Source organism: Mycetocola miduiensis, from assembly GCF_900115155.1.
GTDB lineage: Bacteria > Actinomycetota > Actinomycetes > Actinomycetales > Microbacteriaceae > Mycetocola_A > Mycetocola_A miduiensis.
The window spans coordinates 2,550-233,235 of the sequence record NZ_FOVM01000002.1; the positions used below are offsets into that span (position 1 = coordinate 2,550).

Here is a 230,686-nt window from a genome sequence, read left to right on the forward strand (position 1 = left end):
GCCGTTGTTCAATGAGACCCAGACGCCCGCGTCCCCGAACCCGACAATGTCAGCGCTCTGATCGCCGGTCAGGTCGGCGGCGGCGCTACCCACAGGGGACACCGCCGCTGTGGCTTCCGATCCGATCGAGGCGCGGGGACCGTCGAGCGTGGCCTGTCCTCGAACCACCTGCCCGGCGGTGAACATCACCATGCCGGCATCGTCCGTGTAATCCATGTAATTGACGAACATGTCGCCGTCCGGCCCGTTCGAACAGGTCACGTGAGGGAAGGTTGGGATGCCGAAGTTCGGCCCTGCGGCGTTCGGGGTGTCGTCGACCTCGTCCGTGCCGTTGCAGCCTGTCCCGTCGTCTCCCCAGATGTGGAACAGGTTCAGCCAGTGGCCGATCTCATGGGTTGTCGTCCGCCCGAGATGGAACGGTGGCGCCGCGGTTCCTGTGGTGCCGAAGCCGGAGTGGAGAATGACCACTCCGTCGAGGGAAGCGGGGGCCCCGGGGAACGTCGCGTACCCGAGGAGGCCACCACCGAGCTGGCAGACCCAGATGTTCAGGTACCGACCCGCCGGCCAGGGGTCGGCTCCACCCGTCGCTGCCGACTTCACCGGGTTCCCGGATTGGGTGAACGAGGTCACCGTGGTCTGCGTTCGAGTGATTCCGTTGGTGGCATTCCCGGCCGGGTCGACCGTTGCCAGTGCGAATTCGACGCGCATGTCGCCAACCCGTGGCTGCCATACGGACGGCACTTGGCTGACGTCGGGGTTAGTCGCCCGGAAGTCGCGGTTGAGCACGTCGATCTGACTGCGGATTTGTTCGTCCGAGATGTTCTCGCTGTCCTGGCGCCACACCACGTGCACGACGACCGGGATCCTCGTGGTCCCGGGCCGGGCAGTTAAACGCCCGTCCGCGTAATCGCGCGCTGCCGTTTCGATCTGGGCGCGGGCCCTGACGTAGTCTGCGTCGTCATTCAGCAGCTGGCGATGCTCCGTCATGGTTGCGCATGATCGGCGCGGGGGCTGGTCGGTGGTTGCGATGTCGGCCATTTCTTTCTCCTTGAACGTCTCGATACCGACCATCAGTGTGCCGAGCATGCCGTTACTCGAGCGTTACTGACGCAGGAGGCACCGACCAATGCAGAAGGCCCGTACGAACCGGGGTTCGTACGGGCCTTCGACGGAGAAATCTACACGAGGATCTACTCTGGGCGGTTTGTGCGGCGACGCGTTCGACTACGACGACGCGGCGCGCTGTTGCCGTCGTGGTGCTCGCTGCCCTGGCCGTCATGCGTGCCGGCGGCGACAGGGGTGTCTTCGCGCGGGGCATCAGCGGTCGCGGTGCGGGTGCGGGTCCTGCTGCGACCGGAGTCCCGGCGGGCGCCGTCGCGGGGAGGACCGGTCCGCTTCTCCGACGGGGCGCCGGATGCGACGGACGGCTTCAGCCGGCCCTTGGTTCCTTCGGGGATGTCCAGGTCGATGAACAGGTGTGGGCTCGACGAGTACGTCTCCGTCGGCTCCGGCTGGCCGAAGTCGAGGGCCTTGTTGATGAGCGCCCACTTGTGCAGGTCGTCCCAATCGACGAAGGTGACGGCGATACCCGTCTTGCCTGCACGGCCGGTGCGGCCGACGCGGTGCAGGTACGTCTTCTCGTCCTCAGGGATCGTGTGGTTGATCACGTGGGTGACATCGTTGACGTCGATGCCGCGCGCGGCGACATCCGTTGCGATGAGGACGTCCTTCTTGCCTGCCTTGAACGCTGCCATGGCGCGTTCCCGCTGCTCCTGGCCGAGGTCGCCGTGAACGGCGGCGGCGTTGAAGCCGCGGTCGTTGAGTTCCTCGACGAGTTTCGCAGCCGACCGCTTTGTGCGGGTGAAGATCACGGTCTTACCGCGTCCTTCGGCCTGCAGGATGCGGGCGATGACTTCGTCCTTGTCCATGTTGTGTGCACGGTAAACGAGGTGCTTGATGTTCGCCTGCGTGAGGCCCTCGTCGGGGTCGGTTGCCCGGATGTGGATGGGCTTGGACATGAAGCGGCGTGCCAGGGCGACGATCGGGCCGGGCATCGTTGCTGAGAACAGCATGGTGTGCCGGTCCTGTGGGGTTTTCGAGAAGAGCTTCTCGATGTCGGCGAGAAAGCCGAGGTCGAGCATCTTGTCTGCTTCGTCGAGCACCATCTCGCGCACGTTGGAGAGGTCGAGAAGACGCTGGTTGTTAAGGTCGATCAGACGGCCCGGGGTGCCGACGACGACCTGCGCGCCGGCTTTCAGCTGCTCGATCTGTCCTTCGTATGCCTTGCCTCCGTAGATCGAGACGATCTTCGTCGGCCGGTTCCCTGCGGCCAGTTCGATGTCCTCAGTCACCTGCACGCACAGCTCGCGGGTGGGGACGACGACGAGGGCGACGACGCCCGGTGCCGGGTCCTTGCCAATGCGCTGGAGGAGGGGAAGACCGAAACCGAACGTCTTGCCGGTTCCCGTCTTCGCCTGGCCGATGATGTCCTGGCCGTCAAGGGCGAGGGGGATGGTCTGTTCCTGAATGGGGAAGGGCTCGAGGATACCCTTTGCTGCGAGAGCGTCTGCCATGTCCTGGTCGACGCCGAGATCCGTAAAATTCACTTGTAGGTTGCCTGTCAATGCATATAAGCGGTCTACGCCTGCATCTTTCTGAGGCGTAGTATCCCGATCCGATGCCGGGAACATAGCCCAGTCTACCGAACATCTACACTGGAGCCGTGGTTTCATGGTTTAGTGCGTCCCGGTCCCGAGCGCCGTTGCCGCGCCTCCGCCCACGATCGAGTGCGATCCAGGCCACCAAAGTGGACTTCGCCGAACTCGCCCCGGACACGTCAAGCTACCTCGGCCAGGTGGCATATCTGCAGCTCTGCTTCTTCCAGTCGATCTCGAACATCAGCGCAAGCTCGAAGGATCTCGAGGCCACCCAGACGCTCTCTGCAGCGGCGGGCTTCGCTCTTGCCAAACACCAGGGCCTCGTCGCCGAGATTCACCGTCGCGGCGAAGACCCGACCGACGTGATGGCGCCGTTCGTGCCGGGCATCGACCGGTTTCTCGAGCTCACGCGCGGTGCATCCGTCAACGAAAGCCTGCTGACGCTTTACATCACGCAGGGCTTCCTCGATGACTTCTTCATCCGGCTCTCCGACGGCCTGCCGGCCGAGATCGGGGCGCGATACGCGAGCCTTCTCGGGGCCGACTCCGGCTCAGCGGGAATTGTCCGGCTGCTGACGGATGCCATTGCAGTCGATCCTAAACGCGCCCACTTCTTCGCGATGTGCGGCAGGCGACTCGTCGGTGACACGCTGTTGCTCGCGCAGTCGGCGCTGAACCTCGAGGGCCACAGCAAATCAGACGAGGCCCGGATCGAGCCGGTCTTCACCGAACTGATCGCAACGCACACCCGCCGGATGGACGCCCTCGGCCTTACGGCCTGATCAGGTCGTCGACCGAAGCGATACGCACAACGGCTCCGGCCCTGGCAGCGAGTTCCTCGTCGAGGGGTCGAGACGCCCAGCGGCGACGGATTCGTGCAGGGCCGACAGCGTCTGCGAACGAATAAGCGTCGGGGCGAGGAGCTTGTGGGATGCCGCGACCGCGACGTCGGCGCTCACCACGTGGAGAAGCGCACCAGCGTCCAGGACGAACCGGGTCATGGCACCTCCCTGGGAGTTGCCATCACCCTGGACGGTCGGCAACGGTCAGACCAGAGGTGGGCCGGTTCAGCCGCCGAGGGCGATGAGGCGACGCTCGTCGGACGCCTTGCGGCGCCGACCGAGGTACAGGTCGACGACAGCGGCAACGACGGCGGCGATCACCAGGGTCACTGCCCAGATCCATCCACCGTCCCAAGCCCAGCCGAGCCAGGTCAGGGCGACCCAGACGATCGCGGCGACCACCCCGCCAACGGCGGGGATGAGCGCAATGCCGTGGGTGCCCCGCCACGGCAGGGCGTAGTGCACGGCGACACCGGCGGCGGCGCCGAACAGGATGATGAAAAGGAGTTCCACGAGGGATCCTTAGCCGACGAAGCCGATGCGGCGGGCCTCTTCGGTTCCGATCTCGACGTAGGCAAGCCCAGCAGTCGGGACGATGTAGAGCCGGCCCTTGTCGTCGGTGAGGGTGAAGTAGGTCTTCTCAGAGCCCAGTGCGTCTGAGATCGTTTTTTCGATCTCAGCTGCGGTCTGAACGGACTCGAAGCTGAGCTCGCGCCCGCTGTTGGTAATGCCGATACGGATCTCCACGAAGAAGCACCTTTCCCTTGCGTTACCAGCAACATTACGGCAGTTGCCGTGCACACCTCGACCGCGCAGCCTCGCCGAGAGCGAACAACCGCCCCGGCGTGCGTCCCGGCGGTGTCGGTGGTGGCCGGTAACTTTGCTGTCGTGGCAATCCGGGGTTTCAACAGTTCGACGCGCAGGTCCGCGACATCCGCGTTGCTGGTTCCGGATGCTTCGCAGCAGGCGGTCCTGGATCTCGCCGACGGCACCAGCGCGGCGGTCGCAGGGGCGCCTGGCACCGGCAAGACCTCGACCGTGGCCGAGCTCGTCGCCGACCGCATCCTCGCGCGCGGTTACGACCCTGCCGAACTGCTTGTGCTGGCGCCGAACCGTCGCGCGGCCGCTGCTCTCAGGGACCAGCTCGCGTTACGGGTCGGTGTCCCAACCACGGGCCCGCTGGCGCGAACCCTCAGCTCCGTGGCTTTCCAGATTGTCGGGGCGCGGGCATCGCTCGAAGGCCGGGAGCCACCGCGGCTGCTGACCGGGGCCGAACAGGACACCGTCATCGCCGAACTGCTCGCTTACCATGAGGCCGACGGCACCGGTCCGGACTGGCCCGAACCGCTTGTCGCCGACGTGCGACGGCTCAAGGGCTTCCGCACCGAATTACGAGAACTCATGATGCGAACGGTCGAGGCCGGCCTGCGCCCCGAGTCGCTGGCGAAGCTCGGTCGCGAACGTGGGCGCCCTGAATGGGTCGCGGCCGCCCGGTTCCTCGCCGAATATGAACGGGTTGTCGACAGTTTCGGCGCCGACTACCTCGACTCGGCCGAAATCGTGGCCCAGGCGACCGCTGAACTGAACAGGGGCTTCGGGCTCGACGGGCTCCGGCTCGTGATTGTGGACGACTTTCAGGAGCAGGGGCCGTCGGCGATCGGGCTGCTCCGTGCGCTCGCCCGCCGCGGTGTCGCCGTCGTCGCATTCGGTGATCCCGATGTCGCCTCGAGCACGTTCCGCGGCTCGGACCCGGCAGCCCTGGCCGGCCTCGGCTCCGCCCTCGGCGTGGAGGTGAAGCGGCTCAGCCTCACGACGTCCTACCGGCACGGCGAGGGCATCCGGTCGCTCGTCCGCCAGGTCACCGAGCGAGTCGGAACGACTGGAGCGATCACGCACCGCTCGGCCGTCGCCGCTGAGCGCGACGATTTTCCTCTCGACAACGCCCCGCCGATCGTGCGGATCGAGGCGTCATCGACGGCCGAGGAGCACCAGCAGATCGCACGGGTCCTGCGTGAACATCACCTGTTCGGTGACATCCCGTGGTCTCGGCTTGCCGTGATCGTGCGTTCGGGGGCCACCATCCCCGTCCTGGCGCGCGCGCTCGCCCTTGCCGAGGTTCCCACAACGACCCCGGCCGGCGGGCGTACCATCCGCGCGGAGTTCGCGTCGGCCCAGCTCCTTTCGGCGGTCGCGTTCGTTCTCGGCCGCGCTGAGGCCACAACAGAACTCGTCACCTCCCTTCTGACCGGGCCGCTCTGCGGCCTCGACGGCATCTCGCTGCGCCGGGTGCGCCGGGCGCTCCGCCACGAGGAGCTTGCCGGCGACGGTACCCGTTCCGGTGACGAACTCCTTCTCGACGCTCTCGAGCAGCCAGGGAGATTCGCAACCATCGACTCCGCCGCCGCCCGTGCCGCCGGCCGGTTCGCCAGCACCCTGGCCCAGGCGCGCGCAGCAGCTGAGGCGGGTTCGAGCATCGAAGAGCTGCTCTGGCTGTTCTGGGAGCGAAGCGGTCTCGCCGTGACCTGGTCCGCCCAGGCCCTCAGCTCCGGCCTCGCCGCCGACGAAGCCAACCGCAACCTCGACAGTGTGATGGCGTTGTTCACCGCGGCGAAGCGATTCGTCGAACGGCACCCGGCGGCACCAGCGGGGCGTTTCGTCGACGAGATCCTCGCCTCAGAGGTGCCCGAAGACTCCCTGACGCCGCAGTCAGCCGCCGGGGCTGTCTTCATCGGCACCCCGAGCGCTGTCGTTGGCAGCGAGTTCGACGTGGTGATCGTCGCGGGGCTTCAGGACGGAGCCTGGCCGAACCCGCAATTGCGTGGTTCGCTGCTCTACCCCCACGAGCTCAGCCAGCTCTCCGCCGGGTTGCCCGTCGCCGATCTCGACGCGCGGGCCGAAGTCCTGTCTGATGAGCTGCGGATGTTCGCGCTTGCGGTCTCGCGGGCCCGCAGGCAGGTCGTCCTCACCGCCACCGTCAACGACGACGAACAACCGTCGGCCTTTCTCAGGTTCCCGGCGATCCGCGCGGTCGAACCTCTGCAAGGAGCCGACGCGCAGCACCCGCTGTCACTGCGCGGACTGGTCGGCGCGCTCCGTCGCCGGCTCGTCGCCACGTCAGACCCACATGCTGCGTCTGCGCTGGCGCGACTGGCAGCCGAAGGTGTCCCCGGCGCCGACCCTGAGGACTGGTACGGCCTGCTCGACCCGTCGACGACGGCGCCGCTCGTCGATCTCAGCAAACCGGACGCTCTCGTGTCGGTGTCACCGTCGAAACTCGAAACCTTCGAGAAGTCAGGCCTTGCCTGGTTCATCGACACCATGGCTGCTGCGCCGTCCGGGCTCGCCGCCGGAATCGGAACCGTCGTGCACGCGGCCATGGAGCAGGCGGGCCGCATCCCGGCATCCGAACTCACCGACGACGACGTCAGTGTCGAGCGGCTCTGGAAGCACATCGACGAACATTGGTCAGAGCTCTATTTCGAGGCACCGTGGCTTGCCGAACGCCAGCACAGGCTCACCTCACGGCTCGTCGAGGGCCTGTCCGAGTACCTCACCGATTTCCGCCACGCGGGGAGCGAGACGATCAGCGCCGAAGGGAAGTTTTCGGTGACGCTCGGGCAGGTGAGACTGTCGGGCACCATCGACCGGGTCGAGCGGCTTCCTGGGGGCGAAATCGTCATTGTCGACCTGAAGACCGGCAAGAACGCTCCTCCGAAAGCACAGGTCGACGAAAACCCGCAGCTCGGCGGCTACCAGCTGGCTCTTGCAGCCGGGGCGATCGGGGGAACCACTCCGGAGGATCCCTCCGGAGGGGCGACGCTGCTCTACGTCTCGGGCGGAGCACGGGGCAAGGGCTACAAGGTACTCACCCAGCAGCCGATGTCCGACGAGGAACGGAACGCGTTCACCGAGCGGGTGGTGACAGCCGGGCACGGCATGGCTGCCGCCGAATTCACCGCAAACCCGAACCTCGACGAACGAGACCCGAAAGCAGACCCCATGTACCGCATCCACCTCGTCGCCGCGGTGAGCGCATGACCGCCCACCCGACGACCGCGATGTCGGCGCGGCAGATCGCGGCGAAGCTGGGTCTGCCCGAACCCACTGACGAGCAAGTGGCGGTGATCGAGGCCGATCTCGCGCCCGCGCTGGTGGTTGCCGGTGCAGGCAGCGGTAAGACCGAGACGATGGCGAACCGGATCGTCTGGCTCCTCGCCAACGGCAAGGTGCGGGTTCCCGAGATTCTCGGCCTCACGTTCACGCGCAAGGCAGCCGGGGAGCTTGCGGAACGGGTGGGGCGGCGCATCGGCCAGCTACAGGACATCCAGCAGGCCGAGAACCCCGACACCGTCATCGACGTGCTCGAGGCGCCGACGATCGCCACATACAATTCCTTCGCCAGCGGGCTGTTCCGTGAGTATGCGCGCCTCATCGGGCGTGAACCAGACGCCACCGTGATCACAGAGGCCTCCGCCTGGCGCCTCGCCCGGCAGATCATCGTCGACAGCGCCGACGATCGGCTGGTCGGCATCGACAAGAGCGTCGACCAGGTCACGGCGGCGGTTTTGTCGCTCAGCCACGCGCTCAGCGACAACGACGCGGCCAGCAGCACCGACGACATCCGTTCGTTCGCGACGCGGTTCCTCACCCTGGGCGACCTTCCGATCCACGACGGTTCGTCACGCAAGAAGGTGCCGTTCGCCTCGGTGACCGCGGCGGTCGCCGACATCGACTCCCTTGCTCTGCTCGTCGACCTCGCTGAGCGTTTCGCCGCCGAAAAGCAGCGGCTTGGCTTCGTCGAATTCAGCGACCAGGTCGCGCTGGCACTCGAGATCTGCCGCCGGGTGCCCCGGGTGGTCGACGAATACCGGTCACGCTTCGGGGTCGTCATCCTCGATGAATACCAGGACACCTCGGTCGTGCAGACCGACCTGCTCGCCCGGCTCTTCTCCGGCCACCCGGTGATGGCGGTCGGTGACCCGAACCAGTCGATCTACGGATGGCGCGGGGCGAGCGCCGCCAACCTCGCGCGGTTCTCGGCTGACTTCACCGCGGCCGATTCCTCCGGCGCCGGCGCCGCAGACACGTATGCCCTGTCGACGAGCTGGCGGAACTCGGGCCTGGTCCTCGACGCGGCGAACGCGATCGTCGGTCCGCTCCCGGCGACCCCGCACGTGCCCGTCCGACGGCTGGCCCGTTCGCCGTTCGCCGGCCAGGGGAACATCTCGGTGTTCTTCGCCGAGACCGTCGTGGAAGAGGCGGATGCCGTGGCCCGCTGGCTCGCCGGGGAACTCGCGCGTCCGTCGGCGAAGAACGAGCAGCGCACCGCAGCGATGCTCTGCCGCTCGCTCAAGAAGGTCGACGTGTTCACCGAGGCCCTTCGCCGCAACAACGTCCCTTTCCACATCCTCGGGGTTGCCGGCCTCCTCCAGCAGCCGGTCGTTGTGGACCTCGTCGCGGCTCTCCGTGTGCTCCATGACCCGACGGCGGGCTCTGAACTTGTCCGGCTGCTCACCGGCGCTCGCTGGCGGATCGGCCCGCGTGACATCAAAGCGCTGAGCGGACTGGCGCGGTGGCTCGCCGACCGTGACCTGTCCCAGCGGCTGATCGCCGAGGACGTTCGGGAGAAGATCGCTGCGTCCGCGGCGAACGACGACGGCAAGTCGATCGTCGACGCCATCGACTTCCTCCAGACGGCGCCCGCCAATCACTCGGCGCTCCATGAATTCAGTGCTGAGGGCATCCGCCGGATGCGACTCGTCGCGCGCCAACTGGCAGCACTGCGCCGCCGGTCAGGGCTCGACCTGTACGACCTGGTGAACCTCGTCGTCCAGGAGCTGCAGCTCGACATCGAGGTCGCGGCGAACGAGCAGAACCCGCTCGGCCAGCCCAGCCTCGACGCCTTCTCCGAGCAGATCGCGTCGTACCTCGCCGTCGCCGAAGGGGGAACCCTCGGTCCGTTCCTGTCCTGGCTGGCCGAGGCCGAGCGGCGGGAGAACCTGAGCCCGCGCGGAGAGGATCCGGAACCCGGAACCGTTCAGATTCTGACCATCCACGGATCGAAGGGTCTGGAATGGGACAGCGTGGCAGTACCACGGATGGTCGCAAACGAGTTGCCGGGCACCCTCCGCAGCAAGCGCGGCTGGACAGCCTTCGGTGAGCTGCCGTACGAGTTCCGTGGCGACCGCGACGAACTGCCGACCCTTGCCTGGCGCGGCGCCGAGACGCAGGCGGACTTCGACGCCGCCTACGCGACATTCGGTGAGGGTCTCGAGGCTCGGAATGCGGCCGAGCAGCGCCGGCTGGCATACGTCGCCGTGACGCGGGCGAAGGACGCCCTCCTGGCCAGCGGTTCGTTCTGGGCGACGCAGTCGAAACCACGGGGGCCAGGGCAGTTCCTGCAGGAGATCGTCGCCGCCGTCGGGTCGAGTTGCGACGGGCTGCCCGACCAGTCCCAGTTTGAAGAGAACCCGCTCGCCGGCACGCAGAACGAGATTTCGTGGCCGCTCGACCCGCTCGGGCCTCGCCGGGCACCGGTGGTGGCCGCCGCGGAGGCGGTACGGTCCGCCGACCCAACCCTGCCGACGATCTGGTCGAACGACATCGCACTGCTTCTCGCCGAACGCGAGGCACGACTCTCGGCCGACGAGTACGTCGACCTTCCCGACCGGGTACCGGCATCCCGATTCAAGGATTACGTGACGGATGCGGCCGGCCTCGCGACCCGGATGCGCCGCCCGCTTCCCGAACGCCCGTACCGGCAGACCCGCCTCGGAACGTTGTTCCACAGCTGGGTGGAATCACGCGCCGGTATTGCCGGAGGTCAGGAATCGCTCGATTCGAGCTTGCTCGAGCAAGACCTCGACGACGCCCCCGGCACGCTGTTGCCTCTCGAGAAACGCGAGCTCGACGAACTTGCCGTCCTCCAGAGCACCTTCGAGGCATCCGAATGGGCGGAACTGCGCCCGGTCGAGGTGGAACGGGAGATCAACTTCGTCCTGCGCGGCCAGATCATCATCTGCAAGCTCGACGCCGTGTACGAACGTGACGGCCGCTACCAGATCGTCGACTGGAAGACCGGCAAAGCGCCTACCTCAGCCGCCGAGCTGGAGGAGAGGCAGTACCAGCTCGCCCTGTATCGTCTCGCCTTCGCCCAGTGGAAGAACGTGCCGGCCGAGAACATCGACGCGGTGTTCTACTACGTCAGCGAGAACCGGGTGATCCGGCCGAGTACCCTCTACTCGGCTGAGGAGCTTGGGCGCCGCTGGGTCAGGGGAGTGATCTCGCCGGACTCCGCAGCTTCAAGCGCCGAGAAGTCAAGTTCTGCGGTGTAACCGGCGTCGCCGCGGTCGCCCTTCGCTGCGATGATGTCAGATAGTGAGCTGTTTGACGCAGCGCTGCCTGATGTCGCCCCGTCTGCCGTCGCCCTGTCTGATGAGACGGTCTCGATCGGGCCCGTCTCGACAGCATCCGGGTCGAAAGCGTCCTGGTTCGACGCGCCCGGCGTGGAATCCCGCGACGCGCCGGTCGAAGCGGCAGGATGCTCATCCGCCAGACGTTCAGCATCGTGGCCGAACACCGCTTCGAGCTCCGAACGGTCGTAGCTGTCGGTTTCCATACCGATCCCCGACGAACCGGACGCGGCGGTCGACGGCGGCGTGCGGCTGAGCATGTCTTCGACATCGGATACGGCCATGATCGGTCCGGTCTGCGGCGACAACGGGTTCATCAGGTCACCGAGGACATGGTCCACCAGCCCGTCGAGCAGGCCGACGGCGTCGTCGACGATACCCTGGTCGCGGGAGTCGATGCCGTGAAGCAGCCAGCGGGCGAGTTCCAGTTCTGCGTGCAGCATCGACCGCTGAACGAGGAGACGGTCCTGGTGCCTCGTCGACGAGGAGCGGTATGCGGCCAGGATGCTCTCGGCTGCCTCACCGGCGCCGCTGAGCCAGTGCAGGTCCCGTGCAGGGTCGCCCACACGCAGGGAGTTCCAGCCCAGAACCCCGGTAACGATCGATCCGACGCTGTGATCGGTGAGAACGAACGATTCCGCGCCGAGCGAGCCGTGGATGACGGTCGGCTGGAACTGCCAGAGCGCGTCGTCGCCGGCGGCATCCGTCCACCGTTTACGCACCGCGGTCGGAAGAAGCCGGGTCGACGCGGCACGTTCGATGATGCTGCGGGCTTCGTTGCGGCAATCCGCGGCGGTGAGATGGGGGAGTCCCACCTCGGCGACGAATGAACCGGGAAGAGCATGGATAGCGGCGATCGCCGCGCCGATGGACGTCGCGACGCCATCGCCGGCGGGAATGCCTGACGCCTCGACGGTATAGCCGGGCAGATAGTTGTAAACGACCACCCGGGTTCCGCGCGTGGACCCCTGCCCGACCACGCTGGGTACCTCGAAGGGCAGACGGCTGCGGATACCGGCGGTCATCGCCTGCAATGCGATGAGTTCGACGGACTGCTCACTGGCGGCACGCTCGTTCGCTGGCACCCGGACCACGAGCTCGCGGTCGTCGCCGGTTCGCAGAAGCGCAGAGTCGAAATCGCCGGTCGTGCCGTGCCCGAACGGGCCTGCACCAAGGACCTGCAGGTCCGCGACGGCTGATGTAGCCAACGCGGCTAGAGTTAGATGCGATCTGGACATGGCATCTAGGTTAGGTCGCCCGGCCCCGTGGCGGCCATTCGCCACGCCTTTCAGGTGGGAGTGCTTTTTTTGTTCGACCTTGGTGCGCTTTCGGATCTTCCACTCGCTCGCAGTGCCGTGAACCGTGACGCAGACGTACGTGTTCGACAGGAACTGTTCGCGGAACTCGCGGGCGAGCCGGACTGCCGGGTCCTCGCGCTGTGGAACGGTAAAACACTGATGTCGGGCGATGCGCTGGCTCTTTTCCCGGCGGACGCTGCTGCTTCTGCCGAACTGCTGTTCTATCTCGGCAGAACAACCGAACCAGGCTCCAACGCGGCAGTCAATGCGCCGGTTCTCGCGGCCGTGCTGTCGGATGACGAAGCAGCGGCGATCGAGCCGGACCCTGACCGCTGGGTTTCCCTCCGCGAGTCCGGGGACTCTCTGGGCGACGCAGACTCCGCCCTGATGACGGCCGCTGTCGCCCTGGCGAACTGGCACGCCTCTTCGCCGCATTGTCCGCGCTGCGGAGCCACCACCGAGCCTGAACTCGCCGGCTGGGCCCGGCGCTGCCCTGCCTGCCAGAACCAGATCTTCCCCCGAACGGACCCTGCCGTCATCGTGCTCGTCCTCGATGGCGACGACCGCCTTCTGCTGGGGTCGAACGTCCTCTGGCCTGAGGGCCGCTACTCGCTGCTCGCCGGCTTCGTCGAGGCGGGGGAGTCGCTGGAACATGCGGTCTGTCGTGAGATCGCCGAAGAAGCCGGGGTGAAAGTCGAGGACCCCCGCTATCTCGGATCCCAGCCATGGCCGTTCCCGCGTTCGATGATGCTGGGTTTTTCGGCCCAGGTCGCGGCCGGGAGGAACCCGGACGACCTCCAGCCCGACGGCGAAGAAATCGTCGACCTCCGGTGGTTCAGTCGTGAGCAGCTCCGCAAGGAGGCCGGCACCCTGCTCCTGCCCGGCCAGACCTCGATCGCCCGGCATCTGATCGATGCGTGGCTCGTCGCAGACGGCGGTGGAGACCTCGACGAATCAGCTCGAGCCGCTGCATCCGCGATCGCCCCGGCATGAACGTCGCCGAACCAACAGACCTCCTCGCTGGACTCGACGACGACCAGCGCGTCGCCGCTGAAGCCCTGCGCGGACCCGTCTGCGTGCTCGCTGGTGCGGGTACCGGCAAAACCAGGGCCATCACCCACCGGATCGCGCATGGCGTCGCCAGCGGAACGTATGCAGCGAACCGGGTGATGGCGTTGACGTTCACCAACCGTGCCGCTGCCGAGCTCCGCGGCCGGCTCCGCACCCTCGGGGCCGGCGGGGTCGCCGCACGCACCTTTCACGCCGCCGCCCTCAGCCAACTCAATTACTTCTGGCCGCATACCGTCGGCGGAATCATGCCCGCGCTCATCCCGAGCAAGGGAAAGATGCTCGGACACGCGGCTGAACGACTTCGCCTGAAACTGGACACGGCAACCCTCCGCGACATCGCCGCTGAAGTCGAGTGGCGCAAGGTGTCCGGCCTGAGCATCGAGCAGTATGCAGCAGCGAACCGGCCGGCGCCGCAGAATCTCACGGCCGACCAGGTGGCGGCGATGCAGCAGGCGTACGAGGATCTCAAGGACGAGCGCCGGCAGCTCGACTTCGAGGATGTTCTCCTCGCCTGCGCGGGGATGATCCAGACCGAACCAGCAGTCGCCATGCAGGTGCACGAGCAATACCGCTTCTTCGTCGTTGACGAATACCAGGACGTGTCGCCGCTGCAGCAACAGCTTCTCGAACTGTGGATCGGCGGCAGAAACGACGTCTGCGTCGTCGGTGACGCCAGCCAGACCATTTATTCGTTCGCCGGGGCGCGCAGCGACTTTCTCCTGGACTTCCCCGCGCGGTACCCGGATGCCACCGTCGTGCGTCTCGAACAGAACTACCGGTCGACGCCCCAGATCGTCGACACCGCCAACAGGCTGATGCGCGGACGCCCAGGGGCGCTGAGCCTCCACGCCAGCCGCAGCGCCGACAGTCACCGGCAACCCGACATCCGGTCGTATTCGAACGACATGGCTGAGGCGAGGGCGATCGCCCAGTCGGTGCTCGAGCAGATCGCAGAGGGCACGAAACCCGAACACATCGCCATCCTGTACCGGGTGAACGTGCAGTCCGCCGCTCTTGAAACGGCGCTCGGAGACGCGGGCGTCCCCTACCTGCTGCGGGGCAGCAAACGATTCTTCGACCTGCCCGAGGTGAGGCAGGCGATTATGGCGCTGCGCGGAGCATCCGTGTCCATCACCGGCGAACCGCTGTTCAAATCGGTCAGCGATGTGCTGCGCTCGCTCGGCTGGACCCAGGTCGCGCCTGAGGCGGCAGGCGCGGTGCGAGACAAGTGGGAGTCGCTCAACGCGATCATGGGTCTCGTCGACCAGGCGGCGCCGGGCACGACGTTCCGCCAGTTCACCGACGAGCTGCTTGAGCGGCAGGCCGGTCATCACGAACCGACGGTGTCGGCGGTTACCCTCGCCACCCTGCACTCCGCCAAGGGACTCGAATGGGATGCCGTCTACCTTCTCGGTCTCAGCGAGGGGCTCGTGCCGATCAGCTACGCGAAGAGCTTCGAGCAGGTCGACGAGGAACGGCGGCTTCTGTATGTGGGCATCACCAGGGCCAGGTCGAAGCTGTTCATGTCGTGGGCGGAGCAGTCGGGGCGCTCGCCGCAGCCGCGTGAGCGGTCGCGCTTCCTGACAGAGATCGGCATCCGCAATCCGGGTGCGGCCGGTGTGCGGTCAGGCTCCCAGACACTCGGAACCCGTCGATCCTGAGCGACGCCGACATGAGGTCGTTCGAGCCGGTGCCCAGCCGAGCCGTCACGATCCGGGCCACCCGCGCCGTCACTTCGCTGATGAGCGGTTCCTCCTCCGCGAGCGAGTGCTGACCCAGGAGCTGCGACGCCATCACCGGCCATGCGGGATCCGCATCCGTGCGTTCGCGGGCCAGGCAGTGCAGGCACGGGCCGGCGCCGGGTTCGACGAGCGGGCCGATCTGTACGCCCACGTCGGTGTAGACCACCGCGAGGTGCGGGATGTCGAGGCTGAGCCAGCGCACGTAGCGCCGCGGGTCGACGACATGCGTCGCGACCAGCACGGCGAGGTCCGGTGGGCCGTTCGTAGCTGTCGTCTCGGGATACTCGGAGGCACGCAGTAGCGCACGAATGCCGTCGGCGGTTCTCCCGTCGCCGTCGACGATCCAGCGGGGTCTTCTGTCGTGCTGCTCGGGGGTGAGGAGCGCGGGGGCGATGTCGGCGAGGAATCGATCCACGTCTGAGGGCCTGGCGCCCAGCCGTGCGGCCAGCACGTCGAGTTGGTCCCGGCTGGTGCCCGCCATGACCGCGCCGAGCAGGTGCTCAAGGGCCGGTGTGACGCTGTCGAGGCGCGCGAGCGGATGCTCGGCGCCGATCTGCAGGGACGTCGGAGTCCGCCAGACGATCGGGTATCGGGGATCGAGTCGGAGAATCATGCGGGAGATCATGCCCCATGCACCGGCGGGGCGTGCGGGTTATCCACAGTGCTGGCGTCGGTGGATGCCGCGGGTCGGGCTCGTCGATCGGTCCCGAAGGGTTGCTCAGGAGATCGAGTGGTCCCAAAGGGTCGCCGGCACCAAAACGGACGACCCTTTGGGCCCGATCGAGGCGTGCGACCGAACTCGCTGCGCGGGTTCGTCGATTGGTCCCGAAGGGGTTGCTCCGGCTGGCCGGGGGTCCCGAAGGGTTGCTCAGGAGATCGAGTGGTCCCGAAGGGTCGCCCGCACCAAAACGAACGACCCTTTGGGCCCATTCGGCAGTCCGCTAGCGGCAGCCGCCGACCTCAGACAGCAGGCGGGTTTTCGCCCTTCGCCTGGCCCTCTTCGCCCCGGAGCAGATCCTGCAGCGCCGTGTCGAAGTCGTCTGGCTCGGGAACCTCGCCACGGTCGAGAGCCTCGAGCCGTGCGATCAGCGCAGCGGGATCATCGATGTCTTCACCGGTGGGGAGCACATCGGGGTGCGCCCACAGGGCGTCGCGCCCGTCGTCCCCTACAGCGTCCGTGATCTGCTGCCACATCGCCGCGGCCTCACGGAGCCGGCGCGGGCGCAGTTCGAGCCCGACCAGGGTCGAGAACGCCGACTCGGCGGGTCCACCGGTAGCACGCCGGCGGCGAACCATCTCGGCGATCGCATTAGCCTTGGGCAGCCGGGACGTGGCACGTGCCGTGACCACATCGACCCAGCCCTCGACGAGGGCGAGGGTGGTTTCGAGCCGGGTGAGCGTACCGAGCTGCGCGTCGGTCTTCGGCGGAATCAGCGAGCCATCGACCATCGCTTTGCGTAGTTCCTCGGGGTCTGACGGGTCGAAGCCTTCGGCAAGAGTCTCGAGCCGGTCGGTGTCGATGCGGATTCCACGGGCGAACTCCGTGATCGACGAGATGAGGTGCAGACGCAGCCAGCGCGCGTGCCGGAACAGCCTCGCGTGGGCGATCTCGCGCACCGCCAGGTACAACCGAACCTGGTCGTCCGGGATGTCGAGACCCTCGCCGAACGCCGCCACGTTCTGCGGCAGGATCGCGGCCTGGTTGTCATCGAGGAGCGGGATGCCGATGTCGCCTCCCGAGACGACCTCGGTGGACAACTGCCCGACGACCTGGCCGAGCTGCATCGCGAACAGAGCACCGCCGATGCTGCGGAGCAGAGCACCTGCGTTCTCGACCATGCCCTGGAATTCTTCAGGCGCCTGATCACGGAGCACACCGGTGAGGGCATCCGCGATGCTCGTCGCCACCGGCTCAGCGAGCTGAGTCCAGACGGGCATGGTCGCCCGCGCCCACTCGGCACGGGTGAGGAGGCGCGGCACGTTCGTCAATTCGCTGATCGCCGTCACATCGTCGAGCCAGAGGGCGGCGACAGAAAAGGCCTGGTCGAGAGCCGTGCGCTGCTCGGTGGTCGCGGGAACCGCGTCGTTCGTCGCCAGGGTAACGGCCTGGTCGGTGGCGGCCTGCCAGTTGATCTTGCCATCGCCTCCGCCCTGCATTGCGTTGCGGAGCTGGCTGATCATGGCGTTGACCGAGGCGGCGTCGCCGGGGAGACCAGCGGCGCCGGCGAGCTGGCTGGGATCGATGCCGGCATTCCCTGCCAGGAATTGCCGCAGCATGTCGCGGAATTCGTCCTCGGGGTTCTTGTCGGATTCGTCGGGCACAGAGGCCACCTTTCAGACAGCATTCGGTTGCGGGATCTACGCTAGTCGTTGATCCCTTGAGATTCGCGTGGCTGCCCGTGGCAGGTGTCCGCCCGCCGCGAACACCCACGAAAGGCACGATGAGTCTCTTCAACGAACACCCGCCCGAAATCGGAGCACCGGCGCTGTATTCAGAGGCGGAGATCGCGGCAATGGAGTCCACGCGCCGTCGCCGAAACCGTGGCTGGCTGGCGCTCGCCGTGAGCTTCGTGCTTCTCCTCGGGCTCGCGCTCTGGCCTACCTCGTACGTGATCCAGCAGCCGGGACCGGTCTTCGACACCCTCGGCTCGGTCACGATCAAAGACAAGGATGTCCCGCTCGTCACGGTTGACGGTGCCGAAACCTATGAAACCGGGGGAGCGCTCGACATGCTCACGGTCCAGGCGCTCGGCAACCGCGAACAACGCCCGAGCTGGTTCGAGGTGGCGCTGGCCTGGTTCTCGCCAAGCAAGGCAATCGTTCCCGTGGACGCGGTGTTCCCCGCTGGTGTTTCCACGGAGGAGCGCGAAGCAGAGAACGCAGCGCTGATGATCGATTCACAGCAGGATGCCATCGCCGCCGCCCTGTCAGAACTCGGCTACGAGTTCCCCGCCCAGCTCGCCGTCGGCCATATCGCCGAGGGAGCACCGGCGGACGGCAAGCTCAAGGTCGACGACGAGATCCTCGCTGTGAACGACGTCCCCGTCTCCGATCTGGCCTCCCTCCGCAGCGCGATCGCCGAGAACGGCACCGAGTCTCCCGCCGTTTTCGATGTCACCCGCGGGGGAGTGCCGACCACCGTGTCGATCACCCCGGTCCCGGCCACATCGGCCGACGGCGAAAAGACCAGCATCATCGGGGTCGCAACGAAAGTTCTCTACGACTTCCCGGTTGACGTCACGATCCAGCTCGACAACGTCGGCGGACCGAGCGCCGGCATGATGTTCGCCCTCGGGATCATCGACAAGATGACCCCGGGCGAGCTCAACGGCGGGGAGAAAGTCGCAGGAACCGGCACGATCGACGCCGAAGGAGTCGTCGGACCGATCGGCGGCATCCGGCAGAAGCTCTATGGGGCGGTCGACGCCGGTGCGGACTACTTCCTCGCTCCTGAGGCGAACTGCAACGAGGTCGTCGGACACGTGCCGGACGGCATCCGCGTCCTCAGCGTCGCGACACTCGACGATTCGCTCGCGGCGCTCGAGGCAGTCGCGTCATCGGATCGAATTGACGACCTTCCCACATGTGAGTTGCAGGAGGTCGCAGGCTAGCTCCCAGCCAGCGCAGGTGCAATCCCAATAGACTTGGCACAGCATCCCAAAACTGACAGAGGCCTCACGTGACTTCCGCTCCATCAGCATCAGCATCAGCCCGCCCAGCACCGAACCGCAGCAGAGCTCCGCTCGCCATCACAGCAGCCGTTGTGGGCGTGCTCGTTGTTGTCTTCTTCATCTTCGCCGGGTTGTACTCGGATTTCCTCTGGTTCGACCAGCTGGGCTTCGCCACCGTGCTGGCGACCCAATGGGTCGCCTCGGCCGTCATGTTCACTATCGGCTTCCTCGGGATGGCTGTCCCGGTCTGGGCCAGCATCATGCTCGCCTACCGCCTTCGCCCGGTCTACGCGAAACTGAGCAGCCAGCTCGACCGGTATCAGGAGCTCGTTGAGCCGCTGCGTCGTCTCGCCACCTACGGCATCCCGGTCGTTCTCGGACTCTTCGCCGGGTTCGCTGCCGCGACCCGGTGGGAAGTCGTTCTGCTGTGGCTGAACCGCACCCCCGTCGGCGACATCGACCCGCAGTTCGGCCTCGATGTCTCGTTCTACCTCTTCGAGCTTCCGTTCTACCGTGGGCTCGTCGGCTTCGCTTCGGCCGTCATTCTCCTCGCCACGCTCCTGACGATCGCCGTCAGCTACCTGTACGGTTCGATCCGCGTCACCGGGCGTGAGCTGCGCATCTCGAAGGCAGCCCGCATCCAGATCGCCATCCTCGCCGCGCTGTACATCGGGCTGCAGGCTGTGTCGATCTGGCTCGACCAGTACGTGACGCTGAACCAGACCGGTGACCTGATCACCGGTGTCAACTACACCGACGACAACGCCACGATCCCTGGCCGGGTCATCCTCGCGGGCATCGCCGCGCTCGTCGCCGTGCTGTTCCTCGTCACCGCGTTCATCGGCCGCTGGCGCCTGCCTGTCGTCGGAACGGCCCTCCTGCTCGTCGCGGGCCTCCTGGTGGGAACCGCATACCCGTGGGTGGTGCAGCGCTTCCAGGTCGACCCGAACGCAAAAACGCTCGAGACGCCGTACATCCAGCGGAACATCGACCTCACCCGTGACGCGTACGACGTCGCGGACCTCGAGGAGATCCCGTACAACGCCACGACGGATGCCACCGCGGGTGCGCTTCGCGAGGACGCCGAGACGACGGCATCCATCCGGATCATCGACCCGGCTCTCGTTAGCCCGTCGATCTCGCAGCTCGAACGGTTCAAGAACTACTACGCGTTCTCGCCCAACCTCGACGTCGACCGGTACCAGGTCGACGGCGAAAGCCAGGATGCCGTCGTGGCGCTCCGCGAGCTCCGTCAGGACCCCGACGACACCTGGGTGAACAACACGTTCGTCTACACCCACGGTTACGGGCTCGTTGCCGCATACGGCAACCAGCGCTCGGTCGACGGCCAGCCCGTCTTCCTCGAGTCCGGCATCCCGACATCCGGTGCCCTCGGCGAGTTCGAGCCGCGCATCTACTTCGGTGAGGCATCGCCCGAGTACTCGATTGTCGGCGCACCGAAGGGCAACAAGGCGGTCGAGCTTGACTTCCCGTCCGGCGAGGATGGCGCGTCCGAGACCTACAACACCTTCGAAGGCGACGCAGGACCCAAGCTCGACTCGGTGCTGAATAAGCTCGTCTACGCGCTGAAGTTCCAGTCGGAGCAGATCTTCCTCTCCGACGACGTAACCAGCGAGTCGCAGATCATGTACGACCGTGACCCTGCCACGCGTGTGAAGAAGGTTGCGCCGTACCTGACCCTCGACTCCGACCCGTACCCGAGCGTCGTCGACGGCCGAGTGGTCTGGATCGTCGATGGGTACACCACGTCGGATTCGTACCCGTACTCGCGCACCGTCGGCCTCTCCACGGCGATCGCCGACTCTGCGACCAATGACCAGCGGTTCGCGCTCGACGACATCAACTACATCCGCAATTCGGTCAAGGCCACGGTTGACGCCTACGACGGATCGGTGACCCTGTACGCCTGGGATACCGAAGACGCCATTCTCAAGACGTGGCAGAAGATCTACCCGTCGACGCTCCAGCCGATGTCGGAGATGAGCGGCGAGCTCATGAGCCACGTCCGCTACCCGTCGGACCTGTTCAAGGTGCAGCGTCAGATCCTCGGCCAGTACCACGTGACGGATGCCGGCAAGTTCTACTCCAGGACCGACGCCTGGTCGACCCCTGCAGACCCGCAGTCCGAGGCCGCGGAGGCCGCCCTGCAGCCGCCGTACTACCTGACCCTGCAGATGCCCGGCCAGGATGAACCGACCTTCTCGCTGTATTCGACGTTCGTTCCGCGTGGAACGGGTGACAGCGCATCCAGCGTCCTCACCGGGTACCTTGCGGTGGACGCGGATGCCGGTGCCGAAGCGGGTAAACCAGGTGAGGGTTACGGCAAGCTCAGGTTGCTGACGCTGCCGAAGGATGTGACTGTCCCCGGTCCCGGCCAGGTGCAGAACGCGTTCAACACCGACCCTGAAGTCTCTTCGCTCATCAACCTGCTCAAGCAGGGGCAGTCGAAGGTGCTCAACGGAAACCTGCTGACTCTCCCGGTTGGTGGCGGACTGCTCTACGTGCAGCCGGTCTACGTCCAGTCGACCGGTGAGACGAGCTACCCGCTGCTGCAGAAGGTGCTTGTGGCGTTCGGTGACCAAATTGCGTTCGAGGACACCCTGGACCAGGCTCTCGATTCGCTCTTCGGCGGAGACTCCGGTGCCGATGCCGGTGACGGCAACACGCCGGAAACCAGCACGCCGACTCCTGGTACTCCGACGGAGCCGACCGAACCGGGTGCTGAGCCGACAACACCGACCGAGCCGGCCACCGGTGACCCGGTGACCGACCAGGCGCTGCGCGATGTGCTGGCCGAGGCGAAGACCGCGATGGACGACAAGGCCGCCGCTCTGGCTGACGGCGACTGGGCTGCGTACGGCGAGGCCGATGCACGGCTGAGTGACGCACTCGGTCGCGCGCTCACCCTGCTCAACCGCTGACCGGACCCAACCGCTGACCGACACGGTAGCGTGGGGCGCGTGACAGATATTCCGTCAAGTGCCCCACGCAGTGTCGATCTTCGTTCGGGGGAGTGGCTCGACGCCAACCGGGCGCACTGGGACGAACGAGTGCCCATTCATGTGTCGAGCACGTTCTACGACCAGGAGCCGTTACGTGCCGGAGCCGGACGGCTTCCGACAGTCGACGAGGCAGAACTGTTCCGCCTGTTCCCCGGCGCCGACGGACGGTTCGACCTGTCCGGCAAGCGCGTGCTGCACTTGCAGTGCCATTTTGGAACCGACTCCCTGACGCTCGCGCAACGCGGAGCATCCGTCGTCGGTCTCGACTTTTCGATGCCGGCGGTCAGGGAGGCTCGCAAGCTCGCCGAGGAACTCGGGCTCAGCGACCAGTCCCGATTCGTCGCATCGAACCTCTACGATGCGAGACACGCTCTACCAGAGCCGGACTCGTTCGACGTCATCTTCACCACCTGGGGAACGATCTGCTGGCTGCCGGACATCGCGGAGTGGGCTCGCATCATCGAATGGTTCCTCAAACCGGGCGGCGTTCTGTACTTCGCCGACAGCCACCCGGCCGCGCAGGTGTTCGATACGGATCCCGAACGGCCGGATGCCTTGCCCGTGTTTCGCTTTCCGTATGCCCAGGAGGCGCCGGACGTCTACGATGAGGCTTCCGACTACGCCGACGAGAGCGCAGTGCTCGAGAACACCCGCGGGTGGGAATGGGCGCACCCGCTGTCACAGACTGTGGGTGCGCTGCTCGATGCGGGGCTTCGGCTTGACCGGCTGGCCGAGCACGACGACGTTCCGTGGCGCATGTACCCGCACCTGGTTCCCGTCGGAAACGGCATGTTCGGCTGGCCGGAGGAGAAGTGGCTGCCGCTTTCGGTGAGTCTCGTGGCATCGAAACCGGTGGCCGCGCAGTCCTGAGAGCTGGTTCAGGTGCCGACGGGATCGTCGAAATGCACTGCGCGCGCCGCATCGGTGGCAGTCGATTCGCGTCGTTCCAATTCCCATGATAGAGTTTCTTCTTGTGCCGCGGGGTGGAGCAGTTCGGTAGCTCGCTGGGCTCATAACCCAGAGGTCGTAGGTTCAAATCCTGCCCCCGCAACCAACAAGTCCCGGTCAGATCCAATTTCTCGGTCCCTACTCAGGGAATGAAAAATGACTAACTCGGCGCAAATCCGGCGCAGCGTTACGCTGCGCCGGATTTTTCTGTATCTGCAGCGCGTGCGGCTCGGAGCCTTTCGGGATCGTCCGGGATCTCTTGTGTACCTGACTGGCATGAGTGAGACATCGAACGCCTACCCCAGCCTGGAACCGGTCCTCACGACCAGTGAACTCGCTGCGCACCTCCGCGTCCCGGTCCAGACTATTCTCGACCTCCGGCACGCCCACCGAGGCCCCCGCGGCTTCCGAGTCGGACGCGAGATGCGCTACCGCCTCTCCGAGGTTCAGGCCTGGGTCGAGGCCATGGAGGCACACGACCACGCGGCATACGTCGTCGAAGGCGTCGTCCGATGAGCGGCCGGAGCCTGTTGGAAGTTGGAACCCACGGGGATATCACCACAACCCGCACGCGCAACAGAACCGTTCGGGCTGAAGCCCGCTATCGCGACGGCGACGGAATCGTCCGTAAGGTGACGGGGACCGCGGCGTCCATCAAGCAGCCTAAGCAGGACCTGCGGCTCAAACTTCAGCGCCGTAACGCCGCGACCGGATTTTGGGCGACTATGTCGCCGGAGAGCACCGTCGCCGACCTCGCCGAGGCGTGGATCGAGGACGTTCGGTCGAGTCGCTCGGTCATGTGGACCAGCATGTCTCGTTGCTGGTCTTCCTGAACTGCCGTGGCGAGTCCCGCGAGCTCCGGGTTCTGCTTGAGTGCTTGACGGAACTGGCGGGCGTTGAACCGCCACATTTGCCCGGCGATCTCTTTGACGTCGGCGTCGTCCATCCCGAGAGCGAGGCCAGCGTCCCGGACGGCCCCGCGGCCGCGGTGGGCGTTGGTCATCGACAGCAGTGTCACGCGTTCGGACCCGAACTCCTTGAACAGCATCCGGTAGATGTCGTGCCGTTTCCCGCTTTCAACATCGATGTCTATGTCGGGCAGGTTGACCCGTTCGGGGGAGAGAAACCGTTCCCAGATCAGGCCGTTGCTGATCGGTTCAACCGGGGAAGTGTGCAGGACGTAGTTGAGGACCCTGCCGACCCCGGACCCGCGCGCCTGGATCCGGACGCCTTGATTCCGGATCAGGTCGCAGGCGTGTGCGACGGTGAGGAAGTACCCGACCATCCCGAGCTGCTCGACGATCATCCGTGCGACCTGGCGCATCGCCTGGCCGGGGTTCAACCAGGCCTGCCCGTTGGTTTGCAGATCTTCCAGGTCGGCCAGTGGAGTGAGCATTCGGGCAGCGTCAGCAATATCGGCGGTCAGCGCTTCGTCCGGTGTGCCGTACCACCTCGAGGGCCACGGAGCCGGCGGGCATCGCGCGGGTCCATGAAGTGAGACGTTGCCGCGCTTCTGGTCCATCACGCCGTTCAATCGCCTGGCCGACGTCGGATGCCGGGCCGAGGAGCACGGTGAGGGATTTCATTCCGGCGAGGAACGCAAGTCGCTCCCTGGACACGGATGGCTTCTTTCGGCCAGCCCATTCTGATGAGCGGCGGACACCAGTCGACAGAGCGCGGCGTACCCGCGGCCGTTGGTGCGCCCGTGCGCGAGCACGACAACTTTTCCGAGCGGCCGGTGCTGCTCGGCAGGCATCTCTGGCATCGTGACGCCGAAGTGCATCGAGTACGCAGAATGAACGTGCAGATGCGGGAAGCTCATCCCCAGTCGAGGGCGAGCACCCAGGTGCCGTCGGCGTCGCGCCGAAGGTCGTACCTGTGCTATTCCACGCCTCCAGCGGCCAGGCCCGCCTTGACGGCGGCGACCCGCCACAGTTCAGTGTCGATTCGCTTGGGGGCTGAACCCTGCTCCCACCACCTGGTGCGAGTGAAGATGGCCTGGGGTTGGCCGATGATAGTGTGCTCGAACCGGTCGAGGATGAACGCAGCCGGGTCGCCGGCTGGGCTGAGATTGACCGTGACTGGCTTGTCAATGATCGTCGGCATGAGCACTTCTTCCCCGAAAATTCGTAGATATGTTCGATAGTTGAAGTGTACTCTGGACCGCCGACAAACACGATCCACGAAGGGGAGACGTTTGGCGGCGGGTAGAAACATCGAATGGCTGTCGCACATGAGGTACCTGAGCGCGACTTCTCTGCGGGCAGGGCAAACGCGAATCTCACGTCCGGTGCGTCCGGCGCGTCCGGCGCAGTTGCGGTATGGCGGGGGGAGGGTCCGGGTAAGGTCGGCTTTACGCCACCTCTAACAGGCCGCCGACGAACTTTGCGGGACGACTCGACGAACGCGTTCTAGTGCTCTGGGTACTCATCCCCGAACCAGAGTCTCAAGAACCCGCCGCAGAACCGGCCGCTCGGCGCTGTGCAATTCGACTGGAGAATTCAACGCTCCATCCGATCCATTGCGCGCCCATGAACGCCAGCAGCATTACGGGCGTGCGCACCGATCAGCGCGGCGACAGCAAGGCGGGTGACGGTCAGCCGGGTAGGTTCGTCGTCCACCTCGGCGGTAGCCGCCACTGCCAGTTCATCAATGTTCTTCGGCAGGTTGTTCATCCGCGGCTCACCTTCTCGCGTGTCGTTGGGTCTCAAACTTAGCGGCCTGCGCGGTCCCCACGAGTCTGCGTGGTCTACTGTTTCCCGAGACCAGGGAGTCCGCCGGACACGGTCCAGATGCTTCGTTTGGCTTTGCTGCCCTTCGGTTTCTTCGGCGTTGCGCCGCCTCGGCACCACCGGTTCGTTTCCGGATTCCCATGAGCCGCCAACCGGTCAGGCTGCCCGGTGACCTTCCGGATTGAGGGCGCGCGATGCGGAATGCACGAAGATACAGCTCGTGCGCGGCGTCTCGCGCTCCAACGTTGCTATCGCGGGCAGTTGTTCAGGAGCGCGTCTGAGTCGCGTTCGAGGAGCGCGCCTGAGTCGCGTCCGAGGAGCGCCTCGGACCAGTCGATGAGCGCCGGGAGGAACTGGGATTTTGGTTGCAGAATGCGCAGGTGGCCGTAGCCCGGGTACTCTTCCATGCGCACCTGCTCGCCGTTCTGGCACTGCTGGTCCACAAAGTCCTGCTGAAGAGACGGTGGCAAGATTTCGTCATCCGCACCCCAGGCGACAAACAAAGGGGTACCGAACGGACCAGTCACAGCATTCTCCTGGAGGCGGTTCCCCAACGCGCCCGCCGTGAGATCACCAACAAACAATGGCCGGTCCATCCCTACGCCGAGAGCGGTGAGTACGGACACGATCGATCCGGGCTCAGTCGGGCACCGTTGCGCCATCTCCCGCACCATTACGCGACCCCCCCTCGCGACGTGATCACGCAGATCGACGTCCCAGTACGTATCTGCGTAGGGCACGAGCACCCAGGCAATCAACAACGTCAGCTCGGGCGACGAGTCACCCCGGGTGAACTCGGCACCCAGAGCATACGGATCGGTAACGGGAGCCAACGCCGCGGTCCCGAGGATGTTCAGCCCGGGTGTGTAGTCCTCGGCAATTTGTGTCGTCCACAAGGCAGCGTGACCGCCCTGCGAGTGGCCCCACACCAGTGTGTCAGGGGAGAGCACCAGATCATCATCGAGCTCGCCTGCGGCCAGCACCCCGTCCAGTGACGATCGCGCTTCGCCTTTCCCGATCAGGTAAGGGAAGTCTCCTGGTGCGCCCTGCCCGGAGTAGTCAGAGGCGACGACCACCCATCCCCGCTCGAGGGCTTCCTCGACAGCGGGGATGTCCCACTCCGTTGCGGCCTTATTGCGAAGGCTCGGGGCGCATCCTTGGGCGACTCCTGTTGTCCCGTGATTCCAGATGACGACCGGTCGAGGCCCTGGTGGCGGATCGATAGGGCGGATCACAAGCCCGCTGGCAACCGCGTCCCCCCCGATGGCATCCCGAGTGGTGTAAAGGATTCGTTGAACGGTGCCGCCTTCAGGGATCTCGCCGCGGTAGTCATCCCACCGAATCAGCTGGCCATGGCCCGCGGGAGTGTCAGCCGGCGGGTAGTAGAAGGCATCCACCACAATCGCCCCGTCCTCGAGCCAGTCATTGACCCACCATCCGGCAGAAGCAGTAACGACCAGCACGAGAGCGAAGGCACAGCGGGCGCTGTCAGCCAGAAGACTTCGCCGACGGCGGCTCTCGGCGTCCGACTTCTGGTAGATCAGCGAATGGTTTGGTCCTGTCCATTCCCGGGCGCCGCGAGCGAACAGGGCGACACCGAACGCGATGGTTCGTATACCGAACGCAATCGCCACGGCGAGAAGCGTGGCGTCCGGCCAGGTGAGTGACAGGATCCCGAAGACGATCTGTGCACTTCCCCAGCACGCGGCGAGGAGACGCTGGGCGAACCTGCCACGGGAGACGACGTCAACCAGCGTTGCCAAACCTCCCAGTATCAACAGCACTGCGAGTGCTTGGGGCAACAGTTCGAGGCTTCGACCCAACCAGACCAAAACAACCGCGCCACCGAACACCCAGAACGCCGCGAGCAGCCACCGCCACCACCGTGATGGTCCCCCGTCCGGGATGACGTTGGCAACACCTGACACGATGGCGCTGATACCCACGTAGATCCCCAGAAGGAGTAACGAGGTGAGCGGGCGGACAACGATCTGGAGCCCGAGAACGATGACACCGGCCCCGGTCAGCGTAACAACGACCGGCGGCGGGGAGGCGAGCCACTGCGACAACGACCTGATGTGCCATCGGCCCCACACAACGGAAGAACCGGCAGTCACGCTTTTGACGGGGTTACGGTCCGGGGGCGAAACGCGGATCTTGCCCAGGACTGGTTTGCCCGATCGCGCTGCGAGCGTTTTGTGCTGTGTTGCTTCGCGATGGTGCCACGTAGGTGCAGGCCGGTTCGGGATAGCGAATCCTGGTGATTCGGTGCGTGGCTCACCCGCATAGTCTTATCAACTGCGTGTAAATACGCAATTCTCAGGGGAACTATCCCGGGGACATCGACGTTTCTGGCGTGAAAGATCCGACCACATCCCTGACCGGCCAGCAGTGACGGGCACGCGGCCGCGTCCCCGATCAGCCCCACGCGACCTCGCGACCATGACGGCATGAGGATCTGGCTGGCCCGATCGAAGTATAAGTTCGCGCCTCCGGCATGCGCTCGAGGATCGCCGGCACCTCCCATCCCATGCCCGCAGACGTATGCGGAGTAGTTCTGCTGTGCTGGCACATCGTCAGGCGACACATGATCACCCTCATTGCGGACGACGAAGAAAAACATGGTCGCGCCGTCCCGAAGAGCGAACCGGAGCGCCTGCCTGTCCACCTGCGAGGGCGTCACCGCCACGAGTTCGTCACGTGGACGGTAGCCGTCGATGTCGAAAGCCGCCACCGAGATACCCAGATCACGCTCGAACCCGCTCTCCGGCCCAAACACCAGCGCACTCACCCGGGAATGCAGACCGTCCGCTCCTACAACCAGATCGAAGTCTCGCGCAGCGCCGCACTCAAACTCGACGCGGAAACGCTGGCCGTCGTCGTCGAGGGCCTAACGGTGTCGTCGAAGATCGACTCCACTTCCCCGCCCAGGGCGTCGTAGATCGTAGCGGCCAGATCGGAACGAGCGATGCTGAGATAACGAACCCCAGCACCGCCAATTACCGGTCAGGGATCCATATGAGCGATGCGCCGACCACTGGCCGACACCTCGCGCACTTCACGAACGCGATAACCCTCGTCCATCAACCGCGGCAATATCCCCATCCGGTCCGCCACCTCGAACCCGGAACCCCAGAAGTCCACGGGATAACCTCCCTCGCGCAGCGCGGGAGAGCGCTCAATCAGCGTCGGCTCATGCCCAGACCGCTTCAGCCAGTAGGCCAACGTCGGACCCGCGATCCCCCCTCCAACGACCAGCACCTTCATGCCCGCCACACCGTCTTACCTTCGGTTGAACCAGCGCTTTAAGGCTATCGGCGAGATCATCGAAGACAAGTCCACAAGCGCTCTGGCACGAACCGTTTCGTCCGTCAACACCGCTCCCGTCGTGTGGACGATGGGACAACTGCTTTCCGGTCTGTGTGTTGCTTGGTGCCGCGTTCAAAAGCCCGTTCTTCAGCCGTTCGCGGGATCCGGAACGTACGGCTCGAGCCACGGAAGAGAGCCGTCTCGAATGGGGATTTTCGCCGATTCCGTCTCCGCCTCGACGGTGATGGTGACGTCCGATAATGCGCCAGGTATTCCGTCAGCGGTGTCGAAGTAGGCGGGGTGCTCGTGGAATGCGTATTGCTGTCCGGACTCGAGGTCGACCGAGACCTCGTCGTTTTCGTCGGACAGCGTTACCGTGAGGCTGGTATCCGCTTCGTTGAGAAGAACTCCGATGAGGCGGGCCGGCTCGCCCTCTGCCCGCGTGACAAGAAGCAAGTTGTTGACTTCGACTGGACCAACGTCCACGTTCGAGCCGAGGTTTATCGCCTCTTTCTCTTCTGGCGGTATCTCAGAACTACTAGCGCAGCCCGCTAGGCCAACCGTAAGCAACACTGCAACCGTTCGCGCTCCACCGCGAACGAGTTGCTCCCGTCGTAAACGGTTCGCCTTGATTGCGCCGAGCGATCGGGTCGCACCTCGACGGAACCCTCTCCCGGAACCTGCTGTGCATTCGTTCGTCATTTCGCGTCCTCCTTCATAGGTTCAACCTGATTCCTGTCTGCCAAGGCCACCGCCCGTGATCTCCAACTCAAGCGACCAACTGAGGAATGTCCGAATGATGACGATGATGCCTAGCACAGCGACACTTTCGAGAGTGGGAGTGACGGCGACTGTCCGGATGATGTCTGCTGCGACGAGGAGCTCTAACCCGAGCAGGATCGAGCGACCGAGGAATCGGCGAAACTTTCCGTACGCATCGCGGACCCCCTTGACCACGCGCGGCAGAGCGAACAGCGCGGCGAGTAAAGCCCCCAGCACGACTGCGACCACTCCCGCCGCGTCGACCAGACGTCCCGCAGCTTCAACCCAGGCTTGGAAATCCATGACTGTCCTTCCGCTGAAAGCGGTCGAGGCTTGACCGTCTCGGAGAAAGTGGCCAGTCTATGCTGCTTCCCCCTGCTTTCAAGCTGAGTATTTTCACGGCAGGGCCGTTTTCACATTCGACTGAGGATCGCTGCAGAGCGTGGCGGTGCGGCACGGTGACGGCACTCTTGACTCGTCCCGACGATGTACGGAGTGAGACCTCGGTGTGGGTAGAGATGGAGGGTGCACCGAGCGACTGCTTCCTGAGCGACTAGAGGATTGAGCGCACCTCTGTTAGGTTGTTTTGCGGCCATGATGGCCGCAAACGCTAGTCCGCGGACGGATGTGACGCAGCAATGTCGCACATCCGGACGTATGGTCCTGCGACGTTGGTGGCGGGCGTGCCGGCACATCCCCCGATTCGCTTCTGACGCACAGGACGTCGCTGCTTGATGGGCGGGATTGCCCATTCGTCCCTGACCCGGTCGTAACTTGCGAGCAGCTGTTCGCATCGAGCCGGATCCGACCGGAGGATGCCGCATGCCTGCGCGCCAGGAGAATACGTGACGACCGACACGATCGCCGTTCAGGTGAGCAATATCTACAAGGCATTCGGGAAGAAACCGCGGGAAGTACAAGGCATTCGGGAAGAAGCCGCGGGAAGTCGTCAAACGGCTCCATGCCGGGAAGACGCGCGACGAATTGAGTGCGCTCGGGACCGCCGCCGTCATCGACGCCTCCTTCGACGTAAGAAAAGGCGAGATCTTCGTCGTCATGGGCCTCTCCGGCTCCGGCAAGTCGACACTGATCCGGATGCTCAACGGGCTGCTCGAGCCGACGGCAGGGACCGTCACCGTCCAGGGTTCCCCCGGTCAGTGGCATCCCCGCCGCCCAGCTCCGCGACGTCCGGCGGACGAAGATCTCGATGGTGTTCCAGCATTTCGCGAGCGCGTCCGCGACGGTCATGGAGCGTTGGCCCGAATGCCCAGAGCGCGTGTCCGAGTCGCGTTCGCGGCTACAGCGTCCCCCGGCGGGCTCTCACGAAACGTGCCAGGCGCCCGCGCTCGCCTCGGTCACGGTGTCGCATTCTCGCTGCAGCGACTCCTTCGTTTCCGTCGACAGTTCTGCTGTCGCGATCGCGGACCTGAGTGGCGCCAGTTGTTGGCGGATCGCCACGCTGCGCGGTCCGGCGGCAGCGACCCAGCACAATTCACGCAACATCTGAACGAGACGTCCCGCAGTCCTCGGGTCGTCGAGGGCATAACGGATCATCTGCGTCATCACCTGGTCGAGGAGGTCCTCAAAGCTCGGATGGCTGATGAGGACCCGTGGCCGGCCGTCATCGTCAGCGTGCAGCTTGGGCCCGGTGTGGCGGCTCACTAGTGTGCAGAGAACCGCCGAGATGTGACCGAGTGCGTGCACTGCAGTCGTCGGGTCGTTCACTCCCGGCGAGAGGGCACGGCTGGCGACATCGAGCAGTTGCTGCAGCCCGAACCCAGCATCCTGTGCGGCTGTACGCTCGAAACCTGTGGAGAGGCTCGCCTGAATCCCCGCCTCCAATTCTGAGCGGGACCGGGCGTCGATCCCATCGCCTTCGACGCTCCATGCCCGCGCGCACGGGACTCCCGCTATCAGTGACGCTCCGGGCGTTGCGTCGATGACGACAAAAGCATCGCTCTGCACCGCCGCCGCGACCGCCGCATCGGCGTCGACAGCAACGAGGAAGGCTGAAACGGGACTTTCGACGAACATTGCGCGCCCTTCGGGATGTGTCCGGTCTGGCTCGGCATCGCTTCCCCCGTCCGGGAATATCCGGTCGATGGTGCGATCCGCCTCGAGGTGCACATCCCGCATCATCGTCTCCACACGAATCTGCCTCGCGAGGTGAGCGAGGAAGAAGACCAGCGCGACCACGCTTGCCACCGTCAGGCCGGATGCGACCGTGACGGAGATTTTCGGGACGAATCCTTCTCCATCGGAGGTCTCAGAGCGGATACTCCGCAGCACCGTCAGCGAAAACACGAAGGTGGCGAGGAACATCGCGAGGGTCATGTGAACGAACCGGTCTCGCGAGAACGTCCTCAGGAGACGCGGGGAGAACTGGCTGCTCGCCAGTTGAAGCGTCACAACGGTGAGCGAGAACGTCAGCGACGTGACGGTGACGAGGGATCCGGCGATCGTCTGCATCAGCAGCTGGGCGGCCTCCGGGCCGCCGCCGAAGAGCAGTCCCGACACAGCGTCGGACAGATGGTCGTCCAGCTGTTTGTCGAGGTAGGGCAGGTACTGGCCGAGGGCCAGGGCGCCGACCACCGCGGCGAGGGGCACCGGCCAGAGCTGGGTGCGGAGGGAATCCCGGACTTCACTCGCGCTCATTCGCATCTTTTCTTCCCCGATCTATCGCGAGCCCGCACCGGGCGGAGGTCATTTCTGGAACACTACCGCCTGTCCTGCAACCGGGATGCTTCGATTTCAGGGAAGAAAGGCCCGGTCGTGGCGGCTTCTCTATTCCCGGGCGTACTCTCGACTCTACGGCGATCGGCATCCGCTGGCCGCGGAAAGAAGAGCGCGGAGGAGTAGCCCCATGAGCGACGCGGAGAGCATGGTCGGGAGAAGAGGAACGGCGTTGCGGTGGCCGTTGACAACGAGACCTGGGCGCCGGGTGTGGTCCCGGACCCCCGGGCACACCGGTCGTACCGAAATGTGCGCTGATCATCATGTGGTTTGACGCTTGGGCTGACGTCCTTCGAACGCTTGCGGTCGGATCCGCTGCGTACGTGACGGTGGTGCTGGTGCTCAGAGTGTCGGGAAAGCGGACCCTCAGCCAGCTCAATGCCTTCGACTTCGTCGTTACGGTCGCGCTCGGTTCGACTCTGGCCACGATTCTCCTCAGTTCGGATGTCGCGTGGGCCGAAGGGTTCACGGCTCTCGCCGTGCTTGCGCTGCTGCAGTTCGTCGTGGCGTGGATCACCACCCGGTGGCCGGTCACGAAGAAGGCGGTGACCAGCGAGCCCGTGATTCTCGTGAAGGGGGGAATTCTGCAGGACGTTGCGATCAGACGGAACCGTCTCACCGCGTCGGAGGTGTGCCAGGCGGTCCGGGGCAGCGGGTATGGTGACCTTGCCGGAATTGAGGCAGTCGTTCTCGAGACCAACGGAACGATCAGCGTGATTGCGTCGAGCACGTACGGAAACGGCTCCGCGATGGAGGGAGTGACCCAAAGTCCGTGATCAACGGTACGGCCAGGGCTGCGTGGCCCGGCGGTCGCGCGGCTGCTTCTCACATCGCCAGCCACCTGCCGATCAGCCGGCATCCCCGGCTCCCGGACCTTCATCGGGGCCTATCGTGGGGGTCGGTGCAGGAGAAGGCGCCGGGGTAGGTACCGGAGCGGGAGCGGGCGGGTCGTTGGCGGCGCCGTCGCTGGGGTGGAGCGTCACTGTCCCGCCGGCTCGGACGTACTTCCCCGCGGCGGGAACAGTCCGCGCGACCGTTCCCTCGGGACGGGCGGATTCGACAGGGTTCCCGACCACGACCGCCAGACCGGTCTGGATGAGCTCGCGCGTGGCGGTGGAGACATCCTGTCCGGAGAGCTGCGGTACTCGCACGTACGAAACCTCGAGGTCCTCTGGATCGGGCTCGCCGAACGACGTACCGCCGAATTTGGCTATGGACGTTTTGAGGATGTCGGCGAAGATGCCGAACTTCGCGCTGTACGCCGTTTGCTCGCCGAGCGGGCGCACCGTGTACATGCTGTCGCTTCCGGAGACATTCCCCACCCACAGTGATGTGATCGCCTCGGTCGTCCCACCGGTGATCCAGGAATGTACAGCCCGGTCCGCGGTGCCGGTTTTTCCCATGAGAGGGGCACCAGGTACCGCCGCCCGCGCGGCTGTTCCCCCTCGCTCGAACACGGTGCCCATCGCGTACGAAGCCGCATGCGCTACGCGGGGTGTGACCGCCTGGACGCAATCGTGCCCGCCGAGGGGTATTTCCTTCCCTGCCGGTCCCACGACGCGATCAATCGCTGTCGGCTGGCAGACGAGTCCGGAAGCAGCGATCCCCGCGATGGCCGTCGCAAGGGAGAGCGGGGCGATTTCGTTCGCGCCCAACAGTGCTGCGGGATAGCGGTCGAGCGGTTCACCGTCCGCACGATGCACACCCATCTTCTCGGCACCATCGAAAATGGCGCAGAGGTCCAGCTGTTGCGCCATGGCAATGAACGCTGTGTTGACCGATCGCTTCGTCGCCTGCAGCGGAGTGATTGCACCGGGGCTCGTGCCGTCGTAGTTCTTCGGTCGGTAGGAGGTCCGGTGGTCGCCCGTACAGCTGTCGTGCCACCTGGTGAATGTTCTGCGCGATCCATCCACCAACTCGTTCAGTGAATGACCCTGTTTGAGCCATTCCATCAGGATGAACACCTTGAACGTGGAACCGATCTGAAAGCCCGAAGAGCCGCCGAAGCCGCGATCGGTGCTGTAGTTGATAGCAGTGTTGGAGTTGTCCGCTGCCGCCAGTGTGGCGTCGTTGCTGAAGTTCTTGTTCTGCGCCATGGCCAGGATTCGGCCCGTCCCAGGTTCGACGGTGACTGCGGCTGTCCCGATATCGGTGTTCGCCAGCGAAAACGGTATGCGGCTGGCGATCCCCTGCTCGGTCGCGGCCTGCAGGTCGAGGTCCAGCGTCGTGTAAATGTTGAGCCCGCCGCGTCGCAGCGTTTCGGCCCGCTCCGCGCTCGTCGAGCCGAAGGCCGGGTTCTTCTTCACGGCCCAGGTGACATAGTCGCAGAAGTAGCTGGCCCCGGCGGCAGAGTCACAGCCTGTGCTCGGAGGGTTTATAGCGGGAAGTACCGGCTCGGACGACGCCGACGCGCCTTCTGCTTGCGAGATCTTGCCCTGTTCAGCCATCTTGGCGATGACGTAGTCGCGTCGCTCCCGCGTCAACGCGTAGCCGTTCGCTTCGCCGTTGACCGCACTCTCCGGTCGGTCGATGCGCAGCACGTTGGGGTTGTTGAGGATCGACACCAGAACCGCGGCCTGAGAGATCCTCAACGCAGACGCGTCAACGCCGAAGTAGTACTGAGCTGCAGCCTGGACGCCGTAGGTTCGCGCCCCGAAGTTCGCAATGTTGAGGTATCCGGTGAGGATGTCGGCTTTGCTGTACCGCTTCTCCAACCCGACCGCGAGCCGCATCTCCTTCAGTTTCCGGGCGGCGCCATCGGAGCCCGCCGTCGTTGTCGCCTGCTGTGCGCAGGCCTGCAGTTCAACCGGCCCGTCCGAGGACGCCTCGCAGTTCTGAATGAGAACATTCTTGACGTACTGCTGGGTGATCGTTGAGCCGCCCTGCATGGGGCCGCCGAGGATGTACGTCGACAGGATCGCCCGCAGAGTACCGATCACATCCACTCCGCCATGGTCCGGAAAGCGCGGGTCCTCCGCCGCCACAGCCGCGTCCTTCACAAAGGGAGACATCTCGTCGGCTCCGACCTCGACCCGGTTCTGCTCGAAGAATGCCGCGAGCTGAACCGGGTTCCCGTCATTTCCCACCGCCCAGACCCGGGTCTTCTCCATCGGCTGACCGATCTCGAGCGAGCCAGGGAGTTTCTCGAACGTCTGGGCAGCGGTATCCGCGGCTTCAGCAGCCACGACGACAGCGGGCGTGACACCGGCACTGACCAACACACCAGCGATCAGACTGAGCAGGAGGAATCCGAGCACATGCCCGGGCAGAGTTCGCAGGGTTCGACGACGAGAAGACATCCACTCACCGTAAGAAAAGAAGCTGCGAAACGTGCGAAACAATCCCCTGTCTGGCCACTCCCGGACAAACGAGCCCTCCTGGACGGGCGGCATCATGCGGAACTCTCCGTCATCGAACAATCGGGTAACGATGCATGCAGGCACGCGTCTGGCGCACGAGTAGAAGGTCGCACGTAGCTCGGCCCGGACACGGAGGTGCGGGGATTTGATCACTCGGCGGAATCTCGGCGCACCGCGTTCTCGAAGTAACTCGAGGCGTGTCGAGCGGGCTCGAATCGTGACGTAAACTAGTCACACCATTGCACATAGTCTGATCGAGAAATGACGATCTGACTAGGGATAACGCGAAGGATGGCTGCCGTTCAGGAGTCAGCGTCGCGGGGTGGAGCAGTTCGGTAGCTCGCTGGGCTCATAACCCAGAGGTCGTAGGTTCAAATCCTGCCCCCGCAACAGAGAAGGCCCGGAATCGTGAAGATTCCGGGCCTTTTGCTTTATGGCAGGAGCCCCGCGAATGCCTGGACCAGTCGCGACTCACGCTCGTCCGCCTCGCCGCCCGCCACTTCCGGAGCTGACGAGCTGAGCGCCTCGAGCCGATCAGTGGCTTCGGTGAGGTGGTACGCATTCCCGTCGAGGGCCACCCACTTGCCGACCTCGGGGTGCATGACGAGAGCGGCGTCAGAGTTCTCCTGCGCCGATGCAGGACTATCCACCCACACCTCGGCCGACCCGCGGACCCCGACCGGCACGCCGTTGGCTGACCAGCCGACAGCGACGGTGAGGACGTGACGGCCCGGTCGGTCAAGTGCGAAGCCTTCGGAGCTCCAGAACACGCGGTAGTGTGCCGTGATCTTCTTTCCGGGCTCGAGCGGTGCGAGCCTGACGGCTTCGCACTCGATGACGAATGGTCGCACCTGTCGGACCTCGCCCCTGTCGCCCTCGACGGTCAGTGTCCCGCACAACGCTTCCAGGCTGATGTCCGTCGGCACCGTGAGCGGGACCGTTCCCGTGTTCTCGAGCGTCCAGCTGAGGCTGACGGGAGCACCGAAGGCAGCCGTCGGGGTATCGACAGCCACAGACAGGCTCAGTTCGTCGTCGCGGAACCACTCCCTGTCGGCGGCCTGCACGAGACTGCCGAACCAGCTCCCGAAGGGCCAACCGCCCGGGCGAACGACCGGGTCAGGCATGTGTGCCAGATGATTGCGAACGGTCGGGTTGAACCCGAGGTTGATCTGATCAGGGAACACTCCCGGCTCGCCCGTCGTAGGCCCACTCAGGACATCAGCAACGCTCGGTGTCGTCGTCATGATCGAGTTGTCTGCACTCGTCTCGTTCTCCTGATGAATCTGGTTGAAAGCGTGCGTCACTTCGTGGGCAGCAGATCTCAGGTAGGCACGGGGGACGTTCCGCTGCATCTGCTCGGCTGCGGTACCGAAGTTGCTCGAGTGTGACACCGGGTAGCCATCGTTCGAGAAGCTCGCCGAACCCTCGCGTGGTACGTCGATCTGGTCATACATGACCCCCCGCGAACACCCCATCGTCGCAGGGACCACGACAAGATGCGTCCGCCATTCCGAGTCGAGATTCGTATTCGCGTGCCGGACGGCCGTCATCAGGTTGTGAAGGTCGCCACTGGTCCAGCACTGGTCGGCCTGGACCCCTGCGGGCACGGGAACGTCCGTCTGGTCGTTGACCACCGTCAGATCCCATTTCGCGCCGGCGAAGATGGTGTCGAAGTATTCAGTTCCAGACCCGCTCGCTGCGGGAACGGGAGCAGGCGGAACGGCGCCCGCCAGCGTGTCGATCTCGAGGATGGCACGTCGAAGGAACGAGGACACCCAGGTGAGATACACGGCGCCGCTGTCTACGCCCGCGACGGAGTATCTCCCGGAGAAGCGAGGTCCGCCGAAGAAGATCGGCCCAGGCGGCTGCTGTGCCAGGGTGAATCGCACCGAGCGGCTCGCCGCCGTCGGGAACGATCCCTTGAACGACCCGGCGGTGGGTTGCGTGTAATCGAACTGTTCGGCATCGAGGGTGACCGTGCACGGGCGGTTGCCGAATGTGAACGACGGTACGGAGAGGCTGGTTCCCCGAAGGTAGGAGTGGTAGTTCGCCCGGGGGTAGAGCGGGATGCGCGGTCTGAACGGCGGGGAGAACCCTGTCGGCATCGAGGCGGCGGCAGCGGCGGATGCAGGAAACGGTGCAAGTTCCCGGCCGACCACCGGCGCAGGCAACCAGTAGAGGTCACCGCTCACGATGAGCAGATCAGAACCGGAGTCGGGTGCCCCCCGGTCGACCCGCACGGTGCCGACCAGGCGCCGGACCGTGTCGTTCGGCCGAAGGGTGATCGCGTAGCATCCGTCCTTGAAGTTCAGTTTGCAGGGCCTGAAGACCTGCCCGAGTGGCGGCGACGACGGGACGGGCTGGATGTCAGGGACAAGCTGGGGTGCTGTCAGCCCGGCAGGGCTCGGGATGCCTGGCTGGGTCACCGCGCCGAGCGGGTCGCCATCGGGGGAGATCGGCGCGGCAATGGGCACCTCGGGCGGAACAATCGCCTCGGTGTGCCACTCGGACGCGTCGAAAAACCCGGAATCGTAGGAATTGACATTGTGGGACACGAGATGCTCCTTCGGACCTCATGGACCTCGTGATAGTCAGGAGATGCGTTCGTATGTGACGGTCACCCCAGCCGGGTCCGTCACCACGAACCGATCCCCGCCCAGGCTGATCTGGTACTTCACCAGCTCGTCCGTCGCGGTGCTGAGAACCAACGTCTCGTCGTCAGCCAGGCGGAACGTACCAGCGTCCCACCAGATCATGCCCTGGCCTTCAGCGCGCGTTCCGCGGTACCGTGCGGAATCGAACACAAGTTTTGCTGGGTACTGAGAGGTCTCAATGCCGGGCGTCACGTTGCGCCACTCGCCCTGAAGGCTGGGAGTGCTCTGGGTTGGATTCGCCGGGTCAGGCACTTTTGCCCCTTCGCTTAGTCCTCACTATTTCGGACCCGGCCATTGAACCACCGGCCCGTTATCCAGCCGTTATCGCGGCGTTACCGACAGGGCGGTTGGTTCCCGGAACTCACGAAGCTCAATTCCAGACACAAGGAATGCGCTACGAGCTCTCGACCGCGCGCTTCGCCTCTGCGAGGCTGCTGAACAGCCCGACGGGTTCGCAGCAACCGTTGCGGGCGGTGAAGCCGTGAGTGGAAACCTTCTCGATCAGTCCGATGAAGTTGCCTGCCGTGTTTCCGGCCCACAGGCCGGTCGCTACGGGCACCCAGACGGTACTGTCAGGAATTTCGGCGCGCGCAGTTGAGTGGACAGCCTCGATGGTCATTCGTCGCTCCAGGGTCTTGGGATCCTTACCAGCGCAGTCATCCATGACAGGTGTTTCAGTAAACGATCGTTCATAAGCAAACGGCATTACCCGCGCGCGAACAAGGGCTTGACTTCCCAGCAAGTATTTACGGGGCGTGCAGCTGTTCTGTTGGCCGGGGTTCAGCGAGAGGTTTCTCGTCCGGACCACCATTTCCGTGCGGCGCGTTCGGCTCGCCCCCGCGGCCTGCGGTTGGCTGGTGGGAACCGTCCTCGCCGAAGACGACGAGCCCGTGGGCGCTGTTCGCCGATGCGGTGAGTTCCGCGATCCACTGCCGGTTGATCGTCGGAGGACGGCTGCCCCAAAATTTGAAGTACAGCGGGATCGACGGATGTAGCCAGACCGAGCTCCGTCCATTGCCGATGCTGACCGCATCCTTCCACGAGAGCAGGAAGCTCTCCCCGCAGCGCAGCTTCTGAACGATGACGATCTGCAGGTGTGCGAGCAGCCGGTCGTCGAATTCGACGACGACACCGTCGTAAGTCAGGGTGCCCATAGCCCCTCTTTCATCGGCCGTATGAGCGATCCGGCGTACAGGTCGCTCGGTGTACCCGTCGGGTCTGACGGGTAGTGCCGATCATTGCCGGTCCCGAGCAGAATCGCAAGTAAAACGTGGTCCGCGACGGGGCGAGTCGTCGGACACGCCGAAAATCAGACGGTGACGCCGCGTTCGCGCAGGAAGGGTGCGGGGTTCGTGTGTTCGCCGTCGACCGACACCTTGAGGTCGAGGTGGCAGCCGCTGACGACGCCGGTGGCGCCGACTTCAGCGATCACAGTTCCGCCTTCGATCACATCGCCGACCGAGACTTCGTACGAGCCGCTGAGGAGGTGGCCGTAGATCGTCTGCAGGCCATTGCCGTGGTCGATGATGACCCGGTTTCCAAATGCGCCGGCGTTCCCGGTGAAGACGACGGTTCCGGCCGCGGCCGCCTTGATCGGCGTTCCGCAGGCGCCACCGAAGTCCATGCCCTCGTGGAAGGAGCTCGAGCATCCCGCTCCGTTGCAGATGAGACCACGCGGGCCATACTTCGAGGTGATCTCACCTGGAAGTGGACGCCACCAGCCGCTCGTCGACGGTGCAAGGTAACCCGCAATCGACGCAGCGCTGTCGTAGATGTAGCCGGCGGCGGCATAGGTCTGTTCGAGTTCCTCTGCGCTGGTCGCCGAGTAGCCGTCGCGCTCGACCTGGGCGAGGGTGACGTCGTCGCTGACCGTCAGTGACTGCGTTGCGGGGCTCTCGTGCGTCAGGGCAGCATTTGCATCCATGATCGCTGCGGTGGCGCCGTCCCCAGGCGAGAACGCGTAAGCCGGGAGTGCCACGGTGCCGAGAAGAGCCGGAACCGCGAGGGCGATGATCGCGGGGGAGCGCAGCGAGCGCCAACGGGCGGTCTGCGGTGCCGCAGCCTGTGTGCTTGCCTTGGCCGCCGGGACCGGCGAGGACTCCTGGGCGGAGGCGAAACGCGGCCGGTGGAACGCGCTCGGCGGTGCGATGAACGCGGCGGCGATCGAGGAAGAGTCAACAGCAGAGGGTAGCGGTGTGAATGTATCGGCGGGCACCGGGGTGTCGTGCGCCGTCTCGCCGGTAGAAGACTCAGGGACGGCCGGCGATTCGGTCTCGGCGGTCGGGTCTGCCCATACGGATGCCAGCGCGATGGCCTCCTCGACGATTGGCACGTCTTCTGGATTCGTCGGGCGCTCCGCATTCACAGCCGCACGCGCGTCACGGCGGCGACGGAGAGGAGTCGGCTCCGGGGTGACGGGTGTGATCTCTTGATCGGCGAGAGGCGAAGCCAGCTGCGTAGCTGCGTCGGCTGCGGCGCGTTCGCGCAGGCTGCGACGGCTGGGAAGCGCATTCGCTTTGAGAGTGGTTTCGCGGATGCTTCGCTGCCGGTCCCGACGGGTCAACGGGCCGTTCTCTGACAGAGGATCACCAGCATTCGCCAAGATACGTTCTCCGACGCCCCGAAGCGACATGCGAGATGACGCTGCCTCGTCTGCAGCAAGAATCGTGAGCGACCGCGTGAGAAGACGAGCAGGGGCACCTCACGCACGGTCCTTCGGCTCGGTACAAGCCATTGGGACTAGGTAAACCCTACGTGAATCCCGGTGATATTTCACCTCGAAACCGGCCTAAATTAACAAATTGGTAACGACGCGAAGCGCAGATTGCGCGCGTTTGTTGAAGTTTGGAGACAGAAAGTCACCCTAAAAGGGGGTTGGACGCAACATTATGACAAAACCTCGCGTTTTCCCCCTGGGGGCGCAGCGAAAGATCCATGCCAACGCACAGGTAGTTCCAAGGCGCCGACCGAAGCCGAGTGGCTGTCAGGCCTTGCGGGCAGACGCCTGCTGGGTGGCTTCGGCTTCGCTCAGCAGGTGGAGGCCCCGTGGGCCGAAGGACGAATCCGCGAGCGCCTCGAGCCACTGCCGGTTAAGTTCAGGAGTCTTGCTCCCAACAAAGCGGAACTGAATCGGAATTGCGGGGGAGACCCACACCGAGACGCGTCCGGAGCCTTCTTCTGGAGTGTGCTCCCAGCTGACGAAGAAGCCCTCCTGCCGCCGCAGTTTCGAGCCGATCACAATCTTCAGGTGCGCGAGGGCCCGGTCTTCAATTTCGTATTCAGAGCCATCGCCATAGACCAGGTATCCCATGACATTCATTCTGCACGATTTCGGGCCCGTCCCGCGCCATGCCGCGCAGACTAATTTTCGAGGGGGTTGCCTAAGCTGGGGCGATGATCGAACATGCGCCTGTAGGAGTGGCCGTAGCCCAATTCGCCCCCGAGGCGGACACAGAGACCAATCTGTTCGCCATCCGTGTCCTCGCAGAACGCGCGGTCGAGCGCGGGGCATCCGTCGTCGTGTTCCCCGAGTACTCGAGTTACTTCAGCGACCCGATGGGCGAAGAACTCGTCGCCCACGCCGAGCCGCTCGACGGAGCATTCGTCCAGTACCTCGCCGGCGTGGCCCAGGAGCTCGGAATCCACGTTGCAGCGGGGCTCGTCGAGCGCACCGAGAGCGCCTCCAAGTTCGCCAACACGATCGTCGTGCTTTCGCCGGAAGCCGAACTCATTGCCACGTATCGCAAGCAGCACCTGTACGACGCGTTCGGGCAGAGGGAGAGCGACTGGGTCGTCCCCGGTGAACTCGACGAGCCTGAGCTCTTCGAGGTCGGCGGTCTTCGGTTCGGAATCCAGACCTGTTACGACGTCCGGTTTCCCGAGGTGACCCGGCGGATCGTCGATGCCGGGGCCGACGTGGTTCTCGTGCCCGCGGAGTGGGTGCGGGGTCCGCTCAAGGAACATCACTGGCGCACCCTGGTGACTGCTCGCGCCATCGAGAACACGATTTACGTGGCGGCGGCAGACCACACCCCGCCCATCGGCGTTGGGAACAGCATGATCATCGACCCGTCCGGCACACAGCTCGCCGGAATCGGAACTGAAACGGATGTCGCTGTGGGGTTCGTGTCCGCATCGACGATCGCCGAGGTCCGCTCGATCAACCCTGCGTTGAGCCTGCGCCGTTACGCCGTCGTACCGCGGATTGATTCGACGGACTGACCGGTCAGGCGCGAAGTGTGGCGAGGCGGGTGGCTGCCTCGTGCAGGACCGCCCGTTTCTTACAGAACGCGAACCGCACGAGCGACCGGTATTCGCTGTGCCGGTCACCGTGAACGAAGGCCGTGATCGGGATGCCGACGACCCCGGCGAGCGAGGGAAGCCGACGACAGAAGTCCGCGGCATCCTCGACCCCGAGCGCGGAGGCATCCGCCACGATGAAGTAGGAACCGTGGGGGAGCGAGAGGGCAAAACCGGCGGAGCGCAGCCCGTCTGCGAGGATGTCCCGCTTGGCCTGTAGGTCCGCCGCTGCGCCCACGAAGAAGCTGTCTGGCAGGCGGAGGCCTGTGGCCATCGCCGGCTGGAACGGCGCTCCGTTGACGTAGGTGAGGAATTGCTTGACCGTGGTAACCGCGGTCACGAGAGCAGCGGGACCGGTGGCCCAGCCGATCTTCCAGCCCGTGGTGTTGAACGTTTTCCCGCCGGAGGAGAGCGTGAGGGTCCGCTCCCACGCCCCAGGCAGCGACGCCACCGGAATGTGCGTCGCGCCGTAGACGAGGTGTTCGTAAACCTCGTCGGTGACGACGATGGCGTCGTGGCGGTGGGCAAGCTCGACGATGAGCTCGAGTGTGGCACGGTCGAATACGGCGCCGGTCGGGTTATGCGGGTTGTTGACGAGAATGATCCGGGTGTTGTCGGTGACGGCACGACGCAGTTCGTCGTGGTCCGGCTGGAAGTCCGGCCAGCGGAGCGGCACTGTGCGGTGCTCGGCCCCGGCGAGCGCGATGAGGCCTCCGTAGGCGTCATAGAACGGTTCGAAGGTGAGCACCTCGTCGCCCGCCTCCACGAGGGCGAGGATGGCAGCGGCAAGGCCCTCCGTGGCGCCCGCCGTGACCAGCACCTCGGTGTCCGGGTCGACAGTGAGGTCGTAGAAACGCTCCTGGTGCTGCGCGATGGCAAGCCGCAGGTCTGCGATTCCACGCCCGGGCGGGTACTGGTTAGCCCCGTTCCTGATCGATTCCGTAGCGGCCTCGAGGACTTCGGCGGGGCCGTCTTCGTCGGGGAAACCCTGGCCCAGGTTGATCGCGCCCGTCTCGGTTGCGAGCGCGCTCATCTCGGCGAAGATCGTGGCGGCGATGGAACCGTCCGTTGAAAGGAGCCCTGCCCCCGCCGCCGTTCGCTGCCAGCCTCCGTGCTCGCCCATCTGCGCTTCCTTTCGCCTCGACGTTGCCGCCTGAGTGTTCACCGTGACTACCAAAGGTAGTCGGCTGCTTCCCGCTCCCAGACACAGGTCGTACTCTGGGAAGTAAGCGGGAGCACACGGCGGCAAGGTCACGGCTGAGGCATAGTTCGCTCACAGAATGCGCGTAGTGAACGTACAGCTTGACCGTGGAAGCTGGCTGTGCTTGGAAGGAGCATCATCACATGAACGACCACCCTCAGGACTCGAACGACGCTCGGGATCCACACGACGCCGCTGGAGCACAACCCACTGCTGATGCGGCTTCCAACTCCCGGACGACCCCGGACGCCAACGGAAACGTTCCGCCGGCGCCGACATACTTCCCCGAGTACACGCCGCCCGGCTACGGCGACACGGCAGCGACGGATGCCTACCCTCAGGCTCCTGGGGCTGCATTTGGCGTCGGGTCGAACCAGCACACGACCGACCAGCCGACCAACCCGACCCGATACCCGACTGAGCCTTATCCGGCGATCGTTGGAACCCACCAGCAGTTTCCCGGGCAGCACTACCCGGGTGGCACCCAGAACACCCACCCATACGGCGCCTCATTCGGCGCACCAGCGAACACGGCAACAGGTACGCCAGGCAAGGCAAAGCGCCGCTCGACCGTCGGGTTGCTGGTAGCAGGTCTTGCCATCGGCGCCCTCGTCGGCGGGGCAACCGGGGCAGGCACAGCCGCCCTGCTCATCGACAACGATGGGACGACCCTGAGCACGGGTGCCACTGGGTCCCAGAACATCACCGTCAACGACACGTCGGATGTAACGCGCGCCACCGCGATTGCTGCCACCGCGTCACCGAGTGTCGTCACGCTCTCCGTGCAGAGCGCGGACAGCGGAGGAAGCGGTTCGGGAATCGTCCTCAGCGAGGACGGATACGTCCTGACCAACAACCACGTCGTCACGCTCGACGGGAAGCTCTCTGACCCGCAGATCCAGGTCACCGACAACGACGGCAAGCTGTACTCCGCCACGGTCGTCGGCACCGACCCGGTGTACGACCTCGCTGTGGTCAAACTCGAGGGCGCAAGCGGGATGAAGCCGATGGAGTTCGCGAACTCCGACAAGTTGAACGTGGGCGACGTCGCCGTCGCCATCGGAGCTCCACTCGGGCTCGCCGGCACGGTAACAGACGGCATTGTCAGCGCGCTGAACCGCAGCATCACCGTTGCCTCCTCCGCCGTCCCAGACCAGACGACCGAAGAAGACGGTTCCGACACCCCGTACGACGTGTGGGGATTCAACCTGCCGGGCCAGGAGCAAACCGCGCCCCAGACCCAGTCGGTGATTTCCCTCGCCGTGATCCAGACGGATGCCGCCATCAACCCCGGTAACTCCGGAGGTGCCCTCGTCGACAGCGACGGCAAACTGATCGGAGTCAACGTTGCGATCGCGAGCGCTGGCAGCTCCCAGGCGTCGGACCAGAGCGGCAACATCGGTGTCGGATTCGCCATCACGGCCAACATCGCCAAGCGAGTCGCTGACGAGATCATCAAGAATGGATCAGCGAGCCACGGCTTGCTCGGTGCCAGTGTCGGAGACGCAGCGAGCGCCGCTGACAGCGAAGTGGTCGGCGCGTTGATCAGCGACGTCAGCCCCGGCGGCGCTGCGGCCAACGCCGGACTCGCCAAAGGCGACATCGTCACCCGCTTCGAAGGGCACCCGGTCACCGGGGCAACCGACCTCACGGCGCAGGTCCGCGGGCTTGCCGCCGGCGCCAAAGCCGAGGTCGCCTACGTCCGGGGCGGCGAAACGAAGACCGTCGAGGTCACGCTGGGCGAGCTCGTTCTCTGACAGCCGCACAGAAAGTAACTCCACGAAAACGCCTGCGAGCTTCTGCTCGCAGGCGTTTTCGTCGCGGCAAATCAACGCCGCGTGAGACCCACTGATAGGCTCAACCGACCAATTCATCGAGTGGAGACCATGGCCGAGAGCACATCGACTGGCGCAAGCGCCGAACTCGTCGGAGTCTCCTATGTCATGCCGGTTCTCAATGACGTCACCCACGTCCGGGCGGCTGTGGACAGCCTGCTCAGCCAGGACTATGCGGGCCCGTTCGAAGTCGCCATCGCGGTTGGCCCCTCCATCGACGGCACCAACGAACTCGTCGACGAACTCTCGCGGGCAGACGCGCGCATCCGCGTGCTGCCGAATCCCGTCGGCTCGACACCCGCTGGCCTGAACATCGCCATCTCGGCTACTCGTTACCCCGTGGTCATCCGGGTGGACGCGCACTCCGTCCTGCCTACAAACTATGCACGCATCGCCGTGGAGACGATCGAGCAGACCGGTGCAGACAACGTCGGCGGGATCATGGATGCCCAGGGCAACACGCCGTTCGAGCGAGCGGTCGCGCGTGCGTACGGCAGTCGGGTGGGTCTCGGCGGTACCCCTCATCACGTCGGCGGCGCCGCCGGGCCGGCCGACACCGTCTACCTGGGCGTCTTTCGGCGGGAGCCGCTCGAAAGCGTCGGCATGTTCGACGAACGGATCAAACGCGGGCAGGACTGGGAACTCAACAGGCGGATCCGCGCGGCCGGCGGCATTGTCTGGTTCACCCCGGAGCTGAAGGTGACCTACCGGCCCCGGCCGAGCCTGACCGCATTGGCTCGCCAGTTCTTCTCCACAGGAATGTGGCGCGGTGAATTGACCCGCCGGTTCCCGAGCGCGAACACCCTTAGGTACTTCGCGCCGCCCGTGATGGTGCTCGGCGTCGGGCTCGGCGTGGTCCTCGGCCTCGTTGGCCTGGTGCAGGCCGCCGCCGGGATGACGACCCCCCTGCTCCTGGGCTGGCTCGTGCCCGTGCTGTATCTGCTCCTCGTCGTGTTGGCGGCCGTTGTCGTCGCCCGCCGGGACGGCATCCGTTCACAGCTCTGGTTTCTCATAGTGTTGCCCTGTATCCATTTCTGCTGGGGAGTGGGCTTCGTCCTCGGCTTCCTGGCGCTGGCGAGCAACATCTCAGCGCTGAAAAACGAGAGAACCGGAGGCGCGAGTGTCGGACGCGTCGATTGAACACCCGATCAAACCGCGCTCGATCGCGGAACTGAAAGCGATTGCCCAGCCACCCGAGGTGCGCGGACGCCGCAACGCTGAGCACTGGACGGCATCGCTGTACCTGCGCGATATCTCGCCGTACCTGACCTGGTTGCTGCTTCGCACACCCATCTCAGCGAACGGTGTCACCGGTTTGATGATCCTCACCGGCTGGTCGATCGCCGGTGCCCTGCTCATCCCCGGAATCTGGGGTGCCCTGCTCGGCCTTCTCCTCGGCCAGCTGCAGATGCTCGTCGATTGCTGCGACGGTGAAGTGGCCAGGTGGCGACGGACGTCCTCGCCGGCCGGTGCGTTCCTCGATGCTGTCGGCCACTACTCGACGGAGTCGCTCATTCCGCTCGCGCTCGCCATCCGCGCGGCCGGGTATCCGTTCGACGCACCCGCCGACTATCTGTACACGACTCTCGGCGCCCTCCTCGCGCTCGTCATCGTCCTCAACAAGGCGCTCAACGACATGGTGCGGGTCGCTCGGGCCAACTACGGCGCGCCGAAGCTGACCTACACCGAGGGCGAGTCCGCTCCACGCGGAGGCCTGCTCGCCGCGGCACGGCGCGTGGCGAAATTCCTGCCGTTCCACCGCATCTTCCACTCGGTCGAACTGACGATGGTGATCTTCGCTGCGTCGCTCGTCGGACTGGTCGTCGGTGAGCTCGCCGCCATGCGCGGCGTGCTCGTCCTTCTTCTCATCCTCGGTGTGATCACCCTGTTCGGTCACTTCGTGGCCATCATGTCGTCAAAGCGTGTCCGTGCCTGAGCCGACCCCCCACGTCGGCGTCGTCGTCCTCACCCAGGGGACACGCCCCGACGACCTGGACCGCGGCATCCGGAGCGTGCTGGCCCAGACGGGTGTAGATATGGACATCGTCGTCGTCGGTAACGGCTGGCGGCCTGAGGGATTACCGGACGGAGTGCGCGGCCTCGCGCTGCCCGAGAACGTCGGTATCCCTGCCGGTCGCAACCGCGGCGCCGACCAGGTCGGGGGCGAGTACATCTTCTTTCTCGACGACGATGCTTTTCTTCCGGATGCCGGATTCCTGTCGTCCTGCATCGCTCTCGTCACCACCGATCCGGGCATCGGCCTGGTGCAGCCCCGGTTGACCGACCCGACCGGGCAACCGGCACCGCGCCGGTGGATTCCCCGCATCCGCAAGGGGGACGCTCGTCACCCAGGGAATGTCTTCTCCTGCCTCGAAGCCGCCGTGTTCCTGCCGCGGCGGGTGTTCGACGCGACCGGCGGCTGGGCGTCGCCGTTCTTCTACGCGCATGAGGGCATCGAGCTGGCCTGGCGCGTCTGGGACCAGGGCAAACGCGCCTGGTACGCCGGCGACCTCGAGGCGCACCATCCCGCCGTCACCCAGACCCGGCACTCGGAGTACTACCGCCTGAACGCGAGGAACCGGGTGTGGCTGGCACGGCGCAACCTTCCCCTGCCGCTGGTTCCGCTGTACGTCGGCGCGTGGACCGGCGTTCATATCCTGCGCTGGTGGCGGCAGAGGGCGGCGCTGCAGGCTTGGTTCGGCGGGTGGCGCGAAGGCTGGCGCACGAACCCGGGCCAGCGGCGCCCGATTCGATGGTCGACCGTCTGGCGGATGACCCGCGCTGGCCGACCGCCGGTGATCTAGTTGGTTAAGCTGGTACCCATGGGTATTTTGAGGGACGCACGAAAAGCAGTGAAAATCGGGCGAGACCTCCTGGCGAATCGACGCGCACGCGCAGCGCTCTCGCTCCGGCTCGCGCAACTGCCTCCGTTGGAGGCCAACAAGTACAAGATCGCCGTCTACTTCGCCGACGGTGAGGTCAACATGTACCAGATCCGGCAGTGGTACAAGCCGCTCCAGGTGCTCGGCCAAACGTGGCCGGTCGTCGTTCTCAGCCGCGGCGCCACTGCGGCCACCCGGCTGTTCGAAGAGTCACCGTTGCCTGTCGCGTATGTGCGTACCGTGGTAGCCCTCGAACGCACCCTGGCCGAGCAGGACATCCGCATCGTCTTCTACGTCAACCAGAACACCAAGAATTTTCAGATGTTCCGGTACGGCCAGCGCTGGCACGTTTTCATCAACCACGGTGAGAGCGACAAGATGTACATGACGACGAACCAGTTCAAGGCATACGACTACAGTTTCGTCGCCGGGGACGCCGCCATCGCCCGCCTCGAGAAGGTCCTGTGGGACTACGACTTCGACAAAAGGGCGATTCGGATCGGCCGACCGCAGGCCGACCACTACTCGGGGACGCTCCCGTACACACCTGACGATCGCACCGTTGTGCTCTACGCGCCGACCTGGGAAGGCGACCGTCGGGCCGCCGCATACGGTTCGATCGCCACCCATGGCGTTGTTCTCGTCCGCGCGCTGCTCGCCACCGGAAACCACCGCGTGATCTACCGTCCTCATCCCCGCAGCGGCGTCGTCGACCACGCCCACGCGGCGGCGAACCGCGAGATCATCGGGATGCTCGCCTCCGCGAACTCTGCTGACCCCGCCGCCCACCATGTGTACGACACAGGCCCGGAGCTGGGCTGGCAGCTGTCGGCTGCGGATGTCGCCATCGTGGATATCTCCGCGATGGTCTATGACCGCCTCGCGAGCGGCAAACCACTCCTGGTCACCCGTCCCGCGGACCCCGAAGCCCTTGTCGACACCAATGGGTACCTTTCCGCGTGTGAGTGGCTGCCTGCCGCCGAGGCGTCCTCGATCGTTGCCGTCGTCGACCGCGTGCTGCACGATCCGGAGACCGTCGGACGGCTGGACTTCTGGGTGCGACACTATTTCGGCGATCCGACGCCCGGCTCGGCGACCCAGCGGTTCCACGACGCCGTCGAGCAGCTGATGGGGGAGTGGGAGCGGTACGCCGCCCTCCACTCAGGCGACGAACCCACGCAACTCACCACAGCGACCGCCGCCACCGCGGTCCCGGTTCGTTCCGGAAGTGCGGTTGACGACCCGACCCAGTCGCACGAGACCGGCGAGGACGACGACTGACGCCAGTTGGTTACGCGTCGTCCTTGTTGTGACGTCGCGGCTTCCGGGTGAGTGGTAGCCGTTCGCGCAGCTGGCGGATCGTCGGGCGCGGGGCGCGCTCAGCCGGTTCGAGTTCGAGGGGGAGCCACAGCGGAGCCGGACCGAATGCGTTCCGGGCGGCGGTGACGACCTGGCGACCGGCGAAGTTGTTGCCGGCACCGCCGATCGCCGCGCCGATCCCGAACGGAATGGCCTTGCCAATGAGCGACGAGCCCTGGTTGACGACGAAAAACTTCAGGAACCGGCGCTTGAGAGCATCGGCAACCGGCCCCATCATCGCCTGGGGAACGTTCCGTGTGACCGTCTCACCCCAGAACGCGGAGCGGGGCGGGCCGCCTCCGAAGGCCTGACCGGTGAACTGCTTTACGAGGTCCGTGCCGGCCTTGCCGAGCATGAGCGTCATCACCAGGGCCCGAGCGCGCACCGGGTCGTCCACGGTGATTCCGTGGACTTCGGCGACCGACTGGGCGAACAACGCGGTCGTCTCAAGGAACCCCACCGTTTCAGCGCCGGCGAGTGTGAGCGTCAATGCGGTTCCCACGCCCGGCACCATCGCGGTCACGCCGACCGCTGCACCACCGGTCGTTATTGCTGTCAGGTAACGTCTCTCGAGGATGCGAACAAGCTGCGCCGGGGTCGCGTTCGGGTGGGAACGCCTCAGGGCGCGGATGTGGGCGACGACGACCGGCCGTTGCACTGAGAGGGCCCTGTCGATCCCGCGCATCCAGGCCGGAGACGGCTCCGGAGCGATTTCGGGCGTCGCGGCGTCCAGAATCCGAACTTGTTCGCTTGATGTGGTCATGAAATCCCCCTGCGACGGATTGGGTGGTACCGAAGCAGTCTAGGTTTTCGTGCTGGGAAGACGCAGGGCAGGCGCGAGGGTTCCCTTACGGGCTCAGCGGTGGTATTCGGCGTTGTAACGGTCGAGGACGTCGGCGATGGGCCCGTCCAGCTGCAGCTTCCCCTTGTCGAGGTAGAGTCCACGCGTGCAGAAACGGCGCAGGTCCTTTTCATTGTGGGAGACGAAGAAGAGAGTGCGCCCTCCGGCAAGCATCTCTTCGATGCGGCGGTAACACTTCTCCTTGAAGCCGCGGTCGCCGACGGCGAGTACCTCGTCGACGAGAATGATCGGTTCGTCGAGCATCGAGATCACCGAGAACGCGATCCGCACCTTCATTCCGCTGGAGAGGTGCTTGTATGGCGTGTCGATGAAATCGCCGATCTCGGCGAAGTCGATGATCTCATCGAAGCGGTCTTCGATTTCGTGCCGGGTCATCCCGTGTAGGCCGGCAGTCAGGTAGACGTTGTCACGCACGGTGAGGTCGTTGACGAATCCACCGGTGATCTCGATGAGCGGTGCGACGCCTCCGTTGACCTCCACCCGGCCTTCGTCGGGGAGGACCACACCGGCGACAAGCTTGAGGAGGGTCGACTTTCCCTGGCCGTTGCGACCGACCACTCCGATCGCCTCGCCGGCCTGTACGTCAAACGACACGTTGCGGAACGCCCAGAACTCGCCCGGGCGCGAACGCCGGTCGCGGTTCGAGAACAGGTCCTTGAAGTTGCGTCGACCGCCGCGGTTGCGCCGGAAACGGATGCCGACGTTGTCGACTCGGATGACTGGCGTGGCCATCACAGTTCCTTCAGCACGGTGCGCTCAGACCGTTTGAAGACCCAGAGGCCAACGGCAAGGAAGAGCAGTGACATGCCGGCGGACACGACGATGGCGAACACCTCAAGTTGTTGGGGGAAGAATGCAGCCCGGTACAGCGAGAAGATACCTGCGAGCGGATTGAACGCGGCAAGAGTCTGAATCTCTTCGGGGAGGTCGCTGAGGCCGTACACGATGGGCGATGCGTAGAACAGGAAGCGCAGGATGAGCTTCACAGCTCGCTCGAGGTCGCGGAAGAAGACAACGAGCGGGGCGACGATCAGGCTGATGCCCACCGTCAGGACACTCTGGATGAGGATGGCTAGCGGGAAGAAGACCACCTCCCAGTGCAGGGGAGCGCCGTACCAGATGGCGAACAGCGCGAGAACGGGGAGGGCGGCGAGAAACTCGATGCCCTTGGAGAGGACAAGCCGGTTGACCCAGATCGTGCGCGGGATCGACGTGGAACGCACGAGCTTCGCCTCGCGGATGAAGGCGCGGGTGCTGTCAGACACAGCGCCGTTGAACCACATCCACGGCAGAAGCCCGATGAGTAGGAAGACGATGTAGGGCTGTTCTCCGACCCGGCCGCCGCGATCGAACACCACGGCGAAAACGAACCAGTAAATACCCGCCATCACGAGCGGATCGAGGATCGACCATACGTAGCCCAGCGCACTCGTTGAATACCGCACACGCAAATCACGCTTGGTCAGAAGCCAGAGGGCGTGGCGGTAGCGAGTGAGGTATGAGCGCTGCGGCGGTCGTACGTCGGCGGGTGAACTCACAGCCACCAACTTAGCGGCAAACAAAGACCGGCACGGTCAGGGACGCGTGCCGGTCGACGTTTTGGCGACTATCAGACGAAAAGGTTGGCCCGCTCGAGATCTTCGGCGAAATCCACCTCAACGGCGTAAAGGTCGGAGATGTCGACGGGCTCGACGAGCATCCGGTCCTGTTCGATCGCAAGCTCAATGCCGCGCTCGAAGTAGTCCTGGTCGTCGACACGGGCGAGCTGGCGGAGCAGGTTGGCCTTGTCGTCGCGTGAGACGTAGTTGATGCCAACGGCCTCGCCCAGTCCACCCTTGACGGTCTTCGACAGTTCCTGGATGTAGCCCTCGGCGCTCGTCGTGTACTTGACTTCTTCGTCGGAGACCTTCGACGTGTTGACGGTGACGAAGGACTGGTCACGAGCCATCATGGCTGCCGCGCGGTCGAGAACGGCCGGGTCGAAGACGACGTCACCGTTCATCCAGAGCACGCCACCCGGCTGCGAAGCGTTGAGTGCACGCATGAGGCTCTTCGACGTGTTGGTCTGGTCGTACTGCTCGTTGTAGACGAAGGACGCTTCGGGGAAGGCCTCGATGATGTGGTCGAGCTTGTAGCCGACAACAATCGTCACCTTGACGTTCTTGCCGAACGCATGGTGGATGTTGTCGAACTGCTGCTGCATGATGGTGCGGCCGTCAGCCAGCTCGGTGAGCGGCTTCGGAAGTGAGCGGCCAAGTCGGCTGCCCATGCCGGCTGCGAGTATTACTACCTGGGTCGTCACGGAATTCTCCTCAAGATGGTTAAGGCTATCCGGTCGCCGGAATTGGCGATGTTTGTGTGGAATTTACCTGTACGTCGATGAAATGACACCCCGTTATGCCATCGACCACGTTAGCCCGACACCCCCACTGGGGACACGAGCCGGGCCGGTTATGTTGCGCGATCGTAATAAGGCGCTGGGTGTATTGACAGGTTCGCGGGCTGCGGTCGGGCCCCCGCCTCGAATAGGTCGTACTCAGTTGGTAGGTTGGAGCAGTGACACTCGAGCCCGATTCCCCCCAGGACGCGCCCGACCGGAGAATGCAGGACGCATTACCCGTCGGGCAGTCGATGGACGCCTCCGCACCGTCGACCGACTCGGGTCAGGAGGACGCTCCGACACCCGCCTCGCCACCGGCGACCAAGCCGGCCACACGGAAACCGGCTTCGCCGAGGTCTGGCTCAGCAAAGTCGGCGACGCCCAAGTCGTCGAGTGCCCGGTCTGCGACGGCGAAGTCCCCCAAGGCGACGGCGCCTTCGTCGGTGACAGCTGGGTCCGCGACAGCCAAGCCAGCCACCTCAAGAGCCGCAACTCCGAAAGCTGGCGCGCCGAGGACCACAACTCCCAAGGCTGCCGCGCCCAAGACCGCGACTCCGAAGGCCGCGCCAGCGAAGCCCACCACTCCCAAGTCCACGACTCCGAAGACGGCTGCTCCAGCGTCCACGACCCCGAAGGCCGCTGCTCCCAAGGCTGTGCCAACTAAGTCCACGGCGGCTAAGGCGGCGACTCCGAAGGCCGCCACACCAAAAGCCGCAGCTCCAAAGTCCCCGGCCAAACCGCGCACCCCGGCGAAGCCGCGTACGCCACGAGCGACCCCGATGCCGAGCGTGAGTGCGGCACCGCAGGGGCTCGCGACGCCTGACGAGGTCCCTGACAGCGACGAGGTTTCTGCGCCCGCTGTGGCAGAGGCCGCGGTCGCACAACTGCTGGCCGTGTTCGCGGACGTGGCGCCCCAGGCCGACGATGTGCGGAACGCGGCTGAACCTCTCGATGGCAGCTCACCGACTGCCGCGAGCCCGGAGAGCGCGTTGCCAGCCGAGTCGCCGTCGGCTGCGCGCTCAACCGGCCGGCCAGCGCCTCGCAAGGCTTCAGCGAAGCGCACCCCGACGAAAAGGCCGGCGCTCACGCTAGCCTCCAACGTGTCTGGAGACTTCGCGATCACTGCTCCGCCAGGCGTCTCGAACGCCCCAGCCGTCCACAGCGAAAGCACACCGGCGCCCGCCGATGCCACCCCGGTCGAGGGCGAGCCGACGGCGGCTGCTTCCAACGCCAACGTGCCGCCCCTGCCGTCGCTGAGCCCTGAAGACGCCGCGCTCAAGTTCGAGACGATGCCTGAGGCGCCTGAACAGCGCTCCGTGGTCGAGGGACAGGAAGAGGTGCGCTTCGTGTGGTCACGACGCTGGCCCTTTCTCACCATCGTGCCGGCGTCGCAGGTGGCAGCTCCATCGGCCACGAGGCTGCCGGATTCCGTTCCCGCGGCTCCCGAGGACGCCGCCGACATCTCTTTGCCGGACGTGACGGCATCCGAGCCCACCGAGCAGGTTGCGGAGCCTGACGTGCGAGGTGAAGCACCGATACCTGAGATCGAACCTCCCGCTGTCGCTCTTGCGGCCGAGCCGGTGTTCGTCGAACCCGCCGTGGCCGAGCCCGTAGTCGTCGAACCCGCCGTGGCCGAGCCCGTGTTCCTGGAACCCGCTGCGGTCGAGCCTGCGACAGTTAACACGCCCGACGCCGAGGCTGAGGAAGAACCAGACGTCACAGCCGCAACCGATCTCCTCGACGAGATCGCAGCGGGGAACGCCGCCGCGGTCGACCCAATTGTGAGCCAGAGAATCGATCCGTCGACATCGCCTGTCGTGCTCCGCATCACCGGGCTCTCCCGCCGGTTTGGCGACACCATCGCCGTGAACGGCATCGACCTCGATGTGCACGAGGGATCCTTCTACGGCATCGTCGGACCGAACGGGGCCGGCAAGACGACGACCCTCTCGATGGTGACCGGGTTGCTTCGGCCAGACACCGGCAGCATCACCGTCCACGGCGTCGATGTGTGGAAAGAGCCGGGCGTCGCGAAGCGATCTATCGGCGTGCTGCCCGACCGCCTGCGCCTGTTCGACCGTCTGACCGGAGCCCAGCTCCTCTACTACTCCGGGGTTCTTCGGGGCCTCGACGGCGCCACCGTGCGCGCCCGCACGAAGGATCTGGCGAGGGCGTTCGGCCTCGAGGACGCCCTCAACCGTCTCGTCACCGACTATTCGGCTGGCATGACCAAGAAGGTCGCCCTGGCGGCCGCCATGATTCACTCACCGCGCCTTCTCGTGCTGGACGAGCCGTTCGAGTCGGTTGACCCCGTCTCCGCGGCCAACGTCATCGAGATCTTGCAGAGGTACGTGGCGCACGGCGGCACGGTCGTGCTGTCCAGCCACGGCATGGACCTCATCCAGAGGGTCTGCGACCACGTCGCGATCATCGTCCACGGCAAGGTTCTCGCCGCCGGCGCCGTCGAAGAGGTGCGGGGGAGCGGGACGCTCGAGGAACGATTCGTTGAACTTGCCGGCGGTCGTAAGGCCGCAGAAGGAATGGAATGGTTGCACAGCTTCTCGGACTAAGGCTGCAGCTGCTGGCCAACGGATTCCGGCGAAGTGCGTGGCAGCTTCTCGGCATCGTATTCCTCACCGTCGTCGGCGTCGGCCTGATTCTGCTGGTCGGCAACGGGCTCATCGCCCTTCAGTCAGCCGCGGACGAATTCGCTCGAAACCTGCTGGTCCTGGCCGGCTCGTTCGTCGTTCTCGGCTATGTGCTGCTTCCGCTGGTGCTCGGAGTGGACGACGACATGGACCCGCGACGGTTCGCGCTCGTCGGTTTCCCCGCCCGTCGGCTGTCGATCGGCCTTCTCCTCGCGGCGCTGGTCAGCGTGCCGTCACTCGTCATCGGAATTCTCAGCGCATTGACCGTGGTGACCTGGTGGCGGGGTCCGCTTCCTGCCGTTCTCGCGGTGCTCTCGGCTGTCATCGCCGTCGCGACGTGTGTTCTCGCCGCGCGGGTCACCACGGCGCTGGCCTCCCTGCTTCTCGCGACGCGCCGGTCCCGTGAACTCACCGGTGTGATCGGCACCCTCGTCCTGGTGCTCCTGGCGCCGGCGGTCATCCTCCTGTCGAGCGTCGACTGGACGCGCGACGGACTCGCCGTACTCGGCGACGCGGCCGACGTCGTGAGCTGGACCCCGTTCGGCGCCGTCTGGTCCGTTCCCGGCGACGCGGCAATGGGCGACGTGGGTAGTGCGCTCCTCAAACTGGTCATCGCCGCGGCCACCGCAGCCCTGGTCTGGCTCGTCTGGGATCGCCTCGTCGCGCACATGCTCGTCACCCCCGAACGCGAGCAGCCCGTCAAAACCTACGGCGGCATGGGCTGGTTCGACGTGATGCCCGCGCGACCCGCAGCCATCATCGCGGCCCGCAGCATCAGCTATTGGGGCAGGGACCCGCGATACCTCGTGTCGATCCTGATCATCCCCGTCGTGCCGCTCATCATGATCCTCCCGTTCCTCATCATCGGCGTGCCGATGCAGACGCTAGCGCTTCTTCCCCTGCCGGTGATGGCGCTGTTCCTCGGCTGGTCGCTGCACAACGACCTCGCCTTCGACTCGACAGCGATCTGGCTGCATGTGGTTTCAGGAGTGAAGGGCTACGCCGACCGGATGGGGCGGATGTTCCCGGTGCTGCTCATCGGCATCCCGTTGATCATCATCGGGTCGATGATCAGCATCCTCTTCCACGGCGACTGGGCTGTGCTGCCTGCCATGCTCGGGGTGTCGAGTGCGCTCTTCCTCGGTGGGGTCGGGCTCTCGAGCTACCTCTCCGCACGGCTGCCCTACCCGGCAGCGCTTCCGGGTGACAGCCCGTTCCAGCAGCCGCAAGCGTCAGGGACGCTCGGCGGGTTCGCCCAGTCGTTGGGCCTCGCCGGTTCGCTCCTCGTCGCCGCGCCGGCGTTGTACTTCGCCTGGCTCGGCCTCACCGACGATCCCTCGTGGCACCTGACCGCGCTCGTCGCGGGGCTCGGCGCCGGCGTGATCGCGCTCGTGCTCGGCGTGTGGGGCGGCGGCAGGGTCTTCGACCACCGTGGCCCCGAGATCATGGAATTCGCCCTCAGCCACTGACTCCTTACGACCCGGTTCCGCTCATCCGGGACGCGGGTAGAATCGACGCATGAGTAACGTGCGCGTGAGCATTGCAGACCCGGGTTCAACACCGGATGCCGGTGGAACTTCCGTTCTGGACCGTGAGCTCGAGGAACTCCTCAACAACGAGGGAATCGAACCAGGCGACCACGAACGCTTCTCGCACTACGTGAAGAAGGACAAGATCCTCGAATCGGCGCTCAGCGGCAAGCCGGTTCGCGCGCTCTGCGGCAAGAAGTGGACGCCCGGCCGTGACCCGGAGAAGTTCCCCGTCTGCCCGAGCTGCAAAGCCATCTACGAGAAGATGAAGGCCGAATAGAGCCGCTCAACTCGAGAAGGTCGTCGGAAGCGTCGGGTCGCCGCGGCCCAGACGCGAAGCATCCGCCGGCAGTTCCGACAGGATTTTGGCGCGGTGTTCCCGGGCGCGACGCGTGCCTTCCGGGCCGGTGAACTGTTCGTCGATGACCCCCGCGTTGACCAGCTGGACGAACAACGGGCGTTCGAGCGCAGAACCTGAATCGCTGTCCTCCGGCCCGTCGCCGACGTAGATGAGCTCCTCGACCGCGATCTGGGCGGAATTCAGCCGGCGTACCGGGTACTTCCGGCCCCCGATGCTGATCTTCTCCGGCGATTTCTTGGCGACGGGAATCCACCCCCCGTCGTCACCGCGCCGGGCGACGAGCTTGTACACCATTCCGGCGGCGGGGGATCCGGACCCGGTGACGACGGATGTGCCGACACCGTACGAGTCGACCGGCACCGCCGAGAGCGCGGCGATCGCATGCTCGTCGAGGTCGTTGGTCACGGTGATCTTTGTCTTCGTCGCACCGAGCGAGTCCAGCAGTTCGCGGACTTCGACGACGAGGGTTGGCAGGTCACCGGAGTCGAGACGCACGGCGCCGAGTTCCGGCCCGGCGGCAGCGACAGCGGCGCGCACCCCGTCGGCGACGTCATAGGTGTCGACAAGCAGCGTCGTGTTCGAGCCGACCGCTGCGACCTGAGCCCGGAACGCCTCCTCTTCTGAGTCGTGCAGGAGAGTGAAGGCGTGCGCGGCCGTGCCCATCGTCGGGATGCCCCAGGTGCGGCCTGCCTCCAGGTTGCTGGTCGCGTCGAAGCCGGCGATGTACGCGGCGCGGGCGGCGGCGACCGCACTCTGCTCGTGCGCGCGTCGTGAGCCCATCTCTGCGAGCGGGCGTCCCCTCGCAGCAGTCACCATGCGGGTTGCGGCGTTTGCGACGGCGCTGTCGTAGTTGAGGACGCTGAGCGCGAGCGTTTCGAGGAGAACGCCCTCTGCGAAGCTGGATTCCACGACGAGAAGAGGCGAGTTCGGGAAGTACGCTTCGCCCTCCCGGTACCCCCAGATACTTCCCGAGAAACGGTAATCGGCGAGCCAGTCGAGTGTCCGTTGAGTGACCACCTCGTTCTCGCGCAGCCAGCTCAACTCGGCGTCGTCGAAGCGGAAGTTCCGGATCAGGTCAAGCAGCCGGCCGGTGCCGGCGACGATCCCATATCGCCGGGCGCCGGGCAGCCGCCGGGCGAACACTTCGAACATGCACTCTGTGTCGGCGGTCCCGTGTTGGATGGCCGCGTCGACCATGGTGAGTTCGTAGCGGTCGGTGTGCAGCGCGGTCGAGGCCTGCCTGGACGTCGTTGGGTTCACCCCGCCAGCTTATCGACGCGGACTGCGGGAGCAGGCAGGTAGGCTGGGAGTGTGAATGACGCGCCTATCGGGATCTTCGACTCGGGTGTCGGCGGGCTCACCGTGGCGCGCGCGATCCAGGACCAGCTCCCCAACGAGGAGATCCTTTACATCGGCGACACGGCGCATTCCCCGTATGGTCCGAAACCCATCGCAGACGTTCGACGGTTCGCACTCGAGGTCCTCGACGACCTCGTCGCGCAGGGTGTGAAGATGATCGTCATCGCCTGCAACACGGCATCCGCTGCCATGCTCCGTGACGCCAGGGAACGCTACTCGGTGCCAGTCATCGAAGTGATCCAGCCAGCCGTGCGCACCGCGGTCAGCAGCACGAGGAACGCCCGTGTCGGGGTGATCGGCACGGAGGGGACCATCAACTCCCGTGCCTATGAAGACGCATTCGCCGCTGCTCCTGACCTCGAATTGTTCAGTCAGGCATGCCCGCGATTCGTCGAGTTCGTCGAGAACGGCATCACGACCGGGCCCGAGGTTCTCGCGACGGCCCAGCGGTACCTTGAACCGCTCCGCGATGCCGGCGTCGACACCGTTGTGCTGGGTTGCACCCACTACCCGTTCCTCAAGGGCGCCATCTCCTACGTGATGGGTCCGAACGTGACCCTCGTGTCGAGCGATACCGAAACCGCGAACGACGTCTATCGCGTGCTCGTGTCGCAGGGTCTCGAGCGCACCTCCGCCACGCCGCCCCAGCACCGCTACGAAGCCACCGGGGCCAGCGAAGACGAATTCCTCCAGCTCGCTCACCGGCTCATCGGCCGCGAGATCTCACACGTCGACCTGGTACAGACCGGTGTGATCGACCTCGCCTCGATCCGCAGGCATCCCGAATTCCGAACTCTTTAGCCTTCGACATCCGCGCCGTCTGGCGCCAGCAGGGAGAAACACATGACAGAGATCACCCGTAAAGACGGCCGCAGCCCGAGCGAACTGCGCGAGGTGACGATCGAGCGCGGTTGGAGTGCCCAGGCTGAAGGATCCGCACTGATCTCCTTCGGAAACACCAAGGTTCTCTGCACGGCATCGTTCACCAACGGAGTGCCGCGCTGGCTCGCCGGCAAGGGCAAGGGCTGGGTCACCGCCGAGTACTCGATGCTGCCACGTTCTACGAACAGCCGGATGGACCGTGAATCGGTCAAGGGCAGGATCGGCGGCCGCACCCACGAGATCTCCCGTCTGATCGGCCGCAGCCTCCGCGCCATCATCGACACCAAGGCGCTCGGTGAGAACACGATCGTCATCGACTGCGACGTGCTCCAGGCTGACGGCGGCACCCGGACGGCGGCGATCACCGGCGCGTACGTCGCGCTTGCGGATGCCATCGAATGGGCTCGTGAGAAGAAGTTCATCGGGCAAAAGGCGACGCCCCTGATCGACAGCGTTGCTGCCGTGTCGGTCGGAATCATCGACGGCGCACCCATGCTCGACCTTGCCTACGTCGAGGACGTGCGAGCTGAAACCGACATGAACGTTGTCGTCACCGGACGTGGACTCTTCGTCGAGGTGCAGGGTACCGCGGAAGGCGCACCGTTCGACCGCCGCGAACTCGACTCTCTGCTCGACCTGGCGCTCGGCGGGGCGGCGGACCTGACCGCGATGCAGGTGGCGGCGCTGGGGCGCGACTCGGCATGACGATCGAGGTAGTTCTCGCCACCCACAACCAGCACAAGGTCGGCGAATTCCAGCGGATCCTCGGTGCGGCAATGCCCGACCTGACCGTGGTCGCGTACGACGGCCCCGAACCTGTCGAGGACGGCGTCACCTTCGCCGAGAACGCGCTGATCAAGGCCCGGACTGCCGCGGCACACACCGGCCGGATCGCCCTGGCCGACGACAGCGGCATCGCCGTCGACGTGCTCGGGGGTTCCCCCGGCATCTTTTCCGCCCGCTGGGCCGGGCCCGGCCGCGGCGACCGCGAGAACCTCGAACTCCTGCTCGCGCAGCTCTCGGACATCGCTCCGGAGCACCGGGCGGCGAGCTTTCGGTGCACCATTGCCCTCGTCGTGCCTGAGCGCCTCCCGCACGGCGGCGTCGAGCACGTTTCGGAAGGCGTCTGGCCCGGGCGGCTCGCCACCCAGGCGACCGGCGCGAACGGGTTCGGCTACGACCCGATCTTCGTGCCTGAGGGCTACGAGGTGTCCTCGGCCGAACTCCCGCCGGAGACCAAGAACAAGATCAGCCACCGTGCGCGGGCCTTCACCGACCTCATCCCGGCGCTGCGTTCCCTCCTCTGACTCGCGGGGAATAGTCGACCGGCACCGGACGCTGCACCGAGCATGAAGCGCATCGGATTCCTCTCCTTCGGCCATTGGCAGCCCGTTCCCGGATCGCAGGTCCGCACCGCACGGGACGCGCTCGTGCAGTCCATCGAGCTGGCTGTCGCTGCCGAGGACGTCGGAGCAGACGGCGCGTACTTCCGCGTGCACCACTTCGCACGCCAGCTCGCCTCGCCGTTCCCGTTGCTTGCCGCGATCGCCGCGCGCACCAACAGGATCGAGATGGGCACCGGCGTCATCGACATGCGGTACGAAAACCCGCTCTACATGGCCGAGGAAGCCGCAGCGACCGACCTCATCAGCGGCGGCCGGTTGCAGCTCGGTGTCAGCAGGGGGTCACCCGAAACCGCCCTGCGCGGTTCCGAATCCTTCGGTTTCGTTCCGGAGCCCGGCCAGACCGATGCCGACCTCGCGCGGGACCACACCGAACTCTTTCTCGCCGCGATCGACGGTGCCGGCGTCGCCGTGTCCAACCCGCAGATGACCGGGGTCGAGCAGCCCCTCGCGATCGAACCCCGCTCGCCGGGCCTCTCCGAGCGGATCTGGTGGGGAGCCGGTTCACGGGCGACGGCGGTCTGGACCGCACAGCAGGGCATGAACCTGATGAGTTCCACGCTGCTCACCGAAGACACCGGCGTGCCGTTCGACCAGCTCCAGGCGGAACAGATCCGGATGTTCCGCGATGCCTGGCGAGAAGCCGGCCATGAGCGCGAACCCCGCGTGTCGGTCAGCAGGAGCATCATCCCGCTGATCGACGACGAAACCCGGCACTACTTCGGGCTGCGCGCCCAGGCCGAGGCCAAGGATCAGGTCGGGCTTCTCGAGGGCGGACTCGCCCGGTTCGGCCGCAGCTACGTCGGTGAACCGGACGCCATCGCCGCCGAACTCGCCCAGGATGAGGCCGTGGCAGCCGCCGACACCGTTCTCGTGACCGTGCCGAACCAGCTCGGGGTGGACTTCAACGCGAGGATCCTCGAGTCGATCGTGCGCGACATCAAGCCGGCGCTGGGCTGACCGCCGACGCGCGAACCTGCGACTGAGAACGGCGATCATTCCCAAGAGCCGCCGCCAACTGGCTCGGCGCTGCGGTCGGGGTTAGCGTTGAAGAACCATGGCACACGATCACGCACAACACACCGATAACCGGCGCAAGCTGTGGCTCGTCCTCGGCATCGTCGCTGTGGTCCTCGTCGCCGAGGTGGTTGGCGGCATCCTTACCGGCTCGCTCGCCCTGCTTGCAGACGCCGGACACATGTTCAGCGACCTCACCGGACTGATCATCGCCCTCGTCGCGCTCGGTGTTGCTGCGCGCCCAGCGACCCAGAGGCACACCTACGGGTACCGCAGGGTCGAAGTCCTTGGGGCGCTCGCCAACGGGCTGATCCTGCTCGGCGTCGCGGTGTCCATCGCCATCACCGGCGTCTCGCGGCTCCTCGACCCGGGCCGGGTCGAGGTTCTCGGAACGCCCATGCTCGTCGTCGCCGTCGTCGGCCTTGTCGCCAATATCGTGTCGGCGTTCATCCTGCGCAGTTCGGCGAAAACGTCGATCAACATGCGCGGCGCGTACTTCGAAGTGCTCGGAGACCTCTTCGGTTCCATCGGCGTCATCATCGCCGCCCTCATCATCCTCGCCACCGGCTTCGTGCAGGCGGATGCCATCGCGTCGCTCATCATCGCGGCCGGCATCCTGCCCCGCGCGTGGGTCCTCCTCCGGGACGTGTGGCGGGTACTCAACCAGTCCACCCCTCCCGACACCGACGTCGAACTGATCCGGCGTCACATCCGGGACGCGCCCGGGGTGATCGACGTGCACGACGTCCACGTCTGGTCGATCACCACCGGCGAGCACATCTTCACCGCTCACGTCGTCGTCGAAGCGGCGGTCTTCGCCGAGCAGCGCACGGGGGAGATGCTTGACACCCTCTCCGAATGCCTCGCCGCGCACTTCGATGTCGAACATTCGACGTTCCAGCTGGAACCGGCGAAGCACGCCGGCCACGAGCATCCGCAACACTCGTAGAGCCCGCGTGGGAGGGGACCTGACCTGCGCCGGCGGTGGTGCTACCGTTCTCCCATGACCCCGCAGGAGCTGGAGAACCTCGCCTGTCTGCGACGGGCGCGCGATTCGATTGACAGGAATTTCGCGGAGCCGCTCGACGTGCCGTCCATGGCACGCGTCGCCCTCATGTCACCGGCGCATTTCTCCCGCCGTTTCCGCTCCGTGTACGGGGAGACGCCGTACGGCTACCTGATGACCCGCAGGATCGAACGGGCGATGGCGATGCTGCGAGACGGCGCCAGTGTCACGGATGCCTGCATGGCGGTCGGCTGTACGTCTCTCGGGTCGTTCAGTTCACGGTTCACCGAGATCGTCGGCGAGAGCCCGCGCGCCTACCGGGGCCGGGAGCACCATGCGGTCAACGCCATGCCAGCTTGCGTCGCGAAGGCCCAGACCCGGCCGGTCCGGAACGCATCGAGCGGGACGCGCGATTCGAGCAGGATCGGAGAAGTCCGAGACGCGGTCGCGGCGTAACGTTCCGGTCATGACAACCACACTTCAGTACACCAACATCACCGTCGACGACGTCGACGAATCCCTCCCCTTCTACCGGGATGCGCTCGGCCTCGAGGTCAAGAACGACGTGTCATCGGGTGGATTCCGCTGGGTCACGCTCGGTACCGACGCCCAGCCCGGCCTCGGAATCGTGCTCTCCATGCCGCACGCCGGCCGTTCCCAGGGCGACGGCGATGCGCTGCAGGAACTCCTCACCAAGGGCGTCCTGCCGATGCTCGTCTTCAGCACCGATGACCTCGACGCGACGTTCGAAAGCGTCAGGGCATCCGGAGCCGAGGTACTGCAGGAGCCCATGGACCAGCCCTGGGGACCGCGCGACTGTGCCTTCCGGGACCCATCCGGTAACACTATTCGGATCTCCGCAGCGTCGTGACGCTCTCCGGGTGACGTCCGGCGTCGAAGGTCAGTGTTCGGGCTTCTTCTCGAACGTCTCCGGGTCAAGCACCATGTGCTGTGCTTCCTCATGGTCGGTGATGACGTCTTCACCGGCGGCCGCGGCCCGCTTGGCCTTGCGGCTCGACTGAAGGTAGTGCCACACGGTTGGGATGAGGGTGAGCACGACGGCGCCGATGAGGATGACGTCGATGTACTCCTGCACGAACTCGGCCACCGGGGGAATGTAGCCCAGGAAGTAGCCGAAGTAGGTGAGCCCGACACCCCAGATGACCGCGCCGACGAGGTTGTAGAACGTGTACTTCTTGTAATTCATGTGCCCGACGCCCGCGGCGACGGGGGCGAAGGTGCGCACGATCGGCACGAAGCGGGCGAGAATCACGGCGAGTCCGCCGAAGCGCGTGAAGAACGCGTTGGTCCGTTCGACGTTCCGGATGCTGAACAGGCCGGATTCCTTGCGTTCGAAGATCCGGGGGCCCGCCTTATGGCCGATCAGGTAACCGACTTCACCGCCCAGGAAGGCGGAGAAGCCAATCGCGAGGGCCACCCACCAGATGTCGAAGTCGAGCCCGGCGCTCGTGGCGGAGTGCATGCCGTAGTAGGTGAGCAGGCCGGTGATGACCAGGAGCGTGTCGCCTGGGAGGAGAAAACCGACGAGAAGGCCGGTTTCGGCGAAGACGATGAAGCAGACGACGACGAGGGCCCATGGGCCCGCTGCGCTGATGATGCTCTCCGGGTCGAGCCAGGGGATGAGACCTGTCGAAATCATGGGCAGCCGCTACTCCGTCGGTCGTTGCTCGTCGTGGCCGGTCGGCCATTGATCCGTGCGGAAGGTGGGACTTGAACCCACACGCTCGAAAGCACAGGAACCTAAATCCTGCGTGTCTGCCAATTTCACCACTCCCGCGAACGGTTACCAGTTTAGGGGGCTGGGCCCGCAGCGCCCTGTGACCTCTTGGAGGGGAACTTTCCGCCTGTGGATAACCGGAACGGGCGCCGGATGCTTTCGGCAGACTTTCTCCATGACGTCGGCCGCCGAGATCATCACCAACCGGGTTCGTGACCGGGTTCGGCGTGAAGGCGTCGATCTTTCGGGCGAGGGGCTCGCCGAGCGCTTCGTGCAGGAAGAAGTCCGGCGATACAGCGAGCGGGCGCTCGGGAGTGCGCTCCCTCTCCTGTCCGACGAGTCCCGTACCGAACGGGAGGTCGTTGCGTCGCTGACCGGGTTCGGACCGTTGCAGCCGTATCTCGACGATCCGGATGTCGAGGAGATCTGGATCAACTCACCGACGCGTGTCTTCGTCGCCAGGAACGGCATCCCGGAGCTGACGAACACCGTGCTGACCGAACGTGACGTACGCGACCTCGTTGAGCGGATGCTCCAGGCCACAGGCAGGCGCGTAGACCTCAGTTCTCCCTTCGTCGATGCGTCTCTGCCGGACGGATCCCGGCTTCACGTGGTGATCCCGGATGTCACCCGGCGGCACATGGCCGTCAACATCCGCAAGTTCAGCCGCCGCGTACGCGACCTCAACAGCCTCGTCGCCGGCGGATCGCTTACCGCCCAGGCCGCTGAGTTCCTGCGATGCTGCGTCCTTGCTGGGCAGAACATCCTCATCTCCGGGGCAACCCAGGCCGGCAAGACCACGCTGCTCGGGGCACTGCTGTCGAGCGTCCGCACCAACGAACGCATCGTCACCGTCGAGGAGACCTTCGAACTCGACCTCGCCGTAGCAGACGTCGTCGCCATGCAGTGCCGCCAGCCCAGCCTCGAGGGCACCGGTGAGATAACGCTTCGTCGTCTCATCAAGGAAGCCCTGCGGATGCGCCCCGACCGCCTCATCGTGGGCGAAGTGCGTGAGGCGGAGAGCCTCGACCTGCTGATCGCTTTGAACAGCGGCATCCCTGGCATGTGTTCCATCCACGCGAACTCTGCACGCGACGCACTCGTGAAGCTGTCGACACTGCCGTTGCTCGCCGGGCGCAACATCGACTCGGCGTTTGTCCTGCCGACCGTCGCGGGGTGCATCGACATCGTGGTCCACTGTGAGCTGGAGCCGAGTGGTTCCCGTCGGGTGGGTTCGATCCTCGCGCTGAGCGGAACGGTCACCGGGGCGGTGATCGAGGCCAGCACCCTGTTCGCCATACGAAACGGACAACTCGAGGCCACCGGCAGCCATCCGACCCGGCTCAAAAAGTTCGAGAACGCCGGTCTCAACCCGGCCGCGATCCTTCGGCGAGGCCAGTGATGGCGCTTCTTCTTGGGGCCCTCCTCGCCGCCGGACTTCTTCTCTCGATGTCGCCGTTGGTGTTCCCCCGTCGCAGCCAGAAGACCGACAAGCACCGGAAACCACGGGGGCGGTTTCGGTCGACCCTCGCCCTGGCCGGTCTGGACGGGGTTCCAACCGCCATCTTCGTTGCCCTGTCGGCGCTGATCGGTGTCCTCACCGGCGCTCTCGGGCAGGCGCTTCTCGGCGTCTCGGCGCTCTCCGTGTGCGCGGCAATCGTCGGTGCCTTCGCGCCCGCGGTGATCGTCGGCTGGCGATCACGGGTTCGCCGTGCGTCGAACCGTGCGCTGTGGCCTGACGTCGTCGACCATCTTGTCGGCGCCGTTCGGTCGGGTCTGGCGCTGCCGGACGCTGTCGCGAGTCTCGCGCACAACGGACCCGAGCAGTTACGGCCGGCCTTCACCACGTTCGAGAAGGATTACCGCAGTACAGGGTCGTTCAGTGGATGCCTCGACCGGCTGAAAGACGCTCTCGCCGATCCGGTGCCCGATCGGATCCTTGAGACGTTGCGCATGGCGCGGGAGGTCGGCGGGTCGGACCTCCCGGTCGTTCTGCGCAACCTCGCTGCGTACCTTCGCGAGGACATCGCCATCCGTGCTGAGGTCGAAGCACGCCAGTCCTGGGTGCGCAACGCAGCCAAGCTCGGGGTCGCAGCGCCGTGGTGCATCCTGCTCCTCCTCGCTACGAGACCGGAAGCTGCGCTCGCCTACAACTCGGCAGGAGGAGCAGTGCTCATCGCCGGTGGCGCAGCGGTCTCTGCTGTCGCGTACCGGGTGATGCTCGCGGTAGGGCGGCTGCCACAGGAAAGACGGTGGTTCCGGTGAGCGCCACAGCGGCGTGGGGGCTCGTTCTCGGGGTTGCCCTTGGGCTCGGGCTTTGGTCGGTCCTGGCCGTGCTGCCGCGGATGGGCGGCCCAACCCTCGCCGACCGGGTGGCGCCGTATCTGGTGGACGTGTCCGAGGGGGCGCGGCTGTTCACCGTCAAGCGCACCGTCGACCCGCTGCCGATCCTCGGCACGCTTCTCGCGCCCACCGTTCATCGGCTCGTCGAACTGCTCGCCCGGATTCTCGGCGGGAACGCCGTGGTACAGCATCGGCTCGGGCAGGCCGGGAGCACGTCCACCGTGCACCGCTTCCGTGCGGAGCAACTGTGCTGGGCTGTCGGCGGCTTCGGGGTCGGCATCCTCCTGTCGACGGCGGCAGCGACGAACGGGTCTCTTCCCACGGTCCTCGTCGTTGCACTGCCGCTCGGCGGAGCAGTCGTCGGGGCAATCGCCCGAGACGCTCTGCTCAAACGTGCAGCCGGACATCGTCTCGCCCGAATTTCAGCTGAACTGCCGACGGTGCTTGAGTTCATGAGTCTGAGCCTGTCAGCGGGAGAGGGCATCCTCGACTCGATCCGTCGGGTCGGGCGGGTGGGATCCGGCGAACTGAGTCGCGAGTTCCGTGCAACCGTCGGTTCGGTTCACACCGGCATCCCACTGGCATCCGCGCTCGCCGAACTTGCCGGCCGGGTTGACCTTCCTGCGCTGACGCGCTGTGTCGAACAACTCGTCGCGGCGCTCGAGCGCGGTTCACCGCTCGCTGAGGTGCTGCGCGCCCAGGCGCAGGACGCGCGGGACGAAGCAAAGCACCGGCTCCTTGAGGCGGCAGGTAAGAAGGAAGTCGCCATGCTTGTGCCGTTGGTCTTCCTGATCCTGCCGCTCTCGGTTCTGTTCGCCATCTACCCCGGAATCTTCGTTCTCCAGTCGGGGTTCTGAGAGCGTCCGCCATCTCACGAAACGCCATCACACGAAACGCCGGACCCAGGAATGCCAGAACCACGAAACGCCAGACCCTGAAACGCCAGACCTTGAAGCGAAGGAGACACCATGAACACTCTCTCGAAATGGCATCGTTCACTGTCGATGCGGGTACGGGACGACAACGGAGACGTGCCCGGCTGGGTCCTGATCACCCTGATGACCGCCGGCCTGGTCGTGATGATCTGGGCTCTCGCCGGTCCCGCGCTCAGTTCGATCTTCGAACAGGCCATCGCCCGGGTCTCCGGGATGTAGTCGATGTGCGGCCGGCGCTGGATTCGCGACGATGGGTCAGCGGTCGTGGAGTTCATCCTCGTTGCGGTGCTTCTCACGGCCCTGACCCTCGCTGTCCTTCAGCTCGGCCTCGCCCTGCACGTCCGGAACACCGTCATCGACGCAGCGGCGGAAGGTGCCCGGTTCGCGGCACTCGCTGACAACGGACCGGCCGACGGGGTCGCGAGGACGAAGGAACTCATCACCGTCGCTATCGGCAGGGACTACGCCGATGGTGTGACGGCGGAGTCCGGCACCTTCCGCGGTCACCCGAGTGTCGACATCCGGGTGGTGACACGCCTTCCGTTGCTGGGCCTGATCGGAGTGGACAACGCGCTGGAGGTGAGTGGTCATGCTGCCGTCGAAACACTCGACGAGTGAATGCGTGAGTATGGTGCGTCGAGTCGACGCGGGTGAGGAGGGTTCCGCGGCCCTCGAGTTCATCACCACCGGACTCATCCTTCTCGTGCCGCTCGTGTACCTCATTCTCACTCTGTCCGCCGTTCAGGGCGGCGCACTCGCCGTCGAAGGCGCCGCACGGCAGGCGGCCCGAGTATTCGTGCAGGCGGCCAACCCGGAGGAGGCGGCCGGCCGCGCCGGCCGAGCGGTTGAGTTCGCCCTTGCCGATTACGGGATCGCGTCTGAAGCCGCATCCGTCACTGTCACCTGCAACGGTTCGTCGGCCGCCTCGTGCCCTTCGCGAAACGCGGTCGTCACCGTCACCGTGACAGTGGATGTGGCCCTTCCGTTCGTGCCCGATGTACTCGATCTCACACAGGCGGCGAGTGTGCCGGTGCAGGCGACCGCACGGCAGCAGGTGTCACGATTCTGGACTGGAAAATGAAACGGATGCTGGTTGGAGCGGGCGACGAAGACGGATCGACCCTGCTCCTCGCCTTTTTCTACGGGATGCTCTCACTTCTCCTGGTCCTCATGGTCACTGCGGCCACGTCGCTGTATCTCGAGCGGAAACGGCTCTACAGTCTCGCCGACGCGGCCGCTCTGGTTGGGGCAGAGGCGTTCGAGCTCTCGTCCGTCTCGTTAGACTCGGGAATACCCACGCTCACGCTTCAGTCCCCACGGGTGCGCGCGGCGGTCGCCGGGTTTCTCGAGAACGACCCGGTGGGGACCTTCGACGCTCTTGTGCTCGAGGACGCGGGCTCCCAAGATGGGAAGAGCGCCTCGGTCACTGTGTCCTCGGCCTGGCGGCCGCCGGTTCTCTCGCTCTTCGTGCCGGACGGCATCCGATTGGAGGTGACGGCCGTGGCACGCTCGGTCCTCCGGTGACGACCAGGACTCCGAAGCGGACATTGTCGCCGGGGGCGTTGTGGGCCGGAATGGCCGCAATTGTCGGCGGAGCGGGCGCCATCGTGTTGACGATCCCGATCGCCGCGGCGTATTTCCGGGCGTATGAGGGGTTCGACGCCCGTCCGGTCTGGCTGCCGTTCATGGAACGAGCGCTTGCACCCCTGCTCGAGTTCGCGCCGCCCGTAACCGTCTACGAAATCTACGGGCGCATCTACGCCGTGGTGTTCATCCTTTACCTGCCAGCGGCCATCCACCTGCACCGGCAGCGATCGGAAAGGAGCCGGCTGGAGGCTGTCGGTTTCGTGGTCGTCGCGGGGGCGCTCGTGACGACGGCTATCGGCGTTGCAGCCGACTATTGGGCGAACGGTATCGGCTACATCCCTTCCCTGTTCGGGCTCCTGGGGCTCGCCATCGGTTCCACCGTGTGGGGCCTCGGCGTCCGTCGTGGCGGTACCGTTCCGACGTGGTGGGCGTTGTTGTTGATCGCGGTGGGCCCGCTGTCTGTCCTCTGTCTGTTCCTGCTTGGACATGTCCCGAGTGGCCCGGCGCTCCCGTTCGCCGTGGCCTGGTTCCTGCTCGGGTGGTTGTCCGTCACCGGCAGGCCCACCGTCCGCATGAGCGCGCCGCTCACGGACACGACCCTTGCGTAGGGGTTCCCCGGATCCCTAGGCTCCGACTCACGCGGGGCATTGACGGCTGAGGCCTTCGACAGAACGGACGTGGTCGATGGACGAAATGGGGTCGCCGGACAGTACAGCGGACAACGGCACATCGGCCGGCGGTGTTCACGAGCTGCGGATCGGCGTGGAGAGCGCCGGCACCCGGGACGATCTTGCCGAGCAGCTCGCCCCGGTCGTGAACGACGTCCTGGCTGACTGGCACATCGCGCCCCTGTTTGCCGACGACGACACCCTCTGGCTGCTCACCGGAGTGGCTGAGACAAAGGTTGGCAGCGCAGAGTACGCCACACTGGCGCACTCCCTCGTGCAGAACATTCTGGCGACCGGAGTGGTGGCCAGGGCCGAGGCCGATTTACCCGTGACCGCGTTCGTCGGCGATCTGGTTGCACGAACCACCGTCGACCTGGCGCTTGCCGATCCCGATTCTCCTCCCGGGAGCGAGTCGATGCGCTGGGCACGCGACGCAATCCGGTGCGACGGGGCGTGGGCCATCGAACCCAGCCGAGGGGCAGGCATCCTGATCGGTCAGCCAGACACCGGTTACACCCTGCACCCCAACCTCGGCCGCGCCGCCCTCAACCTCGTTGCCGACCGGGACTTCATCGACAACGACAACGACGCCCGCGACCCGCTGGTCCCGCCGGACACGCTGCCATGGCCGTTGTCCTTCCCCGGTCACGGCACGACCACGGCGAGCGTCATGGTCGGGAGGGGGAGCGAGCAAGCCGGCATCGTGGGAGTGGCACCTCGGGCCAAAGTGCTGCCGCTCCGGGCGGCCCGGAGCGTCATTCAACTGTTCGACAGCGACGTCGCGCGGGCGGTGGACCACGCCCGCAGGAACGGATGCCATCTCCTGTCAATCAGCGTTGGCGGCAAAGGGTTCTTCGGATTACGGGCGGCAATCCAGCGATCGGTCGACGCCGGCATGATCGTGGTCGCCGCGGCGGGGAACAACGTGGCGATCGTGGTGGCGCCGGCTTCGTATCCGAACTGCCTGGCCGTCGCGGCAACGGGCCCGGACGATCAACCCTGGCCCGGGTCGTCACACGGGCGGGCAGTCGACGTCAGCGCACCGGGCTGGGGCGTGCACGTGGCCGGGTACATCTGGGAGCGCGGTTCTCCGACAGCGTCAGTGAAGCGCTCCTCCGGAACCTCGTATGCCACTACCCACGTCTCCGGCGTCGCCGCCCTCTGGATCGCGTATCACGGCCCTGAGGCCCTGCGCGCGCGATACGGTGGACGCGTCCAGGCGGTCTTCCTCCACCTCCTGGCAACGATCGGCTCGCGGGTGCCGGCAGACTGGGACCCCACCGAGTTCGGCGCAGGCATCGTGGACGCCGCCGCACTGCTCGCCGCCCCCCTTCCCGCGTCGCAGGCGGTAACGGCTGACACCGAACGCCCCGCCGTCGAATCCTCTCTGGCTCGGTTGGGCGCACTCGTGAGCGTCAGCGAAACGGAACTGGAGCGGTGTCTCGCTGAATGGCTCCGTTGTGACGCCGACCAGGCGCGGCAGGTGACAGAACGATTCGAGGGCGAGCTGGCGTTCCACCTCATCGAGCACCCAGGGTTTCGTGAATCGATCCTCGGCGGTACCAGCTCGGCTCATTGCGACGTGGGTTGCCTCGCCGGGAGCTCGGCCGAATTCCGGTCTGCCGTCCGAAGCGCCGGGAGTGACGTGCCGCCGGAAGTCCCCTGACAACTGTCAAGGGGTTGAGGCGCCGGACTGCCGGGGTGTTGCGTTGATGGCATCCGCTTTTCGACCATTTCTCGCCGGAGGACCCGAATGACATTCAGCCCGAAATTCGCCATCGTCACCGGATCGGACTCCGGAATCGGACGCGCAACAGCGGTGGCGCTCGCCGAAGCCGGGATGGATGTCGGGATCACCTGGCACAGCGACCAGGCCGGCGCTGAAGAAACCGCCAAAGAGGTGCGCTCCCACGGCCGGAACGCCGTCGTCGCCCAACTCGACACCACCGACCTCGACGGGTGCGGGGACGCGGTGGACGCCCTCGCCGACCAGCTTGGCGGGCTGGACGTGTTCATCAACAATTCCGGAACGGGCGACAACGCCCCACTCCTCGAGATGACCCTCGAGCAGTGGCGGCACACCGTAGCCGCCGACCTCGACGGTGCGTTCGTCTGCATCCAGCGCGCGGCGAAACGGATGGTCGACGCCGGCAACGGCGGACGGATCATCGCGGTGACGAGCGTGCACGAACACCAGCCCCGGGTCGGCTCCAGCGCCTATGACGCCGCCAAGCACGGGCTCGGCGGGCTTATCAAGACGGTTGCTCTCGAACTGGGCCAGCACGGGGTCACCGCCAACTCGGTCGCGCCGGGGGAGATCGCCACCCCGATGACCGGCCAAACGGATCAGGATCCGCGCTCCGAGGAGCGCCCGGGCATCCCGCTCGGCCGACCCGGCGACGCACGTGAAGTCGCCGCGGTCATCGCCTTCCTCGCTTCACCGGCATCCGCCTACGTCACCGGCGCCTCCTGGGCGGTCGACGGCGGGATGCTGCAGATGGGCCCGCAGGGCGGATCACACATCACGAGCAATGACTGGCGGGAAGGCTGACCTGTGCCATGACCGATCCGACCCGGGTGCGAAGCCAGCCGGCGCTGACGTCATCGACGGGAATGATCTGGATCCTCCTCGGAGCGATCCTCGCCGCCGTGTGCATCGGGGTGCTGCTCGCGCTTGTCGCACTCCAGCCGGTTATCGCCTGGGTGGGAATCACTCTCGTCGCCGTGCTGCTGGTCGCCATGGTCGTGATCCGTTTCACCGTGCGACAGGGCCCGCGTCGGCTCACAGCGATGGCGAGCTTTTTCGGTGCCATGGCGCTCATCACACTGGTCTGTGTCGTGATGATCGCGGGAACTGCGTGGGCGTCGCTCGGCTAGCGATTCTGGTTAGCGACGCGGCGTGCCGGAACATAGCGGGGAATCATCCGGGCGAGGTGCCAGGCTCCGAGAACGCCAATGGCACCGATCATCCCGGCGGCCAAGGAGACCGATCCCAGCGCTGTGAGACCGGCGACCACCAGCGGAGCGGCCGCTGAACCGGCATCGCCGGTGAAACGCCACGCACCGAGGAACGGCGCGGGCCGACCGGGAGGAGCGAGGTCCGCTCCGAGGGTCATCAGGATGCCGCTGCCCAGCCCGTTCGCGACGGAAAGGATCCCCGCGGCAACGATGAACCAGACCACCGCATTCGGACTGTCATGCGTGAACGACAGCAGCAGCATCCCGAGCCCGAGACCGAGCGTTGACGGCACGGCGCTCCAGATCCGGCCGAACCGGTCCATCACCTGGCCGCTGACGTAGAAGAGGGCAAAGTCGACCGCGCCGGCAAGCCCGATGATGAGCGCCGTGTCAGCCTCACTTACTCCGAGGCTCACCGCCCACAGCGGCAGGATGACCGTGCGCGCCGCTCGCATCGCACCGATCAATGCGGCGCCCGAGCCCATCCGGACGAGGACGCCGCGGAACACCCGCAACGTGCGGAACAGCCCGTGGGACTCCTCGGCAGCGAGCTCCTCGCCGGATGTATGCGCGGGGGCGGCGCCCTTCCGGATCCGGCTCACGTGGCCGAACATGGCCTCCGGGTCGGGCAACAGCACGAGGATCAAGACGGCCGCCAGGCACGAAATCGTCATGATCCAGAATGCGCCCTGCGCTCCACCGGTGAGGTGGATCACCGGGACAGCCAGAAGCGGACCGATAAACAGGCCCGCCCGGAACACCCCGCCGAGCGTCGACAGCGCCCGAGCCCGGTAGCGCAGGGGCACATAACTCGTCATGAAGGCATGCCGCGCGAGCGCGAACACCGCGGTCGCCAGCCCAAGGATGAAGATTGCCACACCAAGGACCCACGGGTTGGGGGATAGAACGGCGCCGAGTGCTGAGACGATCGAGAGCAACGCGGCGCCAATCATTGCCGTCCGTTCACCGACGCGGCTCACCAGCCAACCGCTCGGGATGTCACCGACGAGTTCGCCGATCATGAGCATTCCGGCGATGACACCGGCGATGGCGAGGCTGGCGCCGAGGTTCGTGGCTGCGACAGGGATGAGCGGGATGAGCGCTCCCTCGCCGATGGAAAACAACAACGTCGGAAGGAAGACCACAATGGCGACGGAGCGGATGCTGAATGCCGGATTTCCGTCTGTCATGGTGATTTCGAGTCTAGAGCCGCCCGCCGGGTGAAGTCGCCGGAAGGTAGGCTGGTGCCGACATGTTAGATCTAGACCTGAACGATGCGATCGCCGCCATCCGCACCACCTTTGCCGACATCCGCGAAGTCGTTGGAGTCGACAGGCTGCGCGCCGAGATTGCCGACCTGAGCGAACAGGCCGGCGTGCCCGACCTGTGGGACGACACCGATAAGGCGCAGAAGATCACCAGCGACCTGAGCCACCGGCAGTCGGAACTCGCCCGCCTCACCGCCATCGAGAACCAGCTCGACGACCTCGAAGTGCTCGTCGAGCTCGCCAACGCCGAAGGCGATGAAGAATCAGCGGCCGAAGCACGCAACGAGCTTCTCGACCTGCAGAAGCAGATCGGCGACCTCGAAGTACAGACGCTGCTCAACGGCGAGTACGACCCACTCGCCGCTGTCGTCACCATCCGGGCGGGAGCCGGCGGCGTCGACGCCGCCGACTTCGCCGACATGCTCTTTCGGATGTACCTGCGCTGGGCAGAGCAGCACAGGTACAAAGCGAAAGTGCTCGACACCAGCTACGCCGAAGAAGCGGGCATCAAATCGGCGACGTTCGAAATTGACGCACCGTACGCCTTTGGCACGCTGAGCGTGGAGGCCGGTACTCACCGCCTCGTGCGGATGAGCCCGTTCAACTCGGCCGGCAAACGGCAGACCAGCTTCGCCGCTGTCGAAGTGGTCCCGTTGATGCCGGAGACCGAAGAGGTCGACATCCCCGACAACGAGATGCGCGTCGACGTCTTCCGCTCGTCTGGCCCCGGAGGCCAGTCGGTCAACACGACGGACTCCGCTGTGCGCATCACGCACCTCCCGACCGGCATCGTCGTCAGCTGCCAGAACGAGAAGAGCCAGATCCAGAACCGCGCCGCTGCGCTGCGGGTGCTCAAGTCGCGGCTTCTCCTCGTGCAGCGAGAGCAGGAGAACGCAAAGAAGAAGGAACTCGCCGGCAACATCACGGCGAGCTGGGGCGACCAGATGCGCTCATACGTCCTCGCTCCGTACCAAATGGTGAAGGACCTCCGCACCGAGCATGAAGTCAACAACCCGCAGAACGTCTTCGACGGCGACATCGACGGATTCATCTCGGCAGGCATCCGCTGGCGTAAACAGCCGACCGACGACTGAGCCGGGTGGCCAACCCGGAGCGCATAGGCGTGTCACGTCCTCGATCCGGTCCGCCCTGCCTAGGCTCGAGTCGTCATGATTCGGTTTGAGAACGTCACGAAGAAATACCCCGGCACGAAGCGGCCAGCGATCAACGAGATGGACTTGGAGATCGCACGGGGCGAGTTCGTCTTCCTCGTCGGTGCTTCCGGCTCCGGAAAGTCGAGTTGCCTGCGCTTGATCCTCAAGGAAGAGAAGCCGTCAAAGGGCTCGATCTTCGTTTTGGGGAACGACCTGGGTTCGATCTCGAGCAGGAAGATCCCGTACTTCCGCCGCAACCTCGGTGTCGTCTTCCAGGACTTCCGGCTGCTGCCGAACAAGACGGTGTTCGAGAACGTGGCGTTCACGCTTCAGGTGATCGGTAAATCGCGCGGGTTCGTGCAGGAAGCCGTCCCCGACGTGCTCAAAATGGTCGGCTTGGAAAATAAAGCCGATCGACTGCCCCACGAACTCTCCGGCGGTGAGCAGCAGCGCGTGGCCATCGCGCGCGCCGTCGTCAACAAACCACAGATCCTCTTGGCCGACGAGCCGACCGGAAACCTTGACCCGGCAACCAGCGCGGGGATCATGCAGATCCTCGAGCGTATTAACGCGAGCGGAACCACAGTGCTCATGGCCACCCACGAGGCAGGCATCGTCGACAAGATGCAGCGCCGGGTCATCGAACTCGTCGACGGCGTCATCGTGCGTGACGAACTCGAAGGCGGATACGGCACGACCGGTGTCGTCCCCGAACTCAAGCCTGCCGTTGCGAAGGGCGAGTCGGCGAAGGCAGCGCGGCAGGAGGTCGCCGAGGTCGCTGCCCAGGCAGAGGCCGAGACCCAGGCTCACCAGATCCTCATCAACACCCCCGCGCCCGCGCCCGCCCCTGCGCCGGCGACGCGTCGTTCGCATCCGGCACCCACCGACGACGCCGATCGCGTGAGTTCACCGGCGACCGGCGTCATCCACAACCCCAACGCCGACAGCCTCGTCGACGTCTCTGATCACCTTTCCCTCGCCGAGCGCCTCGGCTTGCGAGCCGCCGAGAACCCAGATGGCGACGACGAGCAGAGTGTGGGGCCGGTCCGATGAGACTCTCCCTGATCTGGCAGGAAGCGACAACAGGCCTTCGCCGCAACGTGTCCATGGTGATCTCGGTCATCCTCGTCACCTTCATCTCACTCACCTTCGTTGGTACGGCGGTTCTGTTGCAGATGCAGATCGGCCAGATGAAGAACTACTGGTACGACCGGGCCCAGGTTGCGATCTACCTGTGCACAGCCGATTCGACGACAGAGACATGTACCGCCGGTGCGGCAACCGACGACCAGAAGGCCAGCGTCGCCGGCCAGCTGGAGGGCGAGACCCTCGCTCCGTTCGTCGAGGAGTTCTACTTCGAGGACCACCAGCTCGCCTACGAGAATTTCCAGAAGCAGTTCGAGGGCAACGAGCTTGCCAGCCTCGTCGTTCCCGAGCAGTTGAACGAGACGTACTGGGTCAATCTTGACGATCCGTCGCAATCCGAGGTACTCGTCGAAGCCTTCTCGAGCACCGCCGGAGTGGAAGAGGTGACGGACCAGCGACAATACCTCGACGCCATTTTCCAGGTGCTCAACGTTGCCAGCTACACGGCGATTGGCATCGCCGGACTGATGCTCATCGCCGCCGTTCTTCTCATCGCGACCACGATCCGCCTGTCGGCGTACTCACGGCGCAAGGAGATCGGGATCATGCGTCTGGTCGGAGCCTCGAACCGGTTCATCCAGACACCGTTCATCCTCGAGGGAGTGTTCTCGGCGGTGATCGGTTCCATCCTTGCCGGTGCGGCGGTGATCGGCATCGTGCACTACTTCATCGCCGGATACCTGGCACCGCGGATGCCCTTCGTCAGCTTCGTCGACATCTCCGATGCGTTCATCGTGGTTCCGGTGCTCATCCTGTTGGGGATGTTCCTCGCCGCCTTCTCGGCGAACTTCGCGATCAAGCGCTACCTGAAGATCTAGGCCCCCGGGCGCGCGGCATCCCGCCTGTTGTTAGACTGATGGGCTGCCGCGCCGCCGGTGCGGCGATCCATCCTGCGGCGCTGTGCCGCGAACCGACTGTCGGAGTGAAACCGTGCCCAGGGAACGTGGCGAAAATGTCGTGGCGACCAACCGCAAAGCGCGCCACGACTACCTGATTGAAGACACCTTCGAGGCCGGTCTCGTGCTGAGCGGCTCTGAGGTGAAGTCTCTGCGCGCGGGTCGTGCTTCCCTCGTCGACGGGTACGCGTTCATCGAGGGCGGCGAGGCCTGGCTCGATGCCGTGCACATTCCCGAATACACCGGCGCGACCTGGAACAACCACCCGCCACGGCGCAAGCGCAAGCTCCTGCTGCACAAGGCTCAGATCCTCAAGATCAGCCACAAGGTGGCGCCAGGCGGTTACACGATCATCCCGTTGAAGCTGTACTTCAGCGACGGCAAGGCGAAGGTTGAGATCGCCATCGCCAAGGGTAAGAAGGAGTACGACAAGCGCCAGACGCTCCGTGAGCGTGAGGCGACCCGTGAGGCGGCGCGGGCCGTCGCTGCTCGCAACCACCTCGGCGAATAAGGTTCAGCGGAGGGTCGGCCTCCTACGAGTCCGTCTGTACCCGCGCCGGGCGCGCCGTGAACCGCACGTCGATGGCGACGTCGATGCGGACGGGAGCGGGCGCCAGATCGACGGGGGCACTCGCGGCCATGGCGAACATCCTGGCGTCTTCCCGGCCGGGGAACGGGTACGCGACCGTCGGCTCCGACAGCTCGACGGGTGTGCACCCGCTGAGACCGAGCATGCTGCGTAAACGGATGCTTTATCGACGGCGTGTGCGACGGCATCCCGCTGCGCGCGCGCCTCGAGTTCACGCCTGGTGAGGTCGGTGACGGCCCAGGTGATCCCGCCCACATTGACGCCATCCTGGCTGGCGGCGTCCTCCAGCCACACGCTCAACCGGCGCACGTCGCTGAAGGTCGCTGTCAGCTGGGCGCGGGAGTGGTAAACGAGGGGGAGTTGCGCTCCCTCACTGTTCCACGGCCGTTCGGCCCAGACCTGGACATCGTCGGCAGCCCAGTCGACGACGGGACCAGCCGCAGGGTCGTGCAGGACAGCGATCGACTCGATGCACACGGCGAGGGTGGCGGCCGACCGGTCGCGAACATTCCGCCGGTCGTCGCCATCGAAACTGACCGCGAGCGACACGGTGGCGCGCTCCGCCGGGCTTTGGGCATGACCCTCACCGTGAACGGAGATTTGCACGTCGTCCTGCCCGGAGAAGTCGACCATGAAGCGACTTTATCGGGGTTAGCGCCGCAAGATCAGGGGAGGAACGCGACCGCTTTGGCAGACATCGGCCGGACCGGCTATACTGGAGAGCTGGGCCGTGAGGTCCGGATGCCGGTTCGCCGGTTTGATAACTTCACAGCGTGTGACAGCCACTCACTCTTTTCAGGGTGTGCATGGGGATGATCGGTTTCGACACTGCCTGCGCAACTGTGAGAAGCGGGTCGAGGATCCAGGGTTCTCTCGTAAACGATCTCTGGAAAACAATAAGTGCCAATTCAAAGCGCACTGACTTCGCCCTCGCTGCCTAAGCGAGCGCACTAAAGAAGTCCGTCAGACCGGGAATGCTCTCTACCCGGATCCTGGCGCCATTTAGAGAGATTGCTTCTACGTTTCGTCTCAGGGCGTAGAGGGACTTCAACTGAGGCTGGGCTTGTCGGATTAGGTGCCAGTGGCAAATTCCGGAGCCGAGTAGAACGCTTTCACTGGATACACCCGTAGAAGGCACATGACCACAGCAGTGGACCGGGGTTCAATTCCCCGCATCTCCACCATCAGTTGCTGTCACACGACGTGAACCGAAAGGCCGCCTCTGAGGCGGCCTTTCTGCGTTCAGGCCGCCTCCCATCCGTGGTTAGCTGGGTCCATGGCCGATCCCAAACGACTCGAACTGACGCTCCGAAAACCCTGGTTCGGCGCCGTGCTGAAGCCGACAGTCGTGTTCAACGGCCGCGGCCAACCCGCCCAGTGGGGCACAGGCACCTGGCGAGTGTCAGCGGACGCTCCAACTGAGGTGTCGATCTTCCTGTACAACCGTCTGTGGCGATTCGGCAACGCCGCGATCACGGTCTCCGGTGGGTCACCCGCACCACTCGTGTACTCGGCGCCGGTGCTGCCGATCGGCCCGGGACGGCTGGCACCCGCCCCGCACTAAACAGGCGGGAGGTGCCGTCGGCATCAGTGTTGCAGGACCGGCTCTGCGGTTGCGGCCGGCACGGGGGACGCCGTGCGGCGTGCCGCCACCGCAGCGACGACCATCACGAGGAGCGCGACCACGGTGAGCGCCATCCCGGCCCAGATCGACGAGGCATACCCGAGACCGGCGGAGATCGTCAACCCGCCCAGCCAGGCACCCAGAGCGTTGCCGAGGTTGAATGCCCCGATGTTGGCGCTCGACGCGAGGGTCGGGGCGCTGCTGGCGTACTGCATGACACGCATCTGGAGGCCGGGGACCGTCGCGAAGCCGAACCCGCCCATGAACAGCAGCGACAGGATGGTGACGAGCTGGTTCTGCGCCGTCAGCGCGAAGACCGCGAGCACGACGACGAGGCCGGCGAGGATGACGATGAGGGTCCGGTCGAGGGAGCGGTCTGCTGCCTTGCCGCCGATCACATTGCCAAGGAACAACCCGACCCCGAACAGCACGAGCAGCCACGGCACGGCGCCGGCGGGGAACCCGCTCACGTCGGTGAGGGTGAAGGCGATGTAGGTGAACGCGCCGAACATCCCACCGAATCCGAAGACGGTGACGAAAATCGATAGCCAGACCTGGCCGGATCGGAATGCACCCAGCTCGTTCCTCAGGCCCGTCGACCCCTCGGAGCGAACGTTCGGGACAAGCGTCACCAGGCCGACGAGGGCGACGATCCCGATGATGCTGATGGCCCAGAATGTGGATCGCCAGCCGAAGGTCTGCCCGAGGAACGTGCCGAATGGGACGCCGAGCACGTTGGCGGCCGTCAGTCCGGTGAACATGATCGCGATGGCGCCGGCCTGCTTGTGCTTCTCGACCATGCCGGCGGCGACGACCGATCCGATTCCGAAGAATGCGCCGTGACATAGGGCGGCGACGATGCGCCCGACCAGCATGCTCGGGTAATCGGAGGCGAGCGCCGAAAGCAGGTTGCCAGCGATGAACAGGAGCATCAGGCCGACGAGAACGTGCTTGCGCGGTAATCGGGTCACGACAGCGGTGAGGAGAACGGCGCCGACGACCACGCTGAGGGCGTAGCCGGTGATGAGCCACCCGGCCGCCGCTTCGGTGACCTCGAAGTCACCGGCGATGTCGGGCAGGAGGCCCATGATGACGAACTCGGTGAGTCCGATTCCGAATCCGCCGAGGGCGAGGGCGATGAGTCCGATGGGCATATACGGGAGCTCCCAGTCTGTACTTACGCTCGAATGGCGCGTACGCTGTCATTTGCAGGCGCGGGATAAATCATTGCACGCGCAACTAACCAGCGCAAGCAACTGGAATGAGTCGGTGGAGGGTACATGAGTATCGAAGACGATGCCGTCGAAGTGAGGACACAGGGATGGCGCACGCTCGCCGCACTGCACGGGCTGGTCGAGACTGAACTCGAACGAGCGTTGCAGGCCGCGGTGTTGCTCTCGGCCGTGGAGTACACCGTGCTCGACGCGCTGAGTCGCCAGCAGGGCTGGCACATGCGAATGCAGCAACTCGCTCGCGCGACCGCGCTCAGCCCGAGTGCGACGACCCGGCTCGTGAACCGGCTCGAAGACCGCAACCTGCTGACGCGGATCCTCTGTGCGGACGACCGGCGCGGTATCTACACCGAGCTCACGGCCCAAGGCGCGGACCTGCTCGCGCAGGCGCAACCCATCTACAACGAGGCGCTGGAACGTGCGCTCAGTGACGCATCCGCTCTCCCGGAACTGGCGCCGCTCGTCGACGCACTGCCGGGCCTCCTTCCGACGCCCCAGCCGGCCTGATCCGTCGCGCGACGCTCACCGGGACCGGGCTGCGGCCTCGGCTGCTTTTCGACGCTGACGTTCGGCTTCCAGCACCGCTGCTTCTTCCGGGGTCGGCGCCGTACCGCCGAGATGTGCCGGCTGCCACCACGTGCCCGTGCCGTTGTCCGGGTAGTTCGCCTGAGCTTCGTCGAGGAGCTTCTGCATCGACGCTCGGAGCGCCGTGGTCTGTTCCTCGACGTCGAGGGCGGCATCCGGAGCGAACGGAGCGCCGATCGCGAAGCTGATGGGAACGTTGCGGGCTTCGGCCAGCGTGGGCTTGCGGCCTTTGGTCAGGAGCCGGTGTCCGCCCCAGACCGCGATCGGGACAATCGGGACCCCGGCCTCGGCAGCCATCCGCACCGTGCCCGTCTTCAGCTCGCGAACGGTGAACGACCGGTTCACCCCCGCCTCCGGAAACACGCCAAGGAGTTCGCCGGCTTTCAACGCTGTGATTGCCTGACCGTATGCCGTAGCCCCGGACGTCATATCCACCGAGATGTGGCGCATACCGCGCAGCAGCCAGCCGACGACCGGCTTGTCGAACGCGCCCTTCTTGGCAAGAAAGCGGATGCGACGCCCGTTATGGTGCCACACCATCCACTCGGTCAGCGCGAAATCCATGTAGCCGAAATGTGTGATGGCCAGAATGGCGCCGCCGGTTTCGGGCAGGTGCTCGGCGCCGGTGACGGTCGGTTTGAGGCGGAGCGCGCCGAAAACCAGCCGGCCGACCGCGATCGCAGTTGTGTAGACGGGCTCAGGGGTTCGCTTGCTCATAGCAAAATGCTAGGCCCCGCTGCGTACGGATCAGAGGCCCTTGCCCTCGGCCGTCCCCTCGTGCCTGAGGGCCTCGAGTACCTGCTCGTGGAGGATGCCGTTGGTCGCCAGAGAACTGCGGCCGGCGATCGTGTCCGTTCCGTCGATCGCGGTGAATCTTCCACCGGCCTCGCGAACCAGGACCACGAACGGGGCGATGTCATATTCCTTGACGTCGAACTCGGCGACCATGTCGAGAAGTCCCTCGGCGAGAAGCCCGTACGACCACATGTCGCCGTACGCGCGGTCCCGCCAGACCGTCCGCGACAGGCTGATGAGCTGGTCGAGGTAGCCGGCCTCATCCCATTGCGCGATGCTCTGGAAGCTGAACGACGCGTCCTCCAGCTTCCGCACACCTGACACACGAAGCTGCCTGGGCTCCGTTTCGTCTTCGGCGAGCCAGGCGCCGGCGCCGTCCGCCGCCCACCACCGTCTGCCGAACGCCGGAGCGCTGGCCACTCCGACGACGGGGACACCATCCACGGCGAGGCTGATGAGCGTCGCCCAGTTGGGGACGCCCCGCAGGAAATTAGCGGTGCCGTCGATGGGGTCGAGAATCCACTGGCGTTCGACCGACCCTGCGGTCCCATATTCCTCACCAAGAATGCCGTCGTCGGGCCGTTCGGCGGTGAGGATGTCGCGCAGCGCCCGTTCGACGGCGAGGTCGGCGTCTGTGACGTGCGTCGCATCCGGTTTGGTCGACACTTCAAGTGTCCCCGAGCGGAAGCGATCGAGAGAGATCGCGTCGGCGGCATCCGCCAGACGGAGGGCCAGGGCGAGGTCGTCGGCGAGGGACGGGGGAGTGCTGGTCATGCTCCCACGATAGCGTCGAGGAGGTGGCAGGATGCCTCGCGGCTGACAGGCTCGATTGGCGAAAGGCGCGGATCGCATGCTAATCTTTTCCACGGCCCGCCGCGCTGTTTACGGGCCAAAATACGCACCTCTAGCTCAATCGGCAGAGCAACTGACTCTTAATCAGTGGGTTCCGGGTTCAAGTCCCGGGGGGTGCACCAACTCTCCTGTATTTCCGCGCAGGTAGCCCGACGGTCCAGGATCTCTCCGATTACCTCGGCATCCCGGTCGCAACGCTCTACGACCACCGCGGCCCGAAGGCCGTGAAACTCGGCCGTGCCCTCCGCCCAGAGAGCGCGATCCGGGACTGGATTCAGGAGCGGCTCGATGACTAGGCCCGTCCAGCCGATCGGGACCTTCGGAACGATCGCGGTCAAAAAGGGTCCGTGAGCGCATCTTCTACGCGAGCACCCGGTTCCGCGCCTACAACGGTGGCTACATTTCGGTTCGGCGCGACCGGCGCGACCGGCGGAGCAGCTCAGCGCGAGCTGAAGAGAAAGCTCGCCGAGTACACAGAGGCGCAGAAGGCAGACGTATCGACAGGTATTTCAGACAACTGGCCGTGGATCACCCGTCCCGAGCGCGACGCGGAAAAGATCGTCCTCTCTCAGGTCATGGCATTGGCCGTGCGTCACGACGCGATTCGAGCAAACCCCGTCCAGATGACCGAGCCCCCCAAGAAGCACAGGTCAAAGTTCTGAATGTCGACGAGCTCACCCACATCTGGCGGATCATCGCCGAATGGCGCACTAAAGGCACGGTGATGGGGCCGAAGCCAGACGGCCAGCTGGCTCTCATTTTCGACGTCATCCTCGGCACCGGCGCACGGATCGGCGAAGCCCTTGCCATAGACGGCTGCCGGGGCGGTCGACAAAAAGCTCGGAACGCGGGTCGCGGCTGACATGCTCGGACACTCCTCAACAGCGGTCACCGAACAGTATTACGTTCGACCCGTCGAACATGTTGACCCCTCGACGGCAGATCCTCTGCAAACTTTCGGACCAGCGCAGCCCTAGCCGCTGCTGCCTCCCGCGAGGCAGATGTCATCGCCGGGCGAGGCAGCCCCGGATATGCGGCCTACCGCTCATCGTCCAGAGCGACACCAGTGATCCCGGATCCTCGGCATCCGGTGCTGGAAGCGTCGACTTAATGCCTCTCGTACTTGAGGTACGAGTCGTACGAGACGACTGCGCGGTTGGTCGTCGTGCCGCGCCGCGGAGGAGTGCGGCACGACAAACTGACTGTCGGTAGCTGCGACCGCATCGGGCGCGCTATGGTGTCTCGGGGGCGTTGAGCCGATGGGGCACAGGAACCACGATCACATTGACCCCGGTTTCCCGGATCGCGTCCAGGAGTGACGGATCGCCGCGTTCGTCGACCACGACGTCAGTGAAGTCGGCCACCGACCCCACCCGGTGGAGTGCGCCGCGGCCGAGCTTCGTGTGGTCGACCATCAGCACGCGTCGACGTGACGCGCGCATCATCGCCTGTTTCGCTTTCACGACGGGTTCGTCCTGATGGAACACATCTGTGCCAAGGACCGCGGACGATGATGCAAACAGGATGTCGGCGTAAAGGTCGGCCAAGGATTTCTCGCACAGCAGCCCGAGGAAGCACTGGTAACGCGGACGGAACTGGCCGCCGAGGGTGATGAGATTTAGCCCAGGCTCACGTGTGACCTCCTCGATAACGGGTAAGGAGTTGCTGACGACAGTGATTCCTTCGAGGTTTCGGAGGTGTTGAATCACGTGGGTGGTCGTGGAAGAGTCGTCCACCACGACGACGTCGCCGTCGTTCGCGAGAGCCGCCGCCGCGGCCGCGATGAATTGCTTCTCCCTTAGAAGAGCGTTGGCTCGATAGTCGAAGTCGCTTTCAAACGTGGAGGTGCGCTCGACGGACGCGCCACCGCGAACTTTCCGTAGGACTCGCGATCTCTCCAGGTCGTCGAGATCGCGGTGAATGGTCATTCGGCTCACGTCGAGTGTCTCGGCCAGTATGTCGACGGCGACGAAGCCCTGGTTCCGGACCATCTCGGTTATGTGGTGCAGCCGCGCAACCTTCGAGCGACTCCCGATTTGGCTCGCTGTGTGCGGGTCCTCTGATCCTGGCTTCGGCATCATTGTCATTTCTGTTTCTTCCGGAGAAATATCACGATTTGTCTCATCTTAGATTGCATAATTCTTTGCCGCTGCGCGAATCTAACATTGAGACCTGCAATGTAACAATGAAACTCTACTAATCACTATTTGTGTGTTATGTTCAGTGCCAAACGAAACACAGTTCGGACCCCGATCCCTGTCGGGGGTCCGATTCGCGCTAGGGAGGTTCAATGAAGAATGGCTCGTTACTTCACTCGATGGTCGAGCCCACACGCGCCAAAAGCATCACGGGATTGGTTTCGGCCGGGGGACTCGTCACGTCGATGACGTCACACGACGCACCGGTCCCGGCAGTGACTGGCCAGTCCGGCTCGGTACTGACTACCTAGTCAGACACAAATCAACTTCGTACAAGCCTGTCCGTCACAGCGTGCAAGGGATGTCCTTGTAGCCACGGGCATGGTGGTTCGCCCATCACCTGGGTCGAATCCTTTTTACTCACCAGATAGACGCTGGCTGCCGACTAACCGTCGGCTCCCTGGCTGGCGTCGCTGCAATCCGCAAAATATTCGCTGTTCCATAAGGAGAAACTTCGTGAATCGTGTCAAGGTCGGAATTATCGCCGCTGTCTCTATGGCGCTGGTGCTCACAGGCTGCACCGCCGGGGGAGGCGACAGTAGCGAGGGGCAAGCAGCGGGCGTGGCGAAGGAGGATCTCCGTTTCGTCATCGTCCCCAAGGTCATTCATCCCTGGTTCGACGAGGTGAACAAGGGCGCCGCGGCGCAGGCCGAGCTCCTCTCTGAGCAGCTGGGTGTTGACGTCACAGTTGACTACCGTGCCCCCCAGAACGCAGACGTGGCCGAGCAGAACTCGGTGCTTGAGCAGGCAGCAGCAACGCAGCCGGACGGCATCGCTCTGGACCCGCTCGACTACGCCGGTAACCGCGCTGTGATTGAGGAGATTCAGGCACAGGGAATCCCCGTGATTCTCTTCGACGCTCCGTCGCCCGAGGGTTCGGGCCTGACTACCGTTGGGAACGATTTCGCCGAGCAGGCGCGACTCGCGTCCGTAGCACTCGCCGAGCTGATCGATGAGAAGGGAAGCGTCGCCGTCATGGCCGGCGTGCCCACGGCTCCCAACCACGTGGAGCGGTTCGACACGCACCTCGCCACCCTTGCCCAGTACCCCGAAATCGAGGTCGTAGATGGCGGCATCTCTAATGACAGCATTGAAGAAGCCCAGACCCAGGCTGCCGCCGTAATCGCTGCCAACCCAGAACTCAAGGGATACCTCTGTGTCGACGCCGCGTGCCCGATCGGTGTCGCCACCGCCATCGAAGAGGCAGGGAAGGTCGGAGAGATTCAGGTCGTCGGTATGGACAACCTGATCGAGGTCCTCAATTTCGTAAAGAGCGGCACTATGCACGCCACATCGTCCACTATGCCGCAGATGCAGGGTGCGATGTCGGTCCAGATGCTCTGGCTCACTTCGCTGGGCGTTGAGGTCCCGGCGCTGGTCGACACGGGCGTTGCATTCATTGACGCGGAGAACGTGGACGAGTGGATCGAGATGGTCAAGTAGGTCGGCTGACACATATTCAAGGGTCACTCCGGGAAAGATGAGATGAGGTAGAGGGTTGCTTTTAAGAGCAGAAGGTTTGACGAAAGTCTTTCCTGGAGTTATTGCACTCAACGACATCACGATCGACGTCGCTGAGGGCGAGGTCCATTGCATAGTCGGTGAGAACGGTGCTGGGAAGAGCACACTCATCAAATGTTTGACAGGTGTGTACAAGCCCGAAAAGGGACGCATCGAGGTCTCTGGAGAAGCTACGACGGAGGGCGGCGTCCAGTTCGCCGCCGTCGCGTATGTCCCCCAGGAAATTGACCTCTTCATGCAGATGTCGGTCATGGAGAACCTCTTCATGCCCTTCGAGCGCACCGGAGTCACGACGCCGATCAGCTACCGGGCGCTCGAGGAGCGTGCGCGTCCGATCATCGAGGAATATGGGATCAAGGCGACGCCCCGGACCCTGGTCTCGGAGCTGTCTGTCGCGGACCAGCAACTCGTCCAGATCGCACGGGCCGTACAGCATGAGGACGCCAAGATCCTCATCCTCGACGAGCCGACCTCAAGCCTCACTGATGACGACGCGACGAGAGTCTTCCAGGTCGTCCGTCGCGCTAAGGCAAGGGGCATGGGCGTCATCTACATCTCGCACAAGCTCGACGAGTTGGCCGTCATTGGAGACCGGGTGACGGTCTTCCGCAACGGTCGTTCGGTCGCCTCGGACTACATCGAGAACGTCGATATTGACTGGCTGATACGCGAAATGACCGGCCGAAAACTTGCCTGGGAACAGTCGTTCGTGCCGAATTCTGGGGATGGCGACGTTGTTCTTGACGTTCGCAGCGCATCCGGACCTGGTTTTCAAGACGTCTCGTTCCAGTTGCGGGCTGGTGAAATCCTGGGGTTCTCCGGGTTGGTCGGTGCCGGCCGGACCGAGCTCATGTTGTCCATCTATGGGACCACCCCGCTTTACGCGGGTGAGATCACCGTTCATGGAGCCGATGGGGAGCGGGCCGGCGGGCGGTCATCCCGACGCAAACGGTCTCCCGAGATGTCGCTCAAGGAAGGTCTGGCCTACCTGCCCGAAGACCGAAAGCGGCTGGGGATCTTTGGAGGGCTTTCCGTTGCGGCCAACACCTCGATGATGTCGCTTTCCGGGTTCGTTCGGGGGGGCACAATTCGGCAAGGCACGGAGAAACAAGCTGTCCTCGAAGAGGTCAAGCGCTACGACGTCAGATTCCCAACCATCGACACCGCGATTCGTCTTCTCAGCGGCGGGAATCAGCAAAAAGTGATCATCGCGCGAACGATGATGGTCACTCCCCGGATCGTCATCTTCGACGAGCCCACCAAGGGAATCGACGTTGGAGCTAAGTACGAAATCTACGATCTCATGCGCCGCCTGGCAGAGGAGCAAGGGCTGGGAGTCATCCTCGTTTCGTCTGAGCTCGACGAGATCGTCTACTGCTCGAATCGAGCAATCGTAATGAATCAGGGACGCGTGGTGAGTGAGTTTGACCAGCCCCTCAACAAGGAGGCACTCGTGAGCGCAATGTTTGGACACCGGGACCCGATTGGAAACGTCAATGAATAACGAAAACCAAGTTGCCGCCAAAGGTGCAGGAGCGCCGCCGTGGGTAAGGGCCGCAACCAAATCCCCTCTACTACCCATCTTCGGGATCCTCGTCGCGTTGATCGTGATTGCATCGGTTGGGTCACCACACTTCTTGACGGAGTACAACATTCAGGCCCTCGTGCGCGATCTGGCCTTCGCCGTGCTCATCGCTACGGCGATGTCGATGCTCCTCCTGTTGGGTGAACTGGACCTCTCCGTCGGCGCCAACGCGTCGCTTTCCGGTGTCCTGGCAGGAACCTTGATGGTGCAGCACGGCGTCCCCGCATTCCTCGCTTTCGTGATCGGAGCGTTGCTGGGCGGTGTGTTCGGAGCGATCAATGGAATCCTTGTGGCAGGCCTGCGGCTGAACTCGCTGGTCGTAACCATCGGCATGACAGGTGTCTACTCTGGAATCGCCCTTGTGCTCACCAAGGGCAAGGCGATCACCGGTATCCCCGAGGAAATCCTGTTCCTCGGCAAAGGCACCTTCTTCGGGATCCCTATTCCCTTCATTGTTGCCGCTGTGGTCCTCCTCCTTGCGCTCGCTGTGCTGAGATGGACGCCCATTGGGCGCTACGTCTATGCGATCGGAAACAGCGCCGAAGCCTCCCGCCTGATCGGCATCAGAGTCGATCGGATCCGCGTTCTGCTCTTCGCGAGCGTCGGCACGGTCGCCGGCCTCGCTGGAATGTTGTACGTCGCCCGGCTCGGGTCCTCACAAACCTCAATAGGTGGTGAGTGGGCGATCAACGGCATCGCTGCGGCCGTGATCGGCGGCATCGCCCTGACCGGCGGAACCGGGTCTCCGCTCGGAGGCGCGATCGGAGCAGCAATCATCTCGGTCATCTCGAACCTGATCGTGTTGTTCGGCGTCAACGTGTACTGGCAATCGGCAGTCAGCGGAATCGTCGTCGTCCTTGCTATTTCGCTGGGTTCCTTCTCCGCCATGCGCCGAGCTCGCCGCGAAAGGATGATCAAAACCAGAGATGCCGCTGCAGAACCATTGAAGGTAGGCGTCTGATTGAACTCGGACCTAACCTTTCCCTCGCCGTCAAAAGGTGAATGACACCGGATTCACTCGGCGAGCTGACCGGTTCCCTTCACGAGAATTACGGCGTATCCCGATATCAGTAACACTCGCCCGCTCGCCATGCCTTGGCTAGCCGAGGGCGATATACGACGGATCTGAGCCGTCGGCGGCTCAGAAAATGGCAACTCCATTTGTCACGGCGCAGGAAAAACGCAACGAAACACAGAGCTGTTTAGGCTCTAGAAAGTAGGCATCATGGACAACACATTTTGGGGTGGATCCCCCTTGGCGGCAGTGTTTCTGATGGGCTCCCTCTCCCGGTCTGGACCGTCGATGGTGCTCGCCGACCGTCTTTGCGATGACTCATGGAGCACGCGATGACCCGCCTGTTCAATGAGCCCGGCGACTTTGCCGACGAGATGGTCGACGGCTTCGTCGCAGCGAACTCGCGCTGGGTGCGACGAGTGCACGGCGGAGTGGTTCGGTCGACTAGGGCAACGGCGGGTGCCGTCGCTATCGTGACCGGTGGTGGTTCTGGTCACTACCCGGCCTTCGGCGGTCTGGTAGGGCAGGGGCTCACGCACGGCGCGGCGCTCGGGAACTTGTTCGCCTCACCTTCCTGGCAACAGGTCCGCTCTGTAGCGAAGTCCGCGAATGCGGGTGGGGGCGTCCTGCTTTGTTACGGCAACTACGCCGGGGACGTGTTGAATTTCGACAAGGCCCAGGAACGCCTTCGTTCGGAGGGCATCGAGACCCGCACCGTCGCCGTGACAGACGACATCTCCAGCGCCTCTGCGACAGATCGTCACCGGCGCCGCGGTATCGCAGGCGACCTGGTGGTCCTGAAGACCGCGGGCGCTGCATCCGATGCAGGGTACGACCTCGACGAAGTCGTGAGGGTCGCGACAAAGGCGAACGACCGCACCCGTTCCATCGGCGTTGCCTTCAGCGGATGTTCCCTCCCAGGGGCATCTGAACCGCTCTTTACCGTCCCTGAGGGCCGAATGGCAATAGGTATGGGCATCCATGGGGAGCCCGGAATCGGCGAGGCGGCGGTGCCGTCCGCCAACCAATTGGCTGTGCTGCTCGTCGAAGCCCTGCTCGCAGAGCTGCCAGACGACGTAGAGCAGGCTTCGGGCCAGCGCGTTGCGCTCATCCTGAATGGACTCGGCTCGGTCAAGTACGAGGAACTGTTCGTCGTCTACGCGAAGATCGACGCACTCTGTGCGCAGCCGAGATCGAGATCGTGGAGCCTGAGGTCGGCGAGCTCGTGACCAGTTTCGACATGGCGGGAGTCTCGCTGACGTTTACCTGGCTGGATGACGAGCTTGAGGGCTTCTGGCGCGCACCCGTCGACGCTCCTGGCTACAAGAAGGGAACCATACCCGAGTCTCCTAGCGGCGAGCTCGCCGACGTCGAGAACGCTATTGTTCGCACCATTCCCGACTCGTCGCCCGAAGGAAGGAATGCTGCCGCACTCGTACTCCTCGCGCTGGAAGCCACCCTTCGAACTATCGACGAAAACGCGGACGAGCTCGGACGGATCGACGCCGTGGCCGGAGACGGCGACCACGGCATCGGAATGAGACGCGGTGCAACCGCCGCGGTCGCGGCAGCGCGTGCGCTCGTCGCCGCCGGCGCCGGTGTCGCCACCGTCCTGGATGCTGCGGGTGACGCGTGGTCTGACCGAGCAGGCGGGACATCGGGAGCGCTGTGGGGCGCGATCCTCGAGAGCCTTGGCAAGGAGACCACCGACCTGAACACTCCGAGCTCGATAAACATCGCAGCGGGCGTCCGTCGGGCTACCGCCGCGATCCTCGAGTTTGGCGCGGTCGTTGGAGACAAGACGATGGTCGACGTGCTCGTACCATTCAACGATGCTTTCAGTCAGGGTGTAGCCGATGGTGCCTCCCTCTTCGAAACGTGGCGGGCCGCATGCGCAGTTGCCGATGATGCGGCCGCGGCGACCGCCGACCTGTTACCTCGTATGGGCCGAGCGAGGCCACACGCCGAGAAAAGCCTCGGCACCCCGGACGCGGGCGCGACATCACTCGCCCTGATCATCCGCGAGATCGGTGGCGCTCTCTTGGACCCGTCGCCCCAAAACTAACTGTCCCCATCCCTAAGGAGCATCACATGGACAAGCAACTTCGTATTGTCGTTGGATCTGACGACGCTGGCTTCGATTACAAGGAGGTACTGAAGGCCGACCTGGAGAAGAGCGGGCTTGTCGCTTCCGTGTACGACGTCGGTGTCGACGCCAACGCCCACACTTCCTATCCAAGCATCGCCATCGAGGCGGCCGAGATGATCGCCCGAGGGGATGCCGACCGCGCCCTGCTCATCTGCGGCACAGGCCTGGGCGTCGCAATCTCCGCCAATAAGGTGGCCGGCATCCGCGCAGTCACTGCACACGACTCGTTCTCGGTCGAGCGAGCCGTGCTATCGAACAACGCTCAGGTCCTGACCTTCGGGCAACGCGTCGTCGGCATCGAACTCGCCCGACGTCTCGCACGCGAGTGGTTGACCTATCACTTCGACCCCACCTCGGCGTCCGCCGAAAAGGTCGACGTCATCACCGAATACGAGCGCCGGATCTCCTCGGACGCACCTTGATAGTGCGCACCAGTTCGCCCTACTTCACGATCGGCATCAGTCTGAAAATGTACTTCGGGCACGCGCAGGCGATACGTTGGGCCAACGCGATCGGTGAAATCGTCGCCGACCACCCCGCCGTAGCGCGGGGTGTCGCCGAGGTCTTCGTCGTACCCAGCTTCCCGTCTCTCGCGCCCGTGCGCGACGCCCTCGCCGGATCGGGCGTCCGTCTAGGGGCCCAGGACCTATCGTGGGCGGACAGCGGCGCGTTCACCGGAGAGGTGAGCGGTGCGGAACTCGCCGAAATCGGCTGCGCGCTGGTTGAGATCGGGCACGCTGAACGGCGACTCCTGTTCCACGAAGACGAGAACATCATCGCGGCTAAGACAGCTGCCGCGCTGCGCAACGGGCTAACCCCGCTGCTGTGCGTGGGCGAACAGGAACAGGAGTCGGTTCCTGTTGCGGCCCGCAAAGTGATATCCCAACTTGACTCGGCACTGACTGCCACTGCCTCAGCCGGGCTATCGGGACCACTGCTCGTGGCATATGAGCCGCAATGGGCGATTGGCGCACCCGAACCCGCATCCGCCGAACACATCTCGGCCGTTGTCGCCAGCCTCGAAAAACATCTCGCCGGCCTCTCCGCCCATGTCAAAAGTCGAGTCATCTATGGAGGCAGCGCCGGACCCGGGCTACTCACGACGCTCGGGGGGGCCGTGCGCGGGTTGTTCCTCGGACGCTTCGCCCACGACCCTGCCGCCGTCCGACTTATCCTGGATGAAGCCAATGCGCTTGCTGGTGGCTCATTGATCGCTCCGCGAGCGGGATAGCAATGATGTGATTGCAGAATCAGCCAGAACCTGTGTAGCAGCGGACTGATACGCTGCGCACCCATGCCGCCGCCCGAAAGATCTGACGTCAGCGTTGTAGACACGATCTTTGATGAGACGACCTTCCGAGACGCTCCGGAGCCCCTCACCAATGCTCCTGCGCTGTCGACGAAGATATCCACTTCGGTGCCTTTGGACGGGAGTGCGGGGTCGCGCCTGGGTTCAGCGCGGCGAGGATATGCCGGTTGGCGCCATCGGAACGGCGGCAACCGGCGTCCGGTCGGGACCCGGGAACGGAGCCGATCCCGGGGCATCCGCGTTTCGAACGCGACGGCTGCTCCGAGCGTCGCATCCCGCACCTTCGCCCAGGTGCCGTCTTCCTGGATCTTCAGGAGCCACGATGGCCGCTCAGACCCCTAATCTGTCATTTATCTGTCACGGCCGGCCGCCTGTCGCGGCAGACCATCGACGCCTACGCTGACAACCTCCGCGCCGTCCTCCTTCCGGATCTCGGCAAGATGCGTGCGAGGCAATCTCGGAGACGCGGCCTACCGCTAATGCTTCTTGTGCGCGGCATCCCCCCGGTGCCCGGCGTCCGGCTTGTGCGCCTGGTCTGCCTTGTGCGCCTCTTGCACCGCATCGGACGCGGCGCTCATGTCGTGGTCGTGCTCCTTCGCGTGCTTCTCAGCGCGCTTCTCCTTGAGCGTCTTGGCGGCCGGCTTCTTGACGTGATGCTCGTGCGGCGACTTGTCAGGCATGATCTCTCTCCTGTTAATACACTGTACCCGCCATTTCGACGGTTCGAACGGTTCGCTCCAGCGATCTCGCTGCGTCCATGACGTTCCCGTTGAGGGTTCCCAATGGCATAGCGCTGGCCAGCCCGGGTGCATACGAGGACCTGCGCCAAATGCGTCCGTTAGCCGTCCGGCTTGCGGTTTACTCATCCCCGAACCTTCGAGCGCATGCGGAGGCATTGCCAGCGAGTATCGTCTCAATGACGCAGGGTCCGAATCCGGACGTGCACGTGAGAGGCCAGTAACGGCGCGCGGCACCAGGCGCGATCGATACAGCAAGGTCCCCAACAGCGCAGCATTCACGGGCGGCATGAGGCTCTGTCCGACCAAGAACGCTGCGTTGTAGAACGCGACGAGCCCCTCGCCTGCGGTGGTCAACGAGGCCGCCTCCGCCCCGGAAACCCCCGATTGACGCAACGCCACGAGCGAGGGGATGCTCGCGACCCCGACGAAGATCATGGCGGCTTCAATCGCGCGACTGGCGACAAAGCCCAGGGCCATGCTTTCGTTCTGTCGCCTGACCACCGGGAACAGCGTGACGGCTGTACCGACGCCGGTGAGCGCGACGAGCACCTCGACGAAGCCGCCCCAGAGCGCGCCGCTGTCAGCGCTGGAGCTGATGATGAAGTCCGCACCCTTCACTGGGCCGTACAGGGCGAGAGCGGGAATGGAGACAAACGTGATCAGGTAAAAGATGCCTGCCACGAGCGCGGTCTTCCTTGTTGAACTCATTGGAATGCCTTCCAGTTGCGGCGCGAACCACCGGTTGCCACACGCAAACCCGGAGTACCGTCCCCAGCAGCGACCGCCCGTTGACTTCGCCTCAGATCGAGAGGACCGTGGCAACTGGAGGATGCGGCGGGAAGGAGCCGCGACATGGCACGCTGGATTTCATCGTCCGTACAAATGCTGGCCATCCTGGCGATGTTTGCGCTCGGGTTCACGGCGCTCGGTTTGGACATGCCGGCGGCTGCGGTGCAGGCGCCCGCGCGGGCGTTGGACATTCGCCCGATGGAGGGCGAGCCGGGGACGGAGGTCACTGCCGTTGCGACCGGTTTCGAAGACTGTCCGCTCGGTGGGTCCGATGACGTAGGAAACCCCAACGTGACGTTCCTCTGGGAGGAGGAAGGCAGCCTTCGCGACGTGGGGACCGCGCCCTTCTCATCGGGGAGGGCGGAGGTGCCCTTCACCGTGCCGTCGGCGGCGTCAGCCGGGACGCATAGGGTCGTCGCCCGCTGCTCTTCCGACGCGGGCATGGCAGCGGCGAACACCTTCCTCGTGACATCTCCGGCCGCGCCGGCGTTGGACGTCGACCCGACAGAGGGTGAGCCGGGGACGGAGGTCACTGCCGTTGCGACCGGTTTTCAGGACTGTCTGTTCGTTGGGTCCGATGACGTAGGGAACCCCAACGTGACGTTCCTCTGGGAGGAGGAAGGCAGCCTTCGCGACGTTGGGACCGCGCCCTTCTCATCGGGGAGGGCGGAGGTGTTCTTCACCGTGCCGTCGGCGGCGTCAGCCGGGACGCATCGGGTCGTCGCCCGCTGCTCTTCCGACGCGGGCATGGAAGCGGCGAACACCTTCCTCGTGACATCCCCGCTGGTTACTGTTCCCGAACTGATCGGCCTCTCGTCCGAGCAGGCGGCGGCTCTCCTGGAGGATTCCGCGCTCGTGCTAGGGAGAGTGTCGGGGTCTGGTGAAGACGTTGTCGACCAAAATCCCCTTCCCGGTACGGTGGTGCGCGTTGAATCGTCGGTCGACATCACCTTCGGTGTGATCGCACCGGAGTTGGTCGCTGTTCCCAACGTGGTCGGGCTCACCCGCATTGCGGCGCAGGACGCCATCGCAGGCGCGGGCCTTTCTGTTGGTGTCGTCTCTGGCAGCGGGGAGCTGGTGGGCGAGCAGTCGCTCGTCCCAGGCGCCGACGTGCCGCGGGGAACGAGCGTGGACCTCGCGCTGCAGGTCCTTCCGCCGCAAATGGTCGTGGTGCCCGACCTCATCGGCATGTCGCTGGAAGATGCGCTCACCGAGCTGGGTCGCCTCGGATTGCAGCCGGTTGTGTCGGGCGCGTCGGAGGGGGACACCATCGAAGCGCAGAACCCCGCGCCCGGGACGCTGGTTACCGCCGGGTCGGGTGTCACGATTGTGGCGTCCGCCCGAACATCGGTGGGGGGCGTGGTCCTGGGCATGTGCGTCCTTGTGCTCGTGCTCGTGCTCGTCGCCGCGAGGACCATCTTGCGACGACGGCGCCACATTGCGGAGCGAGTATGGGCGGCCGAGCACGTACGTGCGGACTTGGTGAGCCCGGTGGCATCCACCAGCAGCATCGCCGAAGCACCAACCGGGAACGAGCCACCTCGACACGTGGCACGGATTGAACCTCACCCGGACGAACCGCACTACCACGTTGAGGAGGTAAGACGATGACGATACTGTCGCAACCGATCCACAAGCACCTCAAGGTGCGCGACCTTTTCATGGACCGACGTGGCAACGGCCTCACGGCGGACGCGCTCGGCGCGGCAGCGTCCAAGGCCCGCGGACCGGGAACGACCGCTGGCGGTTTGGAACCCCTCTCCCACACGGCAAGGGTAGCTGCCCACCATGAGGTGGGGGTCGCCGCAGCGGGGCTGCTCGACCTCGACCTGACGGAGGCTCTCGTCACCGGCTGGGTCAAGTACCGGGCACTTGGGGACGCCGGCCGACGTACAGTCGGGTCGATGGCCCGTGAGGTCGTCGACCTCGTCACGCACCGTATCACCACCAGCTACACCCCGACCGTCGACCTCTTCATCGACGAGGTCCGCGTGGCGAGCTTCGAGTTCCGGCTCGAGCTCACTATCGATGTCGTCGGTTGCGCGGCAGTCGTCGCGGCCGGCCAGCTGGTCGCGGTCAAAGGAGGCGACCTCATCGTCAAGGGCACACTGACCGTGGAAGGCCAGACGATCGTAACGCGAAGCAAGCGGTTCGACGCGGAGCTGGTCGCCGACCTTCGACGCCCCGTGCCCCTCACCTGAGGAGAAGTACCCAGCAGTTCAGATTCGGGATGCTTATGTCCTCCGCTGGGCACCTCTCTCGACGGCGTAGTCGAACTCAAGTCCGGAGTAGTCTTCCACCGCGACTTTGACGGGAGAGATGGTTGCCACTGATGCCTGCGCTGTCATCGCGTCGACGAAAGCCTCAGCCGTTGGATCGAGCTGGACGAGCGCGCCTTCCAGGCGCATGCGTCCGTCGGGACATAGATACCGTCTCAGAAGAGGACAGTCGCATTCCAGGTATCCGGGTGATGCGGGTCGTCTTTGCCCAGGCCCGTGCCATCGAAGGTCTCCCCGCCGTCTGGGACGGTGAGCTCAAAGGGCACCGGGGAGCGGGTCGCGAGGTAGGTGCCGGCGTCGAGGACGCCGCTCCGGGACCGGCGAGGGTGGGATCATGTTGGGGTCGATGTCGATATCGGCGATGCATCGCTTATTTCCAGCTTCGTCGTGCTCCATATCTGCTACGGCCCGTACGAGCCGTACGAGCCGTACGAGCCGTACGAGCCGTACGAGCCGTACGAGCCGTACGAGCCGTACGAGCCGTAGCCCTCGGTTTTGGGATACCAGAGTTGTAGACAGTGGCATCGAGGGCGGCCGGCCGACGCGCGTTGAGCCCGTGCTAGGGGTTCGGCGCCAGACGACGAGCGGCGAAAGCCGCCTCAATGGACTGCAGCGCCTCGACCGCGGCGCCGGTGCCGTCTTCGGTGGCGATCTGCTCGCCGATTGCCGTCGCCGCGGCGGCGTACTCCTTCCGCGAGATCAGCTCGCGAATTCGTCCCCAGCCATTCGTGCGGTGCGTCGTCGAGGACGAACATGTCGTTCGTTGATCGAGCGGCAAGGGAGCCCCAACCGGTTGCACCCACGGCCCGCACACCGGCCTGCTGAAGGGCGTGCAGCACAACTTGACCCCGGGCTTCGGCTTTCGCCCCGAATCCCATGCTGCCGAAGCCGACGTAGACGACGGGTCGACGGCCTTGGAGAAATTCGACGAGACCGTTCGGTTGTTCCCAGGTCAGGGCAGTCCGCCGAAACCAGTAGCCGGTCACGTGTGCGCTGGCGGGGTAGTCGCCCGGTACAGGAACTACGTGTCGGCAGTAGGAGCAACCCTCACGAACGTCAGACCCGCCACCGCGAAGCCTCAGTGAGGTGACTGCCTCCGATAATGCCTATCGCGGATGCCAAGAACGACGGCTCCGATGACCGCCGCGACGAGAGAACCGGCGAGGACGCCGACTTTGACGTGGTTGTCGGATTCGCTGCCGGGGGTGAAGGAGAGGTCTCCGACGAGCAGTGACACGGTGAAGCCGATCCCGGCCACGAAGGACATGCCGATCATGTCGATCCAGCGAAGCGACGGATCGATTCTGAGGCCGCGGATTCGGGTGACGAGGAAGGTGGTGCCCGTAATGCCGACCGCCTTTCCGAGAACGAGTCCGGCGATGATTCCGATCGTGATCGTGTCGGTGAGCGAGTCGGTGAGCCCTGCAATTCCTCCGACGGTGACACCGGCGGAGAAGAAGGCGAAGATCGGTACCGCGAAGCCGGTGGAGACGACACCCCACCGGTCTGCGAAGTGGGCGGCGAGGCCGTCGTAGAGCGACTTGCCGTCGTGGTCGGTACCGGCTTTCACGCGTGCGCGTGTGGTGGCGATGACCGGAACCATGAAGCCGAGGAGAACGCCGGCGACGGTGGAGTGAACGCCCGACGCGTGGACGAGTGCCCAGGTGGTCACCGCGAGGGGAATCAGGATCCACCAGGCTCGCACCCCTCGCTGCACCGCGAATGCGAAGAGCCCCAGCGGAATGAGGGCGAGGGCGAGGGGGATGAAGGCGATCTCGTCGGTGTAGAAGATGGCGATGATCGAGATCGCGAGGAGGTCGTCGACGACGGCGAGGGTGAGCAGGAACGTGCGAAGTGCCGGCGGCAGGTGCCGGCCGACGACGGCGATCACGGCCACAGCGAACGCGATATCCGTTGCGGCTGGGATGGCCCAGCCCTGCAGGGCGCCGCCCCCCGACTGCGCGTTGACAATGACGTAGAACAGGGCAGGCACGGCGACCCCGCCTACCGCTGCCGCGATCGGGACCATGGCGGTTCGCGGGTTGCGGAGTTTGCCGGCGACGAATTCTTCCTTCAGTTCGAGGCCGACGACGAAGAAGAAGATCGCCAGAAGTCCGTCGGCCGCCCACGCGCCGACGCTGAGGTTCAAGTGGAGCGCTTCCGGGCCGAACGTGAAGTCGCGGATGGAATTGTAGAAGCTGGCAGCGCCGGTGTTCGCGAGCACGAGCGCCAGCACGGTGGCGCCCAGCAGCAGCGCGCCGCCGACGACGTCGCTGCTGAGGGTCTGGTGGACGCCGCGCCAAATCGAGTGAGGCGCCTGGTCAGCGGGAAGCGGAACGGGGGTGGATGTCGTCATGGCAGGCCTTCGTTGGTGCGGACGCGGGAGGGGGCATCCGCTGGCTCGGCGACGAGGGACGGATGACGTCAGGCGCGTGGCGGCGGGCAGCCGGCGATCTCGCCGTGTGCGTTAGTGCCCCACGAACTCATCCACCCGTTGGTTCCGCTGGCGCGCTTGGTCAGCAGCAGCCGGTTCGGGAATGCCGCTTGGGACCGGGCGCGAGCGCGCGACGGTGACAAGGACGGAAAAGGCATGTGTTCAGCCTACTGATTGGCGTTGTGAGACGGCCGAGTCGCGTGTTCGGCTCCGGAATCCGGACCTAGGGGGAGCCGCGCCGCATCCGCGTGGTCGCGATGAGCGCGGTGGCTAGCGTGAGAATCACGACGGCGAGGCCGAAGGCGTAGACGCTGATCATCCCGTACCCGCCTGCAGCGCTCGGGTCGAGAAAGAAGTACGGGTACCAGTTCGCCGCGTTGCCCCGCACCAGTGTGTACCCGGCCCAGAGAATGGGAAAGCCCAGCGAGAGCCAGGCGGCGCTCCAAGGCAGGCGTCGGTGCGTCGCGAAGACGAAGTCGCCCACCGCGTATATGGGCAGCACGAAATGGAGAAGCCGTGATGCGAGCGGTGCCTGCAACAGGAACGGCGACAGCTCCTGGTCGAGGATCAATAGCGCGAACACACCACCCGAGACGACAACGTAGGTCGTCGCGAGAAGGCGAAGCACCGTGAGCCACTGGGGTTCTGGTTGTCCCCGAATCCCGACCACCACGGCGAGAGCCAGGGCGATGACCATGACGACGTGGCTCTGGATGGTGAAATAGCTCAGCACGTTAATGGCCACGCAGGATCCGTAGATATAGAAGCAGCTCGTCCGGGACAACAGGGCCAACACGGTCACGACCAGGATCGCTATCCGCATCGCCGTGACAACGAATCGCACGATGCACCTCCGCTGGGTACCGGATCAGGACGGGTGCTGCATAGCGTAGCTGCCGCCACGGGTGGGGCGACGGTGTCAGCGACTCGACGACACGGGGGCTTCGCCGGTCGGTCCCTAGTAGAGGAATCGCAGGGCAAGGGCACAGCGAGTGGACTGTCCGCGATCTCGCCGTATTCGAGAACCTGTCCGGTCGTGATTTCCTCCCGCGTGTCGAAGAGTTCGACGACTCGTTCCGCGATGATGCGGCGTCCACTGTGCCGGTGATGTCGAGCGCATTGATGCTGGGGTTCATCCCGTATCCGTGTGGTTGCTCCGTGATGAGCCCGACCAATTACCGACCCAAGCATCCGGTCCATCCTCGCCCGGGTGGGGTTAATGATCCCTCCGGCTGGAGTTGCTAGCGGTCGAGCTGGAGTCGGCGCCACGGCGATCTAGGCCGCGACCACGATGCCGCAGATTGTGGATCGTCCCGTCTGTGAATTCCCGGCCGTAGGTCCACGAGAGCACGACTCCGAACCCCTCCAGACCGGCGACCGTCGTGACCTGCGCGTTCGATGTGAGATGCCGGTCCATCCGCCGGGATCGAGGAGCGGACCGAGCTGCGCCTTGAGTAAGGGTCGGTTGTGTGGACGGCCAGCAGCAGCGAGCCGCAGAGCGCGGCGATCACCTCGAGGTCGACTCCCCGGATGCCGACGTCCGTACAGAAAGTGCGTACGAGACCTCGGGCGCGAACGCGCGCCTCAGTCATGGTCGATCCCCGCAGTCCAGCGAACAAAGGTGATATGGGCGGGCATGGATTTCCGTTCAACCCTGTGCAGGGTCAGCCGATGTCCAGAGTGACCGATTGACCACCCGCCGACCAGACTTCCCGGCGCACCAGTGATGATGGTACTGGCCTGTGATCCCACGCATGCCCCCTGCGGGCAAGGCCACGCCGTCCCGGGCGTGCCGATCACCGGCACCGAACCTTCAACCGATGATGGGACTCTCATTCGGGAAGCGGTACAGCTGACGACGTTGGCGGATCGACAGCGCCGCCGCGAGGCTGATCGGTCCGATCCGACCTGCGAACATCAGAGCTGAGAGGACGTACTTGCCGAATGGAGGTAGTTCCTCGCTGAGGCCGACGCTGAGTCCGCACGTGGCGAAGGCTGAGATCACCTCGAAAAGGATTCGATCGAGCGGTTCCCTGCTGACGGCCATGAGTAGTCCCGTTGCGACGAGAATCAGCGTGGCAGCGAGGAACAGGACGCTGATGGCAACTCGAAGCGCCCCCTCGGTGATGGTGCGTCCGAAAGTCCGAACATCCGAGTCTCCCCGTACCTCCGCGAGAATCGCAAGGAATAGCACAGCGATGGTCGTGACCTTGATGCCACCCGCGGTGGATGCCGAACCGCCGCCCGCGAACATCAGTGCGTCGGTTGCGAGCAACGTCACCGGGCTTGACGCGCTCGGATCCACGATGCTGAAGCCACCCGAGCGCATCATCGTCGAGGCGAAGACCGCATGGAAGACTTTCTCTCCAACGTCCATGTCGCCGATTGTGGAGCTGTTGGACCATTCGAAGATGGCCCAGATCACAGCACCGGCGATCAGCAAAATCGTTGTGACCAGCAGTGTCAGTTTGGTGTGGACGGTCCATTTGCGGAACTCGAACTTGGTGGCCATGAGCACCATGAAAACGGGAAAGCCCAAGCTGCCAATGAATACCCCCACCATGATCGGAACGAGAATCCACAGGTTGTCTGCGAAGCCGTTCAACCCATCCGGGTGGGAAACGAAGCCAGCATTGTTGAACGAGGAGACGGCATAGAAGATTCCGTGCCAGAGCCCGGCTGTCCAGGACTTGTCGGCGACTATGAAACTTGGGACGAGAAGAACGGCGAGCGCGAGCTCTACCGCGAGCGTCGTCAGGACGACGGTCCTCAGGAGGCTTCCGACTTCGCCCAGCTTTCCGGTACTGATTCCCTGCTGGGCAAGCAGCTTGCTACGGACCCCAAGTTGCCGCGTCACGGCCCGGGCTAGAAGAGAGGCCATTGTCACGATGCCGAGCCCGCCGACTTGGATGCCGAGGAGGATGACGACCTGTCCAAAGAAAGACCAGTGTTCGGCAGTGTTCACCGTGACGAGGCCCGTCACAGTCACTGCGGAGAACGCGGTGAAGAGTGAGTCATGTAATGGCGTCGCTTGGCCGTCTGCCGCCGAGAGCGGGAGACTGAGCAGAAGGGTGAAGGTGAGTGCAACAAGCGCAAAGACCACGAGCGCCAGGCGGGCGGGCGAGCTTCTTGCCACCGAGTCGACGAGCTTCCGCGGGTCTCGCCAGATCGACCGACGTGCGGACTTCTGGCTGGTGGGGGAGATCGTCATGGTGGCCTGCCCTCTGCAGTGAACGGGTTCATATACATCTGATCGATCGATCGATCGATCGAACGCCGACCAGGCTTCGCGGCACACCGGCACACAGTCTATACAGGTGGACTTCAGCACCACGAGCCTTCCGTGGTGTGATCCCGTGCCGATGGAACCCCCACGTCTACAGTCAGCCCAGTCCGCACCACTCCACGACGTTTAGGCTTTCGGGGTGATCGAACTCGATCTACCCGTTCTCACATTCGCGGCAATCGGGTTGACTGCCCTTGCTGCCGCGCCCCTGCCCCGTTTTCTGCGGCGTCTGCCGATATCGACCCCGATGGTGTTCCTCGCCGCGGGCATTCCCGGATTCGCGTTGCTCCCCGAGCTGCCCGACCATGACCCAATCACGCACATCAGATTGCGTTACATCTCATAGAAGTCTGCGGCATCATTTCAATGTCAGGTGCTGGTTTAGCGATCAACCGGCCCGTGGGGTGGAGACGAGGGTCGACAACCTGGCGACTGCTCGCCATGACCATGCCGCCGCTGTCGGTGTCACCAACCGCAACGGCTTTAGAACACCCACAAATTCACCAACCTCGCATCGGGTGCGACGCTCCGGGCTGCAAACGCGCATCCCAGACTGCTCATCTGGGGTCTCGTCGTAGCAGTCGCCCCCGTGGGAAAACTAACGGAAATTGCCGACGCGCCCGCCACCTTCTTCCTCAGCCGGCGGCTTCCATGTTCTTTGTCACGGCGTCCAGAGTTCGCTGGAGTTCCTCTGTGGGGCTGAACTCGACGATCTCGGTTCCGGCGTAGAGGACGGGGGTGTGACCGGGAGGGACGTAGTAGGCGTCGCCGGTCTCGAATGTTTCCTCGCCAGAGGCGGTCTTGAAGGTCACTTTGCCAGCCAAAACATACCCCCAATGGGCTGACTGGCATCGGTCGTCCGGCAAGCCCTTGAAGAACTCTGCGAGGTCGGCATCTGCGGTGTATTTTTTGAAGGCAACGGTGTAGCCCCCGTCGAAATTCTCCAGATGGCCCTCATAGCCCTCCATTTCAACGGTCTCTGAAGCGCTATTTCTCGATGTTTCAGGCTCCTCCAGCAGGGCCCAGACTGCCCCGTAGCAGCCTAGGTATGTTGGGGTCAACAATCCCACAAATCGCAGTCGATACGGGGGAGCGGGCACTTCTCGTCAATTGGCAAAGCAACTGTCTCTCAATCAGTGGGTTCCGGGTTCAAGTCCCGGGGGGTGCACCACAAGCCCCGGTCATTCTCATGGCCGGGGTTTTCTGCGTTCCCTGCCCTTCGTTCGCTTACCGCCTCCAGCGGGCGGGGTGGCCGCGGGCAGGTGGCACAGCGCTATTGTGAACCAGGGAATCCCGTGAACCAGGGAAGCCAGGAGTCGAGGGAGAACGCGATGGCGCGTGAAGGCATCCCACCGACGGGGGAAACCCCCGGCTATCGGGTGGCGGCGACCGTCCTGCTGCTGCGCGACACCGATGAGGGACCCGAAGTTCTGCTGCTGCAGCGGCCGCGCGGAGGCGGTTCGTTTTCAGGAGCATGGGTGTTCCCCGGCGGAGCGGTCGACCCCGAGGACCGCGCATTCACCACGGGTGAACTCGACGAGGAGGCCTCTGCCCGGCGCGCGGCCCTGCGGGAGGTGCGCGAGGAAACGTCGCTGGAGGTTTCACCGGATGCGCTCGTGAGCGCCGCCTGCTGGTTACCGCCGTCCATTGCACCGAAGCCATACCGCACCTGGTTCTATGCGGCACGGGCGCCGGAGGGAAACATCGTCCTCTCGCCGCACGAGGCGGTCGCACACGAATGGTTGCGGCCTGCCGAGGCGCTCCACCGGCACGCGGAGGGCACATTCGAGCTGGTCCCGCCGACCTGGGTGATGCTGCACCGGATCGCTTCGGATGCCACGGTCGAGGCGACTCTCGTTCGCGCCGCCGCCGACGCTGAGCAATTCGACACCCACGCGAATGTGTCGGCCGCCGGCCTGGTGTTCCTCTGGCCAGGAGACATCGCCTATGACGACGACGCCCTGCTCGAGACAGAAGGGGCACGGCACCGCCTCGACGCCCGGGTCACTCCCTGGGTGTACACGCGCACAACGGACGGCTGATTGGGCGACGGATGTTCCGATGCGCGCGTGTCGACCCGTTATGGGGCACGTGGCGCGGATGAACCTCGATAGCGTGGAATCACTATGCCCGCACTCGTTTCGGGTGCAATGAACCGGGGGACCAGTTGACCGACGAAACACAGCGACCGTTCAGCGCGCCGAACGCTCGTCCTGACCGGTCTTCTGCAGCGACGTCGACGCGGTTCAGGTCAACCCTGAAGACGTGGATCGTCGCGGGTCTCGTTGGCGTTGTCATGCTCAGTGCTACGGTCGCCGCTGCGGGCGCGGCCAACAGCGAGCAACCGACAATCGCGGTGCAGGCGACCGCCACCCCCAGCGCAGTAGCGGCGCCTCACCCGAGCCAGCCGTCAGACCTCGCCGACGACGCACCGGCCGAGCCTACGGCAGCGGTTCCGCGGTCGGAGGAGGCGCCGGTGGATGGCAGCGACACCACCGCGACCGGCACCACCGTGCTCGCACTCCTCGCGACGATCCCAGTGAAGGGCAAGGCTCCAAAGACGGGATACGAGCGGACCGGGATGTTCGGCTCGGCGTGGCTCGACGTCGACCGCAACGGATGCGACACCCGCAATGACATCCTCGCACGCGACCTGACGGCTGTCGTCACGTCGGGGACGTGCAAGGTGATGAGCGGAAACCTCGTTTCACCATTCACCGCAGAATCCATCTCATTTGTGCGTGGTCAGGACACGTCAGCTCTCGTGCAGATCGATCACGTCGTCTCTCTTTCCAACGCGTGGCAGACCGGCGCCCAACAGCTCACGCGGGCGCAGCGCGAAACTCTCGCCAACGACCCGATCAACCTCCTGGCCGTTGACGGTGGCTCCAACGCCCAGAAGGGTGACGGGGACACCGCCACTTGGCTGCCCGCCAACAAGGCATTCCGCTGCGGGTACGTCACCCGTCAGGTCTCGGTGAAGGCAACATACGGTCTCTGGGTTACGCCGGCGGAGCGGGATGCAATGGCCCGAGTGCTGAGCTCATGCCCAGGTGAGATCGCCCTCACCTCCTCATTCACTCCGCGGGGATAAGCGGCTCACGATCAGCAGCGCAATTCTTCGCGTGCCCGCTCAGATCGCCCGCACCCGGTAGCGCAGGTGAAGCACCCGGTTGCCCTGGATCACCTCGTCAGGATCCTCCAACAGGTGCTGTGCGTCGACCGATCCGAAGTAACGCTCGCCGGACCCGAATATGACGGGGACGACGTCCATGCGCACCTCGTCGACCAGGCCGGCGGCAAGCACCTGGCCCCCAACCTCGCCAGCGGCCACCTCGACGATGCGGTCACCGGCAAGCTCCTGAGCCTTGGCCATCGCTGCCTCGATGCCGTCGGCGAAGTGAAACGGAGCCTCGGGGTCCCAGTCCTCGGGCGCCGGCCGGTGTGTCACAACGACCACGTGGTCGATCCCGCTCGGAGGCTTCCCGTCCCAGCCGTCCGTCATGTCGAAGACGTGGCGGCCGACGACTGTCGTCCCGATCTGGTCCCAGTACGCGCGGGTGTAGTCGAAGGACGCTTGCGACACTTTCAACTCGCCGCTCTCGTCCAACGGCACGTCACCACCCCGCAACCAGTCGAACAGCGGTCCGGGCTGGTCGTTCTCGTCTGCGATGAAGCCGTCTACGGACACTGAGCTGTACATGACCACCTTGCCCACGACGCCCTCCTCTGCTTAGGGGTGCCCGCAATATTAGCCGCGAGCTGTCGTGCTTGTAAGTGTCGGAAGTGCCGCTCCAGCGCAAGGGGTACTTGTCTTCGCGCGGAAGGCACACCCCTGGCGTATGGTCGGAGAATGACGCGGCCGAAGACAACTCTGTTCCTGCTCGGCGGGGGAGGCGACCTCTCCTCGAGGCTGCTGCTTCCCGCGCTCGGGCAACTCCTCACCAGCCAGCAGGACCGTAGCGTCAAGCTCGTAGGCGTCGGTGTCCATGAGCTGACAGATTCCGCCTGGCGCGACATCGTGACGTCCTCTTTCGCGACCGTGGACGCATCCGGCGACGCCGTCGATCTCCTTCTGGAGACCACCGTGTTCCGCCGCGTCGACGTAACCGATGCTGCCGCACTGGAGAAGCTGCTCGCTGAATCAGTCGGAAAACCCGCCCTGTATTTCGCACTGCCGCCTGCAGTCACCGTCAAAGCGTGCGCGGCTCTCGAGCACGTGAACCTTCCCGAGGGAACGGTTCTGGCTCTCGAGAAGCCGTTCGGCACCGACGCCGACAGTGCCGCCGCGCTCAACCGCCTGCTGGCACGGCTTGTGCCCGAAAACCAGATCCACCGCGTCGACCATTTCCTCGGCCGGTCAACGGTCATGAACCTCCTCGGCCTGCGGTTCGCTAACCGCATCTTCGAACCGCTGTGGAGCGCCGAGCACATCGACCGGGTCGACATCGTCTACGACGAACAGCTGGGGCTGGAGAAACGAGCCGGGTACTACGACAAAGCGGGTGCGCTCGTCGACATGATCCAGAGCCACCTCCTCCAGGTGCTCGCGCTTTTCGCCATGGAACCGCCGTCGACTCTCGACGCCGTGGACCTCCGTGACGCCAAAGGGATCGTACTCCGTGCCACCCGGCCCTGGGGAGGTGACGCCGCCTCGGCGAGCCGGCGCGCCCGCTACACCGCGGGCACCGTCGACGGCCGCGAGTACCCGGCGTACGTCGACGAGGAGGGGGTCGATCCGGCCCGCAACACCGAGACCCTCGCCGAAGTCACCGTCGAGGTTGACACCTGGCGCTGGTCGGGGGTTCCGTTCACCCTTCGGTCGGGTAAGGCCCTGGGGGAGCGCCGCCGCGAGATCGTCGTGCGGTTCAAACCCGCCAATCGCGTTCCCGCTGGCTTCACGGGCAGCACCGACCCCGCCGTGCTGCGGTTGTTCCTCGCCCCGGACCAGATGGCGCTGTCGATCAACATCAACGGAGCCGGCGACCCCTACGAACTGGAACGGACGACGTTCCAAGCGGTGTTCGATCCCGGGAAGTTCGGTGCATACGGCGAAGTGCTCGAAGGTATCCTCGACGACGACCCGGCGCTTTCGGTGCGGGGGGACACCGCCGAGCAGTGCTGGCGAATCGTCGAACCGTTCCTCGACGCCTGGCGGAAGGGTGCTGTAGCGCTCGACGAATACCCGGCCGGGTCCGCCGGCCCCGCCGGATGGGAGCCGATCGGAGTGGCGAACTAGCTGCTGGCATCCGTTCCGGTGACGCCAAATCGCCGAATACGGCGCTTTCCGGGGAGTTGGCGTCACGGGAACCGTCGTGCGGGGTGCACCAGCTCCGAGCTGTCACTACCCGATCGGCGACGAGCCGAGGCGAAGGCTCAGCTCTGATTACTCAGCTCTGATAGCTCAGGAGACGCGAGTGCCGTTCCAGCGCTTCTTCGCGCGGGACACCGTCGGGGTGACGATCTCGTGGTTCACGTGGGACGGGTCGTGGTGCTGGGGGTCGGCCCACACGGCGACGGTGTTCAGCTCGAACATGACGTGCTCGACGGGGGTGAGCGCGCGCGACGGGGCGACGGCATCCTCCGGTGCGTCGAAGACCGACGGGTCGACATCGCCGGCGCCTGACTTCAGCGCTGACGGCACCGTCGTAACAGTGATCGTTTGCACGAGGTCGGCCGTAGCGGCAGCCGCAGCGGCAGTTGCTGTGTCGGCTGCATCTGCGGTGACGGTTGCCCGGGTTCCGACGATCGCGGCAGTGAGTTCCCTGGCCAGCGAGAAAGCGGCCATCTCGTGGAAGAACGCATCGGTGTCTGCGTCGGTGCGACGCACGAGCGTCCAGTCGCCATGGGCACCCATGTGCGCATCGAGCCGCGCCCGGAGCTTCTCGACGAGTTCTTCCTCCGATAGCTGGATCCCGGGCGTTGGTGTCGGCGCCACGGGGGCGACGGCTACTGGTGCGCGATGACGACGGCGACCAAACATGTCCGGTGCTCCCTGCTACTGGCTGTGGTGATCTTTCCAGTGTGGGGGCGGCTCTGAAAAGTAGCGCCCTGACACGCCGGATCGCGGGGGACCGGCTGAAGAAATGCCGGGTGGAAGCCGTGTTTCGGCCTCCTGGCGACCGTTCCGTCAGATCTTTCCGTCTTTGCGGCGCTTCAGCTTGCTCTTGCCGCCGTGAGCTTCGACCTCTTTCTGGTCGGTGCGCTCCGATACGGCCGCGAACGCGTTGGCGACCGTGACGAGCCATCCGATCCAGAGCAGGGCGAGCCGCCAGTCCCGCGGGGCATTCTTACTGGTTTTGATCAGCGTGACCGCGCCCGCGAAGGCACTGATGACAGTGAAGTTCAGAACATATTTGCGCATGCGGATGCACCTCCAAGTCCTCCGACGCTAGCGGTAACCCTTCGATAGGTCCAACCCATCGCGCGGCGGGGTGGATTTGTGCGATGGGGCTTCCGCCATGGCCCGGCTGATAGCCTGTGAGGCCACCCGAAAGGGGCGGAACGACAACGGTCGAGGGGACAAATCACGTGACCACACCCAATTCAGGAGAGACATACGACTTCGTCGTGGTGGCCAACCGGCTCCCCGTCGACAGTGTTACCCAGCCCGACGGTTCCGTCGGCTGGAGGATGTCTCCTGGTGGTCTCGTCGCGGCGCTCGAGCCGCTGATGAAGGCCTCTGACGGCGCCTGGGTGGGCTGGCCTGGGGCCCCTGATGTCGAACTGGCACCGTTTGAACACGAAGGCATCCGCATGGTGCCGATCGCGTTGAACGCCGGCGAGATCGAGAACTACTACGAGGGCTTCTCCAACGACACGTTGTGGCCGCTGTATCACGACGTCATCGCGCAGCCGAGTTACCACCGGGAATGGTGGGAGACCTACGTCGACGTGAACCGTCGCTTTGCCGACGCCACCGCCCGGATCGCCGACATCGGTGCCACGGTCTGGGTTCATGACTACCAGCTGCAGCTCGTGCCAGGCATGCTGCGCGAGGCACGCCCCGACCTGACCATCGGGTTCTTCAACCACATCCCGTTCCCTGCATACGGGATCTTCTCGCAGCTTCCCTGGCGGCAGCAGATCATCTCCGGGCTGCTTGGGGCCGACGTCATCGGGTTCCAGCGGGTGGCGGACGCCGGCAACTTCGCCCGGGCCGTGCGGCGGTTGTTTGGCTACGAGACCAAAGGAACCCGGATCTGGGTCCCTGTCGGTGACTCGTCCGACGCCGACACGGGGACCCGTTCGCACGTGCGGGGTGCGCCCGTGCGTCGGGTCGTCGCCCGTGCCTTCCCGATCTCCATTGACGCGACGAGTTACATCGAGCTCGCGAAAGACCCGGCGATCCAGGCACGGGCGCGACAGATCCGTGAGGAACTCGGCAATCCGAAGACCATCATGCTGGGCGTTGACCGGCTTGACTACACCAAGGGAATCGGGCATCGGCTCAAGGCGTTCGGTGAGCTTCTCGCCGACGGCCGCCTCACCGTCGACGATGTGACCCTCGTGCAGGTTGCCAGCCCGAGCCGCGAGCGCGTGGCGAGCTACATGCAGCTCCGCGACGAAATCGAACTCACCGTAGGACGGATCAACGGTGACTACGGCTCCATCGGGCACACCGCGATCAACTACCTTCACCAGGGCTATCCGCGCGAGGAGATGGTCGCTCTCTACCTCGCCGCAGACATCATGCTCGTCACTGCGCTCCGCGACGGGATGAACCTCGTCGCCAAGGAGTACGTCGCCACTCGCGCCGACCTCGGCGGTGTCCTCGTCCTCAGCGAGTTCGCCGGCGCGTCCGACGATCTGCGCCAGGCGCTCCTCATCAACCCGCACGACATTGAAGGGGTGAAGGATGCGATTATGCAGGCCATCGAGATGCCTCAGTCCGAAGGCCGCCGCCGGATGCGGGCGCTTCGCAAACGTGTGATCGAAAACGACGTCGTGAAGTGGTCGCGCGTCTTCCTCGATGAACTCCAGAACTCCACCACCGTGCATCCGGTTTCGCACGAGCACCCGGACGCCCGCACATGAGCGCAATCAATAAGGAATTGAACGCCGCACTGGAACGGCTTGCCGAGTCAGAGCACCTTCTCGTGGCACTGGACTTCGACGGAACCCTCGCGCCGTTCGTCGACCGCCCGGAGGAGGCCCGCACCCTGCCTGCGGCCAGGCTCGCCATCGAACGGCTGCTCGAGGTGTCGCACACCACGGTGGCTTTCGTGTCAGGTCGGGCAGTGGACAGCCTCGAGCTCGTGACCGAGAACCTTCCCGGTGTGCTCCTTGTTGGCTCGCACGGGGCGGAGTACCGTTTCGACGGCGTCGACGCGCACCCTCCGCTTGACGAGCAGGACACCGGCCGGCTGCACGCGCTGACCGCCGGGTTCTCCGGGTTCTCGGATGCCCATCCCGGCGCGCGGATCGAACGAAAACCTGCCGGATTCGCCGTGCACACCCGCGGTCTCGACCCTGAAGCCGCTTTCCTGGCCAACGATGAGGCGCGCAGGATCGTCGCAGACGTGTGCCCGGATGCCACAGTGCGTGACGGCAAGGACGTCCTCGAGTTCTCGGTTCTCGACGCCACGAAGGGCGACGCTATCGTTCACCTGCGCGACTACACCGGTGCAACGGCCGTGCTGTACGCCGGGGACGACGTCACCGATGAGGACGCCTTCGCGGTGCTCGGTGAACCGGACCTCGCGCTGAAAAGTGGTGAGGGGCCAACGATCGCGCCGTTCCGCGTGCATTCCCCGGCCGAAGTCGCCGAGGTCCTCGACAGCCTGGGGAGGCTCCGCGCAGCGACCGGTCGATGAAAATCGGGGCATGCTCGAGGTTCTAGACTCGAACCATGTCAGAGATCGACCTGAAACCTCGCAGCCGAGCAGTCACAGACGGAATCGAAGCCACTACATCCCGCGGAATGCTCCGCGCGGTTGGAATGGGCGACGCGGACTGGGACAAGCCCCAGATCGGCATTGCGTCCAGCTGGAACGAGATCACCCCGTGCAACCTCTCGCTTGACCGGCTCGCGCAGGGCGCCAAGGAAGGCGTCCATTCCGGTGGCGGATATCCGCTGCAGTTCGGAACGATCTCCGTCTCGGACGGCATCTCGATGGGCCACGAAGGCATGCACTTCTCGCTCGTCTCGCGCGAGGTCATCGCCGACTCCGTCGAAACCGTCGTGATGGCCGAGCGTCTGGACGGAACCGTCCTCCTCGCCGGTTGTGACAAGTCGCTGCCTGGCATGCTCATGGCCGCGGCACGCCTCGACCTGGCGTCGGTGTTCCTCTACGCGGGTTCGATCGCGCCCGGTTGGGTGAAGCTCAGCGACGGCACCGAGAAGGATGTAACGATCATCGACGCCTTCGAAGCCGTCGGCGCCTGCAAGGCAGGAACGATGAGCGAAGAAGACCTCAAGCGCATCGAGTGCGCCATCGCGCCCGGCGAAGGCGCCTGCGGCGGCATGTACACGGCCAACACCATGGCATCCGTCGCCGAAGCACTCGGTATGAGCCTGCCCGGCTCTGCTGCTCCGCCCTCGGCCGACCGACGCCGCGACTACTTCGCCCACCGCTCAGGTGAGGCCGTCGTGAACATGCTGCGTCTCGGCATCACCGCGCGCGACATCCTGACGAAGGAGGCGTTCGAGAACGCCATCGCCGTCGCCATGGCGTTCGGTGGTTCCACCAACGTCGTCCTGCACCTGCTGGCGATCGCCCGCGAGGCCGAGGTCGACCTGACGCTCGACGACTTCAACCGGATCGGTGACAAGGTCCCGCACATCGGTGACCTCAAGCCGTTCGGTAAGTACGTCATGAACGACGTCGATCGCCACGGGGGAGTGCCCGTCGTGATGAAGGCGCTGCTCGACGCCGGACTGCTCCATGGAGACGCCCTCACCGTCACCGGCAAGACGGTCGCCGAGAACCTCGCCGACCTCAACCCGATGCCGCTCGACGGCACGGTCATCCGCACCCTCGACAACCCGATCCACGCCACCGGCGGCATCACCGTGCTCCACGGCAGCTTCGCTCCCGAGGGCGCCGTCGTGAAGACCGCCGGCTTCGACGCCGACATCTTCGAAGGCCCCGCTCGCGTGTTCGAACGGGAGCGCGCAGCGATGGATGCCCTCACCGACGGCCACATCTCGGCCGGCGACGTCATCGTGATCCGTTACGAGGGCCCGAAGGGCGGCCCAGGCATGCGCGAGATGCTCGCCATCACCGCCGCCATCAAGGGCGCAGGGCTCGGAAAAGATGTACTACTATTGACGGACGGTCGATTCTCAGGCGGCACAACCGGCCTCTGCATCGGCCACATAGCACCCGAAGCGGTGGACGCCGGTCCCATTGCCTTCGTGCGCGATGGTGATCTGATACGGGTCGATATCGCAGCTCGGTCGCTCGACCTACTTGTCGACGAAGAAGAGTTGGCCGCCCGCCGCGACGGTTGGGCACCGCTTCCCCCGCGCTACACCCGTGGAGTTCTCGCAAAATACGCCAAGCTTGTGCACTCCGCTGCGGAGGGCGCGATCACGGGGTAGTTTTGCGCCTCATTTTCAGATCCAACCATCGATAAGGGAATCCATACGATGCCTGCGGAACCTCGCACTGCCATATCGCCCGCTGATCTCAAGGCCGCCCACAGCGGCACTGAGACAATGAGCGGCGCATCAGCTGTCGTCCGAACGCTCGAGCTCCTCGGTATCACCGATGTCTTCGGCCTGCCCGGTGGCGCCATCCTGCCGGTCTACGACCCGCTGATGGACACCTCCACCATCCGTCACATCCTCGTTCGGCACGAACAGGGAGCCGGCCACGCGGCCGAGGGCTACGCAGCATCCACCGGCAAGGTTGGCGTCGCCATCGCAACCTCCGGCCCCGGAGCGACCAACCTCGTCACCGCGATCATGGACGCGCACATGGACTCGGTGCCGCTGCTCGCGATCACCGGACAGGTGTTCTCGAACCTCATGGGAACCGACGCGTTCCAGGAGGCGGACATCGTCGGCATCACGATGCCGATCACGAAGCACTCTTTCCTCGTGACCGACGCCAACGACATCCCGTCCACCATCGCCGCGGCGTACCACATCGCGTCGACCGGCCGACCGGGCCCCGTGCTCGTTGACATCACGAAGGACGCACAGCAGCAGGAGGCCCCGTTCGTCTGGCCGCCAAAGATCGACCTGCCCGGTTACCGCCCGGTGACCAAAGCGCACGGCAAGCAGATCCTGGCGGCAGCGCAGCTGCTCGTCGAGGCGAAGAAGCCGGTGCTCTACGTCGGCGGCGGTGTCATCCGCGCCAAGGCGTCGGCCGAGCTGCTCGAGCTGGCAGAGCTCATCGGCGCGCCCGTGGTCACCACGCTGATGGCCCGTGGCGCGTTCCCCGATTCGCACCAGCAGCACCTCGGTATGCCCGGCATGCACGGGACCGTTCCTGCAGTGCTTGCGTTGCAGGAATCAGACCTGATCGTGTCGCTGGGCGCGCGGTTCGATGACCGGGTCACCGGCAAGACCGCGTTGTTCGCCCCGAACGCGAAGATCGTCCATGTCGACGTCGACCCCGCTGAGATCTCGAAAATCCGCACGGCAGACGTCCCCATCGTCGGCGATGCCAAGGACGTCATCGCCGACCTCACTGCCGCCCTGCGCACCGCGCTTGCTGAGACCCAGCCAGACACCGAAGCGTGGTGGACGTACCTGAACGGGCTCCGCGAGGAGTTCCCGCTCGGCTACACGGCGCCGACCGATGGCCTCCTCGCGCCGCAGTACGTCATCCAGCGGATCGGCGAGCTGACGGGGCCTGAGGGCATCTACGCCGCCGGCGTCGGGCAGCACCAGATGTGGGCTGCGCAGTTCATCAAGTACGAGCGTCCCAACTCCTGGCTGAACTCAGGCGGGGCCGGCACGATGGGCTACTCGGTGCCTGCAGCGATGGGCGCCAAGGTCGCCGAACCCGACCGCGTGGTCTGGGCGATCGATGGTGACGGATGCTTCCAGATGACGAATCAGGAACTCGCCACCTGCGCGATCAACAAGATCCCGATCAAGGTCGCTGTGATCAACAACTCCTCACTGGGCATGGTCCGCCAGTGGCAGACGCTGTTCTACGACGGCCGGTACTCGAACACCGACCTGAACACCGGGCACGACACCGTCCGGATCCCTGACTTCCTGAAGCTCGCCGACGCGTACGGATGCCTCGGCATCCGCGTGACGAAAGAGGAAGAGGTCGACGCCGCCATTCAGCTCGCACTGGAAACGAATGACCGCCCCGTGGTCATCGACTTCGTCGTGAGCGCGGATGCAATGGTGTGGCCGATGGTTCCGCAGGGAGTCAGCAACAGCTATGTCCAGTACGCCAAAGACCACAGCCCGTCGTTCGATGAGGAGGCCTGAGCATGAGTAGACACGTCTTGAGCCTGCTTGTCGAGAACAAGCCGGGGCTTCTCACCCGCGTCGCCGGTCTCTTCGCCCGGCGTGGTTTCAACATTGAGTCCCTCGCCGTCGGCACGAGCGAAGTCCCCGGCCTCAGCCGGATCACCGTCGTGGTGACCGTCGAAGGTCTCCCGCTCGAGCAGATCACCAAGCAGCTGAACAAGCTCGTCAACGTGATCAAGATCGTCGAACTCGACCTCGACCAGTCCGTCCAGCGTGAGCACCTGCTCATCAAGGTGCGGGTCGATAACACCACCAGGTCACAGGTGCTCGAAGCCGTCACCCTGTTCCGTGCGCGCGTCGTCGACGTGTCGACGGATGCCGTCGTCATCGAGGTTACGGGTGATTCCGGCAAGACCAACGCCCTCCTCAAGGTCCTCGAGCCGTACGGCATCAAGGAGATGGCGCAGTCAGGCCTGCTCGCCATCGGCCGGGGCTCCAAATCCATCACCGACCGCGTATTCAAGAACTAAACGGGCGACCGCCGGTGCTCCCGGCATCCGCCCACCAACCTCACCACCAAGGAGAAACAACAATTGTCTGAGATTTTCTACGACGCAGATGCCGACCTCTCGATCATCCAGGGTAAGAAGGTCGCCGTCGTCGGTTACGGCTCGCAGGGCCACGCACACGCCTTGAACCTCCGCGACTCGGGTGTCGACGTCGTCATCGGCCTCAAGGAGGGCTCGAAGTCGATCGCGAAGGCTGAAGAGCAGGGCTTCACCGTGAAGAACGTCGCCGACGCCGCCGCATGGGCAGACGTCATCGTCATCCTCGCGCCCGACCAGTTCCAGCGCACCATCTACGCAGAGTCCATCAAGGACCAGCTCTCCGAGGGCAAGGCACTCGTCTTCGGCCACGGCTTCAACATCCGCTTCGGCTACATCGAGGCTCCCGAGGGCGTCGACGTTCTCATGGTCGCCCCCAAGGGCCCCGGACACACCGTCCGTCGCGAGTACGAGGCCGGCCGTGGAGTTCCGGTCATCGTCGCTGTCGAGAAGGACGCATCGGGCAACGCCTGGCCGCTGACCCTCAGCTACGCCAAGGCGATCGGCGGCCTCCGCGCCGGCGGAATCAAGACCACGTTCACCGAAGAGACCGAAACCGATCTGTTCGGCGAGCAGGCTGTGCTCTGCGGTGGCGCTTCGCAGCTCGTCCAGTACGGTTTCGAGGTCCTCACCGAAGCCGGGTACCAGCCGCAGGTCGCGTACTTCGAGGTTCTGCACGAGCTCAAGCTCATCGTCGACCTCATGTGGGAGGGCGGCATCGCCAAGCAGCGCTGGAGCGTCTCCGACACCGCCGAGTACGGTGACTACGTCTCCGGCCCGCGCGTCATCGACCCGAACGTCAAGGAGAACATGAAGGCCGTTCTCGCCGACATCCAGTCCGGTGCGTTCGCGAAGCGTTTCATCGACGACCAGGACGCAGGAGCACCCGAGTTCCTCGAACTTCGCGCCAAGGGCGAGGCTCACCCGATCGAGGAGACCGGCCGCGAACTGCGCAAGCTCTTCGCCTGGAACGCCTCGAACGACGACGACTACACCGACGGTTCGGTCGCCCGCTAGTCTCACCCAGCACACACGAACGGCTCCCGCCTCTGGTGGGGGCCGTTCGTCGTTCGGTCGGATGCCGTTTCGCCGTCGTTGGGGCTCGCGGGTACGCTGGCAGCATGAGTTCCGATCCGTCCGACGATGAGGCGCTGACCTGGGCGGGTGACCCAGAGCCGGTCGAAGCACCCGTGCGGAAGACTCGCGACGGAGCCGAGCCCGCCGTCGCGAGCGGATGGAAGGTGGTCGGCAAACCCGGGCGCGTCGCGACGGCCCCGGCGGACCACCGCTCAGGGCAGTTGAGTTCGGTCGCCCTCGTGACGTACGGCATCCTCGCGGGGATCTACCTGCTGTACACGATCGGCTGGCTCATTGCCGCCCAGAGCGCCACAGGCGCGCCGGCCGACATCGTCGGGGGAGCGATGTTCACGGTCGGGCTCTGGTTCGCCGTGCTCTCGTCCGCGCTCTGGATCGCCGCCACATTCTGGGTGACCCGCGAATCGGCGAGCGTCCGCGCGCGGCTGATCGCCCTCGCCGTCGGAGCCCTCGTCCTCATCCCGTGGCCCTTTCTCGTCGGAGCGAACTGACCATGAGCACATCTTCGGTACCGAAGACCCGCGTCGCCCCGACTCCGGCCTGGCTTGCGCTGTCCCTCGCTGTCGTCTTCGGGCTCCTCTTCGCCTTCGACGTCTGGGAGGCGGTCGGCAACCTCGTCGGGGTGAGCGTCGTGGCGTCCGGGCTGGAAACGACGATCAACCCGGTCGGCTGGGTGATTCTCGTCCTCGGCGTCCTCCTGCCGATCGCCGTGTTCGCGCTGGCCTACTGGCTCGGTCGGCGCCGGAACCCGCTCGCGCAGGTGCTTCTCTACCTTGCCGGGCTCGGCACGGTCGCCGCTGTGTCGCTGAGCCTGCTTGCGCTGTTTGGCATCGGGTCCGTTCTGTCCTGACCGCCCTGACGGGAACAGTGCTGACGTAACACGGTCCGCGCGTCGGATAAAGTTGGAGCACGTGCGTCCCGACGGCTGCGACGCCCGGCCTCCCCGTTGCAAGCAAAGGATGTCCCTGTGTCAAAACCGGTCGTACTGATCGCCGAAGAGCTTTCCCCAGCAACAGTCGACGCCCTCGGGCCCGATTTCGACATCCGCCAGGTTGACGGCACCGATCGGCCGGCTCTGCTCAGCGCGCTTGCCGACGCCCACGCCATCCTCGTGCGGTCGGCGACGCAGGTGGATGCCGAAGCCCTCGCTGCGGCCCCGCAGTTGAAGGTCATCGCCCGTGCAGGCGTCGGACTCGACAACGTCGACATCAAGGCAGCGACCGCCGCCGGTGTCATGGTGGTGAACGCCCCGACGTCGAATATCATCTCTGCCGCCGAACTGACGGTCGGCCACATCCTCAGCCTTGCCCGTCACATCCCGCAGGCGCACAACGCGCTCGCGCAGGGGCAGTGGAAGCGTTCCAAGTACACCGGCACCGAACTCTACGAGAAGACCATCGGCATCATCGGGCTCGGGCGTATCGGGGCGCTGATCACCGCCCGACTGCAGGCTTTCGGTACCACGGTCGTCGCGTACGACCCGTACGTCACCAGCGCTCGTGCACAGCAGCTCGGTGTGCAGCTCGTCACCCTCGACGAGCTTCTCGAGCGGTCGGACTTCATCAGCATCCACATGCCGAAGACCCCTGAGACGACCGGCATGATCAGTACCGAGCAACTCGCGCTCATGAAGCCGACCGCCTACATCGTCAACGTCGCGCGAGGTGGCCTCATCGACGAGGATGCCCTGCACGAAGCGTTGATCACCGGAACCATCGCCGGCGCCGGGCTTGATGTCTTCGTCTCGGAGCCCCCGACGAACGACGCCCTGCTCGGCCTGCCGAACATCATCGTCACCCCGCACCTCGGCGCGTCGACCGACGAAGCGCAGGAGAAAGCAGGCGTCTCGGTCGCCCGCTCCGTGCGGCTTGCGCTCGGCGGCGAACTCGTTCCTGACGCGGTCAACGTCGCCGGCGGCGTTATCGACCCTTACGTCCGCCCCGGCATCCCGCTCGTGGAGAAGCTCGGGCAGATCTTCGCCGCCCTCGCGTCGTCACCGCTCACGAGCGTGGACGTCGAAGTGCACGGTGAACTGAGCGACTACGACGTCAGCGTGCTCAAGCTCGCCGCGCTCAAGGGCATCTTCACCAACATCGTCAGCGAGACCGTGTCGTACGTCAACGCGCCGCTTCTCGCTGAGCAGCGGGGCATCGTTGTGCGGCTTCTGACGGATGCCGAGAGCGAGGAGTACCGCAACATCATCACCCTGCGCGGCGCGCTCAGCGACGGCTCGCAGATCTCGGTGTCCGGCACCCTGACCGGCACCAAGCAGATCGAAAAGCTCGTCGAGATCAACGGCTACGACGTCGAGGTTCCGATCGCGCAGCACCACATCGTCATGCTGTACACCGACCGCCCGGGAATCGTCGCCGTCTATGGTCGCCGTTTCGGTGAGGCGTCGATAAACATCGCCGGGATGCAGGTGGCGCGGCGTGCCGCGGGCGGCCAGGCCCTCAGTGTGCTGACCGTCGACTCGCCGGTGCCCGATGCAATCCTCGATGCCGTGCGGTCGGACATCGACGCGAGCGTCCTGCGGGCGATCGAGATCACCGAGCAGTAAATACCGAGCAGTAATCACTGCAGTAATCAACTGGGCACTGACGGCCCACTAACGAAAAGGGCCACCGCGATATGCGGTGGCCCTTCTCGTTCGCGCTTGTGGCTTACAGCGTGTCGTCGCGCTCAGTCGTGTTCACGCGGGATCCGGTCGCCGGGTCGACGTCGGTACGCGACGTCGCCACGGTGCGGCGTTTGCGCGTGAGAAGCGCGATACCGATGATGATGACGATGAGCCCGGCGCCCATCAGGATGTAGCCGATCAGGTCGAGGTTGATGACATCGACGCTCACGTTGACTGCAAACGTGAGAATCGCCCCGACGGCGAGAAGAAAGATTCCCAAACCAATACTCATGGTGATTGCTCCCTTTCTGGTGCTGGTGGGATCACACTAGGGGCATCCAACCGTCTCCGGCTAGGGACGCGGCCGTTCAGCCCGCATCGGGGTCGCCGTGTGCTATGGTGCTGAGCCGCTCGACCATGTCGATGAGCTTCTGAAGGCCTTCGTCCGAGACATCGGCCGGGTCGGGGGCACCCATCCCCATCAGTGCGGAGTTGTAATAGAGCCCGTCGCTGATCAGGAGGATCGCTCGCGCGGCGACCGGATCACCGACCGCCTCGATGACGACATCGAGCCACAGCGTACGAATCGCCGCAAGTATCTCACTGGCGCGCGGATCCGACGTCTGGGCCAGGCGAGCGGCAGCGATGAGGGCGCGGTCGAGTTCGGTGCCGGCATTCACCGAAGTGCGGATGAAGTAGTCGACAACGCCTGCCGGTGCGGAGCGCATGACCGACACATCCACTTCGGCGAGGTCCCGGAGTCGCTTGAGGAAACCACCGGCGAGGCCGTCCTTTGAGCCGAAGTGATAGAGCAGTCCGCCCTTCGAGACGCCCGCGCGAGCGGCGACGGCGTCCAGCGTCGCCCCGCGCTCACCCGATTCGATGAGGAGGTCTTCGTAGGCCACGAGGATGCGGTCGCGGGTGGAACCGCGATGCGGCATCCGCTGGTCAGAGACGTCAGGGGCAGAGCTCATGTTGTCTACTATACCGTCCAGTCGGTATAGTGAAGCTTCCCCTGATCTTCTATCGCCCGCAAGGACTCTCATGACTGCGCCCACTCTCGCCCACAGCCCGGAGCACCCGTCGGTGCGCGTCGGTCGCCGCGGGTGGGTAGCGCTGGCCGTTCTCATGCTGCCGGTGCTTCTGGTCTCAGTTGACAACACGGTGCTCAACTTCGCCCTGCCCGCGATCTCGGAGTCCCTTACACCCAGCGGAACAGCACTGCTGTGGATGATCGACATTTACCCGCTCGTGCTGGCCGGGCTGCTCGTCTCGATGGGCAGCCTCGGCGACCGGATCGGCCGCAAGAAGCTGCTGCTCATCGGCTCCGCCGGGTTCGGGCTGGTGTCGATCGGTGCCGCATTTGCGCCCACGATCGAACTGCTTATCGGGGCCCGCGCCGCACTCGGCTTCTTCGGCGCCATGCTCATGCCATCGACGCTCTCGCTGATCCGCAGCATCTTCCGCGACCGCAGCCAGCGCCGCCTGGCCATCGCGGTCTGGGCCAGCGGATTCGCTGCAGGCAGCGCCCTCGGGCCCATCATCGGCGGCGTCCTGCTCGAGCACCTCTGGTGGGGATCCGTCTTCCTCATCGCCGTTCCCGTGCTCCTTCCGCTGTTTTTCCTCGCCCCGTTCCTCGTGCCCGAATCCCGTGACCCCGCCCCTGGCCGGCTGGACCTCGCCAGCATCACCCTGTCGCTCGTGACGATGCTGCCCATCGTCTACGGCATCAAGCACATGGCGACGGAGGGCCCCGACCTTCTCGGATGCGCCGCCATCGTCATCGGTGTCGCGGCCGGCATTCTGTTCGTGCGGCGGCAGTCGCGGCTCGAAACCCCGATGCTCGACATGGCGCTGTTCCACAAGCCAGCCTTCAGTGGAGCCGTCCTGATCAACCTGCTCAGCGTCGTCGCCCTGGTCGGCGGGCTGTTCTTCGTGTCGCAGCACCTGCAACTGGTTCTCGGTCTGTCGCCGCTTAACGCCGGCCTCATCCTTGTCCCCGGGCTGATCACCATGATCCTCGCCGGGCTCCTCGTCGTCCCGGTGGCGGCGCGGGTGCGTCCCTCCATCGTCGTCCCCGCCGCCCTCGCACTCTCCGCGGTGGGCTACGGTGCGATCGGGCTCCTCGGCGGCGCCGTCGACGCTGTGGCGATCGCGATCTGCTTCGTGCTGCTCGGGCTCGGAATCGGTGCCGCTGAAACGGTGTCGAATGACCTCATCCTCGCCAACGCGCCCGTCGAGAAGGCCGGCGCGGCATCCGCTGTCTCTGAAACCGCGTACGAGCTGGGCGCTGTCCTCGGCACCGCCACGCTCGGCACGATCCTCACCGCCTCATACCGGAACGCCGTCGTGCTGCCCGATGGGCTCAGCGCCGCCCAGCAGAGCGCAGCCTCCGAAACGCTCGGGGGAGCGGTGCACGTGGCCGGAGAACTGCCGCCGGATGCCGCCGGCGCGCTTCTCGAGTCCGCCCGCCTCGCGTTCGACAGCGGTGTAGGGATCTCCGCGTGGCTCGGCTGTGGCCTCATCGTTGCCGCGGCGACCGTCGCACTCGTCTCACTCCGCCACGTGCGATGAGCCGCACGGCGCGGCGATAGGCTGGAGCGGTCGGAAATTCCCCTCGGTTCCAGGATGGAGCGTACATGTCGCGTCAGGTCAAGCTAGCGGTTATCCCGGGGGACGGGATCGGCCCCGAGGTCATCGCCGAGGCAGTGAAGGTCCTGGATGCCGTCACCCGCGACAGCGATGTGAGGTTCGAGAAGACCGAATTCTTGCTCGGAGCCGACCGCTTTCTTAAGACCGGCGACGTTCTCACCGACGACGACCTCGACGCCATCCGCGGGAACGACGCCATTTTGCTCGGCGCGGTCGGCGGACTACCGGGCGACCCGCGTCTCGCCGGGGCGAACATCGAGCGCGGGCTGTTGCTCAAGCTCCGTTTCTCGCTTGACCACTACGCCAACCTCCGGCCCACCAGGATCTACCCTGGCGTTCCGAGTCCGCTCGCGAACCCGGGCGAGGTCGACTTCCTCGTCGTCCGTGAAGGCACCGAAGGGCCGTACGTGGGCAACGGCGGCGCCATCCGGCAGGGAACACCCCACGAGGTCGCCAACGAAGTATCGGTGAACACGGCATACGGGGTCGAGCGTGTCGTCCGGTTCGCGTTCGAGAAGGCATCCGCTCGTCGCAACAAACTGACCCTCGTGCACAAGACCAACGTGCTCACCTTCGCGGGGAGCCTCTGGCAGCGCACCGTCAACGCGGTCGCCGCGGAGTTCCCGCAGGTTAAGGTCGACTACCTGCACGTCGATGCTGCGACGATTTTCCTCGTCACCGACCCTGCTAGATTTGATGTTCTCGTCACAGACAATCTCTTCGGCGACATCCTCACCGATCTGGCCGGCGCAATCAGCGGCGGCATCGGGCTCGCAGCCTCGGGAAACATCAACCCGGACGGCGTCTTCCCGAGCATGTTCGAGCCGGTCCACGGTTCAGCTCCCGACATCGCCGGGCAGCAGAAGGCGGACCCCACCGCGGCGATCCTCTCCGTGGCTCTCCTGCTCGAACACCTGGGCCTGGCCGCCGAATCGGCAGCAGTAACGGCCGCAGTGACTTCAGACATCGCCGCTCGGACCGGAGGCCCTCGCCCGACGTCCGCCGTCGGGGATGCGATCGTTGCCTCTCTCGACGCACACTAGATTTCAGCACGCAAAGGAACGCACATGACTCTCGCAACAGGAACCGACACGAACTCCTTCCCTCTGGCCTTCGAGCACCGACCGTCTGCCAGCGCCGTCGAGGTCGCCCATCGCGAGGAGATTCTCGCGAGCCCTGGATTCGGCAAGCACTTCACCGACCACATGGTCGCCATCGACTGGACAGTCGACGACGGCTGGCACGACGCCCGCGTGCAGCCGTACGGGCCGCTGCAGCTCGACCCGGCGTCGAGTGTGCTGCACTACGCCCAGGAGATCTTCGAGGGCCTGAAGGCGTACCGGCATGCGGACGGCTCGATCTGGACGTTCCGGCCGGAGAAGAACGCCGAGCGCTTCCAGCGTTCCGCCCGCCGGCTGGCGCTGCCTGAGCTGAGCGTCGAGGACTTCCTCGAGTCCCTCCGCCAGCTTGTGGCGGCCGACAAGGACTGGGTGCCGTCCGGCGACGACACCAGCCTGTACCTGCGGCCGTTCATGATCGCCAACGAGTCGTTCCTCGGTGTGCGGGCAGCCCAGAAGGTCGGCTACTACGTGATCGCCAGCCCGGCGGGCGCGTACTTCTCCGGCGGTGTGAAGCCGGTGTCGATCTGGCTCTCCACCGAGTACACCCGCGCAGGTCGGGGAGGAACCGGATCGGCGAAGTGCGGCGGCAACTATGCGGCATCCCTGCTCCCGCAGCAGGAGGCGGCCGAGAACGGCTGCGCCCAGGTGCTCTTCCTCGACGCCGAAACCGGCACGCACATCGAAGAGCTCGGCGGAATGAACATCTTCTTCGTTCACGAGGACAAGCGGATCGTCACGCCTGAACTGACCGGGTCGATCCTCGAGGGCGTCACGCGGGACAGCATCATCCAGCTCGCCACCGACCGCGGCTACACGGTCGAGGAGCGCGCCGTCTCGATCGACGAATGGCGCGCAGGAGTCGACTCCGGTGAGATCACCGAGGTGTTCGCATGCGGCACCGCAGCGGTGATCACGCCCATCGGCGAGCTGAAGACGGCGGAGTTCTCCATCGGTGCACCAGACGCCGAACCCGGCGAGCTCACCATGTCGATTCGCGAAGAACTCACCGACATCCAGTACGGGCGCCGTGAAGACACGCACGGCTGGCTCTACCGCCTGGACGCCTGACTCCCTGACGCCGCCACGGGGGCGGCGTTCTGGCGATCGATCGGTCCCCAAGGGTTGCTGCCGCGATCGATTGGTCCCAAAGGGTCGTTCGTGTTGCGCGTGAGCATCCTTTTGGGCCCGATCGACCGGATGTCCGCGCGCCAGAACCCCTCGCGTCGCCACGAAATCACCCTCTGCGCGGGCCGCCCCGAAGAGGCTAGGCTCGACTCGTGAAAATTGCGCGATTCAGCCATGACGGTGCCATCAACTTCGGAATCCTCGACGAGACCGACCTGGTCGTCCTAGCAGCGGACCCGATGTTCGGGGGATTCGAAACCACCGGGGAGCGGGTGCCACTGGCGGATGCCGTGCTGCTGGCCCCGGTCATCCCACGCTCGAAGGTCGTCTGCGTCGGCAAGAACTACGCTGACCACGTGAAAGAGATGGGCGGGAACGAGCCGCCCGCTGAGCCGCTGCTGTTCCTCAAGCCGAACACGTCCGTGATCGGCCCCGGCGACCGGATCGTGCTCCCTGCGCTGTCCGACCAGATCGAGCACGAGGGCGAACTCGCCGTCGTCATCGGTTCAGTGGCGAAGAACGTGCGGGCGGAAGACGCCGACAGCGTCATCTTCGGCTACACCATCGCCAACGACGTGACCGCTCGGGACCTGCAGAAGAAGGACGGGCAGTGGACGCGGGCGAAAGGCTTCGACACGTTCTGCCCGCTCGGCCCGGTGATCGACACCGAGTTCTCCTTCGATGGCGCATCGATCGAGACCCGCGTCAACGGCGACGTCCGTCAGCAAGCCCCGCTCTCTGACATGATCCACTCGGTCGCCGACATCATCGCCTACGCGTCAGCCGTATTCACGCTGCTGCCCGGCGACGTCATCCTCACCGGCACCCCAGCAGGCGTCGGACCCATCGTCTCTGGCGACACCGTTGAGGTCGCGGTCTCGGGCCTGGGCATCCTGCGCAACACGGCCGCCTGACGCACCATGAGCGCCGGCGCAATCGGTCAGACGGAAGTCGCCGCCCTGCAGCGGCGGACGGTCTGGCTGCTCTCGGCCGGTCAGGTGCTCGGCGGGTTCGCGATCGGGGCCACACTGTCGCTCGGAGCGCTTCTCGCCGCTGACCTCTCCGGGTCGGATGCCTGGTCGGGCATGGCCGCGACGATGTCGACGTTGGGTGCCGCAATCGCGGCGATCCCGCTCGCCCGGGTCGCGGTCCGCCACGGGCGGCGGGTCGCGCTGGGCGGCGGCGCGATGGTCTCGGCGCTCGGCGCGCTGCTCACCATCGTTGCGGCATCCGTTCGAAGCTTTCCGCTTCTGCTCGTCGCACTCGCCCTGCTCGGCACCGGCGCGGCCGTCGGGCTTCAGGCCCGGTTCGCCGCCTCCGACCTGGCCACCGACCGCACCCGGGGCCGGGACCTGTCCATCGTCGTCTGGGCGACCACGGTCGGGGCCGTGATCGGTCCGAACCTGCTCGAGCCGGGGGATGCCATCGGCCGGGTCCTCGGTCTGGTGCCGTTGTCGGGGCCGTTCCTGTTCGGCATCACCGCCCAACTGCTGGCCGCGATGGTGTACCTGTTCGCGCTTCGCCCTGACCCGCTGCTGACCGCGCGGGCACTCGGAGAGGCGGCCGGCGCCGCGATACGACCGGCTATAGCGGTGAGTGAGTCGCGGGCGCGGGAACGCTTCGCGATCACGGCTGTCGCGCTCAGCCACGCCACGATGGTGGCCGTGATGTCGATGACGCCTGTGCACCTGCTGCACCACGGCGCCAGCCTCACCATCATCGGGCTCACCATCAGCCTGCACGTGGCCGGGATGTTCGCGCTGTCGCCCGTCTTCGGCATCCTCGCCGACCGCCTGGGCAGGCTCCCCGTGATCCTCCTCGGCCAGGGCTTGTTCGTCGCGGCGCTCGTCACGATTGCGATGGGAGCTGAGGCCGCCTCGGCGGTCGGGGTCGGGCTGATCCTGCTGGGTCTCGGCTGGAGCGCCTCCACCGTCTCCGGCTCCGCGCTGGTCACCGAATCCACGGCGCCGGTTCGCCGTCCCCGCGTGCAGGGCGTCAGCGACACCCTGATGAGCCTGTCCGGCGCCGCCGGGGGAGCGCTGGCCGGGCCGACTCTCGCCGTCGTCGGCTTCGACGGTCTCGCCGTCGCCGCCACCGCGCTTGTCGTCGCCGTTGTCGTCGGTGCGGTTGTGGTGAGCCGGAGACCCCCCGCCCCGCTGCCCGCCAGCGGCTAGGATTGCGGGTGATGTCAAGCGAAAACTCTCCCCTCTTCTCAACGGCTTCCGGCAGCGACGTTCGCGTCCGATTCTGCCCGTCCCCGACCGGCACGCCCCACGTCGGGCTCATCCGCACCGCCCTGTTCAACTGGGCGTACGCGCGGCACACCGGAGGACGGCTGGTCTTCCGGATCGAAGACACGGATGCCGCCCGCGACAGCGAGGAAAGCTACGGCCTCATCCTCGAGGCCCTCCGCTGGCTCAAGCTCGACTGGGACGAGGGCGAGGGAGTCGGCGGAGAGCACGGCCCGTACCGTCAGTCGCAGCGTGCGGACATCTACCGCGACGTGATCGACCAGCTCATCGCGGCCGGGCACGTCTACGAGAGCTACTCGAATGCCGAGGAGATCGACGCCCGCAACGAAGCCGCCGGCCGCCCCAAGCAGTTCGGCTACGACAACTTCGACCGGGACCTGACCGACGAGCAGAAGGCCGCCTTCCGGGCCGAGGGCCGGCTGCCTGCGCTGCGGCTCAAGGTGCCAGACACCGACCTCAGCTTCGACGACCTCGTCCGCGGTGAAATCACCTTCCCGGCCGGTTCGTTCACCGACTTCGTCGTCGTGCGCCCCAACGGGCATCCGCTCTACCCGTTCGTGAACCCGGTGGACGACGCCCTGATGGGTATCACCCACGTGCTCCGTGGTGAGGACCTCCTGCCGTCGACGCCGCGGCAGATCGCGCTGTACCACGCGCTGGTCGACATCGGTCTGACCACGTTCATTCCGCGCTTCGGCCACCTTCCCTACGTCATGGGCGAGGGCAACAAGAAGCTGTCGAAGCGTGACCCGGAGTCGAACCTGTTCCACCACCGCGACCGCGGGTTCATCCCCGAGGGGCTCGTCAACTACCTGGCGTTGCTGGGCTGGGGGCTCTCCGCCGACCGCGACGTGTTCTTGCTCGACGAGATGGTTGCTGCGTTCGACGTCGTCAACGTCAACCCGAGCCCTGCCCGGTTCGACCTGAAAAAGGCCGAATCGATCAACGGTGACCACATCCGCCTGCTCGACGTCGCGGACTTCGCGGAGCGCACCATCCCGTACCTCGTGCGCGACGGCATCCTCACCGAACCGCTCACCGACCAGCAGCGGGCGATCCTGACCGAAGCTGCTCCGCTCGTGCAGGAGCGTATCGGCCTGCTCGGCGAGGCGCCCGGCATGCTCGGGTTCCTCTTCACGGATGCCGCCGGCATCGAGTACCAGGACGACGCGCTGAAGAGCCTGCCGCAGAACGCCGCCGAGGTGCTGTCTGCGTCGAGTGAGGCGCTCACCGCAGTGCCGGAGTCCGAGTGGAACGCGGAGGGACTGCAGAGCGCCCTCGCTGCGACCCTCATCGAAGGGCTCGGGCTGAAGCCGCGGATCGCGTACGGGCCGCTTCGGGTTGCTGTCTCCGGCCGGCGGGTGTCACCGCCGCTCTTCGAATCCATGGTGATCCTCGGCAAGGCCGAGACCCTCGCCCGACTGTCCCGGCTTTCGGCGCACCTGGCCGCATGACCGGCCAGGTCGATGTCGACGTCGTCGTGGTCGGTGGGGGACCGGCCGGCCTTTCGGCGGCGCTCAACCTCGTCCGGGCACGACAGCGGGTCCTCGTTCTCGACGGCAACCGGCCCAGGAACGCGGCGACGCTCCACTCGCACGGCTTTCTGACACGTGACGGCGTCTCGCCGCTCGAGTTGCGGCGGTTGGGCCGCGAAGAAGTCGCGTCGTATGACGACGCCGAGGTGCAGTTCGCCCTCGTCAACGGCATCAGCGCGGTGGACGGCGGCTTCCGCGTCACCGCATCCGGTGTGCGCGGTGCTCCCGACCGGGATGTCACGACAGCCCGGGTCCTCGTCGCCGCCGGTCTTCGTGAGACCCTTCCAGCGATCACGAATCTCCGCGCTTACTACGGCACGGCCCTGCACAGCTGTCTTGAATGCGACGGGTACGAGAAATCCGGGCAGCCGCTGGCCGTGATCGGCGAGACAGACGGCCTGGTCGAAACCGCCCTCCTCGTGGCCGTGTGGAGCGACGACGTGATCGTGTTCACGAACGGGTCACCTTTCGTCTCCGAGGAGGAGGAACGGATGCTTGCCGACCGTGGCATCCGCGTGGAACGTCGCGTCGTCTCCGAGGTGGTCGGTGAGCGTGGTGAGCTCACCGGGCTGCTGCTGGAGGACGGGGAGGTCGTGCCGAGGACGGCGGGGTTCGTGCGTCCTCGCTGGACCGCGGCCCTCGAGTATCTTGCGGGTCTGGGCGCCGATACCGACGACGACGGCCTGCTCATCGTCGACGCTGCCGGACGGTCCTCTGTGCCGGGTCTGTATGCCGCCGGAGACATCACTCCGCCCGGGCCGGAGCAGCTCATCGTCGCAGCGGGGGAGGGCGCCCAGGTGTCGGCGACGATCCTGCGTGACATGGTCTTCGCAGGAGCTCGCTCAATTTGAGAGTGGGCCGCGGGTAGGCTACAGTTGACACTCGGCCGGGGCAATGCTTTTGGCCATTGGGGTATGGTGTAATTGGCAACACGGATGATTCTGGTTCATTTGTTCTTGGTTCGAGTCCAGGTACCCCAGCAGTAACAGGCGCAGGATTCCGCGGCGAGATCAGACATCGCCCATCCCCTTGCGGGGGCCGTTTTCGGGTCATTTGACCATAAACGAGACCAGAAACCCCGATACGGGTGTCCTACGGCCCGGCTGTACCGGCCCGTGCGGAATAGCGACGGCAGCGCCCGGGCGGTCCAGGCTTCGTCCGCGTACCTAACGGGTATGAACGAGACGGCGCAGATTGCGCAGACCTTTCTCACCCAGCGTGAGCTCGCTGAGCTCCTTCAGCTCCCAGAGCGGACGCTGGAAGACTGGCGACTGACCCATGCCGGTCCGCCGTACATGAAGCTCGGCCGGCACGTGCGATACGACATCGCCGACGTGCTCGCCTGGGCCAAGGAGAAGCGACGTGCCTAGGCCGCGCCTTCCCAGCGGGGAGCTTGGCAATATCGACGTGACGCGGCTCGCAAGCGGACGATACCAAGCCCGCGGGTCCACTCGGGACGACAGCGGTGCTTTGCACCGGTTGCGGGCCTCTGCGGACAGCGAAGAGGCCGCCCGTGACGATCTCCTCCGGCAGGCGAAGTCGCTCAGCACCGGCGGCTCGAGCACGCTCTCGCCGTCGAGCACGATCGCGGACGTGGTCCAGCTCTGGCTGTCACAGATTCTCACCCGTGCGAACACCGGCAGCCTCTCGTACTCGACGTACGAGTCGTACGAAACGACCGCTCGGGTAATCATCGTGCCTCGCTGCGGGGGAGTGCGACTCGAGCAACTGACCGTCGGTCGCTGCGACCGCATCCTGCAGAAGATCCTGGAAGAGGAAACGATCTCGAAAGCACGGCGCGCCCGCGCCGTGCTGAGCCTGGTGTGTGGGTACGCCGTTCGGGACGACGCCCTCGACCGGAACCCGGTGCGCGACGTCCAGCGCCTTCCAATGGCGCCCAGGAAGGAGTCCGCGCTCAGCACTGCGCAGGTCGTCGGCATCAGGGAGCTGATGGAGCGGTGGAGTGTCACGCGGTGACGGCCCCAGACCCAACTATCGCGCCCTGCTTGACGGAATGGAGGTCATGCTCGGAACTTCGGAGCGGATCGGAGAATGCCTCGGCCTGCGCCGCTGCGACGTGGACATGACGACTCTGCCGCCGACCCTCGTCGTCAACGGCACAATCGTGAGCAACAAGACGCAGGGGACCCATCGAAAAGATTCTCCGAAGCGCGCCCGACAACGACGGAACATAGCACTACCCGCGATGGCCGCAGCGGCCGTGCGCCGCCGTCTGGCACTGGCCGAGCCCGACCCGGAAGCGTTTCTGTTTCCCACGAAGACCGGTCACACGATGAGCGTCAGCAACTACGAGCGCTTGCTCCGTTCATTCATCAACGATGAACGCACGGAACTCGTCGCATTGGGCGTCGATGTCGACGAATACACGACGCACATCTACCGACGCACGGCCGCGACGTTGATCGAGCGAGCGGCCGGGATCACGCTGGCGTCCAGACTTCTCGGTCATGCGAGTGAGCAGATCACTCGAAACAGTTACGTTGTCACGGCCGAATTAGTCGATCCAGTGACGGCCGAGATTCTCGACGAGGTGCTGGCTGATTGAACGGAACGTAGGGGGGTCACGCTTCGTCGTCACTGCGGCGACAGACCATCGCGGGCGGCGAGTACGGTCGCGACCGCGGTCAACACCACCGGAAGACTGAACGCGGTGCTGCCACGGTGGCAGCGCCGTCCCTCCTGGGTTTTGCCACTTCTCAGTGGATCGTGACCGACTTTTGACGGTGCCGCCACGGTGGCGGCACCGTCTCTTCTGGGGTTTTGCCGCCGGCAACTCTGTTTCGGGTCGCGGCGAGGCGCATGGACCCGGAGTTGGCGAGCATCGACCGCGGATCACGGTGGTGCCACGGTGGCACGACCGTCTCTTCTGGAGTTGTAGTAAACGTCCAGGAGCAACATGAGGCATCCGAAAGTTGATGCGATAAGGCCTCGTCGTGAACGCGTCCCGACGCCCTGACCGCCTGTAACCGCGGTGTCAAACGATCACCGCTGCCCATAGAACGCTAGGTGCGTGTGCTGGCCACACGCGTTCGCTTGGCCGCCGGCGCACCGGAGGTGTCAGTGCGGGGGTAGAGCACTGCGATCACCAGTAGTCCCAACCCAACGCCGATGAACTGGGAGACCACGTAGCCGGGGACTGAGGTGGCAGCAATCCCAGCGAAAGTGTCGCTGAAGACTCGGCCGATGGTGATCGCCGGGTTCGCGAAGCTGGCCGAACTGGTGAAGAAGTATGCCGCGCCGATGTAGGCGCCGACGGCGGCTGGTGCCAGGGCTGAGCGGCCGGTGCGGGCGAGGCTGAAGATCACAAGGATGAGACCGGCGGTGGCGACGATCTCGGCGAGGAAGTGCGGTCCGGTCATCCGGTCGGTGGTGCTGAATGTTGTCGGCACGCCGAACATGCTGTTCGCCAGGACCGCCCCGGCGATGCATCCGAGGATCTGGACGGGAACGTAGTATCCGACGTCTCGCCAGGGGCGGTAGCCGAGAGCGGCGTCAGCGAGAGAGACGACGGGATTAAAGTGAGCACCGCTGGCCGGCCCGAAGATCAGGATCAGGGCGAAGAGGCCCAGCGCCGTGGCGAATGCGTTCTCGAGAAGTTGAAGCCCCGTATCTCCCGGCGACAGGGTGCTTGCGGCGATGCCGGAGCCGATGACGAGAGCGGTGAGGAGCGCGCTACCCAGGAATTCGGCAAGAGCGGGGCGTGCCCAAGCGTGCGCGGAGCGCTTCACGCGCTGATCAGGAGGCGTGAGACGGCGTCGAGTGCGCCGGGCACAAGCTTGAAGTACGCCCAGGTTCCTCTTTGCGTACGTGTGAGGAACCCCGCATCGACGAGAACCTTGAGGTGATGCGACACTGTCGGCTGGCTCAGGCCTACAGGCTCGGTCAGGTCGCAGGCGCATGCCTCTTTACCCTCTGAGGCGGCAACGATCGAGATCAGTCGTAGGCGCGTGGGGTCCGCCAATGCCTTGAGACTCCGGGCCAGTCCGTCGGCGTTCTCGGGGCTGAGCGTCTCGCGAGTGAGCGGAGCACAGCAGGCTGCGACGTCGGTGACAGGGATGAGCGTGATTGTGGACACAGCAACAGCATACGGGATATTGACATTCGTCGATATAGGCGGGCATACTGACCTTGCTCGACCTCACGCCCATCGTTCGCCGTTCATCCCGGCTGGACAATTTGCCTGTCGCGATCATCGGCGCGCCTGCTGGCACCCACCGGGTGGCAGGAGCCGCAAGCCGGTGTTGCGCCGTACGCCGCAGCCATCATTGACGACTACCTGGCGCCGCTCGCCGCGCTCGAGCCGATCGCATCCCGCATCCGGCTCGGAGTCACCGTCGACTCGGTCTCTCGGGAGGGTATGGACCGCACCCGGTCGACCGGGCGAGCCACCACCCCGTTCGTCCTCCGCATCCACGACGAATCGGATGTGTCAGAGGTGACGGCACGGGCCGTGATCGACGCCTCCGGTACCTACGAGACCCCCAATAGCCTCAGCTCGAACGGATTGGTTCCGCTCGGCTTCGCTGACGTCGCAAACAAGATCAGTCACGCCCTGCCTGACGTCCTCGGAGCCGAACGCGCACGGTTCGCCGGCAAGCACACTGTGGTCGTCGGTGCCGGTCACTCCGCCGCCAACACTCTCATCAACCTTGCCAGGCTCGCACGGGAAGAAGCGGGAACGACCGTCACATGGGTCATCAGGAACAGCACTGCGGTGAGGGTCTCCAGCTCGGATGACGACGAACTGCCCGCCCGCGCATCGTTGGGCCAGCGCGTCGAACGACTGATCGGCGCCGGAGCGATCGACCGCGTCGACGGATTCGAGATCGTCCGCCTCGCCGCCTCGGACGGAGGTGTCGACATCATCGGCAGCCGCGCCGGTGGCATCGAGACCATCCACGCGGATGTCGTCGTGAACGCGACAGGGTTCCGGCCGAACCTAGACATGCTGCGTGAGATCCGCCTTGAGCTGGACGAGATCGTCGAGGTGCCCCGCCGCCTCGCGCCGCTGATCGACCCGAACCTGCACAATTGCGGCACCGTCGCCCCGCACGGTTTCGCCGAGTTGCAGCAGCCCGAACCCAACTTCTTCATCGCCGGAATGAAGAGCTACGGCCGCGCTCCGACCTTCCTGCTCGCGACGGGGTACGAGCAGGTCCGTTCGATCGCGGCCTGGTTGGATAACGACATGGCGGCAGCAAGCAAGGTCGAGCTTGTCCTCCCCGCGACCGGGGTGTGCTCCACTGATGAAGCTTCGGGAGCATCCTGCTGCTCCTGACCGCCGGATCGCATAGACTCCGGTCTATGAGTGAAGCCCGAGAGCCAATACCGGCTGCAACCCTTCGCCTGCTCGCGGATCCGACCCGCGCCCGGATCATCACCCTGATCCTGGACAGCGAAGAGGGAAGAGCGACGGTCACCAGGTTGGCCGAGCAACTGAGCCTGTCGCAGCCGACGCTGTCGCACCACGCGAAAGCCCTCACCGAGGACGGCCTTCTACAACGCGAACCGGTGGGTCGGCAGGTTTGGTATTCGGTCGTTCCTGACCGTGTCGACGAGGTTTCCGAGGCGCTGCGGAAACCCACCGAGCCACCCTTGGATGCGGATGTCCTCGGTCGAATCAGCGTGAATCTGGCGCAACGGTTCGCGGGCACGTTCGGCGCTGAGACGGTTGAAAGGTACGTCCACGAGAGCTACGCGCTTCTCGCGGAACGGGCGCACATCACCCGCTATCTCACATCGCTCACGTCGAAGTTTGCTGCGGACCGGCTGTCCGCCTTGGCCAAGGAAAATTCCCGACCGGCCACCGAGGTTCCGGAAGTGTTGTTCGTCTGCGTGCAGAACGCAGGACGCTCGCAGATCGCCTCCGCGATCCTCCGCCACCTCGCCGGCGACAGCGTCCTGGTCCGCACCGCCGGGTCGGAACCTGCGGCCGCGGTGCGCGCCGTCGTCACGACGGCCCTCGACGAAATCGGAGTGTCCCTGGACGGCGAATACCCCAAACCGCTCACCGACGAAGTCGTCCGAGCAGCGGACGTTGTGATCACCATGGGGTGCGGTGACGCCTGCCCGGTCTACCCCGGAAAGCGATACCTGGACTGGGAACTCGACGACCCCGCCGGGCTCCCGCTCGCTCAGGTCCGTCGCATCCGCGACGAGATCGAAACACACGTCCGGGAGCTACTAGCCACGCTCTGAGGTGAACGATTCGTGAACGCAGCAGCCGGGGCTCGCTTAACCCATAGATACCCGTCTATGCTTTGAGTACCGATCGAAAGCGAGTTCTCCCATGACCAACAAGCCCTCCGTCCTCTTCGTCTGTGTCCACAACGCGGGCCGCTCCCAAATGGCGGCCGGCTACATGACCGCCCTTTCTGGAGGCCGCGTTGAGGTGCTCTCCGCTGGGTCCGCGCCGAAGGATCAGATCAACCCGGTCGCGATCCAGGCCATGGCCGAAGAGGGCATCGACATCGCGAACAACGTGCCGAAGATCCTCACCACCGAGGCGGTGCGCGACTCGGATGTCGTCATCACGATGGGCTGCGGCGACGCCTGCCCGATCTTCCCCGGCAAACGCTACGAAGACTGGGAGCTGGACGACCCGGCCGGTCAGGGCATCGAGGCTGTGCGCCCGATCCGCGACGACATCAAGGCTCGCATCCAAGGTCTCCTTGCTGAGATCCTTCCCGCGTCCGTCTAGGAGCGCGCCATGTCTGACCTGAGTACCCGGCGAAGCTTGCCCGGCCTGACTTTCCCCGAAGACCACCTGAAGCGACTCGCTGACGACCTCGCCACCAAGTTCGTCGGCGTCTTCGCCCTCGAAACTGTCGAACGCTACGTGTTGGAGTCGTATACGGCACTGTTGCGCACCTCCACGGTCAAGGCGCACCTGACGAACAACACGATCCGCTTCGCCACCGATCGCCTCACCGCGCTGGCGCAGGCGAAGGGCGCCATCGATCGCCCCGTACCAGAAGTGCTGTTCGTCTGCGAGGAGAACGCCGGACGGTCTCAAATGGCGGCACTTTTCACCGCCGAACTGTCCGGGGGTGCCGTGCACGCCCGTTCGGCCGGCTCCGCGCCAGCACATCAGATCAACCCCTCGGTCGTCGCCGCGATGGCCGAGATCGGGCTCGACCTCGGCACAGCCTTCCCGAAGCCCCTCACCGACGATGTCGTCCAAGCAGCCGACGTCGTCATCACCATGGGTTGCGGTGACGCATGCCCCATCTATCCCGGCAAGCGCTACCAGGACTGGGAACTCACCGACCCGGCCGGCCTGCCGCTCGAGGACGTCCGCCGAGTTCGCGACGACATCCGCAACCACGTGGAAGCCATGCTCACCGAGCTCGGCGTCGAAAGGAAACAACCCGTCTCATGAGCATCGAAAACGTGATCGTCGTCGGGTCCGGCCCGCCGGCTACATCGCCGCCATCTACCTCGCCCGCGCCGGCCTGAACCCCATTGTGCTGACCAGCTCCGTCGAAATCGGCGGCGCCCTCGTCAACACCACCGAAGTTGAGAACTTCCCCGGGTTCCCCGACGGCATCATGGGCCCCGACCTGATGGACAACATGCGCAAGCAAGCGGAACGCTTCGGCGCACGCCTCATCTACGATGACGCCACCGCCCTCGAACTCACCGGCGACGTCAAGACCATCACGACCGGCAGCGGCGAGGTCTATCAAGCACACGCAGTCGTCCTCGCCATGGGATCCGCGTATCGCAAACTCAACGTCGCGGGCGAAGCCTTGAGGTCTTTCCTCCCCCACAGTCGAGTAGCTCGCGCCAGGGCGTACTCTTCGTACATGCGAAGGCCAGCGCTCAGATGAATAACGCGTAGTTCGAGTCGAGGTAGCCACAATTCGGCCTGACGCATGCGATCGAGATCGGTGAATTGAAGCTCAAGCTGACTGACTTCACCACGCAGGTCCCTCTCCGCGAGCGAGAGGCGGTTGTGCTGACTCGTAACAAACCGCTGAATATCGGCAACGCTCGGCTTACTGTTTCGAAGTCGACGACAGCGATCTCGCGCACACGCTGCCACGTGATCTTCCCGGCTCATCGCTCAGATAGACGTAAATCGCGTGCTCGATCTCCGATTGACCGTCGAGGGCGATTTCGTAGACCATCCCATCACTATGACGTAACCGACCCTGCGTAGCCCGGCGTGACAGCAAGCGGATCATAGCGCCAGTGGTTGATCCGCGCCTGCGCCTCATTTCCTAGGGCGTGATCTGCTCGCGCCTCCTTCCGCTTGGCCATGCGCACGACGATGAGCATGATCCCCAGGCCGAGAAACAGCCCCAGCGGAATGACTTGCTGGATGATCGTCCCCGCCGGGTCGTGCTTGAGGGCCGCGCAGTCTGATGTACTCAGGAGGGTGTTCGGGGCGTTGAGGTCCGCTTGGCACTGAGCGTAGGTGTAGCCGCTGCTTTCGGGAATGCGCTGCGATACCGATGCGACGAAGACCTGAAAAAGCAAGCTGAGCGTGAACAAACCCGCAAGGACAAAGCTCAATACGGAGGCAACTTTGAGACCGGTCTGCTTCAGGCGAGAGGGGTGTCGTATGACACGCTGCTTCTCGCTATCGGGGATCTCGGACTGCGCCCGCCCGATAGCCGTCGTCCACCCCTCGAGCCACATGGAATCACGATCGCGAATCAACTGCGCGAGTTTGCAGGCTGGCTCTCTCCACGCCAGGAACGCGATGCCGTCCGCAGATTGCCGCCACATCGAGAACTGGTGCCACGTCGCTTGCTCCGCCATGGTGTGCTGCCGTTCAGCCATTGCCTGCTGGAGCGCGAGCTGCTCTTCTGCTGCGCGCGCTGCGCGGGCCGACTGGAACGCTGATACAGCCTGGAAACCAGCACCAACCCATGCGCCGGTCGCGGCGCTCCGTACAGCCTGGGTGGTTGCGGCGTTGCTCCGAGCGAACTGCGCAGCCGAGCGGGGTTGGTCTTGTTCGTGCCGTTCGATGTTGTGAAGGGAGTTCCTGATATCTCGGCCGTAGTTTGCCATCGATTTCTCCTTTAGTTGTTTGGTTCGGTAGCCCGGTCCGCGCACAGTTTTCCAGCTTCAACCATGCGCTTCTCCCTCCTTCGTTCCAGCGGGCATGCTCAGGTCAGCGTCAACCGCCGATCCAGTCGCCGTTCGAGTCGCGCGCGTAGTCGGTGACCTCGGCCTCCATGATGCCCAGGGTCCCGTTCTTCATGACGTTGATCTCGATGGATGCGAATGTTTTGATCTTGCCACCGGTCTGGACGGGAAAACCGATCGCGTCCGTGGTCTCGTCGTCGTTCGGCGAGGTGGCGCATTGCTGCACGAATGTCACGGTCTTGGAATCGTCCGAGATATACTCGCCAGACTGCGGGTCGGACGTGTCGAGATCGGCGACGGGACTGGCATTGAGCGGCGCCCAGTCGTGCTTGGCCTCGTACTCGCCGATATCTGCGCCGGCCACTATCTCGTCAACCCATTCAGCCGGGTTCTGCGCTTTGGCCTCCTCCACGGTGCTGACTCCGAACTCCCGTCGTAGTTGGAACTCCAACTCGGATTTCGCATGTTCGCTGTGCTCCTTCTCCGTCATCGAGGGCTCGTCCAGCGCGTCGAGGCCGTCGCCGCGGTAATCGATCGCGAGGGAGACGGCGCAGAACTTGGACGAATCCAGCTCGCGGGCCTTCGCAGTGAGTTGACCCACGAGCAGCCCGTCGGCATCGGATCCCGCGGCCTTTATGAGGGCTTCAGGAATGCGGATGGTCAGCTCTCCCTCGGAGCCGTAGGCGTTTGTCTGAAACTCAAACACGCCGCGTTGCGGCTCGCCCTCGGAACTGCCCCCGCCGTTGCCGCTCGGTACGGCGGAGCAGCCCGCAAGCACGAGACCTGTGACGGCGGCCAATGTCGTCGCTGCGAAGATGAGCTTCTTTTTGCTCGGGGACTTCTTGGCAACTTCTACGTTCTCGGTTTCGGCCTCGGTCCCATTCTCGTCAATCATGTTCGTGGTCTCCTTTTGAAGTTGTGTGAGGTGTGTCGTGTTGCGGTTCAAGGCTCCCTCACCGTCTCCCGTCGGAGAGGAAACCGCCGGTTAAGAAGTCCCCGCGTTTTTGCGAGCAAGGGATTGGGACACAACACGCAGAAGAACGCCGGACAGGGCTCGGAACTGATATTTACCCTGGCCGCCTTCATAACCAATGTGCGCTTTATCAAGCGCCGTCAGCGAAACCATCGGCTGCAGTCGGCGAAATGTTAGGGCCTCTCCCTCGCGAAAATCATCCCGGTGTTTCCCTCGGCGATCCTCCACGCGACAGGACCGCCGGCCACCCTTCAAAAACGATCTAGCCACTCGACTGAGCAACCGCCCGCAAGCCGGACCCCCGATGCAATCGTAGATATCTCACACGTAATCCAATCTCAATCTGAGCCGGCTACGAGTGCAGTCCGACCGCCGGGAGGTCCTCGTGGGTCATTGGGAGCCGTTGCATAGCCGGTGTTCCATGATTCTGGTCGGCGGTAGTATTTCGACCCAGCCTCCGCCAGCGCGGAAAAGATGTAGACAGGGAGACCGAATCATGGCGAGTAACGAGAACCAGACCGAGGACCACCAGCAGCATGGAAATGAGGGTGCTCGCAAATCGATGATGATGTACCTTCGCTTCGGGGCCATGATCCTCACCGGCATGGTGGTTATGTACTGGGTGATGTTCGTTGGATCGTGGGAGATCGGGCACGTCCGCTTTAGCGAAAGCCGGCTCTTCATGGCCCTCACCATGGGCGGAACCATGGGGTTAGTCATGCTCGCCTGGATGCTGAACATGTACAAGAATCTCAGGGGCAACATCGCCATCATCGCCATCAGTCTCCTGCTCATTGGCGGCGGAATCGCCCTCGATCGCAGCCAGATAACAGTCAACGACACCTCATGGATGAGCGCTATGATCCCGCACCATTCACTGGCAATCACACGCTCGGAACGTGCCCAGATCCAGGATGTGCGCGTCTGCCAACTAGCTGTGGATATCAGCGATGCGCAGCGCAGGGAGATCAAAGAAATGGAGTGGCTGATCAACGACATCCGCCAAAACGGGGTAGCCACCACCTCAGAAGATGCGCAGGCCCGTTCCGCCCCCGGCTACGAGGACACGGCGGACCGCCAGTGCTCGACCGACTGAATGGGCGACCCACGGACCACCGCGTTGACGTAGAGCGCTGCTGTCCAGTTTCGGTAAGCGCAGGGGTCGGGTTGGGGCGGACTGACTGTTGAGGCTCCTTCGGACTCTACGCCGTCCACCGGCTGGAAGAGTGAGGGGCGCCACATCGCAGTAGATACCTCTCACGCCTCTCGGGTGCCGACTTGGCGTACGTCGATCCAATTACCTCTTCATTTGGCGGTGGTCGCCATGAGACCTGGACGGCGGGCATGAAACTTCTCGTTGCACGCGGAGGCTAGCCGGTCAAAATGCCCGACACCGCTCGAAGGTCAGCCGAGCACCGGGGTAGCCAGGTCCGGACGAGGAAGCTACCGTCGTTGGAGGGCCCGCAGCCCGCCGGCCCTCTTTTCTTCTATGGGTTAGGAGTAGAACAATGACTCACATCACTTCAATGCTGGACACCTATCCGAAAGATCTCGGTGACATCGATCGTCAGAAACTGGCCGACTGCATCGCTGCCTGTTTCGAATGTGCACAGACTTGCACCGCCTGCGCGGATGCATGCCTGGGCGAAGAGATGGTCGCTGAACTCACCAAATGCATCCGCACTAATCTGGATTGCGCTGACATCTGTGCGGCCACCGGCAAAATCCTCTCCCGGCACACCGGCTACGACGCCAACGTGACCAAAGCCGCCCTTGAAGCCTGCGCGTCGTCCTGCAAAGCGTGCGCCGACGAATGCCAACAGCACGCCGGCATGCACGAACACTGCCGGATTTGCGCCGAAGCGTGCCGCCGCTGCGAAGCCGCCTGCAATGAACTTCTGGCTTCCCTCGGCGGCAATGCCGCCGAGTGACCCTCAGGGGTGATTGCGTGTACAGCGGAGCCACCGAAGGTAAGGTGCTTGTCCGCGCTGTGCGAATTGCATTAGCGCAAGAGTTACGCGAGGGGGAAAGTCAGTACCGTCGCCACGGCGGCAGATCCCGTGAGCGCGATCGCAGCTAGACACCATTTCTCGGCCGCGGGGGAAGCTTCGCTCCTTTTTCCTTGGGGAAGGTTTCGAAGAGGTTCAGGGCGAAAAACATGACGGCTACGAACGCGCATGGGACGAGAATCATCTGCATCAACCGAAGAATCTCGAGGGTCACGGTCACCAGCCCTTCAGAGTCCCCGTGACTCACCAGGGTTCAGTGTCCCGGAGATACGTTCCGTGCCGGCAACCCTCAGCGAGACATCGAAACCCGAACGCATCGGGCCTTTCGCTCCAAGGCTTTCCGTTGTGATCGTCCACGCTTGCTGAGAAGATACGCCCATGAGCGAGGTTGATCCGGACGACGACGACGACATATGGCGATGGGTTATTCACCATTATCGATTTGACCCAATGCGTAATCAGCGGCGCAACGTTCGTGTCGCGGCGTACGACGATGAAAGCGAATTCCGGTCCGAGCTGGATCGATACACCGAGCTGATTCGTTCCGAAATCACAGCCGGGACACGTAGCAGTCGCGAGTCAGTCAGCGGCACTATTTTAGAGCCCGGACACGTCACGGCCCAGGCACGCGGACACGACGTTCGCAGAGCGATCGAACATGGTGTGAATCCGGAGCGGCTTCTGCGAACCGGTCTGATGCCGCACAATATGGCGCTGTTGGGCTTTCACGACGAAGACTTTCCACCTGCCGGCCCGCGCCCATAGCCCGCAGGCACAACGCTCAACGGACGGATGTTGCACTCTCTCGCGTGTGGCGAATCAAGCGCCGTGAACTCACCGTGCGCGCCGTCGAAATTTGCTAGTTGGACGACGTCGCATCGTTGGCGCCGCCGTCGCTGTCCCAGATTCCCGTGAGTGTAGCTATCGAGTCGTCGAGGCTGGTGCCATGGCGGACCGCGGCGTCGTGCAGCGCGCGCGCTGCTTTGAGAACTTCTGCTGGCAGGCTTTGGGGTGAGGTGAGTACGGTGGTGCCACCCCGCGCGCGGGTCTGGACATAGGACTCGAGCTCTAGTTGTTTGTACGCGCGTGCGACCGTGCCGGGGGCGACTCCGAGGTCCCGAGCGAGTTGCCGTACCGTGGGCAACCGCTCGCCTGCGGCGATTCGGCCGGAGAGGATAAGGCCGCGCAGTTGCTGGTAGATCTGCTCCGACGGCGGTGCTGCGCCACCGAGATCGATGGCAACCATCAGTCCGACGTTCTTTCCGCCGTGACTCGGGTGCGATCTGTCCCCAGGACGTTAGCGGATGTCTTGTGGCTCGACTGGAACAGGGGAAGAACGACCAGGGCGACGCCGAGACCTTGCAGGAGCAGTCCAGAAATCGTCAGCGGAATTTGCAGGGCTGCGAACGATGATCCGAGTTCGATTCGAACGCCGTCGGGTCTAGGCACCGATGCCCCGAGCGATGCCGCGCGACTGATGAAGTTCAGTGCAGCTCCCAACGTGAAGGTGATTGCACCAACCGAAAGCGCCAGAACCGTCCGAACCTGGTTGCGACGGATCGAGGCTTCCAGGCTACGTTGCAGCGGATCCGCCGGCATCGCCGGACGAGCGATCCGTGACAACGCGAAACAGTTGACTGCCGAGAGGACTGCTAGAAAAAACAACACCGGCACACCGAAGGCCCACCCAAAGAAGATTGTTCCAGCTTGTGAACTACCAACATCGAGCACAATGATCGTGTGGCGGCCTTCCCCGTCCGTGCTCGACGCCAGTCCGGCGAGAAGAACGGTGGCACTGAGGAGTCCAGCGAAAGTGACCCAGCCCGCAAACCACGCCCGAGGACCGAACGACCACATGGTGCGGGGCGCCACGTCAATTTCTCGAGGCGGAACAGCCGGCAGCGGTCGAACGCCGGCATTCGCGTACAGGATGATCGCAAGCGACGCAGCGGCGAGTGGGATGCTGTTCCGCCAGGTTGCCCCTGGCAATTCGGAGTGAAACCAAAAACGCGTTAGCGAGAACACTATGATCCCAGCGAAGACAATTAGTGCGGCCAACCGACCAACAACGGACTGTCCGGTCCGGACGCCGTCGGGCTTCCTGACGAGATGCAGAACGACTCCGAGACAGACCAGCCCGATGGTGAGCACGATAATCTCTTCTGTCCAAACCAGATAGAACGGCATCGCCGCCTCCTCATCGCTATGCTAATGTGTCAACCAGACGATACATTAGTGGTGGGTGCGAAGGAATACCCGGGGTGAAACTACCCACGTGCGCCTGAACAGCAGGGTCACCCACGTACTGGCGGATGACCAGGCCACTAATCTCGCAGCCCGCTTGCGCGCCCGTAGACCGGACCACAACTGAAAACTAGGCTCAGTGAGGGGGCGTCGCATCTTGCGGGTCCAGCCCTGCCCGTAAGACCCGCCCGATGGGATGCCCGCTGAGCGGGGGACAAATGCGTCGCGCCCTTGCCACCTCAGCACCTGTGTGCGACCTGCAAACGACTCGCTGAAGTTTCCAGTTATGGCCGGTCGGACCGGAGCCAGGATGCCGTCTCAGCGGTACGGCGTCTTGCAACGTCTTCGAAGACGAAGTTGACGAATTCCTCCTCGCGGTCGTGGATTGAGAGGTCCTCGACCGAGTCCGCCGGTGGATCGCCCGGCCAGGACGTCTGGCGCGTCGGGCGGTCGCCCGCGATGTGCATGACCTCGAAGGCGCGCACTGACTCGCAATTGCGTGGCGCCGATTGCTGATTCCGACAGATCGGGTGTTATTGGAATCCGGCGGACACCTGCCGTCCAACCGTTGCTGTTAACCGGACCGGCGGTCGAGTCGCGATAGTACATTTGGGTGCGTAGAAGAACGAAATAAAGGGAACATGTCGTCACTTCCGGCCTTTCTTGCCAACGCCTCGCCAGTTTTCGTCGCGCCTATGGCTGGCGGCCCTTCGACTCCTGACCTGGTCATGGCTGCGGCCCAATCGGGCCACATTGCGCAGTTAGCAGCCGGATACCGCACCGCCGAGGGCATGAGCGAACAGATCCGAACCGTTCGCAGCGATGGCACGGAACTGTTCGGCGTGAATGTGTTCGTCCCGAACCCGTCGCCTATCGACCCCGACATTTACCGGCGGTACGCCGAAACACTCCTGCCCACGGCAAAGCGATTCGCAGTTCCTGGCCTGCCGTCGATTCTTGAAGACGACGATGAGTGGGAGGCCAAGATCGGAGTTCTCGTCAACGACCCGGTGCCCATCGTGAGCTTCACGTTTGGCCTACCCGACGCTACGGTCGTGCGGCGCCTACGTGCAGCCGGCAGCGTCACAATGCAGACCGTGACATCCTCACGCGAAGCGCAACTGGCCTCCGCTCTCGGGATCGATGTCCTGGTGGTGCAGAGCGCAGCGGCCGGCGGACACTCGGCAATCCTGGACCCGACACGAGTCCCAGTGAACCGGTCGCTGCCCGACCTGATCCGAGACGTGCGCAGCGCCGTCGACCTACCGCTGATCGCTACCGGCGGGGTGACCGACGCCCACGATGTTCGGACAGTGCTCGAGGCCGGAGCAGCCGCGGTTGCGGTCGGCACCGCCGTCCTCCGCTCGCCCGAGAGCGGTGCGTCTTCGCTTCACAAAGACGCGCTCGCGAACCCGACTTACAACCGCACCGTTCTCACTCGAGCATTCACCGGCCGACCAGCCCGTGCTCTTGCGAACCAGTTCGTCATCGACCACGACGCGGACGCCCCGGCGGGGTATCCCGCGCTTCACCACCTCACCAAACCGATCCGGACAGCCGCAACCGCTGCAGGCGACGCGTCGGCCGTGAACCTCTGGGCGGGGACCGGGTGGAAGCATGCCACCACCGCCCCCGCCACCAACACACTCGCGGCACTTGCCGACTACTGAGTCAAAACGGACAGGAAATCAGGCGGTGACAGTGTGACAGGTCGTTGGGCTCTTGGGGCCGTCGCCATCGCAGGCGTCGCATTCGTAGGGCTTCGACGCCGCGAATTGTGAGGTCATACCGTCGGCCGCTCACCGGGGCGGTCAGGCGTCTCGCGATCAGCAATCCGAGTCCTCCGTTCCCTCCCGCTCGTCGGTGGCTCTTCATGGTTCTATCGCAGTCTCCGTGCCGTCATCTGGCCGCCGCGACGGCAGTGGGAATCTACGTCCGCGCAACCCGCTCCATCAGGGGAAGGGTCATGATCACGGTGGTGCCAGTGCCAAGAGCGCTTGTCAGCGCGAGCGTTCCGCCATGACATTCGACAATAGATTTGGATGTGAGCAAGCCCAGCCCGATGCCGGGGATTGCTGAGCCGCTGTTTGCTGGACTTCGGAAGAACTTCGTGAAGGCCTGTGACCGCTCGTCGGCGCTCATCCCCATGCCTGTATCTGAGATCTCGATCACGATGTCGTCGGGGGTGTGTTTCGCGCTTACAGTCGCTGTGCCACCTGATGGAGAGAATTTGATCGCGTTGGAGATCAGGTTGTCGATTGCGCGCGAGATTTGGTCCGCGTCGATGAATGCCGTCAGCGACGGAGGTTGATCAAGGACCAGCTGAACCTTATTGGCGACCGCTGCCGGTCGAGCGTTCGCAACACTCTTCTCGAGGAGATCAGCCAAGTCCGTTGGCTGCGGTCGGACGATGATGTCGTCGGCCACTACGTCCAGCAGATCGGTGACGAGTCGCAGGAGCCGTTGTCCATTCCGTTCGACGACGTCGAGGTATGCGGTGACGTCAGCTGGCAACGAGTATGGGCCGTCTTTGACCAACTCCAGGTAGCCCAGGAGCGACGTCAGTGGGGTCCGGAGCTCGTGGGAAACGTTTTCGACGAAGTCGTCCTTGGCGGTGAGGGCGGTGACCAGGGATGTGATGTCGGAAAAGGCCAACACGGATCCTGCGAATTTTCCAGTGTCATCGGTCATCACCCGGGCTGTGGCCGCAAGGGCAACTCCGTCGTCTCCACGCTTCAACCAGACCAGTTGATCCGCGAACGTTTCGCCCCGTGCCGCCCGAGCGATCGGATGCGTCGCTTCCGAGATCGGAGTGCTTTTGTCCCCGGCGAAAATCGGCATGGACGCCGCTAACGTCTGATGGGGTCCGGTCGTGCAATCCATGTGTTCCTGCTGCTCGTTGTTCACCATGAGCAGGTTTCCCTGTTCATCGAGCGCCATGACGCCAACGCTGACTGTGTTGACGATGGTATTGACGAGGCGTTCGCGTTGTTTCGCCTCACGGAGCAGCGCCTGCAGTTCAGCGTCCTTAGCTTCGATCTGTCGGCGTTTTTTCCTGAGCGACCGATACACGATGCCTGTGAAGATCGAAATCGCGACCAGCACGAAAGTCAACAGGAAGGGGCGAACAAGACTCCCGTGGTTCCCATCGACGCTCAGAACCAATGGCGGGATCAGTGTGAGTCCTGTGCCGATCACCGTGAGGGCGGGCCCGGCCACACGCCCAACGGTGGAAAGCCACACCACCGGGTAGATCAACAAGAAGGACATCGCACTCAAGACATGCGGGTCGACTTCGCGGCTCAGGCCGATCGCGAACATGTCGAGGAGAGGTATGAGCAAGCTCAACGGTTCGGGAAGTCGGCCCCACGGGACGGCGAAGCACAGGCCAACGATGATGACATGGGGAATGATGCTTCCGTGAAGACGAGGATCGCCAAGTTGTGAGGGGTTGACCATTGCGTAAGCCACAAGCAAAAGCAACAGCGTCACAGACAGCGGAAGCTGGTAGAGCAAGACCCGTCGTCGACTGAGCGGCGGCACGTCTCCGCCCCATTCAAACAAGAAACCTGAAGCGTGCATGACGTCCCCCCACGGAACCGGCTCCCAAAGAGAACGAGCCTCAGAGACGGGTCAGAAGTCGCGCGGGATTGGACACCAGCATCCGGTCGCACTGCGCTTCAGTGACTCCGCGCTCGCGCAACATGGGCAAGAACGAGTTGATCAAGTAATTGTATCCTTGCTGGCCGTGGGTGGTCGGGTTCATCCACACCTCTGCTCCCGTGAGGTCGCTGGCCAGGAAGATCGTGTCGCTGCGACCATCGGCCACCAACGCGGCCACGAGATCCGCTCGTTTTGAGTCCGCACGGTGAAAGCTGTTCTTCACGAACTCGCCCTCCGCCGGGTCTTCCTCTGGCGGCCCCACGAAGAATTCCCACGTCTGCTTGCCGATGGTGTCGATGGCAACGTTGACCCCCCTGTCGCTCACCGAGCGGACGTAGTCGATGCTCAACTGGGTGTCCATGTGTCCGATGACGACGGTGCTGAGGTCGACTCCTTCTGCAAGCAATATGTCGATCTGCTCGTGCGCCATGGTTCCGTGCGTGGTGTGGGTCATGATCCCGAGGCCGGTTTCTCGGGCGGCCCTCGCACTGGCCCTCAGGCATTTCTCCTCGTGAGCGGTTATGTCTCCGAGGCTGGTCGCCTGCTCGCCGAGAACGCCGGCCAGCACTCCGGACTCGCCGATACCGGTCGTGGCGTCGGCGATGAAGCGGGCCGTGAGTTCCGCCAGGCTCGCGTCCAACGCCCACTGTGGTGAGTATGCCTCGAGATACACAGCGGTCCCGGAGACGATGTTCAACCCCGTTTTTTCCGCGATTCGCTTGAGCAACGCAGCGTTCGAACCGTCGTCGTCGCGACCGACCACACCGTATGGGCTGATGTCGACGACCGTGCCGACTCCGACGGCAGCGAGCGCCGACAGCGCGTGAACTGCAAGGTCGACCCGATCGTCGGCCGCGCCCCCGCGCAACCACGGACCGGGTGTGAGCGACAGGAGATGCTCGTGGACCATCACTCGTTTGAGCGAATCGGCTGGTACGGGGCCGAGCACGGTTTGAACAAACCCGGCTGCATCCTTGTTCGACACGTCAGTCATCTAGTGAGTCCTTGTTACTTTGTTCAGCCCCGCGGGCTGATCCGGGTTCAGTCCTCGTTCGAGAGCAAGTGCAAGAGCGAGTTGCTGCAGTGGCAGGATCTCGATCACTGGGATGAGTTCAGACGGAACGCCCCGCGCATCCAGGTCGGGAAGCGGAATCCGAGAGGGGACCGTCGCCAGGGCGCCGAGCTGATGTTGTCCGATCACGATGAGGTGCGCCCCCAGATCGGCGGCCGCCGCGCTGAACGTGACCACGGACTCAAGCCCGCCTGGGCTGGCGGCGAGCACGATCACGGGTGTTCCGGCGAGGACCTGACCGAGGGGACCATGGGTGGCATCCGCCACACTCCAACCGGACGCCGCGATGGCGTTGGTCTCCATGAGCTTCAGGGCTCCCTCTTTGGCCGACGACATCGAGTACCCGCGCCCGACGACGAGGACCCGCTGCTCGTCCCGCAGGGTCTTCGCTAGCATGGAAGTGGCGGTTGTCGAGGACAGGATCGTGTTCTCGCCCGCAGCTGCTAGAGCTTTCACTGAGTGTTCGAGTTCGGTCCACTCGGTGCCAGCGGCGCGGGACAGCACCAGGTACAGAGCGAGGAGTTCGGCCGTGTATGTCTTGGTCGCTGCGACGGAGAGCTCGGGACCGGCCGTGAGGGGAACGTGCACCTGGCTCAGGCCCGCGAGCGTGCTGGCGTCGTTGTTGGTGAACGCGATGACCGGAACTCCGGCGTGCTGCGCTGATCTCACCGTCTCCAGCAGGTCGGGCGACTCCCCGGATTGGGACACCGCAAGCATCACCGAGCGGGGGTAGCGGAGCGTCACCCCGAACGTGCTTGCAGTCGCCGGTGTAGCCAGCATCGCCGGGATGCGCAGAAGGTTGTGGGCGAGGTACTGGCCATACTGAGCGGCGTGATCGCTCGAACCACGCGCCGCGAAGACGATCAGTTCCGGCGCCGTGTCGCGGATGACGGCGGCCGCTTTCTCGAGCGCCTCACGCTGAAGAGAGATCAGGTCGCGCCAGCGGGCCGGTTGTTCGGCGATCTCGGAGTGCAGGTGTTCTCCGGGCGTGTTCACCGTGGTGGGAGCGGATGCTGTCATGAGGCGAGTCCTGTGATCATTGCGACGAGTTCATTGTGGGTGGTGTCCGCCAGAGAGCGTGTGGCTACCTGTGTTCCGCGTCGCAGCACGGAGACCCGGTCGGCGATCCGGAATACCTGGTCCATGTTGTGGCTGACGATCAGGATGGCGGCTCCACGGGCTTTGAGCTTGAGGATGAGCTCCTCAACTTTCGCCGTCTCGGCCACACCGAGGGCGGCCGTCGGCTCGTCCAGCAGGACGAGGCTGGATGCCCAGTGGGTTGCGCGGCAGATCGCGACACCCTGGCGCTGTCCTCCGGAGAGATCGCTGAGCGTAGCTTTGGCCGAGGGAATCCGAACGTCGAGGGCGTCCACGAGCTGTTGCGTCTCTGTCGCCATGCGCTTGCGGTCGAGGATTTTGAGCGGCCCGGTTGTGAGCTCTCGTCCCAGGAACATGTTCATGTACACCGGCTGGTCCACCACCAGGGCGAGGTCTTGATAGACCACCTCGACACCCTTGGCACGTGCATCCGAGGCATCCCGGAAGTTCGCCTCCTGCCCGTTGAGCCAGATCTCGCCTTCGGTCGGCTGGTAGAGGCCTGAGATGATCTTAATCAGTGTTGACTTGCCCGCACCGTTGTCTCCGACGAGAGCGACGATCTCGCCGGCTTTCACATCCAGGTCGAAATTCTTGATGGCGACGACGCCACCGAAGCTCTTGTGAATGCCCACAAGGCGCAATGGGGTCTCTGCGGGGGTCCCGGAGTCCGTCCGGTCGGGGAGTACTGTTTCGCTCGGCATGGTCTGTTCCAATCTGAGGGAGTCGATCAAGAGTTGGGGAGGGTGAGGGGTGCGGAGCCGTCTGCGGCCCAGATCCCCTCCACCCGGGGGGTGCCGGTGCCGATGCCGGACACGGCTGCGGTGGACGCTCTGGTGACGAACACCTGTGGACGGAAGCCGAAAATCACGGTGTCGCCGACGGCAATGTCCTTTCGGCCGTTCAAAGGGATTGTCGCGTAGTAGTCGATCGCCTCAGGTGCGGGCATCTCGACGGGGAGCGGTTCGAGATCTGCGACGCGTGCCGTCGGCTGACCGGAGTTCCCCGTAGCCACGACGATCGCCGAGGTCTCCACATCACCCAGTACCGGGTCGACGTACAGGCCGCCGCCGAAAACGTAGGCGCGGTCGTTATAGAGGTGTGACACCTCGCTCACGTAGGCAATCGCCGGTTCCTCGACGAGATCGGCGACCGCGTGGGCCGGAGTCGTTCCCGTGAGTCCGTGACCCGGTTCCACCTGGGTGGCGCCGGCTTCAGCGAGGGCCTCAAGTACCGAGATCGATGTGGTGCCTGGGGCATTCACCTGAATGTCGGTGCGCCCAGCCGCCTTCAATAACTCGACGGCCGCTGTCAGCGTCGACCGGTTCGGTGTGGCACCGACCGCTCCGCGCTCCGCGTCGAAGAGGGTGGCGGGGAACGTCGTGATGCCGGCGAACCGGACTCCGGGGATGCCGTCGATCAGGTCGGCCGCCGCCACGATCTCGTCGAGCGGGAATCCTCCTTCGTGCCCGGTGTAGAAACGGTCGCCGTCCTGCACCACCCTCAGCAACACATCCTGCACGCGACCGCGGCGCAATGAGGCCGCGCCGGCCTCCCTGGCCTTCGTCTCGTTGAAGACGGTCCAGTACAACGGCTCGAGCGCTGCCGCTGTGTCGGCTTCGTTTCGCGGGATCTGAACCAGGTGACCGAGATGGCCCACCTTCAAACCACCGGATGCTGCAGCGATCGCACACTGAAGGTCGACACCGACCGCGTGGGTGATGCCCGATTCCGCGAGCACCCTCGATACGTCGGGGTTGCGGCCGATCTGTTTGGTCATGGCGAACGGCTGCAGCCCGAGCCGTTTGGTCTCGGCGGTGTACTCGATAGCATTGCGGCCGACAGCGTCGAGGTCGATCGGGTAGGTGTTGGTCGGGAGGGAACCAGCGCGATGCAGGGAAGCGATGGCTTCGAGGAATTCGGGGTTACGACGGCGGAGGAGATTGAGGAACATCGGTTCTTGCCCTTCTAGCTGTTCTTTTTGCCACGGAGGGAGAACGACACCGCGATCAGGATGATGGCGCCGCGCACGATCATCTGCTGTGAGACATTGAGCCCGGACAGGATCAGACCGTTGTTGATCATGCTCATCAGAAGGCTTCCGATGAGCGCTCCGATGACGGTTCCTTTTCCACCGAAGAGGCTGGTGCCGCCGACGATGGCGGCTGCGATCACGGTCATGAGGTCCGTCTCACCGAGCGTGTACCTGGCACCCTGAAGGCGACCCGCGTAGAGCAGTCCGGCGACGGCGGCCGTCATTGCGCTGCCCACGAAGACCATCAAGCGCACCCGGTTGACCTTGATGCCGCTGACCCTGGACGCCGCGGCACTGTTACCGACCGCCAGCACGTGGGCGCCGTAGCGGCGCTGACGCAACAGGTGCCATCCCACGAGAACCGCGGCGATCGTCCACCACACCATGATCGGCAGGCCGAGCAAATTGCCGCCACCGAAGATCCATACGAACGCCTTGTCGGTGACCGGAACGGACTGAAGGTCAGTCAGCTGGCGGGCGAGGCCCGCCACGAGTCCCATCGTGGCGAGTGTCACGAGGAAAGAGGGGAGTCTCACCCAGGTGATGAAGATCCCGTTCACGAGTCCGACAATCGCACCGACGGCAAGGCCGGCCGCGGCGGCGATCCACCACACATCAGTCGACTGCAACACAACGGCGGCGGTGAGGGCCGAGAGGGCTACTGTCGAACCGATCGACAGGTCGATCTCACCCGTGCTCAGCACGAAGACCATGCCGATGGCCATGATCGTGATCGGCGCGGCCTGGATCACAATGTTGGTGAGGTTGGTGGGGTTGAGGAAGTACTGCGTCTGCGTTATCGCGAAGAAGACGAACACCAGCACGAAGCCGATGTAGACGACGTAGTTACTCCATTTCACGTTGCTTGCCCGCGCGAGAAGACTCGGCTCGGTCTGGGTTGTTGTGCTCATCGGGAAGTCCCTTTCTGCGCCGCGGCAGCGGCTTCGGTGGCGATGGTAACGGCCCCGATCACGGGTGCCAGATGACCGAGTTCGCTGACGCGGATGGTGAGGTCTGGCTGGCCGAAACGGTTCAGCCAGGAAGTAATGCGCGGGAGCAGGTCGGCCCTTGTCCCGATGCCGCCGCCGAGCACAATGAGCTCTGGGGCGAGCACAGCGTTGACGGCCACGATTCCGGCGGCCAGCCAGCGAGCCTCCTCATCGACGGCGTCGACAGCTCGCTGGTCGCCGGTGGCCGCGCGGGCGAAAATCTCTTCAGGAGACAGTACCGAACCCTCGCTGACCAGGAAACGACTCGAGACGGCGTCGCCGGCGGTCACCTCCTCGAGCGGGCCTCGAACGTGGTTCGCCGATTCGAGCGGATCGGCTCCGAATGGCAGGAAGCCGATCTCGCCCGCCGCGCCCTTGGCGCCCCGAACTAGAGAGCCGTTGGCGATGATGCCCATTCCTATTCCCGTTCCGACCGAGATGAACACGAAGTCGGAGTGACCGCGACCAAGGCCGGCGATCAGCTCACCGACGGCCGATACATTGACGTCGTTTTCGATAACAACGGGGTGACCGAGAAGTGCGCTGAGTCGCTCGGTGAACGGGATGGCGCTGAGCGCGGTGAGGTTCGGCGCGAGGTCGAACGTCGTCCCCGTCGTGTCCGGGACTCCGGCGCCGCCGACTCCGGTTGCTGCGACGCGGTCGAGGGTGATCCCGATCGTGTCGCAGAGCTCCAGGGCGAGCGAATAGATCTGCCCGCTCACGTCCGAGCCGTCACTACTCGTATCTGTTCGCTTCTCGGCGAGAAGCTCCCCGGCCACAGTGGCGATGCCGGCCCGGATCTTGGTTCCTCCGAGATCGACGCCGATCACGTGGTCGAGCGAGCCGGAGTTATGGGGATGGGGGTCGTGCCCGAGGGGTTCTCTCCGGGGTTGCGTGGATGTCATACCTTTTGGGTGCCGTTCTGTTGCGTTTGTATCTGTATCTCGGGCGTTCCGGTTGGCTACTTCAGGGCGTCCTGAACGGTCGCGGGCACCGGCTGGTTCCATGCTTCGTATCCTTCTGCGATGGTCGACTTAGTGACCGTCACCGAGTCGGTTACGCCGAATGCGGGGGCGGGCTGGCCCAGGATGGCGAGTGCTGCGGAGACGGCCATGGCACGGCCGTAGTCATAGGCGCGATCCGCCACGATCGCCACAACGTTGCCGCCGGACGCCAGATCGGTTGCGATGGTGTCGTCCAGATCGATCGTCACGATCTTCGTAGTGGAGTTGCCGGCATTCTTCAGGGCGGACAGCACCCCCTGGGCGGGAACGGCCCAGCTGGTGTAGATTCCGGCAAGGTTCGGGTGCTTGGTGAGGAGCGCGTTGGCGATCTCTTCGGCCTTGTTCGGGTCAGTGAAGCCCTGTTTCGCTACAACTTTGATGTCTGGGAAGTTTTTCGCCAGCGTGCTAAGGAAAGCGGCGTCGCGGAAGTTCGTGACGTGGAATTCTGCGTCGTAGTACAGAACGGCCACCTCACCCGTGCCACCGAGAGCCTCACCGAGCTGGTTCGCTGCACGCTCGCCGATCTGGAACAGATCGTCTGTGAGAACCGCCTGGTACTGATCGCCGTGCGTGTAGGCGTCGGGGGCCTGATCGGCAAAGATCAGCTTCACACCCTGGTCGACGGCCGGTTGATACGCGGCACCGGCGGTCGTCGGGTCGACCGCCTGACCGAGGATCACGTCCGGCTGGAGCGCCAGCGTTGTTTCGATCTGGTTCGCCTGCGTTGCGGCGTCGAACTTCGCATCCGACGTACTCACAACCTCGACTCCCAGTTCAGCGAGCTGGTCCTCAATTCCGGCCTGAAGGGCCTTAGTCCAGCTCGACAATTCGTGCCACAGGATCGAGGCCCGGTAGCCGCCCGACGCCAGTTGGCTCTTCTGTTCATCGGTCAGGGTGATTTCGGACGAAGGGGTGGGTGTCTCCCCGTTTGGGCCGACGGTTTCGGTGATACTCCCGAACCTGTCAATGACGGTGCTGCTGGGGAGGGCGTCGTCGGTACCGGAGCCTGAGCCTGAACCTGCGCCAGAGCAAGCACTGAGGGCCAGTGCGCTGATCGTCAACGCTGCAAGTGCGAGGGGTGCGCGAGCGAATCGTCGCATGAGGGTTCTACTTTCTTTTCGAGGTTCCGGGGGCGAAGCTCGAAAAGCTTCGCCCCCGGATCTATGCTCTGAGGCCCGAGGTGGGGCACACCGGTTGGCGGCGTATTGTTCGACATGCAACGGAGCGGTTGCGTCGGACGGCCGCGATGGGTTACTTGGTCGCGCTGGCCGGGGCTTTGGTGCCGTAGTCCTTCATCCAGCCCTCATCGAGGTTCGCCTTGGTGACCGCGATCGGAGTGGAAGCCACGAGCTCGGGTGCCTTCTTGTCGAGCATGCCGTAGGCGCCGGCGATGGCCAGGCCGGTCCCGATGCCGGTGGCACCGTTGCCGACCATTCCCACAACCGGTCCGTCGGCGGCCATGTCTGCGGCGAGCGTGGCATCGAGGTCGTTAGTGACGACCTTGACGTCGCTACGGCCGGCGTCGCGGAGTGCGGAGAGTACTCCCTGCGCGGCGGTGGCCCATGGAACGTAGATTCCCGTGATGTCGGGATTGCGCGCGATCAGGGCTGCGGCGATCTCCTGGGTCTTCGCCTCGTCAGTGAAGCCTTCCTCTGCCGAGATCTCGACATCGGGGTACAGGAACGACATCCACGCTTTGAAAGCCTCGTCACGCTGGTTCGTGAACCAGAAGTCCGCGTCGTGGTACATGTATGCGATCTTGCCGCTGCCGTCCAAGGCATCGCCGAGTAGTTCTGCGTTAGCCTTCCCGGCCTCAGTGAGGTTTTCGGTGACGATCGAGACGAACTGGTCGCCGGCGGTGTAGCCGGCGGGCGGGGTCGTCATGATCACGAGCTTCACCCCCGCGTCGACCGCTGGCTGGAAAGTTGCTGCGGCCGATACCGCGTCGACCGCCGTTGTCACGATGATGTCAGGGTTCAAGGCGAGGACGGTCTGCAGGTTGTTCGCCTGGGTTGCAGAGTCGAAGCTGGCCTGAGTGCTTGCCACCACATCGATTCCCAGCTTGTCGAACTCCGCTTTGGCGCCGTCCTCCACCGCCGATACGAACTCGGACGACGTGTGCCACACGAATGCGGCGGTGAACTTTCCGTCCTTGACGGTCGTGGTCTCCTCGTCCGTGAGGGACAGTTCCGAGAGGGCGCCCGGGGTCTCGCCGTTGGGCCCGGCAAACTCGCGGCTGGGTTCCGCGGCAGGAGCCGATGAGGCATCCGTACCGGTGCCGGTTGAGTTTGATCCGCCTGAGCACCCGGTGAGGGCTAAGGCAGCGACGAGGCCGACCGCGAGAAGGCGTGTGCGGGGCAATGATGTGAGTTGCATTGAGGTGTCCTATCCACGTGAGCGTTCGGTCACATCCGGAGGACCCGTGGAACTGGGGACCGTCACCGTTGACCTTGTGGAAACAAGTTTGATTTCATGAAGCAAATAAAGTCAAGTCGAAGATTGTTACATTTTTGTTTCGACGATGATTGATCAGCGGCGGCGATTCGTGCTTGCCGAAAAGCATTAAAATTCACGGTGATTGAAAAGAGTGCCCATACGGCATACTGTGAGGCGAACGCTCGCTTCCCTTCGGGCGAATCGGTGCACAGATCGAGGAAGGTTTGCGTGGCCCAGGACATTCGCGAGCTCAACCGGAACGCTGTTCTCACTGAACTGCTCAACCAGCGTCCTGCCACCCGCAAACAGATCGCTGAGGCCACCGGGATCTCCGCGGCCACCGTGACGAGGGCGGTAGACCAGTTGATTCTGGATGGGGTCGTCTGCGAGGTGTCCGAGGTGGTCGTGGAGAACCGCGGCCGCCGCGCCATCCTTCTCGACCTGGTCGCTGACGCCTCCCTGGTTCTCGGAATCGACCTTGGCGCGTCGAACACCAGAATGATCGTCACCGACCTTCTGGCGAACCCGATGACCGCGATCGAGATTCCCACGCCGACCGAACTTGGTCCGACAGAACTGGCGCTGTGGGTCGCCGATACAGCGAAGCTCGCTGTGGGAGACCACTGGGATACGGTGGCCGCGATCAGTCTCGGACTGCCAGGAGCTGTCAGCCAGGTCGACCGAACGGTGTCGAATGCCCCGAACCTTCGACAAGTGGAAGATCCGACGTTCCTCACGGTCTGCGAGCTAGCAATCGGCCTGCCCCTGCACGTCGACAACGATGCCAACCTCGCCCTGCTCGGCGAGCTGCGCTTCGGAGCAGCGAGGCACACCCCCTACGCGGCGATGCTCAGTCTTGGCGCCGGTCTCGGTGTCGGAATCGCCATCGACGGGGTCGTGCTTCGGGGCCGCCATGGACTGGTAGGGGAGTTCGGTCAGATCCCCATCGGACCACACGGCGAACGTCTCGAGAGCTTCACGACGGGGCCTGGTCTGCTCCGCCATGCCGCCGCTGCCGGTATGGAGCTGGCATCCCCAGCGGAACTCTTCGCTGACGGGGGCGGGGGAAGTGATAGCGCACCGGACCAGGTGCGGGCGAAACTTCGAGCGGAGTTCGACCAAGCCCTGGTGGCGGTGCTCACCGCGATTGCGGTATCGAGCGAACCGGAAACGATCGTGCTTGGCGGCGGAATCGCGAAATCGCTCACCGAAAACCTCGGGAGCTACCAGCGGCTCCTTGAACAGAACATTCGCATCGCCCCCACCCTCACCCGCGTCGAGCTCGGTGATTTCTCCGGTGCGGCCGGCGCCGTCGTCGCGGCGCTTCATGCGGTGTACCTGGACTTGGGCGTCCAGCCGTCGTCGCTCTCGGCGCTCCCTAAGTCGAACACCCTGTCTCCTGAGAGCATTCACGACATCCGCCGGGTCAACGTGTGACCTTCTGGCTTCTGGGGGCGCGCAGAGTTGGGTTGTCTGTGCGCCCCCGACGTGATTTAGAGGCCGCTGGTGAACGTCACCCCGTCCATCGGCCGAGTGTTGACCGTGAGGGAGAATACGTCGGGCCGCGAGTAGTGTCCCACGGGATCGAAATCGAGGTGCGAACGCAGCTTCGTCTCGAGGTCGACGCTTGCGTACAGAATCGCTTCTTCGTCGAAGACTGGACCGGCCAGCACCTTGCCTGTCGGATCGATGATCACACTGCCGCCCCGCATCAGGGTGTCCCCGTGCGGTGCTTCGAAGTCGATCGGGTGGTCCTCAGGCATGTCACTTCGCGTGAGGTACTGGCATGCGGAGAGCACGAACACCCGGCCCTCGATCGCGACGTGCGTCATGCTCGCTTGCCACGTCAGGCGATCATCTGCGGTTGGTGCGCAGTACAGCTGCACGCCCTTGGCGTACATCGCCTGACGCATCAACGGCATGTAGTTCTCCCAGCAGATGACCGTACCAACGCGACCGAACGGAGTATCCATCGTGTCGAGGGTCGACCCATCGCCGAAGCCCCAGACCAGTCGTTCGGTTGCCGTCGGCATGAGTTTACGGTGCTTGCCCACCAGGCCGTCCTTGGGTGAGATGTGCAGCGCCGTGCAGTAGAGCGTGTTTCCAAGGCGCTCGATGACGCCCATGACGACGAACACGCCGTACTCCGCCGAGGCCTGCACCAGACGACGCACCTCCGGTCCGTCCAGAGTGATGGCGCCGTTGCTGTATCGCGCGAACTCGTCCCGCCCGCGTTCCGTGCGAACGCCTATGGCTGTACCGAACGCGGTGCCCTTCGGGTAACCCCCGATGAATGCCTCGGGGAAGACCGCGAGTTGCGTGCCCTCAGCGCCCACCTCGGCGATCAGCCGCTCTGCCTTTGCGGTCGATGAGTCGGCGTCGAATGGAACCGACGCGCTCTGGATGACTGCAACCTTGGTCACTAGTGACCCCTTCCTGGTGATTCGGTTTCGACTAGCCGTGCGAGATGTCGACGTTCTTGGTCTCTTTGAGCATCGGCCACAGCACCGCGAGCGCTACAACAGCCACGGCGATGACATAGAAAGCCGGCGCGTGGAGCAGTCCGGTGCTCGCCACGAGTGCCGCTGCGATCAGCGGGCCGGGGCCTGCGAGCAGTGCGTAGGCGAGGTTGTAGCCGATCGCCGATCCCGTCGACCGAATGGACGCGGGAAACACCTCGACCAGCAGCACGTTGTTCATAACAGCACAGCATGCGACGAAGAACGAGAACACGACGAGGCCGAGGAACGCCAGGAAGGGGACACCGGTGTTCATGAGGAAGAACGTGGGCAGCGCCCAGACAATGAGGCCGATCACACCGGTGAGCAGTACGGGTCGTCGCCCGATGCGATCGGAGATCGCACCGACGAGCGGATTGAACAGGACGTACACGACGATGGCTGATCCGGTCGCGATAAGGGCCTCAACGCGGGCCATTCCCACAGCCCCGGTGAGGTGGTTGTTGGCATAGGTGACGAAGTAGTAAAGGCTTACGCCGAAGATTCCCGAGAAGGCGAGCGTCATGATGAACGCCCGCGCCTTGAGGGAGAAGCTCGTGACTTCGACCGTGTTGTTCGCGCGCTTGCGCTCGAGCTCCTGGTAAACGGGCGTGTCTTCAAGCTTGCGACGGATATACACGGCGACGATAGCCATGATGAAGGAGGCGAGGAACGGCAGACGCCAGCCCCAGCTGGAGAGAGACTCCTCGCTCATCGCGGCGCTGAGCAGTGCGGCAGTGAGCGTGCCGACGAGGAACGCGAGGCCGGCAGTGGCAGTCACGAGGCTCGCAAACAACCCCCGCTTCGCCTTCGGCGCACTCTCGCCGATATAGGCTGCCGCGCTGGTCCACTCACCGCCGACCATCATGCCCTGCAGCAGACGCAAGGCCACCACGATGATCGGGGCTGCGATGCCGATGGCCGCGTACGACGGCGTCAGTCCGATGAGCGTCGTGATCACACCCATGCCGAGCACCGTGATGATCAGGACAGTCCGGCGCCCGAACTTATCGCCGATGGGCCCGAGGAACAGGGCGCCGATCGGGCGGGAGAGGAATCCGACGGCGAATACTGCAAGAGCGGAGAGCATCTCGGCGGTCGGGTCACCGGACGGGAAGAATTGCGCGCCGATTATCGCGGCGAAGTATCCGTAAATCGCGAAGTCGAACCACTCCATGAAGTTGCCGATACCAACCGCGGTCATGCGCTTACGGCGGTCGCGCTTCGAGAGCTCCAAAAGCTCATTATCGCTGTTCGGGACGAGTGTATCGGCGGATTGCATAGGTGAGCTCCTTTGGTCGCCGCGGGGAAGAAGAGCCGGGCTAAGTAACCATCGCGCACGCTCCAAAGGTTTGTCTAACCGATAGTTATTATGAGGATTATGAATGTGATTGATCTTCGTCGTGTGGATCTCAACTTGCTGGTCGTCTTTCAATCGCTAATGCAGGAAGGCAGCGTGACGCGCACGGCCGTAAAACTCAATGTGAGCCAAAGCGCGATAAGCGCGGCGCTGGCGCGTTTGAGGTCCCTCTTCGGCGATCCGCTCTTCGAGCGTTCTCGCGCGGGCATGCTGCCCACGCCGCGCGCGCTGGAAATTTCTGCGCGTCTTGCGCCGGCACTGACCTCCATCGCCGAAGCCATCTACGAGGACTCCGAGTTCGACCCCATGCGGAGTGCTCGGATGATCCACCTCGCAATGTCAGATGATCTCGAGCTCATGCTCGCCTCGAGGCTCGCCCAGCGCAAACTTGCCGAGGGCTGGGCCGTCGATTTCGCGATTCACCAGACGAACAGTGTGCTCTGGCGTGACAGCGTCGACAGTGAGCGCAACGACATCATCCTGACGGTGACGCCCGGTCAGCAGTCGGCGACATCCCAGTCTGAGCCGCTGTTCTCGGGTGGTTACAGCTGCTTGTACAACCCGAGGTTGCTGCAGCTCTCCGATCGGCTCACGTTCGAGGATTACGTTGCGGTCGATCACGTCAGGGTCTCCTACGACGTGCAGCGGGGGTGGGTGGACGACATGCTCGCGGCGCGTGGTCACAAGCGGAAAGTGCTCTGTGCGATAAGTCACTTTTCGGGGCTGGCCTCAATTATGTCGAGCATGCCTGTGGTGGCGACGATTCCTGATCATGCCGCTGAAGTGCTCGCGGGGATCGGGGATCTAACGCGCAGCCCGGTTCCGCTGCACGCGCCGAGATTTACGATCTCTGCGATCTGGAATGTGCGAAATGACGGAACGCCGGAGAACGTCTGGGTTCGGAAAGTGTTGCGCGAACTGGTGGAGGGCATGTAGTCCAGGGCCCAGTGTGATGCGGGGCCGAAACTTGCCAATGAGAGGCATACGGTATTACCGTAATCTCGGAAAGGGGCGCCGATGCTTCAACGACAGGCCGCGCCGTTGCGTGAGCAAGCCGTGAAGGTGCTGCGCGATCGGATCGTGCGGGGTGAGCTTCGAGCCGGAGAGCGTTTGAAAGAGCGGATCCTGGTTGAAGACCTGCAGGTGAGCCGGACCGTGGTCCGCGAGGCTTTGCGCCAGCTCGAGTCGGAGCGACTGATCCGGATCGAGCCGCAGGTCGGCCCGCTCGTCGCGGAGTTGTCCGCGGATCAGGCGCGACAGCTCTACGAGGTACGCGCTGCTCTCGAGGCCACCGCCGCGAGACTTGCGGCGAGTAATCGCACCGATGCTGAATTGCGCGAGCTACAGGCACGACTCGACGAAATTGAAACGCACCTTACGCCCCTGGACGAAATCCTCACGGCCAAGCGCGCGTTTTATGCGGCGCTCATCCGGGCGAGTCACAACGAAATCATCGGGGAGCAACTCGATGGCGTGCAGGCGCGCATCAGTCAATTACGGCGGGTCACGCTGGCCCGTCCGGACCGGGGGCCATCGATGATCTCCGAGCTGAGGGCAGTCGTGGACGCGATAGCAGCCCAGGACGGGGCGCGCGCATTTGCCGCCAGCGTCGAGCACGTCATGGCGGCGTCAGTGATCGCCATTGAATACCTGGCCAAGACAGTGGAGGCACCATGAAAAATACACTCTTTATCGGACTGGGACGGATGGGTCACCCCATGTCCGCCCATATCGCAAAGCATTTCCCCACACAGGTGCACGATATCTACCGTGATTCGGTCGACGCCGCGGCCAGGGCAACAGGCGCCGCCCCGATTTACGATCTCACAGAGGCAACCGACATCGGCACGGTCATTCTGATGCTGCCAACGAGCAAACACGTCGAGGAGATTCTGCTTGAAAACGGTCTGTTGAAGCAGCTCGATGCAGGCACGCTGGTAATCGACATGGGGTCGAGCATTCCCGCCAGCACGCAGAAGCTCGCCGCAGTGGCCGCGGAGCACAGCATTGACTACGTTGATGCCCCCGTCTCTGGCGGAATTTCGAAGGCGGCGTCGGGTGAGCTCACCATGCTGGTCGGCGGAAAGCCGGACGCGATTGAGCGCGCACGTCCGTACCTCGACGCGGTCGGTTCAACCGTTGTCGTTGTTGGGGGCAGCGGAGCCGGCCACGCGGCAAAGGCGATCAACAACCTCGTCAGCGCGACGAACATGGCTGTCGCGAGCGAGGCAGTGCTGCGTGGGCAGGCCGCTGGAATTGAACCCCACCGGATGATCGAGGTGCTCAACGCCTCGACCGGTATGAGCCAGGCTACCCAGGTGAAGTTCGTCAACCACATTCTGCCTGGCACGTACGCATCGAACTTCGCGTACGACCTGATGCTCAAAGACATGGGAATCGCAATGCAAATCGAGGTTCCCCAAGCGGCATCACCCCTTTCGGAAACCAGTTACCGTTTGCTCACTGAGGGACGCAAGCTACTTGGGGAACAACCGGATCACACCGAGATCGCGCGGGTATACGAGAACCTCGCAGGAACTTCGATCGGTACAGAGACCACCATCAATATCGGTACAGACACCACCATCAATAAGGAGCAAGCATGACCGAAAACACCGCCGACGCGCAGGAATACATCGACGACATGGCCCGAAAGCGTGGGTACGTGCTCGACTACCACAAGGTTATGGCGAAGCACGACTTCGACGTTCTCAAGGCGGCAAACGGGCTCGTCTCGGCCGCCTACCTCGACCAGCGCACGCTCGACCGTAAGACGAAGGAACTCATTTTCATCGTCTCACTCACGGTTATGCGCGCATCGAAGGGACACATCCAGTCGCACATTCGTGTCGCGCTCGACCTCGGCTTGTCGCCGACCGAGATTCTCGAAGCGATCGAGATTGCGCTTCCTGAAGCCGGAGTTGTGGCATTTCAGACCGGATTCGAAGCCTGGCGCGAGGTCGTCGGGGTGGATGGGCTTGAACCGACCGTGGTGGCGCACGATGGTGGCTCCGGCGCCTCGTAGGCGTCGGCTTCACGACTCGATGAGGAGCAGAGGAACGAGATGACGCCGCAAACCTGGGAGATCCTGGTCATAAAGCACGGCACGCGAACCACCAGGCGGAGCGACGTGTTTATGAACTACGGATTTTATGACGAACCGGACGGCGATTTTGTTCTTCATTACTATCTGTGGGTACTGCGCAGTGGCGACCAGGTGATCCATGTGGACACCGGCTATTCGGCCACCGGCGCGGCGAAACGCGGTCGGGAGGTGCTGATCGATCCGCTGGAAGCGCTCGGGAGTCTCGGACTGCGTGCTGACGCCGGTAACCCGGTTGTCGTAACGCATGCGCACTACGACCACATCGGAAACCTGGGCGCGTTCACGAAGTCACCGATTCACATCAGCCGTAAAGAACTCGAGTTTTGGACGAGCGATCTCGGGACGAAGCCGCTCTTCTCGCACTTCGGTGATCAAGAAGAAGTCGCTAGCATTCTGCAGGCAAAGAGCGAAGGGCGGTTGCGGGAGTTCGAAGGGCGCTGCGAAATTACACCCGGGGTCGAACTCGTCGAGGTTGGGGGCCATACGCCTGGTCAGCTCGTCGTACGGGTAAGTACGAATCTGGGCCCCGTGATTCTCGCGGGTGATGCCGCGCACTTCCACGAGGAACTCGAGCGCGACATGCTTTTCCAGTCCATGGCGGACCTCTCAACGGCGTACCGAGCCCTCCACTGGCTGCGCGATGAAGACGTTGCCGCCATCATTACCGGTCATGATGCCGGTGAACTCGACCGGTTCGATCGGGTAGAGGGCCCGCTCGGGGATTTCGTGGCAATTGTGGGAGCGCACGGTGCGTGAGCGTCTGCGCCGCGCGGCAGCGGCTCGGTCGGTTGCCGCACTAGTACCTGGCGTGTCAGCCTCGTTCCGATTCATGGGCGACTCATGGCGGGCCGATTTCGCTGTGCGGGATGGAAAGATTTCGCCGGTTGACGAAGGCTCTGAGTCCTCCGGAGCCGATTTCACGCTGGCTGCGGCGGACAGAGTCTGGGAAGGATTGTGTGCCGATCGACCAGCGGCAGGCGAACACAGCATCGTCTACCTGGTGCGCACCGGCGTCGTCGAGTTAAGTGGTGACTCCCTCGCATACGACCGCAGCGTCCAGATCGTTCGGGCACTGTTGGATGCTGCACGCGAGGCGAGTTCTCACGCGAAAATAGGCAAGCCACTGCGGGCGGTTGGTTCGTACCATCGCGTCAGCACGTCGCTCGGAACCAGCGACATCTATGTGGAGCGCGCCGGATCCGGGGTTCCGCTGCTGACATTCGCGACGGCGGGGAGCGACACGTCCCAGTGGCACGGTGTCATGACGCACAGCGACTTGACCGACCGGTTCGAGCTGATAACGGCGGATCTTCCGTGGCACGGGCGTTCATCACCGTCGTGGGGTGAACCCGTGGGCAGCTATCAGCTCACCCCAGAGACCTATACGGAGTACATCGTCGCGATCTGCGACGAACTCGGACTAGATCGCCCGGTGCTGTTGGGTGTGTCGATGGGCGGCGCGGCAGTGGTGCATGCCGTGGCGACGCGGCCAGGCCTATTCGCGGGCGCGGTCGCATGCCAGGCGGGTCCATCTGTGCAAGCCCGCGCGAACGAACACCTGCGCGGAACGCGTGTAAACCCTGCCCTGTTCATCCCCGAATGGACGTACGGGCTCATGAACCCTGCCTCTCCGGAGGAGTTCAAGCAGCGTGTCTGGTGGGGCTATTCGTCGGGTGGGTTCGGCCTCTATGCGGCCGATATCGATTCATACCTGAGCTGGAATCTCGACCTGGTTGAGCACCTGCTGACTGCAGAATCACCGCACATAGCGGTCTTGAGCGGCGCTTTCGACACCAGCGTGCCGCCGGAACGTTCGCGAGAGCTTGCGAGCCGTATCTCCAACTCATCGTTTGAGCTGATGCCTGAGCTCGGGCACTTCCCGCACGCGGAGAACCCCGCCGCTTTCGTCCCTTACCTCGAGGCAGCCCTGGCCCGGGTGCTTGACTCGGGACGCGGAGTTCAGGGGTAGCTGCTGCGGCGGCGCGTAAGGCTTGCTTGTTTTGTGGGAAGCGCCTTCCTGCAGCGGGCCAGTAGCATTGCCGGGTCGCGGCGCGACCCGGCAATGTGTCGGCGGAGGGACTTTCTCAGGCTGCCGCCGGGTGGAGAACCACTTTGGTCCAGCCATCCTTGCGACTGTCGAAATTCTTGTAGCCCTCCGGGGCCCGATCCAGCGGCAGCTCGTGGCTGACGATGAATGATGGACTGGCTTTTCCGCCGGCGATGAGGTCACGCAGTGCACGGTTGTATTTCTTGACAGGGCACTGACCTGATCCCATCGTCTGTCCTTTGAACCAGTAGTTTCCGTAGTCGAAAGCTACCTGGCCCTGCTTGGCGAGTTCGTCACGGGCACCGGGGTCCTGGGGCACGAACACACCGACCACACCGATGCCACCGACGAACCGGACCGAGTCCACGAGCCGGTTCAGGGTCAGGTTGGGCTGCTCGTTTCCGCTCGGGTCGTGCGCCTGGTAGCCGACGCATTCGCAGCCCCGGTCGGCCCCGAATCCCATGGTCTGGTCTTTGACGAACTCAACAGGGTCAACGGCGGAGTCATCCACCGGGATTGCACCGATCTGTTCCGCCAGCTTCAGGCGGTCGCTTTGGCGGTCCACGACCATGACTTTGCCAGCGCCTTTGAGGATGGCGGAGTACGCCGCCATGAGTCCGACCGGGCCGGCACCATAAATAACCACGGAGTCCCCGGGGTACACCCCCGCCATCTCAGTAGCATGCCAGCCGGTGGGGAAGATATCGGCGACCATGACGTAGTCGAGTTCTTTCTCGACCGAATCTTCGCCCAGACGCAGGCAGTTGAAATCCCCGTACGGCACGCGCAGGTACTCGGCCTGCCCGCCCTGGTACGGGCCCATGTCCGCGAACCCGAATGCAGCACCTGCGAGCTTGGGTTCGGGCTGCATCGTCAGACAATAGTTGGTGAAGCCGCGATCGCAGTTCTTACAGAATCCGCAGGCGATGTTGAACGGCAGCACGACACGATTGCCCACCTTCACTTTGCTCACCGCCGGGCCGACCTCGACGACTTCGCCGAGGTTCTCGTGCCCGAAGGTGCGTCCCGTTTCGAAGCTGGTGCGGCCCTCGTACATGTGCAGGTCCGAGCCGCAGATATTCGCCGAGGTGATCCGCACCAGGACGTCGGCAGGATGCTCAATCTTGGCATCCGGTACTTCCTCGACGGCGACGTTCTTCGGTCCTTTGTAAACTACTGCCTTCATGGCTTTCGCTCCTTGTATAAATGTCATTTCGCTCGCGGCCAAGTAGTTCCAACTGCCGGGGCATGGCAATGAGAAGGCTGGACGGCCTGGGAAGGTGGCGCGAACCGGCCACCTGATACGCCTAATTGGCGAGGAAATGCGGAATATCATGGTGGCCTGTGAAGCCCTACCAACGTGTGGGAGGCCACAGGTCTCCAGACGACCAGCGGTCTGTAATTCCAGCTAGCCGGTTCTGGACGGCAAAGGCGGACTGATTGGTGAGATTTAATGCTAAGCGCGCCCGGCAAGGGTGTCGAGGGGGGAGCCGAGAAATGTGAAAAGGTGATGGAATTGTGCACCCTTTGCCACTGCCGACTGTCCCGACAGGGGATCAGGTCCTGAGGGTCTCGGACGGGCTTTCGTCAAACCGCTGCCGGTATGCCACCGCGAAGCGGCCAAGGTGGACGAACCCCCAACGCACTGCCACCTCCGTCACAGTCACAGCACCGGGCTCAGCGGCGATAAGTTCTTTGTGCACTTGCTCAAGGCGGAAATCGCGAAGGTATCTCATCGGTGACGTGCCGAGTGAACGGCGGAAGTTTTCCTGAAGGCTGCGCACACTGATCGCGGAAGCGGCGGCGAGTTCAGCCGCGGTCCACGCGTGGGCCGGACGCGCACGCATCCGTTCCACTGCCTCCGACACCGCACGTCTGCCCGCGAGGGGCGGAGTGGCCTGCAGATCCTCAGAGTAGTTATGAGGTTGAGTGAGCAGCAGACTGTGCATCAAGGCTTGTTCAAGCCGGTGCGCCGCGAGCGGGTGTTGAAGCATGCCGCCCTCTTGGTTGGAGGCGGCATCAATGAGCCGGAGCGCCTGCAACACTGTGCACCCGGGCGCAGACGTCAGGTCCAGGACTGTTGAGAAGTCCAGCCGCCTCTTCAGGCTGTGACCCAGGAGGCTTTCCAGTTCAGACTGCAGTTCAGCCTTCGGGAGCATGAGGGCGATCTGGGCGAATTCGCCGTCGCAGTCGAGATCGACAGGAAGCCCGGGTGCGAAGACCCCAGCGGTCTGCGGGTTTCCGTAAACAGGGTCTCGAGAACGGGCTTGCATCCTGGCCGTGCCGGCGACAGGGATATCGACATGGTAGTTCGAAGCTTCAACGGTCCGAATATGCACGGCGTCCCCGAACCGCAGGTACCCGGCAGTCACGCGGCCAACTTTGATCACGTTCAGGGACATGTTGATGGAGGTAGAGGCGGAGGCCGACGGGAAGTCCATCGGTAGATACACCTCGCTCAGTGCGAGGCGTGCCACATCGAGGTCTCGAGATGACACGACGGGATGACGGCCGAAAAGCTCACCATGTATCGACCGCATATCTGTATTCTCTCGCAGAAAAGGGAGTGCAAGGTAGTGCCGGCTCTGTGGCGCGTTAATCGGGTACTGAACCCCGCGCTTTTCGGATTTCGTGTGATTCCGCGAACTCGTAGCGTTGGATAAACCGCGCTGGGGACCGGTGAGGCCCCGTTGCTTGGCCGCACGTCATGCAACATCTCCTCGGCTCGCCCTAACCAGGGTGGCTTGGGCGTGTCACGCGTCCAACGGGAAGCAGGCTTTCTGCCGTTCCTCAAGGGGTGGGGTTGTATGCCCCTGCGACCCCACCCTTTTTGCCTGCGCACTGATGTGCTCCCTCTTCAGCCTGAGAGTTATGAAACGTTATGCGTGCGCCCAAACGTCAACCCCGCGAGTCGGTTTCGCGCTGGTTACTGGGGTGTCAACTTACGCTTTTTCGTCCGCTTTTGTACGGATGGTTCAAGGTCAAGATGCAGGATTCACGCGAGTGGCGTTATCCCGTGGGCCCATCAGAGGTGAGCATTGCCGGAATTGATCCCGCCCGCATCCTCATTATGGGAGATGGCCCCGCGGCAGGTTTCGGCGTTCGGACCCACCAACTCGGAATCGCTGGGCACTTAGCCAGATACGTTGCGGGACAGACAGAGCGCGGCGTTGTGGTCACTGTCGCGGCACAGCCCGGCGCGTCGGCTCGATCAACGCTCAGACGCTTCGACGATATGGAAGTCGAAGGGTACGACGCGATCGTGCTGATGCTCGCGACAACTGATGCTGTTTGCCTCACGACTCGCCTCAGTTGGCGGCGCACAATGACTGCCCTGGTGCACGCCCTGGAGTCTACGGATGCGTCATCCGTATTCGTGACCAGTGCCGCCAGTCTGCACTTGGCGAGACCTCTCGTGCCGCTCGCGCGCCGACTTATAGGTCGGCACGCGCGGAGGCTCAACTTTGAGACACGGCAAATCTGCTCACAAACAGAGACTTCCATGATTCCGTTGAATGCCACCTCAGACTTTACCTCTCGTATTTATGCGATATGGGGTCGCCGGATAGGGACCCACGTCGCCGACTCCCTGGTCAGGGGAACTCTGCATCCGCCGCACGGAGTTCGGGGGGCAATGTGACTCGGAAAAAAGCGGCCGCGCGGCTCGACCAGTCGGGCGATCCAAGATGTGCCAAATGCGGAGGGCGAACGCGGGTGATCCCGAATCCGTACTACGGGGTGGGGCTGGCTGTCCATGAATACCTGCGGAGTTGTCGGCGGTGCGACTGGATCCTCATCGTCGAAGCGGCTTCAGAGGAGAAGAGGCCAGCCGGGCTTCCCCGACGTCCGAAGCGGCACTGGAAACCCACATTTCTGGAGTGATGGGCGGCTCTGCTGCTATCGTCGCAGAGCCAATCTGCTGATCAACTCACCCCAGTAGGGTGCCTTCTCCGGCTCTGTTGGCTACCGGATCAGGGAGCCGTCGCATCCGGAACCCATTAAGCAGGCCGACGACGCCTGCGATAATCGGAACGAAGAGGGCGATCTGAAGGGCGATGGGCCGCGCGTCCGTATTGATCCTGATGATCTCCTCTTGGATCTCCTCCGGCTGGCCAACGAGGAGCTCCTCCAATGCAGCGTTGGACAAGAACTGGGCATCATCTTCCAGAGCCTCCGCAACTTGCTGCTTCTCATCGCTGGGGATCACGTCGCTCGACACGGTCAGGTTGGTAAAGATGAGGGAGAGCGACGCGAGCATGATCGCGCCGGCGAAAGCGAGTCCAAATGACAGGCCGAACGAACCCGCAGCGGAATTGACGCCCGCCGCCTCGCTGACACGTTCGTCCGAGATCGGTGACAACGTGCAATTGTTCAGTTGCGACACCAACAGCCCCAAACCCACGCCCGAAATGATCAGGGGACCGAGGAGCCACCAGCCGGAGTCTGCCCGCGGCACCAACGGGACGAGAACGACAAGGCCCACCGTCAGCAGCAGGAACCCCCACAGGATGAGAGTCGCCGGGCGCCTCCTGCCGGCGCGCTTTCCCGCGAGCATCGCCACGGCGAACATGCTGAGCGACAAGGGCGAGATCGAGAGACCCGCTTGAAGAGCGTTGTAGTCGAGCACCATCTGGAGGTAAATAGGCAGCACGATCATGGTTCCGCCAAGCGCGATCTGCTGCAACATCTGCCCGGTGACGCCCAGTCGGAAGATCTCCGACCGAAACAGCCCCGGGTCGATTAGTGTCGCCTTGCGCTGGCCGCTGCGTCGCACCAGCCAGTAGGCCAACCCGCCGAGCCCCACAGCGCCGACGGCGAGCAGGATTCCGACCGGACCGCCGCCCTCTTGCCAGACCAGAATTCCGATCACGATGCCGCCCATTCCCACAACCGAGAGCAGTGCACCAACAGCATCGATCTGCCGGGATCCCGTGTATGGCACGTCGTGGACGAGTCTGATGCCAGACAGGACGACCGCGATGATGAGCGCTTCGAGGAGGAAGGCGACGCGCCACGAGAGGAACGTGGTGATGAATCCGCCGATCAGCGGCCCCACAGCTGCCGCAATCGCGGCCGCCGCCCCGACGGTGGCGTAGACCCTCGCCTGGGCTGCCCCCTCGAAGTTTCCGTGGATGAGTGACTGCATGGCAGGCAGGAGCAAGGATGCGCCGAGACCCCCGATCAGTGCCCAGAAAATGATGATCGGAACCAACGTTTGAGCCAGCGTCATCGCGATGGCGCCCACCGCGTAGCAGAGCAGGCCGATCACGTAGGCCCGTTTGCGACCGATGAGGTCGCCGACCTTGCTGCTCATCAGGATGAACGCGGCCGAAACCAGCGCCTCGAGCGCGATCGCGCCCTGGAGGCCGCTGACGGTCGTGTCAATGTCTTCGACAACGGCGGAGATGGAGACGTTCATTATCGATGTGTCGACGACGAGTACGAACATCGCCATCGCCAGCAGGAGTGCCAGCTTCCCGTTGAACGTGGTCGGGGGCGAAGCAGATGAGTTCATCAGGTGTCCGATTCAGGGGTCAATCGGTGCGCGAGGGCGCCAGTCTCGGTCATGTCGCCTCCGTGAGGGTCACCGAACAAATGGTGAATTTTCCGATGAGCATGCTCGGCTCCGTCCGGGAGGCGCTCGCGTCGAAACTATGCCGCATGCCTCAGAAGTGCGTCATCCACTCCGGGTGATGCGGACGGCCTCGCGGTAGCGAGCCCGAACCGACAGGCCGGATGACGATCATTCGGAGACATTCCGTTGGAGTCCATCGACGCGCCAGCCTTTCTGGCTTATCGCCTGAGCCCATTGACCGCGTACGTGGCGAGGCGGAAGGATTGCGCGTGAGACAGATCGATCCTTCACTTGTGGCTGGAGGGGGTGCTGCATGATCGTCTTGCAGGTCGCTTTGACCAGTGCCCTCGTCTGTTATCTCATCCTCGGGGTCTTTCTCGGCGTCTTCAGCCTGTGGGTCGGTATGAACCCCGCACTGCTCAGGGCCGCAGGTAATGATTTCTCTTTTGTGTCGTGGCGCGGACGACCTAAGCCTGCCCTCTGGGCGCAGATCCTTACCCTCCCGGCGATCGCGCTCGCCTGGCCGGTGATTGCCCGCTTGGGCTGGTCGGTCAGCGGGCTCAAAACCAAACGCCAGCAGACAGCTACCAGTGCACTCAGGCCACCTCATGGGTTACTCTCAATTGCCCTTCTTGCGCTTGTTGCTCTCACGGCCTTCCTGCATTACGGACAGCTTGCTTGGCACCCGGTGCTGATCACCACCATGTGGCTCGTTCTCGTAGCCGTTGTCTGCAAGGACTTCTCGTACCTGGTGAGTCCGTTGCCTGATCGACTAAGACAGACAAGTCGTCCACCGTGGCTCTCGTTTTTCGTGGTCGCAGCAGCGGACGCACTTGCATTGACCTTCTCGGTCGCCACCTTGCGCGCGTCCTGGGAGGGCGGTCACGTCAACACCGACTTGGTGACATCCTCATTTGTCGCATTGTTCGACGTGCCTGGGAACATAGGCGACTTGTTCGCGCTCTCTCCTGGTGAGTTGCTGGTGGCGATTCTCGGGTTCTTGTACTCGACGGCGTTCGTAAAGGCCCTACTCACGCCAGCCCAATTCAAGCGAACCGACGACGACTATCGCCTGCTCGCCTCGGCGTCGGTCATGGCGGGACATACGGAAGATGGCCTTCGGTGGATGAGGCAGGAGAAGGACCGGAATGCCCAGTCATATGAAATCCTCTGCCAGATCGCACTAGCCAAAGGGCAGTGGGACCGTGCCGCTGAATTGGCTGGGCGTCTTCTTGTCGCGAAGGAAGAGCCCGACACGAAAGACAGCCGAATCGCGAACATGGTGAGGATCGCTGTAGTGGCACCGATGACAGACGAGCAAGCTGTCGCGTTCTGTCGATACATCATCACAACAGCTAGCGATTTGGCCGCCTCCTCGCTCCTGTGGACGGTATCTTCGGATTATCCGGCGACCCGCGCGGTGGTCCTCCAGTCCGTTGATGAGGAATCCAACCCTCTTACGTTGGCTATGGCTATGCAGTGGCAAGGCAGGTACCGGGAAGCGGCCGAGGTGCTCACCCGGACGACGACAAGCTCCGACGAAGGAGAAGTACTTCGTCTCCTGCGGCTGTGCATTCTTCATATTGGTCGTTCCGACGAGACTATTTCGGAATCCGACGCATTCGTTCGTGAATGGTGGCGGTCATCATTTCCGATCCTTAAGGACCTCGCTGGCAGGCTGGAGTTGTCTGAACGTTACGCAAGAACTGCAGCGTGGAGTACGTGTTTGCAGTTGGACTTTTCGTTGGAGGTACGCGACAGCGATGAATTCCTTGGGCTGCGCCAGGAAATTCAAGCGCTGGCGGATGCCCTGACGGAGCAACCCGACTCTGCGCAGAACTATCGCAGAATGTTGAGGCAGGCGAAGAAGTACGCGCCCACCTAAGTGCGCAAGGAGCGCGAAGGTCGTTTCTTCTCGAAGGACGCTGCAAGAGCCTCGAGCGTGACGGATCGTTCCTTCTTCGCAATCCTGCGAAGGAGGGGAGTGGCCAGCCGATTGAAGACGCCCTGGATGAGTGCAGGAACGGTGCGGGTCAGGTCGAACTCAAGGACGCCCATATTCTCATTATGCGACCCGGGCGTGCCCCGAACGGCCCGTCCTTTCGGTAAGCATGAAAAGCCGGGGGTCGAGATCGGTCCGTCGCTACGGGTGGCGCGTCGTCGGCGTGATGACCAGCTCGTTGATGCAGACGTGGGCGGGACTGTCCAGGACGAAGAGTACTGCCCTGGCGACATCGGTAGGAGTGAGCATCTGCTGTCGATCTGACTGCCCCGGGACTTTCGGGCGCATGTCAAGAAAATCGGTGTCGACGTCTCCCGGGCACAAATGGCAGGCTCTTACCCCGTTCACGTTTTCCTGTGCATTGAGCGACTCGGCGAGCGCGGACAGCCCCGTCTTGCTGGCGCTGTAGGCGACACCGGCATCCGGGGAGAATCGCCATCCTGAGTAGGAGGAAACGAAGACGGCCACCCCGTCTCCGGACTCCCGCATCGCGGGTAAGACCTGGTCGACGACGCGCGCGGAGGCGATGAGGTTCGTCTGCACGATCTGGCTGAACTCGGCAATGGTTTGATCGCGCCAGTAGCGTTTCGGGTTGTTCAAGCCTGCGGAGAGCACGACCCGCGTCACCGGACCCCATCGGTCCGCGATTCGGTCGTGACCTTCCTTGACCTGACGATCATCCGACACATCGATCGGTACGGCGAAAGCCTCGCCTCCCGCCGCTTCGATCGCCCGTACAGCGTCATCGAGCGCCGGGCTTCGCCGTCCACTCAGTGCTGTGCGGTATCCCCGTTGTGACGCTTGGAACGCCACGGCTCGTCCCATGCCACTTCCGCCACCCGTGATCCATAGAACCGGTCCCGGGGAATTGCCCGGGGTCTCACCATTCGGCATTGAGGGTGATCCTCTCATTCGTGCTGCCATCAAGGGCAAAGCGTACTGACATTTCGTGAAGTACCGAGTGATCTGGGTCAAACCACCCCGCGCACACGATGACCCACAGCGATCGATTCACCCGACAACGCAGACACAGGGGAGACGAGGAACGCGACGAGGTCTGCGATCTGGGAGGGCGATGACTCGCCACCCCGACCGGGCTCGACCTCTGACCGCGGGTCTTCTGTCACGAATCCCGGGTTTACCGTGTTCACCGTGACACCGGAGCCAGCATTCTCGTCGGCCAGGTTTTTCGCGATGATGTTCAGGGCCGCATTACGGACCGCGCCGGTGATGTTCCCGCTGAGGAACGCGTTCTGCCCACTGATTCCCACGATGCGACCGTAACCGGCGGCCCGCATCGCCGGGATGGCAGCATTCGCGACCCTCAAGAAGGCGAGCGCTTTGGCGTCAAGAGCCTCCGCGACCTGCGTGGGGTCGCTCTTGCGTGCGGGATCAAGGGTCTGTGCCGCGGGCGCCGCTGTCACCACCACGGCGTCGAGCCGGCCGTGCTCGTGAATGATCCGGGCAAGGCCTGCGACGACGGACGCCTCGTTGTTCGCGTCCATCGTCAGGCCTTCTGAGGCCGATCGGGATGCCGGGATGACGGTGGCGCCCTCGTCGCGGAGGCGATTCACAATGGCCGACCCGATGAATCCGTTACCGCCGACGACAAGTACAACTCGATTACGCAAAAGGAGGTCCATGAAAGAAGGCTATCTCGCGTCACGAAGCTCCTCGTTGGAGGTGGCTGCTTGCCTCGTCATCCAGAGAAGAGGATGGCCGCTTCGGCTCCGGCGAACCTGGACTCTCCGCATGGGCGTCGACGGCAGCCGGAGCAGACTAAGCCAGGCAGCCGCTGCGTTCACGAGCAACGCGCGCAACGCCAATCTTCGCGGGGCCCAGCTCAGCTTCCTGGGCGGGACCGCCCTCGGACTGGTGGGACCCTCACGAGCATCAACCCGGTTTGGGCCGCGCTGGCTGGCTCGCTGTTGCTGCGACAGGCGCTCGACGTCAACGAATGGGTCGGCATCGGCCTGATCGTCGCCAACAACGTCGCCGTGACCACGCGTGCGTTTTGCAGAACCGCCCCGGCCATCGGTCCCCGATAATCGCTCTAAGAGTTGTATCTACAACCACTGTGAGGTAGATTGATTGTAGGAACAATCAAAAGCGCATCGCGACTGAGACTCCTTCAGCGCGGTCGTGCCGCGATCGCCGCACGGTTGCTTCAGTCTCCAGAGAAAGAGCAGGCCATGACGACAGACGAACGACTCCTCGCCGCGGACACCTCTATGGGTGCCGTGACGCTCCGGGTGGGCGACCTCGAGAAGATGGCCTCCTATTATGCGCAGGCCTTTGCCATGGAGCCGCTTGAAGAGGTCAGCCACGGCATGGAAGTCCACCGGGTCCTCGGTCGCGGACGGACGCCGCTGGTGAAGCTGGTTCATACCCCGAATCTGCCCGGCGTGGATCGCAACCAGGCTGGGCTGTTCCACACAGCCTTCCTTTTTGACACCCCCGAGAGCCTCGCAGCGACGGTTTACCGGTCGGCGCAGGTGTCATCCGGTAGTTTTGTCGGGTCCAGCGACCACCTGGTCAGCGAAGCGTTCTACTTCACCGACCCGGAGGGCAACGGGGTTGAGTTGTACACGGACCGCGACCGGTCGACGTGGATTCACGACGGCGCCGAGATTCGGATGGCGACCGCCTTCCTCGACCCGAACGCGTACCTCGAGGAGCACCTCACCCAGAACGCTCTGGATGCCGGCCCGTCGCTTGCGGGTAAGGTCGGGCACGTTCACCTTCAGGTCGGCGACGTCGACACGGCGAAAGCGTTCTACGTGGACGCCCTCGGTTTTGAGACGACGCAGAGCCGGTACCCCGGCGCTCTTTTCGCATCGGCCGGCGGCTACCACCACCACATCGCCATGAACATCTGGAACAGCCAGGGCGCCGGCCCGCGCGCAGCCAGCCTCGGTCTCGGCGACGTGGCCATCACCGCGTCCAGCGCCCACGATCTCGAGGCGCTGCAGGTCCGGTTGAAGAGCCGGGCAATTCCGTTCGGTGCGGACGGACGGTCCGTCTCAGTCACCGACCCATGGGGAACCCGCATCACCGTTGCACTGTCCGACTTGACGACCGAGGAGCTGCTGGCTCGATGACGATGACTTCCCTGCACGCCGAACGTAGCCCGGAATGGGCGGCTGACGTCGTCTCCGCTCCCGCCGTAGCCGTGCTGCTCCACGGCTACGGTTCCAACGAGCGCGACCTTGCAGGCCTCGCCCCCACCCTGCGGCTGGGGCTGCCGTGGGTGTCCCTTCGGGCGCCGATCGGGCTCGGAAACGGGGGAGCGGCGTGGTTCACCATCACCACGCCCGGCAACCCGGACGCCGAACCCGTTGCGGAGGCCACGACGGCGATCTGGGCGTGGATCGATGCGAATGTCCACCCGGACGCGAAGATCGTTCCGATCGGTTTCTCGCAGGGTGGCCTCATGGCCAGCCAGTTGCTCCGGACCCGTCCGGGCCGTGTGCTCGCACCGGTGATCCTCGGCGGATTCGTCCTGGGTGCCCGGCAGCCCGGAGACGAGCAGCTTGCCGCAGTCCGTCCTGCGGTGTTTTGGGGCCGCGGTGCCGAAGACCGCGTGATCACCGGTCCTGCCATCGAGCGTACGGCGGAGTTCCTGCCTGAGCACAGCTCACTGCTCGAGCGCGTCTACCCGGGTCTCGCTCATGGAATCAGCACGACCGAACTCGACGACGTCCGCGACTTCCTGGTCGCCCATGTCGGCGCCGACGCCGTGGTCGGACACGCGCGAACCTGAGAGCGTTGCCCCCTTGACGAGTGAGGATTGCTCGCTTATAGACTCAGCCTCATCTGAAGAGGTGAGAAACGTCATATGCGTTCAACGTGCCTCACCTCAGAAACTTCTCCGCTGAGGAGCCAAGGGGAAGGGTTCCGGCATTGAGCAATCAACTTGACCCGCGAGGTTTCATCGCTATGGAAGGCGGCGACAAAGCCCCGTACTTCATCATCCCCTTCGATGAGCGCGGGAGCTGTGTCGGACCGCGTGCCCAGGAAGAACTCATCAGGCAGTCGGCGGACGCCACCGATGTCTACCTGTTCTCCCACGGGTGGAACAACGACTGGTCAGGGGCGACGTCGCTATACCGTCGGTTCGTTGACGAGTTCCTCACGGTGCGGAAGGAGTACTGGCCGGAGCCAGATCGACCGTACCAACCGATTCTCGCCGGGGCTTTCTGGCCCAGCATCCTGCTCGTGGACGAATCGGAGGCAGCGCCCACAATCGCCGGCGCCAACGATGGGGGTGATGGCACGTTCTCTGAGTTCATCCCAGAAGTGCTCGCTCTCTCGGCGACCCTGCCTGTGGATGACCGTGAACGGTTCTATGAACTATTGAGCAAACCCTACGTGGACCGTGAAGAAGCGCTCGAGATCGCGACAATCGCATACCCGCATCTTGATGCAGTCGACACCGACCTCTCGGAATCCTCGGGCGGGCCTGAACAGCTGGCGGAAAGCTGGATGCAAGACGAAGGCGCCGAGAGGACAACTCGCGTTGGCGGGTACGTCGGGGACTCGGCACCCGAGATGAAGCCCCAGGCGGCCGGCGGCGGATTCCTCGCCAATCTCGACGTTCGCGGCCTTCTCAGTAAAGTCCGCCCTCGGACGATTATCCGGTCCCTCAGCGTTCTGACGATGAAGGATCGTGCTGGAACGGTGGGGGCGAACGGTGTTGCGTCTCTGCTTGCCCGTCTCGCCGCGGAATCGGACAACAAAGCCCGAATCCACCTGGTCGGTCATTCGTATGGCTGCAAAGTGGCCCTCTCGGCTCTCTGTGCTCCGGACGACGAACATGCCGTCGAGGTCGACTCGGTGTTGTTGTTGCAGCCGGCGGTCTCGTGCTATTGCTTCGCCGACAAGAACGGGATTCCAGGAGTGCCACACCCGGGTGGCTACCACAAAGCGCTCGAACGCAGTCGCCTTCCCGTCGTCTGCACGTTCAGCAACAGGGACATCCCTCTTTCGAGCCTGTTCCACCTCGCGGCCCGTCGCCAGTCCGATCTCGGAGAGGTGAAGATCGCCGGTGCGCCTCCGAACCGATATGCCGCTCTAGGCGGATACGGCCCGCAGGGCGTAGCAGCCTCCGACGTCATCGATGCGAGACCCGCCCCGCGGAGGTATGAGGAGTTCTCGAGAACGGATGTGAAAGTTCTCGGCGTGAAGTCTCACGATCTCATCAGAGGCCACGGTGACGTCAGCTCACCGGTGACGGCCTGGATGCTCCTCGAGCAAGTTCGAAGGTGACCATGGCGGACGTAGTCAGGTCTGAGAACGACCTGCCAACCCTTCGAGTCCACATGAGTTCCCAGGGCGAGGCGCAGTCGGACCAATCCATACCAGTGGCCATCTTCGAGGCAATGCGCGGCAAAGGGGACGCCAGAAGAGTCGGCTCAGTCCCAACCCGCTCCCTCGGGCTGCCTGACTGGATGAAAGCCTCCGATACTCTGCCGGAAGAGCGACTTCGGATCCCGTCTGATCTCGCCGCCTCCATCTGCGAGGAGCTCTCTCGGATCGATGATCACGACCCGTGTTTCTGGCTCGAGTTGCCCTCGCCGCGGGGATATCTTCATCTATTCCCCTGGGAGCGATTCCTCTCTCCGATCCTGGGTCGGCCTCTGATCCGACTCCCGTACTTCAAGCTGCGACCCGAAGCCCCAGGAACAGCGCTCCATGTCGTCCTAGCGGCAGGCGGGGCCGTTCGAGAAACTCCTCTATGCGACATCGTCAAAACTCTGGCGGAAACGTGGATGCACTCCACGACGTGGACGGTGACCATAGACGTGTTCGTTCAGGCCGACGCGTCGGCAGACACGCACCGGCTGCTGAGCTCAGTGCCGGGCGTTACAGTCCACGATCCGCCAACCGGCGCCCCAAGCCCCGATTATCAGGTCGATCCCTCGTCTGCAGCCGGTCGAAGCAGGTGGTTCACGTGGATCGGCGAACAACTGACGGGCCGTTCCGTTGACGTGGTCCACCTTGTGAGCGACGGCATATTTCTCGCCGGTCGGGGAGCGCTGGCCGTTCCGAGCTTCGAGCCAACACTGCCAGGGAAGACCCGTTCGGATGCCATTTCTGCGACCGAAGTGTGCAGGGCGCTCGACCGGGTGGGAGCGTTCTCCTTCGTCGCGACCTCGTGTCCGGGTAACCCTTCACCGGCTGCAATGCGCGACCTGTCCGATGTGGTTGCACAATCGCGCCCGGGTGTCGTGGCATTCCATGAGTTCGACGAGGACCGAAGGGGCACCGAGCTGGTCGCCGCGCAGAAAATGCTCTTCGACGGCGAACCCCCCGGTGAGCCACTGCCTGGCGCTATCTGCTGGAGCCACCCGTCGTTCGTCCGGTTCCCCGAACCGCCTCAGCTCTCGAAAGCCGACGCGACGACAAATCTTCTTTCAGATCTCACCTACTCCGTGTTGGCCAGTGCCGACACTCCGGCCTGGGTGGCTGCCGGAGCGCGGGCGCTCGAAGGACTCCACGCCCGCGCGCTCGGCGCCGACGGGTTCCATATCGATCCGGAGGTCGAGGTTGCGCTCCATGCGGTTGCGAAATCATTCAACGACACCGTGCACAACGTGATCTCCAACAACGGTGAGGTGAGTCCACATGGATGAAGAGCGCATCGTGCTGAAGCTCGAAAGCGACAGCGCAATCATCGACGGATCGCCCGTCGTCCGTTTGCTCATCAGCGAACCGACGGAAGCGTCTGGGATGTGGCCATTCGAGTGCACCGAATCGGATGCGGAGTTCGTGGCGTTGGTCGATGGGGTCGGGGCGGAGCCCGTCGCCTCGGCTGGCCGACGGCTGCTTTCCGCGATCACAGCGAACGAAGGACCGGCCGGCGTCCTGACCACTGCCTTCGGGATTCCGGCGGACCTTGGTTCGTACCATCCGATCTATATCGACCTCGGTGGGGCCCTCCCGTTCCAGGAGTTGCCATGGGAAGCACTGTGCCGGGAGGACGGAGGCTTCCTGGCGTTGCAGCAGTGGCCAGTCGGTCGAATGCTCAACAGTCGCGCCAGTCCGGTGAAAGTACGAAAGTTCCAACCTCCCCTCAAAATCGCCGCCGTGCTCTCCTGCCTCGGCGTCTCAGCCCTAGAGGAGTGGGAAGCTCTCAAAACCGCGGTCGACAATTCCCCGCTCCCGATTGATCTGCTTTTGCTTCTGTCGGAGACGGCACTCGTGACCGAGATAAACAAGCTGGGCCTGCCGTGGGTCACGGTGGACCTCGTTCCCAGCGATCGTCTCGACCTCGCCGCGAAGATCACCTCCCACGCGCCCCACATTCTTCACTTCTTCTGCCACGGCGACACCGCGGGAAGTCCTCACCTGAACGTGGCAACCTCCGTGGACTGGCTCAACCGGACAGGGCCGAGCACTCACTGGCTGACAGCACCGACCATCAGAGGTCTCGTCCAACCTCCCGCCGAACCACCATGGGCCATCGTGCTCAATGCCTGCTCAAGCGCCGACACCGGACACTTTTCTGGCGCACAATCGCTCGCCGCCGATTTGGTCAGGGAACACGGCATCCAGGCTGTCGTCGGAATGATTGAGCCGGTCCTGAGTGGCGACGCAGCTCGATTCGCCGGCAGCTTCTACACGTCACTCTTCAGGGCAGTGCATTCCATGTTCTTCGCAGGAGATGGCTCAGCCCAGCCCGGTGGCAACGGTGAGCGCGTACTTGATTGGGCCACGCTGACGGTCGAGCCCCGGACAATCCTGAGCCAGGAGCCGCCGGATGAGGATTTCGCCGCGGCTGCGCGGAGGAAACAGTGGATTCGACCGGCGCTCACCGTTCGCCGTGACCCCTTCAGGCTGGAGATTTCGGCCCCGGTTCCCGCGGCCACGCGCCTTGAGGACGAGATGACCAGCGCGATGGCCGAGGTGCTCTCCGGCATCGTTCCAGCCAGGCCGGGTCCACAACTACCGACCTGAAACAGCATCGCGGAAGGAAGCCGTCGTGAGCTCGCCACCTGAATCATTTGAGGATCTCAGCACCTTCGATGCGCCCGACGTGGATGAGGCGCAGGTCGTCCGAACAGATGCGTGGACCGGGGACCGGGTCGCTGAATCGCCCGTTGGTTCGGGTTATGGCGGTTGGGCGGCGGCACCAGCGGTTCTGCCGACCGATGGTGCCATGTTTCCTCCGCCGCCTGCATCACCCGAAGACTGGGAGGACACGCGCGTCGGCTGGGGTCTCGTGTTGCCTGACCGGCAGGGATGGTCCCCGGAACAACTCGCCAGAGCCGAAGACGCTCGCCCGTCCGTCCGAGAGCTTCTCGCCAGCAGACCAGCATCGAAAGTACTCCGGTATGTCCGCGATGGGAAGTTTTCGACGTGGGTGTTGCGCGATTACGCGAACGGGGGAGACCGCCCAGTAGACACCTCGCCTCCTGGTACAGGACCGGATGGAATCCCGGCGTACCTCCTGATCATCGGAACTCCGCAGGAGATCCCATGGAACGTGCAGTACCAGCTGGGGTTGGTCCGACGGGTTGGCCGACTGGATCTGCCTGATGACGGCCTCGACAACTATGTGCAAGCGCTCATGACCGGTTGGAAAGACAGTGAGGGCCGGTACGAAAACCCACTCGTGTGGTCGGTTGTGCACAGTTCGGATGACATTACCTCCCTCATGCGCGACGCGGTAGGAGCGCCGTTGCACGGTGCCTTCAGTGCAGATCCTGACCTTGCCGGAGCATCCTTCATCGATGGGGGCACGACGCCGGCCACGCGTGAGGCACTTCGCGATCACCTTGGACGGTTGAAACCGCTGGTCATCGTCACGACAAGCCACGGGCAGATCGGTCCTCCCGGTGATCCGGAGCTGATGCGGAGTCAACTGGGAGCGATCGTCGACGCGGAGTTCACTCCCGAGCGCTCCGCCGATCTTCTTGCAGGCTGGAAACCCGATGGCGCGATCTGGTTGGCCCAGGCCTGTTGTTCTGCGGGTTCGCAGTCACCCAGCATCTTCGACGGTCTTTTCGAACCGACCTCCGCGGTCGGATCGGTACTCCAATCCGCGGCTTCGATGGGGGCCATGGTTTCGCCACTGCCGCGCGCTCTCCTCAGTGCGTCACGCCCGCTTCGAGCCTTCATCGGGCATGTAGAGCCGACCTTCGATTGGACAATGACCTTCCCCCCGACACGTCAGCAGCTGACTCATTGGGCTCGCGAAACCATGTATACCGGCGTGTATGGAGGGTTGCCGATCGGACTTGCCATGGAAATGGCCGGCTTGTACCAACCAGTAGGGCCGTTGCTCCTGCGGCAGTCGACGGCCTTGCGGACGTATGCAAGTGAAACTGACGAGACGGAACGAAAGCGCAGCCTCGATCTGGCTCTGTACGGGAAGGTCACCGCCTACGATCGCGCCTCGACAGTGCTGCTCGGCGATCCAACGGTGTCGATCCCTTTGCCCGTCAGGGGATGACCATTCGGATGCGCGCGGGAACATCGCGGAAAAACACTCATGGGAGGCCGGTACGAACCGGCCTCCCATGAGCTGTTGATCAGTTGTGACTTATCGTGCGTCTTCGGCGGCGAGCAGTTCGGCCACGCGACGACGCTCCGCCTTGCCCCAGGTCTCGCGAGCGGTGAGGATGCCGATGAGGCCGATCGTGGCAGCCAGGAGGACGACGAGTGAGGCGCCGGGCCAGCCGACCGCGCCGACCATCAGAGCCGCAATGAGCGGTGCGAATCCGCCGACCGATGCCGCGATCTGGTAGCCCATCGACGCACCCGAGGTACGAGTCGTCGTTCCGAACTGCTCGGTCAGCAGCGAGCCCTGCACTCCGGTGAGCGTGGCGTGAATGATGCCGATACCGAGAATGAATGTGAGCACTACGAGCGCCGGAACGGCGTCATTGGTGAGCAGGTACATCGGGAAGGCGAACGCCATCGCGGCGACACATCCGGCGATGTACAGAGGCTTACGGCCGACCTTGTCACTCAGGGCTCCCGCCGCGAAGGTGACGAAGATCGCCACAACGCTCGCTGCGGTGATGGCACCGAGTGCGATTGGCCGGATGTCGGGGAAGCGCTCTGACATGTAGTTCAGCAGGTAGGTCGCGGTGGAGTAGTAGGTGAATGACTCGACGATGCGGAGCGAGACGACACGGAGGATGCTCTTCCAGTCGTTGCGCCACGCGGTCAGGAACGGGTTCTTCACAATCTCACCTGACGCCTTGGCGTCTTCGAACTCGGGCGACTCGCTGAGGCGCGACCGCACGAACAGGGCCGCGATGACCAGCACGGCGCTGAGCAGGAACGGCGTGCGCCACTGCCAGTCACCCTCGAGTCCCGCGCTGAACACGAACATCGCGCTGGCCATGGCGATACCGAGCGGGTTGCCAGCCTGGGGGATGGCGGCGTACATACCGCGACGGTTTGCCGGAGCGTGCTCATAGGCCATGGTGATGGCTCCGCCCCACTCTGCTCCGAAGGCAAGACCCTGGATGATGCGGATGAGCACGAGAAGGACCGGCGCGAGGACGCCGACCGTGGCGTAGGTCGGGAGGATGCCGATACAGAAGGTGGCGGCACCCATAACGATCATGGCTGCAACAAGAACGGGTTTGCGACCGAACTTGTCAGCCATGTATCCGCCGATCGCTCCACCGAGCGGCCGCATGAGGAAGCCGACGGCCAGGGTGGCGAAGCTGAGGAGGGTGCCAATGAATCGGTCCTCTTCGGGGAAGAAGACGGCGCCGAAGTACAGGGCGGAAGCGGTGCCGTAGGCGATGAAGTCGTAGTTCTCGACGCTCGTTCCGATGCCGGCTGCGATCGATGTCTTCAGTCGGTCGGGTGAGCCGCGAAGCGACTTCCGTGGTGGGGCGGTGACGGTGTTCGTCATAGGGATCTCCTTTGATCGTACCGGCGCGTGTGCGCGCGGCAGGTTTGGTTGGGTGGGTTAGGTCAGGACAGGAACAAGGGGTGCGGTGCGGTCGTCGAGCGCGTTCAGTTTTGCGACCCGGCGGCGGGTGTCTTCGTCGTCGTCGAAGGTCGCGTTGAGGAAGTTCGCGACGATCTCGCCGATGAAGGCGCGCGGTGCGAGCCAGGCGCCGAGCGCGATGGCATTGGCGTCGTCGTGCTCAACCGCCTGGTGGGCGGAATACGGTTCGTTCGCCAGTCCGCAGCGGATGCCATGGATCTTGTTGGCGGCCATGATGGCGCCAGCGCCGCTGCCGCAAACGAGGATCGCCCGATCGGCACGACCGTCGAGCACCGGAATGCAGGTTGCGGCCGTGATGTCGGGAAAGTCGACGGGATCTGTGCTGTGCGTACCGCAGTCGATGACCTCATGACCGAGCGCCGTGATGGCGTCATGCACGAGTTGTTTGTAGGGAAAACCGGCGTGGTCGGCCCCGAGGGAAACTTTCATTCGTTGCTCCAGGTGGTGTTGTTGACGATGCCGCTGTCGATCAGGACGGCGGCCCGGTCGACGTCGTGGCGATAGGGGATTGAGTCGGATGCGCCCGGCCGGGTCACGGTGAGCCCGGCGGCAGCCCCTGCGATACGCAGATGTTCGGCTGAAATGTCTTCGAGCGGAAGGTCGCTCACCAGGTAGCCGATGAACGTGTCGCCCGCTGCCGTGGTGTCGACGACGTCCACCGCTGCCGCCGGTACGCTCTCGGTGCGGTCGCCATCGATCACGATGGAGCCGTCACCGCCGAGCGTGCAGACGACGACGGCGTCCAGTCGCCTGCCGACGGCGCTGATGAGTTCATTGCGGTCTTGCAGGGCAAAGCCGAGCAACTCGGCGACGCAGAGGAGTTCGTGTTCGTTCACGACGAGAACGTCAATGGCGTCGGGGATGTCGTCGAGCGATGCGGGTGCAGGAGCCGCGTTCCAAACGACGGTCGCTCCAGCGGATCGTGCGGAGCGTGCCGCTGCGGTGCCCGCAGACGGAGGAAGTTCGTTCTGCAGGACGACGATGTCGGTCGGGCCGAGGTCGGTGAGAAGAGCACGTACATCGTCACCGTCGAGGAGTCCGTTCGCGCCGGGCACGACAACGATGGAGTTCTCGCCGGCGTCGTCGACCGTCACGACCGCGTAACCGGTGTGCACCCCGTTTCGGACGGATACCCGGTCGACGTCGATTCCGTCCGACCGGAGCCGGTCCCGAGAATCGGCACCGGCGTCGTCGTCGCCGACGGCGCCAACCATGATCACCGTTGCGCCTGCTCGGGCCGCTGCAACCGCCTGGTTCAGGCCTTTTCCTCCGAGCCCGGTGTCGAGGCGACTTCCGGTAATTGTTTCTCCGGGGGAGGGATGCCGCGGGGTCCGAACAAGAATGTCCCGGTTCACACTTCCGACGACGAAGACTCGGCGGTCCGCGTTCGGCCCGGAATCCCGGACCACGCTGTGAACGGCATCCTTGGTGATCGACATGATCCTCCGACGACTGGAAACGTTTCCAAATGGGAACGTTTCCAAATATTGCCGGATGGAATGTCAAAACGCAAGTTTGTTGCCGAGTAAATTCTCGATGTCCGCCTTCTGAGGGCCCGGAGCACGAGTCAGGTGCGCGCAGGAACCCCCGCGCGGGAATTGCACGGCACGCCCGGGTGCAGGAGACTAATGAAACGTTTCCAGCGGGAGTGAACCATGCCGACGATAAAAGACGTAGCGAGGCGAGCGGGAGTCTCCCTCGGCACGGCCTCGCGCGTGCTCAGCGGCGGCGGTAACACGTCGCCGAAAGCCCGCTCCCAGGTGCAGGCGGCGGCAGCCGAGCTGAACTACATCGCCAACGGCCCAGCGCGATCGCTGCGGAGTACACGCACGAACGTGCTCGGTCTGCTCGTCTCGGACATCCGCAACCCGTTCTTCTCAGAAATTGCCCACGCTGCGGAGCGTGAAGCGATGCGACTCGGTTACACGGTGCTCCTCGCGAACGCCAATGAAGACGAAACCCAGGCCGACGAGTACCTGCGCATTTTTGCCTCGCAGCGCATCGATGGGCTACTGCTGGCGCCCCAGGGCCCCGCGTCCCCACAGCTGGAGTCGATGCTCAAATCCGGCCTGCCCGTTGTGCTCCTGAACCGACTCGTCGAGGGTCTCGATGCGCCATCGTTCGCTACCGACAACAGCCAGGGCGTCGGTCTGGTCCTCGACTGGTTGCAAACCAGGGGGCACAGGGACGTTGCCTTTGTGGGAGGACCGAACTCGATATCGACGGGCGCCGAGCGTATGGCGGCATACCGCGCGGGACGAGAGTCGCACGGCATCAACACCGATGATGCCTTCATCGATGCCGGTGACTTTCTCGCCGATGGCGCGGAGCGGGCCATGATGCGCATCCTCGAACGGGGAAAGCGCCCGACGGCGGTTTTCGGTGCGAATGGGCCGACCACGCTCGGTGCGCTCCGCGCGCTACGGTGGGTCCTCGGCGCATCCGAGGCGTCCCGGGTCGAAGTCGTGTCGTTCGACGACCTGGAGTGGTTCGAATTCGTGTCGCCGGCGATCAGCGCGGTGCGGCATGACGCGGCCGCGATCGGCACGGCTGGGGTTACCGGCCTGCTCGAACTCATCGCCGGCCAACCTGTCGCCTCACAGCGGATCTCGACCACGTTCATCGACCGCTCGGTCTGAGAGGTAATGGCAGGTCGCACAGATCTCCGGATTCAGGCACCGCGCGACCGCGTGGTGCGACCGATGCAGCCGCTACAGTTCCGACGCTGTGCCCGCGACGCGCACGCGACCCTGGAGCGGGCTCTTGACCGTGATCAACGAGGGTCGGCCTGCTTCAGCGCCTTGCTCGACCCCGGGTCAGTAGTCCCGCATCGACCATAGTGTGGAGTCTCCGACTGACACCGCCCATGTCTGCCACAGCTCCTTAAGCGGAACTTGAGAGATCGACCGTCGGGCCTGTGGCAGTGAAGCGGATGCCCGCGAGATGCAGTTCCCGGCGGAATCCGTCACCGCTCCACGAGTGAAAAGCGATGAGGTCCTGGCCGTCCGGCCCGACCACAAGTGAGTTGTGACCGGGTCCGGTGAGGGTCGGTCCGGTTCCAAGGACGGGAGCGGAATGTTCCGGGGCGTGTGTCCAGGGCCCGAGCGGAGTCGGCGCCGACGCCCACGACACGGCGTAGCCGGGGCCGGTCCAGGCGCCACCCGAGAAGGTCATCCAATACTGCCCCTCCCGTTTCACGACGGATGGACCCTCCAGGGTGTGCCAGTCGTAGACCCCGTCGTATATCGGGCGATCGCGTTCGTAGATCTGCCAATCCGCGTATGGGGCGAGCGCCACACGAACATCGATGAGGCTGGTGGGGCTCTCCATCCGACCGACAGCGAGGTGGGTTCCCGGGCGCTCCGAATCGAGCACATCCCGGGCGAAGTAGAGATACCAGGTTCCATCCGTGTCCTGGAACGGGTGTGCGTCGATCGCGAAGGACTCAGCAGGCGTCAGATCCACGCCCACATCGGTGAATGGACCGGTCAGGTCGTCGGAGCGCGCGACGCGAACGTGGTGACCTTCGATACCTCGCCCGACGGAGTAGTACATCCACCAGCTGCCATCGCGCCAGCACACCTCAGGTGCCCAATACTGGTCGCCCAGCTCGGGGGCGAGCCGTTCCAGCACATTTCCACCGCTCCGCCAGGTTCGAAGATCGTCTGACAGCAGTACCTCGAACATGCGATCATCCGAGCCGCCGTCCGGCTGCGTGCCGTATGCGGCGTAGCTGCCATCGGGAGCGCGGACGAGGAAGGGGTCGGCAAAATAGCCGGGACGCACCGGGGGTCGGAGCGGTCCGGGCTGGGCGTCGCCGCTCATCCCCACAACCGTTTCGCGCCGGGGCCGACCATGATTTCGCGGATCTCCGCCACCGGGAGTTTCGGTACCCGGTCGGCGCCGACCAGTCCGTTGGTTTCCTGCAGCGTGTCAGTCAGTTGGGTGTAGCAGTACCCAGCGAGCGCGCCGCTGGAATGGATCGCGGTCATCAGCGAGCGCAGGCGCTCGCCGAAGTCATTCGAGGTGGTCGCGGCCGTGTATCCCCAGGCGTCTTCGGTGCGATGAACGTCGTACGAAATCCCGCCGAACTCGGTGAGCATGACGGGGGCGTCGCTGACGTCTCCGCTGAGGACGAGTCTTCGCCCGGCCGGGCCGACCCCAGACACGAGTGCGTCGACAGCAGTGCGGTCGCGGTAACGCTCGCGCATCACGTCGCCGTCGCCTTCGTAGTCGTGGATGGCGAGGATGTCGGTGTCGGCCTGCTCCCACCCGTCGTTGGACACGACAGGGCGGGTGGGGTCGAGTGCTTTGGTGAGGTGCACGAGCGAGCGGGCGAAGGCGAGCATCCGGTTGTCGTGGGCGATGTGCTGCACGCCCCAGCTTTCGTTCAACGGCACCCACGTCACGATGGAGGGGTGGGAGAAGTCCCGGTGCACGACCTCGAGCCATTCCCGCACGGTCCGCTCGGCGGCGACCGGGGTGAACGTGAAAGTTGCCGGTGCCTCTGCCCACACCATCAGGCCCAGACGATCCGCCCAGTAGAGAAAGCGGGGATCTTCGAACTTCTGGTGCACGCGGGTGGCGTTGAAGCCGAGATCCTTGATGAGCTGGACCTCGTCGCGGAGGGCGTCGGCCGAGGGCGCGGCCAGGTGCGATTCCGGCCAGTAACCCTGGCTGAGAACGGACCGGACATAGCGGGGACGGTCGTTCAGCAGAAAGAGCCGGCGATCGACAGCAGCGGACCGGAGCCCGACGTAGGACGCAACGGAGTCCGAGGCCCCCCTGCCGGTTTCGAGGTCGATGCGGGCGTCAAGAAGGCGCGGATGCTCAGGTGACCAGAGCAGTTCTTCGTACGCCTGTCCGTTGGCCAGGCCGCTCAGGGACAGCACGACCTCGACTTCGGAAGAATCGGAATGCACGGTGGTCCGAGCGAGGACCTGGTCGTCGTGGCGGAGCTCGATGTCCACGGATGCGCCGCCGACAGGAGCCACCGTCAACCCGACGCGGGCATGCACGTGTCCTGCAGCGAGGTCCGAGCGCCAGTGAACCCACTCGATAGCGACTTCGGGAACCGACTCGAGCCAGACGGGCTGCCAGATCCCGCTGGTGCGGTGGTACCAGATGACATGCGGATGCTCCCGCCAATCCTGTTTGCCGCGGGGCTGTGCGACATCCAGCGGGTCGTCCTCGACCCTGACCACCAGCACATTGTCACCCTCGGAGTTGACCGCTTCGGTCACGTCGAGGGAGAACGGGGTGTGGCCGCCCTCATGGGAGCCGACCCGTTGGCCGTTCACCCACACGACGGCCCGGTAGTCGACGGCGCCGAAGCGGAGCATGAGCCGCCGGCCCTCCCGATGGCCCGCGGCCGCGAGGTCGTCGGGGCTCAGGGGGCGGGAATACCACAGCGCCTGGTGGAAACCCGTGTCGTGCACTCCTGACGCCGATGATTCGGGCGGAAACGGCACGAGAATCGAACCGTCGAGGCGCGGGTTCTCGTGCCACCGTTCCCGGACGCCCCGCCCGTCGTCGTCGAATGCGAACGTCCAGCGCCCGCCAAGATCGCGCCACGATGTCCGGACCAGTTGGGGGCGCGGGTAGCTGCCGTCATTCTCACTCGCGAGGGGCAGGGGAGCGGAGTCATCGTTGAGCATGCCCCAAGCATGCACGAAATTTGCAGCGCTGTAAACTGTCTGCCAGCGTCGGGTCAGTTCGCGGCGCTAGGGGCGCTCTCTCGAACCAGCAACTCGTAGTCGACGAGCTCGTGGCGGCCGTCGCCGGTGTAGCCGCCGATGCGTTCCACGAGCATCTCCACGGCTCGCCGAGCGAGACCGTCGAGGTCGGGTGCGATCGTGGTGAGGTTGGGGAACGTCACGCGACTCAACTCGATGTTGTCCCACCCGGTGACAGCGACATCGTCCGGGACGCGGACGCCGCGCTCCTGAAGCGCACGCAGGGCACCGATGGCGGCGAGGTCATCGCGGCAGACAAGCCCGTCGACCTTGACGCCGGCGTCGAGCATCGCCCCCACGCCCTGAACGGCACCCGAAGGGGATATTTCGGCACTCGGGAAGAGCAGCCGAGGCTCCGGACGGATGCCGTGTTCCTCCAGCGCCTGCTGGTACCCCATCATTCGTTGGATCGAGGTGGCGGACAGCTGCCCGGCCTCATGCCCGGCGAACCCGATCCGCCGCCGTCCCAGCGCAAGGAGATGCTCCGTTACGGCGCGCGCGGCGAGTACGTTGTCGATCATGACCCGGTCGACCGGCAGGGGAGCGGCGCCCTCACCCAGGATCACGATGGGCAGATCGCCTCGGTGGCGGGAGATTTCCACCGACGACATCATCGATGGCTGGAACAGGATGCCGTCGACCATGCCGGCTTCGGAACTCGCGATCACGGCGCGCTCACCCGCGAGAGTGCCGTCGGTTTCCTCGAGCAGAACCCGATAGCCGAGTGCCCCCGCTGCCGCTGAGACCGCGCGCGACAGCTCGGCGAAGTAGGGGACGGTGACGTTCGAGAACGCGAGGGCGAGCAACCCGGTGCGCCCAGTCGCGAGACGGCGGCCCATCATGTTCGGGCGATACCCGAGTTCAGCGATGGCCTTCTGCACTCGTTCACGCGTGGTAGGGCTGACGTGTTCGTAATCGCGAACCACGTTGGAGACCGTCTTCATGGAGACGCCTGCGAGCTCGGCGACGTCCTGCAGTCGTACGCCCATAAGCCCTCCGCATCTCGCAACCGCAACGATTGCACAATACACCTTGACAACAAAATTCCAGCGCTGTAAATTCTCGAACATCGGCTGGAAGTCCTGTCCGGCCGTCATGGTTCCGTCCCTCCGGACGCACTCAAAGGAGAGCAATCGCATGATCAAGCCGTGGGCTCGCCGAGCGATAGGTGCGAGCATCGCACTCGCCGTCGGCATCGCAATATCCGGATGCTCGGCATCCGGCGCAGGTACGGGGGGTGCGGTATCCGCCGATGGCGAGTACTCCGGCCCCGACGTGGATGTCACGTTCTGGCACGGGTGGACCGGTGGCGCAGCGCCGACCATCGTTCCCCAACTGATCCAGAAGTTCAACGCAGAGCACGAGAACATCACGGTCAAGGCCGTTCCCCAGGAGTGGGGCGACATCACCGCCAAGATGCCACTGGCGATCAAGGCTGGCAAGGGCCCCGACGTCGCCGTTCTGCACGGCGATGACCTGGCCACGTACGCAGCTCAGAACCTCCTCCAGGACGCCGGCGGAATCATCGACGGCCTGGGTTACTCGGGTGATGACTTCCCTAAGGGTGTCTTCGACAAGGGCAACTTCCGCGACGCTCAGTACGCTGTGCCGTGGAGCGTGACCCCGCTGGGGCTGTACGTGAACAAGACGGTTCTCGCCAAGGCGGGGATCACCGAGATCCCGACCGATGAGGCGTCGTACACCGCAGCACTCGAAGCGCTGAAAGGTGCCGGAGTCGCCGGTGAATGGGTTGACGGCTACGTGTTCACGGGCACCTTCGAGTTCCAGAGCCTGATCTGGCAGTTCGGTGGCGACATGTACAACGACGATGTCACCGAGGCGACGTTCAACTCGGAGGCCGGTGTCAAGGCGCTCACCTGGATGACCGACCTGGTCAAGAACGGCTACAGCCCGGCAAACGTGGCCCAGGATGGCAACATCAAGGCGCTCATCGCCGGCGAGACCGCGTTCAACTGGAACGGCGTCTGGCAGACCACCAACAGTGCGTTCGCCGACCTCGACTGGGTGGCGGCTCCCGTTCCCCAGATCGGCGATGAGAAGGCCGTCTGGTCGAGCTCCACGCACTGGGTGTTCCCGCAGAACAAGGGCCAGGACAAGAACAAGACCGCTGCCGCGTCGGTGTTCGTCAAGTGGATGAACGACAACTCGATGGGCTGGGCAGAAACCGGTGAACTCCCCGCCGCCAACACGGTCCGCGAAGACCCGGCGCTGCTGGAGCAGTACCCCAACCTCGAGCCGTTCATGAACGAACTCGAGTACGCCCACTACGAAACCGTCTCGCCCGGTATCTCCGAAGCGAACGCACAAATCACTCTTGCGCTCAACGAGGCCCTGACGGGTAAGAAAGATCCGAAGTCAGCCCTGGACGATGCCGCCGACAAGGCGAATCAGATCCTGAAGGCAAACCAGGACAAGTACGGTGACTAACACCGCACCGCTCGTTGCCACCGCCCCCCAGCGCAACGGCGCTGGGGGGCGCGGCTCCCGCCCCTCCGCAAGAAGGCCGGCATCCGGCCGCAAGACGCTGACGGCCTACCTCTTCCTCGCCCCGTTTCTTCTGCTGTTCCTGACGTTCGTCGTCGGGCCCGCGATCTTCGGAATCTGGATGAGCCTGACCAACTGGAGTCCGTTCCGCGAGGTGCAGACCTTCGTCGGCCTGCAGAACTACATCAACCTGTTCACGCCGGGCACGGTCACCGCTTCCGACTTCTGGAAGTCGATGAGCGTCACAGGGATCTTCATCGTCGCGAGCGTGCCGTTCCTCGTCGTCGTGCCGCTCTTGGTGGCTATCCTGCTCAACCAGCGCATCCGCGCCACAACGGCCTTCCGGACGATCTTCTTCGCGCCCTACGTGCTCGGCGTTGCCGTCATCGGAGTGATCTGGGGCTACATCCTCGACACTCAGTCAGGCATCCTGAACCACCTGATGGGCCTGATCGGGCTGCCGTCCAACGTGCCGTGGACCGTCGATGTCCCATGGGTGTGGGTCTCGCTCGTCGGTGTCACCGTGTGGTGGACGATGGGCCTGAACACGATCATCTTCCTCGCCGGACTGAAGGGGATCAACGCGGACCTTTACGAAGCGGCCTCGCTCGACGGTGCCGGAACTGTGAACAAGTTCTGGAATGTGACGATTCCTGGCCTTCGGCCGGTGATGACGTTCATCACGACGACCACGATCCTGGCCTCGGCAAACATGTTCGGCCAGTCGTACCTGCTCACCAAGGGCGGGCCGGGAACCGAGACCCGCACCGCGATCATGTACATCGCCGATCAGGGCCTGTCGCAGAACAACATGGCCCCTGCCGCCGCGATGAGCTACGTGCTGTTCGCCGCTCTCGCGGTCATCAGCGTCATCAACTTCCGGCTTCAGCGTGAACGTGTCGAGAAGGGCCTGAAATGACCACCGTACTTTCCCGACGCAGCATGCCGGCGAAAAGGGCATGGGCCCAGGTCTCCCTGTACGTCGTCCTGATCGCCCTGGCTCTCATCATCGTGCTGCCTCTGGCGTGGATGCTGATCACATCGTTCAAGACCGATGCGGATGCCGTTCGAGCGCCGTACTCCCTCCCGGACCCGGTGTCGATCGAGGCCTACCAGACGCTGCTCACCTCGGGCCAGCAACCGATCTTCCTCTGGCTGTGGAACAGCTTCGCCGCCGCCACGGTCCAGACCGTACTGATCCTGGTGACCGCATCCATGGGTGCGTACGCACTGGCGCGGCTGGAGTTCCCCGGAAAGAAGATCGTTTTCGGCGCGATTATCTCGACCCTCCTGGTCCCGCCGGTGGTCTTCCTCATCCCGAACTACCTCATCGTGCAGAACCTCGGGTGGCTGGATACGATCTGGGCAATCACCGTCCCTGGTGCCGCGAGCGCGTTCGGCATCTTCTTTCTCCGACAGTTCTTCGTAGGACTGCCGCCGGAAATTGAGGAGGCCGCGCGGATCGACGGCGCCGGTGACATCCGGATCTTCCTGCAAGTGCTGATCCCGCTCGCGCGGCCGGCGCTGGCCACATTGGCCGTGCTCGCTTTCCTCGGCAACTGGAACGACTTCCTGTGGCCGGTGTACGTGCTGCTCAGCCCCGAGAACCTGACACTGCAGCCGGGTCTCAATCAGCTGCAAGGCGCGTATTCGACCCACTTCGCGATCGTCATGGCCGGAGCGGTGATCGCGTCCGTTCCGGTGCTGATCCTCTTCGGCATCGCTCAACGCCAGATCGTTGAGTCGGTGGCCGGGTCAGCGGTCAAGGGGTGAACCAGGCCAAAAGGGCCGTAGCCCTCGGAGCCGTGTTCGGAGTGCTGGCTGGGGCGTTCGTCGGATGTGCGCCCCAGCCGGCTCCGGCTTCAGACCCGGTGTCGAAACTCGAGCCGTTCCTCATCGACCAGGACTTCGCCGATCCGGACATCCTGGAGGCGGACGGAAAGTATGTGGCGTTCGCCACCAACACCCGGGGTGTGAACGTCCAGTTCGCGACCTCGGACGATCGGGCCGAATGGAACGTGTCACTGGAGGATGCCCTGCCGCAGTTGCCCGGCTGGGCGACGTCTGGACGCACCTGGGCCCCCGACGTAACTGCTCTCCCCGCTGGCGGCTACGTCCTGTACTTCGTCGCGCAGCACAGCGAGTCGAACAGGCAGTGCATCGGAGCTGCCACATCAGCGACGGTTACCGGGCCGTACAGTGCTGTGGCAGGCGAGCCGCTGGTCTGCACGCTCGATGAGGGCGGGTCGATCGACCCGGCAACCTTCACAGACGACGACGGCACTCGCTACCTGATCTGGAAGAACGACGGCAACTGCTGCTCGATGGACACCTGGATCCAGCTAAATCCTCTGACCCCCGACGGAACCCAGCTCGCCGGGCCAGCGACGAAGCTCTTCAAACAGTCCGAACCCTGGGAAGGACAGCTGGTCGAAGCTCCTACCTTGGTGAAGCACGGCGATACCTATCTGGTGTTCTATTCCGCCAACGATTACGGATCCGACCAATACGCCGTCGGCGTGGCATCCGCGCCCGCGATCACCGGCCCATACGGAAAACAGCCGACACCACTCCTGTCGTCGGAGTCCAGCGACGGCCGGTACATCGGCCCTGGCGGGCAGGACGTTCTCCGCACGCCCGATGGCGATGTGATGTTCTTCCACGGGTGGGACGAGCTGGTCATCTACCGCGGGATGTACAGCCTTCCGCTGGACTGGACGGGCGACCTGCCCTCAGTGCGGCTTCCCTGACGAACTGTCACAACCGAACGAAGGAAAGCAATGAACACCGTAGAGCAGGCCACACCGCAGACTCCCGGGTTGGAAAACCTGGACGCCGACACCGCAGCCACCGTCCAGGCCCTCTACCGTGAGGGCGCGGACGGACGGAAAGGTCTCTTCAGCGCGGAATGGGCCGACAGGCTTCGTGAAGACATCGAAGCGGCATACGCCGAAGCACTGGGGCGGCCAGGTGGGGCGGTCGGCCGCGGAACGAACCGCCACTACGTCGAGATTCACCCGGAGCAAATGCGCGGCTGGCTGGAACTGGTCGATCATCCCTGGGTGCGGGCCGTCTGTCACGCCGTACTCGGCCCCGACTACCAGATCATCGAGCTGGGTTTCGATGTGCCGAATCCCGGTGCGAAAGACCAGCCATGGCACCGCGACTTTGCCATGCCCGACGAGACGAAGGACACGGGGCGACTCACCTCGCTGGCGTTCAACGTCACGGCGGTCGATACCGAGGAAGACATGGGGCCGTTCGAGATTGCCCCGACCACTCAATGGGATCTGCCGGTCGGCTTCGAGCACGAGATGTTCCCGGCCGAGTCCCTCTATCCCCGCTTCGCCGAGCTGGCGGTCCGCAAATATCCCAAGCGCGGCGACGTCTCGGTCAGGTCCGCGCTCACGGTGCACCGCGGCACGGCCAACACCTCATCGAAGGCGCGCCCTGTGCTCGTCCTGGGCGTCGACGCCCCAGGAGCAGGCAACGCTGAACACCATGACATGGCCGTCACGCATGGGTTCTACGATTCCCTGCCCGACCGGGTCCGGCAGCATCTCGTCTGCCCGGTTGTCGACCGTCTGACGCCGATCACCCAGAAGCACTCGATTGAGGGCCTGATGATGGGCGACGCCTGAGATCGGAAATTCCCCCGCGAACGAGGCCTCCCGCATCCGTGTCGGACATGCGAGACTCGCTACGGCCTGAAAATTCTTCCTCGTCAATCACGACGATCGCGGGGGAGAAGCGGTACGCTCGGGCTGCGGCATTCGGGGGAACCGCGAACACGTCCTTCCGGCCGACTGGCGCGGGCGGTCCGAGTTCCACAACGGCACCTCGGCCCCCTTCGATTCGACACCGTGAACGGACAGGAACCAACTCCCCATGAATCACCTGAGGAAGCTCCTGCGCGACGCGCTGCCGGCATCCGCCCGGCCCGTATCGGCGAGACGTAGAAGGATGCCACTCCGGCCGCTGGTCATTCTCGGCATCGCTGTTCCCGCCCTGGTCGGAATCGCCGCCCTGCCAGCGCATGGCATCGTGACGCCGCTCGTCAAGGCCGAAGAGGTGGCTCCCGCCCAACTCAATGCGGGCCCGGCAACGAACGGCGGCAACTACATGCACGACGCCAACGCGCCCTGGATCCGGCCGGTGACCGCCAAAGTGACGTCCCCGTACGGCCCACGTCGGGTCATCTGCAACACCGTCGGATGCTCGAACACCTTCCATGACGGCGTCGACTTCGGATCCGCCTGCGGCACTCCGATCAAAGCGATCTCGCCCGGGCGGGTGACGTTCTCCGGCAACGCAGGATCATTCGGTGAGCGCGTCATCATCGACCACGGCAGCGGCGTGGAATCCCTCTACGGCCACGCACAGACCGGGTCTCAGAAGGTGTCAGTCGGCGATCTGGTCAAGGCCGGGACCATTATCGCGAACGTCGGTGCAACCGGTGTCGTGACGGGCTGCCACCTCGATCTGAAGATCCGGATCAGCGTTTACATCGACCCGGGTCCCTTCCTGGCGGCGCGGGGCATCGCTCTCTGACCCCCGGCTCATCTAAAGGCCGGCAGAGCCCCGACCTGCGACATCACCCGCTCCGGACCGGTTCACCCGGCATGCCGGGTGAATCCGTTCGGAACGAGTGAGTTGGCGGTACCGCCCGGCTCAGTCCTCGTCGTCGGCCTCGCGCGCCTCCGCTGCTGCTTCCTCCTCAGCGGCGTCCCGGCCAAGCAGGCACAACCCCGCGTACGGCTCCAGCCTCACGGTGAAGCTCTGGAGGTCGTCGACCCGCCCGACTTCTTCTCCCGTTCGAGCGTCGTACACAGTGCGGCGCGGTGTCAGCGCCGATGACCGCACCGTTCCTTCGATCGTTTCGCCGGTGAAGTTGAGGACCGTCACCTGGATGGGCGCGTCCTCCTTTGAGTCATCGCCCTCATCGAGCCGGTGCACCATCACGAGCATGCCCTGGTGCGCGACGTCCGGAATGTCGAGTTGGGTTCCGACGTCGAGGCCCAGGGTGGAGCGGATCGACAGGATCTCCGAAACCTGGCTGGCGAAGGAGTCCTGACGCCCGAGCTGATCCGGCAGTGAGCCGTACAGGGAGCGGCCCCGCGGCATCCCCGAGCTCGACATGACGGCCTCCGTGTCGACGTCCATGAGGTCGTGCGCGCCCCGGTGAACCCACCGCGTGTCGCCCTCGGCGATCAGTTCGCGCACCTCGCTCGCCGGCAGGGGGAGCATTCCGAGGAGATCCCACGCCGACAAAGCGAAGACACCGGGCTGCCACGCGTTGAACATCACGAGCAGCAAGTGCGCGCGCTGGATGTCGTCGATGTGGTCGTCGGCGATGTCGTCGAGGGTGGTCAGCCCCTGGCTGGCGGCGATGACGGATGCCGTGGTGCACGCGATCCCGTTGGTCGTGAACACGAGGTTGTAGTCGGCTGCTTCTCCGGTGAGCTTCTCGAGCAGGTCGGCCCTGATGGTCTCGGCGAGCTGCGCTCCCGTCATCTCCTCATCCCGGAACGGGTACAGGTCCGCTCGGTGAAGTGTCGCCCAATGCACGAGCTCGTAGGTGAGCTCGTCATGGTTCTGCAGCGCGTGGACGAGGCCCACCGGCTGCACCCCTGTGGACAGCGAGGTGCGCAGAGTCAGCCTCAGGAACTCGGTGTCCCCCATCGCGAGCGCGTGCTGATAGGCGGGCCGGTTGATGAAGTCGTACGACAGGTCCGCGCCGACCCGGCCTGTGTCCCGGATGTCCTCGACGGTGAGGTTGAGCTCCTGGAAGGAGAAACCTCCGACCTTGCGGACCATGCCGGCAATCAGGTGGTTGGCCGCTTCGGAGAGCGGGTGGCCTTCTGACCAGGCCGGCGTTCCCTCTGCGCTCTTCTCGACACCGAGGAACCCGTTCGCATCGAGCCGGAGGGCACTCGAGCCCAGATCTCCGAGGGAGTGCAGGGCGTCGCCGATCACGAGTCTCATGCCCGCGAACGTCGGATCGAGCCAGTTGATCGACGGTTGGCCCTGCTTGAAGTAGTGCAGGTACACCCAGCGCCGGGTCCTGCCGTCGGCGCCGAGAACGGGCGCCGTCACGCTCCAGTTGGTCTCCTTCGTGCCGGGGGAGTAGAAGATGACCCGCTGCAGCTGCCCGATGATGTAGCCGAGGTCCGCGAGCCGTTCTTCGGTCGCCGCATCGAGGTTGACGGAATCCCGGTTGTCGGGGACGGGCGGCAGTTCATGCCAGTCCTCCTCGGGAATCTCGATCATGTGATAGATCCCGGGGTAGTCCTTGTAGCCCATCTCCGCGAGCCGGAAGTCGGCCCCCTTACCCGTGTGGCCTGGGACGATGTCGTCGATGACGCTGCCGCCGTGACGGTCCGCGACATCCGACAGTTGACGGAACTCGTCGTCGGACCCGAACGCCGGGTCGATCTGCGTGCTGATCCTGTCGAAGTGCCCGTCGACGCTCGCGGTGCTGCTCCAGCCGGTGATACCACCGGCCAGCTTCACCGGCCCGGTGTGCACGGCCGTGATCCCGATTCTCTGGAACGCCTCCCAGAGCGCATCGTCACCGAGCGCGGCGAGGTAGGAGTGGCCGGGTGCGGTGATGAGCGAGATCGGGTACGCGGTGAACCACACCGATGCGGTGCGGATCGCACGCCGGGCGTCCGGCCGGGCGTACGGGTGCCGCCACATGCTCGGCTGGCCCGAAAGCCCCCGCCCGAGCACTTCAGCGTCCCGCAGCATCGACTGTCGGGTGAGCCATTCGATGTACGACGGATTCGACGCGTCGGCAGATCGTGGATCCGAGAACGACCGGCGGATATTACTTGCCCGCAGGTTGGATCGCGGCCTGAGGCGCTTCGGCCGGGCCGGGTAGAGATCCTCGTCGTACGTGATTTCGATCGGCTCGATCTCGGGTTCGTCAGTCATCCTGTCGCGCTCCTTTGTTCCGATCCGCGCGGGAAACCATCGAAAACTCCCGCACTCGGTAGCACCGAGTATGCCCCGGAAAAGGTACCGAACGGTAAAGGAACAGGAACCTTGGTGTGGTGAGCCTTTTTGGTGTAACGGCGCGACGGCGCTGCGGACGCCCTGCGCCACCCGCGTCGGATATGGTTCATTCCAGTGCCCGAGCTCGGTCCAGTCGCGCACGGGAAACTCCGCCACAGTGATGACAGTGATGTGACGCGGCTACGAAGACGGGACGCGTGCGACGACAGCGACGGCGAACGCTGTTCCCGGCATCGGTCTCGGTCTCGTCATCACGAAGGCAATCGTGCGGGCGCACGGAGGGGAACTCGACGTGGCGAGCGTGGAAGGGGAGGGGACGGTGTTCACGCTCCGGTTGCCGCAAAACGCGCCAACCGCCCCCGCGAACTAGACGTCGAGCGTCCCCCCGGGTTCGAGCGCGAAGAACTCGCCACCGTTCTGCTCGGTCGCCCATTTGATCCGGGTGTTGGACAGGTCCTTCCCGGCCTTCGAGAGAGTCATCTCGTGGGTGGGAAAGCTCCGCCGCGGTTTCACGGCGAGCACGTAGTCCATGACGTCACCGATCTTCAGCCAGGGGGCGCCCGCCGGAACGGCCTGGACATCGACGTCCACGCCCTCCGGAATCGTGTAAGAATCTCCGCCGTAGTAAACAGACCCATTCACGAGGACGCCCACATTGTCGACGACGGGGATCGACTGGTGGATGAGCGCATGCTTCTCACCGAAGAACCGCAGCGTGAACGGCCCGACCTCGATTTCATCGCCGGCTGCCACCACCTCAACCGGCAGCGTGCCAGCGGCTGCTGCGACGCCAGCAGGTCCGAAGATGCGGGTGTCGGTGTTCTTCGCAAGGATGCGCTCGATCTGCTCAGGGGTCCAATGGTCGGGGTGCTCATGGGTGATCACGACGGCGACGGTCTGGGCCGCCTCGGTGATCGCCGTGGTGAACGAGCCGGGGTCGAGGAAGAGCTTCTTGCCGGAGTCTTCGAGGATCAGGGACGCGTGTTCGAGCTTGGTCAGTCGCATACACCGAGCTAATACCCTCCGCCCGGTGCATTCAAGCGGACGCGCAGCGCTGCCATACTGTGCAATGGGCATCGTTCCCCACGCCCGCTGGAAGACGGGATGCTTGACCTGTTCACCGTGGCGCCGGTCGGGCGGCTACGGCTGCTGCGGTTGCTCCCGAAAGTATTCTCCGGCGCGCATACAGGGCTGGATGTGGTGTCGTTCCGGCCGCTCCGCAGCATCCGAATCGATGCGCCAGGCATGGTGGCGTACGCCGATGGTGAGCGCATCGGGCCTCTTCCGATCGACGTCGAGGTGCTTCCCGCGCTCTGGGCGTGCTCGCCCCGCGCTGATTTGATCGGCGCGGATTCGTGTGCCATACTCAAACACGTTGTTTCCGGCCCCATCGTTTAGCGGCCTAGGACACCGCCCTCTCACGGCGGCAGCACGGGTTCAAATCCCGTTGGGGTCACAACTCACAAAAACCCTCGCACCAGGTCTCCTGTTGCGAGGGTTTCGTGCTTTAACCCGACATCGGTCGTGAAGCTTTTCGCAGCTTCTGCGCCCGAAAGTTGCGAATGTGTAAATCCCGCGCATTGCGAACGAATAACCGTCACCTCCTGCACCCTCCTGTGCTAGTAAAGGAACACACCAAGCACTGCGACGTCGCAGCATTCCCTGCACGTCCTCTGTCCGAACATTCACAGAAGGGGAGTCGGATATGGCATCCGCATCCACCAACGGCAGGCGAATCGCAACGGTCACCGCAGTTTTCGCCGTAACAGCTCTTGCAATCTCCGGCTGCGCAGGCACGTCTGGCGGCGAGGACGACTCGTCGAACGGGAACGCGAAGTCGATCACCATCGGTACGACAGACAAGGTCACGACTCTCGACCCGGCTGGCTCATACGACAACGGCTCGTTCGCCGTCATGAATCAGGTGTTCCCGTTCCTGATGAACACCCCCTATGGCAGCCCGGACGTCGAGCCGGACATCGCCGAGTCGGCCGAGTTCACAACTCCGACGCAGTACACCGTCACGCTCAAGAAGGGACTGACCTGGGCCAACGGCAATGAACTCACGTCGTCCGATGTGAAGTTCTCATTCGACCGCCAACTGGCGATCGCCGACGCCAACGGACCGTCTGCGCTTCTCTACAACCTCGAGAGCGTCGAGACACCAGACGAACTCACCGCCGTGTTCAACCTCAAGCAGGAGAACGACCAGGTCTTCGCTCAGATCCTGTCGAGCCCGGCCGGTCCCATCGTCGACGAAGAGGTCTTCTCCGCCGACGCGGTAACGCCGGATAAGGAGATCGTCGACGGCAAAGCCTTCGCCGGTCAGTACACGATCGCGAGCTACGACTTCAACAACCTGGTCTCCTACAAGGCCAACCCTGACTACCAGGGACTGCTGGGCAACGCGGAGACGGCAACGGTCAACGTCAAGTACTTCGCCGAATCGTCGAACCTCAAGCTCGCCGTTCAGGAGGGCGACATCGATGTGGCCCACCGCAGCCTCAGCGCCACCGACATCGCTGACCTTGAGGGCAACGACGACGTGAAGGTCCACAAGGGGCCCGGTGGAGAGATCCGCTACATCGTTTTCAACTTCAACACCCAGCCGTTCGGCGCGACGACCGCGGAGGCGGACCCGGCCAAGGCCCTCGCTGTGCGACAGGCGGTCGCAGATCTCATCGACCGTGAAGAGATCGCCAAAGAGGTGTACAAGGGCACATACACCCCGCTGTATTCCTTCATGCCGGAAGGACTCACCGGCGCCACAACAGTCCTCAAGGACCTCTACGGCGACGGAAACGGGGCACCGTCAGAACAGAAGGCCGCCGAGCGGCTCAGGGCGGCAGGAATCACGACCCCGGTCGTGCTGAACCTGCAGTACTCGAACGACCACTACGGGCCGTCATCGGGAGATGAGTACGCGCTCATCAAGTCGCAGCTCGAGGAATCTGGACTGTTCACGGTGAACCTGCAGACGACCGAGTGGGTTCAGTACTCCAAGGACCGCTCCAGCGACGTCTACCCGGCGTACCAGCTGGGTTGGTTCCCGGACTACTCAGACGGTGACAACTACCTCACGCCGTTCTTCCTGATCAAGAACTTCCTCGCGAACCACTACGAGAACCAGGAAGTCAACGACCTCATCCTCCAGCAGGCCTCGATCGTCGACCCTGACGAGCGTGCGGCCGCGTTCGAAGAGATTCAGGCGATGGTCGCGGAGGACCTCTCGACGGTTCCGTACCTGCAGGGAGCACAGGTCGCCGTTGCCGGCGCCGGCGTCGACGGGGTCACCCTCGACGCGTCGTTCAAGTTCCGTTATGCACCACTGAGCAAGTAGGCATCCGGCCGGTACGGTTGCCGGCATACCTCGGTATCCTCCTGCGGGGCGGCCGGTCCACGGACCGGTCGCCCTGCACCCTCTTTTGTGATTGGCAGGTCGACCCCTGAGTTCCCTCACACTCCCGGCGAACGGGAGCCCGACCCCGGCGATGAAGCCCGCTCCCTCGCGCTCGCGCAAACGGCTGGGCGGCAACCTCTGGCGCTACCTCATCATCCGTTTCCTCCTGATCTTCCCCACGATCTTCATCCTGGTGACCCTCGTGTTCGTCCTCATGCGGACAACCGGGGACCCGATCACTGCAGCGCTCGGCGACCGGCTGAGCGCCGACCAGTTGGCTGAGCGGATCGCTGCCGCCGGCTACGACCGGCCGATCTTCGTCCAATATTTCGAGTACCTCGGGCAGGTCTTCACAGGAGACTTCGGCACGACGCTCAGCGACAACCGACCGGTGATCGAGGTGCTGTTCGTCTACGGTGCCGCAACCCTTGAGCTCGCGTTCTATGCCCTCGTTGTCGCCTTTGCTGTCGGGGTTCCGCTCGGCATGGTTGCGGCGTACTTCCGTGACAAAGTTCCGGATGCCTTCCTCCGGGTTTTCGCGATCATCTTCTACGCCGTTCCGGTCTATTTCGCCGGCATGCTCATGAAGCTCGTGTTCTCGGTCTGGCTGAAAGTGCTCCCTGTCTCCGGCCGAGGCACCACCAACACCGAGCTGGAGATGCAACTGCTCGAGGGAAAGACGGGTATCTACCTGTGGGACGCACTGCGCATCGGTGACCCCGGGATCCTCGGGGACGTCCTGTCGCACGCCGTCCTGCCCGGCCTGACCCTCGGGCTGCTCACGGCAGGAATCTTCCTCCGGCTCGTCCGGACCAATGTCATCGGCACGTTGGCCACCGACTACGTCGACGCGGCAAGGTCGCGCGGGGTGAGCGAATACCAGCTCGTCCGGAAGCATGCGTACCGTCCGGCTCTCATCCCGATCATCACCGTCATGGGTCTCCAGATCGCCCTCCTCCTCGGCGGCGCCGTCCTGACCGAGACGACGTTCGAGTGGAAGGGACTCGGGTTCCAGCTCACCGAATACCTGCAGGCGCGTGACTTCGTCGCCGTGCAGGGCATCGTGGTGCTCCTCGCCGTGATCGTTGCCGTCACCAACTTCATCGTCGACGTGATCGCGGTGCTTATCGACCCCCGAGTGAGGTACTGACCATGGTGACCATCACTCAGACCACGACCCAGGGCCCGGGTCCGGCCCGCAAACAGGGCCGGTGGCGCCGGCTCCCAGTCGTCCACCAGTTGCACCAGAGTGTCGGCATCCAGCGCGGAATGCTCGTCGCCGGGTTGGTCCTCACCGCTCTTTTCGTCCTGGCGGCGATTTTCGCTCCTCTCATCGCGCCGTACGGTTTCAGCCAGCTGCGCGACGAGGACGGGGCCTTCGGTGCTCAACAGCCGCCCAGTCCAGAGCACCTGTTCGGCACAACCGTTGGCGGCTATGACGTGCTGTCGAGGGTCATCTGGGGAACCCAGACCGGGCTCGGCGTGATCGTCGTGGCCGTGCTGCTGTCGATTTTCGCCGGCGTGGCCCTCGGACTTGTGTCCGGCTACTTCGGTGGCTGGCTCGACCGGGTGCTCGTCGTGATCTGCGACGCCATCTACGCCTTCCCGACCCTGCTGCTCGCCATCGTCATGTCGATCGCGATCTCCGGCGGACAATCGAGCCTGTGGGGCGGCATCCTCGCCGCGGCCATCTCGATCACCGTCGTCTTCATTCCGCAGTACTTCCGGGTGATCCGTGCGGAGACCGTGCGGATCAAATCCGAGGCGTACGTCGAGTCCGCGAAGGTCGTTGGAACGAGCAACCTTCGGATCATGTTCCGTCACGTCCTGAGGAACGCGACGCGAACGCTCCCGCTGATCTTCACCCTCAATGCCTCGGAAGCAATCCTCACCCTGGCCGGCCTTGGCTTCCTCGGGTTCGGCATTGAGCCCACCTCTGCCGCGGAGTGGGGAGTGGACCTCAAAGCGGCGCTCTCCGACGTCTCGAGCGGAATCTGGTGGACGTCGATCCCACCAGGGCTCGCAATCCTCCTCACCGTGCTCGGCGTGACTCTCGTCGGCGAGAGCCTCAACGACCTCGCCGACCCGCGACTCCGCGGTCGTCGTGCCGTCAGCGCCGCATCGGGGACCGTAGCCGAAACATCCGTCGTGCCCGGCGGCACGCTCAGCGCCGGCCCTGGCGGGCTCGCCGGGCTCGAGAACGAAGGACGACCATGAGCGACGTATTGCAGATCCGCAACCTCGACGTGTCATTCGCGACGGATGCCGGCGCCGTCAAGGCTGTCGACCAGGTCAGCCTGACCGTCGCGCCGAGAGAAGTGCTCGCCATCGTGGGGGAGTCGGGGAGCGGCAAGACCGTCACGGCCAAGACCATCCTCGGACTTCTTCCCGAGACGGCGACCCGCGCCGGTGCCATTCTGCTCCGGAGCAGGGACGGAAAGTCGGAGAACGACATCGCGACGGTGACGAAGGACCAGCTTCGCCGCATCCGTGGCGCCGACGTCTCCATGGTGTTTCAGGAACCGTCGGCAGCGCTCAACCCCGTGCTCACCATCGGGTGGCAGATCGCCGCCGGCCTTCGGGCGCACGACCCGGCACTGAAACGCAAGGATGCGCGCGCGCAGGCGGTCGAGATCCTCACGAAGGTAGGAATCCCCGACCCCGAATCGCGCGTCGATTACTACCCGCACCAGTTCTCGGGCGGACAGAAACAACGCATCGTCATCGCGATGGCACTCGTGCTGAACCCCGGACTCATCGTCGCCGATGAGCCGACCACTGCCCTCGACGTCACCGTGCAGGCGGAGATCCTCGACCTCCTGCGCCGTTGCCGCGACGAATTCGGCGCGTCGATCGTGCTGATCACCCACAACATGGGTGTCGTCGCGGACCTCGCCGACCGCGTGGCGGTGATGTACCAGGGCCGTGTCGTCGAAGAGGCGGCTGCTCTGACGCTGTTCGCTCACCCGCAGAACGACTACACCAAGAAGCTCCTCGCCGCCGTCCCGCGCATCGGACAGAGGATCGAGGCCGCGGAGAGGAAGGCGCCCGCCGACACCGATGCCGAGCCCGTCGTCCGGGCCGAGAAGCTCCGGATCGCGTATCCGGGCCGACTCGGGCGACCGGACTTCGTCGCCGTCGACGGTGTGGACTTCACCATCGCGCCTGGGGAGGTCGTCGGGCTGGTGGGGGAGTCGGGTTCGGGAAAGACGACCATCGGCCGGGCCATCGCTGGGCTCACCACCGTGACCGGCGGGTCGCTGACGGTGCTCGGCACCGAGATGAACGGCGTGAAGGAACGACGCTTCCGTCCGCTTCGGAGCTCGATTGGCTTCGTCTTCCAAGACCCGGGTTCCAGCTTCAACCCGCTGCTGACCATCGCCGAGTGCGTGGCCGAGCCGCTCAAGGTGCACCGCAAGAGCATGGACCAGCGTGCCGTTACCCAGCGGGTTGGGGAACTGCTCGAAGCCGTGCAGTTGCCGAAAGCGTTCGGCAGCCGGTACCCGCATGAGCTCAGCGGTGGCCAGCGCCAGCGCGCGAGTCTTGCCCGCGCCCTCGCTCTTGACCCGGCACTGCTCATCGCAGACGAACCGACGTCGGCGCTCGACGTCTCTGTTCAGGCGCGGGTCCTCGAACTCTTTGCCGAGCTGCAGAAAGAGTTGGGGTTCGCTGCACTGTTCATCAGCCACGACCTCGCTGTCGTCGACATCCTCTCCGACAAGATCGCGGTGCTCTACCGCGGCAAGCTCATCGAGGAGGGCACAGGTGCAGAGGTGCTCGGCGCGCCGAAGGACCCGTACACGCAGCGACTGCTCGCTTCACTGCCGGTGCCCGACCCGGTAGCCCAGGCGGAACGTCGACGGGTTCTCGCAGACCTGCGCTACACCGAACCCACCGCCTGAACCTGACCCCGGTGAACGCGGTGTCCGTGCAGGAGACCACAGCGCAGTCCCGCATCCCTGCCGTGGACATCGCCAGGGGCCTCGCCATTCTCGGCATGTTCGTCGCGCACGCGATGCCGAGGGCTGACGAAGGGGAGCTCCTCGTCGACGGCCGCTCGTCGATCCTCTTCGCAACGCTCGCTGGGGTCTCCCTCGGTCTGCTCTCCGGGGGAACCCGGCCACCGGGGCCCGGCGACCGATCCGCCATTCGGAGGGTCGTGCTCGTGCGTGCGCTCGTCGTGTTCCTGCTCGGCGTGCTGCTGTGGACGCTCGGCAGCGAGATCGCGATCATCCTCGACTACTACGCCATCATGTTCCTGCTCGTGTTCCCGCTGCTTTTCGCCGGGCGGGCTGTCCTTGCGATCACGGCTGCTGCCCTGCTCGTCGTAGCGCCCATCCTTGCCCGTGCCGTTGACCCGGGGAACCGCGAGGCGGCATCCGCTCTCGATGTGGCCCGGAACTACCTCCTCACCGGGTATTACCCGGCACTCGTCTGGTTACCGCTTCTTCTGGTCGGGCTGGTCGCCGCCCGGTCGGGCCTGGAACGCCGGCGGACGCAGGCCTGGTTGGTCGGTGGAGGATGCGCCGCGGCGATCGTCGGCTACGGAAGTGCGGCCGTGCTGCCCGGTGTGACGGCTGAGGCGCACTCTGGGTCGACCGCCGAGATCCTCGGGTCAGGCGGCACGGCGTTCGCGCTCCTCGGCCTGATCCTTCTCGCAACGAACGCCGGTCGTTTCGGCACGGCTGCGCAGATCGCCCTCTGGCCGCTCGGGGCGGCCGGGGCATTGGCACTCACGGTCTACACGGCGCAGATCATTGTCCTCGCGATGGCGGCGGGAGCCCGGAACACCGGAGGGCCCGACTATCCTGGCTGGCCGCTCCTGATCGGGCTGGCCGTTTTCTCGCTGGTCGGGGCAAGTCTCTGGCGGTACGCACTGGGCAAGGGACCCCTCGAACGACTGCTGAGCGTGTTGACAGGCAAACGCTGATGCGGCGTCGCTACGCGTATTCCCCGGCCTCGGCCGCGCGGATCGCCTTCGCGGCGAGGACGAGTGCGAGGTGGGAGAACGCCTGAGGAGTGTTCCCCGCCTGCCTCCCGTGGGTCACGTCGTACTCTTCGCTGAGAAGCCCGACGTCGTTGGAGAAGCTGAGGAGCCGGTCCATCAGCGCGCGCGCCTCAACCAGTCGTCCAGTCCGGGCATACTGGCAGACCAGCCAGAACGAGCAGGCGAGAAACGGATGCTCGTCGCCAGGCAGGCCGTCGACGCCCGCCTGGGTCCGGTACCGCAGCAGCAGGCCGTCACGGAGAAGGTCAGATTCGATCGCGGCGACCGTTCCGAGCATCCGCGGCGAATTCGCGTGGCAGAAACCGACGTCGACCAGCTGGAGCAGGGACGCATCTACCTCGGTCGTGCCGTAGTACTGGACGTAGGTGTTGCGTTCGGTGTCGAACCCTTCGGTATCGATCTCTTCGCGGATGAGTGCGCGGAGTTCGATCCAGCGGTCGACAGGCCCCTCGAGGCCGAACTCGGTGACGGCCTTGATCGCGCGGTCGAACGCCGCCCACATCATGACGCGGGAGTGCGTGAACTGGCGTGGAGTGCCTCGGATCTCCCAGATCCCCTGATCGGGCGACTGCCAGTGGGTTTCCATGAAGCTGACGAGCGCACGCTGCAGCGCCCAGGAGAACCCCGTCTCAGGGACGCCGGCGACCCGGGCGTCGTGCAGGGCCACCATCACCTCACCGATCACATCCGACTGGAATTGCATCGCAGCGGCGTTGCCGATCCGTACGGGGGCTGATCCGCGGTAACCCGGGAACGCCGGATGCTCCCTCTCGGCCAGGTCGCGTTCCCCGGCGATGCCGTACATGATCTGCACGTCCTTCGGATCCCCGGCAATGGCTCGGAGCAGCCAGAGCCGCCACCGGTCAACACCGTCGGTGATCCCGCACGACACCAGCGCGGTGACAGCCAGGGACGCATCACGGAGCCAGACGTAGCGGTAGTCCCAGTTGCGGCTTCCGCCGAAGTTCTCCGGCAGCGAGGTCGTGGCTGCTGCGACAATCCCGCCGGTCTCCTCGTGGGTCAGCGCCCGCATCACGAGCAACGACCGGGAGACCTGTTTGGCGTACGCGCCATGCTGCTCGAGGATCGACCCCCAGTTGTGCCACCAGTCCTCCGTGAGGGCGACCTGCTCGTCGATGTGAAGCGGGGTGGGGGGTTCCCGATGCGACGGAAACCAGGTCATGGTTATGTCGACGTTTTCGCCGGCTGGGACGATGAAGGTTCCCGCGTGTTCGTGGTCCTGGGCGAACAGTTCGGGGCCGCGGATGATGACCGCGTCCGGGCCTGCGACAGCCAGCAGGGACGTCCCGTACTCATCGTGAAGCTTCCGCACCCACGGCATCGCCGCCGAATAGCCGAAGCGGATCCGGAGCTGCTGGTGCATCTCGACCCAGCCGGATATGCCGCGGATCCGGCGAACGACATCCGCTCGGTGATCGCCGCGGGGCATGAAGTCGATGACCTCCACTACACCGGTCCGCGTCGTCCATGTTGTGATCAGGGTGAAGCAATCACCGTCGTAGCGCCGGGTCGAGGTCGCTCTCGTGTCGGACGGCGCCAACTTCCACCGTCCGTGATCATCGGTGCCGAGGAGGGCGCCGAACATCGACGGGGAGTCGTACCGGGGCATGCACAGCCAGTCGATGCTTCCATCTCTGGCGACGAGGGCAGCGGTGTAGCAGTCGCTGATGAGTGCATAGTCTTCGATTCCCATGGCCACGGATTCAGTGTGCCACCTGAGGTAACGACGATGGCGATTCTGCGGAAAGTTGCGGGCGCAGCACAGGATTCAGGACCGGCGGGCGAGTCGGAGCGTTCGGTGTGCTCCGACCGCATCGTTTGTCGGCTAAAGTGAGTTCAGCGAAGGGGAGTATCCCTCTGCACGGCATCCGTCATCACGGGTCACATCGACGAGACCCCGGATGCCGTGGCACGGCCATTTGGCCGGGCGGGAGAGACTTTCGGGTGTTCGTCGCACCCACTTATCCCCTCATTGAAAGGCCCCGGATGCACCCGGTTCTGCCCCTCTGGTTCGAAGTCGGCTCCTACGTCGCCCTCGGAATCATCCTCATTGCCGACCTTCTGCTCGTCGTCAAGCGCCCCCACATCCCCTCGATGAAGGAATCCACCCTGTGGGTGGCGTTCTACGTCACCCTGGCACTCGTCTTCGCCGGGCTGATGTTCCTCATCTCGGGTGGCGAGTTCGCCGGGCAGTTCCTCGCGGGCTGGCTCACCGAATACAGCCTCTCGATCGACAACCTGTTCGTGTTCGTGATCATCATGGCCCGGTTCTCGGTGCCGAAACGGCTACAGCAGGAAGTGCTGATGGTGGGAATCATCATCGCGCTCATCTTCCGCGGTGTCTTCATCCTCCTCGGCGCGCAGCTCATCGAAAGCTTCAGCTGGGTGTTCTACCTGTTCGGTGCGTTCCTGCTCTTCACCGCCTGGAAGCAGGCGTTCGGTCACAACGAAGACGCCGAAGACGGCGAAACCGCGCTGATCACCTACCTGAAGCGCCACATCAGCGTTTCTCCGGACTACCACGACAACAAACTCCGCACGGTGATCGACGGCAAGAAGGTCTGGACTCCGATGCTCATCGTGTTCATCGCGATCGGCACTACCGACGTCATGTTCGCGCTCGACTCCATCCCCGCGATCTTCGGCATCACGCAGAGCCCGTTCATCGTGTTCACGGCCAACATCTTCGCGCTGATGGGTCTGCGCCAGCTGTACTTCATGCTCGGCGGACTGCTGGAGCGCCTCCACTACCTCAAGTACGGCATCGCGTTCATCCTCGCCTTCATCGGCGTGAAACTCGTGCTGCACGCGATGCACGAGAACGAGCTCCCGTTCATCAACAACGGCCAACACATCGAATGGGCACCAGAGATCAACACCTGGACCTCGCTCGCGGTCATCGTCGGAGCGATGATCGTGTCGACCGTCGCCAGCCTGGTGAAGTCGAGCAGGGACGAGCGCAAGAAGGAATCCATCTCCATCGACTAACGGATGCCGCGCGGTCGGGAACTCTCGGTCCGCCGCGCCGAATCGAGAGGACCCTCCTTTCCAGCCCTGCTGGATGGGAGGGTCTTTCGTCGCCGAAGTGCGGACGCTCCAGCGGATGCTTGAGGTGACGCGCCGGGGCCGGATGCCGCTGGGCGGCGTGTCGGAGAATGCGCCCGGGGCGGGCGCGGTGCGCGCGGGTGATAATCTGACTATGTGCTGGTCAGGCTGCTTCTTAGTTGCCGCGACGGGGCCTAACATCCAGGCCTCCCCGTCGCGGGGTTCGTCCTGCCTGATCCACCCTTTCTTGCGAGGAAACTGATGCAGCAGAACACCGTTCCAGCCGACGAAGCCGTGCCGTCAACCGGCACCGGCCACCCCAAACATGCCGCCCCGGCGCCGTACCCGCGGACCCTGGCCGAGAAGATCTGGGAAGACCACCTTGTCGCCAAGGGTGAGGACGGTACTCCTGACCTCATCTACATCGACCTCCACCTCGTTCACGAGGTGACGAGCCCGCAGGCCTTCGACGGCCTACGGCTTGCCGGGCGCCCCGTGCGCCGGCCCGACCTCACAATCGCGACCGAGGACCACAACACCCCGACTCTCGCGATCGACAAGCCAATCGCCGACCTCACGAGCCGCACTCAGATCGAGACGCTGCGGAAGAACGCCGTGGAATTCGGTGTGCGCCTCCACTCGCTCGGCGACGTCGAACAGGGCATCGTCCACGTCGTCGGCCCGCAGCTCGGGCTGACCATGCCGGGCATCACCGTTGTCTGCGGCGACTCGCACACGTCGACGCACGGCGCCTTCGGAGCGATGGCGTTCGGTATCGGCACGAGCGAGGTCGAACACGTGCTCGCCACGCAGACGCTCCCGCTCAAGCAGTTCAAGACCATGGCCATCAACGTCGAGGGCACATTGCGCCCCGGAGTCACCGCGAAGGACATCATCCTCGCCGTGATCGCGAAGATCGGAACCGGCGGCGGCCAGGGCTACGTGCTCGAATACCGCGGGTCGGCGATTCGCGCGCTCTCCATGGAGGGCCGCATGACGATCTGCAACATGTCGATCGAGGCCGGCGCGCGCGCGGGCATGGTGGCACCGGATGAGACGACATACGCCTACCTGAAGGGCCGCCCACACGCGCCTGAGGGAGCTGACTGGGATGCCGCCGTCGAGTACTGGAACACCCTGCCCACCGACGAAGGCGCCGTGTTCGACGCAGAGGTGTTCCTCGACGCCGACACCCTCGACCCGTTCGTGACCTGGGGAACCAACCCCGGCCAGGGTGTTTCGCTGAGCGACACGGTGCCGGACCCGCACACCATCGCCGATCCGAACGAACGGGCAGCCGCAGAACGCGCCCTCGAATACATGGACCTCACGGCCGGAACGCCGATGAAAGAGATCACCGTCGACGCCGTCTTTATGGGATCGTGCACCAACAGCCGGATCGAGGACCTCCGCGCGTTCGCGTCGGTCATCGAAGGCAAGAAGAAGGCCGATGGCGTCCGCGTGATGGTCGTTCCCGGGTCCGCACGGGTCCGGCTGGAGGCGGAGGCCGAAGGACTCGACAAGATCATCACCGAGTTCGGCGCCGAATGGCGTTTCGCCGGATGCTCCATGTGCCTCGGCATGAACCCCGACCAGCTCGCACCAGGCGAACGCTGTGCATCGACCAGTAACCGCAACTTCGAAGGACGCCAGGGCAAAGGCGGTCGCACCCACCTGGTGTCACCGCTCGTCGCAGCGGCGACCGCAATCCGCGGCACCCTGTCCAGCCCCGCCGACCTCGAAGGAGCGAACTGATCATGGAGAAGTTCACCACCGTTACCGGCATCGCCGCGCCCCTGACCAGGTCGAACGTCGACACCGACCAGATCATCCCCGCCGTCTACCTGAAACGGGTCACCAAGACCGGTTTCGAAGACGCGCTCTTCGCCGCCTGGCGGCAGGACCCCGACTTCGTGCTCAACCAGCCCGCATTCCAGGGAGCCAGGGTTCTCGTGGCCGGGCCGGACTTCGGAACCGGTTCTTCGCGTGAGCACGCCGTGTGGGCGCTTCGCGACTTCGGATTCCAGGTCATCCTCAGCCCCCGCTTCGGAGACATCTTCCGTGGCAACTCTGGCAAACAGGGCCTCCTCGCCGCGCAGATCTCCGAGGACGACACCAAGAAGATCTGGGCTTTGATCGATGCCCAGCCGGGAATAGAGATTACCGTTGATCTGGTTGCACAGACAGTCGCTATCGGTGACCTCACGGTTTCATTCGAGATCGATGATTACACTAGGTGGCGGCTCCTGGAGGGGCTCGACGACATCGGCCTCACCCTGCGCAACGAAGAGCAGATCACCCAGTTCGAGGCTTCCAGAGAGTCCTGGCGACCCAGGACTCTTCCCATTAGATAAGGCAGCGCAGGTATACATTTGAGTTCACTTCTTCAGGACGCATCACGGGCGGGAGCCAGCGTGGGCCTTCAAGGCGACACCATCACCATCCACGGTGGACGTCCACTCCACGGCCGTATTGAACTCAAGGGGGCGAAGAACCTCGTCACGAAGGCGATGGTTGCTGCGATCCTCGGAGAGACCCCGAGCGTGCTTCGCGATGTCCCCGACATCAGCGACGTGCGCGTCGTCCGTGGCCTGCTCGACGTCCACGGTGTGAAGGTCACGAGCGACGAAGAAGGAGTCCTGCACCTCGACCCCTCCAACGTCGAAAGCGCCCACATGGCCGACATCGACGCGCACGCCGGTTCCAGCAGGATCCCGATCCTGTTCTGCGGCCCGCTGCTGCACCGTCTTGGTGAAGCGTTCATCCCGGACCTCGGCGGATGCCGCATCGGCGACCGCCCGATTGACTACCACCTCGAAGTGCTCCGCCAGTTCGGCGCCGTCGTTGAGAAGCAGCCGAGCGGCATCCGGATGTCTGCTCCCAACGGGCTCAAGGGCACCAAGGTTCACTTGCCATACCCGAGTGTCGGAGCAACCGAGCAGGTGCTTCTCACCGCCGTTCGTGCGGACGGGATCACCGAGCTTCGTGGCGCGGCAATCGAGCCTGAGATCATGGACCTGATCAACATCCTGCAGAAGATGGGTGCGATCATCACGGTCGACACGGACCGCGTCATCCGGATCGAAGGCGTCGATCGCCTCGAGGGATACTCGCACACGGCGCTCTTCGACCGGAACGAGGCCGCGAGCTGGGCTGCGGCCGCGCTGGCCACCGAAGGTGACATCTTCGTCGGCGGTGCACGCCAGGCCGAAATGCTGACCTTCCTCAACGTGTTCCGCAAGGTCGGCGGCAAGTTCGACATCGCTGATGACGGCATCCGGTTCTACCACCCGGGAACCGAACTTCACCCGGTCATCATCGAGACCGACGTGCACCCCGGGTTCATGACCGACTGGCAGCAGCCCCTCGTCGTCGCCCTCACCAAGGCGAAGGGCGTGTCGATCGTTCACGAGACCGTCTACGAGCAGCGGTTCGGCTTCGTCGACGCGCTCGTCGAGATGGGCGCGACGATCCAGGTCCACAAGGAGTGCCTCGGCGGGCAGGCCTGCCGGTTCGGGCAGCGGAACTTCAACCACTCCGCCGTGATCTCCGGACCGACGCAGCTGCACGGCGCCGACATCGTCGTGCCCGACCTGCGCGGCGGCTTCTCGCACCTCATCGCGGCCCTGAGTGCGGAGGGAACGTCCCGGGTCTCGAACGTCGGCATCATCAGCCGTGGTTACGAGAAATTCATCGCCAAGCTGGAACAGCTGGGAGCAGATTTCGTTCTCGAAGGCTGATGGCCGTGACGAAGACCGAAAAGCGCCGACGAGCGAGCCCGGAGAAAACCCGGCCGTCGATCTATTGGCTGTTGGCGTGCATCGCGTTGCCTCCGGCCAGGGTGATGATGAAGATCCGGGTCCAGGACGGGCACAAACTGCCGGTCTCCGGTCCGTTCGTTCTCGCTCCCAATCACTTCAGTGAGATCGACCCGATCGTCATCGGCATCGCCGTCTGGAAGATGGGCCGCGCGCCGCGGTTCATGGCAAAGGCGGGGCTGTTCAAGGTGCCGGTCGTCGGCTGGCTTCTGACGAAGTCTGGCCAGATTCCCGTTGAACGGGCGGGGTCGTCGCGCGACAGCGACCCGGTGCAGGCCGGGGGCCGTCTCGTGGAGAAGGGCCAGGGCGTTGTCATCTACCCAGAGGGATCGCTCACCCGCGACCCCGACCTCTGGCCGATGCGCGGAAAGACCGGAGCAGTCCGGGTCGCGCTGACCAACGGCATCCCGATCACCCCGATTGCGCATTGGGGTACGGACAAGGTGATGGCCCGGTACTCGCGGAAGATCAATTTCTTCCCGCCGAAAGCGATCGACGTCAAGGTCGGCGACCCGGTCGACCTTTCCGAGTTCGCGGGGCGCCCGCTTGACTCGGCAACCCTCGCCGAGGCGACCGCTGTCGTCATGAAGCACATCACGGCGTTGCTGGAGGACCTTCGAGGCGAAAAAGCCCCCGACGAGCCGTGGGACCCGAGCAAGCACAACCAGAAGGACACGGGCAGATTTTGAGCCGACGACTCACCTCTCCGGCCCGGGTTGCGGTGCTCGGCACCGGAAGTTGGGGCACTACGTTCGGCAAGATCCTCGCCGACGGCGGCGCCGACGTCACCATGTGGGCGCGGCGTCCTGAACTTGCGCGTGAGATCGCGAAGCAGCACCGCAACAGCGACTATCTGCCCGGTGTACAACTGCCGGCGAACCTGACCGCGACCTCGAACCTGGCCGATGCGCTCCGCGGCGCTCAGCAGGTGTTCATCGCCGTGCCCAGCCAGTCGCTGCGCGACAACCTCGTCGCCGTGAGGCCGCTCCTCGAGCCGGAGGCGATCGTGATCTCCCTCATGAAGGGGGTCGAGAAGCGATCCGGCCTGCGGATGAGCGAAGTGATCCGACAGGGGCTCGACATCGATCCTGCACGCATCGCCGTGGCATCCGGGCCGAACCTCGCCCTTGAGATCGCCCGTGAACAGCCCACAGCCGCCGTCATCTCGTCCGTCAGCCTTGAAACGGCGCAGGCCGTCGCGTTGCTCGCCCGCAACCGCTACTTCCGCACGTTCGTGAACACCGATGTCATCGGCACCGAATTCGGCGGCGTGCTCAAGAACCTCATTGCCGTGGCCATCGGCATCGTCGACGGCGTCGGCTACGGCGAGAACACCAAGGCGTCGATCATCACCCGCGGTCTCGTCGAGATGACCGACTTCGCAGTAGCCCAGGGGGCACAGGCCGAGACCCTCGCCGGGCTTGCCGGCCTCGGCGACCTCATCGCGACCTGCCAGTCACCGCTGTCGCGCAACAACACAGCCGGCCGTCTGCTTGGTCAGGGATACAGTTTCTCGGCGGTCGTCAAGCAGATGCAGCAGACGGCTGAAGGCCTCGCTTCGGTCGCGCCCATTCTGGAACTGGCCCGGTCGATCGGCGTAGAAATGCCGATCGTCGAGCAGGTCAAGCAGGTTCTCGACGGCACCCTCGACCCCAAAGACATTGCACCTCACCTCACGACAGACAGCGACGAGCCTCAGGGCGAAAGGACGAATGATGACGCAGAAGCGCCTGGTGGTGGTGTTGTTTGGAGGTCGATCAAGCGAGCATTCGATCAGCTGCGCGACGGCGGGCGGAGTCCTCAACGCGATTGACCGCGACCTGTTCGATGTGATCCCGGTCGGGATCACCCGCGACGGCGCGTTCGTGCTCGAGGACGACAACCCGGCGAAGTTCGCGCTCGACCCTGCGCACCTGCCTGAGGTGCTCGATAACGGGTCCCGTGTGCGCTGGCCCGACAGCATCCGTTCCCGCGAATTGAGCGTCACGACAGCCGACGGCGCCGAGCGATCGCTCGGCAGCCCAGACATCGTGTTCCCGATCCTGCACGGCCCGTTCGGCGAGGACGGCACGCTGCAGGGCATGCTTGAACTCGTCGGCTACCCCTATGTCGGCAGCGGCGTGCTCGCGTCGGCGCTCGGCATGGACAAGCACTTCACCAAGACGGTGCTCGAACACGCTGGTATCACCGTCGCCCCGTGGCGCACGATCACCGCCGACGAGTACCGGGCCCGGCCCGTCGTCGCCTCTGAGGCGCTCGAGTCGCTCGGTACGCCGGTCTTCGTGAAGCCCGCCCGCGCGGGATCCAGTGTCGGGGTCAGCCGCGTCTCAGCTGTCGCAGAGCTCGAGGCTGCAATGGCGACCGCCTTCGCCGAGGACTGGAAAGTGCTCATCGAGGCCGGCGTGCCCGGTCGCGAACTGGAGATCGCTGTTCTCGGCGGACGTCCGGGGGAGCCGGCGCGGGCATCCGTCGCCGGGGAGATCGTTCTCTCGGGGCGGGAGTTCTACGACTTCGACGCGAAGTACCTCGATGCCCCGGGCATCGACCTGGTTTGCCCCGCTGAGCTCTCTGACGGGCAGTTGGCTGAACTGCAGTCTGTGGCGATCCGGGCGTTCGAGGCGATCGGTGCTGAGGGGCTCGCCCGGGTCGACTTCTTCATGGGCCCCGACGGTGGGCTCATCGTGAACGAGGTGAACACGATGCCCGGTTTCACGCCGATCTCGATGTTTCCCACCTGCTGGATCCGGTCGGGGCTCAGCTACTGCGACCTCATCACCGAGCTGCTCGACGTGGCGGCAGCGCGGCGGGGCGCCTGACGCGTTTGCTGCGTCGGTTCACGCGTTCCGGTCGGGTTCACCCGGCGTGACGCGTGAGTTCGTCCGAAGCGGGTGTACTCGAGGCGGATGCGGTGGGAGGCGAAGCGCGACTGCCCGCTACTCGAGGACGTCGCCGGGGGCGAGACAGGCCGATGTGGCCGGGATCGCCTCCACAGCCGAGGTGAGGTCGATGAGCGCCGTCGTCCCTGATACGCCGCCGGTTTCGGCATCCGCGTTGATGACGACCTCGATCGCAGGGTCCCGTCCGAAGGTGGTGTACCGGTAGGTGTTGTTCGCGGCCTCGGTTTCGTCGGCGATCCAGTCGACGCCGTTGAGGGCGATGCACGCATCCGTCGTCGGGCCGGGAACCGCCACACCGCAGTGCAGGAGGACCGCGGCAGGATCCCCCCATGCGCCGGTCGCCTGGGCGGTCGTCTCGCGCTTCGGCTTGTCTGCCACGGTGTCTGGCAGGCGGACCGTCACGTCGGCGCAAGCCGGGTCGTTGGCGTTATCGGCCGGCTCGAGCGGCACCGCCTGTACACAGCCCGTGAGCAGTGTGGTCGCGAGGGCGATGAGGACAGTCGTGCGGGCGAGGGAGCGGAGCGCGGTGCGGGGAGACATCCCTCTCAGGCTACCGTTGAACGCATGACAGAGAGCCTTGAAGAGCGGCAGCCGCACGCTGACACGGTGCATGATGTGCACGAGCTGGCGGTGCTGGACCGCATCTTCCCGCTCCTGCCGGTTGCCGACAGCCAGCTTCTTGGTCCCGGCGACGACGCGGCGGTGCTGGCCGCTCCGGATGGCCGATTCGTCGTCACCACGGACATGATGGTTCACGGGCCGGACTTCCGCCTGGCCTGGTCCCAGCCGCACGACCTCGGCTGGAAGGCCGCGGCCTCGAATCTCGCCGATGTCGCCGCCATGGGTGCACGGCCGACCGGCCTTGTCGTCGCTATCGCCGCGACCCCCGACACACCGGTCAGCATGCTCGAGGGAATCTCGGCCGGCTTGCGAGACGCCTGCGCGCTTCTTGCGCCGGGCTGCGGGGTCGTCGGGGGAGACATGTCCGTCTCAGACACCCTGACCCTCGCCGTGACCGCTTTCGGGGACCTCGAAGGCCGACCTCCGGTGCTTCGGAGCGGAGCACGGGTTGGGGATGTCGTCGCCCTGGCTGGAAACGCTGGCGTCGCTGCCGCTGGACTCCGCCTCCTGTTCGACGAAGGGGTGGATGTGAGCGGTAACCCGGACCCGGTGGCCGCCGCAGCCGTGCGCGCCCGCGAGCCGCGCCTGGTCGGAGCACAACTCGCGCCGACCCCGCCGATCTCTTCCGGTGTGGACGCCGCCGTCGCCGGTGCCACCGCCATGCTCGACGTCTCGGACGGACTCGCCCTCGACGCGGCCCGGATCGCCCGCGCCAGCGGTGTCTGCGTCGACCTGCACCGGAGCACGCTCGGAGAGGACGTCGAGTCGGCGTTGCGCGGCGGAGAAGACCACGCATTGCTTGCCACCTTCGGCCCCGATGCAACACTTCCCGCCGGGTTCCGGGTGATCGGCAGCGTTCGGGCGGGAACCGGCGTTTCCCTCGACGGCGAAGCCGTCGGCGGAGTACTCGGCTGGGACCCGTATGTCGGCTGGGACGGCCGTACGGGCTAACCCATCGGCGTGGGCACAAGTCAGCCGGGACGGCGGCAGCGAAGCTCTGCCGGCCCGGAAACCCGTGGACGGCAGCAGCTCCGGCCACGGTTTGGCTGAGTTATGCGCAGCCGGGCGCGCTGCGCGGGGCGGTGGGTCCCCGAGCCCGCCGGTCCGGTTCCGGGCCGGCGTGGGCACAAGTCAGCCGGGACGGCGGCAGCGAAGCTCTGCCGGCCCGGAAACCTGCGGATGGCAGCTGCTCCGGCCACGGTTTGGCTGAGTTATGCGCAGCGGGAGGCCGGCTACTTGACGGGTTCAGCCCACCACACCATGGTTTCACCGTACTTCTTCGAGCGCACGGCGCTGAGTCCGCCAGGCCAGCTCGGCTCGGGCGTGCGGCTGCTCCGTTCGACGACCACGAGGGCGTCCTCGGAGAGCACACGGGGGAGTGCCGCGAGGTTCGCCGTGAGCTCCGCCTCGGGGAGGTCGTACGGCGGGTCGAGGAAGACGAGGTCGAAAGTGCCGACTGCCGACTCGAGATAGCTCTGCACCGGACGTGCGGCCACCGTCACCGTCAGTTTCCCCGGGGATGCCTTCTGCACCGCGAGCGCGTTGCTTCGGCACACGGCCGCAGCGGTGGCAGCCCGCTCGACGAGGACCACTTCGGCAGCGCCGCGGCTCGCGGCTTCGAGGCCGAGCGCGCCCGAACCGGCATAGAGGTCGAGGACCTGGGCTCCGTCCACCGCATCGCGTGCGTCGAGCGCAGAGAACATGGCTTCGCGCACCTGGTCGCTGGTCGGCCGGGTCCCCGACTTCGGCACTCTCAGGACCAGGGAACCGGCAAACCCGGACACGATTCTTGTCACCCGCCCAAGAGTACCGGTGCATTCGGTGAGCCGGGACGAGCGACGGCACGGGTTCACGCGATCCGGTCGGGTTCACGCGGTATGCCGGGTGAGTGCGTCCGCAGTGCGTGGATTCGCCCCGTGAGAGCGAGCGGATGCCCCTGACGGGGACGCGCGTAGGCAGAGCACCCCGTCGGTGGTGTTGCTTAGACTCGACGTATGCCGACCGACCCCACCGCCAAGAAGCTCGAGGGCGTACTCGGCGGCCGAACCGCTGCAGCCTTCAAGCGGGCATTCGGCGTGGTCACGGTCGGGGACTTCCTCGAGCATTACCCGCGTCGCTACGCGAGACGGGGCGAGCTGACGGCCCTGAACCGGATACCCGTCGGCGAAAGCGTCACGATCGTAGCTGAGGTCCTCGACGTGCGGGAACGAACGATGAAGGCACGGCGCGGATCGATCCTCGAAGTCCGCATCACCGACGGCCAGGGCATCCTCGCGCTCACCTTCTTCAATCAGGCCTGGCGTTCGAAAGAACTTGCCCCTGGCGTCCGCGGTATCTTCGCCGGAAAAGTGGGCGAATACAAGGGCGTCCTCCAGTTGGCCCACCCCGACTACGAACTCTTCGAGGCGACCGAGCAGAGCACGAGCGCCGCCCGCACCTGGGCGATGACCCCCATCCCGATCTACCCGGCGACCGCGAGCGTCGCGAGCTGGCAGGTGGCGAAGGCCATGGCTGTCGTCCTCGACGGCCTCGAACCGCTCCCTGACCCCATCCCCGACGAGGTCCGCAGCCGCGAGAACCTTCTCAGCTACGGCGAAGCTATCGAGCTGATCCACCGCCCCAAAACGGATGCCGACGCCCACGTCGCGCGCGACACCCTCCGCCACCGCGAGGCGTTCCTGTTGCAGGCCGCTCTGCTCCAGCAGCGGCAGATCGCCCGGTTCGAGGAGACCACGCCGAGAACGCCGGCAGAGGGCGGACTTCTCGAACGCTTCGACACGTCACTGCCGTTCACCCTCACCGGCGACCAGCAGCTGGTTGGGGCAGAGATCGCCCGGGACCTCGGTGAACCGGTGCCGATGAACCGGCTCGTTCAGGGCGAGGTCGGCTCGGGCAAGACACTCGTGGCGCTGCGGGCCATGCTCACCGTCGCCGAGTCTGGCGGCCAGTCCGCCCTCCTCGCGCCGACGGAGGTCCTCGCCGGCCAGCACCTCCGGTCGATCGTGAAGTCGCTCGGTCCCGACCTCGCGGCGAGCCTCATGCCCACCCTGCTCACCGGGCAGATGCCCGTCGCTGAGCGCAGGCGCGCCATGCTCCGGATCGTCAGCGGCCAGGCCAAAATCGTCATCGGCACTCACGCCCTGCTCGGCGAGAGCGTGACCTTCTACGACCTCGGCCTGGTGGTCGTCGACGAGCAACACCGGTTCGGTGTTGAGCAACGTGAGACGCTCCGCCAGAAGGGCCGGCAGCCACCGCACGTTCTCGTTCTGACCGCGACGCCCATTCCGCGCACGGTCGCCATGACGGTGTTCGGAGACCTCGACGTCAGCACCATCCGCGAATTGCCCGCCGGCCGAGCGGGCATCGAGACGTTCGTCGTCGGTCTCGTCGATCATCCGGGCTGGATCCACCGGGCGTGGGCGCGCGTCTCCGAAGAGGTCGCCGCAGGACGTCAGGCGTTCGTCGTCTGCCCCGCCATCGATGTCGGCGAACCCGAAGACGACGGCGAACCACCCGTCGACGACGAGCCTGCGCCGCCCCAGGGGGCACCCGAGCGCCCCCGCGCCACCGTCGTCGGCACCCTGGCGGAACTCTCAGCGATCGAGGCAACCCGCTCCCTCCGGCTCGCCGCGCTGCACGGCCGGATGCCGAGCGACGAGAAGGATGCCATCATGCGGCAATTCGCGGCTGGTGGCATCGACATCCTCGTTGCCACCACCGTCATCGAAGTGGGCGTCGACGTGCCGAACGCTGCAGCGATGGTCGTGCTCGACGCCGACCGGTTCGGGGTCTCCCAGCTGCACCAGCTTCGCGGCCGGGTCGGCCGGGGCGCCTTGCCGGGATTGTGTCTGCTCGTGACAGCCGCCGAACCCGGCAGCATCGCGCGTGAACGGGTGGATGCCGTCGCCGCCACTCTCGACGGATTCGAGCTCGCGCAGGTCGACCTCGAGCTCCGGCAGGAAGGTGACGTGCTCGGCAGCGCCCAGTCCGGCGGCCGCTCCTCGCTCAAACTCCTCCGTGTCGCCCACGACGGCGACCTCATCTCCCTGGCCAGAGCAGAAGCAGCCGCCGTGCTGGAGGAGGACCCCGCACTTTCGGACCACCCGGTTCTTCGTGCCGCGCTGGAGCAGCGCGTTGACGCTTTCGCACGGGCGGCGCTGTCGAAAAACTGAGCGTTTCTGTCACCCGAACGAGCCTCGTGCTGAGCCTGATCGTTTTCTGTCTGTCATGGCCTCCGGATTGGTGCTCCCGCTAGGCTTGAGGAATGCAAAGGATCGCCGTCGTTCCGGGCTCATTCGATCCCGTCACCCTGGGGCACATGGATGTCATCGTGCGTGCTGCAGGACTGTTCGACGAACTTCACGTCCTGGTCGTGCACAACCCGGGCAAGACGGCTCTGCTGCCGATCGCCGAGCGGGTCTCCCTGCTCGAGGCGTCGATCGAGGATGCCGGTTCGCCCGGCAACATCGTCGTCGCTTCGTGGAGCGTCGGACTCCTCGTGGATTACGCGACCGACGTCGGAGCATCCGTTCTGGTGAAGGGCATCCGTTCTCAGGTGGACGTCGCCTACGAAACACCGATGGCCATCGTGAACAGGCACCTCGCCAGTGTGGAGACGATCTTTATGCTTCCGGACCCCGCCCACGCCCACGTGTCGAGTTCGCTGGTCCGGCAGGTGTCCGAGCTCGGCGGTGACGTCACCCCGTATGTACCGCCCGCAGTGGCCGAGTTCCTGAAGCGATCATGACCAGCCTGCCCACCCGCGCACCGACCGACGGCTCCTCCGCCTTCGTCGAGGACGTGGTCGGCCTGCCAACGATTGAAGCGCACCGGCTCGCCGATGACATCATCCGCAACGTGGAATCCGTGATCGACGGCAAGCACGCCGCCGTGCGGACCGCTTTGACCGTTCTTCTCGCCGAAGGGCACCTGCTCATCGAGGACGTCCCGGGCGTTGGCAAGACGGTACTGGCGAAAGCGCTCGCGAAGAGCGTTCATGCAACGGTGAGTCGGATCCAGTTCACGCCCGACCTGCTGCCGAGCGACGTCACGGGTGTCTCCGTCTACAACCAGGCCGACCGCCGGTTTGAATTCAAGCCGGGTGCGGTTTTCGCGAACATCGTCATCGGCGACGAGATCAACAGGGCGTCGCCGAAAACCCAGTCCGCACTTCTGGAGTGCATGGAGGAGCGCCAGGTCACCGTCGACGGTTCGACCTACCCGCTGTCCAGCCCGTTCACCGTTGTCGCGACGCAGAACCCGATTGAGATGGAAGGCACCTACGCACTGCCGGAGGCGCAGCGCGACCGGTTCATGGCCCGGATCTCGATGGGATACCCGGATGAGACGTCCGAGTTGAGCATGCTCACCACGCGCGACACCTCGAACCCGCTGTCCACCCTCGAGCCCGTGATCTCGGAGGCATCGCTTCAGCGCATGATGATGTCGGTGCGCAACGTCTACGTCGCGCCGAGCGTCAAGGAGTACGCGGTGGGGATCGTCCGCGCCACCCGCGCGCATCCGGATCTTCGCCTCGGTGCGAGTCCCAGGGCGACGCTGCAGCTCGTGCGCGCGGCGAAAGCGCTCTCGCTCGTGTCTGGGAGAGACTTCGTCCTTCCTGACGACATCGACGAATTGGCGCTGCCCGTTCTCGGTCACCGCCTTGTGCCCACCAGCAGGGCGCTCGGCCACCACCAGCGCAGTGACGACCTCATCGCCGACCTGGTTCGCGGCATCCTTGAAACGGCGGTCGTACCGCCCTCGAACACGAGGTAGCCATGCGCACCGCGCAGTCGGGCCGATTCCGTGCCGTTCGTCCGACGGCACGTGGCTGGACTCTTCTGCTCGCGGCAACCGTCGTTCTCGTCGCAGCCACGATCATCGACCGGCGGGAAGGCCTTTTCCTCTTCCTCTTCCTCGTACTGCTGTTCACCGGTTCGGCTGTGTACGTTCGCACCCACCGCCCCCGGCTGACCGCCACGCGCACTTTCTCGCCGGCATCCGTTGCCGTCGGCGAGCCAGCGATTGTTCGCACTGTCGTCGAAATGCGGGACGACGACGTCTCCGCGATCGCGTCATGGCGGGATGATGTGCCGCCCGTGTTCGCGCGCGTCCCGAGCGGCGAACTGCCCCGGCGGCTGCCCGGGAGGGTCCGCGGCTATCGCGCCCTGCTGGAATACGAACTGCGGTCGGGGCACCGGGGCCGCTTCATGGTCGGCCCACTCCGCGTGACCCACGGCGACCCTTTCGGCCTCGTCACGACCGAACGGCGGATCGCCGACCCCCAGCCGTTCACCGTCACACCCCGGGTCACCGTGCTCGCTGACGCCGGCCTGCGCTCGTCCAGCGGGGATGGCGCTCAACACGATCTCAATCTGCTGGCCACGCAGCGTGCCGACGAACTCATCGCCCGCGAATACCGCGCCGGGGACCCTCTTCGGCGGGTGCACTGGCGCCAGACAGCGCGGCGCGGCGAGCTCATGGTGCGGCAGGAAGAACAGGAAGGCGACCCCGAGGCTGCGCTGCTCCTCGACACGTCGTTCGCGGCGAAGAACCAGGCGGTCGGTGCGACCTCGCCAGAGCATTTCGAACGCATGGTGGAGCTGACGGCATCCCTCGGTGTTCATCTTCTGGGTGCCGGGTACGCGGTGTCCCTCGTCGAAAGCGCGACGGATGACATTCCGTTCGCCGACGGGTCGGTTCCGTTCCGCATCTCCCGCTTCACGCCGAGCGACTCGGGCGGCCTGCTCGACGTGCTTGCACAGACCGAACGCTTCAGCGTCTCTGACCTGTACGACGTCAGTGCCGGCCTGCATCCCGTCATCCGCCGCACCGGAACGGTCATGCCTGTGTTCGCGGTACTCGGCCGGCTCTCACCGGTCGGCGCGCGCGGCCTGGTCGCGACGAAGGTGAACGCCGACCCGGCGGTCGTGTTCCTCACCAAGACGACCGGTGGCGTGGCACGGCCCGGCCTCGACGAGATCCGAACGCTTGCGGATGCCGGTTGGCGCGCGGCCCTGACGGACGAACACACGAGCGTCGAGACCGCGTGGACCCGCGTCGCCTTCGGCGAATCCGCCGCGGCGGGGAAGGCGGATTCCCGTGTCCGTTCTTAGCCCGCCTCGACCCGACGTGACGCCGGGCAACCGCACACCGGCCCCCGCTGGCGCTGCCCTGGTCGAACGGCGGTATCTGGCCCAGCGTCTCTGGCCGCTCACCTGGGCACTCGTCTTCTTCTACGTCGTCACCATCTCCACCCTCAGCCCGCTCCTCGACGGTGCGTCCTGGTGGCTCGGGATCGCCCTCCTCGGCAGCATCATCCTCGTCGTCGCTGCAACGGCGCGCTCCCTGGGCGTGCGCACCTGGCTCGCGACGGCTGTCGGCGCCGTCGTCTGGGTGGGATTGCTCGTCCTCTTCTTCGCCCCGGATGCATCGTTTGCTCTCGTTCTGCCGACGTTCGACACCCCGGGCGTGTTCGGCGAACTCGGTCGTGACGGCCTCCGCTCGATAGAGCGCCAGGGCACGCCCGCCGAAGCCGACATGGGCATCCGTTTCATCCTCGCCATCGGGGCAGGGGTTTTCGCGCTGGTGCTCGACGCGGTCGCTGTCGCGGGTCGGATGCCCGCCGTCGTCGGGCTCCCCGCCGTCGCCATCGCGCTCGTCCCCGGCTTCGTGACCGGTGAGATCAACCTCGTCTCATTGGCGCTGTGCGGGGCGGCGTTCCTCCTCGTGCTCTGGACGGACACGCGGGTGCGGCGGCTGTCGACGTCGCGCCCGGCGGGCGTCCTCGGCATCGGCGCCATGACGCTGGTCGGGTCGCTTCTCTTCGCGGCGGCGGCGCCCGGCTACAACGGCGAAAGCCTGCTCCCATCCACCGGAGGATCGGTCTTCGGTGGAGGGGTCAGCCCCTTGGTCGACCTGGGCAAGGATCTTCGCCGGCCGGGCGGTGCCCAGCAGTTCTCGTACAAGACGACAACCGACGAGTCCCTATATTTTCGCCTGCTGACCCTCGACGAGTTCAACGGCACGACCTGGTCTGCCGGCAAGGATCGGATTCGGGAACCGAATGAGCCGAGCACCCTGCTCTCGGTGCCGGGCCTCTCGGATGACGTCATGACCGAGCCGACGACGACCACCGTGCAGGTCGACGGGATGGTCGCGCCGTGGCTGCCGATCCCGTTCCCGAGTGTGCGGGTGGTCGGAGCGGACGGCCGGTGGGTGTGGGATCCCGAGGGGCTCACCCTGTCGAGCAGGCTGTCCAGCGCAAGCGGGCAGAGCTATATCGCCGAAAGCGTGCTCATCCAGCCCACGCGGGAGCAGCTCATCGCGGCGCAGCCTGAGGTCCCGCCGAACGTGGAGCGGTTCCTTGAGATGCCCGCGGAGGTTCCCCCGATCCTCACCGAGACCCTGGCCTCGATCACCACCGAGACAGAAAACGCGTATGACACGGCGTTCGCGATCCAGCAGTACCTGCGGAGCACCGATTTCCTCTATTCGGTCGAGGCCCCGGTCGACGAGGGCTACGACGGTGACGGGTTCGACGTGATTGCGAAGTTCCTCGAGAAGAAGAGCGGCTACTGCGTCCACTTCTCCTCGGCGATGGCGATCCTGGCGCGTATGGCGGGCATCCCCGCCCGTGTTTCTCTCGGCTATCTTCCCGGCGACCGGGTCGTCGGAGCGGAGTCGAGGCTGACCTACACGGTCGGAACCGACGACCTGCATGCCTGGCCCGAGTTGTACTTCAGCGGGGTCGGCTGGGTCCCGTTCGAGCCGACGCCCGGCCGCGGGGTCGTGCCCGATTACGCCCGGGCCGAAACCAGCGGCGCGGACGGGCGCAACGTGGGGGACGCAGCGGCGATCGAACGTCAGCTGCAGGACCAGGGAGCCGCGGCCCCGGAGTCCACGACATCCTCGGGCAGGCAGGGAGCGGTGGAACCGCCGCCCGCCGGGGTGCTCACCAGCGCAGCGCTTCTCCTTCTCCTCCTCGTGGGCCTGCCGGCTCTCATCCGCGCGTTCCGGCGACGGTTCAGGGCACGTGCCTTGCGGTCCGGCCGGGCCGGGCCGTTGACGGCGTGGCGAGAGATTTCGGATGCAGCCCAGGACCTCGGCATCCCGGTCAGCGACGCCGACACCCCGCGCGCTTTCGCCGCTGCCCTTGCCAGCCAGTCCGCGTTCTCCGACTCGGAGCAGGGGGCGCTGAGCGCGCTGCTCGACGCGGTCGAACACGTGAGGTTCGCCGACCCGGACCGGGTAACTCTCCGGCTCGTCGGACCGAGCCTGGCGGAGAACACCGACACGGTGCTCGTTGCGATGCGTCAGCGTGCGCGACTGGTGGACCGGATCCGTGCGACGGTCGCACCAGCATCCGTTCTCTCCCCGGTGTACCGCGGCAGGGTTCCGGAGCCGGCCTGACCGCATCCGCATCACACTCGGCGCAGACTCAGCGGACACGCAGGTGACGTGCGCAGCTGGCGATAGAATCCCAGTGTGAGCAAATACAAGAAACAGCCGTTCGCGGTCAATATTCGCGACCTCGTTCGGCACCCGGGAGAGATGCGTGAGCACGACATCGTGGTCAACACCCCTGAGCAGTTCGGTGAAGGCCTGATTGCCGTTCGCGAAGGCACGCCAATCCACCAGCGTCTGCGACTGGAGTCCGTTCACGAAGGCGTTCTCGTCACCGCTGAGGTGGAGACGATTGCCGATGGCGTGTGCGGAAGATGCCTGATCGACATCTCCCAGGGTGTCCAAGTCGAGTTTCAGGAACTTTTCGCGTACTCTGGGAACGAAGCCTCTGACTACGAGGTTCACGATGACCACGTGGATCTTGAACCTCTCATCAGGGACGCAGTGGTTCTGTCGCTGCCGTTTCAGCCGGTATGCCAGCCAGATTGCCCCGGACTCGACCCAGAGACCGGCGAGCGGCTGGCAGATAACCCGGACAGAAAGCCCCAAGAGACCGTCGATCCTCGCTGGTCCGCGCTCGCAGGGTTTACCCCAGACCCAGGCACCGACAACTCGGATGCTGTAAGCAAAGAAGAGAGATAAGACATGGCTGTTCCGAAGCGCAAAATGTCACGAGCCTCTACCCGTGCACGCCGTGCACAGTGGAAGGCCGAAGCCCCGACCCTGGTGAAGACCGTCGAAAACGGCAAGACCACCTACAGCCTGCCGCACCGCGCCAAGGTTGTCGAAGACTCCGCGGGCACCGCACTCTTCATGGAGTACAAGGGCCGCAAGGTCGCCGACGTCTAGTCTGCGATCCGCTGAAAACCATCGAAGTCTGATGGCAGAGAGCTCGACAGACCGAGGGCCGCTTCTTGCGACCCTCGGTGTGTCGCTTAACCCGGCGGTGCTTGAGCATGCGCTCACGCACCGCTCTTTCGCGTACGAAAACGGCGGCATCCCGCACAACGAGCGCCTCGAATTCCTCGGTGACTCGGTGCTGGGGCTGTCTGTGACGCAGAAGCTTTACCGCGAGAACCCGGACCTTCCCGAAGGCGCGCTCGCGAAGATGCGCGCCAGTGTCGTGTCGACCGTCGCGTTGGCCGAGATCGCGCAAACAATCGGCCTCGGCGGGTACCTGCGGCTCGGCCGTGGTGAAGAACTCACCGGTGGCCGTGAGAAGGCGTCGATCCTCGCGGACACGATGGAAGCGCTGATCGGGGCGGTGTACCTCGACCAGGGACTCGACACCGCGAGTGCCCTCGTTCTGCGGCTCGTGGAACCTTTGCTGGCCGACCCGGCACGGTTCGGTGCGGCGATGGATCCCAAGACGAGCCTCCAGGAGGCCGCCGCTGCGCACCATGCCCCCGCTCCCGTCTACACGATGGAGAGTTCAGGCCCCGACCACGACAGGGTTTTCGTCGCCACCGTCACCGTCGGCGAGCTGGTGACCGCTGTGGGCCAGGGGTCGAGCAAGAAACACGCCGAGATGGCTGCGGCGCTGACGGCATGGACCGAGCTGAGTGCCCGAGCTTCCTGAGGTCGAAGTCGTTCGTGCCGGCCTGGAACCTGCGGTCACGGGTGCGCTCATCACCGGGGTCGAGGTTTTCGACTCCCGGTCCTTGAGACGCCACGATGTGACATCCGGACCGTTCGTCGACGTGCTCGGCGGGCAGCGAATTATCGCTGCGGTTCGGCGCGGGAAGTTCCTCTGGTTCCCGCTCGAGAACGGCGCGGCGCTCGTCACGCACCTCGGGATGAGCGGGCAGATGCTGCTGCGCACTCCCGGCACCGATGACCGCCTGACCCGGATCCGTATCGGCATCGAGTCGCCCGATCACGGTGAGCTTCTCGTCAATTTCGTCGACCAGCGCATCTTCGGCGGGATGGCCGTCGACACGATGCTGCCGACCGGTGACGACTTTCCGGGCGGTTTCTCCGGCGCGGTTCCAGGCCCGGCGCTCGTGCCCAGCCAGGTCGCGCACATCGCCCGCGATCCGCTCGATCCGGCATTCGACGACGCCCGGTTCCTCACGGCGCTCGGGCGAAAGGCGACCGGGATCAAGCGGGCACTGCTGGACCAGACGCTGATCTCCGGCATCGGGAACATCTACGCCGACGAGGCGCTCTGGGCGGCGAAGATCCATTACGAGCAGGTGGCTGCGACCCTCTCCGGCCGTCGTGCGGCGCTACTCCTGGCTGAGGTGCGCGCCGTGCTCACCAAGGCGCTCGCTGAGGGCGGCACGAGCTTCGATGCGCAGTACGTCAACGTCAACGGTGCGTCCGGGTACTTCGCCCACAGCCTGAACGCCTACGGCAGGCAGGGTGAGCCGTGCGTGCGGTGCGGCACCGCGATCCGGCGTGAAAAGTTCATGAACCGCTCGTCGCACTTCTGCCCACGCTGTCAGCGGCGGCGCTGACGGCATCCCTCAGTCCGTTCACCCGTCTGACAGGCGGCTATGAGGGGTTCGTTGCCCGGATCGATCGGTCCCAAAAGGTGGTTCGTTTCGGTGCGAACAGCCCTTTGGGCCCGGTCGCCGGAGAGCGGGTGTGAGGGTGGGGCGCGGGGCTTACACCGTCTTCTTCCAGCCCGCCTCATATGCCGTGGGCACGAAGCCGACCGCCTCGTTGACGTCGAGCATCGGACGGTTCTCCTCAGCGTTGAACGTCGTGATGCGGGGCGTGACGGGGGAGACCCGCATCAGCAACTCGAGGTTCGCGACCTTGAGCAGCATCCCGAGGCGGTGCCCGCGATGTTCCTTGAGCACGAGCGTGTCTTCCTGGCTGGCGGGGCGGCCCTCGTGCTCCGGCAGAGCGATGTCGGTGAATCCGACGAGGCGACCGGATGCCACGTGCAGAGCGGCAGAGGTGAGGTTGACCCGTCCGCCGGCTTCATTCATGTCGTCGAGGTTTCTCATGCGCTCCTCGTCCCAGTCCTCCTCGGCGAACTCCAGTGCTGCACTCGGGGCATCCGTTGACATTCGCTGGTGGACGAGCGCCATGTCGGTGAGCCATTTGTCAGGGCAGCGACCCACCCACTGCACCACTTCGTAACCGGTGGCATGAGCGGCGGCGTCGGCGCGCTTCGCTGCGAGGATGTCGGGGTCGACGGGCAGGTCGATCCGTGACATGCGACCGACCTGTTCAAGCCGGTACCCGTGCGCCTGCGCGAAACGGACGGCCGCCGAACCGCGCTCGATCGCACCGAAACCGGTCGGCGGAACGAGGACGTCGTCGGATGCCGTCGGCAGGTGCAGACTCCATGACTGCAGCACCCGCAGACCGTCGGCGGCCGCCGACGCTTCGAGGACGCGGAGGAGAGAGGTGCCCACCCCCTGCCGTCGGAACGGCGCGGCGACCTCCACTTCGAGGAACGCCGCCGTCGCACCGTCCTCCGGCTGCCACTCGTAGACCCCACGCCCGATGATGCGGCCGGACACCCGCGCCAGGAAGAGGCGCTTCGGAGCGAACGGGTCCTGGTAGAACGGCAGCAACTCCCGCGGCGTCGGGTTGGTGTCGTCGTTGCCGAGGATCTCCGTCTCGACCTCGTTGCGCATGGCGACCATCTCGACGAAGTCGTCACCGCCGTCGCTCTCGAGGTTCGCCGGCACGGCGAATTCATGGATGGTCAGCTCGTCGAGAGCGTCGGCGCTCATGACAACTCCAGCGGTGTCGGATTCGGCTGCTCGTCCGGGCAGCCGACCAGCTTAGCCAGCGCGTGGCATCTGTCGCCAGCCCATTTGGCGTGCGAAACCGGGTCAATGACGCTCTCGTGAGAATCCTTCGGTACGGTAGTGCAGAGATTCGCGGCCGGCGCGAACAGGAGAGGGACCGCGGTGTATTTGAAGAGCCTCACCCTCAAGGGCTTCAAATCGTTCGCGCAACCAACCACTTTCGCTTTCGAACCCGGTGTCACCTGCGTGGTCGGGCCTAACGGTTCCGGCAAGTCCAACGTCGTCGACGCCCTCGCCTGGGTGATGGGGGAGCAGGGCGCGAAGACGCTCCGCGGCGGCAAAATGGAAGACGTCATCTTCGCGGGGACGTCGACCCGTGGCCCCCTCGGCCGCGCCCAGGTCCTCCTCACGATCGACAACTCGGACGGCGCCCTGCCGATCGACTACACCGAGGTTACGATCTCGCGCACCCTGTTCCGTAACGGCGGCAGCGACTACGCCATCAACGGTGAGAACTGCCGGCTCCTCGACGTGCAGGAGCTCCTCAGCGACTCCGGCCTCGGCCGCGAGATGCACGTCATCGTCGGCCAGGGGCAGCTGGATGCCGTGCTCCGCGCCAGCCCCGAAGAGCGTCGCGGCTTCATCGAGGAAGCGGCAGGAATCCTTAAACACCGCCGCCGCAAAGAGAAGACTCTCCGCAAGCTCGATGCGATGCAGACCAACCTCACCCGGCTCAGCGACCTGGCCGGCGAGATCCGCCGGCAGCTCAAACCCCTCGGGCACCAGGCCGAGATCGCCCGTGAGGCTCAGACCATCGCGGCGATCGTCCGTGACGCGCGCGCTCGCATCCTCGCCGACGATGTCGTCGCCCTCCGACGCGCCCTCGACGACCACGGCCGCACCGAAAGCGAACGCCGCACCGAACGGATCGTTCTTCAGGAGCAGCTGGAGCAGAAGCAGCTCCGCATCTCGCGGATCGAACAGGCTCAGGTCG

213 protein-coding genes, 7 tRNA genes, 1 other RNA gene and 6 pseudogenes (1 of these 227 running past the window's edge) are annotated in these 230,686 nt (G+C 64.7%); 139 read left to right on the forward strand and 88 right to left on the reverse strand.

What is annotated here, in order from left to right:
- Both BM197_RS03725 and BM197_RS03730 read right to left on the reverse strand, forming a co-directional pair.
- Positions 1-1,086: zinc metalloprotease (locus BM197_RS03725; RefSeq protein WP_218151812.1), on the reverse strand; the 1,086-nt coding region annotated here is incomplete at its 3' end.
- Positions 1,087-1,190: 104 nt separating this feature from the next.
- Complete coding sequence (locus BM197_RS03730; protein ID WP_425435686.1) at positions 1,191-2,573, reverse strand: DEAD/DEAH box helicase; 1,383 nt, start codon at positions 2,571-2,573, stop codon at positions 1,191-1,193.
- Positions 2,574-2,722: 149 nt separating this feature from the next.
- Between BM197_RS03730 and BM197_RS03735 the strand changes: the two genes are divergently transcribed.
- On the forward strand, positions 2,723-3,439 hold the full coding sequence (locus BM197_RS03735; protein WP_245762367.1) for a ferritin-like fold-containing protein: 717 nt from the start codon (positions 2,723-2,725) through the stop codon (positions 3,437-3,439).
- Here the strand turns inward: BM197_RS03735 and BM197_RS03740 are convergent, their stop codons facing one another.
- The 3 genes from BM197_RS03740 to BM197_RS03750 form a co-directional block, all read right to left on the reverse strand.
- Complete coding sequence (locus tag BM197_RS03740) at positions 3,440-3,658, reverse strand: hypothetical protein (RefSeq protein WP_090708993.1); 219 nt, start codon at positions 3,656-3,658, stop codon at positions 3,440-3,442.
- A 66-nt stretch (positions 3,659-3,724) separates the two neighbouring features.
- The gene (locus tag BM197_RS03745; RefSeq protein WP_090708995.1) at positions 3,725-4,012 is read right to left on the reverse strand and encodes a hypothetical protein; all 288 of its coding nucleotides are present in this window, start codon (positions 4,010-4,012) and stop codon (positions 3,725-3,727) included.
- A 9-nt stretch (positions 4,013-4,021) separates the two neighbouring features.
- The gene (locus BM197_RS03750; protein ID WP_090708996.1) at positions 4,022-4,246 is read right to left on the reverse strand and encodes a DUF3107 domain-containing protein; all 225 of its coding nucleotides are present in this window, start codon (positions 4,244-4,246) and stop codon (positions 4,022-4,024) included.
- Between the two features lie 141 nt (positions 4,247-4,387).
- Between BM197_RS03750 and BM197_RS03755 the strand changes: the two genes are divergently transcribed.
- Together BM197_RS03755 and BM197_RS03760 are read left to right on the forward strand one after the other, a co-directional pair.
- A complete protein-coding gene (locus BM197_RS03755) occupies positions 4,388-7,537 on the forward strand; it encodes an ATP-dependent helicase (RefSeq protein ID WP_143094979.1) in 3,150 nt (1,049 codons plus the stop codon).
- Positions 7,534-10,833 carry an ATP-dependent helicase gene (locus BM197_RS03760; RefSeq protein ID WP_090709000.1) on the forward strand — a complete coding sequence of 1,100 codons (3,300 nt, stop codon included), beginning with the start codon at positions 7,534-7,536 and terminating at the stop codon, positions 10,831-10,833. The genes BM197_RS03755 and BM197_RS03760 overlap by 4 nt, the downstream gene beginning before the upstream one ends.
- On the opposite strand, the gene BM197_RS03765 is transcribed toward BM197_RS03760, so the two are convergent.
- A complete protein-coding gene (locus BM197_RS03765) occupies positions 10,737-12,119 on the reverse strand; it encodes a phosphotransferase (RefSeq protein WP_245762368.1) in 1,383 nt (460 codons plus the stop codon). The two genes, BM197_RS03760 and BM197_RS03765, sit on opposite strands and share 97 nt — an antisense overlap.
- A gap of 147 nt (positions 12,120-12,266) precedes the next feature.
- Between BM197_RS03765 and nudC the strand changes: the two genes are divergently transcribed.
- Both nudC and BM197_RS03775 read left to right on the forward strand, forming a co-directional pair.
- A complete protein-coding gene (gene nudC, locus BM197_RS03770; RefSeq protein ID WP_245762369.1) occupies positions 12,267-13,202 on the forward strand; it encodes an NAD(+) diphosphatase in 936 nt (311 codons plus the stop codon).
- Complete coding sequence (locus BM197_RS03775) at positions 13,199-14,941, forward strand: ATP-dependent helicase (RefSeq protein WP_090709003.1); 1,743 nt, start codon at positions 13,199-13,201, stop codon at positions 14,939-14,941. Before nudC ends, BM197_RS03775 begins: the two co-directional genes overlap by 4 nt.
- Here BM197_RS03775 and BM197_RS16535 read toward each other — a convergent pair.
- Positions 14,877-15,647: pseudogene (locus BM197_RS16535) on the reverse strand (TOMM precursor leader peptide-binding protein); the annotation flags it as partial. The gene BM197_RS03775 and the pseudogene BM197_RS16535 overlap by 65 nt on opposite strands.
- Positions 15,648-15,982: 335 nt before the next feature.
- On the reverse strand, positions 15,983-17,344 hold the full coding sequence (locus BM197_RS03785) for a zinc-dependent metalloprotease (protein WP_425435674.1): 1,362 nt from the start codon (positions 17,342-17,344) through the stop codon (positions 15,983-15,985).
- 119 nt (positions 17,345-17,463) lie between these two features.
- Here BM197_RS03785 and BM197_RS03790 point away from each other — a divergent pair, with 119 nt between their 5' ends.
- From BM197_RS03790 to BM197_RS03810, 5 genes are all read left to right on the forward strand, one after another.
- Positions 17,464-18,633: a YlbL family protein gene (locus BM197_RS03790; protein WP_245762370.1), complete on the forward strand. Its 1,170-nt coding sequence runs from the start codon at positions 17,464-17,466 to the stop codon at positions 18,631-18,633.
- A 68-nt stretch (positions 18,634-18,701) separates the two neighbouring features.
- Positions 18,702-21,635 carry a UPF0182 family membrane protein gene (locus BM197_RS03795; RefSeq protein WP_090709006.1) on the forward strand — a complete coding sequence of 978 codons (2,934 nt, stop codon included), beginning with the start codon at positions 18,702-18,704 and terminating at the stop codon, positions 21,633-21,635.
- 39 nt (positions 21,636-21,674) lie between these two features.
- The gene (locus BM197_RS03800) at positions 21,675-22,586 is read left to right on the forward strand and encodes a class I SAM-dependent methyltransferase (RefSeq protein ID WP_177216709.1); all 912 of its coding nucleotides are present in this window, start codon (positions 21,675-21,677) and stop codon (positions 22,584-22,586) included.
- 107 nt (positions 22,587-22,693) lie between these two features.
- Positions 22,694-22,770, forward strand: a tRNA-Met gene (locus tag BM197_RS03805).
- A gap of 170 nt (positions 22,771-22,940) precedes the next feature.
- Positions 22,941-23,180 (forward strand): helix-turn-helix transcriptional regulator, encoded by a 240-nt coding sequence (locus BM197_RS03810; RefSeq protein ID WP_090709654.1) that lies wholly within the window; start codon positions 22,941-22,943, stop codon positions 23,178-23,180.
- A gap of 172 nt (positions 23,181-23,352) precedes the next feature.
- On the opposite strand, the gene BM197_RS03815 is transcribed toward BM197_RS03810, so the two are convergent.
- The 4 genes from BM197_RS03815 to BM197_RS03825 all read right to left on the reverse strand — a co-directional run bounded on the left by BM197_RS03815 (position 23,353) and on the right by BM197_RS03825 (position 27,513).
- A complete protein-coding gene (locus BM197_RS03815; RefSeq protein WP_177216710.1) occupies positions 23,353-24,060 on the reverse strand; it encodes a hypothetical protein in 708 nt (235 codons plus the stop codon).
- A gap of 485 nt (positions 24,061-24,545) precedes the next feature.
- Complete coding sequence (locus BM197_RS03820) at positions 24,546-24,770, reverse strand: hypothetical protein (protein WP_090709010.1); 225 nt, start codon at positions 24,768-24,770, stop codon at positions 24,546-24,548.
- A gap of 395 nt (positions 24,771-25,165) precedes the next feature.
- Positions 25,166-25,339: a hypothetical protein gene (locus BM197_RS16210; protein ID WP_177216711.1), complete on the reverse strand. Its 174-nt coding sequence runs from the start codon at positions 25,337-25,339 to the stop codon at positions 25,166-25,168.
- A gap of 305 nt (positions 25,340-25,644) precedes the next feature.
- On the reverse strand, positions 25,645-27,513 hold the full coding sequence (locus BM197_RS03825; RefSeq protein WP_245762371.1) for a lipase family protein: 1,869 nt from the start codon (positions 27,511-27,513) through the stop codon (positions 25,645-25,647).
- A 470-nt stretch (positions 27,514-27,983) separates the two neighbouring features.
- Here BM197_RS03825 and BM197_RS16540 point away from each other — a divergent pair, with 470 nt between their 5' ends.
- A complete protein-coding gene (locus BM197_RS16540) occupies positions 27,984-28,337 on the forward strand; it encodes a hypothetical protein (protein WP_090709014.1) in 354 nt (117 codons plus the stop codon).
- A gap of 65 nt (positions 28,338-28,402) precedes the next feature.
- Here BM197_RS16540 and BM197_RS16545 read toward each other — a convergent pair whose 3' ends face one another.
- From BM197_RS16545 to BM197_RS03845, 3 genes and pseudogenes are all read right to left on the reverse strand, one after another.
- On the reverse strand, positions 28,403-28,663 hold the full coding sequence (locus BM197_RS16545; protein ID WP_245762372.1) for an FAD-dependent oxidoreductase: 261 nt from the start codon (positions 28,661-28,663) through the stop codon (positions 28,403-28,405).
- A gap of 189 nt (positions 28,664-28,852) precedes the next feature.
- Positions 28,853-29,407: a hypothetical protein gene (locus BM197_RS16030; protein WP_143094981.1), complete on the reverse strand. Its 555-nt coding sequence runs from the start codon at positions 29,405-29,407 to the stop codon at positions 28,853-28,855.
- Positions 29,408-29,420: 13 nt separating this feature from the next.
- Positions 29,421-29,770 (reverse strand): annotated as a pseudogene (locus BM197_RS03845) (DUF1622 domain-containing protein).
- Between the two features lie 576 nt (positions 29,771-30,346).
- Between BM197_RS03845 and BM197_RS16550 the strand changes: the two are divergent.
- Positions 30,347-30,695 (forward strand): annotated as a pseudogene (locus BM197_RS16550) (ATP-binding cassette domain-containing protein); the annotation flags it as partial.
- A 92-nt stretch (positions 30,696-30,787) separates the two neighbouring features.
- Here BM197_RS16550 and BM197_RS03855 read toward each other — a convergent pair.
- Positions 30,788-32,122: a DUF2254 domain-containing protein gene (locus BM197_RS03855; protein WP_245762373.1), complete on the reverse strand. Its 1,335-nt coding sequence runs from the start codon at positions 32,120-32,122 to the stop codon at positions 30,788-30,790.
- 341 nt (positions 32,123-32,463) lie between these two features.
- Between BM197_RS03855 and BM197_RS03860 the strand changes: the two genes are divergently transcribed.
- On the forward strand, positions 32,464-32,976 hold the full coding sequence (locus BM197_RS03860; RefSeq protein WP_090709022.1) for a DUF421 domain-containing protein: 513 nt from the start codon (positions 32,464-32,466) through the stop codon (positions 32,974-32,976).
- Between the two features lie 72 nt (positions 32,977-33,048).
- On the opposite strand, the gene BM197_RS03865 is transcribed toward BM197_RS03860, so the two are convergent.
- Complete coding sequence (locus tag BM197_RS03865; RefSeq protein WP_177216712.1) at positions 33,049-35,499, reverse strand: transglycosylase domain-containing protein; 2,451 nt, start codon at positions 35,497-35,499, stop codon at positions 33,049-33,051.
- Between the two features lie 376 nt (positions 35,500-35,875).
- On the opposite strand from BM197_RS03865, the gene BM197_RS03870 reads away from it, so the two are divergent.
- Positions 35,876-35,949, forward strand: a tRNA-Met gene (locus BM197_RS03870).
- A 41-nt stretch (positions 35,950-35,990) separates the two neighbouring features.
- Here the strand turns inward: BM197_RS03870 and BM197_RS03875 are convergent.
- The 6 genes from BM197_RS03875 to BM197_RS03900 form a co-directional block, all read right to left on the reverse strand.
- Positions 35,991-38,114 carry a hypothetical protein gene (locus BM197_RS03875; protein WP_090709026.1) on the reverse strand — a complete coding sequence of 708 codons (2,124 nt, stop codon included), beginning with the start codon at positions 38,112-38,114 and terminating at the stop codon, positions 35,991-35,993.
- A 36-nt stretch (positions 38,115-38,150) separates the two neighbouring features.
- Positions 38,151-38,465, reverse strand: a complete 315-nt coding sequence (locus BM197_RS03880) for a hypothetical protein (RefSeq protein ID WP_090709028.1) — start codon at positions 38,463-38,465, stop codon at positions 38,151-38,153.
- Between the two features lie 142 nt (positions 38,466-38,607).
- Entirely contained in the window at positions 38,608-38,877 is a 270-nt protein-coding gene (locus tag BM197_RS03885) for a hypothetical protein (RefSeq protein ID WP_143094983.1), read from the reverse strand.
- Positions 38,878-38,959: 82 nt separating this feature from the next.
- Entirely contained in the window at positions 38,960-39,367 is a 408-nt protein-coding gene (locus tag BM197_RS03890) for a DUF7882 family protein (RefSeq protein WP_245762374.1), read from the reverse strand.
- Between the two features lie 155 nt (positions 39,368-39,522).
- Positions 39,523-40,776 carry a M23 family metallopeptidase gene (locus tag BM197_RS03895; protein WP_143094984.1) on the reverse strand — a complete coding sequence of 418 codons (1,254 nt, stop codon included), beginning with the start codon at positions 40,774-40,776 and terminating at the stop codon, positions 39,523-39,525.
- 420 nt (positions 40,777-41,196) lie between these two features.
- Positions 41,197-41,523, reverse strand: a complete 327-nt coding sequence (locus tag BM197_RS03900) for a DUF7882 family protein (protein ID WP_090709033.1) — start codon at positions 41,521-41,523, stop codon at positions 41,197-41,199.
- An 83-nt stretch (positions 41,524-41,606) separates the two neighbouring features.
- On the opposite strand from BM197_RS03900, the gene BM197_RS03905 reads away from it, so the two are divergent.
- Positions 41,607-42,434, forward strand: a complete 828-nt coding sequence (locus tag BM197_RS03905) for a carbon-nitrogen hydrolase family protein (RefSeq protein WP_090709034.1) — start codon at positions 41,607-41,609, stop codon at positions 42,432-42,434.
- Between the two features lie 4 nt (positions 42,435-42,438).
- Here the strand turns inward: BM197_RS03905 and BM197_RS03910 are convergent, their stop codons facing one another.
- A complete protein-coding gene (locus tag BM197_RS03910; RefSeq protein WP_090709036.1) occupies positions 42,439-43,635 on the reverse strand; it encodes a pyridoxal phosphate-dependent aminotransferase in 1,197 nt (398 codons plus the stop codon).
- A gap of 221 nt (positions 43,636-43,856) precedes the next feature.
- Here BM197_RS03910 and BM197_RS03915 point away from each other — a divergent pair, with 221 nt between their 5' ends.
- The 5 genes from BM197_RS03915 (at position 43,857) to BM197_RS03935 (ending at position 49,711) form a co-directional block, all read left to right on the forward strand.
- Positions 43,857-45,470 carry a S1C family serine protease gene (locus BM197_RS03915; protein ID WP_090709037.1) on the forward strand — a complete coding sequence of 538 codons (1,614 nt, stop codon included), beginning with the start codon at positions 43,857-43,859 and terminating at the stop codon, positions 45,468-45,470.
- 129 nt (positions 45,471-45,599) lie between these two features.
- Positions 45,600-46,688 (forward strand): glycosyltransferase family 2 protein, encoded by a 1,089-nt coding sequence (locus BM197_RS03920; RefSeq protein WP_245762375.1) that lies wholly within the window; start codon positions 45,600-45,602, stop codon positions 46,686-46,688.
- Positions 46,669-47,484, forward strand: coding sequence for a CDP-alcohol phosphatidyltransferase family protein (locus BM197_RS03925; protein ID WP_090709039.1), 816 nt, complete (start codon positions 46,669-46,671; stop codon positions 47,482-47,484). The genes BM197_RS03920 and BM197_RS03925 overlap by 20 nt, the downstream gene beginning before the upstream one ends.
- Entirely contained in the window at positions 47,477-48,352 is an 876-nt protein-coding gene (locus tag BM197_RS03930) for a glycosyltransferase family 2 protein (RefSeq protein WP_090709657.1), read from the forward strand. Before BM197_RS03925 ends, BM197_RS03930 begins: the two co-directional genes overlap by 8 nt.
- A gap of 18 nt (positions 48,353-48,370) precedes the next feature.
- Complete coding sequence (locus tag BM197_RS03935) at positions 48,371-49,711, forward strand: CDP-glycerol glycerophosphotransferase family protein (protein ID WP_143094985.1); 1,341 nt, start codon at positions 48,371-48,373, stop codon at positions 49,709-49,711.
- A 10-nt stretch (positions 49,712-49,721) separates the two neighbouring features.
- On the opposite strand, the gene BM197_RS03940 is transcribed toward BM197_RS03935, so the two are convergent.
- From BM197_RS03940 to BM197_RS16425, 5 genes are all read right to left on the reverse strand, one after another.
- Positions 49,722-50,552, reverse strand: coding sequence for a hypothetical protein (locus BM197_RS03940; protein ID WP_090709041.1), 831 nt, complete (start codon positions 50,550-50,552; stop codon positions 49,722-49,724).
- 93 nt (positions 50,553-50,645) lie between these two features.
- Entirely contained in the window at positions 50,646-51,383 is a 738-nt protein-coding gene (locus BM197_RS03945; protein WP_090709043.1) for an ABC transporter ATP-binding protein, read from the reverse strand.
- On the reverse strand, positions 51,383-52,198 hold the full coding sequence (locus tag BM197_RS03950; protein ID WP_425435687.1) for an ABC transporter permease: 816 nt from the start codon (positions 52,196-52,198) through the stop codon (positions 51,383-51,385). Before BM197_RS03950 ends, BM197_RS03945 begins: the two co-directional genes overlap by 1 nt.
- A 62-nt stretch (positions 52,199-52,260) precedes the next feature.
- Positions 52,261-52,953: a phosphocholine cytidylyltransferase family protein gene (locus BM197_RS03955; RefSeq protein ID WP_090709047.1), complete on the reverse strand. Its 693-nt coding sequence runs from the start codon at positions 52,951-52,953 to the stop codon at positions 52,261-52,263.
- A gap of 361 nt (positions 52,954-53,314) precedes the next feature.
- Entirely contained in the window at positions 53,315-54,118 is an 804-nt protein-coding gene (locus BM197_RS16425; protein WP_218151813.1) for a hypothetical protein, read from the reverse strand.
- 691 nt (positions 54,119-54,809) lie between these two features.
- Between BM197_RS16425 and BM197_RS16815 the strand changes: the two genes are divergently transcribed.
- Genes BM197_RS16815 through BM197_RS03975 form a run of 3 tightly spaced genes read left to right on the forward strand, consistent with a single transcriptional unit; the run spans position 54,810 to position 57,488 of the window.
- Positions 54,810-55,601, forward strand: coding sequence for an ABC transporter ATP-binding protein (locus BM197_RS16815; protein ID WP_425435688.1), 792 nt, complete (start codon positions 54,810-54,812; stop codon positions 55,599-55,601).
- The gene (locus tag BM197_RS03970) at positions 55,577-57,148 is read left to right on the forward strand and encodes a hypothetical protein (protein ID WP_177216713.1); all 1,572 of its coding nucleotides are present in this window, start codon (positions 55,577-55,579) and stop codon (positions 57,146-57,148) included. Before BM197_RS16815 ends, BM197_RS03970 begins: the two co-directional genes overlap by 25 nt.
- A gap of 49 nt (positions 57,149-57,197) precedes the next feature.
- A complete protein-coding gene (locus BM197_RS03975) occupies positions 57,198-57,488 on the forward strand; it encodes a DUF3039 domain-containing protein (protein ID WP_090709049.1) in 291 nt (96 codons plus the stop codon).
- Between the two features lie 6 nt (positions 57,489-57,494).
- On the opposite strand, the gene BM197_RS03980 is transcribed toward BM197_RS03975, so the two are convergent.
- Positions 57,495-58,829, reverse strand: coding sequence for a nicotinate phosphoribosyltransferase (locus BM197_RS03980; RefSeq protein WP_090709051.1), 1,335 nt, complete (start codon positions 58,827-58,829; stop codon positions 57,495-57,497).
- Positions 58,830-58,880: 51 nt separating this feature from the next.
- Here BM197_RS03980 and murI point away from each other — a divergent pair, with 51 nt between their 5' ends.
- From murI to BM197_RS04015, 7 genes are all read left to right on the forward strand, one after another.
- The gene (gene murI / locus BM197_RS03985; RefSeq protein ID WP_090709053.1) at positions 58,881-59,729 is read left to right on the forward strand and encodes a glutamate racemase; all 849 of its coding nucleotides are present in this window, start codon (positions 58,881-58,883) and stop codon (positions 59,727-59,729) included.
- A 42-nt stretch (positions 59,730-59,771) separates the two neighbouring features.
- On the forward strand, positions 59,772-60,515 hold the full coding sequence (gene rph / locus BM197_RS03990) for a ribonuclease PH (RefSeq protein WP_090709054.1): 744 nt from the start codon (positions 59,772-59,774) through the stop codon (positions 60,513-60,515).
- Positions 60,512-61,117 carry an RdgB/HAM1 family non-canonical purine NTP pyrophosphatase gene (rdgB, locus tag BM197_RS03995; RefSeq protein WP_090709056.1) on the forward strand — a complete coding sequence of 202 codons (606 nt, stop codon included), beginning with the start codon at positions 60,512-60,514 and terminating at the stop codon, positions 61,115-61,117. Before rph ends, rdgB begins: the two co-directional genes overlap by 4 nt.
- Positions 61,118-61,159: 42 nt before the next feature.
- A complete protein-coding gene (locus BM197_RS04000) occupies positions 61,160-62,173 on the forward strand; it encodes an LLM class flavin-dependent oxidoreductase (protein ID WP_090709057.1) in 1,014 nt (337 codons plus the stop codon).
- A gap of 97 nt (positions 62,174-62,270) precedes the next feature.
- Positions 62,271-63,179: a cation diffusion facilitator family transporter gene (locus BM197_RS04005; RefSeq protein ID WP_090709059.1), complete on the forward strand. Its 909-nt coding sequence runs from the start codon at positions 62,271-62,273 to the stop codon at positions 63,177-63,179.
- A 54-nt stretch (positions 63,180-63,233) separates the two neighbouring features.
- Positions 63,234-63,692, forward strand: coding sequence for a helix-turn-helix transcriptional regulator (locus BM197_RS04010; protein ID WP_090709061.1), 459 nt, complete (start codon positions 63,234-63,236; stop codon positions 63,690-63,692).
- 10 nt (positions 63,693-63,702) lie between these two features.
- Positions 63,703-64,107: a VOC family protein gene (locus tag BM197_RS04015; protein ID WP_090709062.1), complete on the forward strand. Its 405-nt coding sequence runs from the start codon at positions 63,703-63,705 to the stop codon at positions 64,105-64,107.
- A 30-nt stretch (positions 64,108-64,137) separates the two neighbouring features.
- On the opposite strand, the gene BM197_RS04020 is transcribed toward BM197_RS04015, so the two are convergent.
- Both BM197_RS04020 and BM197_RS04025 read right to left on the reverse strand, forming a co-directional pair.
- Complete coding sequence (locus BM197_RS04020) at positions 64,138-64,896, reverse strand: DedA family protein (protein WP_090709063.1); 759 nt, start codon at positions 64,894-64,896, stop codon at positions 64,138-64,140.
- A gap of 56 nt (positions 64,897-64,952) precedes the next feature.
- A tRNA-Leu gene (locus tag BM197_RS04025) sits at positions 64,953-65,034 on the reverse strand.
- Between the two features lie 115 nt (positions 65,035-65,149).
- Between BM197_RS04025 and BM197_RS04030 the strand changes: the two genes are divergently transcribed.
- The 11 genes from BM197_RS04030 to BM197_RS04080 all read left to right on the forward strand — a co-directional run bounded on the left by BM197_RS04030 (position 65,150) and on the right by BM197_RS04080 (position 73,384).
- Positions 65,150-66,376: a TadA family conjugal transfer-associated ATPase gene (locus tag BM197_RS04030; protein ID WP_090709066.1), complete on the forward strand. Its 1,227-nt coding sequence runs from the start codon at positions 65,150-65,152 to the stop codon at positions 66,374-66,376.
- Entirely contained in the window at positions 66,376-67,239 is an 864-nt protein-coding gene (locus BM197_RS04035; RefSeq protein WP_090709067.1) for a type II secretion system F family protein, read from the forward strand. The genes BM197_RS04030 and BM197_RS04035 overlap by 1 nt, the downstream gene beginning before the upstream one ends.
- Entirely contained in the window at positions 67,236-68,174 is a 939-nt protein-coding gene (locus BM197_RS04040; protein WP_177216714.1) for a type II secretion system F family protein, read from the forward strand. Before BM197_RS04035 ends, BM197_RS04040 begins: the two co-directional genes overlap by 4 nt.
- Positions 68,175-68,285: 111 nt before the next feature.
- Positions 68,286-68,471 (forward strand): hypothetical protein, encoded by a 186-nt coding sequence (locus tag BM197_RS04045; RefSeq protein ID WP_090709069.1) that lies wholly within the window; start codon positions 68,286-68,288, stop codon positions 68,469-68,471.
- Positions 68,472-68,516: 45 nt separating this feature from the next.
- Positions 68,517-68,870, forward strand: a complete 354-nt coding sequence (locus BM197_RS04050) for a TadE/TadG family type IV pilus assembly protein (protein ID WP_342714549.1) — start codon at positions 68,517-68,519, stop codon at positions 68,868-68,870.
- A 10-nt stretch (positions 68,871-68,880) separates the two neighbouring features.
- Positions 68,881-69,333: a hypothetical protein gene (locus BM197_RS04055; protein WP_090709071.1), complete on the forward strand. Its 453-nt coding sequence runs from the start codon at positions 68,881-68,883 to the stop codon at positions 69,331-69,333.
- 5 nt (positions 69,334-69,338) lie between these two features.
- Complete coding sequence (locus tag BM197_RS04060; protein WP_245762377.1) at positions 69,339-69,776, forward strand: pilus assembly protein TadG-related protein; 438 nt, start codon at positions 69,339-69,341, stop codon at positions 69,774-69,776.
- A 50-nt stretch (positions 69,777-69,826) separates the two neighbouring features.
- Positions 69,827-70,447, forward strand: a complete 621-nt coding sequence (locus BM197_RS04065; RefSeq protein WP_090709076.1) for a hypothetical protein — start codon at positions 69,827-69,829, stop codon at positions 70,445-70,447.
- Between the two features lie 76 nt (positions 70,448-70,523).
- Positions 70,524-72,173, forward strand: coding sequence for a S8 family peptidase (locus BM197_RS04070; RefSeq protein ID WP_090709078.1), 1,650 nt, complete (start codon positions 70,524-70,526; stop codon positions 72,171-72,173).
- Positions 72,174-72,260: 87 nt separating this feature from the next.
- Entirely contained in the window at positions 72,261-73,058 is a 798-nt protein-coding gene (locus BM197_RS04075; protein ID WP_090709080.1) for an SDR family oxidoreductase, read from the forward strand.
- An 8-nt stretch (positions 73,059-73,066) separates the two neighbouring features.
- Positions 73,067-73,384: a hypothetical protein gene (locus tag BM197_RS04080; protein ID WP_090709082.1), complete on the forward strand. Its 318-nt coding sequence runs from the start codon at positions 73,067-73,069 to the stop codon at positions 73,382-73,384.
- Here the strand turns inward: BM197_RS04080 and BM197_RS04085 are convergent.
- Entirely contained in the window at positions 73,381-74,655 is a 1,275-nt protein-coding gene (locus tag BM197_RS04085; RefSeq protein ID WP_090709084.1) for an MFS transporter, read from the reverse strand. The genes BM197_RS04080 and BM197_RS04085 overlap by 4 nt on opposite strands.
- 62 nt (positions 74,656-74,717) lie before the next feature.
- Here BM197_RS04085 and prfB point away from each other — a divergent pair, with 62 nt between their 5' ends.
- The 4 genes from prfB (at position 74,718) to smpB (ending at position 78,440) form a co-directional block, all read left to right on the forward strand.
- On the forward strand, positions 74,718-75,827 hold the full coding sequence (gene prfB / locus BM197_RS04090) for a peptide chain release factor 2 (RefSeq protein ID WP_090709086.1): 1,110 nt from the start codon (positions 74,718-74,720) through the stop codon (positions 75,825-75,827).
- 75 nt (positions 75,828-75,902) lie between these two features.
- Positions 75,903-76,940, forward strand: a complete 1,038-nt coding sequence (gene ftsE, locus BM197_RS04095; protein ID WP_090709088.1) for a cell division ATP-binding protein FtsE — start codon at positions 75,903-75,905, stop codon at positions 76,938-76,940.
- Positions 76,937-77,851 (forward strand): permease-like cell division protein FtsX, encoded by a 915-nt coding sequence (ftsX, locus tag BM197_RS04100; protein WP_090709090.1) that lies wholly within the window; start codon positions 76,937-76,939, stop codon positions 77,849-77,851. Before ftsE ends, ftsX begins: the two co-directional genes overlap by 4 nt.
- Positions 77,852-77,963: 112 nt before the next feature.
- Positions 77,964-78,440 carry an SsrA-binding protein SmpB gene (gene smpB / locus BM197_RS04105; protein WP_090709092.1) on the forward strand — a complete coding sequence of 159 codons (477 nt, stop codon included), beginning with the start codon at positions 77,964-77,966 and terminating at the stop codon, positions 78,438-78,440.
- A 3-nt stretch (positions 78,441-78,443) separates the two neighbouring features.
- On the opposite strand, the gene BM197_RS04110 is transcribed toward smpB, so the two are convergent.
- Positions 78,444-79,151 carry an SIMPL domain-containing protein gene (locus BM197_RS04110; RefSeq protein ID WP_090709093.1) on the reverse strand — a complete coding sequence of 236 codons (708 nt, stop codon included), beginning with the start codon at positions 79,149-79,151 and terminating at the stop codon, positions 78,444-78,446.
- Positions 79,152-79,326: 175 nt separating this feature from the next.
- On the opposite strand from BM197_RS04110, the gene ssrA reads away from it, so the two are divergent.
- Both ssrA and BM197_RS04120 read left to right on the forward strand, forming a co-directional pair.
- Positions 79,327-79,702: a transfer-messenger RNA gene (ssrA, locus tag BM197_RS04115) on the forward strand.
- A gap of 92 nt (positions 79,703-79,794) precedes the next feature.
- Entirely contained in the window at positions 79,795-80,082 is a 288-nt protein-coding gene (locus BM197_RS04120) for a hypothetical protein (RefSeq protein WP_090709094.1), read from the forward strand.
- Positions 80,083-80,105: 23 nt separating this feature from the next.
- On the opposite strand, the gene BM197_RS04125 is transcribed toward BM197_RS04120, so the two are convergent.
- Positions 80,106-81,296 carry an MFS transporter gene (locus BM197_RS04125; protein WP_090709096.1) on the reverse strand — a complete coding sequence of 397 codons (1,191 nt, stop codon included), beginning with the start codon at positions 81,294-81,296 and terminating at the stop codon, positions 80,106-80,108.
- A 126-nt stretch (positions 81,297-81,422) separates the two neighbouring features.
- Between BM197_RS04125 and BM197_RS04130 the strand changes: the two genes are divergently transcribed.
- The gene (locus BM197_RS04130; RefSeq protein ID WP_090709099.1) at positions 81,423-81,881 is read left to right on the forward strand and encodes a MarR family winged helix-turn-helix transcriptional regulator; all 459 of its coding nucleotides are present in this window, start codon (positions 81,423-81,425) and stop codon (positions 81,879-81,881) included.
- A 15-nt stretch (positions 81,882-81,896) separates the two neighbouring features.
- Here BM197_RS04130 and BM197_RS04135 read toward each other — a convergent pair whose 3' ends face one another.
- Both BM197_RS04135 and BM197_RS04140 read right to left on the reverse strand, forming a co-directional pair.
- Positions 81,897-82,676 (reverse strand): lysophospholipid acyltransferase family protein, encoded by a 780-nt coding sequence (locus BM197_RS04135; protein WP_090709101.1) that lies wholly within the window; start codon positions 82,674-82,676, stop codon positions 81,897-81,899.
- A gap of 30 nt (positions 82,677-82,706) precedes the next feature.
- Positions 82,707-83,528, reverse strand: a complete 822-nt coding sequence (locus BM197_RS04140) for an inositol monophosphatase family protein (protein WP_090709103.1) — start codon at positions 83,526-83,528, stop codon at positions 82,707-82,709.
- A 124-nt stretch (positions 83,529-83,652) separates the two neighbouring features.
- On the opposite strand from BM197_RS04140, the gene BM197_RS04145 reads away from it, so the two are divergent.
- A tRNA-Lys gene (locus BM197_RS04145) sits at positions 83,653-83,728 on the forward strand.
- Between the two features lie 470 nt (positions 83,729-84,198).
- Here BM197_RS04145 and BM197_RS04150 read toward each other — a convergent pair.
- Complete coding sequence (locus BM197_RS04150; protein ID WP_090709105.1) at positions 84,199-84,471, reverse strand: hypothetical protein; 273 nt, start codon at positions 84,469-84,471, stop codon at positions 84,199-84,201.
- Between the two features lie 367 nt (positions 84,472-84,838).
- Positions 84,839-85,693 (reverse strand): DeoR/GlpR family DNA-binding transcription regulator, encoded by an 855-nt coding sequence (locus BM197_RS04155; RefSeq protein WP_090709107.1) that lies wholly within the window; start codon positions 85,691-85,693, stop codon positions 84,839-84,841.
- 567 nt (positions 85,694-86,260) lie between these two features.
- Here BM197_RS04155 and BM197_RS04160 point away from each other — a divergent pair.
- The 7 genes and pseudogenes from BM197_RS04160 to BM197_RS04185 all read left to right on the forward strand — a co-directional run bounded on the left by BM197_RS04160 (position 86,261) and on the right by BM197_RS04185 (position 93,305).
- Complete coding sequence (locus BM197_RS04160) at positions 86,261-87,247, forward strand: substrate-binding domain-containing protein (RefSeq protein WP_218151814.1); 987 nt, start codon at positions 86,261-86,263, stop codon at positions 87,245-87,247.
- A 76-nt stretch (positions 87,248-87,323) separates the two neighbouring features.
- Positions 87,324-88,829 (forward strand): sugar ABC transporter ATP-binding protein, encoded by a 1,506-nt coding sequence (locus tag BM197_RS04165; protein ID WP_177216716.1) that lies wholly within the window; start codon positions 87,324-87,326, stop codon positions 88,827-88,829.
- 133 nt (positions 88,830-88,962) lie between these two features.
- Positions 88,963-89,871 (forward strand): ABC transporter permease, encoded by a 909-nt coding sequence (locus BM197_RS04170; protein WP_218151815.1) that lies wholly within the window; start codon positions 88,963-88,965, stop codon positions 89,869-89,871.
- 428 nt (positions 89,872-90,299) lie between these two features.
- Positions 90,300-91,183: pseudogene (locus BM197_RS16775) on the forward strand (dihydroxyacetone kinase subunit DhaK); the annotation flags it as partial.
- 279 nt (positions 91,184-91,462) lie between these two features.
- A complete protein-coding gene (locus tag BM197_RS16780; protein WP_342714554.1) occupies positions 91,463-91,990 on the forward strand; it encodes a DAK2 domain-containing protein in 528 nt (175 codons plus the stop codon).
- A 26-nt stretch (positions 91,991-92,016) separates the two neighbouring features.
- Positions 92,017-92,496 (forward strand): ribose-5-phosphate isomerase, encoded by a 480-nt coding sequence (locus tag BM197_RS04180; RefSeq protein ID WP_090709112.1) that lies wholly within the window; start codon positions 92,017-92,019, stop codon positions 92,494-92,496.
- 2 nt (positions 92,497-92,498) lie between these two features.
- On the forward strand, positions 92,499-93,305 hold the full coding sequence (locus BM197_RS04185; protein ID WP_342714555.1) for a triose-phosphate isomerase family protein: 807 nt from the start codon (positions 92,499-92,501) through the stop codon (positions 93,303-93,305).
- A gap of 554 nt (positions 93,306-93,859) precedes the next feature.
- Here BM197_RS04185 and BM197_RS04190 read toward each other — a convergent pair.
- Positions 93,860-94,831, reverse strand: coding sequence for a DUF4386 domain-containing protein (locus BM197_RS04190; RefSeq protein ID WP_090709114.1), 972 nt, complete (start codon positions 94,829-94,831; stop codon positions 93,860-93,862).
- A gap of 144 nt (positions 94,832-94,975) precedes the next feature.
- Here BM197_RS04190 and BM197_RS04195 point away from each other — a divergent pair, with 144 nt between their 5' ends.
- Complete coding sequence (locus tag BM197_RS04195; RefSeq protein WP_090709116.1) at positions 94,976-96,523, forward strand: PASTA domain-containing protein; 1,548 nt, start codon at positions 94,976-94,978, stop codon at positions 96,521-96,523.
- Positions 96,520-97,113, forward strand: coding sequence for a hypothetical protein (locus BM197_RS04200; protein ID WP_090709118.1), 594 nt, complete (start codon positions 96,520-96,522; stop codon positions 97,111-97,113). The genes BM197_RS04195 and BM197_RS04200 overlap by 4 nt, the downstream gene beginning before the upstream one ends.
- A gap of 33 nt (positions 97,114-97,146) precedes the next feature.
- Here the strand turns inward: BM197_RS04200 and BM197_RS16215 are convergent, their stop codons facing one another.
- From BM197_RS16215 to BM197_RS04225, 6 genes are all read right to left on the reverse strand, one after another.
- On the reverse strand, positions 97,147-97,320 hold the full coding sequence (locus BM197_RS16215; protein ID WP_177216717.1) for a hypothetical protein: 174 nt from the start codon (positions 97,318-97,320) through the stop codon (positions 97,147-97,149).
- 430 nt (positions 97,321-97,750) lie between these two features.
- Positions 97,751-97,969 carry a hypothetical protein gene (locus BM197_RS04210; protein ID WP_090709122.1) on the reverse strand — a complete coding sequence of 73 codons (219 nt, stop codon included), beginning with the start codon at positions 97,967-97,969 and terminating at the stop codon, positions 97,751-97,753.
- 300 nt (positions 97,970-98,269) lie between these two features.
- Positions 98,270-99,547: a Na+/H+ antiporter NhaA gene (nhaA, locus tag BM197_RS04215; RefSeq protein WP_090709124.1), complete on the reverse strand. Its 1,278-nt coding sequence runs from the start codon at positions 99,545-99,547 to the stop codon at positions 98,270-98,272.
- 68 nt (positions 99,548-99,615) lie between these two features.
- Positions 99,616-99,783: a hypothetical protein gene (locus BM197_RS16220; protein ID WP_177216718.1), complete on the reverse strand. Its 168-nt coding sequence runs from the start codon at positions 99,781-99,783 to the stop codon at positions 99,616-99,618.
- Positions 99,784-99,848: 65 nt separating this feature from the next.
- The gene (locus BM197_RS04220) at positions 99,849-100,370 is read right to left on the reverse strand and encodes a Pr6Pr family membrane protein (RefSeq protein WP_143094987.1); all 522 of its coding nucleotides are present in this window, start codon (positions 100,368-100,370) and stop codon (positions 99,849-99,851) included.
- Positions 100,371-101,438: 1,068 nt separating this feature from the next.
- On the reverse strand, positions 101,439-102,836 hold the full coding sequence (locus BM197_RS04225) for a TrkH family potassium uptake protein (RefSeq protein ID WP_090709128.1): 1,398 nt from the start codon (positions 102,834-102,836) through the stop codon (positions 101,439-101,441).
- 214 nt (positions 102,837-103,050) lie between these two features.
- On the opposite strand from BM197_RS04225, the gene BM197_RS04230 reads away from it, so the two are divergent.
- Positions 103,051-103,257: a hypothetical protein gene (locus BM197_RS04230; RefSeq protein WP_090709130.1), complete on the forward strand. Its 207-nt coding sequence runs from the start codon at positions 103,051-103,053 to the stop codon at positions 103,255-103,257.
- Between the two features lie 289 nt (positions 103,258-103,546).
- Here BM197_RS04230 and BM197_RS04235 read toward each other — a convergent pair whose 3' ends face one another.
- Positions 103,547-103,972: a cupin domain-containing protein gene (locus tag BM197_RS04235; protein ID WP_143094988.1), complete on the reverse strand. Its 426-nt coding sequence runs from the start codon at positions 103,970-103,972 to the stop codon at positions 103,547-103,549.
- Between the two features lie 35 nt (positions 103,973-104,007).
- Here BM197_RS04235 and BM197_RS04240 point away from each other — a divergent pair.
- The 3 genes from BM197_RS04240 (at position 104,008) to BM197_RS04250 (ending at position 106,005) form a co-directional block, all read left to right on the forward strand.
- Positions 104,008-104,082, forward strand: a tRNA-Glu gene (locus BM197_RS04240).
- A gap of 124 nt (positions 104,083-104,206) precedes the next feature.
- The gene (locus tag BM197_RS04245) at positions 104,207-104,953 is read left to right on the forward strand and encodes an NUDIX hydrolase (protein ID WP_143094989.1); all 747 of its coding nucleotides are present in this window, start codon (positions 104,207-104,209) and stop codon (positions 104,951-104,953) included.
- A gap of 254 nt (positions 104,954-105,207) precedes the next feature.
- Positions 105,208-106,005 (forward strand): HNH endonuclease family protein, encoded by a 798-nt coding sequence (locus tag BM197_RS04250; RefSeq protein ID WP_090709669.1) that lies wholly within the window; start codon positions 105,208-105,210, stop codon positions 106,003-106,005.
- A gap of 39 nt (positions 106,006-106,044) precedes the next feature.
- Here BM197_RS04250 and BM197_RS04255 read toward each other — a convergent pair whose 3' ends face one another.
- A complete protein-coding gene (locus BM197_RS04255) occupies positions 106,045-106,629 on the reverse strand; it encodes a dihydrofolate reductase family protein (RefSeq protein ID WP_090709135.1) in 585 nt (194 codons plus the stop codon).
- Between the two features lie 135 nt (positions 106,630-106,764).
- Here BM197_RS04255 and BM197_RS04260 point away from each other — a divergent pair, with 135 nt between their 5' ends.
- Complete coding sequence (locus BM197_RS04260; RefSeq protein WP_090709137.1) at positions 106,765-108,150, forward strand: glucose-6-phosphate dehydrogenase; 1,386 nt, start codon at positions 106,765-106,767, stop codon at positions 108,148-108,150.
- 165 nt (positions 108,151-108,315) lie between these two features.
- On the opposite strand, the gene BM197_RS04265 is transcribed toward BM197_RS04260, so the two are convergent.
- Both BM197_RS04265 and BM197_RS04270 read right to left on the reverse strand, forming a co-directional pair.
- Positions 108,316-108,894 (reverse strand): hypothetical protein, encoded by a 579-nt coding sequence (locus BM197_RS04265; RefSeq protein ID WP_143094990.1) that lies wholly within the window; start codon positions 108,892-108,894, stop codon positions 108,316-108,318.
- Positions 108,895-109,041: 147 nt separating this feature from the next.
- Positions 109,042-109,275: a hypothetical protein gene (locus BM197_RS04270; protein WP_090709141.1), complete on the reverse strand. Its 234-nt coding sequence runs from the start codon at positions 109,273-109,275 to the stop codon at positions 109,042-109,044.
- 167 nt (positions 109,276-109,442) lie between these two features.
- On the opposite strand from BM197_RS04270, the gene BM197_RS04275 reads away from it, so the two are divergent.
- The 9 genes from BM197_RS04275 to serA all read left to right on the forward strand — a co-directional run bounded on the left by BM197_RS04275 (position 109,443) and on the right by serA (position 119,556).
- Complete coding sequence (locus BM197_RS04275) at positions 109,443-110,948, forward strand: alpha,alpha-trehalose-phosphate synthase (UDP-forming) (RefSeq protein WP_245762379.1); 1,506 nt, start codon at positions 109,443-109,445, stop codon at positions 110,946-110,948.
- A complete protein-coding gene (gene otsB / locus BM197_RS04280; protein ID WP_090709142.1) occupies positions 110,945-111,727 on the forward strand; it encodes a trehalose-phosphatase in 783 nt (260 codons plus the stop codon). The genes BM197_RS04275 and otsB overlap by 4 nt, the downstream gene beginning before the upstream one ends.
- Before the next feature lie 35 nt (positions 111,728-111,762).
- Positions 111,763-113,457, forward strand: a complete 1,695-nt coding sequence (gene ilvD, locus BM197_RS04285) for a dihydroxy-acid dehydratase (RefSeq protein WP_090709144.1) — start codon at positions 111,763-111,765, stop codon at positions 113,455-113,457.
- 48 nt (positions 113,458-113,505) lie between these two features.
- Complete coding sequence (locus BM197_RS04290; protein ID WP_090709146.1) at positions 113,506-115,314, forward strand: acetolactate synthase large subunit; 1,809 nt, start codon at positions 113,506-113,508, stop codon at positions 115,312-115,314.
- 2 nt (positions 115,315-115,316) lie between these two features.
- Positions 115,317-115,826, forward strand: a complete 510-nt coding sequence (gene ilvN, locus BM197_RS04295; protein WP_090709148.1) for an acetolactate synthase small subunit — start codon at positions 115,317-115,319, stop codon at positions 115,824-115,826.
- A 63-nt stretch (positions 115,827-115,889) separates the two neighbouring features.
- Positions 115,890-116,918 carry a ketol-acid reductoisomerase gene (gene ilvC / locus BM197_RS04300; protein ID WP_090709150.1) on the forward strand — a complete coding sequence of 343 codons (1,029 nt, stop codon included), beginning with the start codon at positions 115,890-115,892 and terminating at the stop codon, positions 116,916-116,918.
- Between the two features lie 104 nt (positions 116,919-117,022).
- Positions 117,023-117,487, forward strand: a complete 465-nt coding sequence (locus tag BM197_RS04305) for a hypothetical protein (protein ID WP_090709152.1) — start codon at positions 117,023-117,025, stop codon at positions 117,485-117,487.
- Positions 117,488-117,489: 2 nt separating this feature from the next.
- Complete coding sequence (locus BM197_RS04310; RefSeq protein ID WP_090709154.1) at positions 117,490-117,846, forward strand: hypothetical protein; 357 nt, start codon at positions 117,490-117,492, stop codon at positions 117,844-117,846.
- Positions 117,847-117,963: 117 nt separating this feature from the next.
- Positions 117,964-119,556 carry a phosphoglycerate dehydrogenase gene (serA, locus tag BM197_RS04315; protein ID WP_090709156.1) on the forward strand — a complete coding sequence of 531 codons (1,593 nt, stop codon included), beginning with the start codon at positions 117,964-117,966 and terminating at the stop codon, positions 119,554-119,556.
- A 103-nt stretch (positions 119,557-119,659) separates the two neighbouring features.
- Here the strand turns inward: serA and BM197_RS04320 are convergent, their stop codons facing one another.
- Both BM197_RS04320 and BM197_RS04325 read right to left on the reverse strand, forming a co-directional pair.
- Positions 119,660-119,908 carry a DUF6458 family protein gene (locus BM197_RS04320; protein WP_090709158.1) on the reverse strand — a complete coding sequence of 83 codons (249 nt, stop codon included), beginning with the start codon at positions 119,906-119,908 and terminating at the stop codon, positions 119,660-119,662.
- A 76-nt stretch (positions 119,909-119,984) separates the two neighbouring features.
- Complete coding sequence (locus BM197_RS04325; protein WP_245762381.1) at positions 119,985-120,590, reverse strand: TetR/AcrR family transcriptional regulator; 606 nt, start codon at positions 120,588-120,590, stop codon at positions 119,985-119,987.
- A 70-nt stretch (positions 120,591-120,660) separates the two neighbouring features.
- Here BM197_RS04325 and BM197_RS04330 point away from each other — a divergent pair, with 70 nt between their 5' ends.
- From BM197_RS04330 to BM197_RS16560, 11 genes are all read left to right on the forward strand, one after another.
- Positions 120,661-122,190, forward strand: a complete 1,530-nt coding sequence (locus tag BM197_RS04330; RefSeq protein ID WP_090709160.1) for an MFS transporter — start codon at positions 120,661-120,663, stop codon at positions 122,188-122,190.
- Between the two features lie 65 nt (positions 122,191-122,255).
- The gene (locus BM197_RS04335) at positions 122,256-123,311 is read left to right on the forward strand and encodes a 3-isopropylmalate dehydrogenase (RefSeq protein ID WP_090709162.1); all 1,056 of its coding nucleotides are present in this window, start codon (positions 122,256-122,258) and stop codon (positions 123,309-123,311) included.
- A 24-nt stretch (positions 123,312-123,335) separates the two neighbouring features.
- Entirely contained in the window at positions 123,336-124,457 is a 1,122-nt protein-coding gene (locus BM197_RS04340) for a branched-chain amino acid aminotransferase (RefSeq protein ID WP_090709164.1), read from the forward strand.
- 209 nt (positions 124,458-124,666) lie between these two features.
- Positions 124,667-125,428 (forward strand): fumarylacetoacetate hydrolase family protein, encoded by a 762-nt coding sequence (locus tag BM197_RS04345; protein WP_090709166.1) that lies wholly within the window; start codon positions 124,667-124,669, stop codon positions 125,426-125,428.
- 6 nt (positions 125,429-125,434) lie between these two features.
- Positions 125,435-126,688, forward strand: coding sequence for an MFS transporter (locus BM197_RS04350; protein ID WP_090709167.1), 1,254 nt, complete (start codon positions 125,435-125,437; stop codon positions 126,686-126,688).
- Between the two features lie 11 nt (positions 126,689-126,699).
- The gene (gltX, locus tag BM197_RS04355; protein ID WP_090709169.1) at positions 126,700-128,220 is read left to right on the forward strand and encodes a glutamate--tRNA ligase; all 1,521 of its coding nucleotides are present in this window, start codon (positions 126,700-126,702) and stop codon (positions 128,218-128,220) included.
- Positions 128,217-129,152: an NAD(P)/FAD-dependent oxidoreductase gene (locus BM197_RS04360; RefSeq protein WP_090709173.1), complete on the forward strand. Its 936-nt coding sequence runs from the start codon at positions 128,217-128,219 to the stop codon at positions 129,150-129,152. Before gltX ends, BM197_RS04360 begins: the two co-directional genes overlap by 4 nt.
- A 57-nt stretch (positions 129,153-129,209) precedes the next feature.
- A tRNA-Gln gene (locus tag BM197_RS04365) sits at positions 129,210-129,281 on the forward strand.
- 195 nt (positions 129,282-129,476) lie between these two features.
- The gene (locus tag BM197_RS04370; protein WP_090709175.1) at positions 129,477-129,671 is read left to right on the forward strand and encodes a helix-turn-helix transcriptional regulator; all 195 of its coding nucleotides are present in this window, start codon (positions 129,477-129,479) and stop codon (positions 129,669-129,671) included.
- Positions 129,664-130,278 carry a phage integrase central domain-containing protein gene (locus tag BM197_RS16555; RefSeq protein WP_245762382.1) on the forward strand — a complete coding sequence of 205 codons (615 nt, stop codon included), beginning with the start codon at positions 129,664-129,666 and terminating at the stop codon, positions 130,276-130,278. The genes BM197_RS04370 and BM197_RS16555 overlap by 8 nt, the downstream gene beginning before the upstream one ends.
- 46 nt (positions 130,279-130,324) lie before the next feature.
- Positions 130,325-130,867 (forward strand): tyrosine-type recombinase/integrase, encoded by a 543-nt coding sequence (locus BM197_RS16560; protein ID WP_245762383.1) that lies wholly within the window; start codon positions 130,325-130,327, stop codon positions 130,865-130,867.
- Positions 130,868-131,324: 457 nt separating this feature from the next.
- Here BM197_RS16560 and BM197_RS04380 read toward each other — a convergent pair whose 3' ends face one another.
- Positions 131,325-132,050 (reverse strand): MIP/aquaporin family protein, encoded by a 726-nt coding sequence (locus tag BM197_RS04380; RefSeq protein ID WP_090709177.1) that lies wholly within the window; start codon positions 132,048-132,050, stop codon positions 131,325-131,327.
- Positions 132,047-132,397: an ArsR/SmtB family transcription factor gene (locus tag BM197_RS04385; protein ID WP_090709180.1), complete on the reverse strand. Its 351-nt coding sequence runs from the start codon at positions 132,395-132,397 to the stop codon at positions 132,047-132,049. Before BM197_RS04385 ends, BM197_RS04380 begins: the two co-directional genes overlap by 4 nt.
- A 282-nt stretch (positions 132,398-132,679) precedes the next feature.
- On the opposite strand from BM197_RS04385, the gene BM197_RS04390 reads away from it, so the two are divergent.
- From BM197_RS04390 to BM197_RS16565, 5 genes and pseudogenes are all read left to right on the forward strand, one after another.
- Positions 132,680-133,600: an NAD(P)-binding domain-containing protein gene (locus BM197_RS04390; protein WP_245762384.1), complete on the forward strand. Its 921-nt coding sequence runs from the start codon at positions 132,680-132,682 to the stop codon at positions 133,598-133,600.
- A 26-nt stretch (positions 133,601-133,626) separates the two neighbouring features.
- The gene (locus BM197_RS04395) at positions 133,627-134,520 is read left to right on the forward strand and encodes a metalloregulator ArsR/SmtB family transcription factor (RefSeq protein ID WP_090709183.1); all 894 of its coding nucleotides are present in this window, start codon (positions 133,627-133,629) and stop codon (positions 134,518-134,520) included.
- Positions 134,521-134,611: 91 nt separating this feature from the next.
- The gene (locus tag BM197_RS04400; RefSeq protein ID WP_090709184.1) at positions 134,612-135,022 is read left to right on the forward strand and encodes an arsenate reductase ArsC; all 411 of its coding nucleotides are present in this window, start codon (positions 134,612-134,614) and stop codon (positions 135,020-135,022) included.
- Positions 135,023-135,031: 9 nt separating this feature from the next.
- Positions 135,032-135,703, forward strand: coding sequence for an arsenate reductase ArsC (locus BM197_RS04405; protein WP_090709186.1), 672 nt, complete (start codon positions 135,032-135,034; stop codon positions 135,701-135,703).
- A pseudogene (locus tag BM197_RS16565) lies at positions 135,700-136,070 on the forward strand (NAD(P)/FAD-dependent oxidoreductase); the annotation flags it as partial. The gene BM197_RS04405 and the pseudogene BM197_RS16565, both read left to right, overlap by 4 nt.
- Before the next feature lie 391 nt (positions 136,071-136,461).
- Here BM197_RS16565 and BM197_RS04415 read toward each other — a convergent pair.
- Positions 136,462-137,343, reverse strand: a complete 882-nt coding sequence (locus BM197_RS04415; RefSeq protein ID WP_090709189.1) for a hypothetical protein — start codon at positions 137,341-137,343, stop codon at positions 136,462-136,464.
- 109 nt (positions 137,344-137,452) lie between these two features.
- A complete protein-coding gene (locus BM197_RS04420) occupies positions 137,453-138,316 on the reverse strand; it encodes a hypothetical protein (protein WP_090709191.1) in 864 nt (287 codons plus the stop codon).
- Positions 138,317-138,890: 574 nt separating this feature from the next.
- Here BM197_RS04420 and BM197_RS04425 point away from each other — a divergent pair.
- The 3 genes from BM197_RS04425 (at position 138,891) to BM197_RS16045 (ending at position 141,168) form a co-directional block, all read left to right on the forward strand.
- A complete protein-coding gene (locus BM197_RS04425) occupies positions 138,891-139,490 on the forward strand; it encodes a DUF305 domain-containing protein (protein ID WP_245762385.1) in 600 nt (199 codons plus the stop codon).
- 412 nt (positions 139,491-139,902) lie between these two features.
- On the forward strand, positions 139,903-140,325 hold the full coding sequence (locus tag BM197_RS04430; protein WP_090709193.1) for a four-helix bundle copper-binding protein: 423 nt from the start codon (positions 139,903-139,905) through the stop codon (positions 140,323-140,325).
- Between the two features lie 456 nt (positions 140,326-140,781).
- Positions 140,782-141,168, forward strand: coding sequence for a hypothetical protein (locus tag BM197_RS16045; protein WP_143094991.1), 387 nt, complete (start codon positions 140,782-140,784; stop codon positions 141,166-141,168).
- A gap of 94 nt (positions 141,169-141,262) precedes the next feature.
- Here BM197_RS16045 and BM197_RS04435 read toward each other — a convergent pair whose 3' ends face one another.
- From BM197_RS04435 to BM197_RS04445, 3 genes are all read right to left on the reverse strand, one after another.
- Complete coding sequence (locus tag BM197_RS04435) at positions 141,263-141,649, reverse strand: GntR family transcriptional regulator (RefSeq protein WP_090709197.1); 387 nt, start codon at positions 141,647-141,649, stop codon at positions 141,263-141,265.
- Entirely contained in the window at positions 141,649-142,590 is a 942-nt protein-coding gene (locus BM197_RS04440; protein WP_090709201.1) for a hypothetical protein, read from the reverse strand. The genes BM197_RS04435 and BM197_RS04440 overlap by 1 nt, the downstream gene beginning before the upstream one ends.
- A gap of 341 nt (positions 142,591-142,931) precedes the next feature.
- Entirely contained in the window at positions 142,932-143,132 is a 201-nt protein-coding gene (locus BM197_RS04445) for a hypothetical protein (RefSeq protein WP_090709203.1), read from the reverse strand.
- A 156-nt stretch (positions 143,133-143,288) separates the two neighbouring features.
- Between BM197_RS04445 and BM197_RS04450 the strand changes: the two genes are divergently transcribed.
- Positions 143,289-144,317: a nitronate monooxygenase gene (locus BM197_RS04450; protein WP_090709205.1), complete on the forward strand. Its 1,029-nt coding sequence runs from the start codon at positions 143,289-143,291 to the stop codon at positions 144,315-144,317.
- Positions 144,318-144,576: 259 nt separating this feature from the next.
- On the opposite strand, the gene BM197_RS04455 is transcribed toward BM197_RS04450, so the two are convergent.
- The 9 genes from BM197_RS04455 to BM197_RS04495 form a co-directional block, all read right to left on the reverse strand.
- Positions 144,577-146,229 (reverse strand): sensor histidine kinase, encoded by a 1,653-nt coding sequence (locus BM197_RS04455; RefSeq protein ID WP_090709207.1) that lies wholly within the window; start codon positions 146,227-146,229, stop codon positions 144,577-144,579.
- A 40-nt stretch (positions 146,230-146,269) separates the two neighbouring features.
- Entirely contained in the window at positions 146,270-147,304 is a 1,035-nt protein-coding gene (locus BM197_RS04460; protein ID WP_090709209.1) for a phosphotriesterase family protein, read from the reverse strand.
- A complete protein-coding gene (locus BM197_RS04465; RefSeq protein ID WP_090709211.1) occupies positions 147,305-148,402 on the reverse strand; it encodes an SIS domain-containing protein in 1,098 nt (365 codons plus the stop codon). It abuts the gene before it with no gap.
- Complete coding sequence (locus BM197_RS04470; protein WP_090709213.1) at positions 148,399-149,181, reverse strand: ATP-binding cassette domain-containing protein; 783 nt, start codon at positions 149,179-149,181, stop codon at positions 148,399-148,401. Before BM197_RS04470 ends, BM197_RS04465 begins: the two co-directional genes overlap by 4 nt.
- A 26-nt stretch (positions 149,182-149,207) precedes the next feature.
- Entirely contained in the window at positions 149,208-150,431 is a 1,224-nt protein-coding gene (locus BM197_RS04475; protein WP_090709215.1) for an alanine racemase, read from the reverse strand.
- Positions 150,432-150,445: 14 nt separating this feature from the next.
- Positions 150,446-151,423 (reverse strand): ABC transporter permease, encoded by a 978-nt coding sequence (locus BM197_RS04480; RefSeq protein ID WP_090709217.1) that lies wholly within the window; start codon positions 151,421-151,423, stop codon positions 150,446-150,448.
- Entirely contained in the window at positions 151,420-152,406 is a 987-nt protein-coding gene (locus BM197_RS04485) for an ROK family protein (RefSeq protein ID WP_177216719.1), read from the reverse strand. The genes BM197_RS04480 and BM197_RS04485 overlap by 4 nt, the downstream gene beginning before the upstream one ends.
- Positions 152,407-152,462: 56 nt before the next feature.
- Entirely contained in the window at positions 152,463-153,605 is a 1,143-nt protein-coding gene (locus BM197_RS04490) for a substrate-binding domain-containing protein (protein ID WP_090709220.1), read from the reverse strand.
- Positions 153,606-153,756: 151 nt separating this feature from the next.
- Positions 153,757-154,881 carry a substrate-binding domain-containing protein gene (locus tag BM197_RS04495; RefSeq protein ID WP_090709222.1) on the reverse strand — a complete coding sequence of 375 codons (1,125 nt, stop codon included), beginning with the start codon at positions 154,879-154,881 and terminating at the stop codon, positions 153,757-153,759.
- A gap of 288 nt (positions 154,882-155,169) precedes the next feature.
- Here BM197_RS04495 and BM197_RS04500 point away from each other — a divergent pair, with 288 nt between their 5' ends.
- Complete coding sequence (locus BM197_RS04500; protein ID WP_143094992.1) at positions 155,170-156,378, forward strand: ROK family transcriptional regulator; 1,209 nt, start codon at positions 155,170-155,172, stop codon at positions 156,376-156,378.
- 56 nt (positions 156,379-156,434) lie between these two features.
- On the opposite strand, the gene BM197_RS04505 is transcribed toward BM197_RS04500, so the two are convergent.
- Together BM197_RS04505 and BM197_RS04510 are read right to left on the reverse strand one after the other, a co-directional pair.
- The gene (locus BM197_RS04505) at positions 156,435-157,364 is read right to left on the reverse strand and encodes a carbon-nitrogen hydrolase family protein (RefSeq protein WP_090709226.1); all 930 of its coding nucleotides are present in this window, start codon (positions 157,362-157,364) and stop codon (positions 156,435-156,437) included.
- Positions 157,365-157,395: 31 nt separating this feature from the next.
- The gene (locus tag BM197_RS04510) at positions 157,396-158,721 is read right to left on the reverse strand and encodes an MFS transporter (protein ID WP_090709228.1); all 1,326 of its coding nucleotides are present in this window, start codon (positions 158,719-158,721) and stop codon (positions 157,396-157,398) included.
- 99 nt (positions 158,722-158,820) lie between these two features.
- Here BM197_RS04510 and BM197_RS04515 point away from each other — a divergent pair, with 99 nt between their 5' ends.
- The 6 genes from BM197_RS04515 to BM197_RS04540 all read left to right on the forward strand — a co-directional run bounded on the left by BM197_RS04515 (position 158,821) and on the right by BM197_RS04540 (position 163,874).
- The gene (locus tag BM197_RS04515) at positions 158,821-159,735 is read left to right on the forward strand and encodes a LysR family transcriptional regulator (protein ID WP_177216720.1); all 915 of its coding nucleotides are present in this window, start codon (positions 158,821-158,823) and stop codon (positions 159,733-159,735) included.
- A gap of 81 nt (positions 159,736-159,816) precedes the next feature.
- Positions 159,817-160,476 carry a GntR family transcriptional regulator gene (locus tag BM197_RS04520; RefSeq protein ID WP_090709232.1) on the forward strand — a complete coding sequence of 220 codons (660 nt, stop codon included), beginning with the start codon at positions 159,817-159,819 and terminating at the stop codon, positions 160,474-160,476.
- Positions 160,473-161,405, forward strand: coding sequence for an NAD(P)-dependent oxidoreductase (locus BM197_RS04525; protein WP_090709234.1), 933 nt, complete (start codon positions 160,473-160,475; stop codon positions 161,403-161,405). The genes BM197_RS04520 and BM197_RS04525 overlap by 4 nt, the downstream gene beginning before the upstream one ends.
- Positions 161,402-161,824: a carboxymuconolactone decarboxylase family protein gene (locus tag BM197_RS04530; protein WP_090709236.1), complete on the forward strand. Its 423-nt coding sequence runs from the start codon at positions 161,402-161,404 to the stop codon at positions 161,822-161,824. Before BM197_RS04525 ends, BM197_RS04530 begins: the two co-directional genes overlap by 4 nt.
- A 39-nt stretch (positions 161,825-161,863) precedes the next feature.
- On the forward strand, positions 161,864-162,661 hold the full coding sequence (locus BM197_RS04535; RefSeq protein WP_090709238.1) for an N-acyl homoserine lactonase family protein: 798 nt from the start codon (positions 161,864-161,866) through the stop codon (positions 162,659-162,661).
- Between the two features lie 73 nt (positions 162,662-162,734).
- Positions 162,735-163,874: an alpha/beta fold hydrolase gene (locus tag BM197_RS04540; RefSeq protein WP_090709240.1), complete on the forward strand. Its 1,140-nt coding sequence runs from the start codon at positions 162,735-162,737 to the stop codon at positions 163,872-163,874.
- 115 nt (positions 163,875-163,989) lie between these two features.
- Here BM197_RS04540 and BM197_RS04545 read toward each other — a convergent pair whose 3' ends face one another.
- The 3 genes from BM197_RS04545 to BM197_RS04560 all read right to left on the reverse strand — a co-directional run bounded on the left by BM197_RS04545 (position 163,990) and on the right by BM197_RS04560 (position 169,467).
- Entirely contained in the window at positions 163,990-165,138 is a 1,149-nt protein-coding gene (locus tag BM197_RS04545) for a glutathione-independent formaldehyde dehydrogenase (RefSeq protein ID WP_090709242.1), read from the reverse strand.
- A 370-nt stretch (positions 165,139-165,508) separates the two neighbouring features.
- On the reverse strand, positions 165,509-166,450 hold the full coding sequence (locus BM197_RS04550; protein WP_245762387.1) for an AraC family transcriptional regulator: 942 nt from the start codon (positions 166,448-166,450) through the stop codon (positions 165,509-165,511).
- 1,430 nt (positions 166,451-167,880) lie between these two features.
- Positions 167,881-169,467: an MFS transporter gene (locus BM197_RS04560; RefSeq protein ID WP_090709247.1), complete on the reverse strand. Its 1,587-nt coding sequence runs from the start codon at positions 169,465-169,467 to the stop codon at positions 167,881-167,883.
- Positions 169,468-169,840: 373 nt separating this feature from the next.
- Between BM197_RS04560 and BM197_RS04565 the strand changes: the two genes are divergently transcribed.
- Positions 169,841-171,412 carry a tetratricopeptide repeat protein gene (locus BM197_RS04565; RefSeq protein ID WP_090709248.1) on the forward strand — a complete coding sequence of 524 codons (1,572 nt, stop codon included), beginning with the start codon at positions 169,841-169,843 and terminating at the stop codon, positions 171,410-171,412.
- Here BM197_RS04565 and BM197_RS16225 read toward each other — a convergent pair.
- The 3 genes from BM197_RS16225 to BM197_RS04575 all read right to left on the reverse strand — a co-directional run bounded on the left by BM197_RS16225 (position 171,409) and on the right by BM197_RS04575 (position 173,172).
- Positions 171,409-171,585: a hypothetical protein gene (locus tag BM197_RS16225; protein WP_177216721.1), complete on the reverse strand. Its 177-nt coding sequence runs from the start codon at positions 171,583-171,585 to the stop codon at positions 171,409-171,411. The genes BM197_RS04565 and BM197_RS16225 overlap by 4 nt on opposite strands.
- Before the next feature lie 85 nt (positions 171,586-171,670).
- Positions 171,671-172,453: an SDR family oxidoreductase gene (locus tag BM197_RS04570; RefSeq protein ID WP_342714550.1), complete on the reverse strand. Its 783-nt coding sequence runs from the start codon at positions 172,451-172,453 to the stop codon at positions 171,671-171,673.
- A gap of 47 nt (positions 172,454-172,500) precedes the next feature.
- A complete protein-coding gene (locus BM197_RS04575) occupies positions 172,501-173,172 on the reverse strand; it encodes an SDR family NAD(P)-dependent oxidoreductase (protein WP_090709251.1) in 672 nt (223 codons plus the stop codon).
- A 549-nt stretch (positions 173,173-173,721) separates the two neighbouring features.
- Here BM197_RS04575 and BM197_RS04585 point away from each other — a divergent pair.
- From BM197_RS04585 to BM197_RS04610, 6 genes are all read left to right on the forward strand, one after another.
- A complete protein-coding gene (locus BM197_RS04585; protein ID WP_090709254.1) occupies positions 173,722-174,630 on the forward strand; it encodes a VOC family protein in 909 nt (302 codons plus the stop codon).
- Entirely contained in the window at positions 174,627-175,292 is a 666-nt protein-coding gene (locus BM197_RS04590; protein ID WP_177216722.1) for an alpha/beta hydrolase, read from the forward strand. Before BM197_RS04585 ends, BM197_RS04590 begins: the two co-directional genes overlap by 4 nt.
- A 140-nt stretch (positions 175,293-175,432) precedes the next feature.
- The gene (locus BM197_RS04595; RefSeq protein WP_143094993.1) at positions 175,433-176,797 is read left to right on the forward strand and encodes a hypothetical protein; all 1,365 of its coding nucleotides are present in this window, start codon (positions 175,433-175,435) and stop codon (positions 176,795-176,797) included.
- A gap of 503 nt (positions 176,798-177,300) precedes the next feature.
- Entirely contained in the window at positions 177,301-178,164 is an 864-nt protein-coding gene (locus BM197_RS16430; protein WP_090709261.1) for a hypothetical protein, read from the forward strand.
- Positions 178,157-179,488, forward strand: coding sequence for a CHAT domain-containing protein (locus BM197_RS04605; protein ID WP_090709263.1), 1,332 nt, complete (start codon positions 178,157-178,159; stop codon positions 179,486-179,488). The genes BM197_RS16430 and BM197_RS04605 overlap by 8 nt, the downstream gene beginning before the upstream one ends.
- A gap of 529 nt (positions 179,489-180,017) precedes the next feature.
- Entirely contained in the window at positions 180,018-180,986 is a 969-nt protein-coding gene (locus BM197_RS04610; RefSeq protein WP_143094995.1) for a hypothetical protein, read from the forward strand.
- A 90-nt stretch (positions 180,987-181,076) separates the two neighbouring features.
- Here BM197_RS04610 and BM197_RS04615 read toward each other — a convergent pair whose 3' ends face one another.
- Genes BM197_RS04615 through BM197_RS04625 form a run of 3 tightly spaced genes read right to left on the reverse strand, consistent with a single transcriptional unit; the run spans position 181,077 to position 183,946 of the window.
- The gene (locus BM197_RS04615) at positions 181,077-182,408 is read right to left on the reverse strand and encodes an MFS transporter (protein WP_090709266.1); all 1,332 of its coding nucleotides are present in this window, start codon (positions 182,406-182,408) and stop codon (positions 181,077-181,079) included.
- Positions 182,409-182,465: 57 nt separating this feature from the next.
- Positions 182,466-182,936 carry an RpiB/LacA/LacB family sugar-phosphate isomerase gene (locus BM197_RS04620; protein WP_090709268.1) on the reverse strand — a complete coding sequence of 157 codons (471 nt, stop codon included), beginning with the start codon at positions 182,934-182,936 and terminating at the stop codon, positions 182,466-182,468.
- Positions 182,933-183,946 (reverse strand): ribokinase, encoded by a 1,014-nt coding sequence (locus BM197_RS04625; RefSeq protein ID WP_090709270.1) that lies wholly within the window; start codon positions 183,944-183,946, stop codon positions 182,933-182,935. Before BM197_RS04625 ends, BM197_RS04620 begins: the two co-directional genes overlap by 4 nt.
- 216 nt (positions 183,947-184,162) lie before the next feature.
- Between BM197_RS04625 and BM197_RS04630 the strand changes: the two genes are divergently transcribed.
- Positions 184,163-185,146, forward strand: coding sequence for a LacI family DNA-binding transcriptional regulator (locus tag BM197_RS04630; protein WP_090709272.1), 984 nt, complete (start codon positions 184,163-184,165; stop codon positions 185,144-185,146).
- A gap of 244 nt (positions 185,147-185,390) precedes the next feature.
- Here the strand turns inward: BM197_RS04630 and BM197_RS04635 are convergent, their stop codons facing one another.
- Genes BM197_RS04635 through BM197_RS04645 form a run of 3 tightly spaced genes read right to left on the reverse strand, consistent with a single transcriptional unit; the run spans position 185,391 to position 189,231 of the window.
- The gene (locus BM197_RS04635; protein WP_090709274.1) at positions 185,391-186,332 is read right to left on the reverse strand and encodes a glycoside hydrolase family 43 protein; all 942 of its coding nucleotides are present in this window, start codon (positions 186,330-186,332) and stop codon (positions 185,391-185,393) included.
- The gene (locus BM197_RS04640) at positions 186,329-188,164 is read right to left on the reverse strand and encodes a glycoside hydrolase family 2 protein (RefSeq protein ID WP_090709276.1); all 1,836 of its coding nucleotides are present in this window, start codon (positions 188,162-188,164) and stop codon (positions 186,329-186,331) included. Before BM197_RS04640 ends, BM197_RS04635 begins: the two co-directional genes overlap by 4 nt.
- 53 nt (positions 188,165-188,217) lie before the next feature.
- Positions 188,218-189,231 (reverse strand): LacI family DNA-binding transcriptional regulator, encoded by a 1,014-nt coding sequence (locus tag BM197_RS04645; RefSeq protein WP_090709277.1) that lies wholly within the window; start codon positions 189,229-189,231, stop codon positions 188,218-188,220.
- A 148-nt stretch (positions 189,232-189,379) separates the two neighbouring features.
- Between BM197_RS04645 and BM197_RS04650 the strand changes: the two genes are divergently transcribed.
- The 6 genes from BM197_RS04650 (at position 189,380) to BM197_RS04675 (ending at position 195,298) form a co-directional block, all read left to right on the forward strand.
- Positions 189,380-190,690 carry an ABC transporter substrate-binding protein gene (locus BM197_RS04650; protein ID WP_090709279.1) on the forward strand — a complete coding sequence of 437 codons (1,311 nt, stop codon included), beginning with the start codon at positions 189,380-189,382 and terminating at the stop codon, positions 190,688-190,690.
- Positions 190,683-191,666 carry a carbohydrate ABC transporter permease gene (locus tag BM197_RS04655; protein ID WP_090709282.1) on the forward strand — a complete coding sequence of 328 codons (984 nt, stop codon included), beginning with the start codon at positions 190,683-190,685 and terminating at the stop codon, positions 191,664-191,666. The genes BM197_RS04650 and BM197_RS04655 overlap by 8 nt, the downstream gene beginning before the upstream one ends.
- Positions 191,663-192,520: a carbohydrate ABC transporter permease gene (locus BM197_RS04660; RefSeq protein ID WP_090709284.1), complete on the forward strand. Its 858-nt coding sequence runs from the start codon at positions 191,663-191,665 to the stop codon at positions 192,518-192,520. The genes BM197_RS04655 and BM197_RS04660 overlap by 4 nt, the downstream gene beginning before the upstream one ends.
- Complete coding sequence (locus BM197_RS04665) at positions 192,517-193,497, forward strand: glycoside hydrolase family 43 protein (protein WP_245762389.1); 981 nt, start codon at positions 192,517-192,519, stop codon at positions 193,495-193,497. Before BM197_RS04660 ends, BM197_RS04665 begins: the two co-directional genes overlap by 4 nt.
- A gap of 30 nt (positions 193,498-193,527) precedes the next feature.
- Positions 193,528-194,388 carry a phytanoyl-CoA dioxygenase family protein gene (locus tag BM197_RS04670; RefSeq protein ID WP_090709286.1) on the forward strand — a complete coding sequence of 287 codons (861 nt, stop codon included), beginning with the start codon at positions 193,528-193,530 and terminating at the stop codon, positions 194,386-194,388.
- A gap of 247 nt (positions 194,389-194,635) precedes the next feature.
- Entirely contained in the window at positions 194,636-195,298 is a 663-nt protein-coding gene (locus BM197_RS04675) for a M23 family metallopeptidase (protein ID WP_090709288.1), read from the forward strand.
- A 120-nt stretch (positions 195,299-195,418) separates the two neighbouring features.
- Here BM197_RS04675 and treS read toward each other — a convergent pair whose 3' ends face one another.
- On the reverse strand, positions 195,419-197,683 hold the full coding sequence (gene treS / locus BM197_RS04680; RefSeq protein ID WP_090709290.1) for a maltose alpha-D-glucosyltransferase: 2,265 nt from the start codon (positions 197,681-197,683) through the stop codon (positions 195,419-195,421).
- A gap of 301 nt (positions 197,684-197,984) precedes the next feature.
- Between treS and BM197_RS04685 the strand changes: the two are divergent.
- Positions 197,985-198,134, forward strand: a pseudogene (locus BM197_RS04685) (ATP-binding protein); the annotation flags it as partial.
- Here the strand turns inward: BM197_RS04685 and BM197_RS04690 are convergent.
- Positions 198,131-198,769, reverse strand: a complete 639-nt coding sequence (locus tag BM197_RS04690) for an MBL fold metallo-hydrolase (protein ID WP_090709294.1) — start codon at positions 198,767-198,769, stop codon at positions 198,131-198,133. The pseudogene BM197_RS04685 and the gene BM197_RS04690 sit on opposite strands and share 4 nt — an antisense overlap.
- Before the next feature lie 99 nt (positions 198,770-198,868).
- Here BM197_RS04690 and BM197_RS04695 point away from each other — a divergent pair, with 99 nt between their 5' ends.
- From BM197_RS04695 to BM197_RS04725, 7 genes are all read left to right on the forward strand, one after another.
- Positions 198,869-199,162: a hypothetical protein gene (locus BM197_RS04695; protein ID WP_090709296.1), complete on the forward strand. Its 294-nt coding sequence runs from the start codon at positions 198,869-198,871 to the stop codon at positions 199,160-199,162.
- Positions 199,148-199,220 (forward strand) — tRNA-Glu (locus BM197_RS04700). Before BM197_RS04695 ends, BM197_RS04700 begins: the two co-directional genes overlap by 15 nt.
- Before the next feature lie 249 nt (positions 199,221-199,469).
- Positions 199,470-201,104, forward strand: coding sequence for an ABC transporter substrate-binding protein (locus tag BM197_RS04705; protein WP_090709298.1), 1,635 nt, complete (start codon positions 199,470-199,472; stop codon positions 201,102-201,104).
- 151 nt (positions 201,105-201,255) lie between these two features.
- Positions 201,256-202,314 (forward strand): ABC transporter permease, encoded by a 1,059-nt coding sequence (locus BM197_RS04710; protein WP_090709300.1) that lies wholly within the window; start codon positions 201,256-201,258, stop codon positions 202,312-202,314.
- Between the two features lie 2 nt (positions 202,315-202,316).
- Complete coding sequence (locus BM197_RS04715) at positions 202,317-203,381, forward strand: ABC transporter permease (protein ID WP_090709301.1); 1,065 nt, start codon at positions 202,317-202,319, stop codon at positions 203,379-203,381.
- Positions 203,378-205,066, forward strand: a complete 1,689-nt coding sequence (locus BM197_RS04720) for a dipeptide ABC transporter ATP-binding protein (protein ID WP_090709302.1) — start codon at positions 203,378-203,380, stop codon at positions 205,064-205,066. Before BM197_RS04715 ends, BM197_RS04720 begins: the two co-directional genes overlap by 4 nt.
- An 11-nt stretch (positions 205,067-205,077) precedes the next feature.
- Positions 205,078-206,094 (forward strand): heparan-alpha-glucosaminide N-acetyltransferase domain-containing protein, encoded by a 1,017-nt coding sequence (locus tag BM197_RS04725; protein WP_090709304.1) that lies wholly within the window; start codon positions 205,078-205,080, stop codon positions 206,092-206,094.
- Positions 206,095-206,104: 10 nt separating this feature from the next.
- On the opposite strand, the gene BM197_RS04730 is transcribed toward BM197_RS04725, so the two are convergent.
- Positions 206,105-207,961, reverse strand: coding sequence for a glycoside hydrolase family 15 protein (locus tag BM197_RS04730; RefSeq protein WP_342714556.1), 1,857 nt, complete (start codon positions 207,959-207,961; stop codon positions 206,105-206,107).
- A gap of 218 nt (positions 207,962-208,179) precedes the next feature.
- Between BM197_RS04730 and BM197_RS04735 the strand changes: the two genes are divergently transcribed.
- The 7 genes from BM197_RS04735 (at position 208,180) to BM197_RS04765 (ending at position 215,872) form a co-directional block, all read left to right on the forward strand.
- Positions 208,180-209,181 (forward strand): TerC family protein, encoded by a 1,002-nt coding sequence (locus BM197_RS04735; RefSeq protein ID WP_090709307.1) that lies wholly within the window; start codon positions 208,180-208,182, stop codon positions 209,179-209,181.
- 318 nt (positions 209,182-209,499) lie between these two features.
- Complete coding sequence (leuC, locus tag BM197_RS04740; RefSeq protein WP_245762390.1) at positions 209,500-210,993, forward strand: 3-isopropylmalate dehydratase large subunit; 1,494 nt, start codon at positions 209,500-209,502, stop codon at positions 210,991-210,993.
- A gap of 2 nt (positions 210,994-210,995) precedes the next feature.
- A complete protein-coding gene (leuD, locus tag BM197_RS04745) occupies positions 210,996-211,592 on the forward strand; it encodes a 3-isopropylmalate dehydratase small subunit (RefSeq protein ID WP_090709309.1) in 597 nt (198 codons plus the stop codon).
- Between the two features lie 60 nt (positions 211,593-211,652).
- Positions 211,653-212,978, forward strand: a complete 1,326-nt coding sequence (gene murA, locus BM197_RS04750; RefSeq protein ID WP_090709310.1) for a UDP-N-acetylglucosamine 1-carboxyvinyltransferase — start codon at positions 211,653-211,655, stop codon at positions 212,976-212,978.
- Positions 212,978-213,745 carry a lysophospholipid acyltransferase family protein gene (locus tag BM197_RS04755; protein WP_090709312.1) on the forward strand — a complete coding sequence of 256 codons (768 nt, stop codon included), beginning with the start codon at positions 212,978-212,980 and terminating at the stop codon, positions 213,743-213,745. Before murA ends, BM197_RS04755 begins: the two co-directional genes overlap by 1 nt.
- Entirely contained in the window at positions 213,742-214,869 is a 1,128-nt protein-coding gene (locus tag BM197_RS04760; protein WP_090709313.1) for an NAD(P)H-dependent glycerol-3-phosphate dehydrogenase, read from the forward strand. Before BM197_RS04755 ends, BM197_RS04760 begins: the two co-directional genes overlap by 4 nt.
- Positions 214,772-215,872, forward strand: coding sequence for a D-alanine--D-alanine ligase family protein (locus BM197_RS04765; RefSeq protein WP_090709315.1), 1,101 nt, complete (start codon positions 214,772-214,774; stop codon positions 215,870-215,872). Before BM197_RS04760 ends, BM197_RS04765 begins: the two co-directional genes overlap by 98 nt.
- A gap of 117 nt (positions 215,873-215,989) precedes the next feature.
- Here the strand turns inward: BM197_RS04765 and BM197_RS04770 are convergent, their stop codons facing one another.
- On the reverse strand, positions 215,990-216,493 hold the full coding sequence (locus tag BM197_RS04770) for a DUF3515 family protein (RefSeq protein ID WP_090709316.1): 504 nt from the start codon (positions 216,491-216,493) through the stop codon (positions 215,990-215,992).
- A 24-nt stretch (positions 216,494-216,517) separates the two neighbouring features.
- Between BM197_RS04770 and thiL the strand changes: the two genes are divergently transcribed.
- Entirely contained in the window at positions 216,518-217,525 is a 1,008-nt protein-coding gene (thiL, locus tag BM197_RS04775; RefSeq protein WP_090709318.1) for a thiamine-phosphate kinase, read from the forward strand.
- Positions 217,526-217,806: 281 nt separating this feature from the next.
- Here thiL and rsmD read toward each other — a convergent pair whose 3' ends face one another.
- Positions 217,807-218,370, reverse strand: a complete 564-nt coding sequence (gene rsmD, locus BM197_RS04780) for a 16S rRNA (guanine(966)-N(2))-methyltransferase RsmD (protein ID WP_090709320.1) — start codon at positions 218,368-218,370, stop codon at positions 217,807-217,809.
- Positions 218,371-218,568: 198 nt separating this feature from the next.
- On the opposite strand from rsmD, the gene BM197_RS04785 reads away from it, so the two are divergent.
- The 9 genes from BM197_RS04785 (at position 218,569) to mutM (ending at position 228,438) form a co-directional block, all read left to right on the forward strand.
- Positions 218,569-220,746, forward strand: coding sequence for an ATP-dependent DNA helicase RecG (locus tag BM197_RS04785; protein WP_090709322.1), 2,178 nt, complete (start codon positions 218,569-218,571; stop codon positions 220,744-220,746).
- Positions 220,747-220,838: 92 nt separating this feature from the next.
- On the forward strand, positions 220,839-221,321 hold the full coding sequence (gene coaD / locus BM197_RS04790) for a pantetheine-phosphate adenylyltransferase (RefSeq protein ID WP_090709324.1): 483 nt from the start codon (positions 220,839-220,841) through the stop codon (positions 221,319-221,321).
- Positions 221,318-222,349, forward strand: coding sequence for an AAA family ATPase (locus tag BM197_RS04795; protein ID WP_090709325.1), 1,032 nt, complete (start codon positions 221,318-221,320; stop codon positions 222,347-222,349). Before coaD ends, BM197_RS04795 begins: the two co-directional genes overlap by 4 nt.
- Positions 222,350-222,351: 2 nt before the next feature.
- Positions 222,352-223,689 carry a DUF58 domain-containing protein gene (locus tag BM197_RS04800; RefSeq protein ID WP_090709327.1) on the forward strand — a complete coding sequence of 446 codons (1,338 nt, stop codon included), beginning with the start codon at positions 222,352-222,354 and terminating at the stop codon, positions 223,687-223,689.
- On the forward strand, positions 223,676-225,985 hold the full coding sequence (locus BM197_RS04805; RefSeq protein WP_143094996.1) for a transglutaminase TgpA family protein: 2,310 nt from the start codon (positions 223,676-223,678) through the stop codon (positions 225,983-225,985). The genes BM197_RS04800 and BM197_RS04805 overlap by 14 nt, the downstream gene beginning before the upstream one ends.
- 141 nt (positions 225,986-226,126) lie before the next feature.
- Positions 226,127-226,621: a YceD family protein gene (locus BM197_RS04810; RefSeq protein WP_090709681.1), complete on the forward strand. Its 495-nt coding sequence runs from the start codon at positions 226,127-226,129 to the stop codon at positions 226,619-226,621.
- A 3-nt stretch (positions 226,622-226,624) separates the two neighbouring features.
- Positions 226,625-226,828 (forward strand): 50S ribosomal protein L32, encoded by a 204-nt coding sequence (rpmF, locus tag BM197_RS04815; protein WP_090709330.1) that lies wholly within the window; start codon positions 226,625-226,627, stop codon positions 226,826-226,828.
- 31 nt (positions 226,829-226,859) lie between these two features.
- On the forward strand, positions 226,860-227,558 hold the full coding sequence (gene rnc / locus BM197_RS04820) for a ribonuclease III (protein ID WP_090709332.1): 699 nt from the start codon (positions 226,860-226,862) through the stop codon (positions 227,556-227,558).
- Positions 227,542-228,438 (forward strand): bifunctional DNA-formamidopyrimidine glycosylase/DNA-(apurinic or apyrimidinic site) lyase, encoded by an 897-nt coding sequence (gene mutM / locus BM197_RS04825; RefSeq protein ID WP_090709334.1) that lies wholly within the window; start codon positions 227,542-227,544, stop codon positions 228,436-228,438. The genes rnc and mutM overlap by 17 nt, the downstream gene beginning before the upstream one ends.
- A gap of 150 nt (positions 228,439-228,588) precedes the next feature.
- Here the strand turns inward: mutM and BM197_RS04830 are convergent, their stop codons facing one another.
- A complete protein-coding gene (locus BM197_RS04830) occupies positions 228,589-229,674 on the reverse strand; it encodes a GNAT family N-acetyltransferase (protein WP_090709336.1) in 1,086 nt (361 codons plus the stop codon).
- A gap of 180 nt (positions 229,675-229,854) precedes the next feature.
- On the opposite strand from BM197_RS04830, the gene smc reads away from it, so the two are divergent.
- Positions 229,855-230,686: the 5' portion of a chromosome segregation protein SMC gene (smc, locus tag BM197_RS04835; protein WP_090709338.1), read on the forward strand. Its footprint extends 2,795 nt past the window's final position; 832 of the gene's 3,627 nt are visible here — the first part of the coding sequence; the start codon lies at positions 229,855-229,857; its stop codon lies beyond the right edge, outside the window.

Bases quoted from the DNA above. Each gene is read 5' to 3' on its own strand.
- BM197_RS03730 (WP_425435686.1), bottom strand. From the start codon at position 2,573: ATGGCAGACGCTCTCGCAGCAAAGGGTATCCTCGAGCCCTTCCCCATT.
- BM197_RS03740 (WP_090708993.1), bottom strand. From the start codon at position 3,658: ATGACCCGGTTCGTCCTGGACGCTGGTGCGCTTCTCCACGTGGTGAGC.
- BM197_RS03760 (WP_090709000.1), top strand. From the start codon at position 7,534: ATGACCGCCCACCCGACGACCGCGATGTCGGCGCGGCAGATCGCGGCG.
- BM197_RS03775 (WP_090709003.1), top strand. From the start codon at position 13,199: ATGAACGTCGCCGAACCAACAGACCTCCTCGCTGGACTCGACGACGAC.
- BM197_RS03790 (WP_245762370.1), top strand. From the start codon at position 17,464: ATGAGTCTCTTCAACGAACACCCGCCCGAAATCGGAGCACCGGCGCTG.
- BM197_RS03810 (WP_090709654.1), top strand. From the start codon at position 22,941: ATGAGTGAGACATCGAACGCCTACCCCAGCCTGGAACCGGTCCTCACG.
- BM197_RS03815 (WP_177216710.1), bottom strand. From the start codon at position 24,060: ATGCTCACTCCACTGGCCGACCTGGAAGATCTGCAAACCAACGGGCAG.
- BM197_RS03820 (WP_090709010.1), bottom strand. From the start codon at position 24,770: ATGCCGACGATCATTGACAAGCCAGTCACGGTCAATCTCAGCCCAGCC.
- BM197_RS16210 (WP_177216711.1), bottom strand. From the start codon at position 25,339: ATGAACAACCTGCCGAAGAACATTGATGAACTGGCAGTGGCGGCTACC.
- BM197_RS16540 (WP_090709014.1), top strand. From the start codon at position 27,984: ATGATCACCCTCATTGCGGACGACGAAGAAAAACATGGTCGCGCCGTC.
- BM197_RS16545 (WP_245762372.1), bottom strand. From the start codon at position 28,663: ATGAAGGTGCTGGTCGTTGGAGGGGGGATCGCGGGTCCGACGTTGGCC.
- BM197_RS16030 (WP_143094981.1), bottom strand. From the start codon at position 29,407: ATGACGAACGAATGCACAGCAGGTTCCGGGAGAGGGTTCCGTCGAGGT.
- BM197_RS03855 (WP_245762373.1), bottom strand. From the start codon at position 32,122: ATGAGCGCGAGTGAAGTCCGGGATTCCCTCCGCACCCAGCTCTGGCCG.
- BM197_RS03860 (WP_090709022.1), top strand. From the start codon at position 32,464: ATGTGGTTTGACGCTTGGGCTGACGTCCTTCGAACGCTTGCGGTCGGA.
- BM197_RS03865 (WP_177216712.1), bottom strand. From the start codon at position 35,499: ATGTCTTCTCGTCGTCGAACCCTGCGAACTCTGCCCGGGCATGTGCTC.
- BM197_RS03885 (WP_143094983.1), bottom strand. From the start codon at position 38,877: ATGGATGACTGCGCTGGTAAGGATCCCAAGACCCTGGAGCGACGAATG.
- BM197_RS03890 (WP_245762374.1), bottom strand. From the start codon at position 39,367: ATGGGCACCCTGACTTACGACGGTGTCGTCGTCGAATTCGACGACCGG.
- BM197_RS03900 (WP_090709033.1), bottom strand. From the start codon at position 41,523: ATGGGATACCTGGTCTATGGCGATGGCTCTGAATACGAAATTGAAGAC.
- BM197_RS03905 (WP_090709034.1), top strand. From the start codon at position 41,607: ATGATCGAACATGCGCCTGTAGGAGTGGCCGTAGCCCAATTCGCCCCC.
- BM197_RS03910 (WP_090709036.1), bottom strand. From the start codon at position 43,635: ATGGGCGAGCACGGAGGCTGGCAGCGAACGGCGGCGGGGGCAGGGCTC.
- BM197_RS03915 (WP_090709037.1), top strand. From the start codon at position 43,857: ATGAACGACCACCCTCAGGACTCGAACGACGCTCGGGATCCACACGAC.
- BM197_RS03920 (WP_245762375.1), top strand. From the start codon at position 45,600: ATGGCCGAGAGCACATCGACTGGCGCAAGCGCCGAACTCGTCGGAGTC.
- BM197_RS03935 (WP_143094985.1), top strand. From the start codon at position 48,371: ATGGGTATTTTGAGGGACGCACGAAAAGCAGTGAAAATCGGGCGAGAC.
- BM197_RS03940 (WP_090709041.1), bottom strand. From the start codon at position 50,552: ATGACCACATCAAGCGAACAAGTTCGGATTCTGGACGCCGCGACGCCC.
- BM197_RS03945 (WP_090709043.1), bottom strand. From the start codon at position 51,383: ATGGCCACGCCAGTCATCCGAGTCGACAACGTCGGCATCCGTTTCCGG.
- BM197_RS03970 (WP_177216713.1), top strand. From the start codon at position 55,577: ATGGTTGCACAGCTTCTCGGACTAAGGCTGCAGCTGCTGGCCAACGGA.
- BM197_RS03975 (WP_090709049.1), top strand. From the start codon at position 57,198: ATGAGTAACGTGCGCGTGAGCATTGCAGACCCGGGTTCAACACCGGAT.
- rph (WP_090709054.1), top strand. From the start codon at position 59,772: ATGACAGAGATCACCCGTAAAGACGGCCGCAGCCCGAGCGAACTGCGC.
- rdgB (WP_090709056.1), top strand. From the start codon at position 60,512: ATGACGATCGAGGTAGTTCTCGCCACCCACAACCAGCACAAGGTCGGC.
- BM197_RS04000 (WP_090709057.1), top strand. From the start codon at position 61,160: ATGAAGCGCATCGGATTCCTCTCCTTCGGCCATTGGCAGCCCGTTCCC.
- BM197_RS04005 (WP_090709059.1), top strand. From the start codon at position 62,271: ATGGCACACGATCACGCACAACACACCGATAACCGGCGCAAGCTGTGG.
- BM197_RS04010 (WP_090709061.1), top strand. From the start codon at position 63,234: ATGACCCCGCAGGAGCTGGAGAACCTCGCCTGTCTGCGACGGGCGCGC.
- BM197_RS04015 (WP_090709062.1), top strand. From the start codon at position 63,703: ATGACAACCACACTTCAGTACACCAACATCACCGTCGACGACGTCGAC.
- BM197_RS04020 (WP_090709063.1), bottom strand. From the start codon at position 64,896: ATGATTTCGACAGGTCTCATCCCCTGGCTCGACCCGGAGAGCATCATC.
- BM197_RS04030 (WP_090709066.1), top strand. From the start codon at position 65,150: ATGACGTCGGCCGCCGAGATCATCACCAACCGGGTTCGTGACCGGGTT.
- BM197_RS04035 (WP_090709067.1), top strand. From the start codon at position 66,376: ATGGCGCTTCTTCTTGGGGCCCTCCTCGCCGCCGGACTTCTTCTCTCG.
- BM197_RS04045 (WP_090709069.1), top strand. From the start codon at position 68,286: ATGAACACTCTCTCGAAATGGCATCGTTCACTGTCGATGCGGGTACGG.
- BM197_RS04055 (WP_090709071.1), top strand. From the start codon at position 68,881: ATGGTGCGTCGAGTCGACGCGGGTGAGGAGGGTTCCGCGGCCCTCGAG.
- BM197_RS04060 (WP_245762377.1), top strand. From the start codon at position 69,339: ATGCTGGTTGGAGCGGGCGACGAAGACGGATCGACCCTGCTCCTCGCC.
- BM197_RS04065 (WP_090709076.1), top strand. From the start codon at position 69,827: ATGGCCGCAATTGTCGGCGGAGCGGGCGCCATCGTGTTGACGATCCCG.
- BM197_RS04070 (WP_090709078.1), top strand. From the start codon at position 70,524: ATGGACGAAATGGGGTCGCCGGACAGTACAGCGGACAACGGCACATCG.
- BM197_RS04075 (WP_090709080.1), top strand. From the start codon at position 72,261: ATGACATTCAGCCCGAAATTCGCCATCGTCACCGGATCGGACTCCGGA.
- BM197_RS04080 (WP_090709082.1), top strand. From the start codon at position 73,067: ATGACCGATCCGACCCGGGTGCGAAGCCAGCCGGCGCTGACGTCATCG.
- BM197_RS04085 (WP_090709084.1), bottom strand. From the start codon at position 74,655: ATGACAGACGGAAATCCGGCATTCAGCATCCGCTCCGTCGCCATTGTG.
- prfB (WP_090709086.1), top strand. From the start codon at position 74,718: ATGTTAGATCTAGACCTGAACGATGCGATCGCCGCCATCCGCACCACC.
- ftsE (WP_090709088.1), top strand. From the start codon at position 75,903: ATGATTCGGTTTGAGAACGTCACGAAGAAATACCCCGGCACGAAGCGG.
- ftsX (WP_090709090.1), top strand. From the start codon at position 76,937: ATGAGACTCTCCCTGATCTGGCAGGAAGCGACAACAGGCCTTCGCCGC.
- BM197_RS04110 (WP_090709093.1), bottom strand. From the start codon at position 79,151: ATGGTCGACTTCTCCGGGCAGGACGACGTGCAAATCTCCGTTCACGGT.
- BM197_RS04120 (WP_090709094.1), top strand. From the start codon at position 79,795: ATGGCCGATCCCAAACGACTCGAACTGACGCTCCGAAAACCCTGGTTC.
- BM197_RS04125 (WP_090709096.1), bottom strand. From the start codon at position 81,296: ATGCCCATCGGACTCATCGCCCTCGCCCTCGGCGGATTCGGAATCGGA.
- BM197_RS04130 (WP_090709099.1), top strand. From the start codon at position 81,423: ATGAGTATCGAAGACGATGCCGTCGAAGTGAGGACACAGGGATGGCGC.
- BM197_RS04135 (WP_090709101.1), bottom strand. From the start codon at position 82,676: ATGAGCAAGCGAACCCCTGAGCCCGTCTACACAACTGCGATCGCGGTC.
- BM197_RS04140 (WP_090709103.1), bottom strand. From the start codon at position 83,528: ATGACCAGCACTCCCCCGTCCCTCGCCGACGACCTCGCCCTGGCCCTC.
- BM197_RS04150 (WP_090709105.1), bottom strand. From the start codon at position 84,471: ATGTCAGCCGCGACCCGCGTTCCGAGCTTTTTGTCGACCGCCCCGGCA.
- BM197_RS04155 (WP_090709107.1), bottom strand. From the start codon at position 85,693: ATGACAATGATGCCGAAGCCAGGATCAGAGGACCCGCACACAGCGAGC.
- BM197_RS16780 (WP_342714554.1), top strand. From the start codon at position 91,463: ATGAGACGCGGTGCAACCGCCGCGGTCGCGGCAGCGCGTGCGCTCGTC.
- BM197_RS04180 (WP_090709112.1), top strand. From the start codon at position 92,017: ATGGACAAGCAACTTCGTATTGTCGTTGGATCTGACGACGCTGGCTTC.
- BM197_RS04190 (WP_090709114.1), bottom strand. From the start codon at position 94,831: ATGAGTTCAACAAGGAAGACCGCGCTCGTGGCAGGCATCTTTTACCTG.
- BM197_RS04195 (WP_090709116.1), top strand. From the start codon at position 94,976: ATGGCACGCTGGATTTCATCGTCCGTACAAATGCTGGCCATCCTGGCG.
- BM197_RS04200 (WP_090709118.1), top strand. From the start codon at position 96,520: ATGACGATACTGTCGCAACCGATCCACAAGCACCTCAAGGTGCGCGAC.
- BM197_RS16215 (WP_177216717.1), bottom strand. From the start codon at position 97,320: ATGCGCCTGGAAGGCGCGCTCGTCCAGCTCGATCCAACGGCTGAGGCT.
- nhaA (WP_090709124.1), bottom strand. From the start codon at position 99,547: ATGACGACATCCACCCCCGTTCCGCTTCCCGCTGACCAGGCGCCTCAC.
- BM197_RS16220 (WP_177216718.1), bottom strand. From the start codon at position 99,783: ATGCCTTTTCCGTCCTTGTCACCGTCGCGCGCTCGCGCCCGGTCCCAA.
- BM197_RS04225 (WP_090709128.1), bottom strand. From the start codon at position 102,836: ATGACGATCTCCCCCACCAGCCAGAAGTCCGCACGTCGGTCGATCTGG.
- BM197_RS04250 (WP_090709669.1), top strand. From the start codon at position 105,208: ATGCTCAGTGCTACGGTCGCCGCTGCGGGCGCGGCCAACAGCGAGCAA.
- BM197_RS04260 (WP_090709137.1), top strand. From the start codon at position 106,765: ATGACGCGGCCGAAGACAACTCTGTTCCTGCTCGGCGGGGGAGGCGAC.
- BM197_RS04265 (WP_143094990.1), bottom strand. From the start codon at position 108,894: ATGTTTGGTCGCCGTCGTCATCGCGCACCAGTAGCCGTCGCCCCCGTG.
- BM197_RS04270 (WP_090709141.1), bottom strand. From the start codon at position 109,275: ATGCGCAAATATGTTCTGAACTTCACTGTCATCAGTGCCTTCGCGGGC.
- otsB (WP_090709142.1), top strand. From the start codon at position 110,945: ATGAGCGCAATCAATAAGGAATTGAACGCCGCACTGGAACGGCTTGCC.
- ilvD (WP_090709144.1), top strand. From the start codon at position 111,763: ATGTCAGAGATCGACCTGAAACCTCGCAGCCGAGCAGTCACAGACGGA.
- BM197_RS04290 (WP_090709146.1), top strand. From the start codon at position 113,506: ATGCCTGCGGAACCTCGCACTGCCATATCGCCCGCTGATCTCAAGGCC.
- ilvN (WP_090709148.1), top strand. From the start codon at position 115,317: ATGAGTAGACACGTCTTGAGCCTGCTTGTCGAGAACAAGCCGGGGCTT.
- BM197_RS04305 (WP_090709152.1), top strand. From the start codon at position 117,023: ATGAGTTCCGATCCGTCCGACGATGAGGCGCTGACCTGGGCGGGTGAC.
- BM197_RS04310 (WP_090709154.1), top strand. From the start codon at position 117,490: ATGAGCACATCTTCGGTACCGAAGACCCGCGTCGCCCCGACTCCGGCC.
- BM197_RS04320 (WP_090709158.1), bottom strand. From the start codon at position 119,908: ATGAGTATTGGTTTGGGAATCTTTCTTCTCGCCGTCGGGGCGATTCTC.
- BM197_RS04325 (WP_245762381.1), bottom strand. From the start codon at position 120,590: ATGAGCTCTGCCCCTGACGTCTCTGACCAGCGGATGCCGCATCGCGGT.
- BM197_RS04330 (WP_090709160.1), top strand. From the start codon at position 120,661: ATGACTGCGCCCACTCTCGCCCACAGCCCGGAGCACCCGTCGGTGCGC.
- BM197_RS04335 (WP_090709162.1), top strand. From the start codon at position 122,256: ATGTCGCGTCAGGTCAAGCTAGCGGTTATCCCGGGGGACGGGATCGGC.
- BM197_RS04340 (WP_090709164.1), top strand. From the start codon at position 123,336: ATGACTCTCGCAACAGGAACCGACACGAACTCCTTCCCTCTGGCCTTC.
- BM197_RS04350 (WP_090709167.1), top strand. From the start codon at position 125,435: ATGAGCGCCGGCGCAATCGGTCAGACGGAAGTCGCCGCCCTGCAGCGG.
- gltX (WP_090709169.1), top strand. From the start codon at position 126,700: ATGTCAAGCGAAAACTCTCCCCTCTTCTCAACGGCTTCCGGCAGCGAC.
- BM197_RS04360 (WP_090709173.1), top strand. From the start codon at position 128,217: ATGACCGGCCAGGTCGATGTCGACGTCGTCGTGGTCGGTGGGGGACCG.
- BM197_RS04370 (WP_090709175.1), top strand. From the start codon at position 129,477: ATGAACGAGACGGCGCAGATTGCGCAGACCTTTCTCACCCAGCGTGAG.
- BM197_RS16560 (WP_245762383.1), top strand. From the start codon at position 130,325: ATGCTCGGAACTTCGGAGCGGATCGGAGAATGCCTCGGCCTGCGCCGC.
- BM197_RS04390 (WP_245762384.1), top strand. From the start codon at position 132,680: ATGGACCGCACCCGGTCGACCGGGCGAGCCACCACCCCGTTCGTCCTC.
- BM197_RS04395 (WP_090709183.1), top strand. From the start codon at position 133,627: ATGAGTGAAGCCCGAGAGCCAATACCGGCTGCAACCCTTCGCCTGCTC.
- BM197_RS04400 (WP_090709184.1), top strand. From the start codon at position 134,612: ATGACCAACAAGCCCTCCGTCCTCTTCGTCTGTGTCCACAACGCGGGC.
- BM197_RS04405 (WP_090709186.1), top strand. From the start codon at position 135,032: ATGTCTGACCTGAGTACCCGGCGAAGCTTGCCCGGCCTGACTTTCCCC.
- BM197_RS04415 (WP_090709189.1), bottom strand. From the start codon at position 137,343: ATGGCAAACTACGGCCGAGATATCAGGAACTCCCTTCACAACATCGAA.
- BM197_RS04420 (WP_090709191.1), bottom strand. From the start codon at position 138,316: ATGATTGACGAGAATGGGACCGAGGCCGAAACCGAGAACGTAGAAGTT.
- BM197_RS04425 (WP_245762385.1), top strand. From the start codon at position 138,891: ATGGCGAGTAACGAGAACCAGACCGAGGACCACCAGCAGCATGGAAAT.
- BM197_RS04430 (WP_090709193.1), top strand. From the start codon at position 139,903: ATGACTCACATCACTTCAATGCTGGACACCTATCCGAAAGATCTCGGT.
- BM197_RS16045 (WP_143094991.1), top strand. From the start codon at position 140,782: ATGAGCGAGGTTGATCCGGACGACGACGACGACATATGGCGATGGGTT.
- BM197_RS04435 (WP_090709197.1), bottom strand. From the start codon at position 141,649: ATGGTTGCCATCGATCTCGGTGGCGCAGCACCGCCGTCGGAGCAGATC.
- BM197_RS04440 (WP_090709201.1), bottom strand. From the start codon at position 142,590: ATGCCGTTCTATCTGGTTTGGACAGAAGAGATTATCGTGCTCACCATC.
- BM197_RS04450 (WP_090709205.1), top strand. From the start codon at position 143,289: ATGTCGTCACTTCCGGCCTTTCTTGCCAACGCCTCGCCAGTTTTCGTC.
- BM197_RS04455 (WP_090709207.1), bottom strand. From the start codon at position 146,229: ATGCACGCTTCAGGTTTCTTGTTTGAATGGGGCGGAGACGTGCCGCCG.
- BM197_RS04460 (WP_090709209.1), bottom strand. From the start codon at position 147,304: ATGACTGACGTGTCGAACAAGGATGCAGCCGGGTTTGTTCAAACCGTG.
- BM197_RS04465 (WP_090709211.1), bottom strand. From the start codon at position 148,402: ATGACAGCATCCGCTCCCACCACGGTGAACACGCCCGGAGAACACCTG.
- BM197_RS04470 (WP_090709213.1), bottom strand. From the start codon at position 149,181: ATGCCGAGCGAAACAGTACTCCCCGACCGGACGGACTCCGGGACCCCC.
- BM197_RS04475 (WP_090709215.1), bottom strand. From the start codon at position 150,431: ATGTTCCTCAATCTCCTCCGCCGTCGTAACCCCGAATTCCTCGAAGCC.
- BM197_RS04480 (WP_090709217.1), bottom strand. From the start codon at position 151,423: ATGAGCACAACAACCCAGACCGAGCCGAGTCTTCTCGCGCGGGCAAGC.
- BM197_RS04485 (WP_177216719.1), bottom strand. From the start codon at position 152,406: ATGACATCCACGCAACCCCGGAGAGAACCCCTCGGGCACGACCCCCAT.
- BM197_RS04490 (WP_090709220.1), bottom strand. From the start codon at position 153,605: ATGCGACGATTCGCTCGCGCACCCCTCGCACTTGCAGCGTTGACGATC.
- BM197_RS04495 (WP_090709222.1), bottom strand. From the start codon at position 154,881: ATGCAACTCACATCATTGCCCCGCACACGCCTTCTCGCGGTCGGCCTC.
- BM197_RS04510 (WP_090709228.1), bottom strand. From the start codon at position 158,721: ATGCAATCCGCCGATACACTCGTCCCGAACAGCGATAATGAGCTTTTG.
- BM197_RS04515 (WP_177216720.1), top strand. From the start codon at position 158,821: ATGAATGTGATTGATCTTCGTCGTGTGGATCTCAACTTGCTGGTCGTC.
- BM197_RS04520 (WP_090709232.1), top strand. From the start codon at position 159,817: ATGCTTCAACGACAGGCCGCGCCGTTGCGTGAGCAAGCCGTGAAGGTG.
- BM197_RS04525 (WP_090709234.1), top strand. From the start codon at position 160,473: ATGAAAAATACACTCTTTATCGGACTGGGACGGATGGGTCACCCCATG.
- BM197_RS04530 (WP_090709236.1), top strand. From the start codon at position 161,402: ATGACCGAAAACACCGCCGACGCGCAGGAATACATCGACGACATGGCC.
- BM197_RS04535 (WP_090709238.1), top strand. From the start codon at position 161,864: ATGACGCCGCAAACCTGGGAGATCCTGGTCATAAAGCACGGCACGCGA.
- BM197_RS04540 (WP_090709240.1), top strand. From the start codon at position 162,735: ATGGGCGACTCATGGCGGGCCGATTTCGCTGTGCGGGATGGAAAGATT.
- BM197_RS04545 (WP_090709242.1), bottom strand. From the start codon at position 165,138: ATGAAGGCAGTAGTTTACAAAGGACCGAAGAACGTCGCCGTCGAGGAA.
- BM197_RS04560 (WP_090709247.1), bottom strand. From the start codon at position 169,467: ATGAACTCATCTGCTTCGCCCCCGACCACGTTCAACGGGAAGCTGGCA.
- BM197_RS04565 (WP_090709248.1), top strand. From the start codon at position 169,841: ATGATCGTCTTGCAGGTCGCTTTGACCAGTGCCCTCGTCTGTTATCTC.
- BM197_RS16225 (WP_177216721.1), bottom strand. From the start codon at position 171,585: ATGGGCGTCCTTGAGTTCGACCTGACCCGCACCGTTCCTGCACTCATC.
- BM197_RS04570 (WP_342714550.1), bottom strand. From the start codon at position 172,453: ATGGCAGCACGAATGAGAGGATCACCCTCAATGCCGAATGGTGAGACC.
- BM197_RS04575 (WP_090709251.1), bottom strand. From the start codon at position 173,172: ATGGACCTCCTTTTGCGTAATCGAGTTGTACTTGTCGTCGGCGGTAAC.
- BM197_RS04585 (WP_090709254.1), top strand. From the start codon at position 173,722: ATGACGACAGACGAACGACTCCTCGCCGCGGACACCTCTATGGGTGCC.
- BM197_RS04590 (WP_177216722.1), top strand. From the start codon at position 174,627: ATGACGATGACTTCCCTGCACGCCGAACGTAGCCCGGAATGGGCGGCT.
- BM197_RS16430 (WP_090709261.1), top strand. From the start codon at position 177,301: ATGCACTCCACGACGTGGACGGTGACCATAGACGTGTTCGTTCAGGCC.
- BM197_RS04605 (WP_090709263.1), top strand. From the start codon at position 178,157: ATGGATGAAGAGCGCATCGTGCTGAAGCTCGAAAGCGACAGCGCAATC.
- BM197_RS04615 (WP_090709266.1), bottom strand. From the start codon at position 182,408: ATGACGAACACCGTCACCGCCCCACCACGGAAGTCGCTTCGCGGCTCA.
- BM197_RS04620 (WP_090709268.1), bottom strand. From the start codon at position 182,936: ATGAAAGTTTCCCTCGGGGCCGACCACGCCGGTTTTCCCTACAAACAA.
- BM197_RS04625 (WP_090709270.1), bottom strand. From the start codon at position 183,946: ATGTCGATCACCAAGGATGCCGTTCACAGCGTGGTCCGGGATTCCGGG.
- BM197_RS04630 (WP_090709272.1), top strand. From the start codon at position 184,163: ATGCCGACGATAAAAGACGTAGCGAGGCGAGCGGGAGTCTCCCTCGGC.
- BM197_RS04635 (WP_090709274.1), bottom strand. From the start codon at position 186,332: ATGAGCGGCGACGCCCAGCCCGGACCGCTCCGACCCCCGGTGCGTCCC.
- BM197_RS04640 (WP_090709276.1), bottom strand. From the start codon at position 188,164: ATGCTCAACGATGACTCCGCTCCCCTGCCCCTCGCGAGTGAGAATGAC.
- BM197_RS04645 (WP_090709277.1), bottom strand. From the start codon at position 189,231: ATGGGCGTACGACTGCAGGACGTCGCCGAGCTCGCAGGCGTCTCCATG.
- BM197_RS04650 (WP_090709279.1), top strand. From the start codon at position 189,380: ATGATCAAGCCGTGGGCTCGCCGAGCGATAGGTGCGAGCATCGCACTC.
- BM197_RS04660 (WP_090709284.1), top strand. From the start codon at position 191,663: ATGACCACCGTACTTTCCCGACGCAGCATGCCGGCGAAAAGGGCATGG.
- BM197_RS04670 (WP_090709286.1), top strand. From the start codon at position 193,528: ATGAACACCGTAGAGCAGGCCACACCGCAGACTCCCGGGTTGGAAAAC.
- BM197_RS04675 (WP_090709288.1), top strand. From the start codon at position 194,636: ATGAATCACCTGAGGAAGCTCCTGCGCGACGCGCTGCCGGCATCCGCC.
- treS (WP_090709290.1), bottom strand. From the start codon at position 197,683: ATGACTGACGAACCCGAGATCGAGCCGATCGAAATCACGTACGACGAG.
- BM197_RS04690 (WP_090709294.1), bottom strand. From the start codon at position 198,769: ATGCGACTGACCAAGCTCGAACACGCGTCCCTGATCCTCGAAGACTCC.
- BM197_RS04695 (WP_090709296.1), top strand. From the start codon at position 198,869: ATGCTTGACCTGTTCACCGTGGCGCCGGTCGGGCGGCTACGGCTGCTG.
- BM197_RS04705 (WP_090709298.1), top strand. From the start codon at position 199,470: ATGGCATCCGCATCCACCAACGGCAGGCGAATCGCAACGGTCACCGCA.
- BM197_RS04710 (WP_090709300.1), top strand. From the start codon at position 201,256: ATGAAGCCCGCTCCCTCGCGCTCGCGCAAACGGCTGGGCGGCAACCTC.
- BM197_RS04715 (WP_090709301.1), top strand. From the start codon at position 202,317: ATGGTGACCATCACTCAGACCACGACCCAGGGCCCGGGTCCGGCCCGC.
- BM197_RS04720 (WP_090709302.1), top strand. From the start codon at position 203,378: ATGAGCGACGTATTGCAGATCCGCAACCTCGACGTGTCATTCGCGACG.
- BM197_RS04735 (WP_090709307.1), top strand. From the start codon at position 208,180: ATGCACCCGGTTCTGCCCCTCTGGTTCGAAGTCGGCTCCTACGTCGCC.
- leuC (WP_245762390.1), top strand. From the start codon at position 209,500: ATGCAGCAGAACACCGTTCCAGCCGACGAAGCCGTGCCGTCAACCGGC.
- leuD (WP_090709309.1), top strand. From the start codon at position 210,996: ATGGAGAAGTTCACCACCGTTACCGGCATCGCCGCGCCCCTGACCAGG.
- BM197_RS04755 (WP_090709312.1), top strand. From the start codon at position 212,978: ATGGCCGTGACGAAGACCGAAAAGCGCCGACGAGCGAGCCCGGAGAAA.
- BM197_RS04765 (WP_090709315.1), top strand. From the start codon at position 214,772: ATGACGCAGAAGCGCCTGGTGGTGGTGTTGTTTGGAGGTCGATCAAGC.
- BM197_RS04770 (WP_090709316.1), bottom strand. From the start codon at position 216,493: ATGTCTCCCCGCACCGCGCTCCGCTCCCTCGCCCGCACGACTGTCCTC.
- thiL (WP_090709318.1), top strand. From the start codon at position 216,518: ATGACAGAGAGCCTTGAAGAGCGGCAGCCGCACGCTGACACGGTGCAT.
- BM197_RS04785 (WP_090709322.1), top strand. From the start codon at position 218,569: ATGCCGACCGACCCCACCGCCAAGAAGCTCGAGGGCGTACTCGGCGGC.
- coaD (WP_090709324.1), top strand. From the start codon at position 220,839: ATGCAAAGGATCGCCGTCGTTCCGGGCTCATTCGATCCCGTCACCCTG.
- BM197_RS04795 (WP_090709325.1), top strand. From the start codon at position 221,318: ATGACCAGCCTGCCCACCCGCGCACCGACCGACGGCTCCTCCGCCTTC.
- BM197_RS04800 (WP_090709327.1), top strand. From the start codon at position 222,352: ATGCGCACCGCGCAGTCGGGCCGATTCCGTGCCGTTCGTCCGACGGCA.
- BM197_RS04810 (WP_090709681.1), top strand. From the start codon at position 226,127: ATGCGTGAGCACGACATCGTGGTCAACACCCCTGAGCAGTTCGGTGAA.
- rpmF (WP_090709330.1), top strand. From the start codon at position 226,625: ATGGCTGTTCCGAAGCGCAAAATGTCACGAGCCTCTACCCGTGCACGC.
- rnc (WP_090709332.1), top strand. From the start codon at position 226,860: ATGGCAGAGAGCTCGACAGACCGAGGGCCGCTTCTTGCGACCCTCGGT.
- BM197_RS04830 (WP_090709336.1), bottom strand. From the start codon at position 229,674: ATGAGCGCCGACGCTCTCGACGAGCTGACCATCCATGAATTCGCCGTG.